The organism is Salmonella sp. 32100201201700099SM, assembly GCF_017572645.1.
In the GTDB taxonomy this organism is placed as follows: Bacteria; Pseudomonadota; Gammaproteobacteria; order Enterobacterales; family Enterobacteriaceae; genus Salmonella; species Salmonella enterica.
Genome location: NZ_JAGERQ010000003.1, coordinates 1 through 230686 on the forward strand (window position 1 = coordinate 1; position 230686 = coordinate 230686).

209 protein-coding genes, 6 tRNA genes and 7 pseudogenes (1 of these 222 cut by a window edge) are annotated in these 230686 nt (G+C 53.2%); 71 read left to right on the top strand and 151 right to left on the bottom strand.

The window, feature by feature from the left end; genetic code table 11:
- From J4685_RS05640 to napF, 8 genes are all read right to left on the bottom strand, one after another.
- On the bottom strand, positions 1-181 hold a 181-nt coding region (locus tag J4685_RS05640; RefSeq protein ID WP_023209630.1), incomplete at its 3' end, for an ATP-binding cassette domain-containing protein.
- A gap of 20 nt (positions 182-201) precedes the next feature.
- Positions 202-804 (bottom strand): cytochrome c-type protein NapC, encoded by a 603-nt coding sequence (gene napC / locus J4685_RS05645; protein WP_000431778.1) that lies wholly within the window; start codon positions 802-804, stop codon positions 202-204.
- A gap of 9 nt (positions 805-813) precedes the next feature.
- Positions 814-1263, bottom strand: a complete 450-nt coding sequence (gene napB, locus J4685_RS05650; protein WP_000835182.1) for a nitrate reductase cytochrome c-type subunit — start codon at positions 1261-1263, stop codon at positions 814-816.
- Between the two features lie 115 nt (positions 1264-1378).
- A complete protein-coding gene (napH, locus tag J4685_RS05655) occupies positions 1379-2248 on the bottom strand; it encodes a quinol dehydrogenase ferredoxin subunit NapH (protein WP_000013534.1) in 870 nt (289 codons plus the stop codon).
- A complete protein-coding gene (napG, locus tag J4685_RS05660; RefSeq protein WP_000091679.1) occupies positions 2235-2930 on the bottom strand; it encodes a ferredoxin-type protein NapG in 696 nt (231 codons plus the stop codon). Before napG ends, napH begins: the two co-directional genes overlap by 14 nt.
- Before the next feature lie 6 nt (positions 2931-2936).
- Positions 2937-5423, bottom strand: a complete 2487-nt coding sequence (gene napA, locus J4685_RS05665; RefSeq protein ID WP_000778090.1) for a nitrate reductase catalytic subunit NapA — start codon at positions 5421-5423, stop codon at positions 2937-2939.
- Positions 5420-5683: a chaperone NapD gene (napD, locus tag J4685_RS05670; RefSeq protein ID WP_000557387.1), complete on the bottom strand. Its 264-nt coding sequence runs from the start codon at positions 5681-5683 to the stop codon at positions 5420-5422. The genes napA and napD overlap by 4 nt, the downstream gene beginning before the upstream one ends.
- Complete coding sequence (gene napF, locus J4685_RS05675) at positions 5673-6164, bottom strand: ferredoxin-type protein NapF (RefSeq protein WP_000228064.1); 492 nt, start codon at positions 6162-6164, stop codon at positions 5673-5675. Before napF ends, napD begins: the two co-directional genes overlap by 11 nt.
- A 413-nt stretch (positions 6165-6577) precedes the next feature.
- Between napF and eco the strand changes: the two genes are divergently transcribed.
- Positions 6578-7072 (top strand): serine protease inhibitor ecotin, encoded by a 495-nt coding sequence (gene eco, locus J4685_RS05680; RefSeq protein WP_011232985.1) that lies wholly within the window; start codon positions 6578-6580, stop codon positions 7070-7072.
- Positions 7073-7280: 208 nt separating this feature from the next.
- Here the strand turns inward: eco and J4685_RS05685 are convergent, their stop codons facing one another.
- The 5 genes from J4685_RS05685 to J4685_RS05705 all read right to left on the bottom strand — a co-directional run bounded on the left by J4685_RS05685 (position 7281) and on the right by J4685_RS05705 (position 13098).
- On the bottom strand, positions 7281-8924 hold the full coding sequence (locus tag J4685_RS05685) for a multidrug ABC transporter permease/ATP-binding protein (protein ID WP_000421583.1): 1644 nt from the start codon (positions 8922-8924) through the stop codon (positions 7281-7283).
- Between the two features lie 75 nt (positions 8925-8999).
- On the bottom strand, positions 9000-9650 hold the full coding sequence (gene alkB / locus J4685_RS05690) for a DNA oxidative demethylase AlkB (protein WP_000885000.1): 651 nt from the start codon (positions 9648-9650) through the stop codon (positions 9000-9002).
- A gap of 2 nt (positions 9651-9652) precedes the next feature.
- Complete coding sequence (gene ada / locus J4685_RS05695; RefSeq protein ID WP_000975968.1) at positions 9653-10714, bottom strand: bifunctional DNA-binding transcriptional regulator/O6-methylguanine-DNA methyltransferase Ada; 1062 nt, start codon at positions 10712-10714, stop codon at positions 9653-9655.
- A gap of 80 nt (positions 10715-10794) precedes the next feature.
- Positions 10795-11847: an FAD:protein FMN transferase ApbE gene (apbE, locus tag J4685_RS05700; protein ID WP_000784300.1), complete on the bottom strand. Its 1053-nt coding sequence runs from the start codon at positions 11845-11847 to the stop codon at positions 10795-10797.
- Between the two features lie 114 nt (positions 11848-11961).
- Complete coding sequence (locus J4685_RS05705; RefSeq protein ID WP_000865526.1) at positions 11962-13098, bottom strand: porin OmpC; 1137 nt, start codon at positions 13096-13098, stop codon at positions 11962-11964.
- A gap of 728 nt (positions 13099-13826) precedes the next feature.
- Here J4685_RS05705 and rcsD point away from each other — a divergent pair.
- Positions 13827-16496, top strand: a complete 2670-nt coding sequence (rcsD, locus tag J4685_RS05710) for a phosphotransferase RcsD (RefSeq protein WP_000083205.1) — start codon at positions 13827-13829, stop codon at positions 16494-16496.
- A gap of 16 nt (positions 16497-16512) precedes the next feature.
- A complete protein-coding gene (gene rcsB, locus J4685_RS05715) occupies positions 16513-17163 on the top strand; it encodes a response regulator transcription factor RcsB (protein WP_001061919.1) in 651 nt (216 codons plus the stop codon).
- Between the two features lie 102 nt (positions 17164-17265).
- Here the strand turns inward: rcsB and rcsC are convergent, their stop codons facing one another.
- From rcsC to J4685_RS05735, 4 genes are all read right to left on the bottom strand, one after another.
- Entirely contained in the window at positions 17266-20112 is a 2847-nt protein-coding gene (rcsC, locus tag J4685_RS05720) for a two-component system sensor histidine kinase RcsC (protein ID WP_000876076.1), read from the bottom strand.
- A gap of 117 nt (positions 20113-20229) precedes the next feature.
- Positions 20230-22866, bottom strand: a complete 2637-nt coding sequence (gyrA, locus tag J4685_RS05725; RefSeq protein ID WP_001281271.1) for a DNA topoisomerase (ATP-hydrolyzing) subunit A — start codon at positions 22864-22866, stop codon at positions 20230-20232.
- A 409-nt stretch (positions 22867-23275) separates the two neighbouring features.
- A complete protein-coding gene (locus J4685_RS05730) occupies positions 23276-24478 on the bottom strand; it encodes a mandelate racemase/muconate lactonizing enzyme family protein (RefSeq protein WP_000705577.1) in 1203 nt (400 codons plus the stop codon).
- Positions 24479-24492: 14 nt separating this feature from the next.
- Positions 24493-25818 (bottom strand): MFS transporter, encoded by a 1326-nt coding sequence (locus J4685_RS05735; protein ID WP_000098083.1) that lies wholly within the window; start codon positions 25816-25818, stop codon positions 24493-24495.
- 49 nt (positions 25819-25867) lie between these two features.
- On the opposite strand from J4685_RS05735, the gene J4685_RS05740 reads away from it, so the two are divergent.
- From J4685_RS05740 to yfaE, 5 genes are all read left to right on the top strand, one after another.
- Positions 25868-26752: a GntR family transcriptional regulator gene (locus J4685_RS05740; RefSeq protein WP_000944717.1), complete on the top strand. Its 885-nt coding sequence runs from the start codon at positions 25868-25870 to the stop codon at positions 26750-26752.
- 82 nt (positions 26753-26834) lie between these two features.
- A complete protein-coding gene (gene ubiG / locus J4685_RS05745) occupies positions 26835-27563 on the top strand; it encodes a bifunctional 2-polyprenyl-6-hydroxyphenol methylase/3-demethylubiquinol 3-O-methyltransferase UbiG (RefSeq protein ID WP_001091010.1) in 729 nt (242 codons plus the stop codon).
- A gap of 355 nt (positions 27564-27918) precedes the next feature.
- Positions 27919-30204, top strand: coding sequence for a class 1a ribonucleoside-diphosphate reductase subunit alpha (nrdA, locus tag J4685_RS05750; protein ID WP_001076494.1), 2286 nt, complete (start codon positions 27919-27921; stop codon positions 30202-30204).
- A gap of 112 nt (positions 30205-30316) precedes the next feature.
- On the top strand, positions 30317-31447 hold the full coding sequence (gene nrdB / locus J4685_RS05755; RefSeq protein WP_000332032.1) for a class Ia ribonucleoside-diphosphate reductase subunit beta: 1131 nt from the start codon (positions 30317-30319) through the stop codon (positions 31445-31447).
- Positions 31447-31701 carry a ferredoxin-like diferric-tyrosyl radical cofactor maintenance protein YfaE gene (yfaE, locus tag J4685_RS05760; RefSeq protein ID WP_000533921.1) on the top strand — a complete coding sequence of 85 codons (255 nt, stop codon included), beginning with the start codon at positions 31447-31449 and terminating at the stop codon, positions 31699-31701. Before nrdB ends, yfaE begins: the two co-directional genes overlap by 1 nt.
- 1 nt (position 31702) lies before the next feature.
- On the opposite strand, the gene J4685_RS05765 is transcribed toward yfaE, so the two are convergent.
- A complete protein-coding gene (locus J4685_RS05765) occupies positions 31703-32893 on the bottom strand; it encodes an MFS transporter (RefSeq protein WP_000660241.1) in 1191 nt (396 codons plus the stop codon).
- 161 nt (positions 32894-33054) lie between these two features.
- On the opposite strand from J4685_RS05765, the gene J4685_RS05770 reads away from it, so the two are divergent.
- On the top strand, positions 33055-33933 hold the full coding sequence (locus J4685_RS05770; protein WP_000176719.1) for a LysR family transcriptional regulator: 879 nt from the start codon (positions 33055-33057) through the stop codon (positions 33931-33933).
- A gap of 115 nt (positions 33934-34048) precedes the next feature.
- Here the strand turns inward: J4685_RS05770 and glpQ are convergent, their stop codons facing one another.
- Both glpQ and glpT read right to left on the bottom strand, forming a co-directional pair.
- Positions 34049-35119: a glycerophosphodiester phosphodiesterase gene (gene glpQ, locus J4685_RS05775; protein WP_000858952.1), complete on the bottom strand. Its 1071-nt coding sequence runs from the start codon at positions 35117-35119 to the stop codon at positions 34049-34051.
- 4 nt (positions 35120-35123) lie between these two features.
- Complete coding sequence (gene glpT, locus J4685_RS05780; protein WP_000948744.1) at positions 35124-36482, bottom strand: glycerol-3-phosphate transporter; 1359 nt, start codon at positions 36480-36482, stop codon at positions 35124-35126.
- Positions 36483-36754: 272 nt separating this feature from the next.
- On the opposite strand from glpT, the gene glpA reads away from it, so the two are divergent.
- The 4 genes from glpA to sseL all read left to right on the top strand — a co-directional run bounded on the left by glpA (position 36755) and on the right by sseL (position 42267).
- A complete protein-coding gene (gene glpA, locus J4685_RS05785; protein ID WP_000857204.1) occupies positions 36755-38383 on the top strand; it encodes an anaerobic glycerol-3-phosphate dehydrogenase subunit A in 1629 nt (542 codons plus the stop codon).
- Positions 38373-39632: a glycerol-3-phosphate dehydrogenase subunit GlpB gene (gene glpB, locus J4685_RS05790; protein WP_000667146.1), complete on the top strand. Its 1260-nt coding sequence runs from the start codon at positions 38373-38375 to the stop codon at positions 39630-39632. The genes glpA and glpB overlap by 11 nt, the downstream gene beginning before the upstream one ends.
- Positions 39629-40819, top strand: a complete 1191-nt coding sequence (gene glpC / locus J4685_RS05795; protein ID WP_001285716.1) for an anaerobic glycerol-3-phosphate dehydrogenase subunit GlpC — start codon at positions 39629-39631, stop codon at positions 40817-40819. Before glpB ends, glpC begins: the two co-directional genes overlap by 4 nt.
- 425 nt (positions 40820-41244) lie before the next feature.
- Positions 41245-42267 (top strand): SPI-2 type III secretion system effector deubiquitinase SseL, encoded by a 1023-nt coding sequence (gene sseL / locus J4685_RS05800; RefSeq protein WP_001017746.1) that lies wholly within the window; start codon positions 41245-41247, stop codon positions 42265-42267.
- Positions 42268-42353: 86 nt separating this feature from the next.
- Here sseL and J4685_RS05805 read toward each other — a convergent pair whose 3' ends face one another.
- From J4685_RS05805 to J4685_RS05835, 7 genes are all read right to left on the bottom strand, one after another.
- Positions 42354-42530 carry a hypothetical protein gene (locus J4685_RS05805; RefSeq protein ID WP_001112766.1) on the bottom strand — a complete coding sequence of 59 codons (177 nt, stop codon included), beginning with the start codon at positions 42528-42530 and terminating at the stop codon, positions 42354-42356.
- Between the two features lie 5 nt (positions 42531-42535).
- A complete protein-coding gene (gene yfaU, locus J4685_RS05810; RefSeq protein ID WP_000992940.1) occupies positions 42536-43339 on the bottom strand; it encodes a 2-keto-3-deoxy-L-rhamnonate aldolase in 804 nt (267 codons plus the stop codon).
- 25 nt (positions 43340-43364) lie between these two features.
- Positions 43365-44654 (bottom strand): MFS transporter, encoded by a 1290-nt coding sequence (locus J4685_RS05815; RefSeq protein WP_000028931.1) that lies wholly within the window; start codon positions 44652-44654, stop codon positions 43365-43367.
- Between the two features lie 55 nt (positions 44655-44709).
- Entirely contained in the window at positions 44710-45915 is a 1206-nt protein-coding gene (rhmD, locus tag J4685_RS05820; RefSeq protein WP_016505938.1) for an L-rhamnonate dehydratase, read from the bottom strand.
- Between the two features lie 13 nt (positions 45916-45928).
- Positions 45929-46711: an IclR family transcriptional regulator gene (locus J4685_RS05825; protein ID WP_000894202.1), complete on the bottom strand. Its 783-nt coding sequence runs from the start codon at positions 46709-46711 to the stop codon at positions 45929-45931.
- 249 nt (positions 46712-46960) lie between these two features.
- The gene (locus J4685_RS05830) at positions 46961-48157 is read right to left on the bottom strand and encodes a nicotinamide mononucleotide deamidase-related protein YfaY (protein WP_000935692.1); all 1197 of its coding nucleotides are present in this window, start codon (positions 48155-48157) and stop codon (positions 46961-46963) included.
- A gap of 114 nt (positions 48158-48271) precedes the next feature.
- Entirely contained in the window at positions 48272-48814 is a 543-nt protein-coding gene (locus tag J4685_RS05835) for a YfaZ family outer membrane protein (protein WP_016506193.1), read from the bottom strand.
- 278 nt (positions 48815-49092) lie between these two features.
- On the opposite strand from J4685_RS05835, the gene nudI reads away from it, so the two are divergent.
- A complete protein-coding gene (nudI, locus tag J4685_RS05840; RefSeq protein ID WP_001249902.1) occupies positions 49093-49518 on the top strand; it encodes a nucleoside triphosphatase NudI in 426 nt (141 codons plus the stop codon).
- A gap of 44 nt (positions 49519-49562) precedes the next feature.
- Here the strand turns inward: nudI and pmrG are convergent, their stop codons facing one another.
- Positions 49563-50168, bottom strand: a complete 606-nt coding sequence (pmrG, locus tag J4685_RS05845; RefSeq protein ID WP_000879256.1) for a lipopolysaccharide core heptose(II)-phosphate phosphatase PmrG — start codon at positions 50166-50168, stop codon at positions 49563-49565.
- A gap of 298 nt (positions 50169-50466) precedes the next feature.
- Between pmrG and arnB the strand changes: the two genes are divergently transcribed.
- Genes arnB through arnF form a run of 7 tightly spaced genes read left to right on the top strand, consistent with a single transcriptional unit; the run spans position 50467 to position 57819 of the window.
- Entirely contained in the window at positions 50467-51606 is a 1140-nt protein-coding gene (gene arnB / locus J4685_RS05850; RefSeq protein ID WP_000883862.1) for a UDP-4-amino-4-deoxy-L-arabinose aminotransferase, read from the top strand.
- Between the two features lie 2 nt (positions 51607-51608).
- A complete protein-coding gene (gene arnC, locus J4685_RS05855; RefSeq protein ID WP_000458888.1) occupies positions 51609-52592 on the top strand; it encodes an undecaprenyl-phosphate 4-deoxy-4-formamido-L-arabinose transferase in 984 nt (327 codons plus the stop codon).
- Entirely contained in the window at positions 52589-54571 is a 1983-nt protein-coding gene (arnA, locus tag J4685_RS05860) for a bifunctional UDP-4-amino-4-deoxy-L-arabinose formyltransferase/UDP-glucuronic acid oxidase ArnA (RefSeq protein WP_000648774.1), read from the top strand. The genes arnC and arnA overlap by 4 nt, the downstream gene beginning before the upstream one ends.
- A complete protein-coding gene (gene arnD, locus J4685_RS05865; protein WP_000169759.1) occupies positions 54568-55467 on the top strand; it encodes a 4-deoxy-4-formamido-L-arabinose-phosphoundecaprenol deformylase in 900 nt (299 codons plus the stop codon). Before arnA ends, arnD begins: the two co-directional genes overlap by 4 nt.
- Positions 55464-57110, top strand: a complete 1647-nt coding sequence (gene arnT, locus J4685_RS05870) for a lipid IV(A) 4-amino-4-deoxy-L-arabinosyltransferase (RefSeq protein WP_000978063.1) — start codon at positions 55464-55466, stop codon at positions 57108-57110. Before arnD ends, arnT begins: the two co-directional genes overlap by 4 nt.
- Positions 57107-57442: a 4-amino-4-deoxy-L-arabinose-phosphoundecaprenol flippase subunit ArnE gene (gene arnE, locus J4685_RS05875; protein ID WP_000579483.1), complete on the top strand. Its 336-nt coding sequence runs from the start codon at positions 57107-57109 to the stop codon at positions 57440-57442. Before arnT ends, arnE begins: the two co-directional genes overlap by 4 nt.
- Complete coding sequence (gene arnF / locus J4685_RS05880) at positions 57442-57819, top strand: 4-amino-4-deoxy-L-arabinose-phosphoundecaprenol flippase subunit ArnF (protein WP_000538693.1); 378 nt, start codon at positions 57442-57444, stop codon at positions 57817-57819. Before arnE ends, arnF begins: the two co-directional genes overlap by 1 nt.
- Here arnF and pmrD read toward each other — a convergent pair.
- The 9 genes from pmrD to J4685_RS05925 all read right to left on the bottom strand — a co-directional run bounded on the left by pmrD (position 57814) and on the right by J4685_RS05925 (position 66095).
- Positions 57814-58071: a signal transduction protein PmrD gene (gene pmrD, locus J4685_RS05885; protein ID WP_000455132.1), complete on the bottom strand. Its 258-nt coding sequence runs from the start codon at positions 58069-58071 to the stop codon at positions 57814-57816. The two genes, arnF and pmrD, sit on opposite strands and share 6 nt — an antisense overlap.
- A gap of 97 nt (positions 58072-58168) precedes the next feature.
- A complete protein-coding gene (gene menE / locus J4685_RS05890) occupies positions 58169-59536 on the bottom strand; it encodes an o-succinylbenzoate--CoA ligase (RefSeq protein ID WP_000144660.1) in 1368 nt (455 codons plus the stop codon).
- Entirely contained in the window at positions 59533-60495 is a 963-nt protein-coding gene (gene menC / locus J4685_RS05895) for an o-succinylbenzoate synthase (RefSeq protein ID WP_001255559.1), read from the bottom strand. Before menC ends, menE begins: the two co-directional genes overlap by 4 nt.
- A complete protein-coding gene (gene menB / locus J4685_RS05900) occupies positions 60495-61352 on the bottom strand; it encodes a 1,4-dihydroxy-2-naphthoyl-CoA synthase (RefSeq protein ID WP_000640013.1) in 858 nt (285 codons plus the stop codon). Before menB ends, menC begins: the two co-directional genes overlap by 1 nt.
- 14 nt (positions 61353-61366) lie before the next feature.
- Positions 61367-62125: a 2-succinyl-6-hydroxy-2,4-cyclohexadiene-1-carboxylate synthase gene (gene menH, locus J4685_RS05905; RefSeq protein ID WP_000979139.1), complete on the bottom strand. Its 759-nt coding sequence runs from the start codon at positions 62123-62125 to the stop codon at positions 61367-61369.
- Positions 62122-63792: a 2-succinyl-5-enolpyruvyl-6-hydroxy-3-cyclohexene-1-carboxylic-acid synthase gene (menD, locus tag J4685_RS05910; protein WP_000116383.1), complete on the bottom strand. Its 1671-nt coding sequence runs from the start codon at positions 63790-63792 to the stop codon at positions 62122-62124. The genes menH and menD overlap by 4 nt, the downstream gene beginning before the upstream one ends.
- 85 nt (positions 63793-63877) lie before the next feature.
- Complete coding sequence (menF, locus tag J4685_RS05915; RefSeq protein WP_000555680.1) at positions 63878-65173, bottom strand: isochorismate synthase MenF; 1296 nt, start codon at positions 65171-65173, stop codon at positions 63878-63880.
- 100 nt (positions 65174-65273) lie between these two features.
- Positions 65274-65579, bottom strand: coding sequence for a stress response protein ElaB (gene elaB / locus J4685_RS05920; RefSeq protein ID WP_001522308.1), 306 nt, complete (start codon positions 65577-65579; stop codon positions 65274-65276).
- 54 nt (positions 65580-65633) lie between these two features.
- A complete protein-coding gene (locus tag J4685_RS05925) occupies positions 65634-66095 on the bottom strand; it encodes a GNAT family N-acetyltransferase (RefSeq protein WP_000568155.1) in 462 nt (153 codons plus the stop codon).
- 60 nt (positions 66096-66155) lie between these two features.
- Between J4685_RS05925 and rbn the strand changes: the two genes are divergently transcribed.
- Together rbn and J4685_RS05935 are read left to right on the top strand one after the other, a co-directional pair.
- Positions 66156-67073 carry a ribonuclease BN gene (gene rbn, locus J4685_RS05930; RefSeq protein ID WP_000419093.1) on the top strand — a complete coding sequence of 306 codons (918 nt, stop codon included), beginning with the start codon at positions 66156-66158 and terminating at the stop codon, positions 67071-67073.
- 65 nt (positions 67074-67138) lie between these two features.
- On the top strand, positions 67139-68143 hold the full coding sequence (locus tag J4685_RS05935; RefSeq protein WP_000368554.1) for a chemotaxis protein: 1005 nt from the start codon (positions 67139-67141) through the stop codon (positions 68141-68143).
- Positions 68144-68283: 140 nt separating this feature from the next.
- Here the strand turns inward: J4685_RS05935 and nuoN are convergent, their stop codons facing one another.
- The 15 genes from nuoN to lrhA form a co-directional block, all read right to left on the bottom strand.
- Positions 68284-69741: an NADH-quinone oxidoreductase subunit NuoN gene (gene nuoN, locus J4685_RS05940; protein ID WP_000156674.1), complete on the bottom strand. Its 1458-nt coding sequence runs from the start codon at positions 69739-69741 to the stop codon at positions 68284-68286.
- A gap of 6 nt (positions 69742-69747) precedes the next feature.
- Positions 69748-71277 (bottom strand): NADH-quinone oxidoreductase subunit M, encoded by a 1530-nt coding sequence (gene nuoM, locus J4685_RS05945; protein ID WP_000926427.1) that lies wholly within the window; start codon positions 71275-71277, stop codon positions 69748-69750.
- 251 nt (positions 71278-71528) lie between these two features.
- Positions 71529-73370 carry an NADH-quinone oxidoreductase subunit L gene (gene nuoL / locus J4685_RS05950; RefSeq protein WP_001056577.1) on the bottom strand — a complete coding sequence of 614 codons (1842 nt, stop codon included), beginning with the start codon at positions 73368-73370 and terminating at the stop codon, positions 71529-71531.
- Entirely contained in the window at positions 73367-73669 is a 303-nt protein-coding gene (gene nuoK / locus J4685_RS05955; RefSeq protein WP_000612687.1) for an NADH-quinone oxidoreductase subunit NuoK, read from the bottom strand. The genes nuoL and nuoK overlap by 4 nt, the downstream gene beginning before the upstream one ends.
- Positions 73666-74220 carry an NADH-quinone oxidoreductase subunit J gene (gene nuoJ / locus J4685_RS05960; RefSeq protein WP_000393522.1) on the bottom strand — a complete coding sequence of 185 codons (555 nt, stop codon included), beginning with the start codon at positions 74218-74220 and terminating at the stop codon, positions 73666-73668. The genes nuoK and nuoJ overlap by 4 nt, the downstream gene beginning before the upstream one ends.
- A 10-nt stretch (positions 74221-74230) precedes the next feature.
- Positions 74231-74773: an NADH-quinone oxidoreductase subunit NuoI gene (nuoI, locus tag J4685_RS05965; RefSeq protein WP_000172747.1), complete on the bottom strand. Its 543-nt coding sequence runs from the start codon at positions 74771-74773 to the stop codon at positions 74231-74233.
- A 14-nt stretch (positions 74774-74787) separates the two neighbouring features.
- The gene (gene nuoH / locus J4685_RS05970; protein ID WP_000118515.1) at positions 74788-75765 is read right to left on the bottom strand and encodes an NADH-quinone oxidoreductase subunit NuoH; all 978 of its coding nucleotides are present in this window, start codon (positions 75763-75765) and stop codon (positions 74788-74790) included.
- Positions 75762-78488, bottom strand: coding sequence for an NADH-quinone oxidoreductase subunit NuoG (gene nuoG, locus J4685_RS05975; protein ID WP_016505203.1), 2727 nt, complete (start codon positions 78486-78488; stop codon positions 75762-75764). The genes nuoH and nuoG overlap by 4 nt, the downstream gene beginning before the upstream one ends.
- Before the next feature lie 30 nt (positions 78489-78518).
- Positions 78519-79856 carry an NADH-quinone oxidoreductase subunit NuoF gene (gene nuoF / locus J4685_RS05980; protein WP_000800048.1) on the bottom strand — a complete coding sequence of 446 codons (1338 nt, stop codon included), beginning with the start codon at positions 79854-79856 and terminating at the stop codon, positions 78519-78521.
- Positions 79853-80353 carry an NADH-quinone oxidoreductase subunit NuoE gene (gene nuoE / locus J4685_RS05985; protein ID WP_000545038.1) on the bottom strand — a complete coding sequence of 167 codons (501 nt, stop codon included), beginning with the start codon at positions 80351-80353 and terminating at the stop codon, positions 79853-79855. The genes nuoF and nuoE overlap by 4 nt, the downstream gene beginning before the upstream one ends.
- A 2-nt stretch (positions 80354-80355) precedes the next feature.
- Entirely contained in the window at positions 80356-82158 is a 1803-nt protein-coding gene (gene nuoC / locus J4685_RS05990) for an NADH-quinone oxidoreductase subunit C/D (protein WP_000247855.1), read from the bottom strand.
- Between the two features lie 86 nt (positions 82159-82244).
- Positions 82245-82907: an NADH-quinone oxidoreductase subunit NuoB gene (gene nuoB, locus J4685_RS05995; RefSeq protein WP_000386728.1), complete on the bottom strand. Its 663-nt coding sequence runs from the start codon at positions 82905-82907 to the stop codon at positions 82245-82247.
- A 15-nt stretch (positions 82908-82922) separates the two neighbouring features.
- Positions 82923-83366: an NADH-quinone oxidoreductase subunit NuoA gene (gene nuoA / locus J4685_RS06000; RefSeq protein ID WP_000062993.1), complete on the bottom strand. Its 444-nt coding sequence runs from the start codon at positions 83364-83366 to the stop codon at positions 82923-82925.
- Positions 83367-83760: 394 nt separating this feature from the next.
- The gene (locus J4685_RS06005) at positions 83761-83913 is read right to left on the bottom strand and encodes a hypothetical protein (RefSeq protein WP_001522276.1); all 153 of its coding nucleotides are present in this window, start codon (positions 83911-83913) and stop codon (positions 83761-83763) included.
- A gap of 79 nt (positions 83914-83992) precedes the next feature.
- Positions 83993-84928: a transcriptional regulator LrhA gene (gene lrhA / locus J4685_RS06010; RefSeq protein ID WP_000606295.1), complete on the bottom strand. Its 936-nt coding sequence runs from the start codon at positions 84926-84928 to the stop codon at positions 83993-83995.
- 931 nt (positions 84929-85859) lie between these two features.
- Between lrhA and alaA the strand changes: the two genes are divergently transcribed.
- Positions 85860-87074, top strand: coding sequence for an alanine transaminase AlaA (gene alaA / locus J4685_RS06015; protein ID WP_000074540.1), 1215 nt, complete (start codon positions 85860-85862; stop codon positions 87072-87074).
- Positions 87075-87167: 93 nt separating this feature from the next.
- Entirely contained in the window at positions 87168-87767 is a 600-nt protein-coding gene (gene yfbR / locus J4685_RS06020; RefSeq protein ID WP_000813882.1) for a 5'-deoxynucleotidase, read from the top strand.
- A 105-nt stretch (positions 87768-87872) separates the two neighbouring features.
- Here the strand turns inward: yfbR and J4685_RS06025 are convergent, their stop codons facing one another.
- From J4685_RS06025 to yfbV, 4 genes are all read right to left on the bottom strand, one after another.
- Positions 87873-89699 carry an SLC13 family permease gene (locus tag J4685_RS06025; protein WP_001012866.1) on the bottom strand — a complete coding sequence of 609 codons (1827 nt, stop codon included), beginning with the start codon at positions 89697-89699 and terminating at the stop codon, positions 87873-87875.
- Between the two features lie 75 nt (positions 89700-89774).
- Entirely contained in the window at positions 89775-90452 is a 678-nt protein-coding gene (locus tag J4685_RS06030; RefSeq protein ID WP_011232979.1) for a sugar phosphatase, read from the bottom strand.
- Positions 90445-90939 carry a YfbU family protein gene (locus J4685_RS06035; protein ID WP_000426135.1) on the bottom strand — a complete coding sequence of 165 codons (495 nt, stop codon included), beginning with the start codon at positions 90937-90939 and terminating at the stop codon, positions 90445-90447. Before J4685_RS06035 ends, J4685_RS06030 begins: the two co-directional genes overlap by 8 nt.
- An 82-nt stretch (positions 90940-91021) precedes the next feature.
- Positions 91022-91477, bottom strand: a complete 456-nt coding sequence (gene yfbV, locus J4685_RS06040) for a terminus macrodomain insulation protein YfbV (protein WP_000106617.1) — start codon at positions 91475-91477, stop codon at positions 91022-91024.
- 339 nt (positions 91478-91816) lie between these two features.
- Here yfbV and ackA point away from each other — a divergent pair, with 339 nt between their 5' ends.
- The 3 genes from ackA to yfcC all read left to right on the top strand — a co-directional run bounded on the left by ackA (position 91817) and on the right by yfcC (position 96978).
- Positions 91817-93019, top strand: coding sequence for an acetate kinase (gene ackA / locus J4685_RS06045; protein WP_000095693.1), 1203 nt, complete (start codon positions 91817-91819; stop codon positions 93017-93019).
- Between the two features lie 76 nt (positions 93020-93095).
- Positions 93096-95240: a phosphate acetyltransferase gene (gene pta / locus J4685_RS06050; RefSeq protein WP_000086690.1), complete on the top strand. Its 2145-nt coding sequence runs from the start codon at positions 93096-93098 to the stop codon at positions 95238-95240.
- A 217-nt stretch (positions 95241-95457) separates the two neighbouring features.
- Positions 95458-96978, top strand: coding sequence for a putative basic amino acid antiporter YfcC (yfcC, locus tag J4685_RS06055; RefSeq protein WP_000117936.1), 1521 nt, complete (start codon positions 95458-95460; stop codon positions 96976-96978).
- Positions 96979-97026: 48 nt separating this feature from the next.
- Here the strand turns inward: yfcC and J4685_RS06060 are convergent, their stop codons facing one another.
- The 5 genes from J4685_RS06060 to J4685_RS06080 all read right to left on the bottom strand — a co-directional run bounded on the left by J4685_RS06060 (position 97027) and on the right by J4685_RS06080 (position 101008).
- Positions 97027-97980, bottom strand: a complete 954-nt coding sequence (locus J4685_RS06060) for a transketolase family protein (protein ID WP_000593038.1) — start codon at positions 97978-97980, stop codon at positions 97027-97029.
- Positions 97973-98803 carry a transketolase gene (locus tag J4685_RS06065; RefSeq protein ID WP_001103260.1) on the bottom strand — a complete coding sequence of 277 codons (831 nt, stop codon included), beginning with the start codon at positions 98801-98803 and terminating at the stop codon, positions 97973-97975. Before J4685_RS06065 ends, J4685_RS06060 begins: the two co-directional genes overlap by 8 nt.
- The gene (locus J4685_RS06070) at positions 98800-100191 is read right to left on the bottom strand and encodes a PTS ascorbate transporter subunit IIC (protein ID WP_001681684.1); all 1392 of its coding nucleotides are present in this window, start codon (positions 100189-100191) and stop codon (positions 98800-98802) included. The genes J4685_RS06065 and J4685_RS06070 overlap by 4 nt, the downstream gene beginning before the upstream one ends.
- Positions 100192-100211: 20 nt before the next feature.
- A complete protein-coding gene (locus tag J4685_RS06075; protein ID WP_000699818.1) occupies positions 100212-100484 on the bottom strand; it encodes a PTS sugar transporter subunit IIB in 273 nt (90 codons plus the stop codon).
- Between the two features lie 80 nt (positions 100485-100564).
- Positions 100565-101008 carry a PTS sugar transporter subunit IIA gene (locus J4685_RS06080; RefSeq protein ID WP_000901809.1) on the bottom strand — a complete coding sequence of 148 codons (444 nt, stop codon included), beginning with the start codon at positions 101006-101008 and terminating at the stop codon, positions 100565-100567.
- A gap of 252 nt (positions 101009-101260) precedes the next feature.
- On the opposite strand from J4685_RS06080, the gene J4685_RS06085 reads away from it, so the two are divergent.
- Entirely contained in the window at positions 101261-102280 is a 1020-nt protein-coding gene (locus J4685_RS06085; RefSeq protein ID WP_000026949.1) for a LacI family DNA-binding transcriptional regulator, read from the top strand.
- A gap of 5 nt (positions 102281-102285) precedes the next feature.
- Here the strand turns inward: J4685_RS06085 and yfcD are convergent, their stop codons facing one another.
- The 3 genes from yfcD to yfcF are packed head-to-tail and all read right to left on the bottom strand — an operon-like array spanning position 102286 to position 104148.
- Positions 102286-102840, bottom strand: coding sequence for an NUDIX hydrolase YfcD (gene yfcD / locus J4685_RS06090; protein ID WP_000230215.1), 555 nt, complete (start codon positions 102838-102840; stop codon positions 102286-102288).
- 56 nt (positions 102841-102896) lie between these two features.
- Positions 102897-103448: a phosphodiesterase gene (gene yfcE, locus J4685_RS06095; RefSeq protein WP_000772458.1), complete on the bottom strand. Its 552-nt coding sequence runs from the start codon at positions 103446-103448 to the stop codon at positions 102897-102899.
- A 55-nt stretch (positions 103449-103503) separates the two neighbouring features.
- The gene (gene yfcF, locus J4685_RS06100) at positions 103504-104148 is read right to left on the bottom strand and encodes a glutathione transferase (RefSeq protein ID WP_000043010.1); all 645 of its coding nucleotides are present in this window, start codon (positions 104146-104148) and stop codon (positions 103504-103506) included.
- Between the two features lie 142 nt (positions 104149-104290).
- Here yfcF and yfcG point away from each other — a divergent pair, with 142 nt between their 5' ends.
- Together yfcG and J4685_RS06110 are read left to right on the top strand one after the other, a co-directional pair.
- On the top strand, positions 104291-104938 hold the full coding sequence (yfcG, locus tag J4685_RS06105; RefSeq protein WP_000566563.1) for a GSH-dependent disulfide bond oxidoreductase: 648 nt from the start codon (positions 104291-104293) through the stop codon (positions 104936-104938).
- Positions 104939-105063: 125 nt separating this feature from the next.
- Positions 105064-105957 carry a TIGR01777 family oxidoreductase gene (locus J4685_RS06110; RefSeq protein ID WP_001166270.1) on the top strand — a complete coding sequence of 298 codons (894 nt, stop codon included), beginning with the start codon at positions 105064-105066 and terminating at the stop codon, positions 105955-105957.
- 51 nt (positions 105958-106008) lie between these two features.
- Here J4685_RS06110 and hisP read toward each other — a convergent pair whose 3' ends face one another.
- The 10 genes from hisP to J4685_RS06160 all read right to left on the bottom strand — a co-directional run bounded on the left by hisP (position 106009) and on the right by J4685_RS06160 (position 116540).
- Positions 106009-106782: a histidine ABC transporter ATP-binding protein HisP gene (hisP, locus tag J4685_RS06115; RefSeq protein WP_001293591.1), complete on the bottom strand. Its 774-nt coding sequence runs from the start codon at positions 106780-106782 to the stop codon at positions 106009-106011.
- Positions 106783-106795: 13 nt separating this feature from the next.
- Positions 106796-107503 carry a histidine ABC transporter permease HisM gene (gene hisM / locus J4685_RS06120; protein ID WP_000569771.1) on the bottom strand — a complete coding sequence of 236 codons (708 nt, stop codon included), beginning with the start codon at positions 107501-107503 and terminating at the stop codon, positions 106796-106798.
- The gene (locus J4685_RS06125) at positions 107500-108186 is read right to left on the bottom strand and encodes a histidine ABC transporter permease HisQ (protein ID WP_000965498.1); all 687 of its coding nucleotides are present in this window, start codon (positions 108184-108186) and stop codon (positions 107500-107502) included. Before J4685_RS06125 ends, hisM begins: the two co-directional genes overlap by 4 nt.
- A 182-nt stretch (positions 108187-108368) precedes the next feature.
- Positions 108369-109151, bottom strand: coding sequence for a histidine ABC transporter substrate-binding protein HisJ (gene hisJ, locus J4685_RS06130; RefSeq protein WP_000731868.1), 783 nt, complete (start codon positions 109149-109151; stop codon positions 108369-108371).
- 237 nt (positions 109152-109388) lie between these two features.
- A complete protein-coding gene (gene argT, locus J4685_RS06135; protein WP_000754418.1) occupies positions 109389-110171 on the bottom strand; it encodes a lysine/arginine/ornithine ABC transporter substrate-binding protein ArgT in 783 nt (260 codons plus the stop codon).
- Positions 110172-110459: 288 nt separating this feature from the next.
- Positions 110460-111029, bottom strand: a complete 570-nt coding sequence (locus J4685_RS06140) for a UbiX family flavin prenyltransferase (RefSeq protein ID WP_000825682.1) — start codon at positions 111027-111029, stop codon at positions 110460-110462.
- Positions 111030-111055: 26 nt separating this feature from the next.
- Entirely contained in the window at positions 111056-112462 is a 1407-nt protein-coding gene (locus tag J4685_RS06145) for an amino acid permease (protein ID WP_000380344.1), read from the bottom strand.
- A 63-nt stretch (positions 112463-112525) separates the two neighbouring features.
- Positions 112526-113629: an alanine/ornithine racemase family PLP-dependent enzyme gene (locus J4685_RS06150; RefSeq protein WP_000281907.1), complete on the bottom strand. Its 1104-nt coding sequence runs from the start codon at positions 113627-113629 to the stop codon at positions 112526-112528.
- Position 113630: 1 nt separating this feature from the next.
- Complete coding sequence (locus J4685_RS06155) at positions 113631-115052, bottom strand: APC family permease (RefSeq protein WP_000072514.1); 1422 nt, start codon at positions 115050-115052, stop codon at positions 113631-113633.
- Positions 115053-115142: 90 nt separating this feature from the next.
- A complete protein-coding gene (locus J4685_RS06160; protein WP_000132306.1) occupies positions 115143-116540 on the bottom strand; it encodes a diaminopimelate decarboxylase family protein in 1398 nt (465 codons plus the stop codon).
- 210 nt (positions 116541-116750) lie between these two features.
- Between J4685_RS06160 and J4685_RS06165 the strand changes: the two genes are divergently transcribed.
- Entirely contained in the window at positions 116751-118178 is a 1428-nt protein-coding gene (locus J4685_RS06165) for a sigma-54 interaction domain-containing protein (RefSeq protein ID WP_000168925.1), read from the top strand.
- 35 nt (positions 118179-118213) lie between these two features.
- On the opposite strand, the gene purF is transcribed toward J4685_RS06165, so the two are convergent.
- The 9 genes from purF to pdxB all read right to left on the bottom strand — a co-directional run bounded on the left by purF (position 118214) and on the right by pdxB (position 127369).
- Positions 118214-119731 (bottom strand): amidophosphoribosyltransferase, encoded by a 1518-nt coding sequence (purF, locus tag J4685_RS06170; protein ID WP_000334205.1) that lies wholly within the window; start codon positions 119729-119731, stop codon positions 118214-118216.
- A 37-nt stretch (positions 119732-119768) separates the two neighbouring features.
- Complete coding sequence (gene cvpA / locus J4685_RS06175) at positions 119769-120257, bottom strand: colicin V production protein (RefSeq protein ID WP_000262102.1); 489 nt, start codon at positions 120255-120257, stop codon at positions 119769-119771.
- Between the two features lie 310 nt (positions 120258-120567).
- On the bottom strand, positions 120568-121242 hold the full coding sequence (dedD, locus tag J4685_RS06180) for a cell division protein DedD (RefSeq protein WP_000157046.1): 675 nt from the start codon (positions 121240-121242) through the stop codon (positions 120568-120570).
- A complete protein-coding gene (folC, locus tag J4685_RS06185; RefSeq protein ID WP_000792289.1) occupies positions 121232-122500 on the bottom strand; it encodes a bifunctional tetrahydrofolate synthase/dihydrofolate synthase in 1269 nt (422 codons plus the stop codon). Before folC ends, dedD begins: the two co-directional genes overlap by 11 nt.
- Positions 122501-122567: 67 nt before the next feature.
- Positions 122568-123482, bottom strand: a complete 915-nt coding sequence (gene accD / locus J4685_RS06190; RefSeq protein WP_000118384.1) for an acetyl-CoA carboxylase, carboxyltransferase subunit beta — start codon at positions 123480-123482, stop codon at positions 122568-122570.
- Positions 123483-123631: 149 nt separating this feature from the next.
- Positions 123632-124291, bottom strand: coding sequence for a DedA family protein (locus J4685_RS06195; protein ID WP_000364318.1), 660 nt, complete (start codon positions 124289-124291; stop codon positions 123632-123634).
- A gap of 48 nt (positions 124292-124339) precedes the next feature.
- Positions 124340-125152, bottom strand: coding sequence for a tRNA pseudouridine(38-40) synthase TruA (truA, locus tag J4685_RS06200; protein ID WP_000016631.1), 813 nt, complete (start codon positions 125150-125152; stop codon positions 124340-124342).
- Positions 125152-126165 carry an aspartate-semialdehyde dehydrogenase gene (locus J4685_RS06205; protein WP_001289141.1) on the bottom strand — a complete coding sequence of 338 codons (1014 nt, stop codon included), beginning with the start codon at positions 126163-126165 and terminating at the stop codon, positions 125152-125154. Before J4685_RS06205 ends, truA begins: the two co-directional genes overlap by 1 nt.
- Before the next feature lie 67 nt (positions 126166-126232).
- Positions 126233-127369, bottom strand: a complete 1137-nt coding sequence (gene pdxB, locus J4685_RS06210; protein ID WP_000699180.1) for a 4-phosphoerythronate dehydrogenase PdxB — start codon at positions 127367-127369, stop codon at positions 126233-126235.
- Positions 127370-127472: 103 nt separating this feature from the next.
- On the opposite strand from pdxB, the gene flk reads away from it, so the two are divergent.
- Positions 127473-128474 (top strand): flagella biosynthesis regulator Flk, encoded by a 1002-nt coding sequence (flk, locus tag J4685_RS06215; RefSeq protein ID WP_000553395.1) that lies wholly within the window; start codon positions 127473-127475, stop codon positions 128472-128474.
- Here the strand turns inward: flk and J4685_RS06220 are convergent.
- Positions 128471-129649, bottom strand: a complete 1179-nt coding sequence (locus J4685_RS06220) for an MFS transporter (RefSeq protein WP_000127715.1) — start codon at positions 129647-129649, stop codon at positions 128471-128473. The genes flk and J4685_RS06220 overlap by 4 nt on opposite strands.
- Positions 129650-129828: 179 nt before the next feature.
- Positions 129829-130203 (bottom strand): hypothetical protein, encoded by a 375-nt coding sequence (locus J4685_RS06225; RefSeq protein ID WP_001051266.1) that lies wholly within the window; start codon positions 130201-130203, stop codon positions 129829-129831.
- 172 nt (positions 130204-130375) lie between these two features.
- On the opposite strand from J4685_RS06225, the gene J4685_RS06230 reads away from it, so the two are divergent.
- The 3 genes from J4685_RS06230 (at position 130376) to J4685_RS06240 (ending at position 131679) form a co-directional block, all read left to right on the top strand.
- Positions 130376-130624 (top strand): transcriptional regulator, encoded by a 249-nt coding sequence (locus tag J4685_RS06230; RefSeq protein ID WP_000433424.1) that lies wholly within the window; start codon positions 130376-130378, stop codon positions 130622-130624.
- A gap of 168 nt (positions 130625-130792) precedes the next feature.
- Positions 130793-131161, top strand: coding sequence for an NlpC/P60 family protein (locus J4685_RS06235; protein WP_000118254.1), 369 nt, complete (start codon positions 130793-130795; stop codon positions 131159-131161).
- The gene (locus tag J4685_RS06240; RefSeq protein WP_000847540.1) at positions 131161-131679 is read left to right on the top strand and encodes a YbjP/YqhG family protein; all 519 of its coding nucleotides are present in this window, start codon (positions 131161-131163) and stop codon (positions 131677-131679) included. The genes J4685_RS06235 and J4685_RS06240 overlap by 1 nt, the downstream gene beginning before the upstream one ends.
- 66 nt (positions 131680-131745) lie before the next feature.
- Here J4685_RS06240 and J4685_RS06245 read toward each other — a convergent pair whose 3' ends face one another.
- Both J4685_RS06245 and fabB read right to left on the bottom strand, forming a co-directional pair.
- Complete coding sequence (locus J4685_RS06245; protein ID WP_001142916.1) at positions 131746-132402, bottom strand: CPBP family intramembrane glutamic endopeptidase; 657 nt, start codon at positions 132400-132402, stop codon at positions 131746-131748.
- 97 nt (positions 132403-132499) lie between these two features.
- The gene (gene fabB / locus J4685_RS06250) at positions 132500-133714 is read right to left on the bottom strand and encodes a beta-ketoacyl-ACP synthase I (RefSeq protein ID WP_000817161.1); all 1215 of its coding nucleotides are present in this window, start codon (positions 133712-133714) and stop codon (positions 132500-132502) included.
- A 159-nt stretch (positions 133715-133873) separates the two neighbouring features.
- Here fabB and mnmC point away from each other — a divergent pair, with 159 nt between their 5' ends.
- On the top strand, positions 133874-135874 hold the full coding sequence (gene mnmC / locus J4685_RS06255) for a bifunctional tRNA (5-methylaminomethyl-2-thiouridine)(34)-methyltransferase MnmD/FAD-dependent 5-carboxymethylaminomethyl-2-thiouridine(34) oxidoreductase MnmC (RefSeq protein WP_000816097.1): 2001 nt from the start codon (positions 133874-133876) through the stop codon (positions 135872-135874).
- Positions 135875-135921: 47 nt separating this feature from the next.
- On the opposite strand, the gene J4685_RS06260 is transcribed toward mnmC, so the two are convergent.
- Genes J4685_RS06260 through prmB form a run of 6 tightly spaced genes read right to left on the bottom strand, consistent with a single transcriptional unit; the run spans position 135922 to position 140468 of the window.
- A complete protein-coding gene (locus tag J4685_RS06260; RefSeq protein ID WP_000559753.1) occupies positions 135922-136197 on the bottom strand; it encodes a YfcL family protein in 276 nt (91 codons plus the stop codon).
- Positions 136198-136229: 32 nt separating this feature from the next.
- Entirely contained in the window at positions 136230-136778 is a 549-nt protein-coding gene (locus J4685_RS06265; protein ID WP_001089211.1) for an elongation factor P hydroxylase, read from the bottom strand.
- The gene (locus J4685_RS06270) at positions 136778-137587 is read right to left on the bottom strand and encodes a sulfite exporter TauE/SafE family protein (RefSeq protein ID WP_000368599.1); all 810 of its coding nucleotides are present in this window, start codon (positions 137585-137587) and stop codon (positions 136778-136780) included. Before J4685_RS06270 ends, J4685_RS06265 begins: the two co-directional genes overlap by 1 nt.
- Positions 137587-138411 carry a penicillin-insensitive murein endopeptidase gene (mepA, locus tag J4685_RS06275; protein ID WP_000750429.1) on the bottom strand — a complete coding sequence of 275 codons (825 nt, stop codon included), beginning with the start codon at positions 138409-138411 and terminating at the stop codon, positions 137587-137589. Before mepA ends, J4685_RS06270 begins: the two co-directional genes overlap by 1 nt.
- Before the next feature lie 3 nt (positions 138412-138414).
- Complete coding sequence (aroC, locus tag J4685_RS06280) at positions 138415-139500, bottom strand: chorismate synthase (RefSeq protein ID WP_000918458.1); 1086 nt, start codon at positions 139498-139500, stop codon at positions 138415-138417.
- Between the two features lie 35 nt (positions 139501-139535).
- Positions 139536-140468, bottom strand: a complete 933-nt coding sequence (prmB, locus tag J4685_RS06285; RefSeq protein ID WP_011232977.1) for a 50S ribosomal protein L3 N(5)-glutamine methyltransferase — start codon at positions 140466-140468, stop codon at positions 139536-139538.
- Positions 140469-140633: 165 nt separating this feature from the next.
- Here prmB and smrB point away from each other — a divergent pair, with 165 nt between their 5' ends.
- The gene (smrB, locus tag J4685_RS06290) at positions 140634-141185 is read left to right on the top strand and encodes an endonuclease SmrB (protein WP_000730796.1); all 552 of its coding nucleotides are present in this window, start codon (positions 140634-140636) and stop codon (positions 141183-141185) included.
- Between the two features lie 99 nt (positions 141186-141284).
- Here the strand turns inward: smrB and sixA are convergent, their stop codons facing one another.
- From sixA to J4685_RS06310, 4 genes are all read right to left on the bottom strand, one after another.
- Entirely contained in the window at positions 141285-141770 is a 486-nt protein-coding gene (sixA, locus tag J4685_RS06295; protein WP_001195807.1) for a phosphohistidine phosphatase SixA, read from the bottom strand.
- Between the two features lie 208 nt (positions 141771-141978).
- Positions 141979-144126: a fatty acid oxidation complex subunit alpha FadJ gene (gene fadJ / locus J4685_RS06300; RefSeq protein ID WP_000214131.1), complete on the bottom strand. Its 2148-nt coding sequence runs from the start codon at positions 144124-144126 to the stop codon at positions 141979-141981.
- Complete coding sequence (gene fadI / locus J4685_RS06305) at positions 144126-145436, bottom strand: acetyl-CoA C-acyltransferase FadI (RefSeq protein WP_001248121.1); 1311 nt, start codon at positions 145434-145436, stop codon at positions 144126-144128. The genes fadJ and fadI overlap by 1 nt, the downstream gene beginning before the upstream one ends.
- A gap of 176 nt (positions 145437-145612) precedes the next feature.
- The gene (locus tag J4685_RS06310; protein ID WP_000030904.1) at positions 145613-145897 is read right to left on the bottom strand and encodes a YfcZ/YiiS family protein; all 285 of its coding nucleotides are present in this window, start codon (positions 145895-145897) and stop codon (positions 145613-145615) included.
- Positions 145898-146267: 370 nt separating this feature from the next.
- Here J4685_RS06310 and fadL point away from each other — a divergent pair, with 370 nt between their 5' ends.
- Positions 146268-147575 (top strand): long-chain fatty acid transporter FadL, encoded by a 1308-nt coding sequence (gene fadL, locus J4685_RS06315; RefSeq protein WP_001549822.1) that lies wholly within the window; start codon positions 146268-146270, stop codon positions 147573-147575.
- A 60-nt stretch (positions 147576-147635) separates the two neighbouring features.
- Here fadL and mlaA read toward each other — a convergent pair whose 3' ends face one another.
- Entirely contained in the window at positions 147636-148391 is a 756-nt protein-coding gene (mlaA, locus tag J4685_RS06320; protein ID WP_000776787.1) for a phospholipid-binding lipoprotein MlaA, read from the bottom strand.
- 288 nt (positions 148392-148679) lie between these two features.
- On the opposite strand from mlaA, the gene J4685_RS06325 reads away from it, so the two are divergent.
- Both J4685_RS06325 and J4685_RS06330 read left to right on the top strand, forming a co-directional pair.
- Positions 148680-149621 carry a formate/nitrite transporter family protein gene (locus J4685_RS06325; protein ID WP_000377775.1) on the top strand — a complete coding sequence of 314 codons (942 nt, stop codon included), beginning with the start codon at positions 148680-148682 and terminating at the stop codon, positions 149619-149621.
- A 75-nt stretch (positions 149622-149696) separates the two neighbouring features.
- Positions 149697-149771: transfer RNA gene (locus tag J4685_RS06330), tRNA-Arg, on the top strand.
- A gap of 147 nt (positions 149772-149918) precedes the next feature.
- Here J4685_RS06330 and J4685_RS06335 read toward each other — a convergent pair.
- Positions 149919-150543: pseudogene (locus tag J4685_RS06335) on the bottom strand (transposase); the annotation flags it as partial.
- A gap of 320 nt (positions 150544-150863) precedes the next feature.
- Here J4685_RS06335 and J4685_RS06340 point away from each other — a divergent pair.
- The 3 genes and pseudogenes from J4685_RS06340 (at position 150864) to J4685_RS06350 (ending at position 153415) form a co-directional block, all read left to right on the top strand.
- Positions 150864-151253 carry a GtrA family protein gene (locus tag J4685_RS06340; RefSeq protein WP_001682026.1) on the top strand — a complete coding sequence of 130 codons (390 nt, stop codon included), beginning with the start codon at positions 150864-150866 and terminating at the stop codon, positions 151251-151253.
- Positions 151222-151440, top strand: a pseudogene (locus tag J4685_RS06345) (glycosyltransferase); the annotation flags it as partial. The gene J4685_RS06340 and the pseudogene J4685_RS06345, both read left to right, overlap by 32 nt.
- Positions 151441-151492: 52 nt before the next feature.
- Positions 151493-153415, top strand: coding sequence for an LPS modification acyltransferase (locus J4685_RS06350; protein WP_000400612.1), 1923 nt, complete (start codon positions 151493-151495; stop codon positions 153413-153415).
- A 170-nt stretch (positions 153416-153585) separates the two neighbouring features.
- Here J4685_RS06350 and J4685_RS06355 read toward each other — a convergent pair.
- The 6 genes and pseudogenes from J4685_RS06355 to pgtC all read right to left on the bottom strand — a co-directional run.
- Positions 153586-154032: pseudogene (locus tag J4685_RS06355) on the bottom strand (transposase); the annotation flags it as partial.
- 372 nt (positions 154033-154404) lie between these two features.
- Positions 154405-154701, bottom strand: a pseudogene (locus tag J4685_RS22475) (tail spike protein).
- Positions 154702-154895: 194 nt separating this feature from the next.
- The gene (pgtE, locus tag J4685_RS06370; RefSeq protein ID WP_000716016.1) at positions 154896-155834 is read right to left on the bottom strand and encodes an omptin family outer membrane protease PgtE; all 939 of its coding nucleotides are present in this window, start codon (positions 155832-155834) and stop codon (positions 154896-154898) included.
- Between the two features lie 267 nt (positions 155835-156101).
- On the bottom strand, positions 156102-157349 hold the full coding sequence (pgtA, locus tag J4685_RS06375; protein ID WP_000930851.1) for a two-component system response regulator PgtA: 1248 nt from the start codon (positions 157347-157349) through the stop codon (positions 156102-156104).
- Positions 157339-159346 (bottom strand): annotated as a pseudogene (gene pgtB / locus J4685_RS22480) (two-component system sensor histidine kinase PgtB). Before pgtB ends, pgtA begins: the two are co-directional and overlap by 11 nt.
- Complete coding sequence (pgtC, locus tag J4685_RS06390) at positions 159343-160536, bottom strand: phosphoglycerate transport regulator PgtC (protein WP_000467986.1); 1194 nt, start codon at positions 160534-160536, stop codon at positions 159343-159345. The pseudogene pgtB and the gene pgtC overlap by 4 nt, the downstream one beginning before the upstream one ends.
- 435 nt (positions 160537-160971) lie before the next feature.
- Between pgtC and pgtP the strand changes: the two genes are divergently transcribed.
- Positions 160972-162363 (top strand): phosphoglycerate transporter PgtP, encoded by a 1392-nt coding sequence (gene pgtP, locus J4685_RS06395; RefSeq protein WP_000955739.1) that lies wholly within the window; start codon positions 160972-160974, stop codon positions 162361-162363.
- Positions 162364-162600: 237 nt separating this feature from the next.
- Here the strand turns inward: pgtP and J4685_RS06400 are convergent, their stop codons facing one another.
- Positions 162601-162843, bottom strand: coding sequence for a YfdY family protein (locus J4685_RS06400; RefSeq protein ID WP_000639889.1), 243 nt, complete (start codon positions 162841-162843; stop codon positions 162601-162603).
- Positions 162844-163363: 520 nt separating this feature from the next.
- On the opposite strand from J4685_RS06400, the gene lpxP reads away from it, so the two are divergent.
- The gene (gene lpxP, locus J4685_RS06405; RefSeq protein ID WP_000484435.1) at positions 163364-164284 is read left to right on the top strand and encodes a kdo(2)-lipid IV(A) palmitoleoyltransferase; all 921 of its coding nucleotides are present in this window, start codon (positions 163364-163366) and stop codon (positions 164282-164284) included.
- Positions 164285-164686: 402 nt separating this feature from the next.
- Positions 164687-164758 carry a membrane protein YpdK gene (gene ypdK / locus J4685_RS06410; RefSeq protein ID WP_010723117.1) on the top strand — a complete coding sequence of 24 codons (72 nt, stop codon included), beginning with the start codon at positions 164687-164689 and terminating at the stop codon, positions 164756-164758.
- Between the two features lie 49 nt (positions 164759-164807).
- Here the strand turns inward: ypdK and alaC are convergent, their stop codons facing one another.
- Both alaC and glk read right to left on the bottom strand, forming a co-directional pair.
- Positions 164808-166046 carry an alanine transaminase gene (gene alaC / locus J4685_RS06415; RefSeq protein ID WP_000785620.1) on the bottom strand — a complete coding sequence of 413 codons (1239 nt, stop codon included), beginning with the start codon at positions 166044-166046 and terminating at the stop codon, positions 164808-164810.
- Positions 166047-166768: 722 nt separating this feature from the next.
- Positions 166769-167734, bottom strand: coding sequence for a glucokinase (gene glk / locus J4685_RS06420; RefSeq protein ID WP_000170380.1), 966 nt, complete (start codon positions 167732-167734; stop codon positions 166769-166771).
- 203 nt (positions 167735-167937) lie between these two features.
- On the opposite strand from glk, the gene J4685_RS06425 reads away from it, so the two are divergent.
- The gene (locus J4685_RS06425) at positions 167938-169173 is read left to right on the top strand and encodes an ion channel protein (protein ID WP_000468912.1); all 1236 of its coding nucleotides are present in this window, start codon (positions 167938-167940) and stop codon (positions 169171-169173) included.
- 19 nt (positions 169174-169192) lie between these two features.
- Here the strand turns inward: J4685_RS06425 and J4685_RS06430 are convergent.
- Positions 169193-170845 (bottom strand): annotated as a pseudogene (locus J4685_RS06430) (alpha-keto acid decarboxylase family protein).
- A gap of 179 nt (positions 170846-171024) precedes the next feature.
- Here J4685_RS06430 and mgrA point away from each other — a divergent pair.
- The gene (mgrA, locus tag J4685_RS06435) at positions 171025-172023 is read left to right on the top strand and encodes an L-glyceraldehyde 3-phosphate reductase (RefSeq protein ID WP_000640295.1); all 999 of its coding nucleotides are present in this window, start codon (positions 171025-171027) and stop codon (positions 172021-172023) included.
- Between the two features lie 113 nt (positions 172024-172136).
- Positions 172137-172463, top strand: coding sequence for a DUF2502 domain-containing protein YpeC (gene ypeC / locus J4685_RS06440; RefSeq protein WP_000490091.1), 327 nt, complete (start codon positions 172137-172139; stop codon positions 172461-172463).
- A gap of 60 nt (positions 172464-172523) precedes the next feature.
- On the opposite strand, the gene J4685_RS06445 is transcribed toward ypeC, so the two are convergent.
- Positions 172524-173765 (bottom strand): Nramp family divalent metal transporter, encoded by a 1242-nt coding sequence (locus J4685_RS06445; RefSeq protein WP_000131734.1) that lies wholly within the window; start codon positions 173763-173765, stop codon positions 172524-172526.
- Between the two features lie 342 nt (positions 173766-174107).
- Here J4685_RS06445 and J4685_RS06450 point away from each other — a divergent pair.
- Positions 174108-175132, top strand: a pseudogene (locus tag J4685_RS06450) (NupC/NupG family nucleoside CNT transporter).
- A gap of 52 nt (positions 175133-175184) precedes the next feature.
- Here the strand turns inward: J4685_RS06450 and J4685_RS06455 are convergent.
- Together J4685_RS06455 and J4685_RS06460 are read right to left on the bottom strand one after the other, a co-directional pair.
- Positions 175185-177374 (bottom strand): sensor domain-containing phosphodiesterase, encoded by a 2190-nt coding sequence (locus J4685_RS06455; protein WP_001112934.1) that lies wholly within the window; start codon positions 177372-177374, stop codon positions 175185-175187.
- Positions 177375-177564: 190 nt separating this feature from the next.
- Positions 177565-177640, bottom strand: a tRNA-Ala gene (locus J4685_RS06460).
- A 221-nt stretch (positions 177641-177861) separates the two neighbouring features.
- On the opposite strand from J4685_RS06460, the gene J4685_RS06465 reads away from it, so the two are divergent.
- Together J4685_RS06465 and J4685_RS06470 are read left to right on the top strand one after the other, a co-directional pair.
- A complete protein-coding gene (locus tag J4685_RS06465) occupies positions 177862-178224 on the top strand; it encodes a MerR family transcriptional regulator (protein ID WP_000472034.1) in 363 nt (120 codons plus the stop codon).
- Between the two features lies 1 nt (position 178225).
- Complete coding sequence (locus tag J4685_RS06470) at positions 178226-178618, top strand: MerR family transcriptional regulator (protein WP_000826514.1); 393 nt, start codon at positions 178226-178228, stop codon at positions 178616-178618.
- Between the two features lie 53 nt (positions 178619-178671).
- Here J4685_RS06470 and gltX read toward each other — a convergent pair whose 3' ends face one another.
- Complete coding sequence (gene gltX, locus J4685_RS06475; RefSeq protein ID WP_000695625.1) at positions 178672-180087, bottom strand: glutamate--tRNA ligase; 1416 nt, start codon at positions 180085-180087, stop codon at positions 178672-178674.
- Positions 180088-180345: 258 nt separating this feature from the next.
- Here gltX and J4685_RS06480 point away from each other — a divergent pair.
- From J4685_RS06480 to J4685_RS06495, 4 genes are all read left to right on the top strand, one after another.
- Positions 180346-180421, top strand: a tRNA-Val gene (locus tag J4685_RS06480).
- A 45-nt stretch (positions 180422-180466) separates the two neighbouring features.
- A tRNA-Val gene (locus tag J4685_RS06485) sits at positions 180467-180542 on the top strand.
- Between the two features lie 41 nt (positions 180543-180583).
- A tRNA-Val gene (locus tag J4685_RS06490) sits at positions 180584-180659 on the top strand.
- 4 nt (positions 180660-180663) lie between these two features.
- Positions 180664-180739 (top strand) — tRNA-Lys (locus tag J4685_RS06495).
- Positions 180740-180930: 191 nt separating this feature from the next.
- On the opposite strand, the gene J4685_RS06500 is transcribed toward J4685_RS06495, so the two are convergent.
- Positions 180931-181857 (bottom strand): LysR family transcriptional regulator, encoded by a 927-nt coding sequence (locus J4685_RS06500; RefSeq protein WP_001109823.1) that lies wholly within the window; start codon positions 181855-181857, stop codon positions 180931-180933.
- Positions 181858-181946: 89 nt separating this feature from the next.
- On the opposite strand from J4685_RS06500, the gene J4685_RS06505 reads away from it, so the two are divergent.
- Complete coding sequence (locus J4685_RS06505; protein ID WP_000765580.1) at positions 181947-182945, top strand: bile acid:sodium symporter family protein; 999 nt, start codon at positions 181947-181949, stop codon at positions 182943-182945.
- On the opposite strand, the gene J4685_RS06510 is transcribed toward J4685_RS06505, so the two are convergent.
- The 3 genes from J4685_RS06510 to zipA form a co-directional block, all read right to left on the bottom strand.
- Positions 182942-183160, bottom strand: coding sequence for a DUF3820 family protein (locus J4685_RS06510; RefSeq protein WP_016505185.1), 219 nt, complete (start codon positions 183158-183160; stop codon positions 182942-182944). The two genes, J4685_RS06505 and J4685_RS06510, sit on opposite strands and share 4 nt — an antisense overlap.
- A gap of 1 nt (position 183161) precedes the next feature.
- Complete coding sequence (ligA, locus tag J4685_RS06515) at positions 183162-185177, bottom strand: NAD-dependent DNA ligase LigA (RefSeq protein WP_000433272.1); 2016 nt, start codon at positions 185175-185177, stop codon at positions 183162-183164.
- Between the two features lie 71 nt (positions 185178-185248).
- Positions 185249-186235: a cell division protein ZipA gene (gene zipA / locus J4685_RS06520; RefSeq protein ID WP_000983126.1), complete on the bottom strand. Its 987-nt coding sequence runs from the start codon at positions 186233-186235 to the stop codon at positions 185249-185251.
- A 231-nt stretch (positions 186236-186466) separates the two neighbouring features.
- Here zipA and cysZ point away from each other — a divergent pair, with 231 nt between their 5' ends.
- From cysZ to crr, 5 genes are all read left to right on the top strand, one after another.
- A complete protein-coding gene (gene cysZ / locus J4685_RS06525; RefSeq protein WP_000255008.1) occupies positions 186467-187228 on the top strand; it encodes a sulfate transporter CysZ in 762 nt (253 codons plus the stop codon).
- Positions 187229-187539: 311 nt separating this feature from the next.
- Positions 187540-188511 (top strand): cysteine synthase A, encoded by a 972-nt coding sequence (gene cysK / locus J4685_RS06530; protein ID WP_000036904.1) that lies wholly within the window; start codon positions 187540-187542, stop codon positions 188509-188511.
- Between the two features lie 383 nt (positions 188512-188894).
- On the top strand, positions 188895-189152 hold the full coding sequence (ptsH, locus tag J4685_RS06535) for a phosphocarrier protein Hpr (RefSeq protein WP_000487600.1): 258 nt from the start codon (positions 188895-188897) through the stop codon (positions 189150-189152).
- A 48-nt stretch (positions 189153-189200) separates the two neighbouring features.
- Positions 189201-190928: a phosphoenolpyruvate-protein phosphotransferase PtsI gene (gene ptsI, locus J4685_RS06540; protein ID WP_000623114.1), complete on the top strand. Its 1728-nt coding sequence runs from the start codon at positions 189201-189203 to the stop codon at positions 190926-190928.
- Between the two features lie 40 nt (positions 190929-190968).
- Complete coding sequence (crr, locus tag J4685_RS06545; protein ID WP_000522253.1) at positions 190969-191478, top strand: PTS glucose transporter subunit IIA; 510 nt, start codon at positions 190969-190971, stop codon at positions 191476-191478.
- A gap of 162 nt (positions 191479-191640) precedes the next feature.
- On the opposite strand, the gene J4685_RS06550 is transcribed toward crr, so the two are convergent.
- On the bottom strand, positions 191641-191880 hold the full coding sequence (locus tag J4685_RS06550) for a hypothetical protein (protein WP_000844541.1): 240 nt from the start codon (positions 191878-191880) through the stop codon (positions 191641-191643).
- Entirely contained in the window at positions 191877-192743 is an 867-nt protein-coding gene (gene pdxK / locus J4685_RS06555) for a pyridoxine/pyridoxal/pyridoxamine kinase (RefSeq protein WP_000529622.1), read from the bottom strand. The genes J4685_RS06550 and pdxK overlap by 4 nt, the downstream gene beginning before the upstream one ends.
- 82 nt (positions 192744-192825) lie before the next feature.
- Here pdxK and ptsJ point away from each other — a divergent pair, with 82 nt between their 5' ends.
- Genes ptsJ through J4685_RS06570 form a run of 3 tightly spaced genes read left to right on the top strand, consistent with a single transcriptional unit; the run spans position 192826 to position 195210 of the window.
- A complete protein-coding gene (ptsJ, locus tag J4685_RS06560) occupies positions 192826-194118 on the top strand; it encodes a transcriptional regulator PtsJ (protein ID WP_000565125.1) in 1293 nt (430 codons plus the stop codon).
- Positions 194119-194132: 14 nt separating this feature from the next.
- Positions 194133-194774, top strand: coding sequence for a type 1 glutamine amidotransferase (locus J4685_RS06565; protein WP_001263737.1), 642 nt, complete (start codon positions 194133-194135; stop codon positions 194772-194774).
- A 58-nt stretch (positions 194775-194832) separates the two neighbouring features.
- Positions 194833-195210 (top strand): YfeK family protein, encoded by a 378-nt coding sequence (locus tag J4685_RS06570; protein ID WP_000710735.1) that lies wholly within the window; start codon positions 194833-194835, stop codon positions 195208-195210.
- Between the two features lie 32 nt (positions 195211-195242).
- Here J4685_RS06570 and cysM read toward each other — a convergent pair whose 3' ends face one another.
- The 10 genes from cysM to J4685_RS06620 form a co-directional block, all read right to left on the bottom strand.
- Complete coding sequence (cysM, locus tag J4685_RS06575; protein WP_001093887.1) at positions 195243-196154, bottom strand: cysteine synthase CysM; 912 nt, start codon at positions 196152-196154, stop codon at positions 195243-195245.
- Positions 196155-196274: 120 nt separating this feature from the next.
- Positions 196275-197369, bottom strand: a complete 1095-nt coding sequence (gene cysA / locus J4685_RS06580; RefSeq protein WP_000021069.1) for a sulfate/thiosulfate ABC transporter ATP-binding protein CysA — start codon at positions 197367-197369, stop codon at positions 196275-196277.
- On the bottom strand, positions 197359-198234 hold the full coding sequence (cysW, locus tag J4685_RS06585; protein ID WP_000852705.1) for a sulfate/thiosulfate ABC transporter permease CysW: 876 nt from the start codon (positions 198232-198234) through the stop codon (positions 197359-197361). Before cysW ends, cysA begins: the two co-directional genes overlap by 11 nt.
- A complete protein-coding gene (cysT, locus tag J4685_RS06590) occupies positions 198234-199067 on the bottom strand; it encodes a sulfate/thiosulfate ABC transporter permease CysT (RefSeq protein WP_000881746.1) in 834 nt (277 codons plus the stop codon). Before cysT ends, cysW begins: the two co-directional genes overlap by 1 nt.
- Positions 199067-200083: a thiosulfate/sulfate ABC transporter substrate-binding protein CysP gene (cysP, locus tag J4685_RS06595; protein ID WP_000290269.1), complete on the bottom strand. Its 1017-nt coding sequence runs from the start codon at positions 200081-200083 to the stop codon at positions 199067-199069. Before cysP ends, cysT begins: the two co-directional genes overlap by 1 nt.
- A gap of 157 nt (positions 200084-200240) precedes the next feature.
- Entirely contained in the window at positions 200241-201032 is a 792-nt protein-coding gene (gene ucpA / locus J4685_RS06600) for an SDR family oxidoreductase UcpA (RefSeq protein WP_000517457.1), read from the bottom strand.
- Between the two features lie 237 nt (positions 201033-201269).
- Entirely contained in the window at positions 201270-202169 is a 900-nt protein-coding gene (yfeX, locus tag J4685_RS06605) for a porphyrinogen peroxidase (protein ID WP_000084583.1), read from the bottom strand.
- Positions 202170-202263: 94 nt separating this feature from the next.
- The gene (locus tag J4685_RS06610) at positions 202264-202839 is read right to left on the bottom strand and encodes an RpoE-regulated lipoprotein (RefSeq protein ID WP_000838968.1); all 576 of its coding nucleotides are present in this window, start codon (positions 202837-202839) and stop codon (positions 202264-202266) included.
- Positions 202840-202900: 61 nt separating this feature from the next.
- Positions 202901-203350, bottom strand: coding sequence for a DUF2919 domain-containing protein (locus J4685_RS06615; RefSeq protein WP_000842942.1), 450 nt, complete (start codon positions 203348-203350; stop codon positions 202901-202903).
- Complete coding sequence (locus J4685_RS06620) at positions 203337-203762, bottom strand: GNAT family acetyltransferase (RefSeq protein ID WP_000406008.1); 426 nt, start codon at positions 203760-203762, stop codon at positions 203337-203339. Before J4685_RS06620 ends, J4685_RS06615 begins: the two co-directional genes overlap by 14 nt.
- Positions 203763-203974: 212 nt before the next feature.
- On the opposite strand from J4685_RS06620, the gene amiA reads away from it, so the two are divergent.
- Together amiA and hemF are read left to right on the top strand one after the other, a co-directional pair.
- Entirely contained in the window at positions 203975-204844 is an 870-nt protein-coding gene (gene amiA / locus J4685_RS06625) for an N-acetylmuramoyl-L-alanine amidase AmiA (RefSeq protein WP_000102882.1), read from the top strand.
- Between the two features lie 2 nt (positions 204845-204846).
- Entirely contained in the window at positions 204847-205773 is a 927-nt protein-coding gene (hemF, locus tag J4685_RS06630) for an oxygen-dependent coproporphyrinogen oxidase (RefSeq protein ID WP_000801341.1), read from the top strand.
- Between the two features lie 198 nt (positions 205774-205971).
- Here the strand turns inward: hemF and eutR are convergent, their stop codons facing one another.
- The 18 genes from eutR to maeB form a co-directional block, all read right to left on the bottom strand.
- Positions 205972-207024, bottom strand: coding sequence for an HTH-type transcriptional regulator EutR (gene eutR / locus J4685_RS06635; RefSeq protein WP_000750491.1), 1053 nt, complete (start codon positions 207022-207024; stop codon positions 205972-205974).
- Positions 207025-207071: 47 nt separating this feature from the next.
- Positions 207072-207566 (bottom strand): ethanolamine utilization microcompartment protein EutK, encoded by a 495-nt coding sequence (eutK, locus tag J4685_RS06640; protein ID WP_000606266.1) that lies wholly within the window; start codon positions 207564-207566, stop codon positions 207072-207074.
- Between the two features lie 12 nt (positions 207567-207578).
- Positions 207579-208238, bottom strand: a complete 660-nt coding sequence (gene eutL / locus J4685_RS06645) for an ethanolamine utilization microcompartment protein EutL (RefSeq protein WP_001111052.1) — start codon at positions 208236-208238, stop codon at positions 207579-207581.
- Between the two features lie 9 nt (positions 208239-208247).
- Positions 208248-209144: an ethanolamine ammonia-lyase subunit EutC gene (gene eutC, locus J4685_RS06650; protein WP_000372342.1), complete on the bottom strand. Its 897-nt coding sequence runs from the start codon at positions 209142-209144 to the stop codon at positions 208248-208250.
- An 18-nt stretch (positions 209145-209162) separates the two neighbouring features.
- Positions 209163-210524: an ethanolamine ammonia-lyase subunit alpha gene (gene eutB / locus J4685_RS06655; protein WP_000769990.1), complete on the bottom strand. Its 1362-nt coding sequence runs from the start codon at positions 210522-210524 to the stop codon at positions 209163-209165.
- A gap of 11 nt (positions 210525-210535) precedes the next feature.
- Positions 210536-211759 carry an ethanolamine ammonia-lyase reactivating factor EutA gene (locus J4685_RS06660; RefSeq protein WP_001097524.1) on the bottom strand — a complete coding sequence of 408 codons (1224 nt, stop codon included), beginning with the start codon at positions 211757-211759 and terminating at the stop codon, positions 210536-210538.
- On the bottom strand, positions 211756-212982 hold the full coding sequence (gene eutH / locus J4685_RS06665) for an ethanolamine utilization protein EutH (protein ID WP_000512393.1): 1227 nt from the start codon (positions 212980-212982) through the stop codon (positions 211756-211758). Before eutH ends, J4685_RS06660 begins: the two co-directional genes overlap by 4 nt.
- 119 nt (positions 212983-213101) lie before the next feature.
- Entirely contained in the window at positions 213102-214289 is a 1188-nt protein-coding gene (eutG, locus tag J4685_RS06670; RefSeq protein ID WP_001147508.1) for an ethanolamine utilization ethanol dehydrogenase EutG, read from the bottom strand.
- On the bottom strand, positions 214279-215118 hold the full coding sequence (gene eutJ / locus J4685_RS06675; protein WP_000929666.1) for an ethanolamine utilization protein EutJ: 840 nt from the start codon (positions 215116-215118) through the stop codon (positions 214279-214281). The genes eutG and eutJ overlap by 11 nt, the downstream gene beginning before the upstream one ends.
- A 10-nt stretch (positions 215119-215128) precedes the next feature.
- On the bottom strand, positions 215129-216532 hold the full coding sequence (locus J4685_RS06680; RefSeq protein WP_001075640.1) for an aldehyde dehydrogenase family protein: 1404 nt from the start codon (positions 216530-216532) through the stop codon (positions 215129-215131).
- Positions 216533-216543: 11 nt separating this feature from the next.
- On the bottom strand, positions 216544-216831 hold the full coding sequence (gene eutN / locus J4685_RS06685; RefSeq protein WP_001522340.1) for an ethanolamine utilization microcompartment protein EutN: 288 nt from the start codon (positions 216829-216831) through the stop codon (positions 216544-216546).
- 112 nt (positions 216832-216943) lie between these two features.
- Positions 216944-217234 carry an ethanolamine utilization microcompartment protein EutM gene (gene eutM / locus J4685_RS06690; protein WP_000387716.1) on the bottom strand — a complete coding sequence of 97 codons (291 nt, stop codon included), beginning with the start codon at positions 217232-217234 and terminating at the stop codon, positions 216944-216946.
- A 40-nt stretch (positions 217235-217274) separates the two neighbouring features.
- Complete coding sequence (pta, locus tag J4685_RS06695) at positions 217275-218291, bottom strand: phosphate acetyltransferase (RefSeq protein WP_000582926.1); 1017 nt, start codon at positions 218289-218291, stop codon at positions 217275-217277.
- A complete protein-coding gene (gene eutT / locus J4685_RS06700) occupies positions 218288-219091 on the bottom strand; it encodes an ethanolamine utilization cob(I)yrinic acid a,c-diamide adenosyltransferase EutT (protein ID WP_000997659.1) in 804 nt (267 codons plus the stop codon). The genes pta (J4685_RS06695) and eutT overlap by 4 nt, the downstream gene beginning before the upstream one ends.
- Positions 219088-219777 carry an ethanolamine utilization acetate kinase EutQ gene (eutQ, locus tag J4685_RS06705; protein WP_000733867.1) on the bottom strand — a complete coding sequence of 230 codons (690 nt, stop codon included), beginning with the start codon at positions 219775-219777 and terminating at the stop codon, positions 219088-219090. The genes eutT and eutQ overlap by 4 nt, the downstream gene beginning before the upstream one ends.
- Positions 219755-220234 (bottom strand): ethanolamine utilization acetate kinase EutP, encoded by a 480-nt coding sequence (gene eutP, locus J4685_RS06710; RefSeq protein ID WP_000820754.1) that lies wholly within the window; start codon positions 220232-220234, stop codon positions 219755-219757. The genes eutQ and eutP overlap by 23 nt, the downstream gene beginning before the upstream one ends.
- 12 nt (positions 220235-220246) lie before the next feature.
- Positions 220247-220582, bottom strand: a complete 336-nt coding sequence (gene eutS / locus J4685_RS06715) for an ethanolamine utilization microcompartment protein EutS (protein ID WP_001031445.1) — start codon at positions 220580-220582, stop codon at positions 220247-220249.
- A 417-nt stretch (positions 220583-220999) separates the two neighbouring features.
- A complete protein-coding gene (maeB, locus tag J4685_RS06720; protein WP_000344289.1) occupies positions 221000-223279 on the bottom strand; it encodes an NADP-dependent oxaloacetate-decarboxylating malate dehydrogenase in 2280 nt (759 codons plus the stop codon).
- 271 nt (positions 223280-223550) lie between these two features.
- On the opposite strand from maeB, the gene tal reads away from it, so the two are divergent.
- Positions 223551-224501: a transaldolase gene (gene tal, locus J4685_RS06725; RefSeq protein ID WP_001072450.1), complete on the top strand. Its 951-nt coding sequence runs from the start codon at positions 223551-223553 to the stop codon at positions 224499-224501.
- 19 nt (positions 224502-224520) lie between these two features.
- Positions 224521-226521 (top strand): transketolase, encoded by a 2001-nt coding sequence (gene tkt, locus J4685_RS06730; RefSeq protein WP_000087334.1) that lies wholly within the window; start codon positions 224521-224523, stop codon positions 226519-226521.
- A gap of 62 nt (positions 226522-226583) precedes the next feature.
- Here tkt and J4685_RS06735 read toward each other — a convergent pair whose 3' ends face one another.
- The 3 genes from J4685_RS06735 to nudK form a co-directional block, all read right to left on the bottom strand.
- Positions 226584-226814, bottom strand: coding sequence for a hypothetical protein (locus tag J4685_RS06735; protein ID WP_000700635.1), 231 nt, complete (start codon positions 226812-226814; stop codon positions 226584-226586).
- A 127-nt stretch (positions 226815-226941) separates the two neighbouring features.
- On the bottom strand, positions 226942-227985 hold the full coding sequence (locus J4685_RS06740; protein WP_001270665.1) for a DUF1176 domain-containing protein: 1044 nt from the start codon (positions 227983-227985) through the stop codon (positions 226942-226944).
- A gap of 124 nt (positions 227986-228109) precedes the next feature.
- Positions 228110-228685, bottom strand: a complete 576-nt coding sequence (gene nudK, locus J4685_RS06745) for a GDP-mannose pyrophosphatase NudK (RefSeq protein WP_000084033.1) — start codon at positions 228683-228685, stop codon at positions 228110-228112.
- A 203-nt stretch (positions 228686-228888) separates the two neighbouring features.
- On the opposite strand from nudK, the gene pbp4b reads away from it, so the two are divergent.
- Complete coding sequence (pbp4b, locus tag J4685_RS06750; protein ID WP_000673301.1) at positions 228889-230187, top strand: penicillin binding protein PBP4B; 1299 nt, start codon at positions 228889-228891, stop codon at positions 230185-230187.
- 447 nt (positions 230188-230634) lie between these two features.
- Here pbp4b and aegA read toward each other — a convergent pair whose 3' ends face one another.
- A protein-coding gene (gene aegA, locus J4685_RS06755; RefSeq protein ID WP_001078924.1) for a formate-dependent uric acid utilization protein AegA crosses the window boundary here: on the bottom strand, positions 230635-230686 show its end. The gene runs 1910 nt beyond the window's last position; 52 of the gene's 1962 nt are visible here — the last part of the coding sequence; its start codon lies beyond the right edge, outside the window; it ends in the stop codon at positions 230635-230637.

The window sequence follows — 230686 nt, forward strand, 5'->3', positions numbered from 1 at the left end:
GCCAGTACACCTCGCCGCCGTCCGGGCGCGCCAGCCCGGTCAGCAGGCGCAGCAGGGTGGTTTTTCCGGCGCCGTTGCCGCCGGTGACCTGCACCCACTCCCCGGCGTCCACGGTGAACGACAGCCCGCGAAACAGCGTCCTCTCGTCCCGCTCGCAGTACAGATCTCTGGCTTCAAGCATTCCCACTCATCAACGTCCTGTCAGAAACCTGGTTTAACATCACGCATATCCGGCAGTTTATGCGCGATCCCTTTGTGGCAATCGATACAGGTCTGTCCGTCTTTTACCGCCTGATCGTGCATTTTCGCCGCGACGCCTTTTTGCGCGGTCAGATCCATAAAGTCGAAATTGTGGCAGTTACGGCATTCCTGCGAGTTGTTGTCTTTCATGCGCCGCCACTCATTTTGTGCCATTGTCAGGCGATGAGCTTCAAATTTCTGCGGTGTATCTATCAGCCCAAATACCTTCGCATACAGCTCTTTACTGGCTTTGATCTTACGGATCATCTTCGGCCCCCACTCATGCGGCACATGGCAGTCAGGACAGGTGGCACGAACGCCACTACGGTTGTTGTAGTGGACGGTTTCCATGTACTCCTCATACACCGTGTTGCGCATTTCATGGCAGCTAATACAAAACTCTTCGGTGTTAGCCTTTTCCATGCCGGTATTGAAACCGCCCCAGAAGATGATGCCGCCGATAAAACCGATTAACAACAGCGTCCCCAACGCCAGGCGGCTGGGGCTGCGCCACCATCGCCAGACGCGCTTTATCCAGCCGGGTTTACGGTTAGAATTTTCCATAATGACCTCTTATTTCCCGTAACCTTGCGAGGGGGTAAAGGTATTGTCGATAATCGGCGCGGTATCAGACTGCGGTACGTGGCACTGCAGGCAGAAATAACGACGCGGCGCGACGTTGCCCGACACTTTACCGTCACTGTCCATAAAGTGCGTCGGGCTGATACGCGGCGCGCCCGTCGTACGATAACTTTCCACGCCGTGGCATTGCAGACAGCGGTTGGTATTGGTCGTCACCTGGTAGCCCTCGACGCTGTGCGGGATCATCGGCGGCTGGTTGACGTAATTTAGCGGCATACGTTCCTGCTCTTTCGGCATACGAATCGCCCCTTCCTGCGTCCCGGATACTTCCGGCGACTGGCTCAGATCCACTCCGTTTGCCGCCCAAACCGCACCACTTACCACCAGGGCAAGCGTGGCCATCCATTGACACAGCGCTTTCATCAGGTCATGGCTTTTCATTGTTTCGCTCCCGAACTCCATCGCATTTACACTTCATCCTTCGAGCTGCCTCTTTGTTGGCTGCGCTCGAAAATCCCAGTCACATCGTTATCTATGCTCCCGGGGATTTCCTCGCTTACCGCCGCGATGCATCCCGAATGATGTTGCGTATCGTTATTGTAAAAACATCCTCAGAACAGACATCCACGCAGCGGCCGCAGGTCATGCAGTCGCGGTGGGTGACCTGCGCCAGGCTTTGCTCATCCAGCACCGGCGCACGTAGCACATGCGGTTCCGGGCAAACATGAAAACAATCCATACAGCGATTACATTTTTCACGTTTTTTGGCCGTCACGGTCACTACGCCTTTACTGCCCAGCACGCCATACAGCGCGCCCATCGGGCATATATGGCCGCACCAACCGTGCTCAACGACTAATAAATCAAATAAAAACAAAGCAATAACCAGCAACGCGCCGCTACTAAATCCCATAATCAGACTACGACCTAACAGCGACACGGGATTAATCCATTCCCATAGCAACGTGCCGGTCAACGCCGAACCGATTAACACCACCACCAGAAGGACGTACCGTATATGGCGTGGAATCGTCGCCGACTGGTTCAGGTCAAATTTCCTGCGCATCCAGTTAGCCAAATCGGTAACGGGGTTTAGCGGGCAAACCCAACTGCAAAATAATCGCTTTCCCGCCAGCGCATACAGCACAGTGATAATCACTGCTCCCGTCAGCGCCACGGTAGCGGGAAGATGTCCACTGGCGAGACTTTCCAGGGTAATCAGCGGATCGGTCAACGGGAGGGTATCGAACAGCAAACTACTGCTGTAGTTGCCATGCAAAACCCAAAAGCCCAGCCACGGGCCGCTGAGAAACATCCCCAGCACCATAAACTGGCTGATACGGCGTAACACCAGCCAACGATGGCTACGCCACCAGCCTTTTTTCGCCCGCGCTTCTCGCCCGGCGTCGCGTTTACGATTTGCCATCTTTCCCCTCCAGCCAGCCGAAGCGGTAATGGTGTCCTAACTCCCCTTTCGCCAATGACAACGGCAACACTTTTATCGCTGGTTGCTCCAGTACGCAGACTTTTTCGCATTTGCCGCAGCCGGTACAGGCATCGCTGTGTACGGTGGGCAGAAAGCGCGCATGTTTGCCGGTACGCATGTTGCGATCCAGCTCCAGCGTGATGGCCTCATCGATTTTCGGGCATTCGCGGTAACAAACGTCGCAGCGCAGCCCCTGAAAGTTGAGGCAGTTTTCCTGATCCAGCAGCACCGCCAGCCCCATACGCGAGTCATCAATGGAGGCGATATCTTTATTCAGCGCCCCGCTGGGGCAGACTTTGGCGCACGGAATGTCTTCACACATTTCGCAGGGGATGTCGCGAGCGACGAAATAGGGCGTACCTGCCGATAGCCCGGAGGCCAGCGTCGCCAGTTTTAGCGTGTCGTATGGACACGCCTGAACGCACTGCCCGCAGCGCACACAGGCGCTGGCGAAGACATTTTCATTCAGCGCGCCAGGCGGACGCAGCCGAACGCCCGTTGCGCGCGCGGTTTGCTGTTGCAAGCCCAGCGCCACGCCAACCGCCGCCAGCCCGCCTGCAGTGCGCACAACATCACGCAGAAAGCGGCGGCGGCCATTTTGGGGTTTCGCTGTACGGGACATAACGCGTTACACCTTCGCCAGCTTAACGGCGCACTTCTTGAAGTCCGTCTCTTTAGAGAGCGGATCCGTCGCATCCAGCGTCAGGTTGTTCACTAGCTGAGCGGCATCGAAGAACGGCATATACACCAGTCCCTGCGGCGGACGGTTACGTCCACGCGTTTCGACAATCGAAATCACTTCGCCGCGGCGGGACGACACTTTAACCTTATCCCCGCGACGCAGATCGCGCGCTTTCGCATCCAGTGGGTGAATAAAGACCACCGCTTCCGGGAAGGCGCGATGCAATTCAGGCACGCGGCGCGTCATACTGCCGGTATGCCAGTGTTCCAGTACGCGACCGGTGGAAAGCCACAGATCGTACTCGTTGTCCGGCGACTCCGCCGCGGGTTCAAATGGCAGCGCGAAGATCACCGCTTTGCCATCCGGTTTACCGTAGAATTTGTACCCTTCCCCCGCTTTTACATACGGGTCGTTGCCTTCGCTGTAACGCCATTGCGTCTCTTTGCCTTCGACGACCGGCCAGCGCAGACCGCGCGCGTTGTGGTAATCGTCGAACGGCGCCAGATCGTGACCGTGGCCACGTCCAAACCAGGCGTATTCTTCAAATAGCCCTTTTTGCAGATAGAAGCCCAGCTCACGAGACTCATCGTTTAACTGATCTTCTTTCAGCTCGCTCAGCGGGAATTTGCTGACCGCAGGCGTGGCGAATAGAACGTCATACAGTGTTTTGCCGCGCAGCTCCGGCTTCTGGGCCAACAACGCCTCCGGCCAGACCTCCTCGGTTTTAAAACGACGGGAGAACTGCACCAGTTGCCAGAGGTCGGATTTGGCTTCGCCCGGCGCTTTAATTTGCTGACGCCAGAACTGCGTGCGGCGTTCGGCGTTGCCGTAAGCGCCTTCTTTCTCAACCCACATGGCGGTCGGCAGGATCAGATCAGCAGACAGCGCGCTCACCGTCGGGTAAGGATCGGAGACAATGATAAAGTTACGCGGATCGCGCCAGCCCGGCATCCGATCTTCATTGATGTTCGGCCCGGCCTGCATATTGTTATTACACATTACCCAGTAGACGTTCAGCTTGCCGTCTTTCAACGCGCGATCCTGCGCCACCGCGTGTAAACCCACTTTTGCCGGGATAGTGCCAGCGGGGATCTGCCAGTGTTTTTCGCAGATATCACGGTGTTTTTCGTTCGTCACGACCATGTCTGCGGGCAGACGGTGTGAGAAGGTTCCCACTTCACGCGCCGTACCGCAGGCGGAAGGCTGGCCGGTCAGCGAGAAAGGACCGCAGCCAGGCTGGGAGATTTTTCCGGTCAGCAGATGGAGGTTGTAAACCAGGTTATTCGCCCACACGCCGCGGGTATGCTGGTTAAAACCCATCGTCCAGTAAGAGATCACGCGCTTATTCGGATCGGCGTAGAGCTGTGCCAACTGTTCCAGTTGATCTTTCGGCACGCCGGTCATTTCAGCAGTCTTGTCCAACGTATATTCCGCCACGAAGGCTTTATACTCGTCGAAGCTCATCGGCTCGGAAGCGTCGGAGCCCGGATTCTTCGCCGCTTTTTCCAGCGGGTGCGTCGGGCGTAAGCCGTAGCCGATATCCGTCGCCCCTTTACGCAGATTCACATGCTTTGTGAAGAAATCCTGATTTACCGCGTTGTTCTGAATAATGTAATTCGCGATATAGTTAAGGATCACCAGATCGCTTTGCGGGGTAAAGACAATACCGTTGTCCGCCAGCTCAAAGCTACGGTGCTGGAAGGTGGAGAGGACAGCGACTTTCACATTCGGGTCGGACAAACGGCGGTTAGTGATGCGCGACCATAAAATCGGGTGCATCTCCGCCATGTTGGACCCCCACAGCACAAACGCATCGGCCTGCTCAATATCGTCGTAGCAGCCCATCGGTTCATCCATGCCAAAGGTGCGCATAAAGCCCACCACCGCCGAGGCCATGCAGTGACGCGCGTTCGGGTCGATGTTGTTAGAGCGGAAACCAGCCTTGAACAGTTTCGCGGCGGCATAGCCTTCCCAGATGGTCCATTGACCCGATCCAAACATGCCGATCGCTTCTGGTCCTTTCTCTTTCAGGGCGGTTTTAAACTTCTCTTCCATCACATCGAAGGCCTGTTCCCAGCTCACCGGCGTAAACTCGCCGTCTTTGTGATAGCTGCCGTCTTTCATGCGCAGCATCGGCTGCGTCAGACGATCTTTACCGTACATGATTTTGGGCAGGAAGTAGCCTTTAATGCAGTTCAGACCACGGTTGACCGGCGCGTCGGGGTCGCCCTGGCAGGCGACCACACGGCCCTGCTGCGTTCCCACCAACACACCGCAACCCGTTCCGCAAAAACGGCACGGCGCTTTATCCCATTTGATGGCTTCCTGCTGCCCGACAACGGCGCGGGCGACGCCCGGCACGCTCAGACCGGCAGCCGCCGCAGCGGCCGCAACGGCGTTAGCTTTCATAAAGCTACGACGACTGAGTTTCATGGTGTTTCCTCACCTTGCTCATCCTGCTGGTGATAAACCAGCGACACCGCCAGCACGCCCTCAACATTGCGTACTGACTCAATTGTTTGCATCAGCGTTTCACTCTGATCTGCTTCCGCCACCACGATCAGTTGCCCGCTTTCAACGTCGCTTAACGCGACTTCGCAACCCGGCAACGTGTTCAATTGTGTGCCAATGGCGGCGATGTTCTGACTTTTGGCCTGCACGACCAGGCTACAGACCTGCCAGTTAGTGTGCATGGTGGTTCTCCGCTTTGATGGCTGACACGGGACAGATAGCCACACACGCCCCGCATCCGTTACAGGCCTGCGAGTCAAGCTGCGGCTGGTAAATACCGGATAACGTGGGGCGAAAGGTAATGGCCATAGGTTCACAACTGTCCTGGCAACGATGGCATTCAACCGATTGCCTGGCGAGGCAGTTTTCCGTGAGTGTAAAAATTAAATCCCAGGCCCTGGTGTGGCGCGGAAGAAAGAGAGATTCGGGACAGGCCTGCGCACAGGCATAACAAAAGCTGCACTCGCCCCGTTTGAAATCTACGCTCGGATATCCCCCCGCCCCTCGCTGCAGGATGTCGGCCTCACACGCCTGGATGCAGGCGTCGCAACGCAGACAATGTGCGAGAAAATAGGTCGTTTCTCTGGCCCACGGCGGAAGAATCCCATTACTGGCGTTGCGCCAACTGCCGGTCAACATGCTTCGACGGGATAAATCAACCATGATATCGCCCTTCCATAACGACACGCTTCCATAGGGAGTGAATGCCAATAAAAACCGTACAATTTATGAGTAGTTATTTTTGTAAATAAGATATTTCAGGATGTGTAAGAGATGCATACCCCGATAGAGGTAAATGCTGTTGCCGGATCAAAAGAGTGCCGGGTAAAGACCCGTAAACGTGCTTTTTCTCACATTTCAATGAGTTATATAGATATTTATATAACGAAAACCACTAATAGCTGATAATTTCATTTACATTATCAATACCAGAATATTCCACTATATAAAAAGACGCTATTTTATTAATAATCTTGAAAATATGAGTAAATACAGATTAATAGATAATATGAATGTGTTAATCTGTTGTCAGTGAATACTGAAAACAGCAGAAAGGAAATACTGTGAACAATCAAATGAAGATGTTTGTCCCTGCCGTCGTCTTCGCCGCCCTCGCCAGCGCCTCTGCCTGGGCTAACAATGGCGATACCGCCCAGCCGCTGGAAAAAATCGCCCCCTATCCGCAGGCGGAAAAAGGAATGAAGCGGCAAGTGATAACCCTTACCCCTCAGCAGGATGAATCTACCCTCAAAGTGGAACTGTTGATTGGCCAAACGCTGAATGTGGATTGTAACCAGCATCGCCTCGGCGGCACGCTGGAAACAAAAACGCTGGAAGGCTGGGGCTATGACTATTATGTCTTTGATAACGTCACCTCTCCGGTATCAACCATGATGGCCTGCCCTGACGGTAAGAAAGAGCAAAAATTCGTCACCGCCTGGCTGGGTGAAGACGGGATGGTGCGCTACAACAGCAAGCTGCCGATCGTGGTGTATACCCCGGCGAATGTGGACGTGAAATACCGCATCTGGAAAGCGGACGCTAACGTACAGAACGCCGTCGCGCGATGATGTTACGCTGCCCGGTCACACTTACCGGGCATCTGAACACGCCGACTCACACAGCGCTCCGGGGTTCTTTTTAAAACACGTCTGGAAACCCGCTCGCCCGCAGCAAAAAATACCCCGATGCCTGGTGGCGACGCGTGGCATCTTATCAGGCCTACCCGCGTGCGGACGTAGGGCTGCCATCAGGCGGTTTATCCGGCGCCATAATCCATTACGCAGTACGCGCAACCACATCACGCGAAGCGGCGTCACGTTCGTCGCCGGTGAGTTCGGTTAGCTGTCCGTTACGCATTTCAAGCAGACGATCGGCGTGAATAAAATAGTGATCATCATGGCTGATGGCGAAAATGGTTTTGCCCATTTCCTGCATTAACGGCAATAGTACCTGATAAAATTCCCGGCGGAAATGCGGGTCCTGATCGGCGGCCCACTCATCCAGCAAAATAATATCGCGCTCTTCCGCCAGCGCCAGCAGCAGCGCAATGCGCTTTTTTTGCCCTTTCGACAGTTTAAGATTCAAAATGCGCCCGTCGTTTAGCTCCAGCTTGTGCGTCATTTTCAGGTGCTCAAGCCACTTTTCGACCAGCGCGGGATTGGCGGGTTTCCCCTGCGGCCCCAGCAGGCGGTCGAATAACCACACATCGGTGAACACCGCAGAAAACAGTTTGCGATAATCTTCCGGCTGTCCGGCGGCAATAGGTTGACCGTCAAGTAAAATCGTTCCCGATTGCGGCTGGTATAAACCGGTCAATAACATGGCCAGCGTCGATTTCCCGCTACCGTTGCCGCCAATTAAAAACAGCAGTTCGCCGCGGTGAATCGTCAGGTTGATGGGCCCCACGGAAAACGCGTTATCCTGATAGTGGAAAACCACGTTGCGCAGCTCCAGCGTCTTCCAGTCGGGAAAGGCTTTCGGCTGTGGAAAATCAGGCTTATACGGGGCGAGCGCGAATTTATTCAGTTTATTAAACGCCATCTGGGCGGTCAGTAGCGTTGGCAACGCCCCCACCGCAGACAGCAGCGGCGTGCGCAGGAACAGCAACGTCAATGAATAGGTCGCCGCGACGTTAGTATCCGCCCAGCCGAGACTATTCGCCATCCAGAAGACCAGGCCTATCGCCCCCAGCATCATGATATTCGACCAGTTGACGGCGCTCAGATGAAAAGTATCGGCACGGATAATGTGATGACGGTACTCTTTGGCGTCCGGGATATAGCATTGCTGAAAAATCTGCTCCGCACGCTCGCGGTTTAGCGTCAGCTCTTTGCGTCCTTCCAGCACCGTCTGATAGTCGTTGTACAGCTTATCTTCGGTCTCGCGCAGGGTCGCCATATGCTGGTAAACCCGCGCCACCAGCACAAATCCGCCCCAGATAGTGACCGCCATCCAGATAGCCGTAACCAGCAGCATTTTTGTCGATAGCATCGCCAGATACGCCGCCGAGCCGACGGTGAGGATAATACCCTGCACCAGCTCAGGCAGACGCACAAAGGCGATAGTAATATTGCGAATATCGCTGGTCAGACCGGCCAGTAAAGAGGCGCTGCCCAGTTGCTCAATACGTTCAACGTGCGTATCCAGAATGCGCTTGATAAATTCGCTGCGCAGGCGGTAAACGAAATGGTGTCCCAGAGTGGTGAGCGCCAGTTGGGAACCTAATGTGACGACCATTAGCAACAGGAGCAGGCCGAGAAATTCCGGCAGCACCATGACGGTGGTGTCCACCGTTTCAATCAGGCGCTGATTGATAAACGCGATCAGGCCAATCCCCAGCGCCGCGCTGGCGAGACTCAGCGCCATCACGCTAATAAATGGCCAGCGGTACTGCCGCCAGACAAGAATAAGAAGTTCCATGCTTACAACCCGGACCGATAATAACAGCCCGCAGTTTAACTAACTCCATCTGCACAGCAATAATAATTCTTATTTTTATTCTTTTTCAGCCGCCTGACGGAAGGTGAGATTGTAACGAAATTCACCGGTCATGGGATGAAAGCCCGCTTTAAGCGGCTGGATACCATGATAAAACAGCCGGGACTCGCCGCCCCAGACCACGATATCGCCATGCTCCAGTAAGATCCGCTGGATCGGGTCGCTGCGACGCAGGCCGCCAAACTGAAAAACCGCCGGCACCCCCAACGAAACTGAGATAATAGGCGCGCGCAGATCCGGCTCGTCTTTATCCTGATGCAGCGACAGTTTTGCGCCGGGCGCGTAGCGATTGATCAGGCAGGCGTCCGGTTGGAAGCTCGCATACCCTGCCGCGATTGCCGCCTGACGACATACGCTGGCAAACGATAACGGCAGCGCAGGCCAGGGTTTATCGGTCAACGGATCGCGCACGGCATAACAATAACCGTGACGATCGGTGGTCCACCCTAACGCGCCGCAGTTGGTCATCGCCACCGACATGGTATAGCCGCCCGGCGTCACCATCTGACGAAACGGTGACTGACTGGCGACAAACCCGATATCGTCTAATAGCGACTGCGCCGCGCGAAACGCAAAGCGGCGCAACACCACCGCGCCAGGCGCCAGGGACTCTTGCCAGGGCGCTTCATCAGCAAACAGATCCAGCATTGCTACTCCTCTTTTTGCGCTTCTCGCTTTAATAGCTGCGCTTTTCGACGCACGCCCCAACGATAACCGGAGAGCGCGCCATCGCGACGCACGACCCGATGACACGGGATCACCATCGCCAGTTTGTTCGCGCCGCACGCGCTGGCGACCGCGCGTACTGCCGTGGGTTTGCCGATAGTCGCGGCAAGCTGTTGATAGCTTACGGTTTCGCCGCAGGGAATTGCGCATAACGCCTGCCAGACCTGCTGTTGAAACGCGGTTCCCTGGATATCCAGCGGCAACGAGAGCAGCACATCGCGTGTGTTGATAGCCGCGACAACCTGCCGCACCCGTTGCTGAAAAAGCGCGTCAGCAGGTTCGTGGCGGGCCGCCGGGAAAAGGGTGTGTAATTCAGCCAGTAGCGCGTCGTCGCTATCACCGGGGAGAATCGCGCAAATCCCCCGCTCGCTCTCCGCCACCAGGCACCGTCCGTAAACCCAGTCCGTCAGCGCATAGCGAACGGAGACATTATCGCCGCCTTTGCGAAACTGTTTTGCCGTCATGCCCAGCGTCTGGTCGGCATGACGGTAGTAGCTACTGCTATCCGGGAAGCCGGCGCGGTAAATAGCCGCCGTGATCGGCTCTCCTTTCGCCAACGCCTCACGCAGCCGCCGGGCGCGCCACGCCTGCTGCCACCCTTTCGGCGTCATACCGGTGCTCGCTTTAAACAAACGGTGCAGATGAAACGGGCTCATCGCCACCGCCTGCGCCAGAGACGCCAGCGTTACCGGCGTCTCCTGCTCAAGTAAACGGCAGGCGCAGGCAATCTTATCCAACCGCCGTTGCTGCGCGCGCGCATTATCCGGCTGACAGCGCTTGCAGGGGCGAAAACCGGCGTCCAGCGCCTGCTGCGCGTTGGCAAAAAAGCGAACATTTTTACGTAACGCCCTCTTCGAGCGACAAGAAGGGCGGCAAAAAACGCCGGTGGTTCGCACCGCAAAAACGAAACGCCCATCCGCGCTGGCATCGCGCGCCTGCACCCGCAGCCAGCATTCATCATCGGTAAGTAACGCTTTTTTCATCATAGACTCCTTCATTAAGCATAGTGCTTGCTTACATGCAGTGTGTCCGTAAATCCGCCCACAAAAACCCGTAATCTTGCGTTTTAATTCTTATCGCTCACCAGGAACGTTTTGAACTGCGGCGACATCCAGGTTTTAAAGCCTTCACCTTCTTTCATGATCATAAAGACCGCCAGCCCTTCCCGCCGCACGACCTCTTGCGCCTTTTGCGTACCAAGCACCATCAGGCCGGTGTCCCAGCCGTCCGCTTCCAGCGCCGTTGGCGCGATGACCGTAACCGATACCAGGTTGTGTTCAATGGGGCGCCCCGTTTGCGGATCGATAACGTGCGATACGCGCTTGCCATCCAGCTCATAATAGTTACGGTAGCTGCCGGAGGTGCTGATGCCATGCCCGTTGATATCCACAATCGCCTGCACCGCGTTTTCCCGGTCGGTCGGCTTCTGAATCGCGACGCGCCACGGCAGCCCTTGCGCATTCATCCCGCGACTGCTTAATGCGCCGCCCACCGAGACCAGATAACGCGCAATGCCCTCCTGCTCCATCAGACGCGCCAGGTGATCCGCCGCATAGCCCTCCCCGACCGTGGAGAGATCAACATAAAGATCCGGCAGATCTTTTTGCAAAAACTGATGTCCAGCCCTGTCGATAACCTGCAAATGTTGCAGGCCTGTTTTCGCTTTTGCCGCATCGATTTGTGCTGGTGTTGGGATATGCAGCGGCTGCCGATCCGGCCCAAACCCCCACAGATTGACCAGCGGGCCCACGGTGATATCCATCGCGCCATCCGTCTTCGCGCCAATACGTAGCGCCGAGGTCACGATATCCGCCATGGCTTCGCTGACCGGCCAGGGCGCAAGACTGCGTGAATGGTTAAAACGCATCAGCGCGGAGTCATTTTTATAGGTAGAAAGCAACCAATCATCAGCATCAAGCTGAGTCTGGATTTTAGTCTGTAACTCTGCGGCGCGTTTCGCATCGATGCCAATCACGCTCACCCGCCAGAGGGTCCCCATCGTTTTACCTTCCAGCACCTGAGCGGCAGGTGACGCTGTTGTCGTTTCGGGAGCCTCATCGCAGCCCATAAGTAAAAAAGCCGCCGCCAGACACACGGCCCGGCAAAAAGTCATTTTCATCGCTGTTTATCCTCATTCGAATGGACACAAGCGTATATCAAAACGTCGTATTTGTACGCCGGAATAAGGCATGAAAAAAGGGCCCGCAGGCCCTTTAGCAACATCTTTTGCTGATTAGAACTGGTAAACCAGACCCAGCGCTACGATGTCGTCGGTGTTGATGCCCGCATCGCGGGTAAAGTCGTTTTTATCCAGCAGGTTGATTTTGTAATCAACATAGGTGGACATGTTTTTGTTGAAGTAGTAAGTCGCGCCGACATCAACGTATTTTACGATGTCCTGGTCGCCATAGCTGGCGCCGTAGCCGTTGCTGATGTCCTTACCTTTAGACTGCAGGTAAGCCACAGACGGACGCAGACCAAAGTCGAACTGGTACTGAGCAACCACTTCAAAGTTCTGCGCTTTGTTGGCAAAACCGTAAGAGGTGGACGGGTTGCTACCGTTAGAGGTACCAAAACGGGTTGCGTTATAGGTCTGAGAATACTGCGCTGCCAGATAGATGTTGTTCGCATCGTATTTCAGGCCGCCGGTGTAAACCGTGGCGCGATCGCCGTTACCATACAGGCGAGCGTTAGCGGTGTTGTTCTGATCGGCAGTACGTTTAGACGTGGTGATAGCGCCACCGACAGAGAAGCCTTCGCCGATTGCATAAGTCAGCGATCCGCCGTAACCGTCGCCGTTCTGGTTCAGCAGGCTGCGACCGTTGGTGTTTTCACCGCTCACGCTGCCGTTTTTACCCTGATACTGCAACGCGAAGTCCAGACCATCCACCAGGCCGAAGAAGTCGGTGTTACGGTAGGTGGCATAGCCGTTACCACGCTGCTGCATAAAGTTGTCAGCGCCGTAGGTGTCGCCGCCGAACTCCGGCAGAACGTCGGTCCAGGAGGTCACGTCATAGGTTACGCCGTAGTTACGACCATAATCGAAGGAACCTGCGTCAGCGAATTTCAGACCCGCAAACGCCACACGCGTCCAGGAGTCGTTGCTGCCTTCAGTCTGGTTGCCCTGAATCTGATATTCCCACTGGCCATAACCGGTCAGCTGATCGTTAACCTGCGTTTCGCCTTTGAAGCCGATACGCATGTAGGTCTGGTCGCCGTCGCTGCCTTTGTCGTCAGAGAAGTAGTGCAGGCCATCAACTTTACCAAACAGGTCTAATTTGTTGCCGTCTTTATTATAAATTTCAGCCGCATTCGCTGCGCCCGCCACCAGCAGAGCTGGTACCAGGAGGGACAGTACTTTAACTTTCATGTTATTAACCCTCTGTTATATGCCTTTATTGCTTTTTTATGCCACTGCTTACTGGTTAACCCTCATTAACCAGTCGGCAAGTCCATTCTCCGCAAAAATACAGAATAATCCAACACGAATATGATACTAAAACTTTTAAGATGTTACAGTTATCTACATAGATGTTTCAAAATATGAATTTTACGGAACTTTTTTAAAGCAAAAATCAAGTAAAAATAAGCACAAATAGACAAAATATATTCACGAAACTTTTAAAATCAACGGGTTAAATTGATGAAATTCATAGCACTGAATGATAAAAAAGAATCTTCATTCGCAACTAAAATAGTGACCGCTATCATCATTAACTTTATTTATTACCGTCATTCACTTCTGAATGTCTGTTTACCCCTATTTCAACCGAATGCTTCGCATTCGGTTTTTTTTACCCTTTTTCAGACGCACCCGGCTGATTTATGCTACCTGCCTAAAACTATCACGGTTATTCACTACCCTCCCCTGCTCGACCGTTCGTAAGACATTAGCAAATAATTTCTTGATATTTAGTGCTAAACATTTATCAGTAGTCTTTATATTTGTACCGTTCTGCGAAGGTTGTACGCTTTTCCCGTCCCGCCGACGGAGCGCGTGTTAAGTTGCCCGGCATGACGTAAGAGTCTGGAAATTCATTCATTACCCTTTATACTGCCCTTCACCTTCAGCGTTGCTTTTATAGGTCGTAAACATAAATGAGTCAGTCTGACACAACGGTCTCTACCCGATTCTCCCTTCTACCGGGAAGCATTACCCGTTTCTTCTTATTGCTGATCATTGTGCTGCTGGTAACGATGGGCGTTATGGTACAGAGCGCCGTCAACGCCTGGTTGAAAGACAAAAGCTATCAAATTGTCGATATCACCCACGCTATTCATAAACGCGTGGATACCTGGCGGTATGTTACCTGGCAAATTTATGACAACATCGCCGCGACCACTACGCCATCGACAGGTGAAGGACTTCAGGAAACGCGTCTGAAGCAGGATGTGTATTATCTTGAAAAGCCGCGACGTAAAACTGAAGCGCTGATTTTCGGTTCCCATGACAGCGCCACGCTGGAAATGACGCAGCGTATGTCAACCTATCTGGATACGCTGTGGGGCGCGGAAAACGTGCCGTGGTCAATGTATTATCTCAACGGACAGGATAACAGCCTGATTCTTATCTCTACCCTACCGTTGAAAGATCTCTCATCCGGCTTTAAAGAGTCCACTATTGGCAATATCGTCGATTCCCGCCGGGCAGAGATGTTGCAGCAGGCGAATGCGCTGGATGAGCGCGAAAGTTTCTCCTCATTGCGAAAACTGGCCTGGCAAAACGGTCACTATTTTACGCTGCGCACGACCTTCAATCAGCCAGGACATCTGGCAACCGTGGTGGCGTTTGATCTGCCCATTAATGATTTAATCCCGCCGGGAATGCCGCTGGACAGTTTTCGGATAGAGCCTGACGCAACCCAGGCGACGGGGCGAAGCAGTGAAAAGGAAGCGCCTGATAGCGTCACGATTAGCTTTAACGGTTCAAAAATTGAGATCTCCTCAGCGCTTAACTCTACCGGGATGCGCCTGATCTGGCAGGTACCGTTCGGTACGCTTTTGCTTGATACGTTGCAAAATATTCTGCTGCCTTTACTGCTGAACATCGGGCTGCTGGCGTTGGCGTTATTTGGCTACGCCACGTTCCGTCATCAGCCGGGAAGGACGACGGAATCGACATCTGGCAACGCGGCGAATAACGAGCTTCGCGTCTTACGCGCCATTAATGAAGAGATCGTTTCTCTGCTGCCGCTGGGTCTGCTGGTCTACGATCAGGAAGGCAACCGCACCGTGATCAGCAATAAAATCGCCGATCATCTGTTGCCGCATCTTAACCTGCAAAATATTACCAGCATGGCGGAACAGCATCAGGGCGTGATTCAGGCGACAATTAACAACGAACTGTATGAGATCCGTCTGTTTCGCAGCCAGATCGCCCCCCGTACGCAGATCTTTATTATTCGCGATCAGGACCGGGAAGTGCTGGTGAATAAGAAGCTTAAACAGGCTCAGCGTTTGTATGAGAAGAATCAGCAGGGCCGCGCCGCCTTTATGCAAAATATCAGCAACACGCTTAAAGAGCCCGTACGCCAACTGGCGGTTAACGCCGCGGCAGTCACCACGCCGGAAAGCCTGAAACTGGCGGATCAGGCGGATGTATTGGTACGTATGATCGATGAAATCCAACTGGCGAATATGCTGGAAAATGACGCATGGAAAAGCGAAGCAACGCTGTTCTCCCTTCAGGATCTTATTGACGAAGTCGTGCCGGAAGTGCTGCCCGCCATTAAGCGTAAAGGGCTGCAACTGCTGATTAATAACCATCTTAGCGGCAACGATGAACGCTGGGGCGATCGCGACGCCCTGCGCCGGATTTTGCTGCTGTTGATTCAGTATGCCGTCACGACGACCGCTATGGGTAAAATTACGCTTGAAGTCGAGCAGGATGAATCTATCGCGGAGCGTCTGACTTTCCGTATTCTGGATACGGGCGAAGGCGTAACGTTAAACGAGATTGATAATCTGCATTTCCCATATATGAATGAAACGCAGGGCGACCGTTACGGCAAAGCGAATCCGCTCACCTTCTGGCTGTGCAATCAACTGGCGCGCAAACTGGGCGGTCATCTCAACATTAAAGCGCGAGAAACGCTGGGCACGCGCTATACCGTTCATGTCAAAATGCTTCCTCACGATCAGCATACTCAGGTCGAAGAGCGCCTGCTGGACGACGTGAGCGTGATGGTCGATGTGACGTCCAACGAGGTTCGCGCGATTGTGCTGCGTCAGTTAGAAAACTGGGGCGCCACCTGCATCACGCCGGATGAAAGGCAGATAAGTCAAGAATATGATCTCTTTTTAACGGATAATCCGTCTAATCTTACTGCCTCGGGCTTGCTTTTAAGCGATGATGAGTCAGGCGTGCGGAAAATTGGCCCGGGTCAGTTGCGCGTCAACTTTAATATGAGCAATGCTATGCAGGAAGCTGTACTACAACTTATCGAAGAGCAGCTGGCGCAGGAAGAGATTCCCGCCTCCCCGCTCGGCGGAGATGAAAATGCCGAGCTTCATGCCAGCGGCTATTATGCGCTATTTGTAGACACAGTACCGGATGATGTTAAGAGGTTGTATACTGAGGCGGCAACCAGCGATTTCGCTGCGTTGGCCCAAACGGCCCACCGCCTGAAAGGGGTGTTTGCCATGCTTAATCTGGTACCCGGCAAGCAGTTATGTGAAACGCTGGAACATCTGATTCGTGAGAAAGATGCTCCAGGTATAGAAAAATATATCAGCGACATTGACGCCTACGTCAAAAGCTTGCTGTAGCAAGGTAGCCCAATACATGAACAATATGAACGTAATTATTGCCGATGACCACCCGATTGTACTGTTCGGTATTCGCAAATCACTTGAACAAATCGAGTGGGTGAATGTTGTCGGCGAATTTGAAGATTCCACAGCATTGATCAACAACCTGCCGAAATTAGATGCGCATGTGTTGATCACTGACCTCTCCATGCCGGGAGATAAATACGGCGATGGGATCACCTTGATCAAGTACATCAAGCGTCATTTTCCGAGCCTGTCTATTATCGTTCTGACCATGAACAACAATCCGGCGATCCTGAGCGCCGTGTTGGATCTTGATATTGAAGGGATCGTACTCAAACAGGGTGCGCCAACCGATCTGCCTAAGGCGCTGGCCGCGCTGCAAAAAGGCAAAAAATTCACCCCAGAAAGCGTTTCTCGTCTGCTGGAGAAAATCAGCGCAGGCGGTTACGGCGATAAGCGCCTGTCGCCAAAAGAGAGCGAAGTATTACGCCTGTTCGCCGAGGGCTTCCTGGTCACCGAAATCGCCAAGAAGCTCAACCGCAGCATTAAGACCATCAGCAGCCAGAAGAAATCGGCGATGATGAAACTGGGCGTAGAGAATGATATCGCGCTGCTCAACTATCTCTCTTCCGTCACCCTGAGTCCGACAGACAAAGAATAAATCGCTTTTACGTTACCCAGCCTGATGGCGCTACGCTTATCAGGCCTACCAGTCGACTCATCTTTTGCAAGCCGGACAGGCAACGCCGCCATCCGGCATTTTTTATGCCCGCGTTTTACGTACTCGTTCGGCATACACCGCCAGCGTCTGTTTCAACACATCCAGCGTCACAGGCTTCGACAAACAGCTGTCCATACCGGACTCCAGGCAACGTTGTTTCTCTTCCGCCAGCGCGTTCGCCGTCACGCCGACGACCGGCAGCGTCAGCCCAAGCTGACGGATACGCTGCGTCAGGCGATAGCCGTCCATGTTCGGCATGTTCACATCGCTCAGAACAATATCGATAGCATTTTTACTCAGCACATTCAGAGCGTCCACGCCATCATTGGCTGTCTTACACTGATACCCCAACGATCCCAGTTGATCGGCCAGCAAGCGGCGATTGATCGGGTGATCGTCAACGACCAGAATCATCATGTCGTCATTTGAATTTGCGGTTTTATCCGTCGTCGGCAATGCGCTGGAAAGCGCTTCACTATCCAGCTCAATACTATAGATACGCGCCAACAGCGCGGGCAACTCATGCACCGACGCCACACTATGCACCCACTCGCCCGGCGCTCTTTCCAACGGAATCCCGATATGACGGCGGCAAAAGACGACCGCCGCCCTCCCCTGCCAGGTATGCTCCAGCGCGTCATCGACAATCAAAATATCGTCCGCGGCGGGTTCTTGCCCTTCATAACGCTGCGTATGAACGCCGCTACGCGCCAGACTGGTCTCAATAAACTGGCACAAAGAAGTATTGCGCACCGCCAGCCAACAGCAGGTTCCGGCGAGTCCTTCCACGCTCTTTTTCACAGGGTATTGCGCGCCATAAAGCGGGATGCGCAGCGTAAACTGGCTCCCCATGCCCGGCTCCGAATCGACGGAAATATCGCCGTCCATCATGCTGATCAATTTTTCGCAAATCGCCAGCCCCAGACCGGTCCCCTGAAAGTTACGCTGTACGCCGGTTCCCACCTGGAAGAAGGGATCGAACAGGCGAACCACCTCTTTTGCCGGAATACCGACGCCGGTATCCCGCACGCGAATGCTGAGATAATCCCCATCACAGCGCACATGCAGCACGATGCAGCCAATATCGGTAAACTTAATGGCGTTGCTCAACAGGTTTGAAATAACCTGCTGTAAACGCATCGGGTCGCCGTTCAGCGACACCGGCACGTCAGGCTCAATAAAACAATACAGGCCGAGCTGCTTACGCACCACCAGCGGCAGATAATTGGCGGTGATATGGTTCATCACCTCTCGCGGTGAAAATTCGCGCGGCTCAATCTTTAGCTGTTCCGACTCAATTTTCGAGAAGTCTAGAATGTCGCTGATAATTTTCAGCAACAGACTGGAGGAGTTATTCATCGCCGTGACCAGCCGATCCACGCCTTTTGGCAGCTCTTTGGTTTGCAGCAGATCGAGATTGCCAATGATACCGTACAGCGGTGTGCGCAATTCATGGCTGACCGTCGCAAGGAACATGGATTTAGACTGGCTTGCCTGCTCCGCCGCCTGCGCCATCTCTTGCAGCGACTCTTCCATTTTGACGCGCGTACTCACATCTACCAACACGCAAATCGCAACGTTTTCATTGCGATAGCGGGAATGGACGAAGCTAATTTGCAAATTAGTATTATTGCTGGTCAATACATCGACGAAGTTAACCTGCTGGCCGCAAATGATTTGCGTCAGGCGCTGTCTGTCTTCATGCGTGAGCATGTTCAGGTAGGTGTGCGCCAGTTCGTTACTCAGAATATTGACACCATCAATAGTGCGCAGAATACAGATCCCCACCGGCGCGGAGGCGACGATTTTACGGTTGAACTGTTCATGCTCTTCCAGACGCTGGGCATCGCTCTCCGCCGGAATGAAAATTCGCCGCTCATACATCCGCGCAAGCGTAAACAGCCCTGCACCCACCAGCACGTTCAGCAGGATAGCATTCAGGATAAGAATACGAATACGCTCCAGGACTAAATCTACAGGCACAGAATAGACAATACTGAGCGAGGATGGCGGCAGGCTTTTTTTGAGTACCAGTTCGCGAAAACCTGGCGTATAACCAAACCAGGAACGCTCCTGCATCCAGCGCGGCTCCGCTTTAATAATGCCGTCAGGACCGGTCAACGAAATCAGCGAATGGCCGTTCTCATCAATAATGGTGACGCCCATCGGCAAACTGCCCGGCGTGAAAAAATTTTCCATGCGGATGGACTGCTCGACGCCCAGCAGCGCTTGCAGACGGTTGGCCAGATACACCGGCGTCAGCGCATAAAAGTAGCCCACGCCCTGACGCGCCCCCTGGCTTATCCAGAAAAGGTTATTCCCGCTTTCTTCCTGCGGCGCGTTGCGGTATTTCATAATCCGCTCATGTAACGCTTTTAACGCATCATCGCGCTCCACGGGCATTTCACGCAGGCCGAAATTCGCCATACAGAGGTTATCGCTGCCAATCAGGAAAACGCGGTTAAGATCATATGCCGCTGAAAAGTTGTCGCGCCAGTAACGCATAAACCAGGCCAGCGACTCCAGCGAGCCGCGCCAGGCGGAGCCCATCGCCGCACAGTCTGAGTCGGCGAATAGCGGTTCAAAGTCCGGCACCACCATTTTGTCATCACGCGCACGCGACGACATGACGCCGTTTTCCGCCGTTAAACGGTTCTCGGCGATATATTTGAGCTCTTTCATCACGTCCGACGTGCGCTGGATAAAACGCTGCGCCTGATCGGAGCTAAGGTTGAACTCCTGACGAATTTCAGATTCCCGCTGGTGCAGGGCATTGACGATGTAAAACACCGAAACAAAGGCGATTAAGAGCCAAATGAGTAACGCTAACGCTCTGAATAAGTAGCGCGAGACTTTCAGCGTAGTTCGAAAGGAAGCAAGGTATTTCAAAGGGGCGAAGCTCCGCCTCAGGATGTAAATAGAGTGTGACTAAGGTAGCGGTAAATGACGTAGCCCGCAACGGCAAAGAAAAAGGGCCGGATATCCGGCCCTCGCACAGCAATAACATTACTCGTCAGCGTCATCCGCAACGTCGTCATCGCTTTCCGCTTCCGGGGCGATATCCTCATCCCCTTCCGCCACGCTGCCGTCGATAGCGTCGAGTTCTTCGTCATCTACCGGTTCAGCAACGCGTTGCAGACCCACTACGTTTTCATCTTCCGCCGTGCGGATAAGGATAACGCCCTGGGTATTACGTCCCACTACGCTGATCTCGGACACACGGGTACGCACCAGAGTACCGGCATCCGTGATCATCATGATCTGGTCGCAATCGTCTACCTGTACCGCACCGACAACGGAACCGTTGCGCTCGGTCACTTTGATAGAGATAACGCCCTGCGTCGCACGAGACTTGGTCGGATACTCGTCCGCTGCGGTACGCTTCCCGTAGCCGTTTTGCGTTACGGTCAGAATAGCGCCTTCGCCGCGTGGGATGATCAGAGAGACGACTTTATCGTCTCCCGCCAGCTTAATACCGCGCACACCGGTCGCGGTACGCCCCATCGCACGGACGGCGTCTTCTTTGAAGCGCACCACTTTGCCCGCGGCCGAGAACAGCATGACTTCGTCAGAACCAGAAGTCAGGTCAACGCCAATCAGCTCGTCGCCGTCGTTGAGGTTTACCGCGATAATACCGGCGGAACGCGGACGGCTGAATTCGGTCAGCGCCGTTTTCTTCACGGTACCGCTGGCGGTCGCCATAAAGACGTTGACGCCTTCTTCGTACTCACGAACCGGCAGAATCGCGGTGATACGTTCGTTGGCTTCCAGCGGCAGCAGGTTAACGATCGGACGACCGCGCGCGCCACGGCTGGCTTCCGGCAACTGATAGACCTTCATCCAGTACAGACGGCCCCGGCTGGAGAAGCAGAGGATGGTGTCATGGGTGTTGGCCACCAGCAGGCGGTCGATAAAGTCTTCTTCTTTAATACGCGCGGCAGATTTACCTTTCCCACCACGACGTTGCGCTTCGTAATCCGTCAGCGGTTGATACTTGACGTAACCCTGGTGAGACAGCGTCACGACAACATCTTCCTGGCTAATCAGATCTTCGATATTAATATCGGCGCTGTTGGCGGTGATTTCGGTACGACGCTCATCGCCGAACTGATCGCGAATTAACTCCATCTCTTCACGGATCACTTCCATCAGGCGATCGGCGCTGCCCAGAATGTGCAGCAGTTCAGCAATCTGCTCCAGCAACTCTTTGTATTCGTCGAGCAGTTTTTCATGCTCCAGGCCGGTCAGTTTCTGCAACCGCAGATCCAGAATCGCCTGCGCCTGCTGCTCAGTCAGGTAATACTGACCGTCACGCACGCCAAATTCTGGCTCCAGCCATTCCGGACGCGCAGCGTCATCACCGGCGCGCTCCAGCATCGCAGCAACGTTGCCCAGATCCCACGGACGCGAAATCAGCGCCGCTTTTGCTTCTGCCGGCGTTGGCGCGCGGCGAATCAGTTCGATAATCGGGTCGATGTTGGCCAGCGCAATCGCCAGAGCTTCAAGGATATGCGCGCGGTCACGGGCTTTACGCAGTTCAAAAATAGTACGACGCGTCACCACTTCACGGCGGTGGCGCACGAACGCTGAAATGATGTCTTTCAGGTTCATGATCTTCGGCTGGCCGTGATGCAGCGCCACCATGTTAATACCGAAGGAAACCTGTAGCTGGGTCTGGGAGTAGAGATTATTAAGCACCACCTCGCCCACCGCATCGCGTTTCACTTCAATCACGATGCGCATCCCGTCTTTGTCGGATTCGTCACGCAGCGCGCTGATGCCTTCCACGCGTTTATCTTTCACCAGCTCGGCGATTTTCTCGATCAGGCGCGCTTTGTTCACCTGATAGGGAATTTCATGGACGATGATGGTTTCACGGCCCGTTTTCGCGTCAGCTTCAACTTCCGCGCGGGCGCGAATGTACACTTTGCCACGACCGGTACGGTAGGCTTCTTCGATACCACGACGACCGTTGATGATCGCGGCGGTCGGGAAGTCCGGCCCCGGAATATGTTCCATCAGCCCTTCAATGCTGATGTCTTCGTTGTCGATATACGCCAGGCAGCCGTTAATCACTTCCGTCAGGTTGTGCGGCGGGATATTCGTCGCCATACCTACTGCGATACCGGAAGAACCGTTCACCAGCAGATTCGGAATTTTGGTCGGCATGACGTCCGGAATTTTTTCCGTACCGTCATAGTTATCCACGAAATCCACCGTCTCTTTTTCGAGATCGGCCATCAGTTCGTGGGCGATTTTCGCCAGACGGATCTCCGTATAACGCATTGCCGCCGCGGAGTCGCCGTCAATAGAACCGAAGTTACCCTGACCATCCACCAGCATGTAACGCAGCGAGAATGGCTGCGCCATACGAACGATGGTGTCATACACTGCGGAATCGCCGTGGGGATGGTATTTACCGATTACGTCACCAACGACACGGGCAGATTTTTTATAGGCTTTGTTCCAGTCATTGCCCAATACGTTCATGGCGTAAAGTACGCGACGGTGTACCGGCTTCAGGCCATCTCGGACATCCGGCAGCGCACGGCCAACAATGACCGACATCGCATAATCCAGATAGGAGCTCTTCAGCTCTTCCTCAATGTTGACCGGTGTAATTTCTCTCGCAAGGTCGCTCATCTAACCGCTATCCCTCTACTGTATCCCGGATTCAAAGGTCGCAAATTATAACACATTCGCCCACGTACTGGTAAACGGAATGCAGCCAGACAATGCTTTATTCGGGTGCCGCATGCTCTCTTCATTTATAAGCGTGGTCCCGGCGTTTATCGGCGATCGGCTTCAGAGGCGACACAGGGGAGATCGGGGCCTGGCCAGGAAGAGGCTGGAAAATCAATACCTCCCATGTCTACCCGTCATACTTCAAGTTTCATGTGCGTTGGCGGCAAGTTACTCGGCCCATCCCTGGGCCTCGCCCCGTCGGGGTTAGCGCAAGCGCTGTTCAAGACGGTTAACCATTTTATCCTGCAACTCGAATTATTTAGGGGATATGCCGGGAGGCATAAACCATAATCAGTATCACCAGATGCTATTTAATCACATAGGCCAGGTATTCTTTCACTACCTCATCGTTTAATTCCTGACCCAATCCGGGCTGTTCCGGCGCGACATAATAGCCATTTTCCGGCTGATAATCGTGGGTACAAAGTTCCCGAATAGATGCTTTCATCGCATTGGTATGATGCTCATGAATAATAAAGTTGGGAATTGCTGTTTCCATATGCAGCGCGGCTACCGTGGAAACAGGACCGCCGCAAACATGCACCTGTACAGTGGTGTCATAAATATTAGCATAGTCACAGATTTTCTTTCCTTCGGTAATTCCGCCGCAGAGACACAAATCAGGTTGCGCTACGGCAATAGACTGCTTCTCCAGTAATTCCCTGTATCCCCATCTTGTGTAGGAACGCTCGCCAGTGGCGATTGGAATCGTTGTTGAACGGGAAACTTTCTGCATATTATCAGAATTTAATGGATGAATCGGTTCTTCATAAAGAAAGATACGATACTTTTCTATCGCCTTCGCAAATTGAATAGCTGAGTTTGTACCGAGAAGAGAATGGATTTCCACGATAATATCAGCATCATCCCCCATTGCTTCACGCATAGCGGCAATTCGCGCTTCCCCCATTTTTAATTGATCGGCCAGTAACAATCCTGAATAGTTACGATTTTTATTCTGAAAAACACAGTCATCGCCATTACGATCGATTTCGAGTGGATCCACTTTAATCGCATCATATCCATCGTCAAGAGCCGCACGCGCCGCCTCAGCATATTCCTCAGGTGTCACTAATATCTGGCGTTTATCCCCCCAACCAAATTGTAACTGACTAGCATAGGTTCTTAATTTTTCATTAGTTTTCCCGCCAAGGAGCTGATAAACAGGTACACCTAAATATTTACCTTTGATATCCCAAAGAGCAATATCAATAGCGCTCATTCCGGCATAAAAAACGTTCCCGCCCCCCATCCCCCAAAAAGTCTTTCTGAAAAAGAACTCCCAAATTTTTTCGATATTTAATGGATCTTCACCCACAATCAATGGCGCCAGATCTCTGATGATCCCTACGCCAGCTTTAGCGCCTGCGCCATAGGCCAGTCCTACTTCGCCAATACCACTTAATCCTGAGTCGGTATTCACCCGGATAAGTACTGGATTACAGGAGGACATCGTTTGATCTCTTTTTTTTAATTCACAGTCAAAAACTTCAATAGACGTAATTTTCATAATTTCTCCATTTATCAGGTTCGTGATACAACATTTGTTTGTTGGCTTTTTTCTTTTTTCACATCAATTTTCATTAACGCCAAAACGGCTACCGCAGCGAAGCAAAGTATTGCCTCTACAATAAATATTCCTGTCGCACCATAATGAGTAGAAACGAATCCCAGTGACTTATTAATCAGGAATCCGCCAAGACTTGAACATGAGTTAATAAACGCAATGCTGATAGCCAACCCTGACGGCGACAATAATGCAGAAGGCAGCGCCCAGTAAGGTCCGTAATAGCTGAGGATCCCAACACCATAGAACGTTAGCCCCAGCATTCTCAGCGACATTGAGGGGACAAGAGCAATCATCAGAAAACCACAGCCTGCCAGAAACATGGGTAATGCAGCATGCCATTTTCGTTCATTCTTTTTATCGGAATGCCAGCCCCACCAGGGCATACTGAACATAGCGAAAATAAACGGAATACTCATGATTAAGCCAACGTCAGTATCCGTAAAATCAGTTGAAAATCCCTTCACCAACCCCGGCAACCAGTAGTTTGCCGCCAGAGCAGCCGCCTGAATCAACATGTAGGCGAAAGAAAGCTGAAGCAAAACTGGATTTTTGATTACGGAAAGAAAGGATGAGTTGGTATTTTTATTTAATGCAGCTGCGGTTTCATTGTCAGTGCGTAATTTATTAACTAAGGCCGATATCTGCTGTGGCGTAAGCCATTTAGCCTTTTCTGGACTGTCAGGCAGTAAATAAAATGTCAGGATGCCAAGGAATACGGTAGGGATACCTTCAATAGCAAAAAGCCAGCGCCAGCCTTCATAATCCGGGGTATTCAAATGCTCGATGATCCAACCAGACATCGGTGCAGCCAATACCGATGCAACAGCAATAGATAACATGAAGAAACTATTGACTTTTCCGCGTTCACGAGCCGGGAACCAGCATGCAAGATAATAAACCATGCCCGGGAAAAAGCCAGCTTCAAATACCCCCAAAAAAATGCGAGCCAGCAAAATATGTTGAGTATCTTTAGCAAAAAAAATCAGCCCTGTTACCGCTCCCCAGCCGATAATAATGGAACTAATCCATTTTCTTGCACCAAGCTTTTGCAAGCCAATGCTACTCGGAATTTGAAAGATTAAATATGATATGAAGAATATAGAAGAAATATTAGCGAAATCCTCAGGCGTAATACCGAGAGATTCATTCATGCGTAATGCAGCAAACCCAATATTGACACGATCCATATAGTTAAAAAAGTAAAGAATAAAGGCCAAAGGAATGATTTTCCTTTTTACAATACGAATTGCATCGTATAAATTTTCTTGTGGACTACTCATTTTGCATCACCTTTTATGATTCAATGAATAAGGGTATTGACCGGAATCGATGTTACGTAAAAAACAATACAATTCAAAAGCTAATGTGTCATATCTGATATATCAGCAAGCAAACTTAATGAAATATACAATAACAACAATAAAGTATGTAAATTTTCTTATATCTGATATATTAGATCCGTTAATTTTGAATAAATTAATTACAATGGAGCCGGGTTTAACCATGGAGGAGAAGAAAATGAAAAATAGATTAAAGCGTGGCTTTAGTCACATATCAATTGAAATACCCAAATCCATCACCCAGGTGATTAAAGAGAAAATAAGGGAGATGATTATCCATGGCGATTTCGATCTTGGGCAAGCGATCAGTGAAAATGAACTATCAAATATTCTGATGGTAAGTAAAACACCAATTCGTGAAGCTTTTATTTGGCTGAGCTATAATGAAAACTTGGTCAACATCATTCCCCGCAGTGGGACATTTGTTTTTTCTGTCACCGACGAGGATATCAATGATCTCATCAAAATGAGGGTTATCCTTGAACAGGGCGCAATTCGTGAAGCGATGGAGAAAAATGCTAACAATGTCATAGTCGAATTAAGCAATATTTTATCGAAGTCAGCAAAAATTAATGCAGAGCGAGATACGCAAGCTTACCTCAAACTGGATCATGATTTTCATTATGTTTTTGTGAAATATGCCGATAATAAATACATTTCACAAGCACACCTGTTGATCTCTGCACGTTTATTGGCAATTCGCTACAGACTGGATTTTACCGCTGAATATATCACCAGCTCTAACCGTGGACATGCCACTATTTTGGATATGTTAAAAAACAACAACGTCGAGGGCGTCTGTAATTTTATCACGCACCACATCGGTAGCGGTTTTACAGAACGCGCAAGAAAACTTCTTGCGCTGAAAGCGTAATAAAGACGGCAGTAGATATAACGCAGCGACTTTGCACCTGCTATACTGCCCCGATAGATCAATAGCGGAATCTCATGTACTCATGAACACTGAAAAACCGTCGGTAGCTCACAACGTTGACCATAATGAAATCGCCAAATTCGAAGCCGTCGCGTCGCGCTGGTGGGATCTGGAGGGCGAATTCAAGCCATTGCATCGCATCAACCCCCTACGCCTTGGCTACATTACTGAGCGCTCAGGCGGCCTGTTCGGTAAAAAGGTGCTCGACGTCGGCTGTGGCGGCGGTATTCTGGCGGAGAGCATGGCGCGCGAAGGCGCTACCGTTACCGGGCTGGATATGGGCTTTGAGCCTTTGCAGGTCGCCAAACTGCGTGCGCTGGAAAGCGGCATCGAGGTAGAGTACGTGCAGGAGACGGTTGAGGAACATGCGGCAAAACACGCCCAGCAATACGACGTCGTCACCTGTATGGAAATGCTGGAGCACGTTCCCGATCCGCAATCGGTCGTCCACGCCTGCGCCCAACTGGTTAAACCCGACGGCGAGGTGTTCTTCTCAACGTTGAACCGCAATGGGAAATCCTGGCTGATGGCGGTCGTCGGCGCTGAGTATATTCTGCGCATGGTGCCAAAAGGCACGCACGACGTGAAGAAATTCATTAAGCCTGCTGAACTGTTAAGCTGGGTAGATGAAACCGTCCTGAAAGAGCAACATATCACCGGGCTGCACTACAACCCGATAACCAATACTTTCAAACTCGGTCCCGGAGTAGACGTTAACTACATGTTGCATACCCGCGCTAAAAAAGCCTGACATCAAAGAATTTTCCTATAAGGGTTGCGTTAGATCATCGGGCGCAACCTTTCTCTTCGATGAAGAAATCAGCATTCGATCAAGTTTTGATTTTTTTTTATGAATTGTTGACATCCTCTCCAGGCCTTATCAGACGCGCATTTAGCGATTCTTACGCTTTTGCAACCGCAATTTAACGCCAAAATCAACTCTTGTACTCAAAAGAATCCCTACTAGAATACTCACCATATAGCGTTTCACTTATCGATTACCCCCTATATATAGTATTTATCCACAGAGTTAGTCACAACGTGGCGTTGTGGATAAGCGGGGGGATATTTTTCTTTCACGGACAGGTAAACAGGTAGAAAACCACATGAATCAGAGTCTGCTGGTGACAAAGCGTGACGGCCGTACTGAGCGCATCAATCTCGACAAAATTCATCGCGTGCTTGATTGGGCGGCAGAAGGACTGAATAACGTATCGGTTTCTCAGGTCGAGCTACGCTCGCATATTCAGTTTTATGATGGGATTAAGACCTCCGATATCCATGAAACTATCATTAAGGCCGCCGCAGACCTGATCTCTCGCGATGCGCCGGATTATCAATACCTGGCTGCGCGTCTGGCGATTTTCCACCTGCGTAAGAAAGCCTTCGGCCAGTTTGAGCCGCCCGCACTTTACCACCATGTGGTAAAAATGGTTGAGCTTGGCAAATACGACAATCATCTGCTGGAAGACTACACGGAAGAAGAGTTCAAGCAGATGGATTCGTTTATCGTTCACGATCGCGATATGACCTTCTCCTACGCTGCCGTTAAGCAGCTGGAAGGGAAATATCTGGTGCAAAACCGCGTGACCGGCGAAATCTATGAAAGCGCGCAGTTCCTCTACATTCTGGTAGCGGCCTGCCTGTTCTCGAACTACCCGCGTGAAACGCGTCTTGACTATGTAAAACGTTTTTACGATGCGGTCTCTACGTTCAAAATCTCGCTGCCGACGCCCATCATGTCCGGTGTGCGTACCCCAACCCGTCAGTTCAGCTCCTGCGTACTGATCGAGTGTGGCGACAGTCTGGATTCCATCAACGCCACCTCCAGCGCGATTGTGAAATACGTTTCTCAGCGCGCCGGTATCGGCATCAACGCTGGCCGCATTCGTGCGCTGGGCAGCCCGATTCGCGGCGGCGAAGCGTTCCACACCGGCTGTATTCCGTTCTACAAGCACTTCCAGACGGCGGTGAAATCCTGTTCGCAGGGCGGCGTGCGCGGCGGCGCGGCGACACTGTTCTATCCGATGTGGCACCTGGAAGTGGAAAGCCTGCTGGTACTGAAAAACAACCGTGGCGTGGAAGGCAACCGCGTACGTCACATGGATTACGGCGTACAGATCAACAAACTGATGTATACCCGCCTGCTGAAGGGCGGCGACATTACGCTGTTCAGTCCGTCCGATGTACCCGGGCTATACGATGCGTTCTTCGCCGACCAGGACGAATTCGAACGCTTGTACGTGAAATATGAAAACGACGACAGCATCCGCAAACAGCGTGTGAAAGCGGTCGAACTGTTCTCGCTGATGATGCAGGAACGCGCCTCTACCGGTCGTATCTATATCCAGAACGTTGACCACTGCAATACTCACAGTCCGTTCGATCCGGTTGTCGCCCCGGTACGCCAGTCTAACCTGTGTCTGGAGATTGCCCTGCCGACCAAACCGCTGAACGATGTCAACGATGAAAACGGCGAAATTGCGTTGTGTACGCTGTCTGCATTCAACCTGGGCGCCATTAAAACTCTGGACGAGCTGGAAGAACTGGCTATTCTGGCAGTACGCGCTTTGGATGCTCTGCTCGATTATCAGGATTACCCGATTCCGGCTGCCAAACGCGGCGCAATGGGCCGTCGTACGCTGGGCATTGGCGTGATTAACTTCGCCTACTGGCTGGCGAAAAACGGTAAGCGTTATTCCGACGGCAGCGCCAATAATCTGACGCATAAAACCTTTGAAGCCATTCAGTACTATCTGCTTAAAGCGTCCAACGAACTGGCGAAAGAGCAAGGCGCCTGCCCATGGTTCAACGAAACCACCTATGCAAAAGGCATTTTGCCGATCGACACCTACAAAAAAGATCTGGATGCGATCGTCAACGAACCGCTGCACTACGACTGGGAACAGCTGCGTGAGTCGATCAAAACCCACGGTCTGCGTAACTCCACGCTATCGGCGCTAATGCCGTCGGAAACGTCGTCCCAGATCTCCAACGCCACCAACGGCATTGAGCCGCCGCGCGGCTACGTCAGCATCAAGGCCTCGAAAGACGGTATTTTGCGTCAGGTCGTGCCGGATTATGAGCATCTGAAAGACGCTTACGAACTGTTGTGGGAGATGCCGAACAACGACGGTTATCTGCAACTGGTGGGTATCATGCAGAAGTTTATCGATCAGTCGATTTCCGCCAATACCAACTACGATCCGTCACGTTTCCCGTCAGGAAAAGTGCCGATGCAGCAACTGCTGAAAGATTTGCTCACCGCGTATAAATTTGGCGTGAAAACTCTGTACTATCAAAATACCCGCGACGGCGCGGAAGATGCGCAGGACGATTTGGCGCCTTCTATTCAGGACGATGGCTGCGAAAGCGGCGCTTGTAAGATCTGATGAATAGTGCCGGGTAGTGCTATGCCTACCCGGCCTACGATTGTACGGTTTGTAGGCCGGATAAGGCGCTTGCGCCGCCATCCGGCGCTCATCCCATAAAGGATTCACTTCAATGGCATACACCACTTTTTCACAGACGAAAAACGATCAGCTCAAGGAACCCATGTTCTTTGGCCAGCCGGTCAACGTTGCACGCTATGACCAGCAGAAATATGACATCTTCGAAAAACTGATCGAAAAACAGCTCTCTTTCTTCTGGCGTCCGGAAGAGGTCGACGTCTCCCGCGATCGTATCGATTATCAGGCGTTGCCGGAGCACGAAAAACATATCTTCATCAGCAACCTCAAATACCAGACGCTGCTGGATTCCATTCAGGGACGTAGCCCGAACGTCGCCCTGCTGCCGCTCATTTCCATCCCGGAGCTGGAGACGTGGGTAGAGACCTGGGCGTTTTCTGAGACGATTCACTCACGCTCCTACACCCACATTATTCGTAACATCGTCAACGATCCGGCGGTCGTGTTTGACGATATCGTGACCAACGAGCAAATTCAGAAGCGTGCCGAAGGTATCTCCGCCTACTACGACGAACTTATTGAGACGACCAGTTACTGGCACCTGCTCGGTGAAGGCACCCATACCGTTAATGGCAAAACGGTTGTCGTGAATCTGCGTGAGCTGAAGAAAAAACTGTATCTGTGCCTGATGAGCGTGAACGCGCTGGAAGCCATCCGCTTCTACGTCAGCTTCGCCTGCTCTTTCGCATTTGCCGAGCGTGAACTGATGGAAGGCAACGCCAAAATTATCCGTCTGATCGCCCGTGACGAAGCTCTGCATCTGACCGGCACGCAACATATGCTGAACCTGTTGCGTAGCGGCGTGGACGACCCGGAGATGGCGGAAATCGCCGAAGAGTGTAAACAGGAATGTTATGACCTGTTCGTGCAGGCGGCGCAGCAGGAAAAAGAGTGGGCGGACTATCTGTTCCGCGACGGTTCGATGATCGGCCTGAATAAAGATATCCTGTGTCAATACGTTGAATATATTACTAATATTCGTATGCAGGCGGTAGGGCTAGATCTGCCGTTCCAGACCCGCTCCAACCCAATCCCGTGGATCAATACCTGGCTGGTGTCCGATAACGTTCAGGTCGCGCCACAGGAAGTGGAAGTTAGCTCTTATCTGGTCGGACAAATCGATTCGGAAGTCGATACCGACGATCTGAGTAATTTCCAGCTCTGATGGGACGCGTCACGCTGCGTATCACTGGCACACAACTGCTGTGCCAGGATGAACACCCTTCTCTGCTGGCCGCGCTGGAATCGCATAACGTTGAGGTGGAGTATCAGTGCCGCGAAGGTTATTGCGGCTCCTGTCGTACCCGACTGGTTGCCGGTCAGGTTGACTGGATTACGGAACCTTTAGCGTTTATCCAGCCGGGAGAGATTTTGCCCTGCTGCTGCAGGGCAAAAGGCGATATCGAAATCGAGATGTAACTCAGTGCAACTCGCTGGTGGAAACCAAAGGCATCACGCCACGTTTTTTCATCTGCACGGCATACAGTGCGCCAGCGAGTACCACCAGCACCGCGCCAGCGACATAAATCATACGATAGCCAACCGACTCAACCATCATTCCCATGATAAAGGCGCCAATCGCCATTCCGGCATCCATCGCGTTAAAGAACAGTGAATTCGCCACGCCGATTTTATGCGGTTCAACCGAGCTGATAATTTGCGTCTGGAAAACCGGCGTGACCGAACCGTAGCCGATACCGATGAGACCGCCGGAAATAATCATCATGATGCTGCCATTGGTGTAGCCCAGCGCCACCAGACCGATGGTAAAAGCCAACAGACATGGATAAACAACATATTTCGGCCCTTTTTTATCACAAATATTCCCGGTGAAGGTACGGCATATCATCAGGAAAATCGCGTAGCACAGCAGGAAATTACTGGCCGCCGCCATTAAATCCAGCTCACGCGCATACAGCGCCAGGAAAGCCGACACGCCGGCATAGGAGAAAGTCATAAAAAAGGTGACCAGCGCAAAAGGCAAGGCGGCGCGGTCAAACATCGCGGAAAAACCCAGATTCGGTTTCGAACCATCGGCATGACGAATTACCGGAGGGACCGTCACAATCAGGGAAAGCACAATCCCTAACGCCGCTACAGCGGAACAAAGCCAGAATGCGGCAGTGAACGCGTCCCAGCGGGCCATATTCAAACCGATCCACGGTCCTACGACCATCGCCAGGCCCATCGCTAAAGAGAAAAAGCTGATGCCCTCTCCACGTCGGGAGGCCGGAATTAACCGCGCTGAAATAGTTCCTTTTACCGTGGTAATAACACCAAACGTAATCCCATGAAGTACGCGGATAAAGAGCAGCGACTCGATAGAATGGCAAACCGGATACAGCGCGGTAATCACCAAAAAAGCCAGAGAAGAGAGCACCAGAATCTTTTTATTCGAATATTTTCCCACCCATTGTCCGGCAAATGGCCGAATAACAATTGCCGCGGCCAGGAAACATGTCACTAGCAATCCTGCCTTATCTGCAGAAGCATGCAGGCGGTCAGCGATATAAATGGGTAATAAGGTTAGCAGTACATAAAAAACAAAAAAGATAATAAAACTTACTATGGTGATAGCCCAAAAATCCTTCGTCCATAATTTTTCTTTCATTCTTAACGACCCGTTCAGATGGCGCACGCAGGCAACGCTCAGCTCAACTGAACACCTATCAGGTGCGTCAAAATGTGATGTATTCGATAGAATCACAGTATAAACAAGTGCACTCTATTAGAAAAATTAATCGTTTTAATTATATTGATTAGGTTTTACTAATGACACTAACCCAAATCCACGCCCTGCTTGCCGTACTGGAGTACGGCGGATTTACCGAAGCCAGCAAACGGCTATACATGACGCAATCCGCCGTCAGCCAGGCCATCTCCGCGCTTGAGGAGGAGCTCGGCGTTGACATATTGATTCGTGAGCGTCGTAAAGAGATTGAGCTTACCGCCGCCGGTAGCCGCATCGTCAGGCACTTACGCGCGATCCAGCGCGACGTCAACGCGGTAAAAGAGATTGCCGAACAAGAAAAAAAGAACCCGGCCCGTACGCTACGGATTGGCTGTTTTCCCAGCGCCTGCGCCTGCATTTTACCCGGCGTCATTCGCTATTTTGAAAGCCATCATCCAAATGTAAAAATTATCCCTTATGAAGAGAACAGTACGGCTATTATTGATTCGCTGCAGGACGGAAGTATTGATGCCGGTTTCGTTCCTTTTCCGGTCAACGGTATGTATTGCGTCCCCATTTACCGGGATAAATTCACCGTAGTGGTGCCTGAAAATCATCCCCTGGCGGCCAATAGTACGGTAACGGTCGAAGAACTGATGGACGAACCACTTATTGTCAGTAAAGGTCGTTATGAATTAAGCATTATGGCGTTGTTTAAAGAAAAGGGTATTGAGCCGATATTTAAATATGAATTTAACCATCCCGATACTGCGCTGAATTTTATTCGCCAGGGATTAGGTATCGCCTTATTGCCAGAATTAACCTTAAAAGCCACGACAGGAAAATTATGCTCCGTGGCGCTGGAACCCACCTTTTATCGACAAATTTCCCTGTTAGCAAAAGAACCGCCGGTAGAAGGAAGTCCGTTATTTTTATTACAAAAATGTATGGAAACACTGACCGATGAGGGGTTGCTATAAAACAACCCCGCCTGATGGCATTGTGTTTACCAGACTTACGCTGGCAAACGTTGCGCCAGGCCGGATGAGGCGTTTATGCCCTCATCCGGCGCGTCACTTCGACTATGGCAAACCTTTAGTCATTTTTTTGCAGGAACATGACCGCCTTATCCGGGAAGTCAGTGAACAGCCCGTCGACGCCCGCCTTGTTATACAGGATGTCGTACAACTGATTGACGTCTGTGGCATAGTCCGGCAATTGATCGGCACGCACAGTGTAAGGATGCACTACCATCTTATTCTGATGCGCGTCTTGCACCATTCCAGTCAGCTTGATATTCCCTTTCGTTGAGCCTTCCGCAACCAGCATATGGTAATCCGGACCAATACCGTCCGCATATTCCGCCACCTGCTTCATAGCGCCCGGCTTAAACATCCAGTCGTAGTTGTAATTTACCCAACGACCGTCCGGCTGTTTCTGCTGTGTTTCATTCCAGTCGGTATACGCAATAAGTTGAACCAGATTGAGATCCATCCCCATTTTGGGTTCCAGTTCATTCTTAATACGTTTCAGCTCAGCGACATCAAAACACTGCAAATAGACATTGTCCTGCTTGCCGGTGTAACCATACTTCTTCAGCACTTCCAGCGTTTTCGCGGCAATATCTTTCCCTTCCTGATGATGGAACCACGGCGCTTTAATTTCCGGATAAATACCGATATTTTTACCGGTAGAGTGATTTAATCCCTGAACGAATTCAATTTCCTCTTCAAAGGTATGAATGCGGAAATCAGATTTTCCCATCGGGAAACGGCCCGGATAAGTTTGTACTTTTTTGCCGTTTTCAATATCAAACCCTTCGGTAAACTTCAGGGATTTAATTTCATCCAGCGTAAAATCGATAGCGTAATAGCGCCCATCTTTACGCGCCCGGTCCGGAAAACGGTCAGCGACGTCAGTCACCCGGTCAAGGTAGTGGTCATGGAGGACGACCAGATGGTCGTCCTTTGTCATCACTAAATCCTGTTCCAGATAATCTGCCCCTTGCGCATACGCCATCGCTTTCGCCGGTAGCGTATGCTCCGGCAGATAACCGCTGGCGCCACGGTGGGCGATAACGACTTTTTCAGCCGCCACGGCGCCGCTTCCGATGGTCATTCCTGCCAACATTAACGCCACGCTAAGGTTTTTCAGTGTGGTTTTCATGTTATTAGCCTCCGTTGCGTTTTAACTGCAGCTCATCATGATGGCGTTTTTCACCAATCATCACGACCACCAGCAGGATTACCGCCAGAATGCTGCCGCCAATCATCACCATAAAGCCGCCATCCCAACCGAAGAAGTCAACGGTATAACCCACAATGGCGCTTGCAGCGACAGAACCGCCCAGGTAACCAAACAGACCGGTAAAGCCCGCCGCCGTACCCGCCGCTTTTTTCGGCGCCAGTTCCAGCGCGTGCAGACCGATCAACATTACCGGGCCGTAGATCAGGAAGCCGATGATAATCATACAAGCCATATCAACGTTCGGGTTCCCTGCCGGGTTCATCCAGTAAACGATGGTCGCGATAGTCACCAGGGTCATAAAGAATACGCCGGTCGCGCCACGGTTGCCGCGGAAGACTTTATCCGACATCCAGCCACACAGCAGCGTGCCCGGAATACCCGCGTATTCATACAGGAAGTAGGCCCAGGAGGATTTATCCAGTGCGAAATGCTTCACTTCTTTCAGGTAGGTCGGTGACCAGTCGAGGATGCCGTAGCGCAGCAGATAAACAAACACGTTGGCGATAGCGATATACCACAGTAATTTGTTCGGCAGTACGTACTGCATGAAGATCTGCTTCGCAGTCAGCTCTTCTTCCGCTTTTTCGTTGTAGTCATCCGGATAGTCGTTTTTATACTCTTCGATAGGCGGCAGACCGCAGGATTGCGGCGTATCGCGCATCATTGCGAAAGCGAACAGCGCCACCACAATCGCGCCAAAGGCTGGCATATAGAGCGCCGCTTTCCAGTCGTTAAACCACGCCATCCCCAGCAGGAACAGCAGTGACGGGATCCCGCCGCCGACGTTATGCGCACAGTTCCAGACCGACACAATGCCGCCGCGCTCTTTCTGCGACCACCAGTGAACCATCGTACGTCCGCACGGCGGCCACCCCATCCCCTGGAACCAGCCGCAAAGGAACAACAGCACAAACATCACGGCGATGCTGGATGTCGCCCACGGCACAAAGCCCATAAACAACATGACTGCTGCGGCCAGAATCAACCCTGCCGGCAGGAAAACGCGCGGATTCGAGCGATCGGACACCGAACCCATTATAAATTTCGAAAAACCATAAGCGATGGAAATCCCGGACAGCGCAAAGCCCAGATCGCCGCGTGAAAAACCCTGTTCTACCAGGTAGGGCATCGCGAGGGCAAAGTTCTTGCGCACCAGATAATACGCGGCATAGCCAAAGAATATCCCCAGGAAAATCTGCCAACGTAATCGGCGATAGGTCGGATCAATCTCCGCCGCTGGCAAGCGCGCTTTATGCGGCGCTGGTTTAAAAATACTCAACATATTGTAGCCTCCGTGGCCCGTATTTTATTTAGAGGTAAACACCGCAGTTCGTTCAAACAACCCCGCTGCTCCCAGTGTGGCCGCGATGTTAAGTAAAGATACGTCACGTTAATGTGAATTACAGCACATATTGTTACAGTTTTATGACTAATGTTCAGAAAGGCGCACGAAATCACGTTTCATTTTCGAATAGTGAGCGATTATGCGCGAAATCAAACATTCCATATGATTTGTATGGCTAAATAATAAAAAACGAACTGTGAGGAAAAACAATGAAAACTCGCGACTCGCAAGCAAGTGACGTGATTATCATTGGCGGTGGAGCAACAGGCGCAGGGATCGCCCGCGACTGCGCGCTGCGCGGTTTACGTGTCATTCTGGTGGAGCGGCATGATATAGCGACCGGCGCGACCGGGCGTAACCACGGGCTGCTGCACAGCGGCGCTCGTTATGCGGTTACCGACGCGGAATCCGCGCGCGAGTGCATTAGTGAAAACCAGATTTTAAAACGGATCGCCCGCCATTGCGTCGAACCGACGGATGGTCTGTTTATTACGTTGCCGGAAGATGATCTTGCGTTTCAGGCCACCTTTATTCGCGCCTGTGAAGCGGCAGGCATTCGCGCTGAAGCCATCGATCCGCAGCAGGCTCGCATCATCGAACCTTCCGTTAACCCTGCGCTCATCGGTGCGGTAAAAGTGCCGGATGGCAGCGTGGACCCTTTCCGCCTGACCGCCGCCAATATGCTGGATGCCAGAGAACATGGCGCAATCGTGTTAACGGCGCATGAAGTGACCGGGCTCATTCGTGAAGGCGCAACGGTCTGCGGCGTCCATGTGCGTAACCATCTCACTGGCGAAACCCAGACGCTTCACGCGCCGGTGGTGGTCAATGCGGCTGGTATCTGGGGGCAACGGATCGCCGAATACGCCGACCTGAGTATTCGCATGTTCCCGGCGAAAGGCTCGCTGTTGATCATGGACCATCGGATCAACCAGCATGTCATTAACCGCTGCCGGAAACCATCGGATGCCGACATTCTGGTACCTGGTGATACGATTTCACTGATCGGCACCACCTCTACCCATATTGATTACAATGAGATAGACAGCAACCGCGTCACCGCAGATGAAGTCGATATCCTGCTGCGTGAAGGGGAAAAACTGGCCCCTGTCATGGCGAAAACGCGTATTCTGCGCGCGTATTCCGGCGTCCGCCCGCTGGTGGCCAGCGATGACGATCCCAGCGGTCGTAACGTCAGCCGCGGTATTGTGTTGTTCGACCACGCCGAGCGCGACGGGCTTGAAGGCTTCATTACCATTACCGGCGGGAAGCTAATGACTTACCGCCTGATGGCGGAATGGGCGACCGACGCCGTGTGCCGCAAGTTGGGCAATACTCGCCCCTGCATCACGGCGGATACGCCGTTGCCTGGCTCAAAAGAGTCCACGGAACATACGCTGAAACGCATTATCTCGCTTCCCGCGCCGCTACGCGGATCGGCGGTTTATCGGCATGGCGATCGCACGCCGGGGTGGCTGAGTGAAGGCCGCCAACACCGTAGCCTGGTCTGTGAATGCGAGGCCGTCACGGCGGGGGAAGTGCAGTATGCCGTCGAAAACTTAACCGTGAATAGCCTGCTGGATCTGCGCCGTCGCACCCGCGTAGGGATGGGCACTTGCCAGGGCGAACTGTGCGCCTGCCGCGCGGCCGGGCTATTGCAGCGTTTTAATGCGACGACCGCGGCGCAATCTATTACGCAACTCTCTGAATTTCTGAATGAGCGCTGGAAAGGCGTACAACCTGTCGCCTGGGGAGACGCGCTGCGCGAAAGCGAATTCACGCGCTGGGTTTATCAGGGATTATGCGGTCTGGAGAAGGAGCACCAGGATGAAATTTGATACGGTTATTATGGGCGGCGGTCTCGCCGGTTTGCTATGCGGACTGCAACTCCAGCAGCATGGATTACGCTGCGCCATCGTCACCCGCGGACAAAGCGCGCTGCATTTTTCCTCCGGCTCGCTGGATCTACTCAGCGCCCTGCCCGACGGCCAACCGGTGACCGACATTACCGCCGGGCTTGATGCGCTGTGCCGCCAGGCGCCTGAACATCCTTATTCGCGTTTAGGCGCGCAAAAAGTCCTTACGCTGGCGCAACAGGCGCAAACGCTACTTAACGCCAGCGGCGCGCAGTTATACGGTGACGTACAGCAGGCGCACCAGCGTGTCACGCCGCTTGGCACATTGCGTTCAACCTGGCTTAGCTCACCGGAAGTACCGGTCTGGCCGTTATCCGCACAGCGAATTTGCGTCGTCGGCGTTAGCGGATTACTGGATTTCCAGGCGCACCTTGCGGCAGCGTCGCTGCGCCAACGCGACCTCAACGTGGAAACCGCAGAAATCGACCTTCCGGAACTGGACGTACTGCGTGATAACCCGACGGAATTTCGCGCGGTCAATATTGCGCGTCTGCTTGATAACGAAGAAAAATGGCCGCTGCTGTACGACGCGCTGTCGCCAATAGCGACAAACTGCGACATGATCATCATGCCCGCCTGTTTCGGGCTGGCGAACGATACGCTGTGGCGCTGGCTTAACGAACGTCTGCCCTGCGCGCTCACGCTGCTGCCGACGCTGCCGCCATCGGTGCTCGGTATTCGTCTGCACAATCAGCTCCAGCGCCAGTTTGTCCGTCAGGGCGGCATCTGGATGCCGGGCGATGAAGTGAAGAAAGTCACCTGCCGTCGCGGTACCGTGAGCGAAATATGGACCCGCAACCATGCCGATATCCCACTGCGCCCGCGTTTTGCCGTACTTGCCAGCGGTAGCTTCTTTAGTAGCGGTCTGGTTGCCGAGCGCGAAGGGATCCGCGAACCTATTTTAGGGCTCGACGTACAGCAAACGGCCACCCGCGCCGAATGGTATCAACAACATTTCTTCGACCCACAGCCCTGGCAGCAGTTTGGCGTCGTGACGGATGACGCCTTCCGCCCCTCCCTTGCGGGCAACACGGTAGAAAATCTGTATGCAATAGGTTCTGTGCTGGCGGGATTCGATCCTATAGCTGAGGGATGCGGCGGCGGTGTCTGCGCAGTCAGCGCCCTCCAGGCCGCGCACCATATCGCTGAGCGTGCAGGAGAACAGCAATGAGCGACACACGTTTTGAAAGTTGTATTAAATGTACGGTGTGCACCACCGCGTGCCCGGTCAGCCGCGTTAATCCTGGCTACCCTGGCCCTAAACAGGCCGGACCGGATGGCGAACGCCTGCGTCTGAAAGACGGCGCGCTGTATGATGAGGCGCTGAAATATTGCATTAACTGCAAACGGTGTGAGGTCGCCTGTCCGTCGGACGTGAAGATTGGCGATATCATCCAGTGCGCCCGCGCGAAATACGATACGACGCGCCCGTCATTGCGTAACTTTATTCTCAGCCATACCGATCTGATGGGCAGCGTTTCAACGCCGTTCGCGCCGGTGGTCAATACCGCCACCGCATTAAAGCCAGTGCGCCAGTTGCTTGATTACGCGCTCAAAATCGATCATCGCCGCACCTTACCAAAATACTCTTTCGGCACCTTCCGCCGCTGGTATCGTAGCGTGGCGGCGCAGCAGGCTAAATACAAAGATCAGGTCGCCTTTTTCCATGGCTGTTTTGTGAATTACAACCATCCGCAGCTCGGAAAAGATCTGATTAAGGTGCTGAACGCAATGGGTACCGGCGTACAGTTACTGAGTAAAGAGAAATGTTGCGGCGTGCCGCTGATCGCTAACGGTTTTACGGATAAAGCTCGCAAGCAGGCTATCAGCAATGTGGAGTCGCTACGCGAGGCGATTGCCGTCAAAGGTATTCCGGTCATCGCCACGTCATCCACCTGTACGTTTGCGTTGCGCGATGAATATCCTGAAGTGCTGGACGTGGACAACGCCGGGCTGCGCGAACATATCGAGCTGGCCACCCGCTGGCTATGGCGCAAACTGGATGCCGGGAAAACGCTGCCGCTTAATCCTTTGCCGCTGAAAGTGGTCTACCATACGCCGTGTCATATGGAAAAAATGGGCTGGACGCTTTACACGCTTGAATTATTGCGGCAAATTCCGGGGCTTGAATTGACGGTACTTGATTCACAGTGCTGCGGCATTGCCGGTACGTATGGATTTAAAAAGGAAAACTATCCGACATCACAGTCCATCGGCGCGCCGCTGTTCCGCCAGATTGAAGAGAGCGGCGCCGACATTGTCGTCACCGATTGTGAAACCTGTAAGTGGCAAATTGAGATGTCTACAAGCAAACGCTGCGAACACCCCATTACGCTACTGGCGAAAGCGCTCGGCTAAGTAAAAAGCGCCGGAGCCCCTCCGGCGCCATTACTCTACTCACCAGGGCCGATTTTCCATCAGACATATACCCTTCATACTTCAAGTTGCTTATGTGTTGGCTACGGATTATTTTGGGTATAAACACGGATGTCTCTTTGCAATAACCTGCCCTATTTGGTTAACCATGACCGCTAACCCTCGGTGGCATGACAGATAACGACGTTACTGTTTATAGAGCAATATCTCTTGTATCGACGCGTTACCAGCCTCCTTTAAAGAGGGGGATAACTGAATATCTCCAATAATAATTGAGTGTTATGTGAATAATAATAAAATCAGGTCTATGCCTGATTTAATATATTTCCCACTAACAATAATATTTTTACAAATAATTATAAATTACATCATATTCGCTACTTTCACCTACCAGGAAACAGAGCAAAATGAATATATGTGTAAATTCACTTTACCGATTGAGCACACCGCAATTTCACAGTTTATATTCAGAAGAGGTGAGCGATGAGACGCTTGCGTTGTTGATTGGCGAAGTAGAGAACGGTAATCAGAATTGTATTGATCTGTTATGCAATCTTGCGTTACGCAACGATAACCTGGGACATAAAGTTGAGAAATTACTTTTTGATCTCTTTAGCGGAAAAAGATCGGGCTCACCAGATATAGACAAAAAAATCAATCAGGCTTGCCTTGTATTACATCAAATCGCCAATAACGATATAACAAAAAATAATACTGAGTGGAAAAAGCTACATGCCCCTTCCAGATTACTTTATATGGCCGGTTCCGCGACAACCGACCTTTCTAAAAAAATAGAAATAGCACATAAAATTATGGGCGACCAGTTCGCTCAGACAGATCAAGAACAGGTAGGAGTTGAAAATCTTTGGTGTGGTGCGCGAATGTTGTCGTCAGATGAGCTAGCAGCTGCAACGCAAGGTCTGGCTCAAGAATCACCTCTTCTCTCGGTAAACTATCCTATTGGGCTGATTCATCCTACCACCAAAGAAAATATATTAAGCACTCAGCTACTTGAAAAGATTGCTCAATCAGGATTATCTCACAATGAAGTCTTCCTGGTAAATACAGGAGATCACTGGCTTCTCTGTTTATTTTATAAACTTGCAGAAAAAATAAAATGCCTTATATTTAATACTTATTATGATTTAAATGAAAATACTAAGCAAGAGATTATAGAAGCAGCAAAAATTGCAGGCATATCAGAAAACGAAGATATTGATTTTATTGAAACTAATTTACAAAATAATGTACCCAACGGCTGTGGTCTATTTTGTTACCATACAATTCAACTCTTATCGAATGCAGGACAAAACGATCCTGCTACCACACTACGAGAGTTTGCGGAAAATTTCTTAACGCTTTCAGTAGAGGAACAAACACTATTTAACACCCAAACCCGGCGACAAATATATGAATACAGTCTCCAGTAATGGCGAGTACTTATCCTGAAATGATGCTCTGCCAAGAATTTATAAGTATATAAGGATGGGAAGGCCAGGCCTTCCCACTAAAAGTTCTATGCCGTCAATGATTCAACCACGTCTATCCAGCCATGCTCGCTGGTAATGTCCTCGCCATTAAGCCAGCGGCGCAGCATATTTAGCGCCATCATCGCGCAGACTTCCTGACGTATTGCCAGACTATACCGATTGGCGCTAAAACGCACGCGTAAGGCATACGTGCCATCCGGCATTTTTCTCAATAACTACGTTTTGCCGTGCTTACTGACTGAACAGATTTAAACATCACCAACCTGTTGTCCAGCGCCTCGGTGTAGAGCATCGTATCTACCCCGACCGCGACAAAATTCGCGCCCCACGCCAGACATTTCTGCGCCATTGCCGGATCGACCGCCAAAAAACCCGCCGCTTTTCCGGCGGCGCGAATACGATAAATACACGCTTCAATGATCCGCTGCACTTCCGGGTGTCCGGCATTATCGGGGTAACCCAATGAAGCAGAGAGATCTGCCGGACCGATAAAGACGCCATCAATGCCTTCAACCTCCAGAATCGCGTCAAGGTTTTCCAGCGCCACTTTGCTTTCAACCTGCACCAACAGGCAGAGCGACTCATTGGCCTGTGCCATATAGTTGTCGATTCTCCCCCAGCGCGCCGCACGCGCCACGCTCGCGCCAACGCCTCGTTGCCCCAACGGCGGGTATCGGGTAGCGGAAACGACCTGGCGCGCCTGTTCTGCGGTATCAACCATCGGGATCAGTAGCGTTTGCGCCCCGATATCCAGTACCTGTTTAATGAGCGCTTTACTTCCCTCGATCGGGCGAATCACCGGCTGGCTGGCGTATGGGGCGATGGCCTGTAACTGATGATACAAGTCCTGCACCGTATTAGGCGCGTGCTCGCCATCTATTAACAACCAGTCATAACCCGACGTCGCCGCAATCTCCGCCATATAAGAGGTGGTTGAACTGAGCCACAAACCAATTTGCGTATCCCCTTTACGTAATCCTTCTTTAAAAGGATTTGATAACAATGCGTTCATAGCGATCCTTACAACGTAGATAAGATTAATGATGCGCAGCGCCGGATTGCGCCACCGGACGATTAACGCTCAGCGTGAAGATAATTAATGAGCCAATGATGGCGACTCCGGCCAGCGTCAGCAGGCCCGCCGCATCGCTGGCAAACAACGTTTCCGCTTTTACGCGCAGAATTGGGGCAATAAAACCGCCCACAGCGCCAAACAGATTAACGAAACCAATTCCTGCCGCCAGAGCCGTACCGGAAAGTAGCTGCGTCGGCATGGTCCAGAATACGGGCTGAACGGCAATAAATCCTACTGCTGCAACACAGAGCGCCAGAATAGCGAGCACCGGAGAAACCAGACCTGACAGGCCAATGCCAATACCCGCAGCCAGTAACGTCACTGCCGCAACGTTACGGCGATCGCCGGTACGGTCGGAGTAGCGAGGAATAAGCCATGTGCCAAGCAAAGCCGCCACCCAGGGAACCGCTGTTACCACCGAAGCGGTAAAGCCCACTTTAGTGCCCAATAGCGCGGCAACCTGGGTCGGCAGGAAAAAGATGAGTCCGTATACCGCCACCTGAATCGTCAGATAAATAATAGCCAGTTGCCAGACGCGTCCATTACGCAGCGCATCCGCAAGCCTTGACGTGACCTTTTTCTCTTCTTCGCTCGCCAGTTGCCTGATAAGCGCGTTCTTTTCTTCCAGGCTAAGAAAACGCGCCTGCTGCGGAGTGTCATCAAGCCAGAAAAAGGTGAATATCCCTGCGCCAATCGCCAGTAGGCCTTCGATAACGAACATCCAGAACCATCCCGGGTGCCCCATAAAACCATGCATCTCCAGCAGAGCGCCGGAGAGCGGTGAACCCAAGGTTAACGCCAGCGGCGCGCCCATATAAAATAGCCCCATAATGCTGGCACGGTTACGCTGCGGGAACCATTGTGAAGTTAGATAGATCATGCCGGGGAAAAATCCAGCCTCCGCCGCGCCCAATAGCGTGCGGATTATCAGGAATTTTGCTTCACTATCCGCCCAGGCCATCGCAGCAGAGAGAAAGCCCCACAGCAGGGTAGTCGTGCCGATCCAGGTTCTTGCGCCAAATTTGCGCATCAGCAGGTTAGCCGGTACGCCAAGGAAAGCGTAAACCACAAAGAAAATACCGGCCCCTAGCGCGTAGGCTTCATTACTTAGCCCGGTATCTATCTGATAGGTCTCTTTGGCAAAACCAATATTTGAACGATCCAGAAACGCCAGTACATACAGCGCCAACATAAAAGGAATTAAACGTGCGCGGTTTTTCTTCACTACGCCGTCAAGTAAAGTGATGCTCATAGCAATATCCTCAACAGGATGAGGGCGTTGCCGTACAAAGGCAACGCACGAGTTATTAGTGGCTATAAGGGCGTTTCAAGTGACAGTCACGGTTAAGCTCGACGCCGAAGCCCGGCTTATCCAGCACTGATTTATGGATGCGTCCATTCACCGGCACCGGCTCATCCAGGAGAATCGGGTCAAATTGCGGACGCAGGGTGGAGCAGTCCGGGCTGGTCATCAGGAACTCGCTGAAAGGGGTATTAGTGAAAGTAATAACTGCATGGTGCGAATAGACAGACGAACCGTGCGGCACCACCAGTTGCCCGCGCGATTTGGCAAGCGCGGCGATCTCAACCAGCGTGGTTAATCCGCCGCACCAGCCAACATCCGGCTGCATAATATCAATGCCGGTTTCTGCCAGAGTGCGGAAGGATTGCAGCGTACCATGGTGTTCGCCGCTGGTAACCATCATCCCTGCAGGCGCGTTGCGTTTTAATTCGCGATAGCCTTCATACTGCTGCGGCGGCAGACACTCTTCAATCCATTTGAGATTAAATGGCGCACAGGCGTGAGCCAGTTTAGTCGCGTAGTTCACATCCTGACTCATCCAGCAGTCGAGCATCAGCCAGAAATCCGGCCCGCACTTTTCACGCATATCCGCCACCATCGCGGCATCTTTACGGATCCCCGCATCACCATCGTGCGGTCCCCAGTGAGCCGGCATTTTACCGCCGATAAAGCCCATTTCTTTAGCCAGATCCGGGCGTGCGCCGGTGGCGTAAAACTGAATTTCATCGCGCACCGCTCCGCCCAGCAATTTATAAACCGGCAGCCCAACCACCTTGCCAAACAGATCCCACAGCGCCAGATCCACACAGGAAATCGTGTTCATCACCAGACCGCCGGAACCGGAGTAGTACATGGTCGCGCCGAGCATCTGATCGTGAATAAGTTTGATATCGCTTACGCATTTGCCTTCAATAAACCGGTTAAGATGTTTTTCTACGATAAAACAGCCCATCTCCCCTGCTGTCGAAACGGCGAACCCCGTCTGCCCATTTTCCGCCTCTACTTCGACAATCAGCGTCCCTAACACGTTGATTCCAAAAGACTGACGAGACTGCTCATAGTCGCGATATTTGCTCATGGGAGTGGCGATATGGTCATCAATCCAGTGATTTCCTCCCTGGTCGTGATAATCCCCGCCGCCAGCCCCTTTCTCTGCGGTAGCGCCCCCAATAAACCAGGCTCGAACGTGTTTAATTTTAGGAAGAGTCATAATATTCTCCATTTTAAGATGCGAGTGAGTCGAAGGGACTTTTCCATCCCAACAGGCGTGAAATATCTTTGGCACAGGCAATAGCTTTACCGGCCAAATAATCAAGATTCTCTTCGTTGATTTGCAGGCGCGTGCCGACCACTGAAATTGCCGCGGTCAGTTCGTTTCTGGCATTAAATACCGGTGCGGCAACGCAGCGGACATCCGGATAATCCTCCCCGTTATCAAAGCTCCATCCACGCTGGCGAATGCGTTCCAGCTCATCATTCAATTGTTGCGGCTCGGTGATGGTGGTCAGCGTGGCTCGCTCCCATACCAGTTGTTCAATAATGGCTTTGCGTACGGCGGCCGGCTGCCATGCCAGCAGGCATTTGCCGATGCCGGAACGATAAAGAGAGAGGCTTTTCCCCTCATGCGAGCGCACGCTGATAGTGGATGAGGATTCCACTTTCAGTATGTAATACGCATTTTCGTGGTCGATGATCCCCAAGTGACACAGCAGCCCGGTTTCATCCATCAGTTGTGTTAGACGAGGACGCGCCAGCTCCCGCAGATCCATCTTGCTGAGCGCATGACCCGACAATTCAACGAGCTTAGTCCACAGGCAGTAGTTATCCTGATGATCGAGGCTAATAAATCGCTGACGTTTTAATTCATTCAACAGCAGGTACGCGGTGCTTTTTGGAATACGCAGCGTTTCAATAATGATTGCCGCGCTGCATGGGCCAATACGCGCGATCAAATTGAGGATGTCGAGTGCGCGAGTAAGAGCCGGGACTTTACTTGATTCCAACATATTGGACTCCAGTCTGAGACACTGGAATCAGTGTGAAAGGTCAGTAGGGAAAAAATTGTGAAGCGCGTCAAAGCTTATCCGCCTTCCAACGGAGTGGAAGGGTTAACCATATAAATGTGAATTAACGCACGTATTACTTTGTATTCAGTACAATTGGCTGGACAAAAAAGCAGATGATATTGCCGGATAATGGCATAGCGGCCTTATCCGGCTCACGATGTCGTTCCCATCGCAGATAAGAGAAAGGGATTATGATGTCAATGATTCAACCACGTCTATCCAGCCATGCTCGCTGGTAATGTCCTCGCCATTAAGCCAGCGGCGCAGCATATTTAGCGCCATCATCGCGCAGACCTCCTGACGTATTGCCAGACTATACCGGTTGGCGCTAAAACGCACGCGTAAGGCATACGTGCCATCCGGCGTCGCCAGCGCGAAATTAAGATGTTCGTTTTCCAGCCCCGACACGGCCAGCGCCAGACCGGCATAATGATTGCTGCGCCGTTCTGTCGTCCAGTGCGCCGTTTGCGCCAGCGTCTCTTCCTGAGAAGGAACGACTTCGCTGGCAAGAACCGGCGCCCCGGCGCGGGAAAGCTGTAGCGCCAGTAAGCCGCTGGTGTATTGCTCGCTCAACGTCAGACTCAACTGCCTTTCCTGCAGGCGGCGGGCTATTTGCGCCGGCAGGTTTTCCGTACCTTCAAAAATCAGGTTCTGCCCGGCAACCCGTTTGACCTCTGGCCATAACGCCAGCATCGCCTCCCGTTGCGTCGCCGGGCCGGTCAACTTCAGTTCAATGATCGGCATTGATGAGCGATACCCCATCGTCACGCCGGGCGGCAACGGCAGTGAATCGAGACGCTGCGCCAGGTCGCTTTCTGAACGTCCAAAAGTCGTTAACCGCAGACAAAGCGGCGGCTCCGGCAGAGAAAAACGCGCGCGTAACCGCGGTAAGATTTCCTTCTCCACCATAACCTTAAATTCCGACGGTACGCCGGGGGTGAAAAACATCAGGCAGCGGTTGAGCTGTAGCGCAAATCCACAGGCAGTGCCGACCGAATTATTAATAAACTCCGCGCTGGCAGGCAGTTCCGCCTGTTTACGGTTGCTCGGCGCCATCACGCGACCGCGCTGCTGAAAGTAGCGTTCCATTTCGGTCAGCCACGCCTGGTGCAGTACTAATCCTTCGCCTTTTGCCGTTGCCGCGGCGAGCGCGCTTAAATCATCGCTGGTCGGCCCTAACCCGCCATTAACAATCAAAACATCAGCATGTTGACTGCGTTCACGCAAGATAGCGACCAGACTGTCCAGATTATCGCCTACCGTATTTCGCCGTGATAACGGAACGCCCTGATGAAAGAAAAAATCAGCCAGCCAGGCGGCATTGGTGTCAACGATTTGTCCGTGCAACACCTCATCCCCGGTGGATAGCATTTCCACATTTAGCATTGTGTTCTCCTGCTTTTATGATGAAAACACTATAACGCAAAGACGAATAGGACGTGGAAAGAAGAATGGCGGGAAAAGGAGGAATATGGCGCGACGATTGCCGCGCCGTTAGCATCAAAAACTGGCGTTTACGCCAACATAAAGGCCGTCAGCAATCGCATTGTCGCGGTTGCCGTCTTTACCCGCCAGGTTCAGGTAACGATAACCGGCTTCAATGCTCAGCGGGCGCATAATGGTGAAACGCGCGCCTGCATTCGCTTCTTCATAACTTTCGATACCGCTGGACAGCGAATCTGGTGAATAATAATACTCGCCGAACAGACGGAAGCTGTTGCCGATTTTCCATTGTAACCCACCGCCGACAGCCGCCGCATAGCCTTCATCGCTGTCTTTCGGATTGGTATAAATACCTTTACCGCCGACCGTCGCCAGCAGCGGTCCCACCGGAATGTTCAGCCCCAGACCCACGCCCGCAGCGTCGCCATCATCATCGTTGTGCATCCAGTTGCCGCTTAGCGCCAGTCCCGTCGATTCCGTACCAAAACCCACGCCAATGTTGGTGTAATCTTCGCCCGCCTGGCCGCTAATACTGATGGCCTGCGCCGATGCAGAAACGAACAGCATTCCGGCAAAACCTAATAATATGCTTTTTTTCATTTTTACCCTTTCCAGCAAGCACATAAAGAAAAACTCCCCAAAACGGCAGAATTGTACTGCCAGACGCTGAGGAATCAATGCACTAAGAAACCATTCCAAAAACATATTGTAACGAAATACTACTTTCGCCGTGACGCATCATTGCGCCATCACATGGCGACGCCTGCATCAACAAAATTAACAAAAAACGCAGTCTGCGTTATCGCTTCCATTTTTCACAAAGAATTTCGCAGAATGATTTGTTAAGCTGATGGCCTGGTGGTTTAAGGAAGCGACTTATGCGTCAACGAACTATAGTTTGCCCATTAATTCAAAATGATGGCTGTTATCTGCTGTGCAAAATGGCCGACAACCGCGGCGTCTTTCCCGGTCAGTGGGCGCTGTCGGGCGGCGGGGTCGAGCCAGGCGAACGTATTGAAGAGGCGCTGCGTCGGGAGATTCGGGAGGAACTCGGCGAGCAACTGATTCTGAGCGATATTACGCCGTGGACCTTTCGCGACGACATCCGTGTTAAAACCTACGCTGATGGCAGACAAGAAGAGATTTATATGATTTATCTCATCTTCGACTGTGTTTCCGCTAACCGCGATATATGTATTAACGACGAATTTCAGGACTACGCCTGGGTCAAGCCAGAAGAACTGGCGCTGTATGATTTGAATGTAGCGACACGCCACACATTAGCATTGAAAGGGTTATTATAATGACGACAGCCGCTTCAGGCTGTCTTTACGCTTTTAACATGCGGCTAGCCGGGAACAAATTCACCATCTAAAAAGAGTTTTCCGTTTTCCGCATGCATAACGAGCGCATTAAGATAGTCCGGATCAAACTTTACGCCGCGCTTATTTTTTGCAATATACGTCAAACAATGATTATGGGTAAAAATGACTATATTTTTATTCTGCGACTTTTTCAGTAACGTATTGATTGAAGCATAAATACCGCTGCCGCAATCCATCATTTTTTTATCCACCGTAAACGACCTGCCCGCGGAAAACCAGGTTGCCGACTGGATGGTGCGCACCGTATTACTGGAATAGAGATTGTAATTTTGTATATCGGCACTGAAGGCTTTACCCAGCGCTCTGGCATCTTGCGCACCGTTGACCGTAATCCCCGTGCTGTCTGACAGGCAGGTATTATCGGAACGATCGCACCGCTCGGCATGGCGGAATAACACGACTACCGGATGCTGCTTCGCCAGCGCCGCCAGCGCTTTACCGTTAATCTGCGGTAGACCGTTACCGCTCCAGGCATGTTGTGAGGTCAACCCGGCGATAATAACCAACGCCCCCGCCAGAGTCGCGAGATAGCGTTTGTTTTTAATAAAGCGTAGGGTAAATGCCAGCACATTAACCTCTCAGGCAGACAGTGCAGCTAACTTAATAGCAATACGATTAAAATGAAATTCCTCAACGGAAGACCAGGCCAGAAACATAAAAACAGCTTTTGGGCATGCATAAAATGCCTTAAACTTTCGGCGAAAGCAAAGCATAATTCCGTTAAAAATTATCTTTTTACTTCACTTTAATTTCTTAATGTTAATTTAATATTCATCCAGTAGGGTTCAGCTAAATGCGTTAAAAAATAAGCTCTTTTCTATTGCCGAAATATTTGAAAAGCGGCTTTCAATGGCTGAAGGAAAAATGATGTTGGACTTTTTGCCTTTCTCCCGTCCGGCGATGGGCGCGGAAGAGCTTGCTGCCGTTAAGACCGTACTGGACTCAGGTTGGATAACAACCGGCCCGAAAAATCAGGAACTGGAAGCGGCGTTTTGTCGGCTAACTGGCAATCAATATGCCGTTGCCGTCAGTTCAGCCACTGCCGGTATGCACATCGCGTTGATGGCGCTGGGCATTGGTGAAGGCGACGAGGTCATTACACCGTCAATGACGTGGGTTTCTACGCTAAATATGATCGTTTTACTCGGCGCGAACCCCGTCATGGTCGATGTCGATCGCGATACGCTGATGGTCACGCCTGAACATATCGAAGCCGCGATTACGCCACAAACCAAAGCAATTATCCCCGTCCACTACGCTGGTGCGCCCGCCGATCTGGACGCTATTTACGCTCTTGGCGAGCGTTATGGCATTCCAGTGATTGAAGACGCGGCGCACGCGACAGGAACCAGCTACAAAGGTCGCCACATTGGCGCCCGGGGCACCGCGATTTTCTCCTTCCACGCCATTAAGAACATTACCTGCGCTGAAGGCGGTATCGTCGTCACGGATAACCCGCAATTCGCCGATAAACTGCGCAGTCTCAAGTTTCACGGGCTTGGCGTTGATGCCTGGGATCGACAGAGCGGAGGACGCGCGCCACAAGCGGAAGTCCTGGCGCCGGGCTACAAATATAATTTGCCCGACCTCAACGCCGCTATCGCGCTTGCCCAGTTACAGAAACTGGATGCGCTTAACGCTCGCCGCGCCGCCATCGCAGCGCAGTACCACCAAGCAATGGCAGACCTGCCTTTTCAGCCTCTGAGCCTTCCGTCGTGGGAGCATATTCACGCCTGGCATTTATTCATTATCCGGGTCGATGAAGCCCGTTGCGGTATTACCCGGGATGCTCTGATGGCATCGCTGAAAACGAAAGGCATCGGCACAGGGCTGCATTTCCGCGCCGCGCATACGCAAAAATATTATCGCGAACGTTTCCCAACGCTCACGCTGCCTGACACCGAGTGGAACAGCGAGCGGATCTGCTCACTGCCGCTCTTCCCGGACATGACCGAGAGTGACTTTGATCGGGTCATTACCGCCCTTCATCAGATAGCAGGACAATAAGCATGTTTGACGCCGCCCCCATAAAAAAAGTCTCGGTGGTTATTCCTGTCTATAACGAACAGGAAAGCCTGCCGGAATTGATAAGACGCACCACCGCCGCCTGCGAGAGTCTGGGCAAAGCGTGGGAGATTTTATTGATAGATGATGGTAGCAGCGATAGCTCGGCGGAGCTGATGGTTAAGGCGTCCCAGGAGGCCGATAGCCATATCATCTCTATTTTACTCAACCGTAACTACGGTCAACATGCAGCAATTATGGCGGGGTTTAGCCATGTAAGCGGCGATCTTATCATTACGCTGGATGCCGATCTGCAAAACCCGCCGGAAGAGATCCCACGCCTGGTGGCGAAAGCCGATGAAGGGTTCGATGTGGTAGGCACCGTGCGCCAGAACCGACAGGACAGCCTGTTTCGCAAATCGGCGTCAAAAATCATTAATCTGCTGATCCAGCGCACAACGGGCAAAGCGATGGGCGATTACGGCTGCATGTTACGCGCCTATCGCCGCCCTATTATCGATACCATGTTGCGCTGCCATGAACGCAGCACCTTTATCCCTATTCTGGCCAACATTTTCGCTCGTCGGGCTACCGAGATCCCGGTGCATCACGCTGAACGTGAATTTGGCGACTCTAAATACAGTTTTATGCGTCTCATTAACCTGATGTATGACCTGGTGACCTGCCTGACGACGACGCCTCTGCGCCTGTTGAGCCTGCTGGGCAGCGTTATCGCCATCGGCGGGTTTAGCCTGTCGGTATTGCTTATTGTACTTCGCCTGGCGCTGGGACCGCAGTGGGCGGCGGAAGGCGTATTTATGCTCTTTGCCGTTCTGTTTACCTTCATCGGCGCGCAATTCATCGGTATGGGGCTGCTGGGCGAATACATCGGTCGCATTTATAACGATGTCCGCGCCCGCCCCCGCTATTTTGTTCAACAAGTTATCTACCCGGAAAGCACGTCGTTTACTGAGGAAAGTCACCAATGAAAGCCGTTATTTTTGCCTATCACGATATGGGATGTCAGGGCGTGCAGGCCGTACTGGATGCAGGATATGAGATTGCCGCGATTTTCACTCATGCCGACAATCCTGCGGAAAACACCTTTTTTGGCTCCGTCTCCCGGCTGGCGGCAGGATTAGGGATTCCGGTTTATGCGCCGGATAACGTAAACCATCCTATCTGGGTCGACCGCATCGCTGAGCTTGCGCCGGATATTATTTTTTCGTTCTATTACCGCAACCTGTTAAGCGAAGAAATTCTGCACCTCGCCCCGGCTGGCGCGTTCAATCTGCACGGTTCTCTATTGCCAGCCTATCGTGGCCGTGCGCCGCTAAACTGGGTTCTGGTTAACGGCGAAAGCGAAACGGGCGTAACGCTGCATCGTATGGTCAAACGTGCCGACGCCGGAGAGATTGTCGCCAGTCAACGCGTCGCTATTGCGCAGGACGATGTTGCGCTTACCCTGCATCATAAGCTATGTCAGGCCGCGCGCCAGTTACTTAATAGCATCCTGCCCACCATGAAATGCGGCAATATACCTTCTGTTCCTCAGCGTGAGTCTGACGCTACGTATTATGGTCGCCGCAGGCCGGAAGATGGCCTTATCGACTGGCACAAACCGGTTTCCACGGTGCATAACCTGGTGCGGGCGGTAGCCGCCCCCTGGCCCGGCGCGTTCAGCTATAACGGCTCGCAAAAATTCACTATCTGGTCTTCCCGAATTTGTCCGGATGCGCAAGGCGCGCTTCCCGGCTCGGTAATTTCGGTCTCTCCGCTGCGGGTCGCCTGCGCCGATGGCGCGCTGGAGATTATTACCGGCCAGGCCGGAGACGGCATTACTGTACAGGGCTCGCAGCTTGCACAGACGCTTGGTCTGGTGGCGGGCGCGTGTTTGAACCGTCCACCAGCGACCAGCGGTAAACGTCGCATTCGCGTTCTCATCCTCGGCGTCAACGGTTTTATCGGCAATCATTTGACCGAACGGTTACTGGATGAAGAGAATTACGAGGTCTACGGTATGGATATCGGCAGCAACGCCATTAGCCGATTCCTGCTCCACCCTCGCTTTCATTTCGTGGAGGGAGATATCAGCATCCACTCAGAATGGATCGAATATCATGTCAAAAAATGCGATGTCGTACTGCCGCTGGTAGCAATTGCAACCCCGATTGAATACACCCGCAACCCGCTGCGCGTCTTTGAACTTGATTTTGAAGAAAACCTGCGGATTATCCGTTATTGCGTGAAATACCGTAAACGCGTGGTTTTCCCGTCTACCTCTGAAGTGTACGGCATGTGTACGGACGCCTCTTTTGACGAAGACAAATCGAATCTGATCGTCGGGCCGGTGAATAAGCCGCGCTGGATTTACTCCGTTTCCAAACAGCTTCTCGACCGGGTGATTTGGGCTTATGGCGAAAAAGAGGGATTGCGCTTCACGCTTTTCCGTCCCTTTAACTGGATGGGGCCGCGGCTGGATAGCCTGAACGCGGCGCGTATCGGCAGTTCACGCGCGATAACGCAGTTGATTCTGAACCTGGTAGAAGGGACGCCGATCAAGCTTATCGACGGCGGTCAGCAGAAGCGCTGTTTCACCGATATTCGTGACGGGATCGAAGCATTATTCCGCATTATTGTGAATGAGGGCGATCGGTGCGATGGCAAAATCATTAATATCGGCAACCCTGACAACGAAGCCAGTATTCAGGAACTGGCGACGCTGTTGCTCGACAGTTTTGATAAGCATCCGCTGCGCTGCCATTTCCCACCATTTGCCGGTTTCCAGGTCGTCGAAAGCCGTAGTTATTACGGCAAGGGTTATCAGGATGTCGCACACCGGAAACCCAGTATCGACAATGCCAGGCGCTGTCTGGACTGGGAGCCGTCTATTGCGATGCGTGATACGGTTGAAGAAACGCTGGACTTCTTTCTGCGTAGCGTCGATATCGCGGAACGCGCATCATGACGAAAGTCGGTTTACGCATTGACGTTGATACCTTGCGAGGAACGCGTGAAGGTGTTCCCCGGCTGCTGGCGACATTGCATCGCCACGGCGTTCAGGCCAGCTTTTTCTTCAGCGTCGGGCCGGACAATATGGGACGCCATCTTTGGCGTCTGATAAAACCGCGATTTTTATGGAAAATGCTACGTTCAAACGCCGCCTCGCTCTACGGTTGGGATATCCTGCTGGCCGGCACCGCCTGGCCGGGAAAAAATATCGGCAACGCTAATGCCGGGATTATTCGTGAAACGGCAACATACCATGAGACGGGACTACATGCCTGGGATCACCATGCGTGGCAGACTCACAGCGGCCACTGGAGTATCCGCCAGCTTGAAGAAGATATTGCGCGCGGCATAACGGCGCTTGAGGCCATTATCGGAAAACCCGTCACCTGCTCAGCCGCGGCCGGCTGGCGAGCGGATGGGCGCGTTGTTCGTGCGAAAGAACCGTTCAACCTGAGGTATAACAGCGATTGCCGTGGAACCACCTTATTCCGTCCGCTACTGATGCCGGGCCAGACAGGGACGCCGCAAATCCCGGTCACCTTACCCACGTGGGATGAGGTTATCGGCCCCGCCGTTCAGGCGCAGTCGTTCAATACCTGGATTATTTCCCGTATGTTGCAGGACAAAGGCACGCCGGTATATACCATCCATGCGGAAGTCGAAGGTATTGTCCATCAGCCGCTGTTTGAAGATTTGCTCGTTCGTGCACGCGATGCGGGGATCACCTTTTGTCCTCTGGGCGAACTGCTGCCGGCATCGCCTGAGTCTCTGCCGTTGGGGCAAATTGTACGTGGACACATCCCTGGCCGTGAAGGTTGGCTGGGGTGTCAACAGGCAGTGAGCGCCTCATGATGAAATCGATACGCTATTATCTGGCTTTCACCGCGTTTATCGCGCTCTACTATGTTATTCCTGTCAACAGCCGCCTGCTCTGGCAGCCGGATGAAACACGCTATGCCGAAATAAGTCGGGAGATGCTGGCGTCTGGCGACTGGATCGTGCCGCATTTTCTGGGATTACGTTATTTTGAAAAACCGATAGCCGGTTACTGGATAAACAGTCTGGGTCAGTGGCTTTTTGGCGCTACCAATTTTGGCGTGCGGGCCGGCGCTATTTTAACGACATTGCTGGCCGCAGCGCTGGTGGCGTGGCTGACGTTCCGCTTATGGCGGGATAAACGTACCGCGTTGCTCGCCTCCGTGATCTTTCTCTCCCTCTTTGCCGTTTACAGTATCGGGACGTATGCGGTACTCGACCCGATGATCGCGCTTTGGCTTACGGCCGGGATGTGTTGTTTCTGGCAGGGGATGCAGGCCACGACCCGAACGGGCAAGATTGGGATGTTTTTGCTACTGGGCGCAACCTGCGGTCTGGGTGTATTAACTAAAGGGTTCCTCGCCCTGGCCGTACCGGTGGTGAGCGTGCTGCCGTGGGTTATTGTTCAGAAACGCTGGAAGGACTTTTTGCTTTACGGCTGGCTGGCGGTCTTGAGCTGCTTTGTGGTTGTCCTTCCCTGGGCGATCGCCATTGCGCGACGCGAAGCCGATTTCTGGCATTACTTTTTCTGGGTGGAGCATATCCAGCGATTCGCCATGAGCGATGCCCAGCATAAAGCCCCTTTCTGGTACTATCTGCCGGTGCTGCTCGCGGGAAGTTTACCGTGGCTGGGGTTACTGCCTGGCGCGCTTAAACTGGGCTGGCGCGAGCGAAACGGCGCATTCTATTTGCTCGGATGGACGATCATGCCGCTTCTCTTTTTCAGCATTGCGAAAGGGAAACTGCCCACCTATGTTCTTTCCTGTTTCGCACCGATAGCGATACTCATGGCGCGCTTCGTCCTGCATAACGTAAAAGAAGGCGTCGCCGCGCTACGTGTCAACGGCGGGATCAACCTGGTGTTCGGGATAATCGGGATCGTCGCGGCGTTTGTCGTCTCCTCATGGGGCCCGCTGAAATCGCCGGTGTGGACGCATATCGAAACCTATAAAGTGTTTTGCGTCTGGGGCGTCTTTACTGTTTGGGCGTTTGTGGGCTGGTATAGCCTCTGTCATAGCCCAAAATACCTATTACCCGCGTTTTGTCCGCTGGGACTGGCGCTGCTGTTCGGCTTTTCCGTCCCCGACAGGGTGATGGAGTCCAAACAGCCACAGTTTTTTGTCGAAATGACCCAGGCGCCTTTGGCATCAAGCCGCTATATTCTTGCCGACAGCGTGGGCGTCGCCGCCGGGCTGGCCTGGAGTCTGAAACGAGACGATATTATGCTCTACGGACACGCGGGCGAACTCAGGTATGGTCTTAGCTATCCTGATGTACAGAATAAATTCGTTAAAGCCGACGATTTTAACGCCTGGCTCAACCAGCATCGTCAGGAGGGCATTATTACGCTAGTACTTTCAATAGACAAAGACGAAGACATCAGCGCACTTTCCCTTCCCCCTGCGGACAATGTTGATTATCAGGGGCGTCTGGTGTTAATTCAGTATCGGCCTAAATGATCGGCATCGTTCTGGTGCTTGCCAGTCTGCTCAGCGTTGGCGGTCAGCTCTGCCAGAAGCAAGCGACACGGCCATTGACGACGGGCGGACGCCGCCGTCACTTGATGCTGTGGCTGGGCCTGGCGCTGATATGCATGGGTGCAGCGATGGTGCTGTGGCTGCTGGTGCTACAAACCCTGCCGGTGGGAATTGCTTACCCGATGTTGAGTCTGAATTTTGTCTGGGTCACGCTGGCGGCCTGGAAAATCTGGCATGAACAGGTTCTGCCCCGCCACTGGTTGGGCGTCGCATTAATTATCAGCGGCATTATCATTCTGGGGAGTGCGGCATAATGGGCGTAATGTGGGGACTGATAAGCGTTGCGATTGCCTCCCTCGCCCAGTTGAGTTTAGGATTCGCCATGATGCGACTGCCATCGATAGCGCATCCACTGGCGTTTATTTCCGGGCTGGGCGCATTTAATGCCGCGACCCTGGCGCTATTCGCCGGTTTGGCGGGGTATCTGGTTTCCGTCTTCTGCTGGCAGAAAACATTACACATGCTCGCGCTCAGCAAAGCCTATGCGCTGCTGAGTCTCAGTTATGTGCTTGTCTGGGTAGCCTCAATGTTGTTACCCGGTTTGCAAGGCGCTTTCAGCCTAAAAGCGATGCTCGGCGTATTGTGCATTATGGCGGGGGTAATGCTGATTTTTCTGCCCGCCAGATCATGATGGCTTGCGCGTCAACCGCTGCCATTCGTCGCAGGAATAACAGCGTGCATCAACGATTTTTAAGGTCTGGTGTTTTTCCCGATTAATACAATACTGCGCATCCTGTAAAGGCGACAGGATATCGCCGGGACTCAGTAATATCATGGAATTCGCCTCGGCGATCATTTTTAGCGAACCGCCGCTATCGCACAGCACCAGAACATGGCACGCCCTCTTTTTGACATAATGCGATTTCTTAACCAACCATTCCATAGCGCCCCCGTTTCACGCTGATTGTTCATAACACGTTACACATCAACGGATAAACAAAACGGCAATAGCGATGGAATGGTTGTATATTAACCTAACATTAATTTTTACAGATCTTACACACCCACTGCTGGAGCGCACGGCGAGATATTTTAATCCCTCCGTTTTTCAGTTCTGACGGCAGCGTCAACCAGCGAACCGGCTGTTGAAAACGCGCCAGCTTATCGCGAACCCATTCAGCGAGGTTCACGTCTCCGGCCTGCGATGCATACTCCACAACCGCAACGGGACGATGGCCAAACTCTTTATCTTCTACCGGCACGACAAAGGCTTGTTGCACCAGCGGATGCGCGTTAATAACGCGTTCGACTTCCTCCGGCTGAATGCCTTCGCCGCCGCTAAAGAACAAGTTGTCCAGCCGCCCGGCGATGGTTAGCCTGCCGTGGTTCAGCTCGCCGCGATCGCGCGTGGCAAACCAGCCTTCGTCATTAACCAGCGGGATCAGTTTGCCATCACGCCAGTAACCTTCCGCCATACTGGCGGCGCGCAGCCAGACTTCATTATCGACGATTCTGATCTCTCTGCCGGGAAGCGGCGCGCCCACATCATCCGAACCATCGGCCTCTTTGGCGCATACCGTAGACGCGAACTCCGTGAGCCCATACCCGCACCAGCAGCGAATCCCTTGTTTGCTGGCCTGGTCGGTGAGTTCAACCGGAATCACCGCGCCGCCGAGCAAAACGGCTTTCAGCGTCACCGCCGCCCGATTCGCCAACAGCCGCCACAGCTGCGTCGGCACCAACGAAGCATGAGTACAACCTGCCAGCATCTGCTCCAGCGGTTGCTTATCGCGTACCGTCATGCGCGCCCCGGCGAAGAGCCAACGCCACATAATACCCTGCCCGGATACATGAAACAGCGGCAGCGATAGCAGCCAGTCATCCTGAGGGCCAAACGGCATTAGCGAAAGCACCCCCTGCGCGCTGGCAAGATGCGCCTGGCACGTATGTACGGCCGCTTTTGGCAATCCTGTGGAACCCGATGTCAGCGTCATGGAAACCAGACGCTGCGGTTGCCAGGCCACGGCATACGCCGCTGTGCTCTTTTGTATCTGCAACGCGGTTAACCCGGAAAACGCGTTTTCGCCTTCCAGTGTCAGCGCAAAACGCAGCGTTAACTTCGGCACCAGCGCCTCCAGCAATGTCTGGGGCAACTGCGGGTTGACGGGCAGAACCCGCGCGCCGCACTGCATCAGCGCAAGCCATGCCAACAGAGTGCGCGGCTGATTCCCGGCGCGCAGCAGGACACCGTCGCCCTCGCGTACGCCCTGCGCGGCAAACCCGCCCGCCAGCGCATCAATACGCTCACAGAGGGCGCGCCAGCTTAGCACTTCATCGTTCAGGCGCAGAGCGGGCGCCTGACTGCGAACCTGACGCCAGTGGCGCCACGGCCAGTCCGTGAATGTCATAACAGTCGTTCCAGCTCATCACGCTTCAGACAAGGCAACGCGTTACCAGGCCAGGGGCGAATCTGTTGCGCCTGCATCAGATGCAAGGTATCCAGTCCGGGCAGCGTTCCCGGCGTCAACCAGGCGGCAATCCGCGCCAGTTGCGTCAGGCCGAGGCTGGACTCGATCGAAGAGCTGATGACCGCCGTCAGTCCCAACGCATGGGCGGCAGCGACTTGCTCACGCACTTTATCAAGCGATCCGGTCAGCGTAGGTTTGATAACCACAGCCCTGACGCCCTCTTCGGCTTCAAAGGTGAAATCCGCTTCGCGCAGACTTTCGTCCCAGGCAATCGCGATGCCGGTTTCACGGGCAAAGGCGCGGGAATCATCCCGCGTCTTACACGGTTCTTCGAGAAAGGCGATACGAGCGCGGTAGTCCGGATTAACGTACTTTGCGAACTGTTGGGCTTTTAGCGGCGTCCAGGCGCGATTCGCATCCAGACGCAGATGCAGATCCGGGATCGCCTCCAGCAGCAAATTAACCACCATGCCGTCACGTACCGCTTCATAGAGACCCACTTTGACCTTAGCGATTTTCTCGCCGGGCATATCGGCAAGCCGCAGCACCAAATCGTCAGGATCGCCAGTGCATAACGGCGCAGCGCGATAGTCCGCCGCCTCCGGCAAGACGCCAGTCAGTTCCGCCAGCGCGCAGCTTGCGCCAAACGCGACCGAAGGCATCTCCGGTAATCCCTCGCTCCCCTGAAGCCAGTCGTTCACCCACGTCAGAAGCGCCGTCTGCGCCTCTTCCCACGTTTCCTGACTGAAGCCCGGCAGCGGGGAGATCTCTCCCCACCCTTCACGCTCGCCGTCACGAAGACAAACATACAGCCCGTCGCGAGTTTTTAACCGCCTGTCGCGCAGAACCACCCCCGCGTCCATGGGAATCTGCCAGCGGTATACCTGCGCGCTACGCATTATGGGTTCCGTTTGAATTTGCTGAAGTCAGGCTGACGCTTCTGGTTAAAGGCGTTACGGCCTTCCTGCCCTTCTTCCGTCATGTAGAACAGCATGGTAGCGTTGCCCGCCAGCTCCTGCAGCCCGGCCTGACCGTCACAATCGGCATTCAGCGCCGCTTTCAGGCAACGCAGCGCCATCGGACTGTTTTGCAACATTTCGCGGCACCAGCGCACGGTCTCTTTTTCCAGATCCGCCAGCGGCACAACGGTGTTAACCAGCCCCATATCCAGCGCCTGTTGCGCATCGTACTGGCGGCACAGGAACCAGATTTCACGCGCTTTCTTCTGACCAACGATACGCGCCATATACGAAGCGCCCCAGCCGCCGTCAAAAGAGCCGACTTTCGGACCGGTCTGGCCGAAGATGGCGTTTTCCGCCGCGATGGTCAGGTCGCACATCATGTGCAGCACATGACCACCGCCGATGGAATATCCCGCGACCATCGCGACAACCGGTTTTGGACAGGTGCGAATCTGGCGCTGGAAATCCAGCACGTTCAGGTGATGCACGCCGGAGTCATCCTGATAACCGCCGTAATCGCCGCGCACCTTCTGGTCGCCGCCCGCGCAAAACGCTTTATCGCCTTCGCCGGTCAGAATAATCACGCCCACGTTGTCGTCGTAACGGGCATCCGCCAGCGCCTGAATCATCTCTTTGACGGTCAACGGACGAAATGCATTGCGCACCTGCGGACGATTAATAGTGATTTTTGCAATACCGTCGGTGGATTTTTCATAACGAATGTCGGTGTAACCCTCCGAGCAGTCGTGCCATTCTACCGGTGCGTAAAGCATTGTTTCATCAGGATAGATCATAGTGTGTCCTTTAGTCAGAGACGCAGAATCTGAGCCAGACTGTCTACCACGCCAGCGGGGTTTTCCCGATGCGCGTTGTGTCCGGCGTTACGAATGACATGGCATGTCGCCGCCACTTCCTGCGCCAGGGCGCGGAATTTGCTGTCGCGTTCGCCACATAAATAATAAAACGGAAATGCCAGCGCGTTGAGCGCCTCGCGTAAATCCGGCTGGACGGCAAGCGATGTCGCCTCCAGCATCGCAGCCAGCGTTTCGCCGTTATTCTGGCTACGCAGCGCCGTTAGCGCCTGCCTTTGCTGCGCCGTCAGCGAGGCGAACACCGGCTGCTGATACCAGTCGTGAAAAACCTCAGTCAAGGGTTCATGACGAAAACGCTCTGCCCAGCGCCCGTCGGACAATCGTCTTTCAGCGCGCGCCCGTTCATTTTGCAGCCCCGGATGACCGCCTTCGACCACCAGGCCGCACAGGCCGGGTATTCCCTGGCAGGCTGCCATCATCGCCACACGGCCGCCAAGGGAGTATCCCACCAACCAAAACTTTAGTATGTTGTAACTAATTAACGTGGCGCGCAGTAATCTGATGACATCGGCAAAGCCGCCGACCGGAATAGCCGCAGATCCGCCATGTCCCGGTAAGTCAATATAAAGCCGCGAACAGCCGTGAAACTGTTCGCCAACCGGCTGCCATTCGCGGCAATCGCCAGAAAAACCGTGCAGGAAAACCAGTGAGGGCGCCCCAGGCTGTCCGGGCATGTGCTGCGCGTGCAACATCATAGATGGCTTACCTGAGCCAAAAGTTGCTGCAACGTCTGCGCGCCGTCCGTATCGTTTACCACCAGCTCAATCACCGTCGTCGCCGGGGTTCGCCACGCGCCAGCCAGCGCAGACTCCAGTTCTTCCCAGTTTTCCGGGCGATGATAGCGCAGGTTAAACATGGCGGCCGCATGGTCAAAATGGACGTTTTGCGGCATCAAATAAAAGCGCTCGCGTTTGCTTTGCGGCGTCGGCAGCAGGGAAAAGATCTGCCCGCCGTTATTGTTGACCACAATCAACACAAACGGCGCGGATACCTGACGTAGTAACGCCAGCGCGTTAAGATCGTACAGCGCGGATAAATCGCCGACGATAGCCAACGTCGATTTGGCGCTGGCGCGCTGCACGCCCGCCGCCGTGGAAAGCAGGCCGTCAATGCCGCTCGCCCCGCGATTGCTGTATACCGGATAGCCGGCCGGCAACTGCGACAGCGCGTCGATCAGACGCACCACCAGACTATTGCCCACGAACAATTGCCCCTGCTCCGGCAGATAGTCGCGGATACGGTGCGCCAGTTGCGCTTCGCCAAAGGTGTCTCGCTGCGCGACCACCCGTTGCCACGCCAGTTCCGCCAGACGCGGGATCCCTACACACCACGGTTTACGTTTTTCCGCCGGATGCAGTTCCAGCCAATCGGCGATTTTCGCTACCAGTCTGCGTCCACGATGGTGCGCAGGGTCCAGACGACCTTCAATATTGTCGATTACCCAGTACTCTTCCGGCTCGCAGGTTGCCTGCCATTGCAGTAAGCGTTTTCCGGTAAGGCTACTGCCAAGCTGGACGACAATTTGCGCCTGCTGCAGTTCGGTCACCGCTTTGGCGTTGCCGAGCCACAGGTCGGCGCACGGCAGCGGCTGCCCGGTTTGCGACAATACGTCGCCAATTAATGGCCATCCCAGAGTTTGCGCCCACTGCGCCACTTTTTTGCCTTCTTCCGCGCTCATACGCCCGGCGACAACGACACCGCGTTTTTGTCGCCAGAAGAACCAGTCGCGCTGTTTGTCGCTTGCCAGTCGACGCGCTTCGCGCAGCCAGGGTTTTTCATCCTGCCACCAGTCGCCGAGACGCTGCTGCCAGACCAGACCGGTGTCATTCATATCGCCATACAGCGGTTCGGCAAAAGGACAGTTAATGTGCAGCGCGCCCGCATGAAGCATGGCGAGCGCATTGTCGATGGTCGACACCAGCCAGCGCGCCGGAATATCCTGCGTGGGACGCGGCAACGACAGAGTTTGGGAGGGGTGCGAGGCAAACATCCCCGCCTGACGGATCGCCTGGTTGGCGCCGCAGTCAATCAGCTCCGGCGGGCGATCGGCGGTAAGTAAAATGAGCTTCTCGCCCGTCAGACCCGCCTCAATCAGCGCCGGATAGAGGTTCGCCACGGCGGTACCTGAAGTGACAATAACGGCAACCGGCTGTTGGCTGACTTTCGCCAGCCCTAACGCCAGATGACCAAGCCCACGCTCATCAAAGTGCGTATGGTGAATAAAAGCAGGATTCTCTGCCGCCGCCAACGTGAGCGGCGTGGAACGGGAACCAGGGGCGATACAAACATGCCTGACGCCATGACGGGTTAAGGCTTCCAGGATGACCGCCGCCCAGCGCCGGTTAAATGCACTTACTGACATGAGTTTGTCCGGTATCAATCATTGGGACTAAGTATAAAGAGCTGCAAAAATGGATTATTGATATGGGTCGGGAATATGTGACTCATTACGCGTCCATCTGCAATAAGGTACGTAACCCGGCCGCTTTATTATCTATTTCCTGCCATTCCTGTTCCGGATCGGAGCCGCGGACGATTCCCGCGCCGGCATACAACCGCACCACATTGGCCGTCACTTTGGCTGAACGTAACGTCACGCAAAACTCACTTTGCCGCGTGGAGAGATAGCCTGCCGACCCGGCATACCATTCACGTTCGAACGGCTCATGTTGTTCTATAAAACAACGCGCGGGTTCACGAGGGATCCCGGCGACCGCTGCGGTAGGCTGTAACTGGTGCAGGCAGAGCGTGTCGTCCGCCTGATTAAGCGCCGTCCAGATACAGCGGCGCAAATGCTGTACCTTGCGCAGTCTGAGCACCTGCGGCGGCAGCACATCCAGCGAGTGGGTGCAGTTTTGCAGTCGCTGGCAGATGTCTTCGACAACCAGCATATTTTCTCGCTGGTTTTTATCGTCTTTCATTAACCATTCGCCAAGCTGCCAGGCTTTATGGTTATCCGGATGGTTCGCCACCGTCCCGGCCAGCGCTTCGGTACGCAGCGCCGTTTCACGACGCCGCCAGAGCCGCTCCGGCGATGATCCCAGAAAGGCGGTATCGGCGGAAAAGGCCATAAAAAAGTGGTAGCAGTTGAGATTTAAACGACGACTGGACGCCATCATCGCAGCGGCATTGACCGGACGGGAGAATTTTAAGTCGGTGGCCCGCGCCAGCACAACTTTATCAAACGCCTCTTGCGCAATGGTGTGGGTGGCCTGCTGAATCAGCTTCACCCAACCGTCTTTGTCCGGCCAGTGTTGTTCGCTCGTGAGCGAAAGGCGCAGCGCCGGAACAGGCTTAATACCGACCAGAGAAGCGAGAAACGCTTTCGCCAGGCGCGCATCATCGCGTAGCGAAACGTCACTGTGCAGATGTAAGCGTAAGGTCGCCGTACCACCGCTACGTCGCCACTCCAGCCGCGGCAGCAATAAGTAGCCCTCTTTCGGCTCGAACGCATTCAGCCCCCAAATACGCAGGTCAGGCTGCGCGTACTGACGTAAAAACCGTTGCGCCAGATCGAGCGATGAAAATACGGTGATGGCCCCGAGAACGGCAGCTTCTTCGTCGCCATTGCGCTGTTGCCAGTAGAATTGCGGAAAGGATGACTGGCTGGCCAGCCAGCTCAATGCATCGAAGGCATCGTTTAAAGGGAAAGGCGCATCGAAAACGCAAAGCCCTGGCGTCGCCGGTATCTCTTGCGATAGCTGACGCGTCAGATTTTCCAGCGCAGTAGTAATAGAATGCACGCGGCCCCTCCCTGTTAAAAACCCCACATTATACGGGGTACTGCCCTAAAAAAGCAGTACCTCATTTAGGGAGGGTTGCAATTCTGTTCAGTGGGGGGATTTAGCGCCGCGCCAGCAGCAGTCCAAGCACCAGTCCTACCGCCGCGCCTACGCCAATACCCTGCCAGGGTTTTTCATGAACGTAGTCATCCGCTTTATAAACGGCCTGCTTTGCCCGGTAATAATAGCTATCCGACGCATGGCTTACGCGGTTTTTCACCTCTTCCAGCGCTTGTTCCGCGCGGGCTTTCAGCTCAATGTATTTTTGATCGGCGGGATCGCCTGAGGAACGTAAAACCTCTTCCAGCGTTTCGCTGAGCAAAGTCAGATCATCATCAACACGTGATTCACCAAATTGATATGACATTCTCATTCTCCGTTGTGTTAACACCTGCTCCTAACTATAGTCAACGGTTTCGGTTTATGCCTGATGAACCTCCCGCGCCATTCCCCGGTGCGGAATGCCGTCTTCGTCATAAACATCGGTGACCGGAATAAAACCAAACCGCGCATAAAAAGGTTGCAGATGCGCCTGCGCCCCCAGATATAGCGGCTTATCCGGCCAGTGCCGCCCACAAGATTCCAGCGTTTTCGCCATTAATTGCTGGCCCAGTTTCGCCCCTCGCCAGGCATCGCTGACGATCACCCGGCCAATGACAACCGGGTCTGATTCGTTATCACTTTTCAGAATCCTCGCATACGCCACCAGCTCATCCTGATGCCAGCCCAGAATATGCCGATTGTCGCCGACTAAATCATCGCCATCCACATCCAGGTAAGGACAGCGCTGTTCTACCACAAAGACCGCGCAGCGCAATTTGAGTAACGCGTAAAGTTGAGGAACGGTAAGTTCGCTATGGTGGAGATCCTGCCAGTCAATCATGATGCGCTCCTGTGTTGTGGTAATCTTGGGTTAAACGATAACCAAACGTGTATGGACAAGATGGAATTAATTTTTTTAGGTACGTCCGCAGGCGTTCCCACACGCTCACGCAATGTAACGGCAATTTTATTACATCTGCAACATCCAACGCAGCCGGGAGTATGGCTTTTTGATTGCGGCGAAGGGACACAGCATCAAATGCTTAATACCGCGTTTCATCCCGGTAAGCTTGAGCGCATTTTTATCAGCCATCTTCACGGCGATCATCTGTTTGGCCTGCCGGGTCTGCTATGCAGCCGGTCGATGGCGGGGAATCCCCATCCGCTAACCGTATACGGGCCTCAAGGCGTGCGTGAGTTTATTGCAACCACACTGCGCCTTAGCGGTTCATGGACCGATTTTCCGTTGCAAATTGAAGAAATTAGCGCTGGCGATATTCTTGACGACGGTCTGCGTAAAGTGACCGCGTTCAGGCTGGAGCATCCACTGGAGTGCTACGGATATCGCGTTGTTGAACATGACAAGCCTGGCGCGCTGAATGCCAGGGCGTTAAAAGCCGCAGGCGTTACGCCCGGCCCGCTGTTTCAGGCGTTGAAGGCAGGAAAAACCGTCACGCTTGCCGATGGAAGGCAGATCAATGGCGCCGACTACCTTGCTCCCGCCGTGGCCGGGAAATCAGTGGCGATTTTCGGCGATACCGCGCCCTGCGAGGCCGCCCTCGCACTGGCGCAGGGTGTGGATGTGATGGTTCATGAAACCACGCTGGATGCGTCAATGGAGGAGAAAGCCAACGCTCGCGGACACAGCTCCACCCGTCAAACCGCGACGCTGGCGCGGGAGGCTGCCGTTGGTCGGCTGATCATGACCCACATTAGCTCACGCTATGACGATAAAGGCTGTCAGCGCTTACTGGCGGAATGCCGAGCTATTTTCCCGGCGACGGAGCTGGCTTACGATTTTTCTGTTTTCCCGGTTTAGCGCTCCATTTTTTGTCCTCATTGCCGATAACACTAAAAAAGGCAGGCTTTCATAATGAGGTTAGGATGGACAATTTTCAGAAAGATATTGATGACAGGGCCAATTTAACCCTGTCCAACCGTTTTGAACTGCTGTTATTCCGTCTTGGTACATCGCTGCATGAACAGAAGTCAGAGCTGTTCGGTATCAATGTATTTAAGCTGCGCGAAATCGTACCTATGCCCGCCTTTACGCGCCCGGCAGGCATGAAAGCGCCGCTATTGGGCATGGTCAATATTCGGGATCAGGTCATTCCGGTGATTGATTTGCCAGCGGTAGCGGGCTGCAAGCCGGAAACCGGGCTGAATATTTTGCTGATCACCGAATATGCGCGCAGCGTACAGGCATTTGCCGTCGAGTCGGTGGAAAATATTATGCGTCTTGACTGGCAACAGGTGCATACCGCCGAGAAAGCCGTCAACGGTCGCTACATCACCAGTATTGCCTGCCTGGATGACAACAAAGAAACCAACAACCTGGCGCTGGTGCTCGACGTTGAGCAGATCCTTTATGATATTGTCCCCTCCAGCCACGATCTGCGCGCCACCAATCTGAAGACCAATAAATTTTATATTACCCCCGGCGCGGTTGCCATTGTGGCGGAAGACTCCAAAGTCGCCCGCGCGATGCTGGAAAAAGGGCTGAACGCGATGGAAATTCCGCATCAGATGCATGTGACCGGCAAGGATGCCTGGGAGAGAATCCAGCAACTGGCGCAGGAAGCGGAGGCCGAAGGTAAGCCAATTAGCGAGAAAATCGCGCTAGTCCTGACAGACCTTGAGATGCCGGAGATGGATGGCTTTACGTTAACGCGTAAAATTAAAACCGATGAACGGCTGAAAAAGATCCCGGTTGTTATTCACTCTTCCCTTTCCGGCAGCGCCAACGAAGATCATGTGCGTAAGGTGAAAGCCGACGGCTACGTGGCCAAGTTTGAGATTAACGAACTCTCTTCAGTGATACAGGAAGTGATGGAACGCGCGGCGCAAAACATCAGCGGCCCGCTGGTAAGCCGGCAGTTGCTAAGTTAAATTCCGGTCGCTGAGACCTTACAGGCCGGATGGCGGCGCAAGCGCCTTATCCGGTCTACCGTCCTGAGTCATTTTAAAGAATGACATCAGGTAATAAAAAACCCGCTTCGTGAAGCGGGTTTTTCGTTTTTACTTATTGCTTACATCAACGGCGTCGCTAACTGCACAAGGCTAATCAGCGGCTGCGGCCAGACGCCCAGTACCAACACCAGCAACGCGGAGATCAGCACCACGATACCGCCTGCGCTGTACTGCCAGTTTGTCGGCGCGTCGCGTCCCGGTTGCTGCGGCGCGTGCAGGTAGAGACTCACCGCAACGCGCAGGTAGTAGTACAAACCAATCGCGGAACCCACCACCACGGCGGCGACCAGCCACCACAGGCTGGCCTGAACGCCGACCGCCAGCACGTAGAATTTGCCGATAAAGCCCAGCGTCATTGGGATACCTGCCAGCGACAGCATCATCACCGTCATCACCGCGGCAAGAACCGGACGGTGCCAGAACAGACCACGGTAAGAGTACAGGGAGTCGGCATCCGGGCCGCGGAACGGGCTGGACATCAGGCTGACCACGCCAAACGCGCCGAGGCTGCTGAACAGATAACCGGCCAGATAAACGCCTACCGCTTCCATCGACATCTCGCCGCTCTGCAGGGCAATCAGCGCCACCAGCAGATAGCCGAGGTGAGAGATAGAAGAGTAACCGAGCAGACGTTTGATGTTGGTCTGGCTCAGCGCCATCAGGTTACCGAAGATGATAGAGGCAAAGGCGATAATGCCCAGCACCACGCGTACCGCTTCGCTGTCGCCTACCGGCGCATACAGGAACAGACGCATTACCACGCCGAAGATAGCGATTTTGCTCGCCGTCGCCAGGAAGGTAGAAACCGGCGCAGGCGCGCCCTGGTAAACGTCTGGCGTCCACAGGTGGAACGGCACCAGAGAGAGTTTAAAGCCCGGACCGACAATCATCAGGCCAAAGCCCGCCAGCAGCAACGGCTCGTGCAGCATACCATCGCCGAGGCTCTTACCGAGCGCTTCGAAAGACAGGTTGCCGGACTGCGCATAGACCAGCGCCATCCCGAACAGCAGGAAAGACGAGGCGGCGGCGGAGAGGATGGTGTATTTGATACTGGCTTCCAGCGAGCGTTTCTGGCGGAAAGCATAACCAATCAGGCCGAACAGCGGCAGTGAGATCAGTTCAATACCGAGGAACAGCGTCGCCAGATGGTTGGCGTTCGCCAGCAGAATTCCCCCCAGGCTGGCGATTAACACCAGCAGGTAGAACTCTTCCTGGTTATCGTTATAGCCTTCCAGCCACGGGTAGGCAAAGGTACAGGTGGCGAGGCTCGCCAGCAGCACCAGCCCGGTGTAGAGCATCGCAAAGCCGTCAACGCGCATCAGCGGCGTGACGTCCATTGCCCCGGCCTGGCCGACAAACCAAAGCGAAACCAGAGCAGCGTTAAGCCCAATGACCGACAGCGTGGCATTGAGGAAGTGATTGCGTCGCCACGCAATGGAGAGCATCACAACCACCACCGTCAAGCCGACGATCAGCAGCGGTAGCAGCGCAATCAGGTGTTGTGGAGTTATTGTCATGGCGATTTACGGCCTTGTAGTAGTAACGGAATTAACAAACCACTGCTGGATGTTGCTCATCGCAGAATGCGAGGTATCCAGAATCGGCTGCGGATAGAAGCCAAGCAGTACCAGAAGCACCACCAGCAACAGAATGATAAACAGCTCGCGCAGCGACATCCCTGGCAGTTCCTGGCTGGCAATCTGGCTCTTCGCTTTACCAAAGTAAGCGCGATGCAGCATCGCCAGCGAGTATACAGAGGCGAATACCAGCCCAAAGGTCGAGATAACGGTAATCATCGGCACCACCTGGTAGCTGCCGAACAGAATCATAAATTCGCCGACAAAGTTACCGGTGCCCGGCATACCGAGCGTCGCCACCGCAAAGAACATGGACAGCGCAGGCAACCACTTCATCTTGCCCCACAGGCCGCCCATCATACGCATGTCACGCGTATGCAGACGTTCGTACAACTGGCCACACAGAATGAACAGACCGGCTGCGGACAAACCGTGTGCAATCATCTGAATCACCACGCCCTGGTACGCCAGCTGACTGCCGGTGTAGATAGCGATCAGCACGAAGCCCATGTGGGAAACGGAGGTATAGGCAATCAGGCGCTTGATGTCGTATTGGGTAAAGGCCATCCACGCGCCGTAGAAAATGCCGATGACGCCCAGCCACATGGCGATGGGCGCAAACTCCGCCGACGCGTTCGGGAACAATGGCAGGGAGAAACGCAGCAGACCGTAAGCGGCGGTTTTCAGCAAGATCCCCGCCAGGTCGACGGAACCGGCGGTCGGCGCCTGGGAGTGCGCATCCGGCAGCCAGCCATGCAGCGGAACCACCGGCATTTTCACCGCGAAGGCGATGAAGAAGCCCAGCATCAGCAGATATTCCACACCGTGGGACATCGGGGTATTCAGCAGCTCTTCATAGTTGAAGGTCCACACGCCGGTCGCTTTATAGTGCACAAACACCAGCGCCAGGATGGCAATCAACATCACCAGACCACTCGCCTGGGTGTAAATGAAGAACTTGGTTGCCGCCGTGATACGCGTTTTACCGTCAGAAGCTTTGTGGCCCCACAGCGCTATCAGGAAGTACATCGGCACCAGCATCATTTCCCAGAAGAAGAAGAACAGGAACATGTCGATGGCCAGGAACACGCCGATAACGCCGCCTAAGATCCACATCAGGTTGAGGTGGAAGAAGCCCTGATATTTTTCGATTTCTCGCCAGGAGCAAAGCACCGCCAGAACGCCGAGCAGGCCGGTCAGCACCACCATTAGCAGCGACAGTCCGTCGAGCGCCAGATGGATAGAGATGCCAAAACGCGGGATCCACGGCAGGACAAATTCAGATTGCCACTGTGGAATACCGGCGGATTGCGTCAGTGAGTAGCCGCCCTGCAACCACAATTGCAGACCGAGCGCCAGCGTCAGTCCCATGGTAATCAGCGCTATCCAGCGCGGCACTTTCACGCCAAAGCGTTCGGTCTGCCAGCACAGAAAGCCGCCGATAAAGGGGATTAGTATTAACCAGGGTAATAACATAGCTAAGTATGTCCCTTATATTTACTCCTGCTCAGGCTATCTCACTCGCCAGCCCGAATCCCGGCAGTGCTCGCAATCCTCACGTACTTAAGTACGCTCCGGTTGCTGTGCGCTGGCGGTATCCGGTCTGACTTCGCCGATGACGCCTGTACTTCAGGAACAGATTTTCAACGAATTCTAAAAATTATTTTTGGGTTTGTAGGCCGGATAAGCACTGCGCCATCCGGCAGTCGTTCATCCAGCCAACAAACTCAACGCAGTACCATCAGCAGCGCCAGCACCACAACCGCGCCGATGCTCATGGATGCCACATACCAGCGCAAATAACCGTTCTCGCTCAGTACCAGGCCTTTGCCTGCAAAACGGGAAAGGATAGCCGGAATGTTCATCAACGCATTAAGCGGGTCGCGCTTCAGCAGCCAGGCGATACCGAGGAATGGCTTGACGAATACTTTGTCGTACAGCCAGTCAAAGCCCCAGGCGTTATACCACCAGGTGCCCAGCAGACGGCCCGGCGCGCTGTTGGCGATCGACGTCACCAGCGTGCGTTTACCCAGCCACAGCCATGCGGCAATCAGGATACCGGCAATCGCCACTACGCCAGAGGTAATTTCCAGGGTCAACACACGACCATGCGCCAGTTCAGTTGTCTGCGGCAGCACCCCCTGCAATGGCGGCACAATCAGCGCGCCAACAAAGGTAGACAGAATCATCAGGACAATCAGCGGCAGATGGTGGGTAATCCCCTTCCCTGCATGAGCATGAATTTGTTCTTTACCGTGGAATACGATGAAAATCATCCGGAAGGTGTACAGGGAGGTCATGAACGCGCCAACCAGACCCGCCACCATCAGATTGATATGACCGTTCGCCATCGCGCCAGCCAGGATCTCATCCTTACTGAAGAAGCCCGCAGTGACCAGCGGCAGCGCCGACAGCGCCGCGCCCCCCACCAGGAAGCAGGCATACACCAGCGGAATGGACTTACGCAGACCGCCCATCTTAAAGATGTTCTGTTCGTGATGGCAGGCCAGAATGACGGAACCGGACGCCAGGAACAGCAGCGCTTTAAAGAAGGCGTGCGTCATCAGGTGGAAAATCGCCGCATCCCACGCCTGCACGCCCAGCGCCAGGAACATGTAGCCAATCTGGCTCATGGTGGAATAGGCCAGCACGCGTTTGATGTCGGTCTGCACCAGCGCGGCGAAACCTGCCATTACCAGCGTAATCGCCCCGATAATACCCACCAGATGCAGAATTTCCGGGGTCATCAGGAACAGGCCATGCGTGCGTGCAATCAGGTAGACACCGGCGGTAACCATGGTGGCGGCGTGGATCAGCGCGGAGACCGGCGTCGGACCGGCCATCGCGTCGGCAAGCCAGGTCTGCAACGGAAGCTGCGCAGATTTACCGACCGCGCCGCCCAGCAGCATCAGCGTCGCCCACATCAGCATGTTGTTGCCGTCAGCAAAGTGCGCTGGCGCCAGCTCGACCATTTCGCGGAAGTTCAGCGTGCCCAGTTCGTTGTAGAGGATGAACAGCGCGAAGGCGAGGAACACGTCACCGACACGGGTTACCACGAAGGCTTTCATTGCCGCCGCGCCATTCTTCGGATCGCTGTAATAGAAGCCGATCAACAGATAAGAGCACAGGCCCACGCCTTCCCAGCCGAGGTACATCAACAGCAGGTTATCGGACAGCACCAGAACCACCATGCTGGCGATAAACAGGTTGGTATAAGCGAAGAAGCGGGAGTAACCCTCTTCCCCACGCATGTACCAGGACGCGAACATGTGGATCAGGAAGCCGACGCCGGTGACCACAGAGAGCATGGTCAGCGACAGGCCGTCCAGCACCAGGTTAAAACCGATGTTGAAGTTACCGACCGACATCCACGTCCACAGCGGCTGGCTGAACGCCTGTTTGCCGTTGGCGAAGAAATCCATCCCGACAAACGCTGTCACCAACGCCGCCAGACCAACGGAACCCACGCCAATGGTCGCGGAGAGATTTTCCGACCAGCGTCCGCGAGAGAACGCCAGCAGTACAAAGCCAATCAATGGCAGAATAATGGTTAAGGCAAGCATGTTCATCCACGCATCTCACTTACTGAATCGATGTTCAGGTTCTGGCGACGGCGATGGAGTTGCAGCAACAGCGCAAGTCCAATACTCGCTTCCGCAGCCGCAAGGCTGATGGCGAGAATGTACATCACCTGACCATCGGTCTGGCCCCAGTAGCTCCCGGCGACCACAAAGGCCAGCGCGGAGGCGTTAATCATGATTTCCAGCCCGATCAGCATAAACAGCAGATTGCGGCGGATAACCAGACCGGTTAAACCCAGGACGAATAAAATCGCAGCGAGGATCAGTCCGTGTGTTAAGGGGATCATGCGCGCTCCTCCGTTTTTCTTTTCGCGCGGTCATCGGCGCGGTTGCTTAGCACTTCGCCCGCACGCTCTTCACGACCGACGTGGAACGCCACCACCAGGCCTGCCAGCAGCAGCATAGACGCCAGTTCGACCGCCAGAACATAAGGCCCGAACAGCGTGATGCCCACCGCTTTCGCGCTAATCGGCGTGCCGTCGATGCCCTGGTCGTTAACGCCCAGAATGGCGTACACAATGACCGCCAGCATAATGGCCGACAAAACCGCCGGACCAATCCACACCTGCGGCTTCAGCCACTGGCGTTCCTGTTCGATTTCGCTGCCGCCGAGGTTGAGCATCATCACCACGAACACAAACAGCACCATGATGGCGCCTGCGTAGACGATAATTTCCAGCGCACCGGCAAAATAAGCGCCCAGCGAAAAGAACACCCCGGAAATCGCCAAAAGCGATATCACCAGATACAACAGCGCGTGTACCGGATTGGTATGGGTGATCACTCGCAGGGTCGCGAGGATGGCTATCAGGCCACAGATATAAAAAGCGAATTCCATTGCCCTCTCCTTACGGTAACAGGCTCTTGACGTCGATAGGCTTGGCTTCGTTCTCTGCTTCGCCTTTATCTTTGCCGTCGATTGCCATACCCGCCATCCGGTAGAAGTTATATTCCGGGTATTTGCCCGGACCGGAAATCAGCAGATCCTCTTTTTCGTACACCAGATCCTGACGTTTGTATTCGCCCAGTTCGAAGTCCGGGGTCAACTGAATCGCCGTGGTCGGGCACGCTTCTTCGCACAGGCCGCAGAAGATGCAGCGTGAGAAGTTAATGCGGAAAAATTCCGGATACCAGCGGCCATCTTTGGTCTCCGCTTTTTGCAGAGAGATACAGCCTACCGGACAGGCTACCGCACACAGGTTACAGGCAACGCAGCGCTCTTCACCGTCCGGGTCGCGCGTGAGCACGATACGGCCACGGTAACGGGGCGGTAAATAGACCGGCTCTTCCGGATACATCCGCGTTTCGCGTTTGGCGAACGCATGCAGGCCGATCATCCAGATACTGCGTACCTGAGTGCCGAAACCTACTAATAATTCTTTTAAGGTCATGGTCTTTGTGTCCCTTATTGCGCCTGCCACAGAATGACAGCCGCCGTTACCAGCAAGTTGATGAGCGTCAGCGGCAGGCAAACTTTCCAGCCGAAGGACATTACCTGGTCATAACGCGGACGCGGTAACGACGCACGAATCAAAATGAACATCATCATGAAGAACGCGGTTTTCAGCGCGAACCAGACGAATGGCGGTAAGAACGGGCCATGCCAGCCACCGAAGAACAACGTTACCATCAGCGCGGAAACGGTGACGATGCCGATGTACTCCCCCACGAAGAACAGACCGAATTTCATCCCGGAATATTCGATGTGGTAACCGTCCGCCAGTTCCTGCTCGGCTTCCGGCTGGTCAAACGGGTGACGGTGACAGACCGCTACGCCCGCGATGGCGAAAGTAACAAACCCAAAGAATTGCGGAATCACGTTCCACAGATGCGCCTGGTTATTGACGATATCGGTCATATTAAATGAACCGGCCTGCGCCACCACGCCCATCAGGGAAAGACCAAGGAACACTTCGTAGCTCACCGTCTGGGCAGACGCGCGCATCGCGCCCAGCAGCGAGTATTTGTTGTTGCTCGACCAACCGGCGAACAGCACCGCGTAAACCGCCAGACCGGCCATCATCAGGAAGAACAGAATCCCGATGTTTAAATCGGCCACCACCCAATTAGGGCTAACCGGCACAATGGCGAAGGAGAGCAGCAGCGAAGTAAACGCGATCATCGGCGCCAGGGTAAAGATGACGCGATCCGAGAATTTTGGGATCCAGTCTTCTTTAAAGAACATCTTGATCATATCCGCGACCAGCTGGAGCGAGCCACCCCAGCCAACGCGGTTTGGTCCATAACGGTTCTGGAACAGACCCAGCAGACGACGTTCGCCAAAGCTCATGAAGGCCCCGCAGGTGACGACCACCAGCAGAATCACCACCGCTTTGAGAATGCTCAGCAGGATCTCAATCAGATCCGGTGTAATCCAACTCATTGTTGCGCCTCCCGCAGATCTTCAAGACGCGCGCCAGCCAGAACCGGCGCGATGCCAGGCATACCCATCGGCAGCCCTACCTGCCCTGCCGCTAACCCTTCAGAGATTTCAACCGGCAGCGTCACCGTATTGCCATCGTAGCTAAAGGAGACGCGCGTCCCGGCATTGACGCCCAACTTCGCAGCATCCGCCGGATTAAGTTTGATATACGGCTGCGGCATACGGCTCTGGAAGACCGGAGAACGCTGAGACAATTCGTCGCTGCCAAACAGGTGGTAATACGGCGCAATACGCCACTGACCGTCCTGCGCCTGGAAGCTTGCCGGCACGGTAGTGAAATAATCCAGACCGCCCTCAGTCGCTTCAATCAAACGCACGCCCGGATCGCCGTGACGCAGTTTGCCGCCCACTTCATCCTGGAATTTGTTCCACGCCTGCGGGGAGTTCCAGCCCGGCGCCCAGGCGAACGGAATTTCAGATCGCGGGGCAGTCGGTTGGTTATTCCCTTCCATCGAGAAGGCGAACATGGTGTCTTTATCCTGCGGCTGACGTGGTTCATGCACGCTGATATTGGCGCGCATCGCCGTACGACCGCTGTAACGATGCGGTTCGCGCGCCAGCTTCTGCCCACGAATGCGGAAGGTCGCATCCGGCGCGGCGTCCTTAATGCCGGCAAATTGCGGCATGGCGGCAATGACCGCATCGATCACGTGGTCAAGCTGAGTCCAGTCCACTTCGCGGTTTTCGACGGTGCTGTGCAGCGAATGCAGCCAGCGCCAGCTTTCCAGCATAATCGTCTTGTTATCGTAGTAGGCCGGATCATAAACCTGGAAGAAGCGCTGCGCGCGGCCTTCGTTGTTGATGACCGTACCATCGCTTTCGGCGAAGCTTGCCGCGGAAAGCACCAGATGCGCGTTTTCCATAATCGCCGTGCGCTGATGGTCAACCACCATCACCAGCGGCGCTTTGGCGAGCGCGGCGTTCACGCGCGTAGCGCTTGCATGACGGTGGAGATCGTTTTCCAGCACCACCACCGCGTCCGCGCTGCCGGTTTCCAGCTCGCCCAACGCATCGTCAAGCGAACCGCCGCCCATCATACCCAGCCCCATGCTGTTCACGGAGCGGGCAATCATAGTAATACCGACGTCGGCGCCACGGCCTTTCAGCGCTTTCGCCACGTTGGCGGCCGCCTGAATCACCTCACTGCTACCGGCGTTAGTGCCGGAGATAATCAGCGGTTTTTTCGCGCCGGCCAACGCCTGCACAATGACATCAATTTTGTTTTGCAAGTCGCTGTCGATACCGTCAACCGCAGGCGCTGTATTGTCCAGCGCATGGGCAATCGCAAAGCCCAGGCGCGCCTGATCTTCCACCGGCGCGCGATAGGTCCAGGCGGCGATATCATCCAGACGGGTGCCGTCCACGTTGGTCACGAACAGCGGATGTTTGGCACGCTGGCCGATGTTAAGGATGGCCGCAATCTGCCAGTCGGCCACTTTCTGCGCCGCCGCCATTTCACGCGCTTTACCTTTCACCGCCTGGCGTACCGCCAGCGCAACGCGCGCGCCGGTCTGAGTGACATCCTCACCCAAGACCAGTACCGCGTCATAAGATTCGATCTCCCGCAGCGCCGGGGTGTAAATGCCGCCTTCACGCAGCACTTTCAGCGCCAGTTGCAGACGTTCCTGCTCGCCGCGCGCGATACCGGTGTAGAAGTTTTCCGCACCAACCAGCTCACGCAGCGCAAAGTTGCTCTCAATGCTGGCGCGCGGCGAACCGATACCGATCACTTTCTTCGACTGGCGCAGAATATCCGCCGCGCCCTGCATCGCCTGCTCGGCGTTGAGGGTGATGAAGTCGTCGCCACGGCGCTGAACCGGCTGACGCGGACGGTCTTTCAGGTTCACATAGCCATAGCCGAAACGACCGCGGTCGCAGAGGAAGTAGTGGTTAACGGTGCCGTTGTAACGGTTTTCGATACGGCGTAATTCGCCATAGCGCTCGCCCGGGCTGATGTTACAGCCGATGGAACACTGCTGGCAGATGCTCGGCGCAAACTGCATGTCCCATTTACGATTGTAACGCTCGGAGTGCGTTTTATCGGTGAAGACGCCGGTCGGACAAATCTCGACCAGGTTACCGGAGAATTCGCTTTCCAGGGTACCGTCTTCCGGACGCCCGAAGTAGACGTTGTCATGCGCGCCATAGACGCCCAGATCGGTACCATCAGCATAATCTTTGTAGTAACGCACACAACGGTAGCAGGCGATACAGCGGTTCATTTCGTGAGAGATGAACGGCCCCAGATCCTGGTTGCGGTGGGTACGTTTAGTGAAACGGTAGCGACGAAAACTGTGACCCGTCATCACGGTCATATCCTGAAGATGGCAGTTACCGCCCTCTTCACAGACCGGACAGTCGTGCGGGTGGTTAGTCATCAGCCACTCCACCACGCTTTCACGGAACTGTTTCGCTTCTTCGTCGTCAATAGAGATAAAGGTACCGTCGGTGGCTGGCGTCATACAGGACATCACCAGGCGACCACGCGTATCTTCCGCGTTTTGGTATTGCTTCACCGCACACTGGCGGCAAGCACCGACGCTTTCCAGCGCCGGGTGCCAGCAAAAATACGGAATATCAAGGCCGAGGGACAGACATGCCTGTAGCAGGTTGTCCGCGCCGTTGACCTCGTATTCTTTGCCGTCTACATGAATCGTAGCCATTAGCATGCTTCCAAATTAAAAATCGTTAACTCACCAGCGCTCTTTGAGCAGGTTCGGCTGAATACCATTGATTAAATGGGTATTACTGAACGGCTGCTTGATGCCAGCTTCGAATTCTTCGCGGAAATACTTAATTGCGCTTTGCAGTGGCTCAACCGCGCCCGGCGCATGCGCGCAGAAGGTTTTACCCGGTCCGAGGAAACGACACAGTTGCTCAAGTGTCTCGATATCCCCCGGCTGGCCTTCGCCACGCTCCAGCGCGCGCAGAATTTTCACGCTCCACGGCAACCCGTCGCGGCATGGCGTACACCAGCCGCAGGATTCGCGGGCAAAGAACTCTTCCAGGTTACGCACCAGCGACACCATGCCGATTTCGTGGTCTACCGCCATCGCCAGCGCGGTGCCCAGACGGCTGCCTGCTTTACCGATGCTTTCGAACTCCATCGGCAGGTCAAGATGCGCCTCGGTCAGGAAGTCGGTTCCCGCCCCGCCCGGCTGCCAGGCTTTGAATTTCAGGCCATCGCGCATACCGCCCGCGTAGTCTTCGAGGATCTCGCGCGCGGTGGTGCCGAACGGTAATTCCCACAGGCCCGGATTCTTCACGCGGCCCGAGAAGCCCATCAGCTTGGTACCCGCATCTTTGCTTTTCGAGATGTTCTGGTACCACTCTACGCCGTTGGCGAGGATTGCCGGGACGTTGCACAACGTTTCGACGTTATTCACACAGGTCGGCTTGCCCCATACGCCGGAGGTCGCCGGGAAGGGCGGCTTGGAGCGCGGGTTCGCGCGGCGGCCTTCGAGGGAGTTAATCAGCGCCGTTTCTTCACCACAGATGTAACGCCCTGCCCCGGTGTGGACAAACAGTTCAAAGTCGAACCCGGTGCCCATGATATTTTTGCCAAGCAGCCCGGCCTCGGTTGCTTCAGCAATCGCACGGCGCAGATGTACAGCCGCTTCGATATATTCGCCGCGCAGGAAGATGTAACCACGATACGCTTTCAGCGCGAACGCGGAGATCAGCATGCCTTCCACCAGCAGGTGCGGCAGTTGTTCCATCAGCAGACGGTCTTTATAGGTGCCCGGCTCCATTTCATCGGCGTTACACAGCAGGTAACGGATGTTCATGGATTCATCTTTCGGCATCAGGCTCCACTTCAGACCGGTGGAAAAGCCCGCGCCGCCGCGCCCTTTCAGACCAGCGTCTTTTACCTGGCTGACGATTTCATCCGGAGACAGGCCGGTCAGCGCCTTACGCGCGCCTTCGTAGCCGTTTTTGCTACGATATTCATCCAGCCAGACCGGCTGTTTGTCATCGCGCAGACGCCAGGTCAGCGGATGGGTTTCGGGAGTACGGATAACGTTTTTCATTTATACCGCTCCAGTAGTTCAGGAATGGCTTCCGGGGTCAGATGGCTGTGAGTATCCTCATCAATCATCATGTTCGGCCCTTTATCGCAATTTCCCAGGCAGCAGGTCGGCAGCAGCGTAAAGCGGCCATCAAAGGTCGTCTGCCCCGGTTTGATGTTGAGATTTTTTTCCAGCGCGGCCTGAATCCCCTGATAGCCGGTGATATGGCACACCACGCTGTCGCAGTAGCGAATCACGTGGCGACCGACCGGCTGACGGAAGATCTGGCTGTAGAATGTGGCGACGCCTTCGACGTCGCTCGCCGGAATACCCAGCACATCGGCAATAGCGTAGATCGCGCCGTCCGGCACCCAGCCACGCTGCTTCTGAACGATTTTCAGCGCTTCAATGGACGCCGCACGCGGGTCTTCGTAGTGGTGCTTCTCGTGCTCTATCGCTTCACGCTCTGCCGCACTCAGCTCAAAAGCCTCGGTTTGTGGTTGTTGATTCTCGTGCATAATTAGCGGTCCACATCTGACATAACAAAATCGATACTACCCAGATAGACAATCAGGTCGGAGACCAGGCTACCGCGGATCGCCGAGGGAATCTGCTGCAGGTGCGCAAAGCTCGGCGTGCGCACGCGGGTACGGTAGCTCATAGTGCTGCCGTCGCTGGTCAGGTAGTAACTGTTAATCCCCTTCGTCGCTTCCACCATCTGGAAGGACTCCTGCGCCGGCATCACCGGGCCCCAGGAGACCTGCAGGAAGTGGGTGATCAGGGTTTCGATATGTTGCAGCGTGCGCTCTTTCGGCGGCGGCGTGGTCAGCGGGTGATCCGCTTTGAACGGCCCTTCCGGCATGTTATCGAGGCACTGCTGAAGAATGCGCAGACTCTGGCGCAGCTCTTCCACTTTCAGCATCACGCGGGTATAGCAGTCGGAAACGCCGCCGCCCACCGGCACTTCAAAGTCAAAGTTTTCGTAGCCAGAATATGGACGCCATTTACGCACGTCGAAGTCTATCCCGGTCGCGCGCAGCCCTGCGCCGGTGGTGCCCCACTCCAGCGCCTCTTTCGCGCCGTAAGCGGCAACGCCCTGCGAACGCCCTTTCAGAATGGTGTTACGCAGCGCGGCTTTCTCGTAAGAGTCCAGACGCTTCGGCATCCACTCAAGGAACTCTCGCAGCAGGCGATCCCAACCGCGCGGCAAGTCGTGCGCGACGCCGCCGATACGGAACCAGGCCGGGTGCATACGGAAACCGGTAATGGCTTCCACCAGATCATAAATTTTCTGCCGGTCGGTAAAGGCAAAGAAGACCGGGGTCATCGCGCCGACGTCCTGAATAAAGGTCGAAATGTACAGCAGATGACTGTTAATGCGGAACAGTTCGGAGAGCATCACGCGGATGACGTTCACACGATCCGGGACGGTGATCCCCGCCAGTTTTTCTACCGCCAGCACGTACGGCATTTCATTGACGCAACCACCGAGGTATTCGATACGGTCGGTATAGGGAATGTAGCTATGCCAGGACTGGCGCTCGCCCATTTTTTCGGCGCCGCGGTGGTGATAGCCGATATCCGGCACGCAGTCGACGATTTCTTCACCGTCAAGTTGCAGGATAATACGAAACGCACCGTGCGCAGACGGGTGGTTCGGGCCGAGGTTGAGGAACATAAAGTCCTCGTTGTCAGTCCCGCGCTTCATCCCCCAGTCTTCCGGCTTAAAGGTCAGCGCTTCCATTTCCAGATCCTGCTTGGCTTTGGTCAGCTCAAACGGGTCGAATTCGGTCGCGCGCGCCGGATAATCTTTACGCAGCGGATGGCCTTCCCAGGTTTGCGGCATCATGATGCGCGTCAGGTGCGGGTGGCCTTCGATATCAATACCAAACATCTCCCAGGTCTCACGCTCGTACCAGTTGGCGTTAGGGAAAAGTTTAGTGAAGGTCGGCACGCGCAGGTCGTTTTCAGACAACGCCACCTTGAGCATGATATCGCGATTACGCTCAATGGAAATCAGGTGGTAGAAAACGGAAAAATCCGCGGCGGGTAACCCGTCACGGTGCGTACGCAGGCGTTCATCCATGCCGTGTAAGTCAAACAGCATGACGTAAGGTTTCGGCAGTTTCTTTAAGAAATCGCCAACCTCCAGTAATTGTTCACGCTTGACCCAAACAACGGGGATACCGGTGCGGGTCGCCTGAACGGTAAAGGCATCCGGCCCAAAACGGTTGCGCAGTTCGCCGATAACCGGATCATCAAGATGATCGCGGGTACTCCATGCAGCGTCTTGCGCGGTTAAGTCGGTCATATTGTTCACCATTGCAAATGGTCCGTGGTGGTCGGCAGTGCTTCGCGCTATTAAAATAGTGGTTAGCGAAGTGAAGTGCTGCTGCCGACAGGCGCAAATTAAATCTCGTCCGGGGTACGCAGGTTCGTGACGGCAATACGCTCGCCGCGTTTACGTTCGCGTTCTGGCTGCATATTGGCGCGATACACGCCCTGATCGCCCACCACCCATGAGAGCGGACGGCGCTCTTTGCCAATCGATTCTTGCAGCAGCATCAACGCCTGCATATACGCTTCCGGACGCGGCGGACAGCCAGGGATATACACATCCACCGGGATGAACTTATCAACGCCCTGCACTACCGAATAAATATCGTACATGCCGCCAGAGTTGGCGCAGGCGCCCATAGAAATGACCCATTTTGGCTCCAGCATTTGGTCATACAGACGCTGAATAACCGGGGCCATTTTGGTAAAGCAGGTACCGGCCACCACCATCAGGTCAGCCTGACGTGGCGACGCACGCAGCACTTCCGCGCCGAAACGAGCAACGTCATGCACTGCGGTAAAAGAGGTCACCATCTCTACATAGCAGCAAGAAAGGCCGAAGTTGTAGGGCCAAATTGAGTTTTTACGGCCCCAGTTAACCATGTCATGCAGTTTGCCCATGAACACGTTTTTGTTAACTTCCTGCTCCAGGGGGTCGGTTACGATCTCCTGTTTTTGCAGGGGGTAACGGTCATTCTCACCGTTAGGATCTATGCGGGTGAGCGTATAATCCATCTTAATGCCTCGCGGTTAGCGTTGACGATTAGCGATACTGTTCGTTTCCGGGTTCATACGCTCGCGGCGTGAACGCGCGGGCGTCCAGTCCAACGCGCCAATACGCGCCAGATAAACCAGACCAGCCAGTAACACAAAAATAAAAATTGCAGCTTCCACAAAGCCAACCCAGCCGCTTTCGCGGATAGAAGTTGACCATGCGAACAGATACAGCGCTTCAACGTCGAAGATAACGAAGAACATGGCTACCAGGTAAAACTTGGCAGACAGGCGTAAGCGGGCGGTGCCGACCGAGTCGATACCTGATTCAAACGGAACGTTCTTGTGCCTCGCGCGTGCGCGACCGCCCAAAAACCAACCGCCTACCAGCATCAGGCAGCACAGGCCAATGGCAACGATAAGAAAGATAGCGAATGCCCAGTGATGAGCGATGACTTCAGTGGATGTTGACATACTCATTGCTTACTCATCAAAAGTAGCGCCAGTTTCTCTGCTCTTTACGGCAGATAGGCGCCACATCGATTCATGGGGAGGAATAAAAAAAACCCTACAATTACTGTAGAAAATGATAAAAACAGCTAATTGATATGGTTTTTTACTCCTTTCTATAACCTTTTGTCAACTTTAACAAAAGTTCCTTCACATTAATTTACATCAATTCATCACCATTAACATTAAGTGCCATCCTGGAGAAAATGACTCTTCGGCCAGGGGGGATTTTATGTTGTTGAATCGTGTCCGTTGTGAAGCAAAAGAAATAACACACACCTATTTTGACAGGAATTTGTGAAGATGCCTCCCCCTAAATGGGAGTATTTTCTTGATCTGTGACACGCTTTTGTTAATTCACCCCCTAAAACAGCAACAATTTCTCTAGTTTTTTAACATGCAAATTCATAAAATGGATGTTCTGGTTGTTTTTTGCCCACATTGAACTGCGAATTGCTACTGGCTGATTTACCGCAACTTTTACAATTTGTGCGGTTAAGCGCGTACAGATGGGCACAAAAAAGAGCCACTGAGCGTTTTTTCATCGCCAGCGGCTCTTTTTTTACATTTACGACTTAGCGCCTTTTGTCTGCGAGCTACTCAAAACCCCCTTCCACCATCAGCGGATCATCTCCGCCCTCTGCAGAAAACTGGTTGTAATGCCATGGGTTTTGATAGCTTTCCATCGCATGGAAAATCACCATCGCCAGCTCGTTCTGGCTATTGGGATCGCGGCACAACAGATATTCCGTATCCGGCAAAGGCGGTAATCCGTCTGCGGCACCCAGTACGCGAAGGTCGGGACTCATCATTTCGACAGGTCGAGCCGTTACGCCAAGACCGGCTTTAACGGCCGCGCGTACCGCCGGTAATGTAGACGCCACATAGGCCAGCCGCCAGGGAATACCCGCTGCATTTAGCGTCTCCAGCACCATATCGCGGAATGGACTGGGATCGTCCAGCAGGACTAGTGGTACGGGCTCTCCCCTTTGCAAAACATACTCAGCCGCACAATACCAATGGGTGGGCGAGGTCCGCAAATTCAGACAGTCCAGCGAATGAGGTTGGTTAGTCGTCACCACCAAATCTACTTCCTGCGATTTAACCATGTCCACCATATAGGCGTTGCGTTTTACCCGTACATCAAGCGCGAGTTTCGGATAAACCGAGCTGATTCGGCTAAGCAAAAAAGGCAGGATAGTATCAGCTGATTCATCAGAAGCGCCGATTGTTAACACTCCCTGAAGATTACTGAACATTAATGATGAACACGCCTCATCATTAAAACGCAGGATTTTTCTGGCGTACCCCAGAAGCTGGATACCGTGTTCGGTCAAAAGTTTGTTACGGCCATGGCGGGCGAACAATTCCTTTCCCACGAGTTGCTCAAGACGCTGCATTTGCTGACTGACCGCAGACTGAGTACGACATACCGCCGCCGCCGCGGCGAAGGTGTTCAGATCGGCAACGGCCACGAACGTTCTCAGCAGATCGAGATCGAGGTTAATTATCGGACGATTTGCATTTATCATAATTTTTCACTTACTGGCGGGTCATATCGGGCTGACCTGGTTAATGCTGTGCATTCAGAAACAAGCAATTCCATTTGTAATGTGCATCCTTCGCAGTACCGCCTGGTTACCCAGGTAAATGTTAGAATGTAATTGAAAATACGACCAAAACACTTCTCTTACTTACTGATATAATACCAAATGCAACTGATCGGGATATATCAAAGAGAATGTGTCATACCTTTAGGCGTCTACAGATTTCTGCTAATGATGGACGTGTAAATCTTGTAACAGCGTCAAATAGTTTACCGAGACGCACAGATACAAAAACAATATATTGAACAATAGGTTATGTATAAAATCGCGTCATGATAATTAGCAGACAACGCAGACTACGCCCCCGTTTCGGATCATTATCTTAACCTAAAACCGCTATATTTATAAGTATTATTACGAATAATCTTAACCAGGGATATGTTATACTAATCCGACCAGAAAGATATTATTACGACTTTAGTAAATGCTTTTTAAATATTAAATAATAATTAATTAAGATTTCTACCATTCATTAATTATACTTAACAATAGTTTCACACCACCCGCCGCCGGAAAGGTCTAACCTTCTCATTTTACCTTTAATACTCAGTATTTCCGAAATAGCCGACGCGACACTAATGATGAATGCTTATCTCTCATAAAACAGATAATTTCTGACAACAGAAAAAACCACATTACGCACAATCACATAGAATAAAACACTATACATACAGACAAAAATAGAAAATACTTCTAAACAAATGATTTTATAAAGTTTTAAACAGTGCGAAAGCGCGTTAAAAATAAACAAAATCTTCTTCTGTTCACTCTTCAAAACTCACCGTCGTGGGAGTACATTGTTTCGTGCTGACTTCCACGGCAGGGAGTGGCAATAACAGCTAAAAGGTCAAGATTCATGTCCCCCATTGAAAAATCCAGCAAACTCGAAAATGTCTGTTATGACATTCGTGGCCCCGTTCTGAAAGAAGCGAAACGCCTTGAGGAAGAAGGTAATAAAGTTCTTAAACTGAATATCGGCAACCCCGCCCCCTTCGGATTCGAAGCGCCGGACGAAATTCTGGTCGATGTCATTCGTAATTTGCCGACGGCGCAAGGATATTGCGACTCGAAAGGGCTTTATTCTGCCCGTAAAGCGATTATGCAGCATTATCAGGCCCGTGGAATGCGCGATGTAACCGTGGAAGATATCTATATCGGTAACGGCGTTTCCGAGCTGATCGTTCAGGCGATGCAGGCGTTGCTTAACAGTGGCGATGAAATGCTGGTTCCCGCGCCCGATTATCCGTTATGGACAGCGGCGGTATCGCTCTCCAGCGGCAAGGCGGTACATTATCTTTGCGATGAATCTTCCGACTGGTTCCCGGACCTTGACGATATCCGCGCCAAAATCACCCCACGTACGCGTGGTATTGTCATTATTAATCCAAACAACCCTACTGGCGCCGTCTATTCTAAAGAATTGTTGATGGAAATTGTCAACATTGCGCGCGAGCATAATCTCATCATCTTCGCCGATGAAATTTATGACAAGATTCTCTATGACGATGCCGAGCATCACTCTATCGCCGCACTGGCGCCTGATCTGCTGACCATCACCTTTAATGGTTTGTCTAAAACCTATCGCGTCGCCGGCTTCCGCCAGGGCTGGATGGTGCTGAACGGGCCGAAAAAACATGCGAAAGGCTATATTGAAGGGCTGGAGATGTTAGCCTCAATGCGCCTGTGCGCCAACGTCCCGGCGCAACATGCTATTCAGACCGCGCTCGGCGGCTATCAAAGCATTAGCGAATTTATTCTGCCGGGCGGTCGACTGTATGAACAGCGTAACCGAGCCTGGGAGTTGATTAACGATATTCCCGGCGTTTCCTGCGTAAAACCGCGCGGCGCGTTGTACATGTTCCCCAGGATCGACGCTAAACGTTTTAATATTCACGACGACCAGAAGATGGTGCTGGACTTCCTGCTACAGGAAAAGGTGCTGCTGGTGCAAGGTACCGCCTTTAACTGGCCGTGGCCGGATCACTTCCGCATTGTGACGCTACCGCGTGAAGATGACCTGGAGATGGCCATCAACCGTTTTGGGCGTTTCCTCTCAGGTTACCATCAATAATCTTAAATTCAGGCTACTTCGGTAGCCTGAATTGCATCTTCATCTCCCTCCCCGCACAATGAAGTCTGCCGCAGTGAAAACAAAAGGTAATCTATGAAGCAGAGCCATTTTTTCGCCCATCTCTCCCGCATGAAGTTGATTAACCGCTGGCCGCTGATGCGTAACGTGCGTACGGAAAACGTCTCCGAACATAGTCTGCAGGTGGCGATGGTCGCCCATGCGTTGGCGGCGATAAAAAACCGTAAATTTGGCGGTCAGCTCAATGCTGAACGCATCGCACTTCTGGCGATGTATCATGATGCCTCGGAAGTACTGACCGGCGATCTGCCGACGCCGGTAAAATATTTTAATTCCCAGATAGCCCAGGAATATAAAGCGATCGAAAAAATCGCCCAGCAAAAGCTGGTTGATATGGCGCCGGATGAATTACGCGATATTTTCGCACCGCTTATTGATGAGAATGCCTGGAGCGAAGAAGAACAGGCAATCGTAAAACAGGCCGATGCGCTTTGCGCCTACCTGAAATGCCTGGAGGAGCTCTCAGCGGGAAACAATGAGTTTGGACTGGCAAAAACGCGGCTGGAAAAAACGCTGGAATTACGTCGCAGCCAGGAGATGGACTATTTTATGGCGGTGTTCGTACCAAGTTTCCATCTCTCTCTTGACGAGATAAGCCAGGATTCACCGCTTTAAACGGTTTTGCCGGATGGCGACGCCAACGTCTTATCCGGCCTGGACGTAGCGTGATATCCGTAGGCCTGATAAGCGTAGCGCCATCAGGCCTTTTCCTGTCTGGGGTTAAAACGGAAACAACATCGGAATCATCACAATACAAACCGCCATCACAATAAGCGTGAACGGCACGCCAAGCTTCACAAAATCGCTAAAGCTATAGTTTCCCGGCCCCAGAACCAGAGTATTGACCGGCGATGAAACCGGCGTCATAAAGGCGGCGGATGCCGCCATCGCCACCGCCATCGCAAACGGATAGGGCGACACCCCCATCGATTTCGCCGCCGCCAGCGCAATCGGCGCCATCAGCACCGCCGTTGCCGTGTTAGAAATGAACAGTCCTATGACGGCACACAGCACGAACAGGCATCCCAGCATCATATATGGCCCATAGCCGCCGCCGATATTCATTAACCCTTGCACGACCAGAGAGACGCCGCCGGTTTTTTGCAACGCCTGCGCAAACGGCATCATACCCACAATCAAGATAATACTCGGCCAGTGGATCGCTTTATATGCGCTTTCAGCATCAATACAGCGAAATTTTCCCATCAGCAGGCAGGCGATAATCGCCGCGATCGGGTTGGGAATTTCATCGGTCAACATCAGCGCCACCATCAATACTAGGCAGAAAATGGCGTGCGGCGCCTGGCTGTGCGCAGGAGAGGCTTCGCTGACCTCGACCGGCATATTCAGCACCACAAAGTCGCGGCCTTTTTGCCCCAGCAGGCTGATTAACTTCCAGTTCCCCACGACCAGAATGATATCGCCCATCAATAACGGCTCATCGGCCAGCGACCCTTCCAGCGCGACGCCGTCGCGTTTCAGGCCGACCACATTCAGCCCGTAACGTGTACGGAAAGCGATTTCACGCACCGACTTGCCAATCAGTTCAGACTCCGGAATAAGCGAAATTTCCGCCATCCCGACATCCAACGCCTGATCGGAAAAATATTCTCCACGCAATACCATCGGTTCCAGCAGTTGCTCGGCGCAGAACTCTCTGAGGTCGACCTCCGCCGCCGACATATCAATCAGCAGAACGTCGCGAGCGCGAAACTCCGATACGCCGTTCACATTGACGATAACCCGCCGAAAGCGCCGCCAGCGTTCAACGCCGATGACATTGGCGCCGTAACGTTCGCGCAATTTAAGGTCGTCCAGCCGCTGTCCCACCATTGGCGAACCCGGGCGAATCGCCAGACGACGCGCGCGCCCCGTCAGACGGTACTCGCGGATAAGATCGCGGAAAGTGCGACGCTTACCGGCCTGTTGTCCGGGCGCATCGCCTTTTAGCATGAAGCGCATCACCAGCATATAAACAATGCCGAGCGCCAACACCACTATCCCCAGCGGCGTCACGCTAAAAAAGTTGAACCCGTGCAGGCCTTCACGCAGCAGTTCACTGTTAACCACCAGGTTCGGCGGCGTCGCCACCAGCGTCATCATTCCGCTGATAAGCCCGGCAAAACTCAGCGGCATCATCAGGCGCGAAGGCGAGGTCTGCATATGCATAGAAACGCTAAGAACAACGGGGATAAAGATCGCCACCACGCCGGTTGAACTCATGAAAGCGCCAAGTCCGGCGACGGTGATCATCAGTAAAACCAGCATTTTGATTTCACTGCTGCCCGCCATTTTAACCAGCCAGGTACCGACCACCGTCGCAACGCCGGTGCGCACGAGGCCGTCGCCAATAATAAATAAGGCGGCGATAAGAATAACATTCGGATCGCTAAAGCCGGAGAAGGCTTCCGAAAGGGTCAAGGTACCGCTAAGGACAAAAGCAACAATGACGAATAAAGCCACCGCATCCATACGTACTTTGCCCGTCGCAAACAACACGACGGCAATCGCCAGTAAAGAGAGAACCCAAATCAATTCACCGTTCACAACATATCCTTGTCAGATGAGAAGATAACGTGATTCTGCCATAAATATGCCCCGCCAGGGCGGGGCATATCATGATCAGGTCTTTCTTAACACCACCACATCGCCGTTTGGTTGTTTAGCGACCGATAATTGCGTCAGGCTATCCAACGCAAAATCAACATCCGCCAGACGCGGCGTGTCGGCCGGCGCATTGACCGCAATGACGTGGCAGCCCGCAGCCAGTCCGGACAGCACGCCAGCCGGGGCATCTTCTACTACGACGCACTCCTGAGGGGCCAGGCCAAGCAGTTGTGCGCCCAGCAAATACGCATCCGGCTCCGGTTTGCCGCGTTTGACTCGTTCGGCGGTGACAAACACCTCTGGCGCTGGAAGGCCCGCGACCTGATGGCGCGCACGCGCGACCGGCATTGAACCGGAGGTGACGATAGCCCACGGAATGCCCGCTTTATTCAGGTGATTGAGTAAATCGACTGCCCCCGGCAACGCGGTGATCCCTGCGGTTTCAGTGGCTTCTATTTGCTCCAGGCGCGTAAACTCAGCGGCAATTTTCGCCTCCGATTTACCCGCCATAAAATGCCGCAACGAGGTGATCGCCTGTTTGCCATGAATAAAGCCCAGCACCTCATCATGAGCAAGGTTAAAACGATCGGCCCAGCTACACCACGCGCGTTCGACGGCAGGTAATGAGTCAACCAACGTTCCATCCAGATCAAACAGAAAACCTTTACACTGCACGCGAGCCTCCTCAGGCATTAATGATTTGATTGATTTCATTCGCGCTCAGGTGGTACTGACGCGGGCAGGCATGCCAGACATTCAACATCCGCTGGTATTTTTCCCACATCGGCGTCTGGGCATTAAAGCCGTGCGTCCCGGCGTCAAAGTGAGTGTAGCGTCCTTCTATATTCACCATAAAACGGACATAGCCGAGGTAACGCGCTTCCGTCGCGGCGTCAAACCCCAGGAAGGTGACGCGACGTTCGTCGATGGCTTGCGTATCTTTGAGGTTGGTCCAGGAGACGTGCAGCGCATGGTACATCTCCATAATATCGATGATGGTACGACAGGTCTCTTCCGTCAGCTCGCCAAACTCGCGATCCAGCTCGCGCATCTGCAGGCCGTAGCCGCGTTCAATAATTGTTTGTAAGCGACGGTAACGCTCGGCGTTGGTGGGATCGAGCATCGTCATCATTTTGTACTGGTTAGACAAAATCAGACGTTGCGCGTTGGTCATTTCCATTTTGAACTCCTGTATCACGCTATGGCGATGAAAAAAAGAAGGCATTGGTATGCCTTCTTTTATATGCGTAATCCGGGGTCAATTACAAATCATCCAGGAAAGTTTTATCCAGTTGTTTGAAGGCGCGCTTAAGCGTGTCAGCTAATGCCTGGTAATCCGGCTTTCCTTCTACCGGCGCCAGCGCTTGTCCAGCCTCCTGCAATTTACCGCGAACTTCGTAAAACCAGTTAAGGATTGAAGGCGGCAATGGCGTCACGGAACGTTTCCCTAACCACCATAATCCCTGCATAGGCAAGCTCAGGGCGAACAGGGCGGTCGCCACGGCCGGACCTAACTGACCGCCCAGCGCTATCTGCCAGCATAATGTAAAGACGGCGACAGGCGGCATAAATCGTATGGCATAGCGCGTCATACGAATGACGCGGTTTTCGACGAAAACGGGCGCCAGCCGCTTTTCCATCGGCCACGTCTTCGCGTAGTGCTGCCCCCGGCGAAATAAGCTAAAAAAATTTACGGAGCGATTATCCGGTGTCGACATGGCCCACCTCAACTTCACATATAAAATTTAAAAAATTTGTGCAAAACAACAACTGCGAGGGACAACGTTCAAAACATTTTGTCTTCGATACCCACTATCAGGTATCCTGTGTCGGCCTGTCAAAGGCCGGTAGTTTAAAATCATTGAGTCGTCAATATTACACATAGTATGCCATTGGCTGAAAAATACGCAAAATGGCATAGACTCAAAGGTATTTCTTCCATCATGCCCAAAAAAACTCCTGCGCATGATGTTAATCATAAATGTCAGGGCTATCATGCGCTACGCTCTATGGCTCACTGACGTTTTTTTAGCCACGTATCATAAATAGGTACTTCCATGTCGAGTAAGTTAGTACTGGTTCTGAACTGCGGTAGTTCTTCACTGAAATTTGCAATTATTGATGCAGTTAATGGTGATGAATACCTTTCTGGTTTAGCCGAATGTTTCCATCTGCCAGAAGCACGCATCAAATGGAAAATGGACGGCAGTAAACAAGAAGCGGCTTTAGGTGCAGGCGCCGCTCACAGTGAAGCGCTGAACTTTATCGTTAACACTATTCTGGCACAAAAACCAGAACTGTCTGCGCAGTTAACTGCAATTGGTCACCGTATCGTACACGGCGGCGAGAAGTATACCAGCTCCGTAGTCATTGATGAGTCCGTCATTCAGGGCATCAAAGATTCCGCCTCTTTCGCACCGCTGCATAACCCGGCTCACCTGATTGGTATCGCCGAAGCGCTGAAATCTTTCCCGCAGCTGAAAGATAAAAACGTCGCCGTGTTCGACACCGCCTTCCATCAGACCATGCCGGAAGAATCTTACCTGTATGCCCTGCCGTACAGCCTGTATACAGAACATGGCGTTCGTCGCTATGGCGCACACGGCACCAGCCACTTCTATGTAACTCAGGAAGCGGCAAAAATGCTGAACAAGCCGGTAGAAGAACTGAACATTATCACCTGCCACCTGGGCAACGGCGGTTCTGTTTCCGCTATCCGTAACGGTAAATGCGTGGATACCTCTATGGGTCTGACCCCGCTGGAAGGCCTGGTCATGGGTACCCGTTCCGGCGATATCGACCCTGCGATTATCTTCCACCTGCACGACACTCTGGGCATGAGCGTGGATCAGATCAACAAAATGCTGACCAAAGAGTCCGGTCTGCTGGGTCTGACTGAAGTGACCAGCGACTGCCGTTATGTTGAAGACAACTACGCCACCAAAGAAGACGCAAAACGTGCGATGGACGTTTACTGCCACCGCCTGGCGAAATACATCGGTTCTTACACCGCTCTGATGGACGGTCGTCTGGATGCAGTCGTGTTCACCGGCGGTATCGGTGAAAACGCCGCGATGGTTCGCGAGCTGTCTCTGGGCAAACTGGGCGTACTGGGCTTTGAAGTCGACCACGAACGTAACCTGGCGGCCCGCTTCGGCAAATCTGGTTTCATCAACAAAGAAGGTACCCGTCCGGCGGTGGTGATCCCAACCAACGAAGAACTGGTTATCGCGCAGGACGCGAGCCGTCTGACTGCCTGATTTCACACCGCCAGCCTCGCTGGCGGTGCTGTTTTGTAACCCGTCCCCAAAAGACGGTAACGAAAGAGGATAAACCGTGTCCCGTATTATTATGCTGATCCCTACCGGAACCAGCGTCGGTCTGACCAGCGTCAGCCTCGGCGTCATCCGTGCTATGGAACGCAAAGGCGTTCGTCTGAGCGTCTTTAAGCCTATCGCCCAGCCTCGCGCTGGCGGCGATGCGCCTGACCAGACCACCACTATCGTTCGCGCGAACTCTACCCTGCCGGCGGCTGAACCGCTGAAGATGAGCCACGTTGAATCTCTGCTCTCCAGCAACCAGAAAGACGTGCTGATGGAAGAGATCATCGCGAACTACCATGCGAATACCAAAGACGCGGAAGTGGTGCTGGTTGAAGGTCTGGTTCCGACCCGTAAACATCAGTTCGCTCAGTCTCTGAACTATGAAATCGCGAAAACGCTGAATGCGGAAATCGTTTTTGTCATGTCTCAGGGTACCGACACGCCAGAACAGCTGAACGAACGTATCGAACTGACGCGCAGCAGCTTCGGCGGCGCGAAAAACACCAACATCACCGGCGTTATCATCAACAAACTGAATGCGCCGGTTGATGAACAAGGTCGTACTCGCCCGGATCTGTCGGAGATTTTTGACGACTCTTCCAAAGCGCAGGTGATCAAAATCGATCCTGCTAAACTGCAGGAATCCAGCCCGCTGCCGGTTCTGGGCGCGGTGCCGTGGAGCTTCGATCTGATTGCGACCCGCGCTATCGATATGGCGCGTCACCTGAACGCCACCATCATTAACGAAGGCGATATCAAAACCCGCCGCGTTAAATCCGTCACGTTCTGCGCGCGTAGTATTCCGCATATGCTGGAACATTTCCGCGCAGGCTCGTTGTTAGTGACCTCCGCTGACCGTCCGGACGTACTGGTCGCAGCTTGCCTGGCCGCGATGAACGGCGTAGAAATCGGCGCCCTGCTGCTGACCGGCGGCTATGAAATGGACGCGCGCATTTCTAAACTGTGCGAACGCGCATTCGCCACCGGTCTGCCGGTCTTTATGGTGAACACCAACACCTGGCAGACCTCGCTGAGCCTGCAAAGCTTCAATCTGGAAGTCCCGGTTGATGACCACGAGCGCATCGAAAAAGTTCAGGAATACGTCGCGAACTACGTTAACGCTGACTGGATCGAGTCGCTGACCGCCACTTCCGAGCGTAGCCGTCGTCTCTCTCCGCCGGCGTTCCGCTACCAACTGACTGAGCTGGCGCGTAAAGCCGGTAAACGCGTAGTGCTGCCGGAAGGCGACGAACCGCGTACCGTCAAAGCGGCGGCAATCTGCGCTGAACGCGGCATCGCCACTTGCGTACTGCTGGGCAACCCGGATGAAATCAACCGCGTCGCGGCATCTCAGGGCGTAGAGCTGGGCGCAGGTATTGAAATCGTCGATCCGGAAGTGGTGCGTGAAAGCTATGTCGCTCGCCTGGTTGAGCTGCGTAAGAGCAAAGGCATGACCGAACCGGTTGCCCGCGAGCAGCTGGAAGACAACGTGGTGCTCGGCACGCTGATGCTGGAGCAAGACGAAGTCGACGGCCTGGTTTCCGGCGCGGTTCATACCACCGCCAACACCATCCGTCCGCCGCTGCAGCTTATTAAAACGGCGCCGGGTAGCTCCCTGGTCTCTTCTGTGTTCTTTATGCTACTGCCGGAGCAGGTTTACGTTTACGGCGACTGCGCAATCAACCCAGACCCGACTGCAGAGCAGCTGGCAGAAATCGCGATTCAGTCTGCGGATTCCGCCATTGCCTTCGGCATCGAACCGCGTGTGGCAATGCTCTCCTACTCCACCGGCACCTCTGGCGCGGGCAGCGACGTAGAGAAAGTACGTGAAGCGACGCGTCTGGCGCAGGAAAAACGTCCTGACCTGATGATCGACGGCCCGTTGCAGTACGACGCCGCGGTCATGGCTGACGTAGCGAAATCCAAAGCGCCGAACTCGCCGGTTGCGGGTCGCGCTACCGTGTTCATTTTCCCGGATCTGAACACCGGTAACACCACCTACAAAGCGGTACAGCGTTCTGCCGACCTGATCTCCATCGGGCCGATGCTGCAGGGTATGCGCAAGCCGGTGAACGACCTGTCCCGTGGCGCACTGGTTGACGATATCGTCTATACCATCGCCCTGACGGCGATCCAGGCTTCCCAACAGCAGCAGTAACAGTAAAAGCTAATGCCGGATGGCGGCGTGAACGCCTTGTCCGGCCTACAGGTGAGATACCGTTGTAGGCCGGATAAGACGCGTTAGCATCGCCATCCGGCATTCTGCTATTTACCCTGCAAAGCGGAATTTTTTGCTTAACTGCGCTGCATCAATGAATAACTATTCCCTTCTTCTCATACTTAGCCTCTTTGCTTTGCAACAGGGATAGTCTGTCATGTCTGTCGTTACAGAATCAAAAACAGCCAGAAAATGGGCAATGCCCGATACGCTGGTCATCATCTTTTTTGTCGCCATTTTAACCAGTATCGCCACCTGGGTCGTACCCGTTGGGATGTTTGATAGCCAGGAAGTGCAGTATCAGGTCGATGGTCAGACAAAAACCCGCAAAGTCGTCGACCCGCACTCTTTTCGCATTGTGACCAATGAGGCCGGGGAAGCGCAGTATCATCGCGTACAATTTTTCACTACCGGCGATGAAAGACCAGGGCTGATGAATTTTCCGTTTGAAGGGTTAACATCCGGATCGAAATTCGGCACTGCCGTCGGCATCATTATGTTTATGTTGGTGATTGGCGGCGCATTCGGCATCGTGATGCGTACCGGCACCGTGGATAACGGCATTCTGGCGCTTATTCGCCACACGCGGGGCAACGAAGTCCTGTTTATTCCGGTGCTATTTGTCCTCTTTTCGTTAGGGGGCGCCGTATTTGGCATGGGCAAAGAGGCGGTCGCCTTTGCAATTATCATAGCCCCGCTGATGGTCAGGCTGAGCTATGACAGCATTACCACCGTCCTGGTGACCTATATCGCCACCCAAATTGGCTTTGCCAGTTCGTGGATGAACCCTTTCTGCGTAGTCGTCGCCCAGGGGATTGCCGGCGTGCCGGTACTTTCCGGCTCCGGGCTGCGTATTGTGGTCTGGATTGTCGCCACGCTGATTGGGCTGGTTTTTACGCTGGTCTACGCCTCACGCGTGAAAAAGAATCCGCTGCTGTCCCGCGTCCACGAATCCGATCGCTATTTCCGCGAACAGCAGGATGAAGTCGTCCAGCGCCCTTTCACCTTCGGCGACTGGCTGGTACTGCTGGTCCTGACCGGCGTAATGATTTGGGTCGTCTGGGGCGTGATTGTCCACGCCTGGTTTATTCCGGAGATCGCCAGCCAGTTTTTCACCATGGGCGTGGTGATCGGCCTCATCGGCGTTATCTTCCGCCTCAACGGTATGACGGTCAACGTGATGGCGTCCTCATTCACCGAAGGGGCGAGGATGATGATCGCGCCCGCCTTGCTGGTGGGTTTTGCCAAAGGCATTCTGCTGCTGGTCGGCAACGGCGAAGCCGGGGAACCCAGCGTGCTCAATACGTTGCTTAACAGTATCGCGCATGGCATCAGCGGGCTTAATAATGCTATCGCCGCCTGGTTTATGCTGCTCTTCCAGGCGGTATTTAATTTCTTTGTCACGTCCGGTTCGGGCCAGGCGGCGTTAACCATGCCATTACTGGCGCCGCTCGGCGATCTGGTCGGCGTTAACCGTCAGGTGACTGTTCTGGCCTTCCAGTTTGGCGATGGCTTCAGCCATATTATCTATCCGACATCGGCTTCGCTGATGGCCACGCTGGGCGTGTGCCGGGTCGATTTTCGCAACTGGCTGAAAGTGGGGGCGTCGCTGCTGGGACTATTGTTTATTATGTCCAGCGTGGTCGTCATTGGCGCGCAGATGATGGGATATCATTGATCCAAAATGCCGGATGAGCATCAGCGCCATCCGGCAATATCTCAATGATTAAAGCAGTGATTTCGCGGCTTCTACAATCGCTTCGGCGGTGAGTCCGTACTCTTGTTGTAAGAAATCCTGCGTTCCTACCTGCCCATAACGCTCTTTGACGCCAACACGGCGCATCGGCACCGGGCAGTTTTCCACCAGCACTTCCGCTACCGCTGACCCTAGTCCATTATGGATACTGTGGTTTTCACACGTGACGATACGCCGCGTTTTTTCCGCGTAGTTTTTCACCAACATGCGATCGATAGGCTTTAAGGTGAACATATCAATGACCGCAGCGCTCACGCCTTCCTGCTCCAGTTGGCGCGCCGCCTCCAGCGCCTCCGCCACCATAATGCCGTTGGCGATAAGTGTAATATCATCGCCCTCGCGCAGTACGTTGCCCTTGCCAATGGTAAAGGTAGAGCCTGGCGCATAGATACTCGTCGCCTGCTTACGGATGGTACGCAGCCAGTAAAAACCGTCCAGGTCCATTAGCTGGCGTAAAATATTCGCGAACATCACCGCATCCGTCACCTCCAGTACTACAGAGTGCGCCAGCCCGCGAACAATCCCCATATCTTCAAAAGACATATGAGTGCCGCCGTTATGGCACGCCGTCACTCCGGCATCGGAGGCGATCACTTTGACGTTGTTACGCTGATAATCCAGCGCCATAAAGAGCTGATCAAAACAGCGACGGCTGGCAAAAGCGGTAAAGGTATGCACAAACGGTTTGCGACCGGTCAGCGCCAGTCCCGCCGCCGTGCCAATCACATTCGCCTCCATAATACCGCAGTTAATGACATGCTGCGGGTAGTCACGCGCCACGCTGTCCATCGCCATCGAGCTCATTAAATCAGCCTCAAGCGCAATAATTGGGCTTCCGGCCTCAATCTGCCCGGCGACAAAACCGGCATAAACTTTGCGCATTTCGATATCGTCTTTAAGCCCTGCGGGCGCAAGCTTAATCATGCATGACCTCCAGTTGATGAATGGCCTCATTGAGCGTCTGCTTCATGCCATCCGTCAGGCGTAAGTGGTGAGAATTCGTTAACTGCTCCAGGCATGGCACCCCCTGCCCTTTAATGCTGTCAAGGATCACAACCCGTGGCCGGGCATCAGCGGGCGGCACAGGCTGAACCACCGCCAGTAGTCCGGCGATATCATCGCCTTTGACGGTGACGACATCGAAACCAAACGCGCGGAATTTCCCTTCCAGATCGAATGGATTGATAATCTCCTCCAGCTCGCCGTCAAGCTGTTGTTTGTTCCAGTCAATGAAAACGGTCAGATTATTCAGGCGGTGGTGGGCAATAAACTGAAACGCCTCCCAGCACTGCCCTTCATTCAGCTCCCCATCGCCGACAATGCAAAATACCCGGTTGGGTCGCCGCGCCAGTTTATGCGACAACGCCATTCCGCCCGCAATAGAGATGCCTTGTCCCAGTGAGCCGGTCGTGGCGTCCACGCCGTGCGTTTTTAGCCGATCCGGATGGCTGGGAAGACGGGTGCCGTTCTGGTTAAGCGTATTCAGCTCTTCGCGCGGGAAATAGCCTTTAATCGCCAGGGTACTGTACAACGCGGGGCCCGCATGGCCTTTCGACAGTACGAAGTAATCGCGCTCCGGCCAGTCCGGGTCGGCAGGGTCGATTTTCATCACCGCGCCGTACAGAACCGCCAGAGTCTCCACTACCGACATGCTGCCGCCATAGTGACCAAAGCCAAGATGGTTTAAGGATTTGAGCGTGGCGACGCGAATGTCGCGCGCCAGTTGGGTGATTTCGGTTACGTTCATTCTTTCGCTCCGCTATTTTCCTGCACTTCGGCAGTCGCTTTTTTGCTTTTGGCCAACACGTTGTACGCCACCAGTAGCGCGAATAGCGCCACCACCAGCCCCGTGATAGCCATCGGCGACAGATAACGCGCCAGGTTGCCCAGCAAAATACCGATTACGCCAAAGTCAGCATCCGAGAACGTGGTATTGGCGAAGCCGATCGCGCCGAGAACCGGCAGTAACAGCACTGGCAGGAAAGTGATTAATAGACCATTAGCAAATGCGCCGATCATCGCCCCGCGGCGACCGCCGGTGGCATTGCCAAAGACGCCTGCGGTCGCGCCGGTAAAGAAGTGCGGCACAACGCCAGGCAGGATTAACACAAGCTTCATCTGTCCAAGCAGGAACAGCCCCACCAGCCCGCCGAGAAAACTGAACAGGAAGCCAATCAGTACCGCGTTAGGGGCATAGGGATACACCACCGGGCAGTCCAGCGCCGGACGCGCGTTTGGCACCAGTTTTTCTGAAAAGCCGGTAAAGGCCGGAACAATTTCCGCCAGAATCAGACGGACGCCTTGCAGAATGATGAATACGCCGGCGGCGAAGGTGATTGCCATGATAATGGCGTACACCAGATAGTTTTGCCCGCCGCTAAACGTCGCTTCGACATACTCACGCCCTGCGCTGACTGCCATGATCAGATAGATAATCATCATGGTCAGCGAAATCGAGATAGAACTGTCGCGTAAAAAACTGAGGTTTTTCGGCAGGTTCATCTCTTCCGTGGAGCGGGAGCCTTTACCACACAGGCTGCCAATCCAGCCGGAAAGCACATATCCCAGGGTACCGAAGTGACCAAACGCAATGTCATCGGTACCGGTAATCCGCCTCATATAACGTTGGGCCAACGCCGGGAAGAAGGCCATCACCAGCCCCAGGATTAGCGATCCGGTGAAGACCAGCCCTACGCCCTCAAACCCCGCCACGGTCAGGATTACGCCAATCATACAGGCCATGTAAAAGGTGTGATGCCCGGTCAAAAAGATATATTTAAGACGCGTAAAGCGCGCCACGACAATATTGGCCACCATACCAAATGCCATAATTAACGCCGTGGACGCGCCATATTTTTCCAGCGCGATTGAGACTATCGCTTCATTATTAGGAATAATACCCTGAATATTAAAAGCGTGTTCAAACATACCCCCTAGCGGGTTTAATGAACCCACCAGTACGGTTGCGCCGCCGCCAAGCACAATAAAACCTAAAATGGTTTTAATCGTGCCTTTCACCACATCGGAAAACGCTTTTTTCTGCGCCACCAGACCAATCAGCGCAATTAACCCTACAAGCACCGAGGGCACTTTTAAAATATCAACAACAAAATTCAGCGTTTCAAGGATAAACATATCCACCTCGCCAGCAATAATTATTGTTTAGCGAACCATGCGCGCAGCTGCGTTTCCAGTTCGTTGATGTCGATGATGTTATTGATCACCACCAGTTGGCTTTCCGGTACGCTGGCGCTGGCCGCAATATCTTTGGCCATTACAAAAAGATCGGCAGCCCCGGGCGTGGCCGATGAGAGATCGGAGTGTTCCACTTCAGCGTCAATATTGAGTTTCTTTAATACTTTTTTAATGTTCATTTCTACCATAAAACTACTACCCAGGCCGGAACCGCAAATTGCCATGATTTTCATTATTGTCACCTTTTAAAAGTAGAGTTGGTCTGCATCACGCACGGGCGTAATGTTATTTACCGCAAGAAAATGGAATAAAATCAGAAACGGTCAATAATCTTTTTAATGTCCTCCAGGTTTTTTGCCTGATGTAATTTTTCCATATCTACATCACTGGAAAATAATTCCGCCAGCGCCGATATCATTTCGATATGACTGTGCTTATCAGGCGCCGCCAGCATAATAATGATGTCAACCGGATCGAATTCGTCTGCGCCAAATGAAACGCCGCGCTGTAGTTTCAGTAACGATAAACCTAACCCTTTCGCCCCCTCTTCCGGCCTCGCATGCGGCATCGCTAACCCTGGCGCTAATACATAATATGGCCCAAGCTTTTGGTGCTGCTGAACAATCGCCGTAATGTATTCCGGTGCGATAACACCTGCGTCCAGCAGGGGTTTGCCGCAAATTTCCAGCGCCTGCGGCCACGTTTCCACGCTCTCCTGTAGCGTGATGGTTGCGTCAGATAACCAGGTTCCCAGCATGTTATTCGCCCCCACGGTGTATGAAATTATGAACAAACTTTATTCAAGCCATTCGATATTAGCTGCGATCGTTATCACAAAGATAGCGCTACCAGCGACTATTACTCAGAATTGTGATAGCGCTATCAAATTAAAATCATGGTGTGAAATCACAGCAAAAAAGCGGATTTAAGGCGTATACTGCCAGTCATGCGAAGCAAAGAACGACAATAAAAAAGCATCTCAACATGTTGTAATGACGCAGGAATTTGTATGTCGATACCCCGTAAACGGCGCAGTACCGGTAAAGTGACTATCGCCGATGTAGCCCAACTTGCCGGTGTAGGCACGATGACCGTATCACGAGCCTTACGCACGCCGGAACAGGTCTCTGATAAACTCCGGGAAAAAATCGAAGCGGCAGTGCATGAGCTGGGCTATATGCCTAATCTCGCCGCCAGCGCGCTGGCGTCTGCCTCCTCGCACACCATCGCGATGGTCGTACCGAACCTTGCGGAAGCGGGGTGTTCTGAAATGTTCGCCGGGCTGCAACAAATTTTACAGCCCGCTGGCTACCAGATTATGCTGGCGGAATCGCAACATCGCGTGGAACAAGAGGAGAAGCTGCTCGAAACGCTGCTGGCCTCCAACATTGCCGCGGCGATTCTGCTTAGCGTCGAACATAGCACTACCGTGCGCCAGTGGCTGAAAAATGCCTCTATCCCGGTGATGGAGATGGGCGCGATTCGCAGCGATCCTATTGATATGAATATCGGTATTGATAACGTTGCGGCAATGTATGAGCTGACGGAAATGCTGATTCAGCGCGGTTATCAGAATATCGGGCTGCTATGCGCCAATCAGGAGCAGTGGATTTTTCAGCAACATCTGCACGGCTGGTACAAAGCGATGCTTCGCCACCATATGTCGCCAAACCGGGTGATTAATGCCGCTTTGCCGCCCAATTTTTCTACCGGCGCGTCGCAACTGCCGGAGTTTTTACTGGCGTGGCCGGAGCTGGACGCGCTGGTATGCGTATCGGATGAGCTGGCCTGCGGCGCGTTATACGAGTGCCAACGACGGCGGATCAAAGTTCCGGACGATTTAGCGGTGGTCGGGTTTGGCGATAGCGATGTCAGCCGGGTCTGCCAGCCGCCGTTAACCACCATGGCCGTACCGCACCGTAAGATTGGCAGTGAAGCCGGACGGGCGCTGTTGGAAAGGTTAAATCAGGGAAACTGGAGCGATCGGAAATCCATCGCCTCCAGTTTATGTATGCGGGAAAGCTGCTAAAACGCTTATTCCGTCTCTTCCGGTTTCTCCTGGAGCGCGGCTTCGTTTTTGGCGTTGCGGGTCATCCACAGCGCCAGCGCTTTGAGCGAATCTGGCGTAAACTCATCACAGCGCGCGGTGATCTCCTCCGGAGTCAGCCAACACACTTCGCTGACTTCATCTTCCTGAAGCGCGAAAGGCCCGTGGGAAACGCAGCTAAACAGCGCGCCCCAAACCCGGCAATGTTGGTCTTCAAAGTAAAACAGACCGTGTTCGGCAAACGGCACGCCTGCAATACCCAACTCTTCTTCCGCTTCGCGGCGGGCAGATTCCAGTAGCTGCTCATCAGCCTGGACCACGCCGCCTGCGGTAGCATCTAACATACCGGGCAAAAAATCTTTTGTTTCGGTACGACGCTGCACCAGAATTTTACCCATACCATCATGAACGACGATATACGTCGCACGATGCCGTAAGCGTTGCGCACGCATCTGTTCCCGGCTGGACTGTGCAATGACTTCATTGTCTTCATTCACAATATCCACCCATTCCGTACTTGCCAAACGACGCTGTTCCACCATCAGGAAACCTTCTTATTTCTGGCGCTCTTACGGCGCATTTACGTTTGTGAGGTAAATTACGAGTTAATTGCAACCTGCGCAATGATACTTTGATCATTGAGTGCGATTACGCTCAACACATTATCATCCAGAATACCGTAGCTTGCCGCATACCCGCCTTTCGGGATACTCACTGACCCAGGATTAAAGTGATACAGTCCTTCCTGCTGTTGCGCCACCGGCAGATGCGTATGACCATAAACCAACACATCGCCAGTATGCAGAGCGGGCAGATTCGTCGGCCCGAAGAGGTGCCCATGCGTTAAAAATAGCCGCCTCTCTTGCGTCAATATTTGCTGCCACGGCGCAGTTATCGGGAAATGCAGCAGCATCTGATCCACTTCGCTATCGCAGTTGCCGCGCACGGCAATGATTTGCGTCGCCACCGCGTTCAGGCGTTCGGCGACCTGGGCGGGCGCATAGCCTTCAGGCAGCGCATTTCGCGGCCCGTGGTTAAGGACATCGCCTAATATCACCAGCCAACGCGCGCCGCTTTGCGCGAACCGCTCAAGCACGCGTTCCGTGGCGGGTAAAGAACCATGAATGTCCGATGCGAACATCAGTTTCATCGCTCACTCCTCGTTGTGAAAAACGGCGTTATGATACTGGAATATGAATAGATTTTCAGCCTGAACGCTTCGAGGAAAGCGCAATAAAACGCTGTACGGAAGCACGCTGCCACTGGAATGTCGCATACGCCGCCAGCGACGCCGGCACGTCATCGCCATGCAGCGCCAGACGATTGATCATCAATGCCAGATCGGTATCGGCAATGCACCATTCACCAAATAAATTTTGCGTCCCCTGCCCCAATAGCGCTTCAGCCGTCGCAAACAGTTTTGCCGCGCTGGCTTTTCCAGCCTCGCTTAACGGCGCTTTTTTCGCCCCGGCAAACACCACGTCGGTAGGCCGTTCTTCGCGAAGCGGCAGTAAATCGCTGCGTAGCCACGCCTGAATCTGTCGCGCGCGGGCGCGTTTTTGTAAATCGTGCGGGTAGATACGCTCCCACTGCGGCGGCGCGAAACGCTCCTCCAGGTATTCCGCAATAGCGGACGACTCGCTCAGCTCAAAATTGTCGGCCTCAAGCACCGGTACGCGCTGCGTCAGCGCATATCCTCGCCAGCCAGGTTGCAGATGTTCTCCCTGGTCCAGATCGCGAGTTTTCAGAGTAAAGGAAAGCCCTTTTTCTTGTAATGCCACCCAGGCGGACAAGACGTAGGGAGAGAAAAAGTTCGCATCCGACCACAGCACAATAACAGGCTTACTCATAATGTCCTCTTGAGGGCGTATTAGGTTTCTTCCCAAAATATAGCGTCTTTCGCCTGCTGTCACCTGATGAAAACTCACACACATCAGGAGGCTTTCTATACTTAATTCAGCCCAGACTCTTTACGCACATGCAGGAGCCAAAATGATTGACCTTTACTACGCCCCCACGCCCAACGGGCATAAAATAACGCTGTTTCTGGAAGAGGCGGAGCTGGCGTATCGTTTGCTAAAAGTAGATATCAGCAAGGGCAATCAGTTTCGCCCTGATTTTTTGGCTATCTCTCCCAATAATAAAATTCCTGCCATCGTCGATCACGCCCCGGCAGACGGCGGTCAACCGCTTAGTCTTTTTGAATCCGGCGAAATTCTTCTCTACCTGGCGGAAAAAAGCGGCAAACTGCTTAGCGGGGAGCTGCGTGAACGCCATACCACGCTGCAATGGCTGTTCTGGCAGGTCGGCGGGTTAGGGCCGATGCTGGGCCAGAATCATCACTTTAACCACTTTGCGCCACAGGCCATCCCCTATGCGATTGAACGCTATCAGGTTGAAACGCAACGCTTATACAACGTCCTGAATAAACGCCTGGAAACCTCCCCGTGGCTGGGCGGCGACCACTACAGTATTGCGGATATCGCCAGTTGGCCGTGGGTTAACGCACATCAGCGTCAGCGAATCGATCTTGATACTTACCCGGCGGTGTATAACTGGTTTGAACGCATTCGCACGCGTCCTGCGACAGCGCGCGCACTGTTACAAGCGCAACTGCACTGTAACAGTACGAAAGCGTAACGCGGTAGCATACATCATGTATGATGTAGAGGTGTATACACGGAAAAAACCTGCGTCCGGCACCCTTATTCGTATTAAAAACCTGACATTAGGGAAGAGGAAATCCTCCCTACTCTGGAGGTCATATGCAGATTCTGATTACCGGCGGTACGGGCCTGATAGGGCGTCATCTCATTCCCCGGCTGTTAACACTGGGGCACCAGGTGACGGTCGTTACGCGCAATCCCGATAACGCGCGTCAGATTCTCGATTCCAGAGTGACATTATGGAAAGGGCTGGCGGAACGTGAGCACCTCAATGAGATTGATGCCATCATCAATCTGGCGGGCGAACCGATTGCCGACAAGCGCTGGACGTCGCACCAAAAAGAACGGTTGTGCCAAAGCCGCTGGGCTATCACGCAAAAGTTGGTGGATTTAATTCATGCCAGCGCAACGCCGCCCTCGGTGTTGATATCCGGCTCCGCCACGGGCTATTACGGCGATCTGGGCGACGTTGTCGTCACTGAAGATGAGCCGCCGCACAACGAATTTACGCATAAACTTTGCGCCCGCTGGGAACAGATTGCCTGTCGTGCGCAGAGCGACCAGACCCGCGTCTGCCTGCTGCGTACCGGCGTTGTCCTGGCGCCGCAAGGCGGGATTCTGGGGAAAATGGTTCCGCCGTTTCGCCTCGGACTCGGCGGTCCGGTGGGTAATGGTCGGCAATATCTGGCCTGGATTCACATTGACGATATGGTCAACGGCATCCTGTGGCTGCTGGATAACGATCTTCGCGGTCCCTTCAATATGGTCTCGCCGTATCCCGTCCATAATGAGCATTTTGCTCATGCGCTGGGTCGCGCGCTGCGCCGCCCGGCGATTATTCGCATTCCGGCGACGGCAATTCGCTTATTGATGGGAGAGTCGTCAGTGCTGGTGCTGGGCGGACAGCGGGCGCTGCCAAAACGGCTTGAAGCCGCCGGATTCGCATTTCGCTGGTATGATTTAGAAGAGGCGCTGGCGGATGTGATTCGCTAGTTCCCAAAGCGCCGTATCCTGCCCGGTAAGCGATGCGCCGCCGGGCTTCTTTTATTTCAGCGAGCCTTTCAGGAATTGCTGTAAACGCGGGCTTTGCGGATTGCCGAACACCTGCTCCGGATCGCCCTCTTCTTCAATTTTCCCCTGATGCAGAAAAATAACGTGCGAAGAGACATGGCGGGCGAAGCCCATTTCATGCGTGACCACCACCATCGTTTTGCCTTCTTCCGCCAGTTGTTGCATGATGCGCAACACTTCGCCGACCAGTTCAGGATCGAGTGCCGATGTGGGTTCATCGAACAGTAAAACGTCAGGTTCCATCGCCAGCGCGCGCGCAATAGAAACGCGCTGCTGTTGGCCGCCGGAGAGATGGACGGGATATTTGCCCTGAGCGCGCTCATCAATCCCCACCTTCGCCAGATATTTCAACGCCCGCTCGCGCGCGTCGTGCTTGCTTAATCCCAGTACCTGAATCGGCGCTTCCATCACATTTTCCAGCACCGTCATGTGGCTCCAGAGGTTGAAGTGCTGAAACACCATCGTCAGTCGGGTACGCAACAAGCGTAGCTGATTTTTATCCGCCACTTTGAGCTGCCCGTCTTTGTCGCGCACCAGATTAATGTTCTGACCGTTCACGATAATCGCGCCTTCGCTCGGTTTTTCGAGGAAGTTAATGCAGCGCAAAAAAGTGCTTTTACCGGAACCGGACGAGCCGATAATGCTAATCACATCTCCGGCGCGGGCCTGCAGCGATACCCCTTTCAGCACTTCATGACCGCCGTAGCGTTTGTGCAAATCGATAACGTGTAATTTATTTTCTGACATCATGTTACTCGAATTATTTAGAGGACACGTGCTGCAACCAGCGTCTTTCCGCCCGGCGGAATAGGCTTATCAGGACATACGAAATGAGTAAATACAACACGGCGGCAATGCCAAACGCGGTAAACGGCTGGTAAGTCGCTGAGTTAATATCGCGGGCGATTTTCAACAAATCCGGCACCGTCGCGGTAAACGCCAGCGCCGTAGAGTGCAGCATTAAAATCACTTCGTTGCTGTAGGCAGGCAAGGCGATGCGTAATGCCGACGGCAAAATAATGCAGCGATACATTTTAAATGACGAGAAGCCATACGCTCTTGCCGCTTCAATTTCACCGTGCGGTACCGAACGAATCGCTCCGGCGAAAATCTCCGTAGTGTATGCGCAGGTATTCAGCGTCAGCGCCAGTACGGTACAGTTCAGTCCGCTGCGGAAAAACGCGTTAAGAAGATCGGTGCCTTTGACTATCTCCAGCGTATACATCCCCGAATAGAACACCAGTAGCTGTACGTACAGCGGTGTGCCGCGAAAAATATACGTGAACAGCCAGATGGGAAAACGGATGAATTTATTACTGGAAACGCGACCTACCGCCAGAATCACCGCCAGAAGACCGCCCATCACCACCGATGAAATTAACAACCACAGCGTAATCGCCACGCCGGTAAAACGATAGCCATCCGTCCACAGCAGGGATTTCCAGTACTCCTGAATGATCTCAATCACAAATCGGCCCTCTTCACGCCCACGGAATAGCGACGCTCAAGTAAGAGCAGCACACCATTGGAAACGGTGGTAAATACCAGGTAGATAAGTCCACAGACCACGGCAAAATAGAATGGCTCCCAGGTGCTTTTACCGGCAAGCTGCGTGGCTTTGACGACATCTTCCAGGCCCAGCAGCGACACCAGCGCTGTCGCTTTGAGTATCACCTGCCAGTTATTGCCGATCCCCGGCAGGGCGTAACGCATCATCGCCGGGAACATAATCCGCCGGAAGGTTTGCCCGTGGGTAAAACCAAAGGCCGTCGCCGCCTCGATATGGCCTTTCGGTACCGCCATAAACGCGCCGCGAAAGGTTTCGGTAAAATAGGCGCCGTAGATGAAACCAAGGGTGATAATACCGGCCACCATCGGATCAATATCTATCTGGTCGATACCCAGCGAATCGGTCACCACGTTAAGCGCGATTTGCAATCCGTAAAATATCAGCAGCATTAATACCAGATCCGGCACCCCGCGAATCAGGGTGGTGTACCCTTCAAAAATAAGCCCCGTTACCCGGTTTTGCGAAAGCTTCGCCCCCGCGCCGACGAGACCGATAAGCACGGCCAGCACCACGGAACTGAGCGCCAGTTCCAGCGTGACGATCGCGCCCTGTAAAATTACGCCTGAAAACCCGTACAACATGCAGCCTGTCCTGTTGTGTGTGGTGAAGTAAGAAGCCTCTTTTGCATTTTTGCCTCACATCACGCCGGATGGCGGCTGTGCCTTGCCCGGCCTACGATGCTCCCCGTAGGCCTGACACGCACAGCACCATCAGGCAATGCAGACAGTCAATATTCTTTGGGCTTTATCTGCACCGACGGTGATTAACCGCCATAAACATCAAAATCAAAGTACTTTTTCGCCAACTTTTCGTAAGTACCGTCAGCACGCATTTCAGCAAAGGCTTTGTTCAGCGCTTCGCGCAGCTCGTTATCCTCTTTGCGCAGCCCCATACCGGTTCCTACGCCGAATAACTTCTCATCTTTCACCGCCGGGCCGCCGAATTTATAGTCTTTTCCGACGGGCTGTTTAAGGAAACCTTCGCTGGCCGCGACCTCGTCCTGGAACGCCGCATCAATACGGCCAGCCGTCAGGTCGGAATAAATGTTGTCCTGCCCCTGGTAAGAGACGATCTCAATCCCTTTCGGCGCCCAGTGCTCATTGCCGAAGGTCTCCTGCGTCGTCCCCTGTAGCACGCCGACGCGCTTGCCTTTCAGCGACGCGACGGTCGGCTGAATATCAGAGTTCTTCGCCACCACCAGACGGGAATCAGCGGCGTAAAGCTTGTCGGTAAACGCGATTTCCTGCTGGCGCTTTTCAGTGATGGACAGCGAGGACATGATGGCATCAATTTTCTTCGCTTTTAAAGACGGAATCAGCGCATCCAGCGGGTTTTCCACGAACGTACACTGTGTGTTGATACGTTTGCACAGTTCTTTGGCCAGATCGATATCAAAGCCGACCAATTCACCTTGTGCATTTTTGGATTCAAACGGCGCGTATGTAGGATCGGTACCGATACGAATCTTTTGTGGAATAGCGGCAAATGCTGCGGTAGCGCTGGAAAATGCCAGCACCAGAGAAAGGGATAACGCCAGTTTTTTCATAACTATCCTCAACAGACTGTCTTTCCAGGAGATCTTTACAGATCCGATGCGACTATCGTGCCATTAATCAGGCCGACAAGGCAAAGTATTCTACCTTGTCAGCCGGTTTATTTTGCATAAAAATCGATTAAGTATGCATTTATGCGCCTGTTCCGCAACGGCTTATGCACCAAAAAGGTGCAAAACATCTATTTTGCACCGTGATAGTTCCCCAGCGCGGCGCGTTATCCCCTTCCCTCAATCGCCGTAGACATTAAAATCGAAGTACTTTTTGGCCATTTTGTCGTAAGTTCCGTCCTGGCGCAGTTCGGTCAGCGCTTTATCAAACGCGGCTTTTAACTCGGTATCGTCTTTGCGCAGCCCAACCCCCGTCCCGTCGCCAAAATATTTTTTATCCTTCACGGAAGGACCGGCAAACGCATACTCTTTGCCCGCTGGCTGCTTCAGGAAACCTTCGCTGGCGGCGACTTCATCCTGCAATGCGGCATCCAGACGACCGGCGGTTAAATCGGAATAGATAAGATCCTGGTTGGCATAAGCCACCACATCCACACCTTTAGTGCGCCAGTTATCATTGGCGTAAGCCTCTTGCGTGGACCCTTGCAGCACGCCGACATGCTTGCCTTTCAGCGATTCCAGCGTCGGCTGAATGGGAGACCCTTTTGCCGCAATCAGGCGTGAATCCGCCGCGTAAAGTTTGTCGGAAAACGCAATTTCTTGCTGGCGTTTATCAGTAATAGAGAGCGATGAAATAATGGCATCGATTTTTTTCGCTTTTAGTGAGGGAATAAGCGCATCAAAGTCGCTGGCGACCCAGGTACATTTCACCTGCATACGCTTACACATTTCATTACCGAGATCGATATCAAAGCCAATAAAGTCGCCTTTGGCATCTTTCGATGAGAAAGGCGCGTAGGTGGTATCTGTTCCAATACGAACCGTTTGCGGGAGCGCGGCGTAACTGGCCGCCGTCGCGCCCAGACCTATCAGCAAAGACAAAGCGAGAACGGTCTTCTTCATACATACCCCTCAAGTGGCGTCATTTTCTTATGTTTTACGTGGCGTTGTGTGTTTGCAGACTTTTTCATGCAGGTCTTATGCCATTTTCACGTCAGCAAAACGATTCGACGTTAAATTTGTTAATAAAACGTTGCAATATTGTCCTGATGTTGAAGATAGCAGGTATGACGGTTGAACCGCAGCGTTTCGGCGGCTTTTAACGAATTAAATGTTGAGGATATGATCGCGGTTACAAAATTGCCCTGAAACAGGGCAACAGGGACAATAATGCACGCTAAACAGACAACGCTATGCGCCCTGCCAGCGAACAAAAAGATCGTGCGGAAGGGGGATGTCAAACTGATCCAGTACTCGATTAACCGTTTGATTTATAACATCATCTAACGTCTGAGGAAGGTGATAAAAAGCCGGAACCGGCGGCATAATCACCGCGCCTATCTCAGCGGCCTGGGTCATTAAACGCAAATGCCCGATATGCAGCGGCGTTTCGCGCACACACAGCACCAGAGGTCGCCGCTCTTTTAATATCACATCCGCCGCGCGGGTAAGCAGTCCGTCAGTATAACTGTGGACAATCCCCGACAGCGTTTTAATCGAACAGGGCAGGATAACCATTCCCGCCGTCGGGTAAGAGCCCGAAGAAATGCTGGCGGCAATGTCGCGCGCATCGTGCGTCACATCGGCCAGCGCCTGCACCTCGCGCAGCGAAAAATGGGTCTCCAGCGCCAGCGTTTGCCGGGCCGCCTGGCTCATCACCAGATGCGTTTCCACGCTATCGACATCGCGCAAAATTTGTAATAAGCGCACGCCATAAATCGCTCCGCTGGCGCCGCTAATACCTACAATGAGTCGTTTCATGTTCTCTTACCGTTTACGAGCGCCGTTCATCCCACTGTGTTACGTAATCGGCTCAAAGTGGGTCTGAAGAGATACCATGACAAAAGAATCCCTATCATAAAAGCCAGCTCAACCAACATTATCACTACCCCCTGCTCACTAAACCAGGTGCCGACCATAATGGCAAAATTGGTGATAATGACAAATCGGGCCGTCCAGGGGAAAAGCGGCGATCGATAGCGTAGCAAATCGCTGGCGTACGTGCCATTACGCACCGATTGCCGGAAGCGATACTGGCACCATCCAATGGTTATCCATGCCAGGCAACCCACCTGCCCGGTACTGGCGATCAGATATAAATAAAATTGCTGTGCGGGAATATAGCGGGTCAGCAACGACACCAACGCCAGCAAGGCCGTGATTAAAATAGCATACACCGGCACGCCGCCGCCGTTCGTTTTACCAAAGCAGGCTGGCGCAAAGCGATCGCCCGCCATAGACCACAGCATACGCGAACTGGCGTAAATGGCCGAGTTAGCGGCAGAAACCGCGGCGGAAAAGATTACCAGCGTCATCAGCGTATCCGCCCCCGGAATGCCCGCGTGGGAGAATACCCATACAAAGGGACTTTGTCCATTTGGCGTCAGTTCATGCGGATAGACCAGCGCCAGCACCGCAATCGCCAGGCCGTAAAATAAAATGATTCTGAGACCGATCCCCAGGATCACCTTCGGTAAAATAATGTGCGGCGATTCGGTCTCCCCTGCCGCATTTCCTACCAGTTCCACCCCCTGGAAGGAGTAAATCACGATCGTCATACAGACCACAATTTGCTCCCAACCGTGGGGAAACCACATTCCGTCTGTTTTTAACGTCGGGTGCCAGTCACTATGGCCCATTAGCGAGTAGATCATGACCCCGCCCGCGCAGATAAACAGCACGATCGCGAAAACCTTAATGGCCGAAAGCCAGTATTCGCATTCGCCAAAACTTTTTGCGGAGGTGAGATTGATGGCCGTCAGGATGAGCAGAATCGCCAGGCAGAACATATATACCGGAACCGCGGGGAAAAACTGGTGAGCAATAAACCCTGCGGCAGTGAGGTCGGCTGCCAGGGAAAAGACCCAGCTAAACCAGTAAAGCCAGCCAATGGTATAGCTCCAGCAAGGTGACGGCATAAACATCAGCGCGTAATGTTGAAATGAACCGGAGTGAGGAAAGGCGCATGATAATTCGCCAAGACACATCATCGTCGCCAGCATAATGGTTCCGGCAAACAGATAGGCCAGTAAGGTTCCCGCCGGCCCGACGCTGCTTAACGGTTCGGCAATGCCGATAAATAAGCCGGTGCCAATCGTGCCGCCCAACAACATCATCAGCAGATGCCGCTTCTTCAGGTTACGCCGCAGACCGCCTTCGGGCTCTGCTGGCGGTGGTTGTTGCAGGGTATCCATCGTTACTCCCTGTCTTTCGTGAGGTCAAAGATGCCGCCGCGACATAGCCGCGGCGGTTATGCGTTAACGCGTAAACCTCCAGGCGACGCCTTTGGTCTGGCAGGCCATTAACAGGCCCGTATAATCCAGCTCAAAGCGAACCACATCGCCTACTTTTAGCGACTGACGACAATCTTCAATATCCACCAGCGTATGATCGCTGGTTTGTCCTAAGATAGTGATAGCGTCGTCGCATGGCACACAGTTATCCGATGGCACATCCTGGCGGCCAAATGCCAGCAATGCGCGTCGGCGTATGCCACGATCGACAAAGGTTTTACTTTGCAAAAAGGCATCGACGCCCAGCTCCCCGACCGGGACGGTCGGTTTACTGTTCAGTTCGATGATTTCCGCTTCCAGGATATACATATCGGAACAGGCTTTATCGACCGGTTTTGCGGAGTGGTGAAATTCATTCAGGTATTTCATGTCCACATATTCAATGCCGAATTCATGCAGTCCGCCGATGCGCAGATGATTCAGCCCCTGCGGCCAGATACCTTTATCCAGCAGGTGATAGCTGGTGCAGTTTCCCGCAGAAAGCCGCCGGACAGGAATACCGCTGTCGGCTTCCAGCCGGGCGGCCAGCGCCAGAAAATCCTCGCCATTTTTAACCGTTGGCAACACGGTGCCGTAACAATTAAAGTTGGTGCCCAGTCCATATAATTCCAGACCGGGCAGACCAGTAATCAGAGTCACGGTCTCAAGAATGCGTTGATATTCACCAAACCAGATCCCCTCGCGTAAATCGCCCATATCCACCATCAGTAATACCTGATGCGTTTTCCCCTGGCGTTGGGCTTCTTGCGATAATGCCCGTAATACCACCGGCTCGCTATTTAAACTAATATCCGCGTAGCGCACCACATCTTCGATTTCACTCAGACACGGGCTGCGTAACAGGCAGGTTGTACATCCTGTCTCGCGTATTTTTTTCAAATTATAGGTTCGTGATTCAGCAATAACGGTAATTCCGCCGTTGAATACCGCCTGCGCAGTTTCCACGCAGCCGTCAAAAACTTTATTGACAGCCATCACGTCAATACCGCTGCTTGCCAGCAGAGCTTTTTCCGTGCGGGCGTTTTCTTCCAGCTTGCGTAGATTTATTTCCAGAACTGGCATATACATTTTATTTTCCTCCCGCCATGCTTAAACGGGCATTACGTTTCTGCGCCCGATGGTAAATGTACTCCGCGACGACAACCGCCAGCACGGCTCCGCCAATAATTTTCCCGGCGTACTGGAAATATCCGCCCATATCAATTTGAGAAGGCGGAATAAATAACAGCGCAACGGCAAAGGCGATAGAAAGAAAGCCCAGCGCGGGTAAAATAGCCGGTAAAACCTTGCCCGGAATTTTAAAACTTCTTGGCGTATCCGGCTGGGTCTTACGTAAACGCCAGAACGCCGGGAACATCACCAGGTAAGGAATAAAATAGGTGATGGTCGTTAGCGCCGTTAACATCCAGTAAGCCGCCGCAACGCTTGGCGAAATAAAAGTCGAAAAACACAGGACCGTGACAATAATCGCCTGTACAGTCAAGGCAAAGGCGGGCGTTTTCCACACCGGATGTAATTTGCCGATTCGGTCCCCCAGCAGATTATCTTCACGCGAGGCTTCCTGGAGCATATAAATCGGCCCCACCAGCCAGGAGTTAATCTGCCCGAGAGCGCCAAAAAACATACAGATGGCCATAACAGGAATTAACCACGGCATATGCAGCGTATCCGCAGCAGCATGCATAGCCTGCATGACGCCTGCCACAATGTCGGTTTTCCCGGCGGGTAAAAGCGTATTTAGCGCCCAAGTGCCGACCATATAGATCCCAACGATAACGGCGGCGGAGACGGCCATCGCTCGCGGAAAATCACGTTGTGGATTACGGGTACGCCCGGCAATCATCGGAGCGACCTCCAGTCCGGCAAACGCAAACATCATGCTGGATAAGAAAACGATCGTATCCCAGTGTCCGAGATCCGGAATCCAGTTTTTCGCTGTAGTGTAGTCCGTCTGCATCTGGTGTCCGGTACATAGCCATACCACCGCCAGCAAAATGAGGTTGGCGGAGGGAATAAATACGCCGCACCAGGCGCTGATGCTATTAATAATTTTTGTCCATTCCATCCCGCGGATATTCATCAGCGTTAATAGCCAGAAAATTACCGCGGAACCAATACCGATAAACGCTTTATTTTCCGCCAGGCCGCCGCCGATCATATAGCCCAACGCGGTAAAGCCGAATTGCAGCATTAATGGGAAAAACAGTACGCAGGAAAAGAGAAAACAAACCACGACAATCCATGCAATACGTTTACCAAATGCCTCTTTAATCCAGACAAATATCCCGCCATCTTTCGGCCAGCCGGTTGACAGCTCGCCGCATACCATCGCTAAAGGAAAAAACAAGCAGAATGCGGCTATCACCCATAGCAACATGGCCGATGCCCCGTAAGGCGCCACGTTAGGGATTTGCCGCAAACTCAGAATAGCGATGACATTCATAAAGACAATGTCTTTGATGCCAAGTAAGCCAGAATTCGTGTTACTCATGGCCATCTCCTGTTATGCATTCAGGCATCACTGCCCTCTTCTTATCATCTGACGACGGGCTTCAGCATGAAACTGAAGCCCAAAACAGTATTAATAAATGTCGTACTTGACCATGTCTTCGTAACTGTCTTCCCGACGAATCAGACGCGTCTCACCATTTTTATCGATCATCACCACGCCCGTGCGCGGACGGTTGTTATAAACGGTTTGACTTTCAATGGTGTATGCCCCGGCGTCAAGAAACGCGACAATATCGCCAACATGAGTCTCCTTCGGCAGTAAAAACTCTTCACCTTTCACTCCCATGTGGAAATAATCTCCGCCATCACACAGCGGCCCGGCTAATTTTATCCAGGCGTCGTGCGCTGCCGTCATGCGAGAGGCGTTATAGACATAAAAGAACCAGTCAAAATGCTGGCTGTCAGAGAGTACGCTGTAACCAGCGTCGACAAATTTCCATTCAACGTGGCATTCCACATTGCCGTTAAGATCGTAATTTGTTTTACGTTTTTCGCAGGAGACTTCCGTCAGTAAAACCGCCGCCGACCCGGTCACTTTACGTCCCGGTTCAATACATATTTCCACATCGGTACGCCATTTATGCACTTCGCGAATGACCGCATCGGCAAAATCCTGGGCGGTAATACCGGCATACATATTATCTTTTAACGGGTCGCCATTCTCGTCGTCATATTTATAGGGAACCGGAATTCCGCCGCCCACGTTGATCAAATCAAATTTAATACCGAGCACCTCTTCCAGGCGACGGGATTCATCCACCAGCACTTTAGTCGCTTTTGCGAAAGGCTCTGACTCCGGCACCTGATCGCCCACATGCATATGCAAGCCACGCAAATGCACATAAGGCATCGCCAGAATGCGGCGGCAGGTTTCTTCCGCCTGTTCCAGGTCGAGACCCGACTTCGCATGGAAAGCGGTAACCAGTTCCGCATGCGTCGCCGAGGGAACATTCGGCTCCACACGGACGCAAACATTGGCGACTTTCTTCAGCTTGCGAGAGATGGCATCAATATGTTCCAGCTCATACAGGCTATCAACATTAATAAGATACAGATCGTTAGCGATGGCATACTCCAGATCGGCAGGCTTTTTCACCACGCCGTTGAAGACGATCTGATCGCCGCGAAAGCCTATCTCCAGACACTTGCGAACCTCATATTGTGAGTTTGCCTCCGCGCAAATTCCGGCGTCACGAATGGCTTTCAACACCCCCATGACCGAGCAGGTTTTTGACGCAAAGAAGGTTTTGGTATTTTTATGCGCCGCAAATGCCTGCTGGATTTCATGAATGTTACGAATAATCTCCGGCTCAGAAAACACATAGAACGGCGTGGGGTACTGGCGCGCCAGAGCGTCCAGATCGACCCCTTCAAAACACAAATGACCGTCTTTGTGCTGGAAACGGCGATCGCCGTTGATTACCTGCTCACGTAGCTGGTTGTAATTCTGCATAATCGAGTCAGTCATAACGCCCTCTGCTTAATGTTTATGGTAAAAATCCGCATTCTTTACAGGGATAAAGCAAAAGGCATGCCACTATTTTTTATAAAAATAATCAATTACTTATAAAAATAAGCTATTTCTCATTTTCGTCATTGAGTTTGCTATTCATCACAACGACGAAAATTCGTCACTTTTATAATGGCAACATGAACAATAGATATGAGGAATGCGTGTATGGCATCCACCAATCAGGAACTGGCCTCGGCGCTCAGGATGTTTTCCCGCTTTTTCGATTTGATTCATCAGCCGTTGGCCGTCATTAATGAGCGTGGTGAATACGTTTACTACAATCAGGAAAGCGCGGATCTGGACGGCTACAGTATTGAACGGGCAATGGGAAAACATATGCTGGATGTTTATCCGGGCATGAAAGAGACGCAAAGTACGATGCTTTCATCGTTAAAAAAAGGCGTGGAATACATTGGCCATTATCAAATTTATTACAATGCGCGAGGCCAGGCCGTTGACTATCAGCACACCACCGCGCCGCTCTATGCAAGCGATGGCGGCATGGTCGGCGTTATCGAAATCGGCAGGAATATGTCTGGCGTCAGGCGGCTCCAGGAGCAGGTGGTAGAACTGAACCAACTGCTGTATGCCGATCACCATGAGAAGCACCATGCCATTATTACCGAAAACCCGGAAATGCTCAGTAATATCGCCAAAGCCAAACGGCTGGCCGCCAGTAATATTCCGGTGACGATTGTCGGGGAGACGGGAACGGGTAAGGAGCTATTTTCCCGCCTTATACATCAATGCAGCAAGCGGGCGAATAAGCCATTTATCGCCCTGAACTGCGGCGCTCTACCGCCTACGCTTATCGAAAGTACGCTTTTCGGCACCGTGCGCGGCGCCTATACCGGCGCGGAAAATAGCCAGGGCTATCTGGAGTTGGCAAACGGGGGAACGCTCTTTCTTGATGAGCTGAACGCCATGCCGATAGAGATGCAAAGTAAGCTGCTGCGATTCTTGCAGGATAAAACCTTCTGGCGCCTCGGCGGACAGCAGCAACTCCACTCTGATGTCAGGATCGTTGCCGCCATGAACGAAGCGCCCGTCAAATTAATTCAACAAGAACGTCTGCGGGCAGATCTTTTTTATCGGTTGAGCGTCGGAATGTTAACGTTACCGCCGCTGCGCGCCCGCCCGGAAGATATTCCCTTACTGGCGAATTATTTTATTGATAAATACCGTAATGACGTGCCGCAGGACATTCACGGATTAAGCGAGACGGCGCGTGCTGATCTGCTCAATCACGCCTGGCCGGGTAATGTCAGGATGCTGGAAAACGCGATTGTACGCAGCATGATCATGCAGGAAAAAGATGGGCTGCTCAAACACATCATTTTTGAACAGGACGAGTTAAATTTAGGCGTACCGGAAACCGCGCCGGAAAATCCCCTTCCCTCGTCACCCGATCCGCAGTATGAAGGGTCGCTGGAGGTACGGGTTGCCAACTACGAAAGGCATTTAATAGAAACCGCGCTGGATACGCATCAGGGGAATATTGCCGCCGCGGCCCGCAGCCTTAACGTATCCCGCACCACGTTACAGTACAAAGTACAAAAATACGCTATTCGCTTCGGCGTGGTGCGTAATTGACATCGGCCAGCGGCATCGCGCCGCTGGCAAAGCTATTATCCTTCGTTATGCATTTCCAGGTTTTCCATTTCGTTCTGGAACAGCACCGCTTTGGCGTCGTCATTACGTAATGAATCCAGGAAGTCGAGGTATTGCTGGTCTACGTCTTTGGTGACATATACCCCGTTAAATACCGAACATTCAAACTGCTGGATATCCGGATTTTCCGCGCGCACGGCTTCGATCAGATCGTTCAGATCCTGGAAGATAAGCCCGTCTGCGCCGATGATCTGACGAATCTCATCCACCTCGCGACCATGCGCGATCAGCTCATTGGCGGTCGGCATATCAATGCCATAGACGTTGGGGAAACGAATTTCCGGCGCGGCGGACGCCAGATAAACCTTCTTCGCGCCGGCTTCCCGGGCCATCTCGATGATCTGCTCTGATGTGGTGCCACGCACGATGGAATCATCCACCAGCAGGACGTTCTTATCGCGGAATTCCGCGCGATTAGCATTGAGCTTACGGCGCACGGATTTACGGCGTAGCTGTTGGCCCGGCATGATAAAGGTACGTCCCACGTAACGATTTTTGACAAATCCCTGGCGGTACGGCTTGCCGAGAATACGGGCAATTTCCAGTGCGATATCGCAGGAGGTTTCCGGGATAGGGATCACGACGTCGATGTCCAGATCTTCCCATTCACGAGCGATTTTTTCGCCAAGTTTGGTGCCCATATTCACACGAGCGCTGTAGACGGAGATCTTGTCGATAAAGGAGTCCGGACGAGCAAAGTAAACGTACTCGAACAGACAGGGGTTACTGACCGGATTATCCGCGCACTGGCGCGTGAACAGTTGCCCCTTTTCGGTAATATAGATAGCTTCGCCCGGCGCGACATCGCGCAGAAACTCAAAGCCCAGCGTATCCAGCGCCACGCTTTCAGAAGCGACCATATACTCCGTACGACCATCGCCAACGTCACGCTTGCCCAGCACTAACGGGCGAATGCCGTGCGGATCGCGAAAAGCCACCATGCCGTGGCCGATAATCATCGCCACGCAGGCATAGGCGCCGCGGATTTGACGGTTAGTCGCGGCAATCGCGGCAAAAATATTGTCGGCTTCCAGCGGATAGTGACGGAAGTTGTCGAGCTCGCTGGCGAAAATATTGAGCAGGATTTCGGAATCGGAGGTGGTGTTGATATGACGGCGCTTTTCTTCAAACAGCTTTTTACGTAGCTCGTGCGCGTTAGTCAGGTTGCCATTATGGGCCAACGTGATGCCATACGGCGAGTTAACGTAAAAAGGTTGCGCTTCGGAAGCGCTGGAGCTGCCTGCGGTAGGGTAGCGCACATGGCCGATCCCCATGTTGCCCTGCAAACGCTGCATGTGGCGAGCTTCAAAAATATCGTTCACCAGCCCGTTTGCCTTACGCAAGCGGAAGCAGTTATTCGCATCAATGGTGATGATACCGGCAGCATCCTGACCACGATGCTGGAGCACTGTTAACGCGTCATAAATCGACTGGTTGACCGGCATAACACCGGCGATACCGACAATACCGCACATACGTCATTTTCCTCGTTAAGCCACATCTCAGAACCTGTTACGTCCTGGGCAAGAAACTCGACGAGCTTTGCAGATAGTCAAAGAACCATCTGATGATGAAGCTGAACTGCGGGATGAGCTGCGATTTGCTCCAGTCTTCGCTTTTCGACAAGCCGGTAAAGGTATCAAGGAAGAACAGAATGGCGGCGACAATCAGCGCGCCTCGCAGTGCGCCGAAACAGATCCCCAACACCCGGTCAGTTCCCGACAGGCCGGTCTTCTCTACTAGCTGACCTATCACAAAATTCACGATAGCGCCGACGATAAGCGTCGCGATAAACAGTACCGCGATAGCAATCCCATTACGAACCAGTTCGTCTTCAAAGCCCGTAAACCAGACAGACAGGTAAGTGTAGTAGTGACTGGCGACAAAGAAAGCACAACCCCACGTCACCAGCGATAACGCTTCACGAACAAAGCCGCGGATCAGGCTAACCAGACAGGAAAAAGCAATCACCGCGATAATGGCGTAATCAATCCAGACCATAGATGTCCCACGATTTTACGCCCTGTCGTCCTGTTCGGGGCGCATTCTAACAGAAAAAGAAAACGTTTGCGTAGGGATTTCCTTCCCACGCGTAAATAAAAATGGCGCTGAAAAAATATTCAACGCCATCACACTTTTTATCTCTTCGGGCACAACCAGAAGAGCTGCCATCGGCCTGATAAGCGCAGGATACCAGGTTTATTCCTTCTGCCGGATGACGGCGTAAACCCCTTATCCAGCCTACAGAACTTCGGCTATTACCAGGTGAACACCGTAGGCCTTAACGCTGCGCGCTCAGGCAAAACGCGCCTTAGTTCGGGCTATATCCCATCACCACGCCGCTTAACCCGGAAATCTGCTTGAGCTCGCCAAGCGATCCTTTCATCTTATCTTTCGACGCATCCGGCCCGACGAGAATACGGGTTATTTTACCCTGTACCGGCGTTGAGGGGGAAGTATAAACCCGGAACCCGGCGGAACGAAGCTTGCCGACTATCTCGTTGACTTTATCCGCATTTTTCAGCGCGCCCAACTGTACGACATAGGCTTTGCCGGTCGGCGCAGGTTTATCGTCGGCGACTGGTTGCGGCGCGGGCGTCGGCGTGGAAGCGGCGACAACCGGCTGTTGCGGTTTAGGCTGCGGCTTCGGCTTTTCAACCGGCTTCGGTTTAGACGTCTCCGCCGGTATCGGATCAAGCTCAACATTGTTAGACGCCATGCGCGACGGGTCCAGCGATGGCGCTGCCGCATCTCCCGCCCGCACCTCTTCAGCCGCCCCTTCCGGCGGCTGTGTCGGCAGCGCCTGCGTTGCGGCAGGCATCATATCCGGCTCATCACGGTCGCCAGGCTTCGGTACCAGTGGAATCGCAGCAAATTCATCCCGATAATGCTTTTTCTGTCCGTCCAGCAGACCGGGAAGCACAATAACCCCCAGCGCGACTAACACAATCGTGCCGACTAAACGATTCTGAAACTTACTCGCCACCGATTCTCCCCGCGTCTATCACTTCCATAACATGTGCGACGGTGTGGAACGATCCGCACACCAGCACGGTATCTTCTGGCTGCGCCGCGTCGATAGCGGCCTGCCATGCCTGCGCGACGCTATCATAGACATTCCCTTTCCCCAGATGTTCCAGAAGTTGTTCCGCCGTCGCGCCGCGCGGCCCCTCTAACGGAGCACAATACCAGTCGTCAACCACGCTTTTCAACCAGGCTAACGTGCCGGCGATATCTTTATCATGCAGCATACCAATCACCGCAAGCACGCGCCCGCGTTTCGGCAACATTTTCAGACGACCCGTCAGGTATTCCGCCGCGTGAGGATTATGGGCAACATCAAAGATAACGCGCGGCGACTCACTCACGATTTGAAAACGTCCCGGCAAGGTAGCCTGCGCAATACCGTCGCGAATCGCCTGCTCGTCAATGTTCAACCTGCTGGCGCGCAGCGCGGCCAGAGCGGTGGCGGCATTCGGCTGGGGAACCTGCGGCAACGGCAGTCCGGCAAGCGTGCCGTCACCATCGGTAAACGCCCAGTGGGTCGCTGTCACCTCATAACGCCAGTCAACGCCGCGACGCCGCAACAGCGCGCCGGTCTCCTGCGCGACATCCGCGATGGTTGCCGGCATTTCCGGTTCGCCGACGATAGCGGGTTTTTCCGCACGAAAAATCCCGGCCTTCTCGCGGCCGATACTTTCGCGATCCGGCCCCAGCCAGTCAGTATGGTCAAGCGCGATGCTGGTAATTACCGCTACATCGGCATCCACAATGTTCGTGGCGTCCAGGCGCCCGCCCAACCCGACCTCCAGAATCACCACGTCAAGGTTAGCCTGTTTAAACAGCCACAATGCCGACAACGTACCATATTCAAAATAGGTCAATGAAATATCGCCGCGCGCCGTTTCTATTTCCGCAAAGGACGCGGTATGCGCGGATTCCGCTAATTCTTTCCCCTGCACGCGCACGCGCTCGGTGTAACGTACCAGATGAGGCGAACTATAGACGCCCACACGGTATCCCGCCGCGATTAACACCGACTCCAGCGTGCGACAGGTCGTACCTTTGCCGTTGGTTCCCGCAACGGTAAAAACGAACGGCGCAGGCTTGAGGATGTCCAGACGCGCTGCCACCTGGCTTACGCGCTCAAGGCCTAAATCGATACTCTTGCTGTGCAGGTTTTCCAGATAAGAAAGCCACGAGGCCAGGGGCGACGCAGCTTGAGGTATAGATTTGTTTTTCATTGATTCCGCTGCTTCTTTACGGTGAAAAGCAAAAGGGCAGAGCCTGCGGCCCTGCCCTTTTCAGTTATCAGACCTCAGACTCCTGATCCGGCGCCGGAGGCACCACCACGCCTTCACGCGGGGCGTCCGGGTTCGGCGCGGGCAGATTCATCAGCTTCGCCAGAATGCTCGCCAGCTTCAGGCGCATTTCCGGGCGGCGGACGATCATATCAATAGCGCCTTTTTCGATCAGGAACTCACTGCGCTGGAATCCTGGCGGGAGCTTCTCACGAACGGTTTGTTCGATAACGCGCGGGCCGGCGAAGCCAATCAGGGCTTTTGGCTCGGCGATGTTGAGATCGCCCAGCATCGCAAAACTGGCGGAAACGCCGCCCATTGTCGGATCGGTCAATACCGAAATGTAGGGCAGACCACGTTCCTGCATTTTCGCCAGCGCAGCAGAGGTTTTCGCCATCTGCATCAGCGACATCAACGCTTCTTGCATACGCGCGCCGCCGGAAGCAGAGAAACACACTAACGGACAGTTGTCTTCCAGCGCCTGTTCAACGGCGCGAACGAAGCGTGCGCCAACGACAGACCCCATTGAGCCGCCCATGAACGCGAATTCAAACGCGGCGGCGACAACCGGCATACCGTGAAGCGTCCCTTTCATGACCACCAGCGCGTCTTTCTCGCCGGTTTCTTTCTGCGCGGACGCCAGTCTGTCTTTATATTTTTTGGAGTCGCGGAACTTGAGCACGTCTTTTGGCTCCAGCTCGCTACCTAACTCCACAAGGGAACCTTCATCTAACAGGCTATGCAGGCGATTGCGCGCCGACATGCGCATATGATGGTCACACTTAGGACAGACCTCAAGATTACGTTCCAGCTCAGCGCGGTATAAAACCTGACCGCAGCTATCACACTTGGTCCACACCCCTTCAGGAATGCTAGCCTTGCGGGTGGGAGTAATGTTGCTTTTAATTCGTTCAATCCAGCTCATTGGTGACCTTTCTGCCTGAACCTTAGTCAGCTTTATTATAAGGGGCGCATAATGCCATTTTTGCCCCCAACAGACCATGAATGTTGCACATTAAAACATAACAGCCCGAAACTTTGGATAAAAAAGTGGTCGAACCGCTGAGTTACTTTCTATTTTGCGGCACGCGACGCAGCGCGCTTATGCCGGACAATCTCAATGACGCCAGGTAATATCGAAACCACGATAATCCCCACAATCAGCAGCTTAAGGTTATCCTGAATCAACGGTATCGTACCGAAGAAATAACCGGCGTAGGTAAAGAGCAGCACCCACAGCAGCGCGCCGATGACGTTATAGGCGGCAAAATGCCGATAGGACATGTGCCCCATCCCTGCCACAAACGGCGCAAAGGTTCTGACGATCGGCACGAAGCGAGCGAGAATGATAGTTTTACCGCCGTGTTTTTCATAAAACTGGTGGGTTTTATCCAGATAACTGCGGCGGAAAATTTTCGAATTCGGATTACTGAACAGTTTTTCGCCGAACAGTCGACCAATCGTGTAATTTACCGCATCGCCGACAATTGCGGCGATCAGCATTAACGCCACCATGACATGCACATTGAGATCGTTGGTTTCCAGCGAAGCCAGCGCCCCGGCGACAAACAGCAGCGAGTCGCCTGGCAGGAACGGCGTGACGACCAGGCCGGTTTCACAAAACAGAATCAAAAACAAAATAGCGTACACCCAGACGCCGTACTCCGCGACCAGCTCCGCCAGATGCACATCGATGTGCAGAATAAAATCAATAATAAAGTAGATCAGGTCCATATTTGTCTTTGCCTTTCTACCCGACACGTTTCGGGTGTACGATTCGGATTAGTCCGCCAGAAATAGCGGGCCCATTGGCGGTTTTGGAAGGTCAAACCGGTCAGGGTAATCTACCGCAACCAAATATAGCCCTTCCGCCTTCGCCGTTGCCGCCGCCAGCGTTCTGTCCCTGGCCGCTAACAGCTCTGCGATCCAGCTCTCCGGCTGGTTGTGAGCGCCTACTTCCAGCAGGCTGCCGACAATATTCCTGACCATATGATGAACAAAGGCATTCGCTTTGATATCGACCACCACATAAGGGCCGTGGCGGGTAACGTTGATGTGCATCACATTACGCCACGGCGTGCGCGACTGGCACTGCACCGCGCGAAACGAGGTAAAATCATTTTCGCCAAGCAGACACTGCGCCGCGCGATGCATCCGCTCTGCATCCAGCGGCTCATAGTAATGCGTCACGCCTTTTGCTAACACCGCAGGACGCAGTCGATGATTGTAGATGATATAGCGATAACGGCGAGCCGTAGCGCTAAATCGCGCGTGAAAATCATCCGGTACAGTTTTCACCCAGCGCACGGCAATGTCACCAGGCAAATTCGCATTTACCCCCAGCGTCCATGCCGCATCTTTGCGCAATGCGGTCGTTTCGAAATGGACAACCTGCCCGGTGCCGTGAACGCCGGCATCGGTGCGCCCGGCGCAGAACACGTTAATAGGTTCATTTGCCACCTGCGAGAGCGCTTTTTCCAGCTTTTCCTGCACACTGCGCACTTCATTCTGACGCTGCCAGCCATAATACTTGCTGCCGTCGTACTCAATACCCAGCGCAATTTTATAGACCGGCGATGATTGCTGTCCGGACATCAGTACAGATACTCCTGCACCAGCTTCTCCGCAATTTTAACGGCCATCAGCGCACCGCCGAAACGCACGTTGTCCGCCACTGACCAGAACTGAATTTGTTCCGGCATACCGTAATCATTATGCACACAGCCAATAGAGAGCTGTGGATTGCCGGAAGCGTCGCCCACCTGCGTCGGGTAATCCGTCTCTTCTGACAGTACGATATCTTCACCGCGGGAAAACGCCTCGCGCGCCTCTTCCGCCGCCAGCGGACGGAGCGCTTCAAAGCTCACCATCTGCGCATGGCCATAGAACACCGGCGACTGCACGACACTGGCGGAGATCATCACGCCATCGTCCTGCAAAATTTTACGCACTTCATCGACGATACGACGTTCCTGGCGCACGCTGCCTTCACGATCCGGCAGCAGCGGCAGCATATTGAACGCCAACTGGCGGCCAAAGAAATCATCTTCATCAATCGGTATGCCGTTAAGCAGCTTCGCACTCTGTCCGGCCAGCGCATCGACCGCTTTTTTCCCCTGTGCGGACGCTGATAACATACTGGTGACGGCGATGCGCGACAGTCCCCCCTGATCGATTAACGGCTTGAGCGCCGCCAGCAGTTGACTGGTCAGACTATCGGCGACCGCAATCACGTTACGGTTGCGGTAATCCGCCAGTACATACGGGTTAACTTCCGGCACGACCAGCGGCACATCAGGCTCCAGCGCGAACAGACCGCTGGAATCTATCACCAGGCAACCTGCATTGGTCGCGTCGTCTATCCAGGCAGCCGATGCCTCTGCGCCGGCAACGAAAAACGCCAACTGCGCCTGCGTCCAGTCAAAGTCCGCCGCATCCTGGACAATGACCGACTTGCCACCAAAACGGAGGTGCTCGCCCGCGCTTTCATGACGCGCCAACGCATAAATTTCACCGACCGGGAACTGACGTTCAGCCAGTGTTTCAAGCAGGGCTTCGCCTACGGCGCCCGTTGCGCCCAGAATGGCAATGTTCCAGCCTTCAGACATGGTGATTTACTCCAGAAATACATAAGCGTCCCTGTCGCATTATTCGACAGGGAGCATTAAGAAGACATTAATGTGCCGGGTGATGAACAGCGTTAAAACCTAGCTTACACAGCAAGGCGGCTGCCGTTTCGTCGTCACACATCACGTATAAAGACGACCATTCACGGCGCTCAAGATAATTTTTACGCAATTTATCAAATTCACCCGGAATTCCAGCGACTTTACGCAGCGGCGCATCGTCGCGGCGCACATCATACACCAAATGCGCCAGTCTTTTCAGCGTCGGTTGATCCAGCGGGCCGTGAAGCGTAATACGATCAAACTCAGGCGCAGGCAGTAATGTCTCCAGCGCGACACGCTGCTCGCGACCGATAAACGCGCTATACGCCTCAAAGACCTGGGTGGTGCCGCGCGCTTTGCCTTCCAGCGTATAGCCGGCAATATGCGACGTGCCGATATCCACGGCTTCCAGTAGCGCGACGTTAAGATCCGGTTCGCCCTCCCACACATCAAGCACCACGCTCAGCGGCTGCCCGGCATTGAGTCGCGCCAGCAATGCGGCGTTATCCACCACCGGGCCGCGGCAGGCGTTAATGAGAATGACGCCGGGTTTCAGTCGACGGATCAGCGTCTCATCGGCCAGATGCAGCGTTTTGTACGGTCCGTCTTTATAGAGCGGCGTATGGAAAGTCAGGACATCCGCTTCCTGCACCAGCTCATCCAGCGTACGAAAATCACCCTCGTCCCCGCGTGCGGCGCGTGGCGGATCGCACAGCAACGTGCGGATACCCAACGCTTCAAGCCTGGTCTGTAGCCGGCTTCCGACGTTACCCACGCCGACAATCCCTATAGTGCGATCGCGTAACGAAAAGCCGTCACGTTCGGCCAGCATCAACAGCGCGGAAAACACATACTCCACCACGGCGATAGCATTACAGCCGGGCGCGGCTGAAAAACCGATGCCCGCCTGCTTCAGCCATGCCTCATCCACATGATCGGTGCCTGCCGTAGCAGTACCAACGAAGTTAATCGGCGTGCCGCTCAGCAGCGATTCATTCACTTTCGTGACCGAACGCACCATTAACGCATCGGCATGGTTCAATTCTTCAACGGGGATCGGGCGACCCGGCACTGCCTTTACCTCACCCAGGCGGCTAAATAATTCGCGGGCGTAAGGCATATTTTCATCAACGAGAATTTTCACGACTGTCGTACCTGTTTGAGAACGAGAGTTAACCGGACAAGTGTGCCATAATCTGGCCGCCAGGCATATATTGCTCAGATTTATGGTTAAAGGATAATTAATTATGCATCCCATCTCCGGCGCCCCTGCACAGCCTCCAGGCGAAGGGCGTAATCCTCTTTCCGCTGCGAGCGAGCAGCCGCTTTCCATGCAACAGCGTACGGTACTGGAAAGGCTGATCACGCGCCTGATTTCACTGACCCAGCAGCAAAGCGCGGAAGTATGGGCCGGAATGAAACACGATCTGGGGATAAAAAATGACGCGCCGCTACTGTCGCGCCACTTCCCCGCCGCTGAACAGAATCTTACCCAGCGTCTGGGCGTAGCGCAGCAAAATCACGCCAATCGTCAGGTACTTTCACAGCTAACAGAGCTGCTTGGCGTCGGGAATAATCGTCAGGCCGTCAGCGATTTTATCCGTCAGCAATACGGTCAAACCGCGCTTAGCCAGCTTACGCCCGATCAACTCAAAAACGTGCTGACGCTTCTGCAACAAGGGCAGCTTTCCATTCCGCAGCCGCAGCAACGTCCGGCAACGGATCGGCCATTATTGCCTGCTGAACATAATACGTTGAATCAGTTGGTGACGAAGCTGGCGGCCGCGACCGGCGAGTCAAACAAACTTATCTGGCAATCAATGCTGGAACTCTCCGGCGTGAAAAGCGGCGAGCTCATTCCGGCAAAACAGTTTACCCATCTGGCGACATGGCTACAGGCGCGGCAGACGCTGTCACTACAACACGCACCTACGCTACATACGCTGCAGGCTGCGTTAAAACAACCGCTGGAACCGGACGAACTCACAGCGATCAAAGAGTATGCCCAACACACTTATCAAATTCAGCCGCAAACGGTGCTGACCACCGCCCAGGTGCAGGATTTACTTAACCATATTTTCCTGCGTCGCGTAGAGCGGGAGGCGGATGAGCTCGAACCGCTCTCTATTCAACCCATCTACCGCCCGTTTGCGCCGATGATTGAAACCGTGAAAAATCTGTCTGCGCGACCAGGCCTGTTGTTTATCGCGCTAATAATTGTACTGGCGCTTTTCTGGCTGGTTTCTTAACCACGCCGGAACGATAATATCGTCACCAGGATGCCAACCACTGCGGAGATCGCTCCCGCGAGAAATACGGAAGGATAGCCGCATGACGTGGCCAGCATGCCCGCCAGCGGGCCGGTAACGCCGTAGGAGATATCCTGAAACGCGGCGTAGCCGCCGAGCGCCGTACCGCGTACCTGTGCAGGTACGCGTTTCACAACCTCCACGCCCAGCGCCGGGAAAATCAGTGAACACCCTGCCCCGGTGAGCGCCGCGCCTACCAGCGCTATCCAGGCCGTCGGCGCCAGCCACAAGAGCAGCAACCCTGCCGTCTCAACCAGCAATGAGACAACGGCGACCTTCACGCCGCCAAAGCGATCCGGCATCCAACCGAACAATATGCGCATCAGTACAAACGCACCGCCAAACGCGGTCAGGGTGAATCCCGCCATCGTCCAGCCATTGCTGACAAAATAAAGTGAAATAAACGTACCGATGACGGCAAAGCCCACGCCCTGCAATGCCAGGCCCAGGCCCGGTTTCCAGATAAGCCCGACCACGCTCCACAGTGAAGGTCGCTCCCCCGTATACGCAGGCACTTTACGCACGGTGCCGTTGAATGCCCAGGCCAGCAGCGGTAAAACCATCGTCGTCCCCGCCAGCGCCGCGAAGCCAAAGTGGCTATGGATCAGCAAGCCCAACGGCGCACCGGCCGCCAGCGCGCCGTAAATCGCCATTCCGTTCCACGACATCACCTTACCGGAACGCGTTGGGCCAACCAGCCCCAGTCCCCAGGTCAGGGTTCCGGTCAGCAGCTGACTTTCGCCAAATCCGAGGATCAAACGCCCGACAATAAGCAGCGCGAATTTTACCGGCGCGGAAACCGGCAGCAGCGCGGCCAGGAGCCAGGCGGCGCCCGCCAGCCCGCAGGCAAACATCCCCTGTAACGCCGATCGTTTAGCGCCATATTGATCCGCCAGCCGTCCGGCATAGCCGCGCGTCAGTACCGTCGCAAAAAACTGAATGCCCACGGCGATCCCAACCATCGTATTGCTATAGCCCAGTTCGTGATGGACAAAAAGCGGGATGACGGGTAACGGCAGGCCGACCGTCATATAGGTCAGGAAAGCCGCAAAGGCGATGCGGAACAGCGAAAAATTCGCAGACGGGGTCGTTGTTTTTTGGCTAACTGCTGTCATGCATTACTCCAGAATGCAGAGTAAGGCGGGGAAAGGCCACGCCCCCCTCTACCTGAACGTCAGGATTAAGGTGCGTTGGATAACGTTAAACGCTTACGCATTATCGGAAGGATAATGTAGAAAGTGAAGTCTGCCTGTGAGACGCGAAACTTGTCAACCTTGAAATTGCAGCCAGGCTATCAACGTGGCGGCGTGTCATCAAACAGAAAGGGAAAGACCGCTTTCATCCCTCTCACCTTAAACCGTCCGGTCACCTGCTTGCGCTGTTCTGGCGTCAGTAACCTGAACATCATCTCCCAGATATCTTCAGGCTCCGCTTCCTGTAAGGAAATGGGTTCTGGCGTCGGTTCCTCTCCGCTGTCGTCAAGATAACGATGAACATAAAGAGGGAAAACAGATATATGAAACTCCTCGGCCTTTGATTTAACACGCTTACGCCTGACACCCTCTTTCCCTTCGCTGTACTTATACAAACGTTCGCGAACCGCAGGCTCGCTTCCCGGAAACCCCGGTAAGCCAAGACATTCCTTAACCGTGAACCATTCCTTTGCCATCGGTTTCTTTCCTTTCCCCTGATGAAATAAAAATATTTCTTCTTTTTCGCGAAATTTTGCTTTCTTTCTGGCACTATTCTCAGAGTGAAAAAGAAAGTAACTTTCTTTTTCTCGCGCTAATTTTTACCTTAAAAATATCGGTGCCGATAACACATCTTCTTAGGATTACAGAATGGAACCAAAAAGCCAAGACTGGCATCGTGCAGATATTAAAAGTGCACTTGAAAAAAGAGGTATTACGCTCAGAGATCTTTCTCGTCAGGCCGGTTTATCACCTGATTCACTGCGCAATGTCTTTACCCGTTCCTGGCCGAGAGCTGAACGGATTATTGCGGACGCGCTGGGCATCACGCCGAAAGAGATCTGGCCGTCGCGCTATGATGATATGCAAATAAAAAATGATGCCGATACCGCAGAATAATAGTTAATGCTGAATAAATTGGCCTTAACTTATCAATCCCAACAATTAATAAATATTTAAACTTATTCTATTGGAAATAGTAATAGCACTATCTGTCATGCTTCCCGAATCAAATACTGTTAAAGCATTACGTCATTGCTATTACGTATTTTATTAACAGGAATCATTATGAGTTGGGATAAAAGAATGGCGGTTAATTATGCCAAAACGCATGCAGGTTCTCATTCTCAAGGCCGGTGTGCGGAATTTACCCGAAAGGCAATTCAGGCGGGCGGTATCACGCTGGGGCATACATATCATGCGAAAGATTATGGCCCAATGTTAAGAAGCGCCGGATTCACCGCTATTGGTACCTATGAAATGCCGCGCGAGGGTGACGTCATCATTATTCAACCTTACGCTGGCGGAAACCCGAGCGGTCACATGGCGATATACGATGGTGCACAGTGGTATTCAGATTTTAAACAACGCGATCTGTGGGCCGGCCCGGGCTACCGGGCAGCCAGGCCCTCATATACCATCTACAGGAAGAATTAATGAAAACGTTCTCCCTTGTCGCGCTTATCCTGTTGCTTTGTAGTTGCTCTGCGCCTCATCACGACAGTACGCAGGCCGTGAAGCAGTTCTATACCTCATGGATGACGACGTTCACGAACGATGTGAATACCCCTGACGACACCACCGCCTTAATGCAACGTTACGTTGCTAAAGAGGTTATTCATCGCCTGGCGCTAATACAGTCCCTTTATGAACAGGAGATTGTGGGGGCAGATTATTTTATGTATGCGCAGGACTATGCGCCAGAGTGGATTCCACAGTTACGGGTTGGGAAGGCACACCCTTTCCTCGGCGGAGAAAAAGTGGATGTTCTGTTGGCTACAGAGTCAACGCCCATCCACCTGGAAGTTTATACCCGTTGGGAAGAGGGACGCTGGAAAATTTACCGCGTTCGGGATGCTGACAGGGGTTATGAACAGCCGATTTATGACGCAGGCGCCATCACCCAGGCTGAGGCCTGGTCAGCGAAAGTCGCGCCGGAATATAAGAAGCATTAAAAAAGGGAACCGCCATCGGTCTCTTGTTCGTACCGGAGAGGTTAAAGCGCCTCTTGCATCAGGCTCTTATTCTGTCGCTGAAAACAGTAAGCCGAAAATAACCCAGGCATTATTTAAAATATGAAGTATTATCGGTATCATTAGCCCACGGCTTCTCATTCGAACAACGCATAATATCGATGAAAAAACAAACAGATAAACAAAAGTCACCGCAAAGAGATATTGTGTATGCATAATTGCAAAAGCGAGTGAGGTAATAATAATACCGGAAACTCTTGAGTACCGACCCCAACCGATACTGCTGTTTAATAAAAACCCTCTGAATATAATTTCCTCCGCCACAGGAGCCAGAAAGCACATCGCCAGCGTGTTAAGAAATTTATGAAGAAAAAATTGCCTTGATGACTCGGCCATCCAGGGTTCCGGGCCACTAAAAGCATTGTAGAGAACGGTAAGGCACACCAGGGCCAGCGCCGGAAAAAAACATTCCACAAATGATAAGCGGCCCAATGATAAAAACGGATAATACTTTGAATAAATACTCCAGGCGGCAATCGCATAGACAAAAACAATACTATATATAAAAGGCGCAGCCAGACCTCCCAAATAAAGCCAGGCATAGGAAGGCGAAAATGAGGCAAAAACAAAAATGCCAAGCAAACCAAATAAAACAGCCACACAACTCAAACTATGCCTAATTTTATCTAATGTATTAGTTGGCATTTATAGAATATCCATATAATTTGTTGTTCCCTGAATGAAAAAACAGGTCGCATTAGCGACCTGTTTCATTATTGATACTACAACGTAATAGTCAGGCTTACAACTTACGCATCACCAGCGTGGCGTTGGTGCCGCCAAAACCGAAGCTGTTAGACATTACGGTAGTCAGTTCACGCTCGGTCGTTTCGGTCACGATGTTCAGACCCGCAGCCTGCTCATCCAGCTCTTCGATGTTGATACTCGGCGCGATAAAACCGTGCTCCAGCATCAGCAGAGAGTAGATAGCTTCCTGCACGCCTGCGGCACCCAGCGAGTGGCCGGTCATCGCTTTGGTTGCAGAAATTGCCGGGCTGTTATCGCCAAACACTTCACGGATTGCACCGAGTTCTTTCACGTCGCCTACCGGAGTAGAGGTACCGTGAGAGTTCAGGTAGTCGATCGGCGTGTCTACGCCGTGCATCGCCATCTGCATGCAACGTACTGCGCCTTCACCAGACGGAGCAACCATGTCTGCGCCATCGGATGTTGCGCCGTAACCGACGATTTCCGCATAGATATGCGCGCCGCGCGCCAGAGCGTGTTCCAGCTCTTCGACAACAACCATACCGCCACCGCCCGCGATGACAAACCCATCACGGTGCGCATCATAGGTACGGGACGCTTTTTCAGGCGTATCGTTATATTTGGTGGACAGTGCGCCCATCGCATCGAACTCACAGGCCATTTCCCAGCACAGCTCTTCGCCGCCGCCAGCAAAAACGATGTCCTGTTTGCCCAGTTGGATCTGTTCAACCGCATTGCCGATACAGTGTGCGGAGGTCGCGCAAGCGGAGCTAATGGAGTAGTTCACGCCATAAATTTTAAACGGCGTAGCGAGGCAGGCGGAAACGCCGGATGCCATTGCTTTCGTCACCACATACGGGCCCACGGCTTTCAGACCACGCGGGCTACGCATGGCGTCTGCGCCAAAGACTTGGAATTTCGGGGAGCCGCCGCCGGAACCTGCAATCAGGCCGACACGCGGGTTATTCTGATAGACTTCCGGCGCCAGACCGGCGTCGGCCACTGCCTGCTCCATAGACAGATAAGCATAGATGGAGGCGTCGCTCATAAAGCGCACGACTTTGCGGTCAATGAGGCCAGTGGTATCCAGTTTTACGTTGCCCCATACCTGGCTACGCATGCCGGCGTCCTTCAGCTCCTGAGAGAAAGTGATCCCTGAACGTCCTTCACGCAGAGATGCCAGGACTTCCTGCTGGTTATTACCGATGCTGGAAACGATGCCCAGGCCAGTAATCACTGCACGTTTCATTCAATACCTCTGTAATTCGCACTATTTTTAAGTTTCGATTGGCACAATAGCGTACACTTGTACGCCGAACAAGTCCGATCAGCCATTTAGTACGGAAATTTGCGCCATCAGGCACACATCGTTAAGATCGCGATACCGCCCGTCAGACGAGTAACTTACGTGAAACAATACGCCATACAACCCGCCACACTCGAATTTAACGCTGAGGGTACACCTGTTTCCCGAGATTTTGATGATGTCTATTTTTCTAATGACAATGGACTCGAAGAGACACGCTACGTTTTTCTTGGCGGCAATCGTCTTGCGGAGCGATTTCCCGTACATTCACATCCATTATTTATAGTCGCGGAAAGCGGTTTTGGCACCGGACTCAACTTCCTGACGCTGTGGCAGGCGTTTGACAGCTTTCGTTCTGCGCACCCACAGGCGACGCTGCAAAGGTTACATTTCATCAGTTTTGAGAAATTCCCGTTAACGCGCGACGATCTGGCGCTGGCGCACCAACACTGGCCGGAGCTCGCGCCCTGGGCAGAGCAGCTGCAGGCGCAATGGCCGCTGCCGCTCCCGGGGTGCCACCGCCTATTGCTGGATCGGGGTCGGGTGACGCTGGATTTGTGGTTTGGCGATATTAATGAGCTGACCGACCAACTGGACGCCACGCTGAATCAAACAGTCGACGCCTGGTTCCTCGACGGTTTTGCCCCGGCGAAAAATCCGGATATGTGGACGCCAAACCTGTTTAACGCGATGGCGCGGCTGGCGCGGCCCGGCGCAACGCTAGCGACGTTTACCTCGGCGGGTTTCGTCCGTCGGGGATTACAGGAAGCCGGTTTTACCATGCAAAAACGCAAAGGCTTCGGACGTAAACGCGAGATGCTTTGTGGAGTGATGGAACAACACCGTATGCCAACCCTTTCCGCGCCCTGGTTTTACCGCAGCGGAAGCGAAAAACGTGAAACGGCGATCATTGGCGGCGGCATCGCCAGCGCGCTGTTATCACTGGCGTTACTGCGTCGCGGCTGGCAGGTGACGCTCTATTGCGCAGATGATCAGCCCGCCCAGGGCGCTTCCGGTAATCGACAGGGCGCGCTTTATCCGCTCCTTAGCAAACATGACGCCGCCATTAATCGCTTTTTCCCGACCGCATTCACCTTTGCCCGTCGCCTGTATGATGCCCTGCCCGTCTCTTTTGATCATGACTGGTGCGGCGTAACGCAGCTCGGATGGGATGAGAAAAGCCAGCAGAAAATTACCCAGATGCTGTCCCTGGCGCTGCCCGCCGGACTGGCCTCGGCGCTCAATGCCGAAGAGGCGGAACAGGCGGTTGGCGTGACGACACGCTGCGGAGGAATTACCTATCCGGCAGGCAGCTGGCTGTGCCCGGAACAATTAACTCGCGCAGTCATCGCACTGGCGACCGAACAGGGTTTACAAACGCGCTTTCGCCATACGCTCACGTCGCTCGTTGCGCAGGAGTCTCGCTGGCAACTGCGCTTTACGTCAGGTGAAACCGCCAGCCATGAGACCGTCGTCCTGGCGAACGGCCATCAGATTAACCGTTTTGATCAGACCCAGCCGCTGCCGGTGTATGCCGTCGGGGGGCAGGTCAGTCATATTCCCACCACCCCCGCTCTCTCGGCGTTGCGTCAGGTGTTATGCTACGACGGCTATCTGACGCCGCAAAATCCGCATAATCAGCAGCACTGTATTGGCGCCAGCTATCACCGGGGCGATGAAAGCACCGTCTGGCGCGAAGAAGATCAGCGTCAGAACCGACAGCGTCTGCTTGACTGTTTTCCGGATGCGAAATGGGCCACAGAGGTTGACGTTAGCGGCAACAGCGCCCGTTGCGGCGTGCGTTGCGCCACCCGCGACCATCTGCCGATGGTGGGCAATGTCCCGGATTACCACGCCACGCTGACGCATTACGCCGATTTAGCCGATAACAAAACGTCGGCGGCGCCTGCGCCTGTGTATCCGGGTTTATTTGTGCTTGGCGCACTGGGATCGCGTGGTTTGTGCTCAGCGCCATTATGCGCAGAAATTCTGGCGGCGCAGATGAGTAACGAGCCGATTCCACTGGATGCCAGTACGCTGGCGGCGTTAAATCCGAATCGGTTATGGGTGAGAAAGTTATTGAAGGGAAAAGCGGTGAAGTAATGGGTCAATAACGGAAGGCGGCAAGCGTCGCCTTCCGGCCCACGGCGTTATTGTTTTGCCTTGTCGAACAAATTGTCCCACATCGCTTTGACTAACGCCTGATCGCGCGGCGACAGTTCGCCGGCGCCGATCGCTTTTTCCAGACTTTGGCTAACGTTGGCATAGACCGCCTCAACGGAGTGGTCATCACCGCTCTCCAACTCGGCAATGGCTAACGTCAGGTGGCCACGCAGGTATCCACTGGCAAAAAGCTCATCGTTGCTGGCGTGCTCTACCATATCGTCAATTAATGCCAGAATGCGTGATTCAAACTCCGCGATCATCTTCTTTCCTCATTGTAAACGTGGCGCTGGCTTTAATTAAGCGCTTCCGGCCACGGGAACTGTTCCGCCTTAAGTTCGGGCGTGTGATAGTAATTCTGTAGCGCTTTGATGAAGCGGGCCGGACGTTCAGGAATGCCCTGCTCCAGATACGCCATTACCTGCGCATGAACCCGGCGCTGAAACGCCACGCGATCCGGCTCAATATCGCCTTCCAGATTGTCGCAACTGACGTTAAAGGGATACCCCGCCGCCACGCAAAACAACCAGTCGAAAGCCTGTGGCTTCACCTCAACGTCTTCGAATTGACTTTGGGTCTGCGCGTCGCGTCCGTCCGGGCAGTACCAGTAACCAAAGTCAACCAGTTCGCGGCGCGCCTTACCGGCGATACACCAGTGAGAAATCTCATGCAGCGCGCTGGCGTAAAACCCATGCGCAAAGACGATGCGGTGGTACGGTACCTGCGCGTCAGCAGGAAGATAGATCGGTTCGTCGTCGCCTTTAATCAGACGGGTATTAAATTCTTCGGCAAAGCAGCCGTTAAAAATCTCAATTAACTGTTCGTAATGGTGCGTACTGTTCATTAGTTCATCCCCAACCAGTGGAGGATCTCCTGTCCGTGGCTATCATAAAGTAACCTGGCGCTCATCACCGCCGAGACAATAACGATCATCGGTCTGATAAGCTTTTGGCCTTTGCTCAACACCAGACGCGACCCCATTCGCGCCCCTAAAAACTGACCAACCAGCATCACAAAGCCCGTCGCCCAGATCACTTTGCCGCCGATGATAAATAACAGCAGGCCGCCAACGTTGGAGGTAGCGTTAAGCACTTTGGCATGTGCCGTGGATTTCGCCAGGTTATAGCCACATAAGGTGACAAACGCCAGAGCGTAAAACGACCCGGCGGCAGGCCCGAAAAAGCCGTCGTAAAACCCGACGCATCCCCCGGCTATCAGCGCGAACGGTAATCCATACAGGCGGCGCTGGCGATCTTCCTCGCCCAGCTTCGGCATCAATAAAAAATAGAGGCCGATGAAAATCACCAGGATGGGCAAGATCTGGCGCAAAATATCCGCCTGCACGTGCTGCACCAGCAGCGCGCCGCTCATCGAGCCAATGAACGTCATCAGAATATTGAGCTTTTGCTCGGCCAGGTTTACCACTTTACGGCGAATAAAATAGAGCGAAGACGAGAGGGAGCCGCCGCACGCCTGTAATTTATTGGTCGCCAACGCGTTTGCCGGCGACATCCCGGCAGCCATCAGCGCAGGGATAGTGAGCAGCCCTCCGCCTCCGGCGATAGAATCGATAAATCCTGCCAGTACGGCGACAAAAAACAGCACCACCAGCAGCAGCGGGGAGACCATAAACAGATCATAAAAATTGTCCATCAGAGTACATGCTCATCCAGTAGCGCCTGGCAGGAAGGCGGCAACGGCGGCGGTGTCTTCTTCTCAGGCTTTGTGGTGCCAGGTTTTGGCGGTTCGAACCAGCTTTGCAGTTCAGCGCCGCATCCATCGCCCGGCGGGGGTAAAGGTTGATCTTCGCACTCCAGGCTGTCGGCAGGGCAACGTAAACGCACGTGCATATGCGCGCGATGCTGGAACCAGGGGCGTACTTTACGTAGCCAGTCACGATCGCTTCCGGCATCGAGGCAAAGCTGTTGTTTAATGGCCGGATTGACGAAAATACGGGTGACGTCATTGTCTTGTGCCGCCAGTTTGATCAGACTGGCGATATCCGACGACCAGCGCGACGGCACGACATGTTTACCGTCGCGGGACACCAGATCTAACGCCTGCGGGCGCAATAGCTGCGCCTGGCTCCAGCGCGTTTTCGGCAACTGCAAGAAAATATCCACATCAAGCCCGGTCTGATGGCTGGCGTGTCCGCCATTAAAGCGGCCTCCGGCAGGCATCCCCATGTCGCCTATCAGGACGGTTCCGAGCCCCCGTTGCTGCGCCTGATGACTCAACCGCTGGATAAACATGACCAAGTCCGGGTGGCCGAAATAACGGCGCTGATCGGTGCGCATCACCTGATAATTATCGGACTGTACCGGCAACGTGTCGGCGCCAATGATGCATCCGTTGGCAAAGCTACCGATAGACTGGGCGGCGCCGGGGACAGGATGGGTTATTTTCTGCCACGGCGTCGCCGCCAGGCTGGCGCTACTGACAAACCATGCCAGCAGCGCAATCGCGGTTTTTTTCATTTCTTACCAGCGTGGAATCTCTGTCTTTACATCCGCATTCTGTGCCCGATGGCGCAGCAGGTGATCCATCAGCACGATCGCCAGCATGGCTTCTGCGATCGGCACTGCGCGAATCCCCACACACGGATCGTGGCGCCCTTTGGTGATCATTTCGACTTCTTCACCCATCCGGTTGATCGTACGTCCCGGCACGGTAATGCTGGAAGTAGGCTTCAGCGCCATATGCGCCACAATGTGTTGCCCGCTACTGATGCCACCGAGAATGCCGCCAGCGTGGTTGCTCTGAAAACCCTGCGCCGTGATTTCATCGCGATTCTGGCTGCCGCGCAGCGCCACCACGTTAAATCCTTCGCCGATCTCCACGCCTTTCACCGCATTGATGCTCATCAGCGCATGGGCGATGTCCGCATCCAGTCGGTCAAAAACCGGTTCGCCAAGCCCTGCCGGCACGCCGCTCGCCACCACCGTCACTTTCGCGCCGATGGAGTCACCCTCTTTTTTCAGCGCGCGCATCAGTTCGTCCAGCGCGTCAAGTTTGTCCGCATCGGGACAAAAGAACGGATTAAGCTCAACCTGACGCCAGTCTTTAATCTCCAGCGGAATATCGCCCATCTGGGTCAGGCAGCCGCGGATTTCGATGCCGAACTTTTCCGCCAGGTATTTCTTGGCGATCGCCCCTGCCGCTACGCGCATCGCGGTTTCACGCGCGGAAGAACGTCCACCGCCACGGTAATCGCGCAGGCCGTATTTCTGCTCATAGGTGTAATCCGCGTGTCCCGGACGAAAAACATCTTTAATCGCGCTGTAGTCCTGCGAGCGCTGATCGGTGTTTTCAATCAGCAGGCCAATGCTGGTGCCGGTCGTCACGCCATCAAACACGCCGGAGAGAATTTTTACCTGGTCCGGTTCGCGGCGCTGGGTAGTATAGCGCGAGGTGCCGGGGCGGCGTCTGTCGAGATCGTGCTGCAGATCGGCCTCCGTCAACGGGATGCCGGGCGGTACGCCATCGACGATACACCCAAGCGCCAGCCCGTGTGATTCGCCGAAAGTGGTTACGCGAAAGAGTTGTCCAATTGTGTTTCCTGCCATCACGGCTCCGTTATCGTTGTTGTCGTTTGCGTGTTTTAATCTTTATAAATGTTGAAATGTTCACGGGCCGCGAGCAACTGCGCTTTGGTCAACATAAAGACGCCATCGCCGCCGTTGTCAAACTCCAGCCAGGTGAACGGCACATCCAGATACTGCTCCATCAGATGTACCATGCTGTTTCCGACTTCACAAATCAGAACGCCGTCATCGGACAGATAATCCGGCGCATTCCCCAAGATACGACGGGTCAATTTGAGGCCGTCAGTGCCGGACGCCAGCCCCAGCTCAGGTTCGTGGCGATATTCGTTCGGCAGATCGGACATATCCTCCGCATCGACATAAGGCGGGTTAGTGACAATCAGATCGTACTGAACTTTCGGCAGATCGCGGAACAGATCGGAACGGATTGGCGTCACGTGATGGATAAGACCGTGTTCTTCAATGTTATGCTCGGCGACAGCCAGCGCATCCGGCGAAATATCGACCGCATCAACCTCTGCGTCCGGGAAAGCATAAGCACAGGCGATGGCGATGCAGCCGCTACCGGTACACATATCCAGAATATATTTCGGCTGTTGGCTAATAAGGCCAGCGAAGTGGTTATTAATCAGCTCGCCAATCGGTGAACGCGGCACCAGCACGCGCTCATCGACATAAAATTCGTGGCCGCAGAACCAGGCTTTATTGGTCAGGTAGGCTACCGGGATACGCTCGTTAATACGACGAATCACTCGCTCGACAATGCGGTGTTTTTCGCTGGACGTCAGCCGCGCGGTCCGCATATCCTCCGGAATATCCAGCGGCAGATAAAGAGACGGCAACACCAGTTGTACCGCTTCATCCCACGGGTTATCGGTACCGTGTCCATACCAGATATTCGCCGCGCTAAAGCGGCTTACCGCCCAGCGCAACATGTCCTGAATGGTATGCAGTTCACTTACTGCTTCATCGACGAAAATTTTATCCACGTATTCCTCCAGGGCATGCTCGCATTAAATTCGGCGGCTAGTTTGCCACGAAGACAGGGATAAATCAGCATTGACGCGGCGGGAGAATACGAAAAATCCGTTTTGACCGTTCGGATATCCTCCGGGTCGGGTAAACTAAGGCAAAAGATCAGACGAGACCCACGAATGAAAAAGAAAACATCGCTCAGCGAGGAGGACCAGGCGCTGTTCCGTCAGCTGATGGTCGGCACCCGACAGATTAAACAGGATACTATCGTCCATCGGCCACTGCGCAAGAAAATCACGGAAGTCCCTACCCGAAGGCTAATTCAGGAACAGGCGGACGCCAGCCACTATTTTTCCGATGAGTTCCAGCCGCTGCTCAATACGGAAGGGCCGGTAAAGTATGTCCGTGAAGATGTCAGCCATTTCGAGCTAAAAAAAATGCGCCGCGGCGACTATTCGCCAGAACTGTTTCTGGATTTACACGGCTTAACGCAGCTTCAGGCCAAGCAGGAACTGGGGGCGCTGATTGCCGCCTGCCGTCGGGAACATATTTTTTGCGCCTGCGTCATGCATGGACACGGTAAACATATTCTGAAACAGCAAACGCCGTTATGGCTGGCGCAGCATCCGCATGTGATGGCCTTTCATCAGGCGCCGAAAGAGTACGGCGGCGACGCCGCGCTGCTGGTGTTGATTGAAGTGGAAGAGTGGCAACCGCCCGAATTACCCTGATGCGGAATTGCCGGATGGCGGCGCAAGCGCCTTATCCAGCCTACGAACAGTCAGCGCTGTCGTAGGCCTGATAAGCGAAGCGCCATCAGGCAGCAAAGATTAAATCGCTTTCGCCATTTTCAGATTGCAGGGACTCATTTGCCAGTTGAATGTCCCCTTGCCGCTTTCATCAAGCGTAACGTTGGCAATTGCGGACGTCGTGAACATCGGCGGCGTTTCGCCCGGACAAAGCTCAGATACCAGGTATCCGACCAGAGGTAAGTGAGAGATCACCAGCACCGATCCGACCTCTTCATTGGCCAGCTCCTGAAGGTAAGCGCTGACCAGACCGACATCGCCACAGGGCGTTAGCTCCGGCAGGACATCCACCTGAGCCGGCAGATTCATACAATCGCCGACCACATCTAACGTCTGTTCGGCCCGAAGAAACGGACTCACCAGAACACGTTCAATATCCACTTTTTGACCTTTCAGCCAGTTCGCCATCAGGCGAGACTCGTCACACCCACAAGAGGTCAAGGGACGAACCGAATCACTGGCGGCATCGAGGGCTGCGTCGCCGTGACGCATGATAAAAACTTGCATATTGCACCGCTTTTGTTAACCAGTTTCACCAACACGCTTACCACATGCCCCTATTGGCTGCGGCAAAAATGCGGTGGCCGGCATTGTGCCTTATCCATTCACCGAATGAAACGCTGTTTTTTACCTCAATGGCGTAAGTATAGTCAATCCTTGATCATTATTTCGCCACTAAGGAGGCATTCAGTGCGGATTCATATTCTCTTTGACCTCAATTTCCCTGGTCAGTTTCCCCATTCGTCCAGAAATGCTCCCTGCGCTCCGCCATGCGCACTAATTGTTCACAAGGCGCGTAACGAGGACCGTAAAGTGCGGCCAGGCGCTGTAATGTCGCCACCATTTCACCCGGCCCGAGAGCATCCATATAGCGGAACGGGCCACCGAGAAACGGCGGAAAACCGATACCAAACACGGCGCCGATATCGCCATCGCGCGCGCTGCGAATCACTTTTTCGTCGAAACAGCGCGCCGCTTCGTTAAGCATTAACATGACACAGCGCTCTGCCACCTGCTGCGCAGACAGTCGACTCTGCCCTTGCACGCCAATAAGCTTATAAATAGCAGGGTCAACCTGTTTTTTGCTTTTACGCCCTTTTTCGCCATAAAGATAGAAACCGCGACCATTTTTTCTACCTTTGCGATCGTCATTCAAAATTGAAGCGACAACATTTGCAGGCGCGCTAAAACGTTCTCCATACGCCGCCTCAAGCACAGGAATAATTTTAGTGCCCGTGTCGATTCCTACCTCATCCAAAAGTTGGATTGGCCCCACCGGAAAACCAAATTTTACCAGGGCGGCGTCAATATGTTCGACGCGTTCGCCTTCAGTCAGCATCCGAATCGCCTCATTGATATATGGCGCAAGAATTCGGTTAACATAAAACCCGGCTTTATCACTGACGACTATCGGGGTTTTACCCTGTTTTTTCGCCAGCTTAACGGTCGTGGCGATGGTCTGCGCGGAAGTAGACGCGTGAGGAATGACCTCAACCAGCGGCATTTTTTCGACCGGGCTAAAAAAGTGCAATCCAATCACCTGTTCCGGTCTGGCCGCATTCGCCGCAATATCGCCAATCGGCAGGGAAGAAGTATTGGAGGCAAAAATGGTGTGAGTAGCGCAATTTTGCTCCACTTCCGCCACCATCTGTTGTTTTAACGGCAGATCTTCAAACACCGCTTCAATGACCAGATCACGATGACTGAAACCACGGTAATCGGTCGAACCTGATATCAACGCCAACTGTTTATCGCGTTCGCTGGCTTTGATATGGCGGCGGCGTACTTTTGTTTCAAGCAGATCCCAGCTGTATTTCAGAGCATGATTGATCCCCTGAGTATTTATATCCTTAATTCGTACTGGCAAACCGCCTTTACAGGCCGTAACCCAGGCGATACCGCCGCCCATTAACCCGCCGCCTAAGATGCCCACGCTGTTCAGCGGGCCGGGCGGCGCATCGCTACCGGGATCTTTTTTCACCTCGGTACTGGCAAAAAAAACAGCGCGCAGCGCCTGCGATTGCGGCGTCATCGCCAGCTCGCCGAAAGCGCGCGCTTCCGCGTCATAGCCGCTACTGCTGCCCTGCGCCAGTCCGGTTTCAATCACATCAATGATCCGCTCCGTCGCCGGATAATTACCCTGCGTTTTTTGCGCCGTCTTTTTACGCACCAGGCGAAATAACAGCGCGCGCCCCAGCGGCCCTGCCAGGATACGTTCACGGACCGGTAATGTCCGTTGCGCCAGACGTTCTTTTTTAGCCAGCTCGACAGCCGCTTCCAGTAAAATAGTTTGCGGCACCACATCATCAACCAGCCCGGCTTTAAGCGCCTGTCTGGCGCGAAGCTGTTTACCTATCAGGATCATATCCAGCGCGGTACTGACCCCCACCAGCCGTGGAAGTCGCTGCGTTCCGCCCGATCCCGGTAAAAGCCCTAACTGTACCTCCGGCAGTCCAAGAACGGTTTTAACGTCATCGGTACAGATGCGCCGATGGCAGGCCAGCGCCATTTCAAGGCCGCCCCCCAGACAGGCGCCGTGAATGGCGGCGATAACCGGAACAGGCAACGCCTGGATCTCCGCCATCAGTTGTTGTCCCTGACGCGCCAGCGTTTCCGCTTCCTGCGCGTTTTGGCAGTGGCCTATTATGTTGATATCAGCGCCAGCAATAAAGTTATCTGCTTTGGCTGAGATAAAAACAACGCCCTGCAACGCTTTATTTTCCCGGATCTGCTTCAGGATGGCGCGTACCTGCGCGGCAAACTCCGCTTTCAGGGTGTTCACCTTTTCTCCAGGGACATCAATAGCGACAACCGCGACATTATCCAGACGCACGTTAAGCATAAAAGCTGATGTGGTAGTCATTATTCCGCCTCCAGAACCATCGCCGCGCCAAGACCGCCAGCTGCACAGGCCGTGACCAGGCCAAAACCTCCGCCCCGACGCCGTAATTCATGCAACGTTTGGGTTATCATCCGCGCGCCCGTTGCGGCAAAAGGATGCCCGTAGGCGATTGAGCCGCCGAGCACGTTGAATTTAGCGTCATCCACCTCCCCTGTCGCCTGCGCACGACCAAGCACCTCACGGGCAAATCGTTCGCTGCCCAGCAGTTGTAAGTTCGCCAGAGTCTGAGCGGCAAACGCTTCATGCATGTCAAAAAGCGTCAGATCGGCCATCGTCAACCCGGCCCGCTCCAGCGCCAGCGGCGTTGACCAGGCCGGCCCCAATAGCATGTCCTGCCAGACATCAATAGCGGTAAAGGCGTAGCTGCGCAGATAACCAAGCGGGTGCAGCCCCAGCTCTTTAGCGCGGGATTCGGTCATCAGAATAACGGCGGCAGCGCCGTCGGTCAGCGGTGTACTGTTGGCGGCGGTTACGGAGCCATGTTTTCGGTCAAAAGCGGGACGCAGTTTAGCGTAGTCCGCCAGCGTGGAGGCGCCGCGAATGTTGTTGTCTTCTGCAAAGGGGTTTTTATACGGCGGCACATAGGTCGTCATCACTTCTTCCGCCAGTTTGCCCTCCGCCCATGCCTGCGCGGCGCGCTGATGTGAACGATGCGCCAGCGCGTCCTGCTGTTCACGCGTAATACCATACGTTTTCGCCATCTGTTCGGCGGTATCGCCCATGCGCAGACCGGTGGAATACTCAGCAACAGCGGGAGGAACGGGCAGCAGGTCGCGTAAGCGCAGACGAGAAAAAAGCGTCAGCCGTTGGCGGGTCGTCCGGGCTTTATTGACATCAACCAGTACCCGCGCCAGGGCTTTACTCACGCCTATTGGCAGTACCGACGACGAATCTGCGCCGCCAGCGATACCCGCGCGTATCGTGCCAGCCATCAGGCTTTCCGCCACATTCGCTACCGCCTGAAAACTGGTGGCGCAGGCGCGGCTTACGCTATAGGCATCGGTATGAACATTCATCCCCGTACCCAGCACAATTTCGCGCGCAATATTGGGGGCTTCCGGCATTTGTACTACCTGACCAAAAACCAGTTGCTCAATGGCATCGGCTGGAATTTCACTGCGCGCCAGCAGCTCGCCTACCACCATCTTGCCGAGATCAACAGCGGGAATACCATGAAATGCAGTGGCCTGACGAGCAAAGGGGGTTCGTAACCCACTGACAATAGCAATGCGATCGCCCTGGCGGGTGACCAACGGTAAAGCCTGACGCATAGTACTCCCCTGTAAAAAAATAAATTAGTGGTCTGACCTGATCACAGTCTTAACCAATTTTTTACATTTAGCCAAGCAGAGAGAAAAGAAAGTGGGAGCTAAGGCACAGTGAAGGGAAGCGACAAAAAAGAAAACGCCTCCGCCAGATGATGACGGAGGCGTCGTGAATGAACGGATTAACGCAGGCCGAGCTGGAAGATCAGCGTTTCTGCTTCGCAGGCGAAAACAAAATCAATATCCAGACGAACGCCTTCGGATTCCTCGGTAAAGGTTGGCGTAATTTGGCAAGGTTCAGACTCCACGCTACGCGCTTTTTCGGTTAACGCCGCCAGCGTCTCTTCAGCCTCTGCGCGGGTAGCGAATACGCGGCTGTATGACGCGGTGCAATCGGAGTTGTCCATGATGGTTCCAACGTCCATACAGCAGCAAACCGGGGTTTCATCAGCACTGCATTTACTCATTGTAGATTTCCTCTGTATTTGCACCCAGGGTGCCAGATAAACGATGGGGATATTTTACGCTCCCGGCATTCGCCTCTCCAGTCGTTAATGGTGGGAAACGCGTTAAGTGACCGAAATCACACTTTAAAATGATCTAAAACAAAAATCGCGCGATCGGGTGACCGTTAAGCCCGCCGATTTTGCCAGCCAGATCTCGTTTCTAAGATCACAATTGAAAAAACTTATAAACATACTTGCAACATTCTAGCTAGTCAGACCTATACTCTCGCCACTGGTCTGATTTCTAAGTCGTACCGCAGACCCTACACTTCGCGCTCCTGTTACAGCATGTAACATAGTTTGTATAAAAATAATCAATGAGGTTATGGTCATGAGCCAGAAAACCCTGTTTACAAAGTCTGCTCTCGCAGTCGCAGTGGCAATCATCTCCACCCAGGCCTGGTCTGCAGGCTTTCAGTTAAACGAATTTTCTTCCTCTGGCCTTGGCCGGGCCTATTCGGGTGAAGGCGCAATCGCAGATGATGCGGGTAACGTTAGCCGCAACCCGGCGTTAATTACCATGTTTGACCGCCCGACGTTTTCAGCGGGCGCAGTTTATATTGATCCTGATGTTAATATTAGCGGGACATCGCCATCTCGTCGGACGTTAGATGCGGATAACATCGCGCCGACGGCCTGGGTGCCGAACGTCCATTTTGTCGCCCCGATTAACGACCAGTTTGGCTGGGGGGCTTCTATTACCTCTAACTATGGTCTGGCGACAGAGTTTAACGACACATACGCCGGCGGCTCGGTTGGCGGTACGACCGATCTTGAAACCATGAACCTGAATTTAAGCGGCGCTTATCGCTTAAATGAGGCCTGGAGCTTCGGCCTCGGCTTTGATGCGGTATACGCACGTGCGAAAATCGAACGTTTTGCGGGCGATTTAGGCCAGTTGGTCGCGGCACAGAATCCGGCGCTGGCGCCGGTCGCGGGTCGGATTCCCAGCGACACCAAGATTGCCCACCTGAACGGTAATCAGTGGGGCTTTGGCTGGAATGCCGGTATCCTTTATGAACTGGATAAAAATAACCGCTACGCGCTGACCTACCGCTCGGAAGTCAAAATTGACTTTAAAGGCAACTACAGTAGCGATCTTCCCATCGCTATAAACCAATTTAATCTGCCTATCCCAACGGCAACCGGCGGCGCGACGCAGTCAGGCTACCTGACGCTGAATCTGCCGGAAATGTGGGAAGTGTCCGGTTATAACCGTGTGGCGCCACAGTGGGCCATCCACTATAGCCTGGCCTATACCAGCTGGAGTCAGTTCCAGGAATTGAAGGCAAAATCGACCGCTGGCGATACGCTCTTTGAGAAGCATGAAGGCTTTAAAGACGCTTATCGCATTGCGTTAGGTACCACCTATTACTACGATGACAACTGGACGTTCCGTACCGGTATCGCCTTCGATGACAGCCCGGTACCAGCGCAAAACCGTTCTATCTCTATTCCGGACCAGGACCGTTTCTGGCTGAGCGCCGGTACGACTTACGCCTTTAACAAAGATGCGTCTGTCGACGTTGGCGTCTCTTATATGCATGGTCAGAGCGTGAAAATTAATGAAGGCCCTTATCAGTTTGAATCTGAAGGGAAAGCCTGGCTGTTCGGTACTAACTTTAACTACGCGTTCTAATCTCTTTCTGAAACGGATCAAAAAGGTGAGCATTGCGCTCACCTTTTTATTTACTGCCGTTTATTCCGAGTCGATCTCTTTGAGTTCGTCCTGAATCGCCTGTGCGTTCGGGTTTTCCTGCGGCTTGAGTTTTCCGCCATTGGCGATAAAGTCATGACGCTGGAAGTACGCCTCGCGCACCATAATATAAGGATCGGAAGACTGGCGCAGCAAACCATCGGAGTCCAGCAACTGCGCGCGGGTTTCTATCCCTTCGATAGTCCATTTTCCTATGGACATTGGCCAGGTCAACCACGAGAGCACCGGATACAAGGTATCCGCCATATCCCCGCCATCTTCACGCAGCGTGAAGCTGCCGTAGAACGGAAGTTGCATATAAGGCCCATACCCCACGCCATAATGGCCCAGCGTACTGCCAAAGCGATGCGGTTCAACGCGCTGCAGCTTAGGATTCGCCATTCCCGCGACGTCAATAAAGCCGCCCATCCCTAATAAGGTATTCAGGAAGAAACGGGTGAAATGCACCATACCCTGATAAGGATCGCCCTGCAGGAAATAGTTCACCATGATCGCCGGTTCTTCGAGGTTGCCGGTGAAATTACTTAAACCGTTACGCGCAGGCTGTGGAACATAATCACGCCAGGCGACCGCGACCGGCCGAACAACATACGGGTCCAGCACATTAAAGTTGAAGTTGTACATGGTGCGGTTAAACCCTTCAAATGGGTCTGAACGCCCCTGCTGTTCTGTACCGGAACTCGCACACCCGACCAGCAGTGTGGTTCCCAGCGCCAGCGCCGACAGGCGAAGCTTCATAGATGTCTCCCTGTGAATTATGGCTATCGCTGATTGCCATCCATGACGGAACGCTACCGTATCCGCCTGTTTAGGTGTGAGCGATTTTAACAGCACGTCAAACGATGTCTATATGCACGATCTCATTGCTCTGAGCATAGCCTGGTAACGCAACAACATGACGGCCCTATTCTAACGAAACAGATAAAAACGAGCGTGATTATTTTTATTTTTTCGGAGAATGCCCCGGCCTGGGTAAATGAAAAACCGCTACGCTTTATTAATATGTGTTAATCAGCAAGGATCATCATGGATAGCCTTAACGACGATAAAATTAACCGGCACAGCAGTGACCTGGAAGTTGAAAGCGAAGAAAAACAAAGCGGTAAAGAGATTGAAGTAGATGAAGATCGTCTTCCTTCTCGCGCCATGGCGATTCATGAACATATTCGCCAGGATGGTGAAAAAGAGATGGAACGCGATGCGATGGCTTTGCTCTGGTCAGCCATTGCCGCAGGACTTTCTATGGGGACATCACTCCTGGCGAAAGGGATTTTCCACGTGCAGCTTGAAGGCGTTCCCGGCGGCTTTTTACTGGAAAATCTCGGCTATACCTTTGATTTTATCATTGTCATCATGGCCCGCCAGCAATTATTTACTGAAAATACCGTTACCGCCGTATTGCCGGTAATGCAAAATCCCACTCTGAGTAACGTTGGCCTGCTGATGCGCTTATGGGGCGTAGTCTTATTGGGCAACCTTATTGGCACCGGGGTTGCGGCGTGGGCATTTGAATATATGCCTATATTTGATGAAGAGACCCGCGACGCCTTTGTCAAAATTGGTATGGAGGTCATGAAAAATAGCCCAACGGAGATGTTTGCCAACGCGATTATCTCTGGCTGGATCATCGCCACAATGGTATGGATGTTTCCTGCAGCAGGCGGGGCAAAGATTGTGGTCATTATTTTAATGACCTGGCTTATCGCGCTGGGCGATACCACCCATATTGTCGTCGGTTCCGTTGAAATTTTGTATTTGGTTTTCAACGGCACGCTGCCCTGGAGCGACTTTTTCTGGCCCTTCGCCCTTCCCACACTTGCCGGAAATATCTGCGGCGGCACCTTTATTTTCGCATTGATGAGCCACGCGCAGATCCGCAACGATATGAGCAATAAGCGTAAGGAAGAAGCGAGGCTACGCGGCGAGCGCCTGGAACGGGAGCGGAAAAAAGCGGAAAAACAGCGCTGAGTGGCGACGGTTTAACCAGTCAGGCGGCGCTACACTTACTCCGGCGAATAAAAAACGCTATACTGGCGCCGCGTTGTCCCCTTAGTTAAATGGATATAACGAGCCCCTCCTAAGGGCTAGTTGCAGGTTCGATTCCTGCAGGGGACACCATGACCTCTTTTACCCACCTCTCACGAATCTCAGCAAACCCACACCACACAAGGCGTTGCAGCGTTTTTGATGTCTTATGATTTCCAGCGAATAGTGCCTATAAACATAACGAAAAGCATCCCTTTAAAGTCCCCTCTCGCTGTTAGAACTTAACCAAAAGTTAGCACCTTCACTTTCCGACAGATATAGGCCCAGAACTTCTTTTTTGCCTTCTAGATTCAGTGCCAGAACGGTATAAACCGCCTTGCTCTGATAACGGCCATCCTCACGGTTTTTATAATGAATAGCGTCCAGCCAGACGACGGGATAAACCTTCTCCAGCGGGCTCTGTTGCCACTGTTTTAGTTCAGGGATGACTTTATCGGTACTGCACTGACGGTGGCGGTTGAAACGCTGAAGGCATAAAGATCTTCACTCTCCCGGCCGATGTCCTGATAACTCATCTCCAGCGCAAACAGTCGAATGATATTGCGCTCGATCTCGTCGTACAGGGGGTCTGAAGCTTCTTCACCAATTATGGCTCAAAAGTGCCGTTACGATTGCGCGGAGTTGCCAGTTCAAAACTGCCTGTTGGGGCTTTAATGGCTTTTTGCCGGAACCATTTTTACGGTTTGCCTCAACATCCTGAGCCAGATGGGAATCAAGTTCAGCAGACAGGGTAGAGTCGGTTAAATACTTGATTAATGGCGTTAAGATGTCATCTTTGCCCGTTAATGCCTGGCCGGACCTGAAGGGCTTTAAGTGCTTTGTCGAAATCGAAGGGATGGGACATGTGCCATTCTTTTTTATTTTATGTTACTAAAATTATACAGAATTTTTAACGCTCCCCCTCTCCCCAGCACTTCCCCCCTTTCAAGTACCTCTCTCTGAAAAAACATGCAAAGCCTTGTAAGACGATGCAAAGCTTTACATGTCCCGTTTTTATTCCAAGACGCTTGGCAATCAGCAATACCAATTGATCGATAATATCGATCAATATATTAAAACTCAATAGCTTAAAACTATTAAAAATACAATTATTGATCGCTTATATCGATCAAACCAATTTGTAGTGCTACACTCCAGACCTTTCTGAATCGGCTAATTTTCATAATGTTGAAGTTATTCGCTAAGTACACATCGATCGGTGTTCTTAACACGCTCATTCATTGGGGAGTATTTGCTTTCTGTATGTATGGGATGCATACGCATCAGGCGCTGACGAACTTTTCCGATTTTGTTATCGCTGTATCGTTCAGCTTCTATGCTAATGCGCGCTTCACCTTTAATGCCAGCACTACTGCAATTCTCTACATGATGTATATGGGATTCATGGGAACACTGAGCGCTGTTGTTGGATGGATGGCTGACCAATGTTCTTTGCCACCATTGGTTACCCTCATCACTTTCTCGGCAATTAGCCTGGTATGCGGCTTTATCTATTCCAGATTCATTATCTTCAGGGATAAAAATGAAAATCTCTCTTGTCGTCCTGGTTTTTAACGAAGAAGACACGATACCGATTTTCTATAGAACGGTACATGAGTTTAATGAACTTGAAAAATATAAAGTTGAGATTATTTTTATTAATGACGGAAGTAAAGATGTGACGGAGTCAATAATTAAAATAATAGCCGTATCTGATCCACTCGTCATTCCGTTTTCGTTTACACGAAACTTCGGGAATGATGCAAGATGCACAACCATTTTATTAATCTTTTTTTAAATTGAGGTAATTTAAGTTGGAACACTTAAAATACAGACCTGATATAGATGGATTACGCGCAATAGCGGTTTTATCTGTGGTAATATTCCATTATTTCCCATCATTATTGCCGGGTGGGTTTGTTGGAGTAGATATATTCTTTGTGATATCTGGATACCTTATAACATCAATAATATTAAAATCTGCATCAAACAAATCATTTTCATACCTTGATTTCTATAAAAGGAGAGTGCTTAGAATATTTCCAGCATTATCCATAGTTCTTGTATCATGTCTTATTGTTGGTTGGATTTATTTATTCCAGGATGATTACAAATTACTTGGTAAGCATGTTTTTAGTGGCTCATTCTTTATATCAAACTTTACTCTTTGGAGTGAGTCTGGCTATTTTGATTCAAAATCATACCTTAAACCTTTACTACATTTGTGGTCGCTGGGAATTGAAGAGCAATTTTATATAATATGGCCAGTAGTTATATTGCTATGCTTTAGAAGCAAAAACCATAACAGAAACATAGTATTATCATGCGCAACTATATTTATAATTAGCTATGCGATTAGCATTTTTACAATGGCATCTGATGGCGGAGCTAATTACTACTCTCCCGCATCAAGATTTTGGGAGTTAATGGCTGGAGCGATTATATCCACATTGAGATTTATAGGAATAAACACTTCGTTATCAAAATTAATGTCCCTGTTAGGAATTATACTAATCGCATTATCAATAACCATGATAGATGAAAAGATGTCATTTCCTGGATATATAGCAATAATCCCAGTACTTGGCGCCTCTCTTATAATAGCATCTAATGGTAATGATTTAGTTGTGTCGAAATTGCTTAGTGTTAGGCCTGTTGTTTTCTTTGGTCTTATTAGCTATCCTCTTTATTTGTGGCATTGGCCTATTTATTCATTCTATCGTTCAATATTTGCTGGTTCACCAGACTACCATGAATTAACTCTTCTTTTATTATTATCGTTCTTTTTGGCGATATTAACTTATTATTTAATTGAAAAACCACTGAGAAATTCCAGAAGTAAATATATCACAGCAATATTATTAACATTATCTGTATTTGGGACGGGTTTAATTGGCGCATTTATTTTTCATATAAATGGAGTTAAAGACAGGGAAATCAATAAATCAGCAGGTGAATATGCTTCTGTTACTGACGTGTACAATTATTATAAATATGGAGAACTACTCCGTGGAGGGATATGTCACTCAGTACAACTTACTGCTGCCATATCCAATGGATGTATAAAAAATGGCAAGCATAATATATTTATCATTGGTGATTCTTATGCGGCGGCTCTTTTCAATGGGCTTTCTCATTATATAGATAATAAAGGTTCTGATTATATAATAAGCCAAATGACAGATGGTAATGCTCCTCCTCTATTTGTTGACGGTAAAGATGATTTACAGAGAAGTGTCATCACTCTAAACAATAATAGAATTAATGAAATTAAACGTGTTCAGCCTGAGGTGGTTCTGCTGACATGGTCAGTTCGAGGAACAAATGGAGTACATGATAAAAAGTTAGCAATTGATGCGTTATCATTAACCATTAAAAAAATTAAAGAGGCATCCCCTGACTCAAGGATTATTTTCATTGGACCAGTCCCGGAATGGAATGCAAACTTAGTTAAAATAATATCTAACTACCTGAGTGAGTTTAAAAAAACTCCACCATTGTATATGACATATGGATTAAATAGTGAAATAAGCGAGTGGGACTCTTACTTTAGTAACAATGTTCCAAAAATGGGAATTGAATATATATCAGCATACAAAGCATTATGTAACGAAAGTGGATGTCTTACAAGAGTTGGTAATGGTCCTGATTTTATCACTGCCGTTGATTGGGGACATTTAACAAAGCCTGGTTCTGATTTCCTTTTTAATAAAATTGGAAATAAAATAATCAAATAGATAGGCTGTTACTATTACATATAAATCCAATATGGAACATGCCAGTCATACTGTGTAACTGCCACTATATTAACGGTGATCGCTCAGGCGGTCACCGAACTCGATAATAAAGCGAATCATTGCCAGCGACCAGTCCTGGATCGGCATACTCCATTTTTTGACGCCCCTTTGACCAACTCTTTTACTGCGGCGGTGATCTTAAGTATCAGCATGGGCGACACATCAGCATCGTACATCTCTTTGAAGGTGGCGATGATTTCGCGGGTAGTCATGTCATGCCTTTGGCATAAAGGGATAAATCTGACTTTCCATCTCGTAATACGCGTCTGATGCTCCTTAATCAGCTACAGTTCAAAGGTATTTTCACGGTCACGCAGCATGTTCAGCACTATCTCGCCGCCATCATACAGCACCGTTTTTAATGAGTAGCCATTGTGGGAGTTTGAGCTCGTTTTAGGAGCATTTTTCTCATGCCCGAGATGGTCAGCCAGCTCAGCATTGAGCGCCGTTTCGACGGTTAATTTCGTCAGCATATGGAAAAACTGACTGAGGTCGGCTTCAGTTTTAAGACCTTTAGCCAGTTCAGCCGCAAGAGCTGTGAGTTTCTTTTCGTCCATAATTGCCTTTCTCCTTTGCTGGAGTGAATATATAATAATCAGATAATTACATAATTTTTAATTACAATCTCCCAATACTTATATTATACCCCCATATTCATTACACGTTCAAAGTGTTGTTAACGTTAATCTAACTAATTATCCATTAGGTATTTCCCCTAAAGACCTTAACGAAGCCGAATTATTTTTGCATGTGACACAAAACATGAGTAATCTTTTATAAATTTATCTGACACGATATTAGGACTAATGACATCTCAGCTACCATACAATCTTTATAGTTAACTGTTGAGGATGCGGGGTCTGACAGATTACCAGATGGTGTTTGTTTTATGTCAATGAGTCTCAAACCATTAATAATGCAACCACTTTCTACAAACAATTAGTTAGTGTTAAAGTTTTAGTATCGATTACAGAAATATATGTGAATGTCTTCCCATATGTGTACCATAGACCACCAGACCCTGCGCAATCTTGCATAAGAATGTTCGATACATAACTTCCCCAGCCATCCATACCAAGACCAACACTCTATGAACCAATGGCAACGAGACCATCGACTAAATGATTTGTTGGTAGTTGGTGTACCGGATATTCTGATAGCGAATAGTCGCCTGGTCTATCTTTTTCATTTCCGATATCTGCCCAAAGGTTGAAGCAGTCCCACAAAGAGTATATGGAAAGTAACTTTCTGAATTGAAGTTTATAACATCTGGATGAGGTCCCCCTCTACTGTTCCTTGCCACGTCTTAACGCCAAACTCGCCAGATCTATATGAGGTAAACACAATATCACCGGGCATGCCACACGTTCAGCAAAAAGTCGTCATCGGCCGGTTATGACCGATGACATCCCGATGTGGTCTAGAAGCGGTACTGCAACCCCGCGGTAACCGTATAGTTATTATTAGCTATACCTGCGGCATCGCCACCAAAATACGCCGTATTACCGCTGGTTTTATCTATGATTTGCGTACCGCCCTTACCTTCTTCATATTTACTGTAAGCGAACTCAGCAAAGATTTTTGCATTACTGGTAATATAATATCCGGCGTCAATAGACGCGCCATAATATCGTGAATTTTCCGTTTTTTCACGGAAGGTAAGTTTTCGCATGTAGTGTTCGTCATTATCATGCGCATTTACCCAGTCGCTGTATTTAAACAGTACATTACACTCAAAGTCATTAATACGATAATCACCCGCCAGCCCGATATAGGGCATTTCGAAACGCTGGCTATAACCTATACCGCGCACGCCATGAGGAAAGTTACCAATATATCGACCATTATCATAAATATAAGACCCGCCTCTTGCCGTCCAGCTAAAACGGGTTTCCTGATAGCCCGCTGTTACGCCCGCCTTGTAGTTATCGCCCTGCAATAACCAACCTTTCACGTTCAAATCGTATTCATTAGCATAGTTGGCGCTGGTGTCCGGATGAATTGAACGATCGGTCCAGCCTGGCTGCTCACTGCTCATCCAGTCATGGTCAACCATATGACCCGATCCCGACGCCAAAGACGTCCAGCCGCGGGCGTCCAGCGTCATGAACGAATAGGGTTTCCATGATAAATCCCCCTGCAACGTGGCGACATTTTTTATTTTCCAGTCCAGTTGACTCAGCTTCCGTCCGGTGTCGGTATCATAAACCAGCTCCCTGGATTTACCGTTTAACACCCCCACAGAAAGGGATGTCGTGACGCTCTCAGGAGAGACGTCCGGAATAAATAAGGTAGACTCCGCATAAACCGACTCAGAAAATACGGCGATCATCATTACTGCAATAGCATGTTTTTTCATTTCTCTTGTCCTCATATTCAGATGTAATCTGGAGAGGTGATGAAGTTTTCATCTTGTCAAATCGTCGGACAAGAGTACATTTATTACGCCAGAGAACTTGACGCATTTTTACCTTATATTGAAGTTAAGAAATAGAATTTGATGCTCAGGTGAATAATAAGCAATCTATAATCATAATGGAATGATTTACCATTACGGTGATGCGACGTTATCTGGCTAACGACATCGTTGCTGTTGTTGTCAGCCAGATTGAAAGTAACTGTAATATCAGAATTTATAATGCTCTTTACTTAGACCATATTTTTTCATGCGCAGATAAAGTTTTTTACGGGGAATTTGCAAGTACTCCGCCACTTCATTAATTCGTCCCTGATGAATATTTAATGCTTCGGTAATAATTTGTCGCTCATACTCTTCAACGCGCCGGTCAAGCGGGGTCGGCTCCTGCAGAAGCAACTGCGGGTTGACCGTTTCCGCCAGCGGCAGCACGCCGACAGCAAAAAGCTCCGCCGCATTGGCCAGTTCGCGCACATTGCTTGGCCAGGCGCGTCGCATTATTCCTTTCAGTAATTCCCCCGCTATTTCCGGCACTGGATGATTGAGTCGCAGGCAGGCTTTTCGAAGATAATGGCGAAATAACGGCTCGATATCATCCGGTCGCTGAGAAAGAGACTGGCAGGCGATTTGGGTCATGGCGAAACAGTAGTAAAGCTCGGCCGCTATCTGGTTAGCTGCCGCCTGCTCCACCAGCGAAGCGCTGCCAACGCCCACCAAACGAAAAGGCCGATGCTCCAGGCTTTGTAAACGCGCCAGATGGTGCTGCTGTTCGCGTGTCAGATATTCGGGATGACTCAACACCAGCGTGCCTCCTTGCGCCTGGTCGATGAATGTCTCCAACTGCCCGGCATTCTCCGGCGTGAGTTCATAGCGAACAAACGGCCCTTTCGCGTTACGCCCCAGCTGATGGAGATAACGGGCGCCAGTCATACGTCCTGTGCCATGCTCACCGTAAAACCATACGGCAATGTCCGTTTCCGCCAGTTGTTGTAACCGTTGTCGAAACTGATTCATCCACTCGCTGCGCCCAATCAGGTCAACCTGTAACGTCTGCTGGCAATATTGCCGCCGTGCAATAACCGACCGGCGCTGGCGTAGCGCGTCTTCAATTAATATCAACAGGTTGCCCGGATCGACGGGTTTTTGCAGAAAATCCCAGGCGCCCTTTTTCACCGCATCAACCGCCATCGGTACATCGCCATGTCCGGTAATCAATAAGATTGGCAGTTGATCGTCATCCTGATGAAACAGCGTCATAAGATCGATACCGGAACACCCCGGCATACACACATCGCTCAAAACGATCCCCTCCCAATCCGCTTTTACCCACTCTTTGGCCTCGAAAGGATGGGTAAAGCCACGCACGCGGTAGCCTGCCTGCTCAAGCATTTGGGTATAGGCGTCAAGTACATCAACGTCATCATCAATCAGCAAAATAGAACATTCATCATTCAACATCATCGACATCCGTTACCGAGAATTGCAGCACCACGCAAGCATTACGCGTCAGCGTCGACGCCAGACGCAGGTCGCCCTTCATTTGCGCCATCAGCGACACGCTAATCGACAGCCCAATACCCAACCCGACAGCTTTACTGGTGGTAAACGGCTTGAGTAAAGAGGGCAACAGCGCCCCAGGCCAGCCAGGGCCGTTATCTGCAATATAAACCTCCAGCGCCTCTCCCTGCGTCTGCCATGTCACCGCGATCGCCGCATCATGCGAACAGGCGTCAAGCGCATTCGCCAGCACATTCACCAGAACCTGCTGAATACGCACTTCATCGCCGCTAACCCATACGGTGTCGGTTGGCAGTGAAAGCGCTCCCTGCCGGGATTGGTGGCGCATGGCTAATAACTCCCATGCCGCCACGAAGGTTTGGCGCAGATCAACGGGATACAATGGCGTTTCCAGCTCCGCCCGACGGGTAAACTGCCGCAGCGAACGGATAATGACGTCAATCCGGTTAATGAGCCCTTCCGCTTTGGTGAGCGTATTTCTCGCCTGTCCGCTCTGACCTTGTTCAATCGCGCGTCCCGCCGTAAATAAATACATTGAAAGCGCATTCAGCGGCTGGTTAATTTCATGCGCCAGCGTGGTCATGGTCTGGCCGACTATCGCCAGTTTCGCCGTCTGAATCAACTCATCCTGCATGGCGCGCAGGTCGGCTTCTATCTCTTTGCGCTCGGCGACCTCTTGTTCAAGCTGCCTGCGTTGCATATTGAGCTGGCCCAGCGTATGACGTAGCAAGCGGGCTATCCGTCCTAGCTCATCGCGCCCGTAAACCGGGATAGTCGAGTCGGTTCTCCCCAGCCCTATCTGTACCACAGCCTGATTAAGCGCGGTAAAACGCTTCACCAGTCGGGAACGGATAAAATAGTGGTTGAGTTCCCAGGCCAGTAGCAACGCCAGGAGCGTCGCCACTAAAATAAGCCCGCCGCTAACGCGAACAATCTGTTCCAGGCGTTGATTGAACGTCTGCATTTGCTGGTGACTACTACCTAACTGCGCCTCAAGCAGCGTGCGAAAGCGCCCTAGCGTAGCCTCTCTGGCGCGGCTGGCGTCCAGTAAGGCTTTTTGCGCCGCAACATAATCGCGCATGGTATCGGGCATCTTATTTTTTACCATCCCGATTTCCAATAGTTCGTCGATGGTTTGCCGCAGCGTGATCGTACTGGGCCAGTCATCGAGCGCACGAATATTCTCATCCGCCGTTTTTTTTTAGGTTTTCCAGATAGCGAATATGGGTCTCCACCAGCATCCCGTCATTATTGCCGGACTTGAGCTCATTCAATCTGTCGCGCAGGTCATCAACAATCTGATTTTCAATTCGCGCCAGGGTATATACCTGCTGCTGCTCGTTCTGCACCTCGCGCGAACGTTGCAAGTACTGAGCCGCGTCGCCCTGATTCGCCTCAATTTGATCGAGCAGCGTCCCTTGCTGCCAGGTAAAATCCTGTACCAGCGAATTTAGCTCCGTGGTGAAATCATCATGGAGCCAGTCGATGCGAGCGGAAAGCTCACTAACTTTCTCCCGCACCAAAAACATGTTGTAGAGGGCGTTGTCCAGCTCCGCCAGCAAGGTCCGGCTATCCTGTAAAATGACGGCCAGTTGCCGGCGCTCAGCAAGCTGAAGCCCCTGACTGAGACGCTCAATCTTATCCAGATGCTGAATAATCTGCGTACGTAACTGCAAACGTACCGTCGTGTTCGGCGCCAGCAAAAATTCATTGAGTTGATCCACGGCCAGATTCAGGTTCCCCTCAATTAAAAAAGCGGAGTGGATGCGAGGAAAATATTCATCAAGCGAATAGCGAACCTGCGAACTTTGCTCATGCCAGGAATAAAGGCTGACCATACTGACAATCAGCGTCAGTAATGCGCCCGTTAAAAATGCACCCCGTAAACTGTTGCTGATACTGAGCTGACGAAGCCGTTGCAATAATCTCCCCTTCATTTCAGCTCTTCCAGTTTGTGAATCGCCAGCCGCTGATTGTTCAGAAACCAGATCTGCCACTCCATCATTTTTTGTTCGGCAAAGCTTTTATTATCAAACTGCGCCAGCCAGGTTTCATCTTCGCTGCTTGCCGCATCCACCGGGACGCTGGTCAATAAGGCTCTGATTTCAGGTAAGGGGCGTTTAAGCCGCGTTTCTGCGCTGTGCAACGCTCGCCATGCATCTTTAAGCTGCGCAAGACGAAAACTGATCGCGGTATCAAACATGCGTTGTACCAGTTGCTGACGCTTCAGGATCAGACGATAGTTCAACGGCGGCTGGGCCATCAAACGCTGTTGTTGCGCGGCGCGAGGATTATCGGCGCTAAGCGGTGCGACGGGATACTTACCGGTATTCGCGTCAGCCAGTATCCTTTGCCCTTTCGGACTTAATAAGTAATGAATAAAAGCACGCGCTTCGTCTGCATGACGGCTGTTTTTCAACACCGCGACGTAAGTGGGCGACACCGCAGAATACGGAAAATAGGTAAAAGCAAGATTAGGATCGTTGAGTAGCAAATTAGCATAGTTATCAATGACCGACCCGGCAACGCCAAGCCCGCTTTTGATTTTATCCGCTACGCCGAAACTGCGAGAGGAAATCGTGACCAAATTACCCGAGATTGCCAGCAGCGTCGCCCACCCTGCCGTCCAGCCTTTTTGCTGCAACAGCGACTCCACCATCAAATGATTGGTGTCTGAGCGTGACGGACTGCTCATTAATAGAGCGCCCTGGTAACTGGGCAGGCCCATATCCTGCCAGTCGGCAGGCGGCGGAAGATGGCGCGCAGCGAGCGCTGAACGGTTGATCAATAGCCCAAATCCGGATACCGCTACCGCCACTGAAGTTGAGCGGATAGAACGCGGCACCAGCTTCTGGCTGGCGGCAGGCGCGCTATCCAATAGCGCCAGCTTTTGGTGCTCCTGAAGGTGTTGCAACAGCATGGGGGATGACGTCAGGATCAGATCGACATTTTCCGCATTCGCCGTATCAAGTAATTGCTCTAAAGAACCGCTGGTACGGTTGAGCGTACGAATCATGACGGAACCCGGCTCCGTCTGCCAGCGCTGGATAATCCAGGCGGTCGCGCTGGGTGAAAAGGTCGTTGCCATCACCAACTCGCGGCTGTACGCCTGGCAAGAACCGAACATCGCTGCCAGCCATAGCGTAAAAGCGCCCACTCTGGCGAAACGACCACAGCATGAGAAAAGTCGATTTGTGATCCCGTTCATAAATATCGATATCACATAAAGAAAATATTGAGACAAAACTTACCCTTTTATTTCTGTTGGCATCCAGAACAGCGTTATTTGAATAATAACCGGTCCGTCGCTCGAAAACATCAATAAAGCGTATCAGATCACTGGCAGCAATTTTGTTAATATCCGCACATGCTAACGATAAAACGGTCATGTCAATAATTAAAGTTTCAACACCCCCTTCAGGATGGGTCAAAAATAACCTTTAAATTCACCCAATTGAGTCAATTTTGACACATTTCTTCGACTTGAATTTTATTGTCACTCCTTTCACTCTACTGACAAAACCTCCTGATGTTCATCTCACTATAAAATACAGGTGACTCCATGTTAACAATATTAAAAACAGGGCAATCGGCGCATAAAGTCCCACCGGAAAAAGTCCAGGCTACGTATGGTCGATATCGTATACAGGCATTGTTAAGCGTATTTCTGGGATATCTCGCTTACTATATAGTCAGAAACAATTTCACATTATCGACGCCTTATTTAAAAGAGCAATTGGATCTCAGCGCTACGCAAATCGGCCTACTGAGTAGCTGTATGCTTATTGCTTACGGAATCAGTAAAGGCGTAATGAGCAGTCTGGCGGATAAAGCCAGCCCAAAAGTCTTCATGGCGTGCGGTCTGGTACTCTGCGCGATTGTTAACGTTGGGCTGGGATTCAGTAGCGCATTCTGGATATTTGCCGCTCTGGTGGTCTTCAATGGCCTTTTTCAGGGCATGGGCGTCGGCCCCTCGTTTATTACTATTGCAAACTGGTTCCCTCGTCGGGAACGCGGACGCGTAGGCGCCTTCTGGAATATCTCGCATAACGTTGGCGGCGGGATCGTCGCGCCTATCGTCGGTGCGGCTTTTGCGATATTGGGCAACGAACACTGGCAAAGCGCCAGTTATATCGTTCCGGCCTGCGTCGCCGTCATTTTTGCCTTAATTGTTCTGGTATTGGGAAAAGGTTCGCCGCGCGAAGAAGGCCTTCCCTCCCTGGAACAGATGATGCCGGAAGAAAAAGTCGTACTGAAAACGAAGAATACGGCTAAAGCGCCGGAAAATATGAGCGCATGGCAAATCTTCTGTACTTATGTGCTGCGCAATAAAAATGCCTGGTATATTTCGCTGGTCGATGTCTTCGTCTATATGGTGCGGTTTGGCATGATTAGCTGGTTGCCTATCTATCTGTTGACAGTAAAACACTTTTCAAAAGAACAGATGAGCGTCGCGTTTCTCTTTTTCGAGTGGGCGGCGATTCCTTCCACGCTACTGGCAGGCTGGCTGTCAGATAAACTGTTTAAGGGCCGCAGAATGCCGTTAGCCATGATTTGCATGGCGCTGATTTTTGTCTGTCTGATCGGATACTGGAAAAGTGAATCTTTGCTGATGGTAACGATTTTCGCCGCCATTGTAGGTTGTCTGATTTACGTCCCGCAGTTCCTCGCGTCCGTACAGACAATGGAGATAGTCCCCAGCTTTGCCGTAGGTTCCGCCGTCGGATTACGTGGGTTCATGAGCTATATTTTCGGCGCCTCGTTGGGCACCAGCCTGTTTGGCGTCATGGTGGATAAACTTGGCTGGTACGGCGGATTTTATCTTCTGATGGGCGGCATCGTGTGCTGCATTCTATTCTGTTACCTCTCCCATCGCGGCGCGCTGGAACTGGAACGCCAGCGCCAGAATGCGTTACATAATCAGGACTCACTGCAGCTTGCGGACGCGCAATAAACGATTAGTCTTCCCGGGGAACAGAAGCGCCGACATTGTCGGCGCTATCTATTCGCTGACATCGTGTATACCAAAAATAATTCGAGTTGCTTAAAAGCGGCAAGGGAGTGAGTCCCCGGGAGCATAGATAACGATGTGACTGGGTGAGCGACGTCCCGTCAGGGCGAGGCCCATGAATGGGCCGAGTAATCCGTAGCCAACACATCAGCAACTTGAAGTATGAAGGGCATGTACTGACTAACGCTTACCGTATCCCACCATAAAGCGAATAATTAACCCACATGCCGGTGCAAGAAAAAGCAATAATCCGCTAACGATGTCATCGCCATCCTGCAGCCATACATTGAGTAAATAAATCAGCGCGGCAAGGATAACCATTCCCGTAAAAGAAGAAACCGCAGAAAAAGCCCCCATCACCTGACCGATATAGCCACTCACGGCAAGTATACTTATTGCAAGAAATGTCCATAAATAGATCATCTATAATACCTCCTGTCTATGGCAAGGCTTCCATATAGCCTTACGGTCCCTCTCACTTCTCCTTTAAGATAAACCTTATCAGCACGTCATTTCCATAACATTTATCTCACATTTTATTTTCTAATCATTTTTCAATAACCTTCGTCTGAAATACAATTATCACTGTAAAAACAATGCATTAAAAATAATGATTAGCTTATTTTTGCTACGGGAGAAATATTTACGCTTCTTGATAAAGAATTTCTGGGCGCGAGTAAATAACTGGTGGTACATTAGCCTGCCTGGCGTTCATGCCCTCGTGGTTTAGTACTGACTTAGTTTTACACTCCTTACGGGAACCATTGTCGTACATGATGGCCTAACTATACGTAAATCATTCAAGTTACCCTGATGAGCTTACTCAAGTAAGTGCTTCGGATAAGCGAACGCAACTTGAAGGATGATGCGTATTTCAGAGTGTACCGCTGCGGATAATGACTCTTCTGCGATACATTATTTTCGTATCTACAGAAGGTATTTTATGTTTCCTCAAAGCAAATTTTCACGCGCGTTTTTGCACCCGCGCTACTGGCTGACGTGGTTTGGCGTTGGCGTCCTCTGGTTACTGGTGCAGCTTCCCTACCCGGTTTTGCGTTTTCTGGGCACCCGCACCGGTAAGCTGGCGCGCCCCTTCCTGAAGCGACGTGAGTCGATCGCCCAGAAAAATATTGAACTCTGTTTTCCGACCCTCTCCCGGGAAGAAAGGGGAAAACTGATCGCCGAGAATTTCCACTCTCTTGGCATGGCGCTGCTTGAAACGGGCATGGCCTGGTTCTGGCCTGATAGCCGGGTTCGCAAATGGTTTGATGTGGACGGGCTGGACAACCTTACCCGTGCGCAGGCGCAAAATCGCGGCGTAATGGTCGTTGGCGTGCATTTTATGTCGCTGGAATTGGGAGGCCGGGTAATGGGTCTCTGCCAGCCGATGATGGCGACCTATCGTCCGCATAACAATCCGCTCATGGAGTGGGTGCAGACGCGCGGTCGTATGCGCTCAAATAAAGCGATGATCGGCAGAAACAATCTGCGCGGCATTGTGGGCGCGCTAAAAAAAGGGGAAGCCGTTTGGTTTGCTCCCGACCAGGACTACGGCCCTAAAGGCAGCTCCTTTGCGCCATTTTTCGCGGTTGAAAACGTCGCCACCACCAACGGCACCTATGTACTGTCCAGGCTGTCCGGCGCCGCCATGTTAACCGTTACAATGGTCAGGAAAACCGATAACTCGGGTTATCGTCTGTATATTACCCCTGAAATGGAAGGTTACCCGGCAGATGAAAATCAAGCCGCTGCCTATATGAATAAAATTATTGAGAAAGAGATCATGCGCGCCCCGGAGCAATATCTCTGGATCCATCGCCGTTTCAAAACTCGCCCGTTGGGGGAAGCGTCACTCTACATCTGAAAAAGGCCGCAAGGCCTTTTATTTTGTCATTTCACACCGCCATAATATTCATATCATAAATAATTCATTCTTGCTTTTAGCGATAAGTCTCCTGTTTACAGGCGATTTTTTACTGTGTCGGCGGCGTCGCTCAATAGCGATTCATCACTGTCAGAAATTAAACTGTCGCCGATCCCCGACACTTGTAAGTTACTAAAAGTAAATAAGAAAATGCCTCTTGTTTCACCTCATTTTTAGGCGTACATTAGCGCCGTCTGGAGCGATGACGCGCAGAATTCTGAGGTGATGCAGGCGGTCGAAACACGAATAATTCTCAATTTCGTATTGTCCGGCATCAACTCTCTATAATCAGGTAAGTGTAAGTTCATTTAGGCGTACGACAGGTACGCGGAGAGATGAAACGTGAAATATTTCTTTATGGGCATTTCATTTATGGTCATCGTTTGGGCCGGTACTTTCGCCCTGATGATTTAAAAGTACAATGCAAAGAAAAACAGGAGCCATAGGGCTCCTGTTTGCTTTTCTACTCCGTGCTCGCTTCAACGGGTTTCGGATGTGACGGCAGCACGCCATCGGCGCGGAACATCGCTTTAATCCCCCTGACGGCCTGGCGAATGCGATCGCGATTCTCTATTAATGCAAAGCGTACATGGGTGTCGCCATAGTCACCAAAGCCTATCCCTGGAGAAACGCAAACCTTCGCCTCATTCAGCAGCTTCTTGGCAAACTCAAGTGACCCCATCGCCGCATATTGCTCCGGGATTTTCGCCCAGACGTACATTGAGGCTTTCGGCATTTCAACCATCCAGCCCGCCTCATGCAGTCCCTTCACCAGCACATCGCGACGACGTTTATACTGCTCGGCAATATCGCGCACGCACTGCTGATCGCCTTCCAGAGCGGCGATAGCCGCCACCTGAAGCGGGGTAAAAGTACCATAATCGTGATAACTTTTAATGCGCGCCAGCGCGCTGACCAGGGTTTTATTGCCCACCATAAACCCAATACGCCAGCCCGCCATATTATAGCTTTTCGACAATGTGAAAAATTCGACCGCCACGTCGCGTGCGCCGGGCACCTGCATAATGGATGGCGCTTTCCAGCCGTCGTACACGATATCGGCATACGCCAGATCGTGCACTACCAGCACATCATAACGTTTAGCCAGAGCGACCACTTTTTCAAAAAATTCCAGTTCGACGCACTGGGCCGTAGGGTTAGATGGAAAACCCAAAATCATCATTTTCGGTTTCGGATAACTTTCGCGAATAGCGCGCTCCAGCTCGTTGAAGAAATCCACTCCCTCGACCAATGGAACCGAACGCACCTGCGCCCCGGCGATAACGGCGCCATAGATATGAATCGGGTAACTGGGGTTCGGCACCAGAACCGTATCACCATGATCCAGCGTCGCCAGCATTAAATGCGCCAGTCCCTCTTTGGAACCGATGGTCACAATCGCTTCGGTTTCCGGATCGATATCGACATCATAACGTTCCTGATACCAGTGAGAAATCGCGCGGCGTAAACGCGGTATGCCGCGGGACGTGGAATAACCGTGCGTATCCGGACGCTGCGCGACGGTGCAAAGTTTTTCGACAATGTGGGGAGGGGTTGCGCCATCAGGATTACCCATACTGAAATCAATAATATCTTCGCCGCGCCGACGCGCAGCCATTTTGAGTTCAGCGGTGATGTTAAAAACATAGGGCGGAAGGCGATCGATACGCGTAAAGCGACGTTCAGGGCGGGAGTCAGCCATAATATCCTCAGATTAACGTTAGCGCCCGGACCGTCCGAGCGACGCTGCCACGATGGTGGCTCCTTTAGAAAATAGCCTGAAAATTTTCTTCCTGTCGAGAGGCTAATGAAAATATTTTTTAGCGACGAAAAAGAGGAACAACCGTAAAAATTTACTTTTTAAGCGTGTCAGTTATAGCACCAAATAAATCATATCATTAACAAATTGATATCATTGAATTTACCTAAAGTGGTACAGCCGACGATAATTTCCTGTCAATAAACCTTATCTCAAATAATCCCCTTTTGATTTTGTGGTTTTTCCTCTTTAACCAAAATCCTTACTAATGATAATGGTATTCGATCATGTCATATTGCGGTGTTTTTCAGGGACATTTCCCCGAAAATGAGGATCCTTTCCGGCAAGCTGCCGCGATGAAACCGTAAATAAGGCAGCGAACCGGATACGTATAGTAAAATAAATCCCTGTTTTCGCCTGACTAACCGCCATGACATGATGACTCAACGCGCTGGTGTTTGACCTTTCGCTCAGCAAGAGTAAAGTGAAATAATTCAGACAGTTGAAGCATTCATGCACAGGAAAGGCAATGAAAAAAAACCGCGTGAGGCACGCGGTTTGAGACTGACAAGAGAATGTTTCATTGCCTGATGACGCTGCGCTTATCAGGCCTACAGATGACACACTTTTGTAGGCCGGATAAGGCGTTTATGCCGCCGTCTGACTTATAGAATATGGCCTAATGTCTGGCGCAGATGCGCGCCGGAGCCTAACAAGCCGGGATTATCATGGACAATCAGATAAACCGGAATTCCGTGTACATAATCTTTAAAGCGGCCTTTATCTTCAAAGCCACCACGGAAGCCAGACGCTTTAAAAAATTCCAGGAAGCGCGGGACAATACCGCCAGCGATATAAACGCCGCCAAATGTCCCCATGGTTAACGCCAGATCGCCGCCAAATCGCCCCATGATGACGCAAAAGAGCGACAACGCGCGGCGACAATCGATACAGCTATCCGCCAGGGCGCGTTCGGTAATATCTTTCGGGCGCAGATTTTCCGGCAGACGGTTGTCGGACTTAACAATCGCCCGGTAAAGATTCACCAGCCCCGGGCCAGACAGCACGCGCTCGGCGGAAACGTGGCCAATTTCGGCGCGCAATATTTCCAGAATCATAGCTTCTTCTTCGCTATTAGGCGCAAAATCGACATGCCCGCCTTCGCCCGGAAGGCTAATCCAACGCTTATCCACATGCACCAGATGCGCCACGCCCAAGCCGGTTCCCGCGCCATACACCGCAATAGGTTTGCCGTCTACCGGTTCGCCGCCGCCGAACTGAATTAAATGCTCTTTTTTCAGCATCGGGATCGCCATCGACACGGCGGTGAAATCGTTGATGATTTCCAGATGGCTAAAGCCGAGATTTTTTTTCATTTCCGCAATAGAAAAAGCCCAGGTATGGTTAGTCATCGCCACCCAGTCGCCAGTAATCGGGCAGGCTATGGCGATACAACCATCTTCCACGCTGACGCTATGCTCATCGAGATAAACGCGCACCACGGCCTCAAGACTGGGGTAATCCAGGCCGGAATACGTTTTGGCCTGCGAGATTTCTCCACTGGCGATATCACACAGGGCAAGACGCGCATTCGTGCCGCCTACATCTCCTACTAAAGCATACTTTGTCATTCTTCTACTGCTCCGCTAAAGTCAAAATAAGTCTTTGTCACACTGTAAATTCATGGGGGCATAACAACAACGGCCATCAGGCTGACTGCCTATAAATATAGATCTTCATCACAGAATTACTTTCTTGTTTCAGCACCAATTGCAGCAATGCCGTCGGGCAGGCTGTGCAAAATAGGTATACGACCCCGTGTAAGGAAGAGATTATGTTCCACCCGCGTGCCCGAACGATGCTGCTGCTGTCGCTCCCCGCGCTGATTATCGGCGTAGCGTCAAGCCTGGTTTTAATCGCTGCGATGAAAATCGCGTCGGTTTTTCAGCAATTTCTTTGGCAACGACTGCCCGCCAGCATCGGCATCGCTTATGATTCGCCGTTCTGGATAGTGGGTATGCTCACGCTAACCGGGATCGTGGTGGGTTTGATTATCCGTTACAGTCCCGGACACGCTGGCCCCGATCCGGCCATCGAACCGTTAATCAGTATGCCGGTCTCGCCATCTGCGCTGCCCGGGCTGCTTCTCGCCTTAATCATCGGCCTTGCTGGTGGGGTAAGTTTGGGGCCAGAGCATCCGATCATGACAATAAATATCGCGCTGGCGGCGGCTTTCGGCTCCCGCCTGTTTCCGCGTATCACGGCGTTAGACTGGACGATTCTGGCCTCAGCGGGCACCATCGGCGCGCTGTTCGGCACGCCCGTCGCTGCGGCGCTGATTTTTTCGCAAACGCTTAGCGGCTCTAACGATATTCCCATGTGGGATCGCCTGTTTGCGCCGTTAATGGCGGCAGCGGCGGGGTCACTCACCACCAGCCTGTTCTTTCATCCGCATTTTTCGTTACCCATCGCCCATTACACGCAGATGCGGCTGGTGGACATTGCCAGCGGAGCGATCGTCGCGGCGATCGCCATTGCCGCAGGGATGGTCGCCGTCTGGTGCCTTCCGCGTCTGCACGAGTTGCTGCACCGACTAAAAAATCCGGTCCTGATTCTCGGCATTGGCGGTTTTATACTGGGTATTCTGGGCGTCATTGGCGGGCCGCTTACCCTGTTTAAAGGCCTGGACGAAATGCAACAAATGGCGTTTAGCCAGACGTTGGGCGCGGGAGATTATTTTACCTTAGCCGTCGTCAAACTCGCCGCGCTGGTCATCGCGGCGGCGAGCGGCTTTCGCGGCGGGCGCATTTTTCCGGCTGTGTTTATCGGCGCGGCGCTGGGGCTCATGCTCCATGCCCATGTTGAGGCCGTACCCGCGGCGATTACCGTCTCCTGCGCGATTCTTGGCTTAGTGCTGGTAGTGACGCGTGACGGCTGGCTCAGTCTGTTTATGGCGGCAGTCGTCGTACCGGATACCAATCTGCTGCCGCTGCTCTGCATTGTGATGCTCCCCGCCTGGCTATTGCTGGCGGGAAAACCGTTGCTGGCCGCCAACCGTCACGAACCCTAATCCGGCGCAGCGGGGGCCATTATCCCCCGTTGCGGGCTTCCAGCGCCCGGGTCACGGTACGCAGTAATTCCGGCAGATCGGCTTTTGGCAACATCACTTCAATAAATGACAGACGTTGTGGGCGCGCCAGCCGTTCGAGGACCTCCGCCAGTTGGATAGCCTGCGCCACCCGCCAGCACTCCACCTGTTGCGCCGCGTTTAGCGCCGGTGGTATCTGCGTCCAGTTCCAGCTCGCGATGTCGTTATACCGCTGGGCCGCGCCGTGAATGGCGCGCTCTACGGTATAGCCGCCATTGTTGAGCAGCAGGATGACCGGCGCCTGCCCGTCGCGTAACATCGAGCCCATCTCCTGAATCGTGAGCTGCGCCGCGCCATCGCCGATAATCAGAATCACCCGCCGATCGGGACAGGCGGTTTGCGCGCCAAACGCGGCGGGCAAGGAATAGCCGATAGATCCCCACAGCGGCTGAACCACAACTTCCGCGCCGTCAGGAAGCGACAGCGCGGCAGCGCCAAAGGCGGCGGTCCCCTAGTCGACAAGGACAATATCGCCGGGTTTGAGATACTGCTGTAAAGTTTGCCAGAAGCTTTCCTGGGTCAGTTCTCCCTTATCAATCCGCACTGGCTGTCCGGCGGAACGCGTCGGCGGCGGCGCAAAAGCGCATTCAAGGCACAGTTCGCGCAGCGTAGACACTGCCTGCGCCATCGGGAGGTTGAACCAGGTTTCGCCGATGCGCGACGCGTAAGGCTGAATCTCCAGCGTGCGTTCCGCCGGCAATTGTTGGGTAAATCCGGCCGTAAGGGTATCGACAAAACGGGTGCCGACGCAGATAACCCTATCGGCGTCCTCTATGGCCTGACGCACTTCTTTGCTGCTGGCGCCTGCGCTATAGGTGCCAACGAAGTTCGGGTGCTGTTCATCAAAAAGCCCCTTCTCCATCAGTAGTGTCGCATGAGCGATGGGCGTTTCCGCCATCCAGCGCTGCAACAGTGGTCGTAAACCAAAACGCCCGGCAAGAAAGTCGGCCAATAGCGCAATGCGCCGACTGTTCATCAGGCACTGACGGGCGTGGTAACGAAAAGCCGTCTCTACGCCGCTTTGCGCTTCATGCACGGGCAACGTCAGCGCCTGCGTAGGTGGGATGGCCGTTTTTTTCGCCACGTCGGCGGGCAACATGATGTATCCTGGCCTGCGTGCGGCAAGCATTTCACCCAATACGCGGTCAATCTCGAAGCAGGCGTTCTGTTCATCCAATATTGCGCTGGCAGCGGATATCGCCTGACTCATGCGATAAAAATGACGAAAATCGCCGTCACCGAGGGTATGGTGCATCAATTCGCCACGCTGCTGCGCAGCGCTACAGGGCGCGCCGACGATATGCAAGACCGGGACATATTCCGCGTAACTGCCCGCGATACCGTTAATAGCGCTAAGTTCTCCCACGCCAAAGGTGGTGAGTAGCGCTCCAGCGCCCGACATGCGCGCATAGCCGTCCGCGGCATAAGCGGCGTTCAGCTCATTGGCGCATCCCACCCAACGCAAGGTCGGGTGGTCAATCACATGGTCAAGAAACTGCAAGTTATAATCGCCCGGTACGCCAAAAAGATGGCCAATGCCGCATCCTGCCAGTCTGTCCAGCAAATAGTCGGCCACGGTATAGGGGTTTTGCATGACAGCTTTCCTTCTGACGTTGACATTATGTTGAGTATTAAGGAATGCCGATGGCTGTCCAGCACGACGGGGATGAAAGCCTGGAAAACAATGTTTACAGCGGCAAACAGTAAAAGCCGGATACCGCCTGGCGAGTGTAACCGTATACACTATTTATTCACGCCACAGGGGGAAAGGTCATGATTTATCAGCCCGATGAAAATCGTTATCACACAATGGAGTATCGTCGCTGCGGGCGCAGCGGCGTCAAACTTCCCGCCATTTCGCTGGGGTTATGGCACAACTTCGGCGATACGACACGGGTAGAAAATAGCCGGGCGCTGCTGCAACGCGCGTTCGATCTGGGCATTACCCACTTTGATCTCGCCAATAATTATGGGCCGCCGCCGGGCTCCGCAGAATGCAATTTTGGCCGCATTCTGCAGGAAGATTTTTTACCGTGGCGCGATGAGTTAGTCATCTCCACCAAAGCGGGCTACACCATGTGGGATGGCCCTTATGGCGACTGGGGTTCACGGAAATACCTTATCGCCAGCCTCGATCAAAGCCTGAAACGTATGGGGCTGGAGTATGTCGATATCTTTTATCACCATCGTCCCGATCCCGAAACGCCGCTTAAAGAGACGATGAAAGCGTTAGATCACCTTGTGCGCCACGGCAAAGCGTTGTACGTGGGGATCTCTAACTATCCTGCCGATCTGGCCAGACAAGCTATCGATATTCTGGAGGATCTCGGCACGCCTTGCCTGATTCATCAGCCTAAATATTCGCTTTTTGAGCGTTGGGTAGAGGACGGGCTGCTGGCGCTGTTGCAGGAAAAAGGCGTCGGCAGTATTGCCTTCTCGCCGCTGGCGGGCGGGCAGCTCACTGACCGTTATCTGAATGGCATTCCGGAAGATTCCCGCGCGGCGAGCGGAAGCCGTTTCCTTAAACCAGAACAGATTACCGCCGACAAACTGGAAAAAGTTCGCCGGTTGAATGAACTGGCTGCACGACGGGGCCAAAAATTGTCTCAGATGGCGCTCGCCTGGGTGCTGCGTAACGATAACGTTACCTCGGTACTGATTGGCGCCAGCAAACCGTCGCAAATCGAAGACGCCGTAGGAATGCTGGCCAATCGCCGTTTTTCGGCGGCGGAATGTGCAGAAATTGACGCTATTCTGGAGGGCCGGTTTTAGCAAAAAATGCTCTCCTTCATGATTTAAGAGTTAAGGCGATGAAACAAATCTTTACTGCTTTGTAATATTGCATTAACAGGCCGGCGACGGCTCGATCGTGAAGGAGAGAAAGTATGTTCAGGTCACTGATTCTGGCGGCAGCCTTGCTGGCTTTTACACCGCTTGCCGCGAATGCGGGCGAAATCACCCTGTTGCCCTCAATAAAATTACAGATTGGCGATCGCGATGATTACGGTAACTACTGGGACGGTGGTCGCTGGCGCGACCGTGATTACTGGCACAACCATTATGAATGGCGTAAAAATCGCTGGTGGCGCCATGACAACGGCTATCATCGCGGCTGGGATAAGCGTAAAGCGTATGAACGCGGTTATCGGGAAGGCTGGCGCGATCGCGACGATCATCGCGGGCGAGGCCGGGGTCACAAACATCATCACTAAGCCTCCTGCTGAATAATAGCCCGATGACGTTCACGCATCGGGCCTGCTATCTTTCTGTCTTTATGACAACCCCATCACCGTTCCAACCAGTAACCAGATATTCAGGGCGACGACCAGCACGACAATTATCCAGCCAATCTGTTTTACTCGCCGCGTGTTCACCAGCTCGCCCATTAGCGTAGCGTTACTGGTGAAAATCAGGAGCGGCACCAGCGCCAGCGCAATACCAAAACTCAGCAGCACCTGGCTCATCACCAGAATTCGGGTAGGGTCAAGCCCCATCAAAATCACAATAAATGAGGGCAGCATGGTAATGGTGCGCCGTACCCACAGCGGAATGTGAAAACGGACAAACCCTTGCATCACCACCTGCCCCGCCAGAGTCCCTACCACAGTGGAGGAAAGCCCTGCCGCTACCAGACTAAGACCAAACACCGTTGCCGCCGCATGGCTTAGTAACGGTTCCAGCGTCAGGTATGCCTGATCGAGGTCGGCGATGCCGGTGTGGCCGCTAAAATGAAACGCCGCCGCGGCGGTCGCCATCATTGCCAGATTGACAAAACCGGCAATCGTCATAGCAATAGCGACATCCCATTTCGTTGCTGAGTACCGTTGTTGCCGCGTTCCGCCGTGCAGATGCTGTGTTAATGACGAGTGCAGATAAATCACGTGCGGCATAATCGTCGCGCCAAGCACGCCGGCGGCTAAGAATACGGCTTCCGGGTTCGGTAGCGCCGGGATAACCATTCCTTTGCCGAGCTGCGCCATATCAGGCTGAGAGAAAAACAGCTCCACAATGTAAGCAGCGGCGACAAAAAGCAGTAAACCGCCGATGACTTTTTCAAGCGGTTTTTGACCGCGGCGCTGTAACATTAAAATCAGAAACGTCGCGATACCGGTCAATACCGCGCCCTGTAATAAAGAGACGCCCAGGATCAGCTTAAAACCTATTGCCGCGCCGATAAATTCAGCTAAATCGGTGGCCATCGCGATGATTTCCGCCTGTACCCAGTAAAACCAGACTACCGGGCGCGGATAATGGTCGCGAATTTGCTCCGCCAGGTTCTTGCCCGTGGCGATTCCGAGTTTTGCCGAGAGGATTTGAATCAGCATCGCCATCAGGTTCGCCCAGACCACCACCCAGAGTAGCTGGTAGCCAAAGCTGGCGCCGGCCTGAATATTGGTCGCGAAGTTACCAGGATCGATATAACCAATCGCGGCAATGAACGCAGGTCCCATTAATGCGAGCCTTAGCTTGCGCGCCGCCCGTCCGCTGCTATTCTCTACGCGATTGTCAGTCATCTTTTGCCTCAAAAACATAGCCTTTGCTATGTTTCATGCTATGTTTATTGATAATGATTATCAAGTGCATTTCAATGGGTACGGGTGATTACTTTGATAGTGTGAAACGATAGACCGATACGATGACGACCTGTATCAGAACAGTTTGGCTTAACATTACAAGATTAGCACACTGATATAACTTTTCATTTTCATATTCAGTACAGTAAAAGTGTATTACAGATCACTAATTTTGAATCTCGTCACAGGTCCTTATTATAGTGTGTGTTGGATCTCGTTTTCTTTACGGCTGTTGCATAGAATGTGCACGAAAATTAAACCTGTCTCATATTTGGAGCAAATATGGACCGCGTCCTTCATTTTGTCCTGGCGCTTGCCGTTGTTGCGGTACTCGCACTGCTGGTTAGCAGCGACCGTAAAAAAATTCGCATTCGTTACGTCATTCAGTTACTTGTTATCGAAGTGTTACTGGCCTGGTTCTTCCTGAACTCGGATGTTGGCCTTGGCTTCGTAAAAGGTTTCTCCGAGATGTTTGAAAAACTGCTCGGATTTGCCAACGAAGGGACAAACTTCGTCTTTGGCAGTATGAACGATCAAGGTTTGGCGTTCTTCTTCCTGAAAGTATTGTGCTCGATCGTCTTTATTTCCGCGTTGATCGGTATTCTCCAGCATATCCGCGTTCTGCCAGTGGTCATCCGCGCTATTGGTTTCCTGCTGTCCAAAATAAACGGTATGGGCAAACTGGAGTCTTTTAACGCCGTCAGCTCGCTGATCCTCGGCCAGTCTGAGAACTTTATCGCTTATAAAGATATCCTCGGCAAAATGTCCCGTAACCGCATGTACACCATGGCTGCAACGGCGATGTCTACCGTTTCCATGTCTATCGTGGGCGCGTATATGACGATGCTGGACCCTAAATATGTGGTCGCAGCGCTGGTTCTGAACATGTTCAGCACCTTTATCGTTCTGTCGCTGATCAACCCCTATACCGTTGATGCCAGCGAAGAAAATATTCAGATGTCGAACCTGCATGAAGGCCAAAGTTTCTTCGAAATGCTGGGCGAGTACATTCTGGCAGGTTTTAAAGTGGCGATTATCGTCGCGGCGATGCTGATCGGTTTCATCGCGCTGATCGCGGCGCTGAACGCGCTGTTCGCAACGGTTACCGGTTGGTTCGGCTACAGCATCTCCTTCCAGGGCATTCTGGGTTACATCTTCTACCCGGTCGCATGGGTAATATTGCGGGCGCGATTAAAGGCCTGAACGAAGAGCAAGGCAACGTGGTTTCCCGTTTTGGTCTGAAACTGGTTTACGGTTCTACGCTGGTGAGCGTACTGTCCGCCTCTATCGCGGCGCTGGTACTGTAAGTCTGCGTTTAATGTAGAAACCGGGGAGCTATCCCCGGTTTTTTTATGCCGCTTATTTGCCTAACGGGCGCGGGCGGCCAATCAGATATCCCTGCAAACTGTGTACGCCAAGCTGCAATAGCAGATCGCGCTGCGCAGGCGTTTCAACAAACTCAGCCACGACGCTCAACGATTTCGCTTTCGCTAAATCAGTGATGGATTTCACGATCATCGCATCCAGGGAGTCCGTCAGAATATCTTTTACAAAACAACCGTCGATTTTAATGATGTCCGCCTTGAGGCGTTTTAGCCGTTCATAGTTTGCATAACCGGTGCCGAAATCATCAATGGCGATTTTTAGGCCAAACTTACGCAGCTGGTTGATATTGTGCATACTGATTTCGGAATGAGAGAAGGCCTGTTCTTCAGTAATTTCGATGATGACCGAAGCAGGCGGGACGCCATAGCGTTTAAAAAGCTGCATAATGCGCGACGCCGTCTCTTTTTGCAGCAGCGTCAGCGGCATCAAATTAACCGAAAAACGCGCCCCCTGCTCCGCCGAAGGATGCGCGGACAGCCATTGCAGGAGCGCTTCCATCACCTGCATATCAAACCGTACGCTCAGGTTAAACTGGGCGATAAGCGGAATGAACTGATTCGGCATCATGATACCGTCGTCGCACCGAAGCCGCGTCAGAATCTCGTCATACCCTTTTCCCTGCGCGTCGCGAATGGGTTGCGCATACAAAACCAGCGCGCCACGCTCCAGCGCCTGACGGATTTTCTGCAACCGCAGCACCCGTTCCGTCGTCTGCCCGGAAGCGGCTTCAATACTCTGGGTCAGTGCAAGCACCCGACGGTGCGAGCAGGATTGCTCCGCCAGCCAGCTTAACTGCCCCAACAGCGGTTGCAAGGTTTCCTGGCGACCATCGAATGTTCCCCACGATGCGCCGTATTCCATGTCCAGACCGGTATTGTTCCAGTAAATTTTGCGGTTATTAAGCACATTGAGCATATATTGCAGGCGGGCTTCCGTCTCCGGTCCTGTCAGCACCAGCAATAATTCACTGCCCGGCAGATGGAAAATTTTCTCCTTTTCCAGCAGCAGCGGCTGCAACACGCGAAACACCTCGCGTTCGCAATGCACGCGCATCTGCATACCGTAATGACGGCTCAGAAATTCCAGGTTTTCCATGCGTAGATAACACACGCTTTGCCCGGTATCCTGTAAAAGAAACTGTTCCAGCGCACGCAGGTTAGGCAGTTGCGTCAATGGATCGGTCAACGCCTGCGAGTGCCATTGTCGATTCAACCATTCGCTACGCTGATTAATCCGCGCCATGTACAACAAACAAATACTAAAAGAAATGAGAACTGAAAGGATAAATGCCAGCGAATATTCTGAGCCCACGCCCTGCAGAAAATTGCGGTTATAGCTAAGCAGGAATAGCGCAGTGAGAGCCCAACTAAAATTCAACAGCGGATAACTGATTTTCCCCACGCCGATGGTAAATCCAATGAACAGGACTGGCACCAGATAGCCAGCAATATACTTTGTCTCGAAAGGCGTACACAGCACCGCTAATAGCGTCGCCAGAGTGGCAAACCAGAGAAGCGTAAACAGGCGTTTTTCTTTGGCGAGATAAGGAGCGACATCCCTCCGCCAGAAAATACGAATATAGTGCGGGCTGACTATCATCCGCAGCGGATAATAGAAAAAGAGGGTAAAAATAAGCACGGCAGAAATCAGACTCAATAAATCAACAATCGAGAAAATAGCGGTGCCGGTGCCAAAGAAGGTAGAGATGGTCACCGGGAAAGCCAGGTAGTGCCCCGCCAGATGCATACTGATTTTTATGCCAAACGGCGTCATTAACCCTAACCAGAAAACGCGTAGCCAGATGCCTTGGTTGGGTATTCCGTAGCGCCAGCGCGCGCCCAGCTGCCAGCGTACGATAGCGCAAACCAGCAGCACGGGAAACGTCTGGCAAAATAGCAGCACCATCGCCTGTGGCAGAGGTAAATGAAAATTCCATTCATTAGTCAACATCATTCCGCCTACCATCGGCGCGACGCCACGGCGGCCAAATAAGAACAGCACGGCAAACATGACGCAGAGCGGTAGCCAGGCCAGAAAGATATAGCTGGAATCAATTGTGGCGCGGGGAGAAATGAGACGAGATAGCAGAATAGCCGGAACGGTCAGGCAGAAGGCCAGTAAAAATATTTTTATATTTTTTAATACGTTACACTTATCCGGCATTGCTTTAATGCTCACATCATTATATAAGGCGCATGAATAATAAGTATATTCGCATTATGAAGCAATCTAACAAAAGCTCATATTGACCGCAAAAGCAGCGGCAAACAAACGCACCTGAAGAGCAGATCAGACGCCATGAATTTTGTGACAAAAAGCAAAAACCCCCGCTTTTCAGCGAGGGTTTGAATGTTGGTGGAGCTAAGCGGGATCGAACCGCTGACCTCTTGCATGCCATGCAAGCGCTCTCCCAGCTGAGCTATAGCCCCATAACGTAAAGCTTGTCGAGTTGACGGGCGGCATCATATGAATTCCCTCGGCATGTGTCAACGGCAAAATGAACTTGCCGAATTCAATCGCTGAAAAAGCATTCAAATAAAGGACATTGCGGCACAACTCGCATTCAGTAGTTAAACACGTCACGGTTTCGACTAAAATGGTGCTATAAAATGAACCACTAATTAACCCCACGACTATTCAGGGAATCGTTATGTTCAAGGAACGGATGACGCCAGAAGAACTCGCTAATCTCACCGGTTACAGCCGACAAACCATCAATAAATGGGTACGGAAAGAAGGCTGGGCAACATCGCCCAAACCTGGCGTCCAGGGCGGTAAAGCCCGTCTGGTTCATGTAAACGAACAGGTTCGTGAATATATCCGCAGCGCTGAACGTTCAGTTGACCATCACGCAGACACATTCACGCCTGCCAGCAACGCATCGCTTGAAGCGCTGCTCATGACGCTCGCCAAAGAGATGACCTCATCCGAGCAGAAACAGTTTACCTCTCTCCTCGTGCGTGAAGGGATTACCGGTTTGTTACAACGCTTAGGGATACGCGATAGCAAATAATATGAAAAGATTACGCAGTAAAATGACCACTGAAGAGCTGGCTGAATGCCTCGGCGTGGCCAGACAAACCGTCAATCGCTGGATCAGAGAACAACACTGGAAAACCGAAAAATTTCCCGGCGTCAAAGGCGGACGCGCAAGACTCATCCATATTGATGCTAGCGTGCGGGAGTTTATTCTCAATATTCCGGCTTTTCGCAAACTGCCTGCGTTTTATCAGGCGGAAGAAGCTTTCGCAGAATATGCGAACGCGGCGCACAGTCATGCTTATCGACAAATTATTGATGCCGTTGAAAATATGTCTGCTCAGGAACAGGAAAAACTGGCGCTGTTTTTATCGCGGGAAGGTATTCGCGGATTTCTGACGCGTTTAGGTATCAATGAGGCGGACTAACAAATAATAAACGGCAGGCGTCTGCCCTGCCGTTTATTCTGTTTCAGCTGGCGTTACTGCTGGCTTTCACGCTCGGCGATAAAGCCCAGCGCTTTGTTGATGCGCTCAATGCTGCGGGTTTTACCAATCGCATGTACGGTGACATCCAGCGCAGGCGACTGCCCGGCACCGGTCACAGCCACACGCAGCGGCATCCCCACTTTACCCATCCCCACTTCCAGCTCATCCGCCGTGGCCTGAATCGCGTGGTGGACGTTTTCTGCTGACCAGTCCGTAATCGCCGACAGCTTGTCGCGCACCACTTCCAGCGGCTGACGCGCCACCGGGCGGAGGTGTTTTTTCGCCGCATCGGCGTCAAACTCGCTGAAGTCTTCATAGAAGTAGCGGCAGCTCTGCGACATCTCTTTCAGAGTTTTGCAGCGCTCGCCCAGCAACTTCACCAGTTCAGCAAGCTGCGGGCCGTTACGGGTGTCGATATTTTCCTGCTCGATATGCCACTGCAAATGCGTCGCCACATATTCCGGCGCCAGCGTATTGATATAGTGGTGGTTCAGCCACAGCAGTTTATCGGTGTTGAACGCGCTCGCAGACTTGCTCACCGCACCGAGGGAGAACAGTTTAATCATCTCTTCGCGGGTGAAGATTTCCTGATCGCCGCTGGACCAGCCCAGACGCACCAGATAGTTCAGCAACGCTTCCGGCAGATAACCGTCATCGCGATACTGCATCACGCTCACCGCACCGTGACGTTTAGACAGCTTTTTACCGTCGTCGCCGTTAATCATCGACACATGCGCGTACATCGGCACCGGCGCGTTTAACGCTTTCAAAATGTTAATCTGGCGCGGAGTATTGTTGATATGGTCTTCGCCACGAATCACATGGGTAATTTCCATATCCCAGTCGTCAACCACCACACAGAAGTTGTAGGTCGGGGAGCCGTCGGTACGACGAATGATCAGATCGTCCAGCTCCTGATTGCTGAATTCGATCGGGCCACGGATCTGATCATCAAAAATAACGGAACCGTCCTGCGGGTTGGCAAAGCGCACCACGCATGGTTCATCGTCGGCATGATGTTCGTGACTGTGACGGCAACGCCCGTCATAACGCGGCTTCTCGCCTTTCGCCATCTGATCTTCACGCAGTTGCTCCAGACGCTCTTTAGAGCAGTAGCATTTATAGGCTGTTCCCGCCTCCAGCATCTCGTCAATCACCGCGTTATAGCGATCAAAACGTTTGGTCTGGAAATAGGGGCCTTCGTCCCATTCCAGGTTCAGCCAGTTCATACCATCCATGATGGCTTCAATGGCTTCCGGCGTGGAACGCTCAAGATCGGTGTCTTCAATACGCAGCACGAACTCACCGCCGTGGTGACGTGCGAAAAGCCAGGAATAAAGAGCAGTACGCGCGCCGCCGACGTGCAGATAACCTGTCGGGCTAGGCGCGAAGCGAGTTTTGATTTTCATGAAATGGCCTTACGTTTATAAAGATGCCGACAACCGGCAAATCCTGGAAAGATGAATAGCCTTGTATTCTATCACTGTGGCTTGATTCCTCAATGTTGATCCGGTCAGAACACTGCGCTTTGCTATTTCCGTATAGAAATCATGCAGCGCGGGGTAATTCACGATCGTTTTGTTTAATTTTACGACGAACAAACAAAAACTTTAGAAAATGCGTTGACTCATTTTCAACTCTCCCTATAATGCGACTCCACACAGCGGGGGTGATTAGCTCAGCTGGGAGAGCACCTCCCTTACAAGGAGGGGGTCGGCGGTTCGATCCCGTCATCACCCACCAACTACTTTATGTAGTCTCCGCCGTGTAGATAAGAAATTGAGAAGTGGGTGATTAGCTCAGCTGGGAGAGCATCTCCCTTACAAGGAGGGGGTCGGCGGTTCGATCCCGTCATCACCCACCACTTTCTCGCCAGCTAAATTTCTTATTGTGAAGTGCCGAAGTGGGTGATTAGCTCAGCTGGGAGAGCACCTCCCTTACAAGGAGGGGGTCGGCGGTTCGATTCCGTCATCACCCACCACTTCGGGTCGTTAGCTCAGTTGGTAGAGCAGTTGACTTTTAATCAATTGGTCGCAGGTTCGAATCCTGCACGACCCACCAATGTAAAAAAGCGCCCTAAAGGCGCTTTTTTGCTATCTGCGATATGGAAGATTCGAACCTGCAGCAGGTTCGGGTCTTGCCTGATGCGCTGCGCTTATCAGGCCTACAGACGACACCGCCGCGTAGGCCGGGTAAGGCGAAGCCGCCACCCGGCATAAATACCGCAGCAACGCTACCGGCTCGCTTACCGCCTATAGCTGATACAGCGGATCTTTCGCCCTCGCGGCGGTTAATTCGCTGGCCTGAGTACGCACCACGTCCCACAACGCCTGCGCCGCCGTGGAGAGCGAACGGTTTTTTCGCCGCGCCAGCATGAGCTGCCTTTCAACTACGGGCGTCAGCCGTTTAACCTGTAAGTGGCTGCCCTGCGGGAGCGGTAACGCCAGCGCGGGCAGCACGCTGATGCCGATTCCCGCTTCCACCATTGGAAACAGCGTGGCCGGGTGACCAATCTCCTGCACGATATCCGCCTCAATAGCAAAATGGGCCAGCGCCGCATCAATCAGCGGTCGACTGCCGGAAGCATAATCCTGTAAGACCAGCGAGGCCTGTTTAAGATCCTGCCAGCTCACCCATTCCTGATGCGCCAGCGGATGATCCTGGCGACACAACAGTAAAAAAGGCTCTGATAAGATGGCTTCACACTGTAAATCCACCGCTGCGCCGGGATCGATAACGATGCCAAAATCCACTTCACCCTGGCGGATGCTCTCCAGCACCCACTGCTGCGGACGATCGTGCAATACAAAATCAATAGCGGGATAAAGTGAATTACTTTGGGCAATGCATTGCGGAATAAGATGCGCAGAAATGGTTTGGCTCGCGGCAACGCGCACAGTGCCGGTTAATTGTGTCCCTACTCTGCCTGCATCGCGCAGTATGCTGTTCAGTTCATCAAGCACCCGCTCCAGACGCGTCGCCAGTTGTTGCCCCGCCTCGGTCAGCACCACCTCACGCGTAGTGCGATCCAACAGTCTGACGCCGGTTTGCCGCTCCAGCTCTTTTACGCTATGACTGACCGCAGAGTGGCTCAGTCCAATCCTGTCCCCTGCCCGACTGAAACTTTTGGCCTGGGCGACGGTAATAAAAATACGCAGTTGACGCAGTGAATAGTTCATCGACTAGATTCATATATAGATGCAATAAATCAATTTTATTTCTCAAAGCGAAAAACGCAAAATAGCTGCACCGACTTTCAGGAGTTTTTATGAAACTTTTTCGTATCCTTGACCCTTTCACGCTGACACTTATCACCGTGGTACTACTGGCCTCTTTTTTCCCGGCGGAAGGCAGCTTTGTGCCTGTCGTTGAAGGCATTACGACAGCGGCCATCGCTCTGCTGTTTTTTATGCATGGCGCGAAGCTTTCACGTGAAGCGATCATCGCTGGCGGCAGCCACTGGCGGTTGCATCTGTGGGTCATGTGCAGCACTTTTGTGCTCTTTCCTGTCCTCGGCGTACTGTTTGCCTGGTGGGCGCCTGTCAATGTCGACCCTATGCTCTACAGCGGCTTTCTGTATCTGTGCATTTTGCCCGCCACCGTGCAGTCTGCGATTGCGTTTACTTCACTCGCGGGCGGTAACGTCGCGGCCGCGGTGTGCTCAGCGTCTGCGTCCAGTCTGCTGGGCATTTTCCTGTCGCCGCTGCTGGTCGGTCTGGTAATGAATATTCATGGCGCACAGGGCAGTCTGGAAGAGGTGGGCAAAATTATGCTGCAACTGCTGCTGCCTTTTGTGCTGGGACACCTGTCTCGCCCGTGGATCGGCAACTGGGTCGCGCGCAACAAAAAGTGGATCGCGAAAACGGATCAGACCTCTATTCTGCTGGTGGTCTACTCGGCGTTCAGCGAAGCGGTGGTCAATGGCATCTGGCACAAAGTCGGCTGGGGATCGCTGCTGTTTATCGTCGTGGTCAGTCTCATACTGTTGGCGATCGTCATCGCCATTAACGTCTTTGTCGCCCGTAAATGCGGCTTCAATAAAGCCGACGAAATCACTATTGTCTTCTGCGGTTCGAAAAAAAGCCTAGCCAACGGGATCCCGATGGCCAATATTCTGTTTCCGACGTCAGTGCTAGGTATGATGGTATTACCGCTGATGATCTTCCACCAGATCCAACTGATGGTCTGCGCAGGGCTGGCGCGGCGCTACAAACGCCAGACCGAGAAGTTACAGGCGCAGCAGGAAAGCCGCGCCGCGAAAGCTTAAAGCGGGCGTTTCAGGGGCTGCACCAGTTGCGTCAGCCCCTCGGTTTTAATCAGCAGCGTGATTTGCATCAACTCCCCCAGTTTACCCGCCGGAAATTGATCTTTACGGGCAAACCACAGCAAATACTCTTCCGGAGGGTCGATCAATCGACGTCCCTGATATTTGCCGAACGGCATCACGGTGTTGGCGATTTCAACCAGCTGCTCTTTTTCCATCTCAGGCACCCAGTAAGCGGATCATTTCCGCTTCATCAATGACATTGATGCCCAGTTCCTGCGCTTTGGCCAGTTTGGAACCCGCCGCTTCACCGGCAATCACCAGATCGGTTTTCTTCGATACGCTGCCTGCCACTTTCGCGCCCAGCGCCACTAAACGCGCTTTAGCGTCATCGCGGGACATCTGGCTCAGGCTACCGGTTAGTACCACGGTTTTACCGGCAAACGGGCTATCGATCTCTTGCACATTAATGACTACCGGCGCGGGCCAGTGAACCCCTTCCGCCAGTAGCTGCACAATCACATCACGATTGCTCTCTTCGGCAAAAAAGTTAAAGACGTGCGTAGCGACCACAATCCCCACGTCAGGTACTTTCTGCAACTCGTCAATGGTGGCGGCCTGTAGTGCCTCCAGCGTGCCGAAATAAGCCGCCAACCCCGCCGCCGTCGCTTCACCCACTTCACGGATGCCCAGCGCATAGAGAAAACGCGCAAAGGTCGTCGCTTTGGCTTTTTCCAGCGCGTTTACAACATTTTGCGCGGACTTTGGCCCCATTCGGTCCAGGCCGGTCAGTTTACCCGCCGTCAGACGGAACAGATCCGCTGGCGTATGGACATACTCCCTTTCCACCAGTTGGTCGATGATCTTATCGCCCATCCCGTCTACATCCATCGCCCGGCGCGACACAAAATGTTTCAGCGACTCTTTACGCTGCGCGCCGCAAATCAGCCCACCGGTACAACGGGTAACGGCTTCGCCTTCGACGCGCTCTACGTCCGATCCGCACACCGGACAGTGCGTTGGAAACACAATCGGACGCGTCTCTTCAGGGCGTTCGGACAGAACCACGTTGACCACCTGAGGGATCACATCGCCTGCCCGACGGATAACCACCTTATCGCCAATGCGCAAGCCAAGCCGCTCAATTTCATCGGCATTATGCAACGTGGCATTGCTGACCAGCACACCAGCCACCTGAACCGGTTCCAGACGCGCCACCGGCGTAATCGCCCCAGTGCGCCCAACCTGAAACTCAACATCGCGCACAAAAGTCATCTGCTCCTGAGCAGGGAATTTAAACGCCACCGCCCAGCGCGGCGCGCGGGCCACAAAGCCCAGCTGTTCCTGCAAAGCCAGCGAGTTGACCTTAATCACCACGCCGTCGATATCAAAACCGAGCGTGGGGCGATCTTTTTCGACGTTGTGATAAAAATCCAGTACCGCCTGGGGAGAATCGCACAGCGTCACGCGATCGCTGACCGGTAACCCCCACGCTTTAAATTGCAGCAAACGTCCCAGATGCGTATCCGGCAACTCGCCGCCTTCCAGAATACCGACGCCGTAGCAGAAAAATGTTAGCGGTCGCTTCGCCGTAATACGCGGATCGAGCTGACGCAGCGAGCCCGCCGCCGCGTTACGCGGGTTAGCAAACACTTTGCCGCCAGTGCGGCGCGCGTCTTCATTGATCTTTTCAAACCCGGCCTGCGGTAAAAATACCTCTCCGCGAACTTCAAGACGCGCCGGAATGTTATCGCCGTGCAGCTTTAACGGAATGGCGCGAATCGTGCGCACGTTTGAAGTGATATCTTCACCGGTGGTGCCGTCGCCACGCGTCGCTGCGCTCACCAGCACGCCGTTTTCATACAGAATGCTGACCGCCAGGCCATCCAGCTTTAGCTCGCAGCACCAGATGACATTTTCCGTGCTTTTTAGACGATCCTGCACTCGCTTGTTAAACGCCAGGAAGCTTTCTTCATCAAATACGTTATCGAGCGACAGCATCGGTACTTCATGGCGAATCTGGTTGAATGCCGTCAGCGGCGCCGCGCCAACGCGCTGCGTGGGCGAATCCGGCGTGATAAGGTCCGGACGTTGCGCCTCCAGCTCTCGCAGTTCCCGCATCAGGCGGTCATATTCGGCGTCGGGAATCTCTGGCGCATCCATCACATGATACAGATATTCATGATGGCGAAGCGTGGTTCGCAGTTCTGTCAGTTGTTGTTCGATTGGTTCCATATCACACCATCAATGATAAAAAACCCCCGACAGGCGGGGGTTACGTTAAAAATGTCACACCTGCGTTAACCTCAGGCGTTAGCGTCCATCACCTCGCGGATGCGGTCCTGATATTCGCGCAGTTTCTGCGGCGTCATCATCCGACGCTGGTCATCCAGCACGACGCCACCGACCTCATCAGCGATATGCTGCGCGGATTGCAGCATCAGCTTGAAATTCTGCAGCGCATCGCCGTAAGACGGTACCTGCATAAAGATAGTGACGCCAGGCGTAGTGAAGTCCGTCATTTCAGGATCGAACGTTCCCGGATTGACCATATTCGCGAGACTGAACAAGGCCGGGCCGCTGCCGTCCGGGCTCAAATGACGATGGAAAATATTCATATCGCCAAATTTAAAGCCTGACTGCTGAATACTGTTCAGTAACACTTCACCATTAAGCTCGCTGCCATGATGGGCCGCGACGTTCATAATGATGACCGCCTCTTTACGCTGCGGTTTTTCCACAACCGGCGCTTCTTCCACTACCGGTTCCGCCTCAACCACAGGTTCCGCAGGCTGGAAGGTTTGCGCTGATGGCGGCGGCGCGGGCTGCGCAACAGGCTGCGGCGCTTGCGACGGCGGTGCAGGCTGCTGTTGCGGCGGCTGTACCGGCGGCGCAGATGGCTGAACCTGCTGAGGCTGCGGCGCAGGTTGGACCGGTTGCTGAACCGGCTGTTGCATCGGCGCTTGCGGCTGCGGCGGCGCCGCTGGACGCGGTTGCGCAGACGCATAAGGCGGCTGGTACTGGTGTTGCGGCGACTGACGAGGGGCATCATGCTCCTGCGACTGGCCGGGGGCATGATTTACGCGGTGAACACGAACTTCACCCACGCCTTCGTCTTCTTCGACATCGTCGTCATACGAGTCGTCGTCGCGTTTCGATTTCATGCGTTTTAGTGGACGATCGCGGAACATAGAAGATCGTTCTTTACGGCTGGTCCAGAAACCATGTACCAGTAAAGCGATTATGGCGATCGCGCCAACAATGATTAATATCAGACGCAAATCCTGCATCATTATATTCTCTGTTGTTCTAACACCTTGCCACCACGGCAAACATTTACTCACTAAGAGTATTTGCCGATTACGTCAAGTGCAAGTGTACTGTTGGCTTTCGCAGCATAAAGATGAAGGAAAATGTGCTTTTTGCTGTTTTTTCGAACATTTCCGAACTATCCACCGTCTGATAACCGGGTAAGATATCCCACGTTTACCCAGGGCTTTAAGAAAAAGGAGTATGTCCTGAATATGGTTTCATCATCCACAACCGTACCACGTAGCGGCGTCTATTATTTCTCGCAAGGATGGAAGTTAGTCACCCTACCGGGAATCCGCCGCTTTGTTATTTTACCTTTGCTGGTCAACATTGTGCTGATGGGCGGCGCATTTTGGTGGCTGTTTACCCAGCTTGACGCCTGGATACCTTCGTTGATGAGTCATGTGCCGGACTGGCTGCAATGGCTGAGCTATCTGCTGTGGCCGATTGCGGTTATCTCTGTTCTGCTGGTCTTTGGCTATTTTTTCTCTACCCTCGCCAACTGGATCGCCGCGCCGTTTAACGGCCTTTTAGCCGAACAGCTTGAGGCGCGGTTAACCGGCGCCACGCCGCCAGATACCGGCATACTCGGCATCATGAAAGATGTACCGCGCATTATGAAACGTGAATGGCAAAAGCTGGCGTGGTATCTGCCGCGCGCTATTGTGCTGCTGGTTCTCTATTTTATTCCTGGCATTGGCCAAACCATCGCGCCGGTGCTGTGGTTTTTGTTCAGCGCCTGGATGCTGGCGATCCAGTATTGCGACTACCCGTTTGATAACCACAAAGTGCCGTTTAAAACGATGCGCGCCGCGTTGCGCACGCAGAAGGTGGCGAATATGCAATTTGGCGCGCTCACCAGCCTCTTTACGATGATTCCGGTGCTTAACCTTTTCATTATGCCTGTCGCCGTCTGTGGCGCGACGGCAATGTGGGTTGATTGCTGGCGTGCTAAGCACGCGTTATGGAAATAACGTAAAAATGTATAAATAAGAGATGGCTTAGAGCCTATCCCACCAGGCGTTATTGGCGCAGCCAGTTTGGACACGGACAGCGCGCAAAAACCGGAGCGTACACGTAGTACGTGAGGATTTTGAGCACTGCCCAGGTCCAAAATGGCAAGTAAAATAGCCCTAATGGGATAGGCTCTTATGCTGTCTCTTATTCCATACTGATAACCATTATTCCCCATCAGCATATAGATATGCGAAATCCTTACTTCCCCATATCTGGCTGGAAGGTATGCTGGGAAGGTATCCCAATTTCATACAGTTAAGGACAGGCCATGAGTAAGATTTATGAAGATAACTCGCTGACTATCGGTCATACGCCGCTGGTTCGACTGAACCGTATCGGTAATGGACGCATTCTGGCGAAGGTGGAGTCGCGCAACCCGAGCTTCAGCGTCAAGTGCCGTATCGGCGCCAATATGATTTGGGATGCCGAAAAGCGTGGCGTACTGAAACCTGGCGTGGAACTGGTGGAGCCGACCAGCGGCAACACCGGTATTGCGCTGGCGTATGTCGCCGCCGCGCGCGGTTACAAACTCACCCTGACCATGCCGGAAACCATGAGCATTGAACGCCGCAAGCTACTCAAAGCATTAGGCGCGAATTTGGTGCTGACCGAAGGGGCGAAAGGGATGAAAGGCGCTATTCAGAAAGCCGAAGAAATTGTCGCCAGCGATCCGCAAAAATATCTCCTGCTCCAGCAGTTCAGCAACCCTGCCAACCCGGAAATCCATGAAAAAACCACCGGCCCGGAAATCTGGGAAGACACCGATGGTCAGGTGGATGTGTTTATCTCCGGCGTCGGCACTGGCGGTACGTTAACCGGCGTCACGCGTTATATCAAAGGGACGAAGGGTAAAACCGATCTTATCACCGTTGCGGTAGAACCCACTGACTCCCCGGTTATCGCCCAGGCGCTGGCTGGTGAAGAGATCAAACCGGGCCCGCATAAAATTCAGGGCATCGGCGCAGGCTTCATCCCAGGCAACCTGGATCTGAAACTGATTGATAAAGTGGTGGGCATCACCAATGAAGAAGCCATTTCTACCGCGCGCCGTCTGATGGAAGAGGAAGGTATTCTGGCGGGAATTTCTTCCGGCGCCGCGGTTGCTGCAGCGCTTAAGCTGCAGGAAGATGAAAGCTTTACCAATAAGAATATTGTGGTTATCCTACCTTCATCAGGTGAGCGTTATCTGAGCACCGCGTTGTTCGCCGATCTCTTTACTGAGAAAGAACTGCAACAGTGATGCCAGCATGTTAAAAACGCGTAAAAAAGCACCTTTTTGGGTGCTTTTTTGTGGCCTGCTTCAAACTTTCACCTCACCTGGCATTGATTCACCCTGCCGGAACTGGTATTTAACCAGACTAATTATTTTGATGCGCGAAATTAATCGTTACAGGAAAAGCGTTAGCTGAATCGATTTTATGATTTGGTTCAACTCTTCCTTTCGCGGCATAATGTTTAATGACGAGCGAAACGTCAGCGGCCATAAGTTGCCAGCAACGGATTGCGTAGAACACCTTTTGTGTCGCGTCCCGTTTACGCCGGCGCTAACAATACAGGCTAAAGTTGAGCCGCCAGGCTAGACTTTAGTTCCACAACACTAAACCTATAAGTTGGGGAAATACAATGTTCCAGCAAGAAGTTACCATTACCGCTCCGAACGGTCTGCACACCCGCCCTGCTGCTCAGTTTGTTAAAGAAGCAAAAGGCTTCACTTCTGAGATTACTGTGACTTCCAACGGCAAAAGCGCCAGCGCGAAAAGCCTGTTTAAACTGCAGACTCTGGGCCTGACTCAAGGCACCGTCGTCACCATCTCCGCAGAAGGTGAAGATGAGCAGAAAGCGGTTGAACATCTGGTCAAACTGATGGCGGAACTCGAGTAAGTTTTTTTCCGGGTTCTTTTAAAAATCAGTCACAAGTAAGGTAGGGTTATGATTTCAGGCATTTTAGCATCCCCGGGTATCGCTTTCGGCAAAGCACTGCTGCTGAAAGAAGACGAAATCGTCATTGACCGGAAAAAAATTTCTGCCGACAAGGTTGATCAGGAAGTTGAACGTTTTCTGAGCGGTCGTGCCAAGGCATCTGCGCAACTGGAAGCGATCAAGACAAAAGCTGGTGAAACGTTCGGTGAAGAAAAAGAAGCCATCTTTGAAGGGCATATTATGCTGCTCGAAGATGAGGAGCTGGAGCAGGAAATCATAGCCCTGATTAAAGATAAGCACATGACGGCTGACGCAGCCGCACATGAAGTTATCGAAGGTCAGGCCACTGCCCTGGAAGAACTGGATGATGAATACCTGAAAGAGCGTGCGGCTGACGTACGTGATATCGGTAAGCGCCTGTTGCGCAACATCCTGGGTCTGGCCATTATCGATCTGAGCGCGATTCAGGAAGAAGTTATCCTGGTTGCCGCTGACCTGACGCCGTCAGAAACCGCGCAGCTGAACCTGCAGAAAGTGCTGGGCTTCATCACCGACGCGGGCGGACGCACGTCTCATACCTCCATCATGGCGCGTTCTCTGGAACTGCCAGCGATCGTAGGTACCGGTAGCGTCACCGCTCAGGTGAAAAACGGCGACTATCTGATTCTGGATGCCGTAAACAACCAGGTTTACGTCAACCCGACCAACGATGTTATTGAGCAACTGCGCGCCGTCCAGGAGCAGGTTGCGACCGAGAAAGCGGAACTCGCAAAACTGAAAGATCTGCCGGCAATCACGCTGGATGGACATCAGGTCGAAGTTTGCGCCAACATCGGTACCGTTCGCGACGTTGAAGGCGCTGAGCGTAACGGCGCGGAAGGCGTTGGTCTGTATCGTACTGAATTCCTGTTCATGGATCGCGACGCGCTGCCGACGGAAGAAGAGCAGTTTGCCGCCTATAAAGCGGTCGCTGAAGCGTGCGGCTCGCAGGCGGTTATCGTCCGTACCATGGACATTGGCGGCGACAAAGAGCTGCCGTACATGAACTTCCCGAAAGAAGAAAACCCGTTCCTGGGCTGGCGCGCCGTGCGTATCGCCATGGATCGCAAAGAGATCCTGCGTGACCAGGTTCGCGCGATTCTGCGTGCCTCCGCTTTCGGTAAATTGCGCATTATGTTCCCGATGATCATCTCTGTTGAAGAAGTTCGCGCGCTGCGCAAAGAGATTGAAATCTACAAACAGGAACTGCGTGACGAAGGTAAAGCATTTGACGAAAGCATTGAGATTGGCGTGATGGTGGAAACACCGGCTGCGGCGACAATTGCGCGTCATTTAGCCAAAGAAGTTGATTTCTTTAGTATCGGCACCAATGATTTAACGCAGTACACCCTGGCAGTTGACCGTGGTAATGATATGATTTCACACCTTTACCAGCCAATGTCACCGTCCGTACTGAACTTGATCAAGCAAGTTATTGATGCTTCTCATGCAGAAGGTAAATGGACTGGCATGTGTGGTGAGCTTGCAGGCGACGAACGTGCTACACTTCTGTTGCTGGGGATGGGTCTGGACGAATTCTCTATGAGCGCCATTTCTATCCCGCGCATTAAGAAGATTATCCGTAACACGAACTTCGAAGATGCGAAGGTGTTAGCAGAGCAGGCTCTTGCTCAACCGACAACGGACGAGTTAATGACGCTGGTTAACAAGTTCATTGAAGAAAAAACAATCTGCTAATCCACGAGATGCGGCCCAATTTACTGCTTAGGAGAAGATCATGGGTTTGTTCGATAAACTAAAATCTCTGGTTTCTGATGATAAGAAAGACACCGGAACTATTGAGATTGTTGCCCCGCTCTCTGGCGAGATCGTCAACATCGAAGACGTGCCGGATGTAGTTTTTGCTGAAAAAATCGTTGGTGATGGCATCGCTATCAAACCAACCGGTAACAAAATGGTCGCCCCTGTTGACGGTACCATCGGCAAAATCTTTGAAACCAACCATGCGTTCTCTATCGAATCCGATAGCGGCATTGAGCTGTTCGTTCACTTCGGTATCGACACCGTTGAGCTGAAAGGCGAAGGCTTCAAGCGTATTGCTGAAGAAGGTCAGCGCGTGAAAGTTGGCGATCCGGTCATCGAGTTCGATCTGCCGTTGCTGGAAGAAAAAGCCAAGTCTACCCTGACTCCGGTTGTTATCTCCAACATGGATGAAATCAAAGAACTGATCAAACTGTCCGGTAGCGTGACCGTGGGTGAAACTCCGGTTATCCGCATTAAGAAGTAATTCTTGCCGCAGTGAAGAATGGCGCCTTTGGGCGCCATTTTTTTGCCTGTAGGCCGGATAAGGCGCTTGCGCCGCCATCCGGCGATGGTGTGGCGCACTGCCTGATGGCGCTACGCTTATCAGGCCTACAAGGTTGCGAACATTTCAGCGCCAATCCACGGGTTACAACTGCGAGGTCACCGGGCGAAAGCACTTCTCGCGCATCAGGATCTTCATCCCATCCGGGCCACTCTCCAGCATCCTGCGTTCGGAATCGGACACTTGCAACTCGCACTGATAGCCGCCAGTGATGCCAAACATCGCCCGCGCTACGCAAATATCTTCCAGCGCGTCCAGCCCGCTCGTTTCAAAATGCCCCACGATACGTCCCTGCTGGCGAACCACCAGCCGATAACTCTTCATCGCGCCTCCCCTGCCGGCGGCAGAATTAACTCATCACAGCCACACTGCTGTGTCCAGGTCATCACCTCCAGCACACGCTGCGCCGCATCTTTTGCCGCGGTCGTCAGTTTTTTTCCCTGCACAATATCGCTGACCAGCTCGGCGCAGAAGAGATCTCCCGTCCCTTTTAACTCCGTCGCCACCCGCGGATGGGCAAAGACCTCTACGACCTGCGCAGTAACGACCGCAACCGTTATGGTCTCCAGAGACTCGCCCGGCGCGCTGGTGATAACCACCCATTTCAACGTATCGGAAAGCAGCGATTGCGCCGCCGCCACCGCCTCTTCCAGCGTGCGGCACGGTTTACCACTCAGCATCTCCAGCTCAAATACGTTCGGCGTTAGCCCCTGCGCCTGCGGCAGTAAATATGTGCGATAAGCCTGCGGAATTTCCGCCTGCACATACATTCCACTGTCGGTATCGCCAATGACCGGATCGACAAGAATACACACCTCCGGATGCGAAGCCCGGATCGCCATTAGCCACTTCGAAAGCAATACAATTTGGTCTGCGCTGCCCATGTAACCGGTGGTAATCGCTTTTAATTCACGTAGCGCATCGCGCTCATTCAACGCCGTAAGGTAGCCTGCAAACCACTCGGCGGGAATAATACCGCCATAAAACGTTTTATAGTGCGGCGTATTGCTGAACAGCACCGTCGGAACAGCCGTCACGCGTAATCCCTGCGCTTTAATGGCCGGAACAGCGATGCTGTTGCCTACGCTGCCGTACACGACCTGTGACTGGACGGCGACGATATCGGTCTGTAACGCCCGATGGTTGTCGTCGAAGAGCACTGACTGAATATCACTCTCTTGTCCCATAAAATTTTCCTCTCGCTGGACAGCAGGCTACCGCCTCATTATCATTGTCATATGCTAAAATTCATTTTGTCATAGGTCAATAATGATCGACGGAAAAACCGCTAACGAAATTTTTGACAGTATCCGTCAACACATTATCGCCGGCACGTTACGGGCAGAGGATTCGCTCCCGCCGGTACGGGAGCTGGCAAGCGAATTAAAGGTGAACCGCAATACCGTCGCAGCGGCGTATAAACGGCTGATAACGGCGGGACTGGCGCAAAGTTTAGGCCGCAATGGGACGGTGATTAAAGGCAGTCCGTCTCCCGTAGCGCTGGAAGGCGGCGATCCGCATACGCCTCTGCACGACCTTTCCGGCGGCAATCCCGATCCGCAGCGTCTGCCTGACCTCAGCCGTTATTTTGCCCGTCTCAGCCGCACGCCGTATCTCTACGGCGATGCGCCCGTTTCCCCTGAACTACACGCCTGGGCGGCGCACTGGCTACGGGATGCCAACCCCGTCGCAGGCGAAATTGATATCACCAGCGGAGCTATCGACGCTATCGAAAGACTGCTTTGCGCGCATCTGCTGCCGGGCGACAGCGTCGCGGTGGAAGATCCCTGTTTTTTAAGCAGTATCAATATGCTGCGCTATGCCGGTTTTAGCGCCAGCCCGGTCAGTGTGGATAGCGAAGGAATGCAGCCTGAAAAGCTGGAGCAGGCGCTAAACCAGGGCGCGCGGGCAGTGATCTTAACGCCGCGCGCACACAACCCTACCGGCTGTAGCCTGAGCGCTCGCCGTGCCGCTGCGCTGCAAAATATACTGGCGCGTTACCCTCAGGTACTGGTCATTATCGACGATCACTTCGCCCTGCTTTCTTCGTCGCCCTGGCAGCCGGTTATTGCGCAGACAACGCAACACTGGGCGGTGATACGCTCCGTTTCCAAAGCCCTCGGCCCCGATTTACGTCTTGCTATTGTCGCCAGCGACAGCGCGACCTCGGCAAAACTTCGGCTGCGGCTAAATGCCGGTAGTCAGTGGGTCAGCCATCTGTTACAGGATCTGGTCTACGCCTGCCTGACCGACCCTGAGTATCAGCACAGGCTGGCGCAAACGCGGCTGTTTTACGCCACCCGGCAACAAAAACTGGCCCGCGCCCTACAGCAATATGGCATCGCCATTTCTCCCGGCGACGGCGTGAATGCCTGGCTCCCGCTGGACACCCATAGCCAGGCTACCGCGTTTACGCTGGCAAAATCCGGCTGGCTGGTACGTGAGGGCGAAGCCTTTGGCGTAAGCGCGCCGTCTCACGGTCTACGTATCACGCTGTCGACATTAAATGACGGCGAGATCAACACGCTGGCGGCTGATATCCATCAGGCGCTAAATCGCTAACAGGAGAAAATAACGTGCGAGTTCATTTTGTTATCCATGAGTCGTTTGAATCCGCTGGCGCTTATCTGAAATGGGCTGAAGATCGCGGTTATACCATTTCATGGTCGCGCGTCTATGCCGGAGAAGCGCTACCGCCCAATGCAGATGAGTTCGATATGCTCGTGGTATTTGGCGGTCCGCAGTCGCCGCGCACCACCCGCGAAGAGTGCCCGTACTTTGATTCTCAGGCCGAGCAACATCTGATTAACCAGGCGATTTCGGCACGAAAAATCGTGGTGGGGATCTGTTTGGGCTCGCAGTTAATTGGCGAAGCGCTGGGCGCCAAGGTGTGCCAAAGTCCGGAAAAAGAGATCGGTCACTGGCATAACGACATGCCGGGGTTAACCGACCAGGCGATAATTCTTGCTACCAGTGAGGGCTGCCCGCGACAAATCGTGCAGTACGGCAATTTTGTCTACGGCTTCCAGTGTCATATGGAATTTACCGTCGAGGCGGTTGAAGGATTAATTCAACATTCGCAGCAGGAGCTGGCCGACGCGCAAAGGAAGCGTTTTATCCGCTCGGTCGCCGAGATGCGCGCATGGAATTATCAGCAGATGAATGAAAAGCTGTGGCGTTTTCTGGATGAACTCACGCTGGCGCACTCACAGAAATAACCACACCAGGAGTGCAACTTATTACCCGGCTAACGGTCTGAGGTGCAGTGATTATTGCATGAAAAAGGATTTTACCATGAAGAAAATTGTCTGCGCCGTCGTCGCGCTCCTGCTGACCCTCCCCGCCTGGGCGAAGCTAAACGCCCATGAAGAAGCGCGCATTAACGCCATGCTTAATGTGCTGGCGCAGAAAAAGGATCTGACCTTCGTTCGTAACGGTGATGCGCATAACTGCGAGGAAGCCGTATCGCACCTGCGCTTAAAACTGGGTAACACGCGCAATCGTATCGACACCGCTGAACAGTTTATCGATAAAGTCGCGTCGTCGTCGTCCATCACCGGAAAACCCTATATCGTTAAAATTCCTGGTAAAAGCGATGAAAACGCGCAGCCTTATTTACATGCGCTTATTGCGGAAACGGATAAAACGCTATAACACACGGGTGCCATACGACGATGGCACCTCGTTTAAATCCCTGCCCCCTGGCTGAAATGCTCTTCACCAAACACGCAGGTAGACAAGTAACGATCGCCGCGATCGCAGATAATCGCCACCACTACCGCGCCGGGCGTGGCTCGTGCGACGCGTAACGCGCCCGCTACCGCGCCGCCAGAGCTGACGCCGCAGAAAATCCCTTCACGAACGGCCAGTTCACGCATGGTGTTTTCGGCATCATTCTGATGAATATCCAGCACCTCATCTACCAGCGAGGCGTTAAAAATGCCTGGCATGTATTCCGCAGGCCAGCGGCGAATGCCCGGAATACTGCTGCCCTCTTCCGGCTGCAGGCCAACGATGGTGACCGGTTTTTCCTGCTCGCGCAGAAAACGCGACACGCCGGTAATGGTGCCGGTCGTGCCCATGCTGGAGACAAAATGGGTGATGCGACCTGACGTTTGCCGCCAGATTTCCGGGCCGGTGGTCGTGTAGTGGGCGTAGGGATTATCAGGATTATTAAACTGATCGAGCAGTTTACCTTCTCCGCGCTCAGACATAGCGAGCGCTAAATCGCGCGCCCCTTCCATTCCCTGCTCTTTAGTGACCAGAATCAGTTCCGCGCCATAGGCCCGCATTGCCGCCCGACGCTCCTGGCTCATGTTGTCCGGCATCAACAGCTTCATGCGATAACCTTTCAGCGCGGCGATCATCGCCAGCGCAATGCCAGTGTTGCCGCTGGTCGCTTCAATCAGGACATCGCCCGGTTTAATTTCCCCGCGCTTTTCCGCCTCGACAATCATCGATAGCGCCGCGCGATCTTTCACCGATCCTGCCGGATTATTGCCTTCCAGCTTGACCCAGATTTCACTGCCGTTATCCGGCCCCAGCCGTTGTAATTTGACCAGCGGCGTATTGCCGATGGTTTGTTCTAATGTATTCACGTTTTCAGCTCAATAAAAATGCCGGGTGGCGCTGTGCTTACCCGGCCTACAAAATCACGATATACGCTGTAGGCCCGGTAAGCGAAGCGCCACCGGGCGATAACTATGCAAATTAACCTATCAGGCAGACTCCGCAAGAGCAAGCGCCTCATGGGGCTCAATACGCTGGTCGCCATGATAGAGACGTGCGTTCTGTAAGCCGACAAACAAACGCTCGCCGCGCTGCGGGACGTCGTCACCCGCCATCACCACCGTCAGCGGATCGTGATACCACCCCAGCGGCTGTACCACTAACTGTGTATAGTGACCTTTCGGGCTGGCCTCAATGACCTGTACTGGTAGCGGAGAATCCAGGCTGGTGCGGCGGCTAATATCCACCTCCCACGGACGCAGGAACAGATCGACCGACCCCTGGTACGCGGGCGTATAACCCAGCGGCCAGCGATGCGCGCCAACGTGAAACTGCCCGCCGCGGACGGTGCCTATCAGGCGGTTCACCTCGCCCATAAACTCCAGTACGAAGCGGGTTGCCGGTTCACGCCACACCCGATCCGGCGCATCAGCCTGTTCGATATTGCCCTGACTCATCACCACTACCCGATCCGCCACTTCCGTCGCTTCTTCCTGATCGTGGGTGACAAAGACGCTGGTGAATTTCAGTTCTTCATGTAGCTGGCGTAACCAGCGACGTAACTCTTTACGTACCTGGGCATCCAGCGCGCCAAACGGTTCATCCAGCAGTAGAATTTGCGGTTCCACGGCAAGCGCGCGCGCCAGCGCCACGCGCTGTTTTTGTCCGCCGGAAAGCTGGGCGGGGAAGCGATCCGCGAGGTGCGCCAGTTGCACCATCTCCAGCAATTGCGTCACTTTCGTTTTAATCGCCGCCGCAGTTGGGCGGTCACGTCGCGGCAGCACCGTCAGGCCAAAAGCGATGTTGTCAAACACCGTCATATGGCGAAACAGCGCATAGTGCTGAAACACAAAACCGACTTTACGCTCACGCGCGTGCAGGCGGCTAACGTCCGTACCGTGGAAACGAATATGACCGCTGGACTGATGTTCCAGCCCGGCAATAATGCGCAGCAGCGTCGTTTTGCCGGAACCAGACGGCCCCAACAAGGCAACCATCTGGCCGGAAGGAATATCCAGCGAGATATCATTCAGTACCTGAGTGCGACCAAACGATTTCTTAATTCTGGCGATCTCAATGCTCATGATTTTCCTCCTGTTGCGCGCGTTTTTCCTGATTCTCCAGGCGCCATTGCAACATGCTCTTCAAAAACAGGGTAATAATCGCCATTAGCGTCAACAATGCGGCGGCGGTAAAGGAGCCGACGGTGTTGTAGTCCTGCTCCAGTAATTCAATCTGTAACGGTAGCGATAACGTTTCGCCGCGAATCGAGCCGGACACCACCGACACCGCGCCAAACTCGCCAATCGCGCGGGCGTTGGTTAATACCACGCCGTAGAGTAGCGCCCAGCGAATATTCGGCAACGTCACGCGGCGAAACATTTGCCAGCCGGATGCGCCCAGTAAAATCGCCGCCTCATCTTCCTGACTGCCCTGGCTGAGCATCACTGGCACCAGTTCGCGCACCACAAACGGACAGGTGACAAAAATAGTGACCAGTACCATCCCCGGCCAGGAGAACATCATTTGCAAATTATGCTCATCCAGCCAGCCGCCCAACGGGCCGTTGGAGCCATAAAACAGCAGATAAACCAGACCGGCCACCACCGGCGAGACGGCAAAGGGAATATCCAGCAGGGTCAGCAGTAGCTGACGTCCGGGGAAGTTAAAGCGCGTCACCAGCCACGCCAGCAGAATGCCGAACACCAGATTCACCGGCACTGCGATCAAGGCAATCAACACCGTCAGCCAGATGGCGTGCAGCATGTCCGGATCGGCCAGATTTTGCAGTACCGGCATTAACCCTTTGCTGAACGCTTGCACGAAGATGTAAATCATCGGCACCAGCAGGATAAACGCCGAAACGAGCATCCCGACGCCAATCAAAAACCATTTTCCCCAGTTAATACGGGGGACGTCGTATCGCTTCAATTGAGTCACTTCCGCCATTAATGACCTACCACACGTCGACCAAAGCGACTTTGCAAGGTATTGATAGAGAACAGCAGCAGCAGTGATGCCGCAAGGATCACCGAGGCAATGGCGCTGGCGGCGGGGTAATCAAACTCCTGCAAACGCACAAAAATCATCAGCGAGGTCACTTCTGTTTTCCAGGCGATATTTCCGGCGATAAAAATCACCGCGCCAAACTCGCCCAGGCTACGGGTAAAAGAGAGCGCCACGCCGGCAATCAGCGCAGGCGACAGCTCAGGCAGCACGACTTTGCGAAAACTTTGCAGGCGGGTGGCCCCCAGCGTTTGTGCCGCTTCTTCATATTCCGGCCCCAGCTCTTCCAGTACCGGCTGGACGGTGCGTACCACAAATGGAATGCTGGTAAAGGCCATCGCCACCGCAATACCGAGCCAGGTATAGGTCACTTTGATATCAAACTGCGCAAGAAACTGACCGTAGAAACCGTTCACTGAGAACAGCGAGGCCAGCGTTAACCCCGCTACCGCTGTCGGCAGCGCAAACGGCAGATCCATCAGCGCATCCAGCAATGTGCGCCCTGGAAAACGGTAGCGGGTTAAAATCCACGCCATCAGCAGGCCAAACACGCCGTTAAAAATCGATGCCACAAATGCCGCCAGTAGCGTCACTTTATAGGCAGCCACCACCTGAGGGTTGGTCACGACATCCCAGTATTGCGACCAGCTCATCTGTGAGAGCTGCATCACCAGCGCGCTCAACGGCAACAGCAGGATCAGGCAGACAAACAGCAAACTGGTGCCGAGGCTTAACGTAAAGCCGGGCAGCACGCGTCGGGAAGAAACGGCAAGCATTACTTACGCCCCGCCGCCAACAGTTTGTCCAGCTCGCCGCCGCTGGCAAAGTGCGTTTTCATCACTTCCGGCCAGGAACCAAACTTGTCTTCCACGCGGAACAGTTCGGTCTGCGGGAATTTATCTGCTTGCTTGCCTATGATTTCCGGGTTATTCACGCGGTAGTAGTAATGGGTGATGATGGTCTGCGCCTGCGGGCTATACAGCCAGTTCAGGTAAGCTTTGGCGGCTTTTTCTGTGCCGTTGGCCTTCACGTTTTTATCCACCCAGGCAACCGGGAATTCAGCAAGAATGTTCGTTTTCGGGATCACCACTTCAAATCCCTGGGCTTCATATTGTTTGCGGATGTTGTTCACTTCCGATTCAAAACTAATCAGCACATCGCCCAGACCACGCTCGGCAAAGGTAGTCGTAGCGCCGCGGCCGCCGGTATCAAACACTTCGACGTTTTTCAGGAACTGGGTCATAAACTGTTCGGTTTTGGCTTTATCGCCGCCGTCTGCGTTATCCGCCGCGCCCCATGCCGCCAGATACGTGTAACGGGCGTTGCCGGAGGTTTTCGGGTTAGGGAAAATCAGCTTCACGTCGGAACGTACAAGATCGCTCCAGTCGTGAATATTTTTCGGGTTCCCCTTGCGCACCAGGAAGCCCATCGTGGAATAGAATGGCGAACTGTTGTTCGGCAGACGGCTTTGCCAGTCGGCAGGGATCAGTTTGCCTTTATCATGAAGAATCTGTACGTCGGTCACCTGATTGTAGGTCACGACGTCTGCCTTCAGTCCCTGCAAAATCGCCAGCGCCTGTTTTGATGACCCGGCATGAGACTGCTTAATCGTCAGTTTGTCGCCGCCGTTATCTTTTGCCCATTGTTGCTCAAACGGCGGGTTAAGGGCGGCAAACAGCTCGCGGGAGACATCGTATGAGCTGTTCAGCAGCTCCGTTGCCTGCGCCTGCCCTGCCAGTAACAGCATTGCTGCCAGCGTTAGGGGTCTCTTTTTCAGTAAGTTAACGGCCATTGCGCACCCTTATAAATTTAATGACTTTCTTATGGTCATCATATTTATAACCCGCGCTAAAGGAGTAACGGTTTTATATACCGTTTGATGATTTGAAAGTTGAAAAGGGAATAAGAGAATCCCTCCCCACGCGGCGCGGGGAGGAGACCGGCATCAATCAGACGCCTACGCTTACGCTTTCAGGCAGGGTACTGCCGCCATCAATGACGTTTTGCGTTCCGGTAAGATAGCTGGACTCATCGGAAGCCAGAAATGCCGCCAGTTCCCCTACTTCCAGCGGATCGGCAAGGCGGCGTAGCGGAATGGCTTTTGCCATTTCCGTTAATACCGATTCCGGATCGTCAGGGTTAGACTGACGGGCAATGCTTTCCGCCATCGGCGTTCTTACATAACCGGGGCAAATGGCATTCACACGAATACCGGACTGCGCGTACTCTACCGCCAGCGATTTGGTTAAACCGACAATGGCGGCTTTTGACAGCGCATAGGCCGTTTCACCCGGGTCCGCCACCATATCTCCCGTGACGGAAGACATCATCACAATGCGGCCATCTTTACGTTTGATCATCTCCGGCAGGACGGCTTTGGTGGCGTTCCAGACACCTTTAATATTAATATCAATGTGGAAATCGCGATCTTCTTCACTCATATCGAGGAAGTTGCCCAGACGGCACACGCCAGCGTTATTCACCAAAATATCAATTCGACCTTCAGTCTCTTTGGCGCGCGCAACCGCCGCCTGCACCGAAGCAAAATCTCTGACGTCAGCCTTAACGGCAGTACAGCGATGCCCGCGTCCGCCCAGCTCATCCGCCAGTTTTTCAATCTCATCGGAGATATCCAGCAAGATTAAGTTCGCGCCGTGGCGTGCGAATACGCGAGCGATCCCTTCGCCAATGCCCTGCGATGCGCCCGTAATCAATGCTGTCTTGCCCGTGAGTTTACCCATTTTCAATGTCTCCTTTTGAATATGGAGTCTTACACTCCATTAACACTGAAAATACAGTAATAACAAATAAGTGCTGAGGAATAGCTCACTAATTCAGGTAAATATTAGGTAAAAAAATCCCCGCGGAGGCGGGGATGGGCATTTTTATGCTGTTCTGCCTGATGACGCTGCGCTTATCAGTCCTACCAATCGTAGGTCAGATAAAGCGGTTGCGCTGCCATCCGACAGGGTTTTACCTTATAGCGCTAACAGGCGGTCCAGCGACGGGGCAAAGTAATAGCCACCGGTTACCGGTTTGGTGAAGCGCAGCATCGCGTCGCGTTTACCGTCGGTATCGCCGAACATACTCAAAAGCTGCTGTTCGATATTGTGCAGACGTGCGCAGTAAGCGCAGAAATAGAGACCATGAGTACCGCTGGCGGTGCCGTATGGCAGGCTCTGGCGTACAATCTTCAGCCCTTTGCCATCTTCTTTGAGATCGACGCGGCTCAGGTGAGACGTTGCCGGACGCGCATCGCCGTCAATCTCTTCATTGGCTTCTTTGGTACGCCCGATCATCATCTCCTGATCGTGAATACTCATCCGGTTAAGTTGCTTGAGATTGTGTTCCCAACGCTGCACGAACACATAACTGCCGCCGGCATCCACGCCATCTTTGATCACCGCCACTTCACGGCGCGTCTCTTCGCCCGCCGGGTTCTCTGTCCCGTCGACAAAGCCGCTCAGATCGCGTTCTTCCACCCAACGGAAACCGTGAACTTCTTCTTTCACGTCGATACAGTCGCCGAAGGCTTCCATCGCCGCCTGGGCAACAGAAAAATTCACATCGTGGCGCAGGGAAAGGATATGGATCAGCACGTCATACTGCGTGGCCGGCGCCAGCCCTTTACCATAAGGAATAAAATCTTTCAGTTCTTCCGCCCCGACGCCGCCGCTCAGGGCGCGCCAGGTGTTGTTGCCAAACGCCACAACGGCCCCAAGATGGGCGTCCGGAAATTTGACTTCGAAGGTCGCCAGTTTATCGGCAAATGTTCTGCTGGCCGCGCGCAGGGCGTCCAGGTCGCCTTTCACATTGGCTTCAATCCAAATTGCCGCACGGCAATGTTCCGGCAAAATGCCACTTTGAACCTGAGACATGATTCCTCCTGAAAATGAGAATGCCACGCAGTCGTGGCATTAATGGAGGCTATTTTACCTTGTTTTTAAGCGAAGCGGTTTGTTCAGGCGCAAATTAACGACGCCAGATAATTTTGCGCACGTCCCAGTTTTTTAAGACGTCATCAGGAGGCATTAAGCCTTCCGGTCCGCTCCACTCGCCGGAGAAAACATAGCTAATATGCTGACTTCCCTCGGCTTTACATTCGACGCTGGTATGGCTATCGCTGGAAACCGGCTCGCAGTGACCAAACGCTTTGCTGTAAAGGTCGCTAAACGGCGTACCGATTTTGCCCCCCGCGGCAGTTGGGATATCGCTGTCCAGTACATCAATACGGCTCACGGTTCCCTGCTCGCCGTTGATCACCATCGCGACATTGTCGCCCTTCATCGCTTCGAAAAAGCGCACCACGTTGCCGTTATCGGTTTTCATACCGCTACGCAGGCGATAATCGCCATCTAATGCCTCTGCAATAGCCGGTTCTTCCAGCGGCGTGGCGGCGGTCAGCGCTCCCACGCCTTGCTCAGTGACTTCTGTCGAGGAACCAAACCAGTTCCATGGATTTGCGGCAGACCAGTTGACCGAGGAGAGCGTCGAGCAGCCGGTCAGCGCCAGCGGCAGTGCGAGTAAAGTCAAACGCAGCGATTTCATCTCACTTCCTTTCTTTTATTAATTAACGTTGGTTGGAGTGCGGGTTCGCCAAAAAGTGCCGTTATTCTTTCTCAAGGGAAAAACAGGCACGCAAACGTTGATTGGTTAACAGCCAGATCAGCGCGACGATGTCCGCCAGCAGCAGCGCCAGCCCGACGCCGTTGACCGGGTCGCCACCCAGCCACATCACCGGCAGCCAGCACAACGACACCAGTTGAGCGAGGATCAGGAGTCCGCGTAGCCAGCGCCACACACCAGGAAACGCTTCACGCCGCCCGCTGAGTAAAAATGCCACTACCGCCGGAACGCCGGGCAACAGCCCCAGCCAAAAATTGTCATGGTCGGGATAAAAAAAGTTTAACAAAGTATTACCCTGTCCACGGGATGAACCGGCAATGACAAAGAGTACCCAGGCGCGCGCCTGAAGTAACAGTACGCACCAGAACAGAAACGGCAGGCGTAAACGTCCGTGTACGTTATAATCGGCTGGATGAAACTCAGTACTCTTCATCTTCAATCAGGCGTTTACCCAAACTTAGGGCGTCAGAATGCTCATACCCCAGACGTTCATACATGCCCAGCACAACGTCGTTATCATCACGCACCATAATTTGGATTTTCGGACACCCGCGGGCGATGAGTTTTTTTTCCAGCCGGTTAAGCAACGCATTCGCAATGCCGCGCCCGCGGAACTCCGGGTGAACGCCCAGGTAATACGCCGAGCCGCGATGCCCGTCATAACCGCCCATTACCGTACCGACGACTTCGCCGCTAACTTCCGCAACGAGGAACAAGCTGACATCGTGATTCACCTTGCGTTCAATATCCATTTCAGGATCGTTCCATGGACGCAGCAGGTCGCAACGCTCCCAGAGGGTGATCACCTCTTCGAAATCTTCCTGGCGAAAAACGCGTATTTCCATGGTATTCGTTGCCTTTTCGGGTGGAAAAACCAAGATTATGGCGCAAACATCTGATTCAGCCAATATCTGACGCGATGTAGCGGAAAAAATGGCATAATGGCGATGTGTCACGTATTGAAATGAAAAGTAAAACAATTCTCATCACCAACCGTCGTAACGGATTACGCGATACGATATAACATCTTGAACTTAATTTTCACAACTCAGGCCGTATGAGCACTTTTAAACTCCTAAAAACTCTCACATCGCGCCGCCAGGTACTCAAAACAGGTCTGGCGGCCCTGACGCTGTCAGGTATGTCGCACGCAGTAGCCAAAGAAGAAACGCTAAAAACCAGTAATGGTCACAGCAAACCCAAAACCAAAAAAACCGGCAGTAAACGGCTGGTGATGCTCGACCCCGGACACGGCGGCATCGATACCGGCGCGATTGGCCGCAACGGTTCTCAGGAAAAACACGTCGTACTGGCAATTGCCAAAAACGTACGCGCTATTTTGCGCAATCACGGAATCGATGCGCGTTTAACCCGGACAGGGGATACCTTTATTCCGCTGTACGATCGGGTGGAAATCGCCCATAAGCACGGCGCGGATCTGTTTATGTCCATTCATGCCGATGGTTTTACCAATCCGAAAGCGGCGGGCGCTTCCGTTTTTGCGCTTTCCAACCGCGGGGCCAGTAGCGCCATGGCGAAGTATCTCTCCGAGCGTGAAAACCGCGCAGACGAAGTGGCGGGTAAAAAAGCCACTGACCGGGATCATCTATTACAACAAGTTTTGTTTGATCTGGTGCAAACCGATACGATTAAAAACAGTCTGACGCTGGGTTCGCATATTCTCAAGAAAATCAAAACCATACATAAATTACACAGCCGCACTACCGAACAAGCGGCTTTCGTGGTGCTAAAATCACCGTCAATTCCGTCGGTGCTGGTTGAAACCTCGTTTATTACCAATCCGGAAGAAGAACGCCTGCTGGGCACGACGGCGTTTCGCCAGAAAATCGCTACGGCGATCGCCAACGGCATCATCAGTTATTTTCACTGGTTTGATAACCAGAAAGCGCACACGAAGAAACGGTAATCATGAAACCCGATGCACATCACGTAAAACAGTTTCTGCTACGCCTGCAGGATGATATTTGCCAAACGTTATCCGCTGTGGATGGCGCAAACTTTGTCGAAGATAGCTGGCGACGCGAAGCGGGCGGCGGCGGACGCAGCCGGGTATTACGCAACGGCGGGATTTTCGAACAGGCGGGCGTTAATTTCTCTCACGTTCACGGCGATGCAATGCCCGCGTCCGCCACCGCGCATCGGCCAGAACTCGCCGGGCGTAGCTTTGAAGCGATGGGCGTATCGCTGGTGGTGCATCCGCACAATCCGTATATTCCCACCAGCCATGCTAACGTGCGCTTTTTTATTGCCGAAAAACCGGGCGCCGATCCGGTGTGGTGGTTTGGCGGCGGGTTCGATTTAACGCCCTACTACGGCTTTGAAGAGGATGCCGTTCACTGGCACCGCACCGCCCGCGACCTGTGCCAGCCGTTTGGCGACGATGTGTATCCGCGCTATAAAAAGTGGTGCGATGACTACTTTTTCCTCAAGCATCGTAACGAGCAGCGCGGTATCGGCGGCCTGTTTTTTGACGATTTGAATACGCCGGATTTCGACCACTGTTTTGCTTTTATGCAGGCGGTCGGTAACGGCTACACCGAGGCGTATTTACCGATTGTCGAACGACGCAAAGCGATGGTCTGGGGAGAGCGGGAGCGTAATTTTCAACTTTATCGCCGTGGTCGCTACGTGGAGTTCAATCTGGTATGGGACAGAGGCACCCTGTTTGGTCTGCAAACCGGCGGGCGCACTGAATCTATCCTGATGTCGATGCCGCCGCTGGTGCGCTGGGAGTACGACTGGCAGCCAGAAGCGGGTAGCCCGGAAGCGGCGCTGAGCGAGTTTATTCAGGTACGCGACTGGGTGTCGTTACCTGATAATAGTTCCGTTTCGTAGGCCGGATAAGACGCAACGCGTCACCATCCGGCATGGGAATCATCTCATTGCCTGATGGCGGCTTGCGCCTTATCAGGCCTACCGACACTACCAACCGCAGACGGCAGCGAATCCGTAGGCCCGGTAAGGCGCCAGCCGCCACCGGGCAATTCCCGACACGCGCACGTTATCAGCAACCGGAGAGCCTACCCATCAATATCAAGCCCATTGCCGCATCCGTTGATGCAGCGTCAACGACGGTTTTTCGGCAAATAATTGCTGATAATCGGTGGCAAATTGCCCCAAATGCCAGAATCCCCACTGCATCGCGGCATCTTTCACCGTGGCGCTCTGCGACCACGGGCTAATCAGTTCCCGGCGTACCGCGTTTAAGCGAATACGTTTCAGCCACGCATTGGGGCCAATACCCAAAATGGCGTGAAACGCATTTTGCAGCGTGCGACGGCTTACGTGTAGCTGGTTACATAAGTCGAGCACCGTCAGCGGCTCCGACATATTTTCCAGCACATATTCCCGCGCCCGCGACAGTAGTCTACGATATCCCTGATGGCTGATGCTTTCGGCGCTATGAATCGGCTTCGCCTCTTCCAGCATCGTGCCCATCGCCAGCAACAAATTATCACTCAAGACCTTACGCACCGCAGGTTGATGCAGGGTTTCAGGACTCTCGCTAAAGGTGGCCAGCGCCTGCTGCACAAAGCCCCACAGCGCCGCTTTATGCTGCTCTTTTACCTCCAGCGCTAACTGATTACGTAGCATATGCAGCACCCTTTCCGGGTTATGCAAAAACGTGGCCTGACGGGAAATAACATCTTCCGAGATAACGACGCCCAGAATGGTGTAATCATCCGGCGTGCTCAGTTCAAACTCGGTGCCTCCCGGTCGGGTGGCAATCTCGGCGCTGCCGAGCCCCTGCGCGCCGATAAATCCCTGTTCGCCGCGCGTCGCCGGAATACCAAACCAGAAAGAGTTTGGCCAAACCAGACACGACTGACGCAGCGCCAGGCCGGTGTATTCACGGAACACCTGAATCTCATCAAGCAGGATTTCCGTGAACTCGCCATGAAATTTACCCGGGTGTAACTGATCGTAGATCTGCTGCCAGGCGGTGATAGTCAGAGCATGTTCATAGACATCCGTCGTCCGTCGCTGATGAACATTGTCCACCTCGACTCTGGGCGTAAGTTTAACGTCTTCGGGTAACGCTTCATGATAAAGATGGTGCAAATTCGCTGTACAGGTCTTTTTCATGATCTTCTATGCCGGACGTCCGCCAGGACGCCCGGCCCTCCGACAGATTAATTTTTGATGCGATAGCGACTACTGCGTTTACGCAACGCTCCGTCAGAAAAGAGTTGTTCCAGCACGTTTCTGGCCTGCTCCAGCGGCCAGCCAAAATGCGCGGCCACCTCTCCCGCCGTCATTCCCTGGCGTACTGATGCCAGCAGCGCCAGTAACGCTTCAGCGAACTCAGGCGTTGCGGGTACCTGGGGCGCTTTCTCAGTCGGCGTTGTCGCACGCGCAAACCCGCCAATCAGCCACTGGGTGTCCTCTTCCGGACGACCAATTTCTTTGCGACTAATCACACGGCCTGTGCGCTGCGCGGCGGCGCTTCCGGCATCCAGCGCCGCACGACACGCCGCCAGATCGCCCTCCACCACCAGCGTGAGCCTGCCAGGGTCGAGCACTTGGTGACTGAGCAAACGCACGTTGGCCGCTTTCAGCATGGCATCCGCCGCATCGACGGCGGCGACCATTCCGTCCACTTCCAGTAATCCCAGGGCATTGATCATTGGCAGCCTCCGTTACGCACGCTGGACAGGGTTACGGGCGATATCCAGCACGGCGTCGGTAAAGGCGTTGCAGGCGGCTTTACACGCGGCCTGGCTTCCCGTTAAGAACGCGGCCGAATAGTTGGTTTCCGACGGCGGCGGCACGTAAGTCACCAGCTGAACGTCAGCGGATTTCATCGCCGCGTCAATGCCGAATGTCGCTTCCAGCGGCGGCGCCACCAGGTAGGCCATTGGATCGCCCAGCGCGATACCTGCGGTAGACGAGAGGTACGAGCCGGTACGCGAAACCACATGCGCCAGGAACGCGGTATTTTCCGCATCGTTCGCCCACTGGAACGCCGCGCCGTTTTCAATGCTGGCGACCATTGCATCCAGACCGGCGCGCACTTCCGCCGGGTTCGGTCCGCCCAGCATAATCAACACATCACCGGCGGTAGGCGACGGCCCGTGAGCCGCCCCGGCATAGAGGGAGCGGCCATAGACTACTTCCACCATCGCCTGTTTGGTCGCTTCGTCAGCGGCAATATAGGTCACATCATCAGAATCTGCCGTGATGAGTCCGAGACTACGTATATGTGGCGGTAATTTAAGTTCCCGCGCAAAGCCGTCATTCACGGAGGCAATCACGCGCATGGCAGTCACTGAAGGTCGAATCAAATCTAATGCAGGCATGATGTCTCCTTAACGGGTCATGTTGATGCCGGACGCTTTCTGCTCCAGCATCCGTTTGGCCAAATCCACAATCACCGCGGCGGCTTCTACTGGCGGCGTCCCCCCCTGATGAATGTTTGAAATACAGGTTCTGTCGGCCTCGACGGTGGTCGCCACGCGCGGGGAATAGACGGCGTAGCAGGAGAGGCTTTCCGACTGCCCCAGCCCCGGACGTTCGCCCACCAGCAGGATGACGACCTTCGCGCCGAGAATTTCGCCAATCTGATCTTCAATCTTCACGCGGCCATAGCGCACAAAGAACGGCGTGCCGACGTTCAGCCCGGCCTGCTTCAGACCAGCAAGCAGCGGCGGCAGGATCTCTTCATAGTTGGCGGTGATCGCATCCGTAGAGAGGCCATCGGAGACCACTACCTGCACATCCGGGTTCATCACGCACTGCGACTTCAGCGCGTCAATGGCTTCCGGGCTCAGGCGACGCCCCATATCCGGGCGCGTCAGGTACAGGTTTTTGTCGCTGATCTCCGAACGCACTTCCAGCAACCCTTGCGCTTTTACCCACTCTTCCGGCACTTCTTTGAGCACGGTGTCTTTCGAACGGGAGTGATCCGCCAGAAAGCGCAGCAGCGCCTGGGTGCGCGGACGCGGCCCGGCACGACCCGTGCAGACGCGTGCCGCAGTACTGCGACGCAGTTCGGTCAGCACGTCCGCACGATGTGGGTTCTCGACGCCAATCCAGGCTTTTGCCTCTGCGGAACCTAAATCCAGCGCGCAGCTTTCGGTCACCGTCGGCGAGGCGCACTGCGGCTTTGCGCCTTCCTGCTTTGACGGCGCGACGGGCTGCGGTACGTCCTGTCCCATTGACGCCATCACGCTACGTACAATTTCTTCAATCTGTTTTTGATCCATGGTGTTATCCCCGCGTCATCAGAAGAACAGTGACGGATCGCCCGCCCGTTTGGTCAGACGACCGTTTGCCATAATGCCCATCGTTTCCAGCCAGCGTTCAAACTCCGGCGACGGCCGTAAATTCAGCAACTGACGGACGGTGGCGGTATCGTGGAAAGCGGTGGTCTGGTAGTTGAGCATGATGTCGTCGCCGAGCGGCATCCCCATGATGTAGTTACAGCCGGCAGTGGCGAGCAGAATCATCAGGTTTTCGTTAAGGTTCTGGTCGGCATCGGCATGGTTGGTATAGCAGCAGTCGCAGCCCATCGAGATGCCGCTCAGCTTGCCCATAAAGTGATCTTCGAGACCGGCGCGGATAATCTGCCTGTCGTTGTAGAGATACTCCGGCCCGATAAAGCCCACCACGGTGTTCACCAGGAACGGATCGTAGTGGCGAGCCAGCCCGTAGTTACGCGCTTCCATCGTCACCTGGTCGGCACCAAAGTTCGCGCCAGCCGACAGCGCCGAGCCCTGTCCGGTTTCAAAGTACAGGCAGTTTTCCCCGGCGATGCGGTTGAACTCCGCCCCCACAGCCCGCGCTTCGTCGAGCATCGCCAGCTCGACGCCGAACTCTTTTAAACCCTTCTCGCTGCCGCAAATGCTCTGGAAAATCAGTCCGCCCGGCGCGCCGCGACGAATCGCTTCAATCTGGGTGGTGACGTGCGCCAGCACGCAGCCCTGGGTCGGAATATTGAATTTATCGATAACGCCGTAAACGGTGTCGAGCACGCGGGTCAGGTTCTCCACGTCATCGGTCACCGGGTTAACACCGATCACCGCATCGCCTGCGCCGAAAGAAAGCCCTTCGTAGATTTGCGCGGCGATACTCTGTACATCATCACGGGTATCGTTCGGCTGCAAACGGCAGCTAAAGGTGCCCGGAATACCGATGGTGGTATTGGCTTTTTTGATCACCGGCATTTTCTTACCGCCGTAGATCAGGTCGGCGTTGGAGCAGATTTTCGCCACTGCCGCCACCACTTCGGAGGTCAGGCCTTTGCGGGTAAACGCGATGTCGTCCACGGAGGTTTCATCGCTCAGCACGTATTCGCGCAGTTCGCTGATGCTCCAGTTTTTAATCCGGTTATAGGCCGTTTCGTTGACGTCGTCCTGAATCAGGCGCGTCACGCAGTCCTCTTCATAGGCAATCACCGGATTGTTGCGGATATCCGCCACCGTCATTTCCGACAGTACCTGTTTTGCCGCTACGCGCTCCTGCGAACTTGCCGCGGCAACCCCGGCCAGCACATCCCCCGAACGCAGTTCGTTGGCTTTGGCCAGTACCTCTTTTACATCCTTAAACTGATAAACATTGCCGAACAATGTGGTCTTTAGTTTCATAAGTCGTTCCCTCAGGAAGGAAATGCGAGTGATTTCACCGTCACCGGCACAACCGACCCGCCAAAAAGAGGCGTACCAATGTCGATATAGTCTCCCGCCCGCACGACCACCTCATCGATGACCGCCAGCGGAAGTTGCGGTAACTGTGGGCGCAATAACATGCCCAGCGCTTTACCAAAATCCTGCTCGGCCACCACCAGCAGGGGATGTGGATTGGGATAACGCGCGACAAAAGCCGTCAGCGCGTTGATGACCGTGAGTAATGCGGCGTAACGCACCGGGAGCGTGGCGGGAAGCGCCAGCACGTAAGCGTCGGTTTGCGCCGGAAACTGCACGTTCATCTCGCGCAGACGCGGGTGCTCATGCAGCGCGGTCGCCAGCAGCGGTCCAATGTCAGAAAAGCAGAACGGATCGGCAGGCTGATGGCGATAGCACTCGCCCACCCCGCCGGAAAGAGTGATCACCTCCGGCGTAATATCGGCGGGCAGCAGCCCGGTTTGCATCAGCGATTGCGCCAGCGGCGAAAGCGCGCCGGTGATAACCTCGACGATGAGATCCGCCATCCGCCGCGCCACCTGCCCCAACTGTGCGGCAGCTAAGGCGCGAGCATCAGTACCCGAACCGAACACCTCATCGATAATCATCTGCCCCGGCTGGTGGGCATAAACCACGCGCCCCTGAGCGTCGGTTTCCAGCAGGCGACCACCGACGTTAAGACAGGCGGTGCCGCTGACTTTTCCCGCGTCAAACAGCGCGTAGTTAGACGTGCCGCCGCCGATATCAATATTCAGCACCCGACACATCCGCTGCTCAGACAAGCTTTGCGCTCCGGCGCCGTGACCGGCAATGACTGATTCCAGATGCGGCCCGGCGCTGGCGACCACAAAGTCGCCCAGCGACTGCGAGAGCGTCATAACCGCCGGACGGGCGTTGCGGGTTTTGGCGCTTTCGCCGGTGATAATGATAGCCCCGGAGTCCACCGATTCAGGCGCGATGCCTGCGGCCTGATACTGGGCCAGAATCAGCGCTTTAAGTTCGGCCTCTTTCAGACCGCCCTGCTTATCCACGGGCGTAAAGAAGACCGGGCTTTGCCAGCTAATATCGCGTTTGATGAATTCGTAGCGCGGCACCTGCGACACCGCCGCACGGTTAACCAACTCCAGGCGCGAGAAGATCACCTGCGTGGTGGTGGTGCCGATATCGATACCGACGCTCAGTAGCTGGCGAGTGTTCACGATTGCGCCTCCGCTTCGGTTTTCACCTGGGCGGCGTCATCTTTCGGCACCAGCATCATCGCCACGCCAATCGCCGTCACGCCGCCGATCAGCTTGCCGACAATCATCGGGAAGATCATGGCGTTCATGTTGGCGGCGGCGAAGCCTAAATGGTCGCCCAGAGCGAATGCCGCAGAGACGGCAAATGCGCAGTTAATCACTTTGCCGCGGGTATCCATCTGCTTCATCATGCCGAACATCGGGATATTGTTCGCCAGGGTCGCTACCATGCCTGCCGCCGCAATATTATTTACGTTCAGCAGCTTACCGACATTCATCAACGGTTTTTCAAACCAGCGGGTCAGTAATAGCACCATCGGATACGCGCCGAGCAGCACGCAGGAGATAGAGCCGATCACTTCAATGGCGCGCATCACTTCGCCGGGTTTGTCGCCTGGCGCCATAAAGATCGGGTCGAGTCCCGGAATCAACTCCCAACCCAACAGGAATTTAACCACCGCAGCCGCCAGACCGATGGTGATCAGCGCCACCAGAAATTTGGCGAAAATCTGGAAACCGTTGATCATTTTTTCCGGGATGAACTTCAGCCCCAGCGCTACCAGCACCGCGACGATCAATACCGGGATCATGTTCATCAGGATCAGCGCGAAGGTAAATTCCACGGGCTGACCATTGATCTGCACGCCTGAGTACATGGCGATCACCCCCCCCGCAATGCAGCCAATGGGAATGGTGACGATACCCGCGAGTACGCCAAGCGCCAGGTAGCGGCGGTCAGACGGTTCGATAATGCCGAGCGCCACCGGAATGGAGAACACAATGGTCGGCCCCATCATCGACCCAAGTATTAACCCTGAGTATAGCCACGCCGCGACATCACCGCCGGCCAGCTCTTTGGCGAGGAAGAATCCGCCCATATCACAGGCCAGCAGCGTACCCGCGAACATGGATGGGTTCGCGCCCAGCATTTCGTATACCGGGATAATAACCGGCCCCAGTACATGCGCCAGCACCGGCGCCAGCGCGGTCATACCGACCATCGCCAGCCCCAGCGCGCCCATCGCCATAAAGCCCTCTTCAAACTGGCCGCCAGACCCCTCGATACTCTTGCCGAATTTACCGAGGAAGCGCGCCGACCCGCCGAACTGCGACAGGATCCTGTCCACGGCGGCAATCAGCATAAAGAACATCATGATGTACATGATGATTTCGTTAATTCCCATAGCCCCTACTCCCTGTCATTTTTGATTTGTAAGCCGGATAAGACGTTTACGTCGCCTCCGGCATTAACGCCGTGTTATTGCCGGATGGCGGTGCGAGCACCTTATCCGGCCTACAGGCATTACCCGGCAGCCGCGTACAGGTCGATAATCTGTGCCTGTGTGGCGGTGCGTGGGTTACTGCGCAGACAAATATCCTCCAGCGCGGCTTGCGCCCACGCGCTGTAGTGTTCGGGTTTGGTGCCAGCGTCAGCCAGCCGTTTGCTCTGCCCCACTTCGGCAATCAGCTCGCTCACCGCCGCAATCGCATCGCGATCGTCCGACTTCTTATTGGTTAACGCCCGACCGATTTGACTGAAGCGTTCGCGGCATACCATCCGGTTAAATCCCATGACTGTCGGCAGCAGCATGGCGTTGGCCTGGCCGTGCGGAATATGCAGCGCCGCCCCTGGCTGGTGCGCCATCGCATGACACAGCCCCAGACCGGCGCTGGAAAAGGCCATTCCCGCCATACAGGAGGCCAACAACATATTTTCACGCGCCGCCAGATCGTGGCCGTAACCCACGGCTTTCGGCAGCGATTTGCCAATCATCGCTATCGCGCCAATCGCCAGGCTGTCGGTAAACGGCGTGGCGTTGAGCGCGCTGTAGGCCTCAATCGCATGCGTCAACGCATCGATACCAGTCATCGCCGTCACGTTTGGCGGAACGCCTTCGGTCACGGCAGCATCAAGAATCGCCACGTCCGGCATTAGTGACGCGTGTGCCAGCACCTGCTTGCGCCCGCTGACCGCGTCGATAATCACCGTCACGTTGGTGGTTTCAGAACCGGTTCCGGCGGTGGTCGGCACCGCAATCAGCGGCAGACGCGGGCGTAATGTACTGCGCTCGGTCATGGCGCTCAGCGTCTGGTCAGGGTTAGTCACCAGCAGGGCGACCGCTTTCGCCGCGTCCAGCACCGAACCGCCGCCAAAGGCCACTACGCCGTCGCACGCCGCCTCACGCAGTTGCGCCACCGCCGCGCAAACATCGGTGATGCACGGCTCGCCTGGCGGACACGGCCAGACTGTCATCGCCACGCCTTTCATCGCCAGGCTGCGTGCCAGCGGCGCGGTCATTCCCGCCTGATGCAGGAAGCTGTCGACCATCACAAACAGATGACTTACGCCTCGCGCTTGCGCTTCCTGGCCGCAGGCGCCGAGCGCCCCAAGTCCGCACAGCGTGACCGGCGGTACGCTGAACGTTTTCACCCGTTGCAGATTCAGGGTGTCGAATGCCTGAAACAGCGCCGTCTGTAGTTCAGCTTGCATAGAGTCCCTCCGCTTTCGCTCTCCCGCTGTTGGCTATCGCCAGCGGGGTCATAAACAGGCTGTGCTGCGGTAAATGCACCTGTAACTCCGGGAAACGCTGGCGAAATAACGCCTCCACGCCCGGCTGCATACAGGAACCGCCCGCCAGCCATAAATCTGTCACTCCCTGCCCTTCAATGTGGCAAGCGACGATTTCCGCCATCTTTTCGTACACCGGCTTCACTACCGGCCAAATGTCCTGGGCATTGCTGCGCTTGTACTGTTCCGCCTCTTCCAGGGGAATACGTCGGTTGCCCGCCAGCGTCAGGGAGATATGGTGCCCGCCAGTGGCTTCATCGGCGGAGTAAGTCACCTTGCCCTGTTTGACGATGGCAATGCCGGTAGTGCCGCCGCCAATATCCACCACGCCTGCATTATCAAGCGCCAGCAGATCCGCCACCGCCGTCGGTTCATCCAGTACGTGGCTGACTTCTAACCCGGCAGACTCCAGCACGTTGATCGAAATACGCGGGTCGGTGCCCGGCGGGAACGAGGTCGCCGCGTGGGTAAAGCGGCAGCCGAGCTGCTGTTCAAGGGTGTCGAGATGGCGGCGCACGAGGGTGACGGCGCCGAAGAAATCCCAGACGATGCCGTCACGCACAACGTCGGCCCAGTCAAGGCACACCGCCACCGGCTGGGCGTTGCCGTCGACCACCATCGACACCACGTCGCAGGTGCCCAAATCGACGCCCAGCCACAGCGGCGCGTCGCTGGCGGCGGGCGTCTGGTTACACAGGGCCGCCGCTTTTTGCAGTCTTGGGGTGAGCCAGAGTTGTTCGTCGTGCGCCATGAGTCATCCCTTATACAATGCGAAACGCATCCACCAGCACGCATCGACGCAGCCGCACAAAGGTACGCGCGCTGGTCACGCCTTCGCCGGTTGGCGTGGTGATAGTCATGGTGGTCCAGCCTTCTCCGCCCAATCCAAGCCCGGCAATGCACGGCCCGTTTTTGACGAAAATGCTGGTGTCGATGGCGTTCGCCATCTGGTTCATGTTGTCGATATTGCGCGAGTGCATCGCCGCCGTATGGTGGCAACCGCCTTCAAGCTGAACCGCCAGGGCGATGGCTTCTTCGACGTTGGCGACCCGTACCACCGGCAGTACCGGCATCATCATTTCAGTGACGGCAAACGGATGGTTAGCTGGCGTTTCCACAAACAGCAGGCGCGTTTGATCCGGGACGTTCAGGCCAATGGCTGCGGCAATCTTGCCCGCGTCACGACCGACCCAGTCACGGCTGACGGTGCCTTTACCGCGTTCATCGATATTCTTCAGTAGCACTGGCTGGAGCTGTTCGGCCTGAGCGGCGGTCAGTTTCACCGCGTGCTGACCTTCCATCAGACGCATCAGCTCGTCGGCGACGCTATCCACCACAATCAGCACTTTTTCGTCGGCGCAGATGATGTTGTTATCAAACGACGCGCCTTTGACGATGGATTGTGCGGCGCGCGGCAGGTCGGCGGTCTCATCCACCACCACCGGGGGATTACCGGCACCGGCGGCGATCAGGCGTTTATTAGTATGTTTACGCGCCGCGTCCACCACCGCTTCGCCGCCGGTCACCACCAGCAGGCCAATACCGGGATATTTGAACAACCGCTGGGCGGTTTCGATATCCGGGTTCGCCACGGTGACCAGCAGATTTTCCGGGCCGCCGGCGGCGACCACCGCCTGATTGAGGAGGGTGATTGCCCGCTGAGAGACCTTTTTCGCCGCCGGATGCGGGGCAAACACGACGCTGTTGCCTGCGGCAATCAGGCTGATGGCGTTATTAATCACCGTCGCCGCCGGATTGGTGGACGGCGTGACCGAGGCCACCACGCCCCACGGCGCATTTTCAATCAATGTCAGGCCGTTATCGCCGGTCAGCACCTGCGGAGATAAACACTCGACGCCCGGCGTGCCGCGCGCCTGCGCCACGTTTTTAGCAAATTTATCGTCAACGCGTCCCATGCCGGTTTCGCTGACGGCAAGTTCCGCTAATTCTCGGGCGTGTTTTTCGCCCGCTTCGCGAATGGCATGAATGGCAAGCTGGCGCATCGCCACGCTCTTCAGCCCCTGCTGGGCCCGTTTTGCTGCCGCCACTGCGTCATCCAGGGAGGCAAAAACGCCCATCTCATGAACAGTGCTGGCCGGCTGGCTGCTGTCTTTCATTTTCAGCAGTACCGCTTTCACCACCTGTTCAATATCCTGTTGATTCATGATGTTCAGTCCTATTTATGGAAAACCACTTTCCCGCCAGCCACCACTTCATCGACGATGCCAATGACGCACAGATCGACCGGTGATAATTCGCTGCGATGCGCCTGGCGCGCGGAACTGCCGCTGACCAGCAGTACCCACTCTCCGGTTCCCGCCCCGATACTGTCGATAGCGACGGCACACTGCCCGTCGGGGTTGCCCTGGGCATCGATCATTTCCACCATCAGCAATTTGTCATGCGCCAGTCCCTGATGGCGGACGGTACATACGATTTGTCCTGTGACGACTGCCAGTTTCATATCCGCCTCCATGGATTGCCCGTTGGGTCGTAGGCCTTGAATCTGCGCACCATCAGGCAATGGCGCGCATTCATGCCGGATGGCGACGCTGCGCGTCTTATCCGGCCTACCATCAAATGTTGCTGTCGCCTTTGAAGCTGATCGGGAACACTTCTTCCAGATCGCCGTGCGGGCGTGGAATCACGTGTACGGAGACCAACTCGCCAATGCGCTGCGCCGCAGCGGCGCCAGCATCGGTTGCGGCTTTGCACGCCGCCACATCGCCACGCACCATGGCAGTACACAGGCCACCGCCAATCTGCTTCACGCCGACCAGCTTCACGCGCGCGGCTTTTACCATCGCATCGGAGGCCTCAATCAGCGCAACCAGGCCCCGGGTTTCAATCATTCCTAATGCTTCCATCGTGTTTTCCTCTCATTAAAGGGGTCCAGAACGGGACCGTTCATTCAACCAGTGTGTGTAAGCTGCGTTCGCGGCTCACGTCAGCCTGGCGCGGCACGGCTGCCACCAACGCCAGTTCGATAATTTCCTGCACGCTACAGCCTCGGGAGAGGTCGTGAAGCGGCGCGGCAAGCCCCTGAATTAGTGGCCCAACAGCGCGATAGCCTCCCAGACGCTGAGCGATTTTGTAGCCAATATTGCCCGCCTCCAGCGACGGGAAAATCATCACGTTGGCGCGGCCTTGCAGCGGGCTGTCAGGCGCTTTTTGCGCGGCGACCTCCGGTACAAAAGCGGCGTCAAACTGCAATTCACCGTCCACAAGCAGTTGCGGCGCACGTTCGCGAGCGAGCTCTGTCGCCTGCTGCACGTTGGCAACATTGGGGTGACGGGCGCTGCCGTTGCTTGAAAATGACAGCATCGCCACGCGCGGCTCTTCGCCGGTAATGGCCCGCCAGGTATCGGCGCTGGCGATAGCGATATCCGCCAGCTGCGCCGCCGTCGGCTGCGGCACTACGCTGCAATCGGCGAACCCTAATGCCGGGCCGGCATACTGCGGCAGCATCAGGAAAATAGACGACAATGTTTTGCACCCGGGTTGCAGGCCAATCACCCGCAGCCCTGCGCGCAGCACATTCGCCGTTGACGACAGGTTGCCTGCGATACACACATCTGCCTCACCGGCGCTCACCATGGCGGCAGCGAACATCAGCGGGTCGCTAAGCTTTTCCACTGCGTCCGGCGGCGTTTTTTCTCCGGCGCGGGCAAGCCAGCGTTGCGCAAAACGCTGGCGCATACTCAGGTTGCTGTGTGGGTCGATGACCTGAATGCCATCCATCGCCATACGATGACTTAGGGCAAACTGACGCAGCGCAAACGGACTGGCGACCAGAACGGGGCGAGCCAGACCGTACTGTTGCAGGTAATGCGCCGCTTTCAGCACGCGTTCGTCCAGCGCATCGGGAAAAACGACTCTGGCGGGGGCGCGTACCGCCAGTTCGCGGGCGCGTTCAATGATCATGGCTTCTCTCCCAACCGTTGTTGAATTTGGGCGACCGTCAGCGGATGTTTCGCCACGCTCAAAATCATCATCACGTAAACCGTGCTGGAGAGACGGTTCAGCGCCTGTAAAATGTCCGGGCGCAAGACCTCAAAACTACGGGTAATAAACACTTGTGCGGCGAGGGTTTCCGTTTCGCGGACTTTGGTTCGCAGGAGATTAAGCAGCACCGCATCGCGACCGTGGCTGGCCTCCGGCACCAGGTGATCGTGGTCGAGATAGCGCAGCGGCTGGTGGGAAAGCCGATGCAGCTCATCCTCGTTGAGCCCGACGATAGACTGCGCCGCCAGCGGTTCATCTATAGCGTCGGCGCGCATAATGTTGCCCAGCCGCAAGCGGATATCGAAAAACCACGGCTGCCAGGGTTCCGCCAGTTCGATTTGTAGCCACACGGTCAGCGCGATGGCGCTGTCGAGCGCGGCGCGAAAGCCGAGGCGCGGGTCGCTTTTGGCGACCATTTTGTCCGCCGTCAGATGGGTCAGCGTATCGGGCTTTTTCACCACCGGCTGGCGGCACAGTTCACAGCAGGCCTGTGGGTGCGTATCGCTACTGGTTAAGCCATGTACCGGCTGCGGCTGCTGTTCGTCATCATCGACAAACAGCCGGCCTTGCTGATCCAGAAACTTAATGCGCAGGCGACGACTTTCCAGCAGTTCCCGGGCCGAGGGCGTCAGTCGTGCATCAGCGGGCAGATGGATTTCCGATCCTTCGCTGAGCGTATGATTCGCTCTGAGCCACGTTTCGGTGATGAAATCGTTCATACGGATTGCCAGTTTGCAGGCCAGGCGACGTACAGAAAGCGCACGGACGTTGGCGTGCCAAATTCAATGCTGGAGCCTTTAGGGATGAACATCACATCTCCGGCTTTGGCAATCATGGTTTCGCCTTCATGGCGTACGTGCAATTCGCCCTCCAGCACCATGTCGATTTCGTCGTAGTTCAGCGTCCACGGGAAAAAGGCGTTGTCCCACTGCATAAACCCGGCGGCCATGCTGCTGCCATCCTGCTCTGTAACCAGATCGGTTAAGCCGACGCAGTGCGGTTCGGCGCCGTCGAAGCGGCCAAATTTCACGCTGCTGCCGTCAATGACTTTCACGCCGCCTTTACCCGTGACGGAGGTAAAGCTCGGCTGCATCGTCCCCAGTTCCAGCGACTGCTTTTCCTTCAGCACTTTTTCCATCAACTGCGCCACCAGGCTTTCAGTAAACTGCCCTTCCGGGAGCTGCGCGATGATGGCTTCCCGAATGCGCTGGCTTTCGCTTTTACACGCCTGCGCCGATGTGGATGCCGGGACGGACTCGTCGCATTCGGTAATCGTGAAGCCCAGTAGTTCCGCCACTTCGCGAGCCTCCGGGGTAATAATGCTGGCGCGCAGCACTACCGACATCGCCTGTTCGCCGCGGGCGTGGGCCGCACGAATATCGTTAGCTGTGATAAGTTTTTTCACCTGCCTCTTCCTCCTGTTCACTGAGAGCCGCCAGATAATCCACCAACTGCCGCACGCTTTGCGGGTCGTGGCCGTTGAGCTCAAAAATCGGCTCCCGGAACCCAGTCTCGCAAAGCAACTGCCGCGTAGCGGCGACGTCGGCATCCGGCATGTCCGTTTTGCTGATAACGGCGATATGTCGTTTACGGGTTCCAACATCCAATAACCCGGCAGGTAAGCGACTTTCTTTATCGTTTGCCGCGTGGACATAAATCAGCGTGTCCACATCCTGCAGCGTGGTAATTAAGGCGTGATACCAACGGGGATGGCTAAAATATTCACCCGGCGTATCGATATCGCCATGATCATTAAATTCCACGGCCTGCGTTTTTCTGGCGAGGGAATAATTTCCCCGTAACGCGTTAAAAAGCGTTGTTTTTCCGGCACCGACCGCGCCGACAAAAGCAATACGTTTCATTACCGCCACCAATTAACTTTTTGTTAACTCACACAGGGTAAAGTTTAATAATCGCCCCAGCCCGCTGACCGTCTGTAATAGCGCTTCTTCTACTGCGCCGACGGTGCCATAAATCACCAGCGCGCCGCTAAATCTATCGAGAAAACCGATGTGTACATCCGCAGCCTTCATCGCTAAATCGCCAGCGATCATCGCCGTTTCACCCGGCGTTAAAGTCATAATGCCAATCGCGCCAGCATCGGGAACGCCGATCTTTTTCGCCAGTTCTTCACCAGGGTGCGCAATGAGATGCGCCAGCGTGACCTGTTTGCCCGGCACAAATTCCTGAATAATGCGTTCTTTATTCATTGCTCACCGTCTCCACTGAAACTGCCGTCATCGTGGCAATTTTTTGTCGGAGTAAATAACAAAATTCGGCAAGGTGATGTAAAAGGTGAGGTAGATCACTAAGAGAAAGAAAATAAAAGTGACTTCTGTCGAAGGTGTTAACGATAAATATCGTGGTGCATCACATTTTCAGGCGTCATTCTGAATTTAAGCCTGTTCCGCAATAAATACTCACCGACTATTCTTTGTATTACTACCATTGATAAAAATAATGCGTATCACTCGATTTGTGCATAGTACAGATTCAGTGAAATAAGTAGGGGTAAGCGCAACAGGTTCCAGAATATCCCCACCCGAGCCTTTCATGCCATGGCGAAGCCCAGCGGCGCATAAAAAAAGCGCAGGAGAACCTGCGCCAGAAGAGAGAGTAATGCGTTATTAAAGCGGCGTGGTTTGCGCTTCAACTACCGCTAACGCCACCATATTCACGATACGGCGTACAGAGGCGATCGGCGTTAATACATGTACCGGTTTAGACACGCCCATCAGGACCGGGCCGACCGTGACGCCTTCGGAACTGGAGACGCGGAGTAAGTTGTAACTAATGCGGGCGGCTTCCATATTCGGCATCACCAGAATATTGGCGGCTCCCTTCAGCGGGCTATCCGGCATCCGGTCATTACGAATACTTTCCACCAACGCCGCATCACCGTGCATCTCACCGTCAATCATCAGATCGGGCGCTCGTTCGCGTACCCGCTCAAGGGTTTCGCGCATTTTGCTGGCGGACAGCGAATTTGAGGAACCAAAGTTAGAGTGCGACAACAGCGCGACTTTCGGCTCAATACCAAAGCGGCGAACGGTTTCCGCCGCCATTACGGCGATCTCCGCCAACTGTTCCGGCGTGGGATCTTCATTAACATAAGTATCGGCGATAAAAGTGTTGCCGCTTGGCAGCAGTAAGGCGTTCATCGCCCCTGCCGTATGCACGCCGTCACGGTAGCCAAAGACGGCTTTCACTACGCTGAAATGCTCATGGTAGTCGCCGATGGTGCCGCAGATCATCGCATCCGCTTCCCCACGCTGCACCATGATCGCGCCAATGGCCGTATGGTTGCCGATCATCGCACGCTGCGCCTGTTCCTGAGTTACCCCGCGACGCTTCATGATCTGGTAATACTCGCTCCAGTACTCTTTGAAGCGCGGATCGGATTCATTATTCACGATCTCGAAATCAACGCCCGCTTTGATCTGTAGCCCCAGTTTCTGGATACGCATTTCGATCACGCTCGGACGTCCGATCAGGATGGGCTTCGCCAGCCCCAGGGTTATCAACTCCTGGGTTGCGTGCAGCACGCGCGCCTCTTCCCCTTCCGGCAACACTACGCGCTTCGGATCTTTGCGTGCCTGCGAGAAGATCGGCTTCATGAACAGGTTGGTTTTGTAGACAAACTCGGTCAGTTTATCGATATAGGCATCAAAGTCAGCAATCGGGCGCGTCGCCACGCCGGAATCCATTGCCGCTTTCGCGACCGCCGGAGCGATTTTGACAATCAGACGCGGGTCAAACGGTTTCGGAATAATGTATTCCGGCCCAAAGCTCAGGTCCTGATCGCCATAGGCCGAGGCCACCACTTCGCTCTGTTCGGCGTGCGCCAGCTCGGCAATCGCACGGACCGCCGCCAGTTTCATCTCTTCGTTGATCGCCGTCGCGCCGACGTCCAGTGCGCCGCGGAAGATAAACGGGAAGCACAATACGTTGTTCACCTGGTTCGGATAGTCGGAACGACCGGTACAGATGATGGCGTCCGGACGCACTTCTTTCGCCAGCGGCGGCAGAATTTCCGGTTCCGGGTTAGCCAGCGCCAGAATCATTGGCGCGCGGGCCATTTTCTTCACCATCTCCTGAGTCAGCACTTTCGGGCCTGAACAGCCGAGGAAAATATCCGCGCCGTCAATGACCTCATCCAGCGTGCGCTTGCCGCTGTCGTCTACCGCATAGGCCGCTTTGGTCTCCGCCATATTCGGCTCACGGCCTTTGTAAATAACGCCTTTAGAGTCGCACACCACGATGTTGTGCTTTTGCATCCCCAACGCGACCAGCAGGTTCATACAAGCGATTGCCGCCGCTCCTGCGCCGGAGACGACCATCCGCACGTCGGAAATATTTTTCTCTACGACTCGCAGGCCATTAAGAATGGCGGCCGTACTGATGATCGCCGTTCCGTGCTGATCGTCATGGAAAACCGGGATGTTCATGCGCTCGCGCAGTTTCTGCTCAATATAGAAACATTCCGGCGCTTTAATGTCTTCAAGGTTAATGCCGCCAAAGGTCGGCTCCAGCGCTGCGACCACATTGATAAATTTGTCCGGATCAAGCTCATCGACTTCAATGTCAAACACATCAATGCCGGCGAATTTTTTAAACAGAACGCCTTTGCCTTCCATGACCGGCTTGCCGGCCAGCGCGCCAATGTTGCCTAACCCCAGCACCGCTGTACCGTTGGAAATGACCGCGACAAGGTTGCCGCGCGCGGTGTATTTGTAGGCTGCCAGCGGATCTTTTTCGATTTCCAGGCAGGGCGCCGCCACGCCTGGCGAGTAAGCCAACGCCAGATCGTGTTGGGTGGCAAGGGGCTTAGTCGGAGAAACCTGAATTTTACCGGGTACCGGAAATTCGTGGAAATCAAGGGCGCTTTGTTTTAACTGCTCATCCATCTTGTTGTTCCTTTCACGTATCGTTCAAAAAGTGACGCGGCCTGGTGCGCCGCACATTATCACCGTACTGCGCAACACAAACTTTGAAGGTCTGCAAACTATCACGACGCAGCGCAAGAATTTGTTATCAACTTATAACGGCCATGTTACCTGCTTATACCAGCAATACCATGCCTGTCTGCTATGCTTTTTGGTTATGTAGTGTATCAATCTTTCAGAAGTGTGAATCAACACACTCATCTAACACTTTACTTTTCAAGGAGTATTTCCTATGAACCAGCTAGACGGCATCAAACAATTCACTACCGTCGTCGCCGACAGCGGCGACATTGAGTCCATCCGCCACTACCAGCCGCAGGATGCCACGACAAATCCCTCTTTACTGTTAAAAGCCGCCGGACTTGAGCAGTATGGTCATTTGATTGAGGATGCGATTGCCTGGGGAAAAAAACACGGCGGTACGCAGGAACAGCAGGTTGCGGCAGCCAGCGATAAACTGGCGGTCAATTTTGGCGCGGAAATACTGAAAAGTATTCCCGGTCGCGTCTCCACTGAAGTCGACGCGCGGTTATCATTCGATAAAGAAAAAAGTATCGAGAAAGCGCGCCATCTGGTGGGTCTCTACCAGCAGCAGGGTATTGATAAATCGCGCATTCTGATCAAGCTCGCCGCAACCTGGGAAGGTATCCGCGCCGCCGGGCAGCTCGAAAAAGAAGGCATTAATTGCAACCTGACGTTGTTGTTCTCTTTTGCCCAGGCGCGCGCCTGCGCCGAAGCGGGCGTCTATTTGATCTCTCCGTTCGTGGGCCGAATTTACGACTGGTATCAGGCGCGTAGTCCGCTAGAGCCGTATGTCGTGGAGGAAGATCCCGGCGTGAAATCGGTACGCAATATCTACGATTACTTTAAACAGCATCGCTATGAAACCATCGTGATGGGCGCAAGTTTCCGCCGTACTGAGCAAATCCTCGCGCTAACCGGCTGCGATCGACTGACTATCTCTCCTAACCTGCTTAAAGAGCTGAAAGAAAAAGAAGAACCGGTGATCCGTAAACTGGTGCCTTCCTCGCAGATGTTCCACCGTCCTACGTCAATGACGGAAGCGGAGTTCCGCTGGGAACATAATCAGGACGCGATGGCCGTAGAGAAGCTGTCGGAAGGTATCCGTCTTTTTGCCGTTGACCAGCGCAAACTGGAAGACCTGCTTGCCGCCAAACTATAAACCTTGCATGGAGTGATTTATGTCCCGTAAAGACCTTGCCAATGCGATTCGTGCGCTGAGCATGGATGCCGTTCAAAAAGCCAATTCCGGGCACCCCGGCGCGCCGATGGGGATGGCGGATATCGCTGAAGTGCTATGGAACGATTTTCTTAAACATAACCCCACCGATCCGACCTGGTATGACCGTGACCGTTTTATCCTTTCCAACGGTCACGCCTCCATGCTGCTCTATAGTCTGCTGCATTTAACCGGTTATGACCTGCCGCTGGAGGAGTTAAAAAACTTCCGTCAACTGCACTCTAAAACGCCTGGTCACCCGGAGATTGGCTATACGCCCGGCGTTGAAACCACCACCGGGCCGCTGGGCCAGGGGCTGGCGAATGCCGTCGGGCTGGCGATTGCCGAGCGTACGTTAGGCGCACAGTTCAACCGGCCGGACCATGAGATTGTCGACCACTACACCTATGTCTTTATGGGCGACGGCTGTCTGATGGAGGGGATCTCGCATGAGGTGTGTTCGCTGGCTGGTACGCTGGGGCTGGGCAAACTGATCGGCTTTTATGATCACAACGGCATCTCCATTGATGGCGAAACCGAAGGCTGGTTTACCGACGATACCGCCAAACGTTTTGAAGCCTACCACTGGCATGTCGTGCATGACATTGACGGGCACGATCCGGAGGCGGTGAAAAAAGCCATTCTGGAAGCCCAGAGCGTAAAAGATAAACCTTCGCTAATTATCTGTCGGACGGTGATAGGTTTTGGCTCGCCGAATAAAGCCGGGAAGGAGGAGTCGCACGGCGCGGCGCTGGGCGAAGAAGAGGTGGCGCTGACCCGCCAGAAGCTGGGATGGCACCATCCGGCGTTCGAGATCCCAAAAGAGATTTACCGCGCGTGGGATGGTCGTGAAAAAGGCGAGAAAGCGCAGCGGCAGTGGCAGGAAAAGTTTGCAGCTTATGAGAAGGCTTATCCTGAGCTGGCCGCGAAGTTTACCCGCCGGATGAGCGGCGGACTGCCGGAGACATGGGAATCCGCCACGCAAAAATTTATTAACGACTTGCAGGCTAATCCGGCCAAAATCGCCACCCGTAAAGCATCGCAAAATACGCTCAATGCCTATGGTCCCCTGTTGCCGGAACTGTTAGGCGGATCGGCGGATCTGGCGCCAAGCAACCTGACTATCTGGAAAGGTTCGACCTCGTTGAAAGAGGATCCGGCAGGTAATTATATCCACTATGGCGTGCGCGAATTCGGCATGACCGCCATTGCCAACGGCATCGCCCATCACGGCGGCTTTGTACCGTATACCGCCACGTTTCTGATGTTTGTCGAATATGCGCGTAACGCGGCGCGTATGGCGGCCTTAATGAAAGCCCGGCAGATTATGGTCCATACCCACGACTCCATCGGTTTGGGCGAAGATGGCCCGACGCACCAGGCCGTGGAACAACTGGCGAGCCTGCGCTTAACGCCAAACTTCAGCACCTGGCGTCCCTGCGATCAGGTTGAGGCGGCGGTCGGCTGGAAGCTGGCCATTGAACGTCAGCACGGGCCGACGGCGTTGATTCTCTCGCGGCAGAATCTGGCGCAGGTGGAACGCACGCCGGAACAGGTGAAAGCGATTGCTCGCGGCGGTTATATTCTGAAAGATAGCGGCGGCAAGCCGGATATCATTCTGATCGCTACCGGATCGGAAATGGAAATTACCCTCCAGGCGGCGGAAAAATTGACTGGCGAGGGGCATAACGTTCGCGTGGTGTCGTTGCCTTCAACGGATATTTTCGATGCGCAGGACGAGGCATATCGCGAATCAGTGCTACCGGCGCACGTGACCGCCCGCGTCGCGGTGGAAGCCGGTATAGCCGACTACTGGTATAAATATGTTGGCCTAAAAGGCGCAATTATCGGCATGACGGGATACGGTGAATCCGCCCCGGCTGACAAACTGTTCCCGTATTTTGGCTTTACCGTGGAAAATATTGTAGAAAAAGCCCGCCGGGTGCTGAACATCAAAGGCTAAGGCGAGCGTTAGCAACACAGACTTTGCGCAGTCTGCAGACCTGTTCTGTAGGCTGTGCAAAATTACTTCGTAGACTCAGGCGCATCTGACTGCCCGATAACGACCTCATCAATGGATTTATGGCACATCAGGCAAAAGGCCTTTTTTTTATGCGCCTGCAATGTTGAATCCCACGCCGCTGATCCGCCTTCTTTATTCACTTTTTCTCTTATCGCCGCCAGCCGATCTATTTCATAATAAGCGCTCAGGCAGCCACAATGGGGGCATAATACGGGGCCATTATTTATTTTCATACTATTTCCTGCTGTGGTGAGGCTCTCGGGTAAAGTAACAATCCTACCGTAACGTAGCAATCTCTATACCATAAATGAAACCTCAATAGGTGTATCCCTATTCTGAAAAGGGGATAACGACCAGGATTCAACGCGTGATCCACAGCGTAGGCCAGGCATCCGGCCCGTGCCAGTTATCGCAGCTCGGTTCTTCGGCATAACGCACCAGACGAAAACGATCGCCATCATAACGCCAGCGCGTCTGGACACCGCAGTCGGTTAACCCCCGCCCTTTCGCCAACGTCACCAGCTCGCGCGTTTTCTCGTCAAAGAAGGCGTTCATCAACTCCATGTCATTACTTTCGACGCCGCGATTAAACGGCAGCCGCAAATGTACGGCGCGCGAGACGAGCGTTTTTTTGCGTGAAACTACCCAGGCGAGATCAATAGTGTTATAGGCGCCGGCTTCGCAGTTAACAATCAATAACGCTTTATCATCCGTCAACGCGCTGACCTGCGTCTCGCGACGCAGCGGGTCAAGCGAACAACGAATGCCGTTTACCCGCCATGCTGCGTAGTCCAGCAGATCGTCGCGTTCTTCCTCACTCAGCGGTACGGGCGTTGGATTAATAACGGCGATCCCCTTTAATGCCGGTGCCGGGGGCACGCTGAGCGGCGGTTCGTTTCCTTTTTCAATCCAGGCGGTTTCGCTGCCCACACGTTTTTGTTGCGCGTCGATAAACAGTAATGCCGCTTTTAATCCCGCCAGCGAAAGCGTCTGAACGCCGTTTTTTAAGGTGATAGCCTGCGCATCCTGAATCGTCTGTAAAAATGCGGTGATGGTGGCAGGATCGCCGGTCATGAGATGCCAGGGCGACACGCGCCAGTGTGGACCGTTGAACGAAAGCGGTTTGCCATCCAGCAATAAGCGAGGCGCAATTGCGGCTTCTTTAGCGTCGGGCGGCGCCAAACCGCCACGATCGATACGCAGTACCGCATCGGTACGCGCCCCGGCGCTGCGGCTTAATGTCATCACCAGCCCATGATGTTCGCCAGTATTGCGCGCTACGCAAAAATTTTGGTTATTGCAGGTGACCTGCCAGTCGGAAAAAGTCCGTTGCGCTGGCGCAGCCCACAGTAGCTGGACCGGCAACAGGCCAAACAGACAAAAAAGAATAACGCGGTAGCGCATGAACGGAACAACCCCAGATTCAGAACAACACAGCTCAGGCGGTATCTTCCTTGCGCGCCTCAGGGTTCTCAATCAGATTTATCGGATTGGTCTTTTTTGTGTAAAGAAATATATTTCTTTTTTTTCAGTCCATTAGATGAGACGTCTGTAAATAGTTAAGCAATAACACGGTCTTACCGTCCCGAATCTCGCCTGAGCGCACCATTTCCAGCGCCCGGGAAAACGGCAGTTCAAGCACCTCAATCTCTTCGTCCTCCACGCCGCCGCCGATGCTGGCACGCTCGCTATCATGATATTCGGCAATGAAGAAATGAATCAGCTCCGTGACGCCGCCTGGCGACATATACAGCTCAAATATCTTGCGTACCTCGCCAACGTCATACCCTGTCTCTTCAATGGCCTCTTTACGGATACAGACCTCCGGCTCGTCGTTATCAAGCAGGCCAGCGCAGGTTTCAATTAACATACCGTCTTGATTACCGTTGACCCATGTCGCCACGCGAAACTGACGAACCAGAAGCACGGTTTTTTTAGTTGAGTTGTAAAGCAGAATAGTTGCGCCATTCCCGCGATCGTAAACCTCACGCTTGTGACGGATAACCTCGCCATTACGACGGGTCAGGTCATAGGTAATGTTGCGCAGAGTAAAATAATTATCAGAAAGAATTTTATCCTTAATAAGCGTAATGGTTTGCGACATGCTGGCTCCAGGGTGTAAAAAGAGCATTAATATTACGCCGTGAGGTCGGTTTTGTCTGCTGAAGGGTTAATCCTTAATGCCGACTGAACGGATGTACAGCCATATTTTTCTGTCACTGCCATGACCATATTCTGCTTCTCCGGGCCGCAGAGTCCATGCTCGCGATATGATTTGACGGCCGGAGTGAGACTGAGGGAATCATCATGAAATTTACTCTCGTTGCGACGGTTCTACTGACGTTTTCCCTTTCAGCTTTTGCCGTTGAGTATCCGGTATTGACCACCGCGAGCCCTGATCAGGTGGGGTTTGATAGCCAAAAACTTCACCGACTTGATGGCTGGATTCAAAATCAAATTGATGCCGGATATCCCAGCATCAATCTTCTGGTGATAAAAGATAATCATATTGTTCTACAAAAAGCCTGGGGCTATGCCAAAAAATATGACGGTTCCACGCTGTTAGCCCATCCCATTCGGGCGACCACTAACACGATGTATGACCTGGCTTCAAACACAAAAATGTATGCCACTAATTTCGCATTGCAAAAACTAGTGTATGAAGGAAAAATAGATGTCAATGATTTGGTATCAAAATATATCCCCGGCGTTAAGGATATGCCTGGGGATAAAATAAAAGGCAAAGATAAACTCCGCATTATTGATATTCTTCATCACGTCGCGGGCTTTCCTGCCGACCCACAATATCCCAATAAAAACGTCGCCGGTAAATTATTTTCACAGAGTAAAAGCACTACTCTGGAGATGATTAAAAAGACACCGCTGGAATATCAACCTGGGTCGAAGCATATCTACAGCGACGTGGATTATATGATTCTTGGTTTTATCATTGAATCGATAACGGCAATGCCATTAGATCGCTACGTCGAAACCACCATTTATAAACCGCTCGGATTAAAACATACCGTCTTTAACCCGCTGATGAAAGGCTTCACGCCGCCACAAATCGCCGCAACGGAACTACACGGCAATACGCGTGACGGCGTGATTCATTTCCCCAATATTCGCACCAATACACTATGGGGCCAGGTGCATGACGAAAAAGCCTGGTACTCAATGGGCGGCGTTTCAGGACACGCCGGACTGTTTTCTGACACCCATGATATGGCTGTGTTAATGCAAGTCATGCTCAATGGGGGCGGCTACGGTAACGTGAAGCTATTCGACGACAAAACGGTTGCGCAGTTTACTCGCCGCTCGCCAGAAGACGCTACCTTTGGTCTGGGGTGGCGCGTTAACGGCAACGCCTCAATGACCCCCACGTTCGGGGTATTAGCCAGTCCGCAAACGTATGGACATACCGGATGGACCGGAACGCTGACGTCTATCGATCCGGTTAATCATATGGCGATTGTGATTTTAGGTAACAGGCCGCACTCGCCGGTAGCAAATCCTAAAGTGAATCCAAATGTTTTTGTCAGTGGATTATTACCTGCGGCGACGTATGGCTGGATTGTTGACCAGATATATGGTTCCTTAAAATAAAAATTAAGAGCCTATCCCACCAGGCGTTATTGGCGCAGCCAGTTTGGACACGGACAGCGCGCAAAAACCTCACGTACACGTAGTACGTGAGGTTTGACTCGCTACGCTCGCCCTTCGGGCCGCCGCAAGCGGCGTTCAAAACGCTAACGCGTTTTGGCGAGCACTGCCCAGGACCAAAATGGCAAGTAAAATAGCCCTAATGGGATAGGCTCTAAGAAGGGATTCTGATAGCGTCCCTTCCTTCAATTTACACTCTATTTTCAATACTAAGATTGGCCTCATCAGGCCTGTTAAACGTCGACCCGACGGGAAAATGTTTATCGCAGGGCGTCCAGCCCTGCGAGCGTCAACATTTCTGCAAACGGAGTAAGGTTAGCCAATAAGTTTAAGATTTTTTATCACTCAATCATTTAACCGTTCCAGGCCTTAACCGGCCTACAAATACGCTTATTTAGCTAACCAGTCGAGTATCCCCTGCGCGGCATGTCGGCCTTCTGCC

Coding starts and splice junctions, on each gene's coding strand:
- eutG (WP_001147508.1), bottom strand. CDS start 214,289: ATGCAAGCTGAACTACAGACGGCGCTGTTTCAGGCATTCGACACCCTG.
- J4685_RS06030 (WP_011232979.1), bottom strand. CDS start 90,452: ATGCCTGAGGAGGCTCGCGTGCAGTGTAAAGGTTTTCTGTTTGATCTG.
- yfbV (WP_000106617.1), bottom strand. CDS start 91,477: ATGTCGACACCGGATAATCGCTCCGTAAATTTTTTTAGCTTATTTCGC.
- napF (WP_000228064.1), bottom strand. CDS start 6,164: ATGGTTGATTTATCCCGTCGAAGCATGTTGACCGGCAGTTGGCGCAAC.
- J4685_RS06465 (WP_000472034.1), top strand. CDS start 177,862: ATGTTCAAGGAACGGATGACGCCAGAAGAACTCGCTAATCTCACCGGT.
- J4685_RS06125 (WP_000965498.1), bottom strand. CDS start 108,186: ATGTTGTACGGGTTTTCAGGCGTAATTTTACAGGGCGCGATCGTCACG.
- J4685_RS06160 (WP_000132306.1), bottom strand. CDS start 116,540: ATGACTGACTCGATTATGCAGAATTACAACCAGCTACGTGAGCAGGTA.
- tal (WP_001072450.1), top strand. CDS start 223,551: ATGAACCAGCTAGACGGCATCAAACAATTCACTACCGTCGTCGCCGAC.
- ypeC (WP_000490091.1), top strand. CDS start 172,137: ATGTTCAGGTCACTGATTCTGGCGGCAGCCTTGCTGGCTTTTACACCG.
- yfaE (WP_000533921.1), top strand. CDS start 31,447: ATGGGACGCGTCACGCTGCGTATCACTGGCACACAACTGCTGTGCCAG.
- yfcC (WP_000117936.1), top strand. CDS start 95,458: ATGTCTGTCGTTACAGAATCAAAAACAGCCAGAAAATGGGCAATGCCC.
- aroC (WP_000918458.1), bottom strand. CDS start 139,500: ATGGCAGGAAACACAATTGGACAACTCTTTCGCGTAACCACTTTCGGC.
- J4685_RS05685 (WP_000421583.1), bottom strand. CDS start 8,924: ATGGAACTTCTTATTCTTGTCTGGCGGCAGTACCGCTGGCCATTTATT.
- yfcE (WP_000772458.1), bottom strand. CDS start 103,448: ATGAAACTGATGTTCGCATCGGACATTCATGGTTCTTTACCCGCCACG.
- nuoH (WP_000118515.1), bottom strand. CDS start 75,765: ATGAGTTGGATTACACCGGATCTGATTGAGATCCTGCTGAGCATTCTC.
- hemF (WP_000801341.1), top strand. CDS start 204,847: ATGAAACCCGATGCACATCACGTAAAACAGTTTCTGCTACGCCTGCAG.
- eutP (WP_000820754.1), bottom strand. CDS start 220,234: ATGAAACGTATTGCTTTTGTCGGCGCGGTCGGTGCCGGAAAAACAACG.
- J4685_RS05815 (WP_000028931.1), bottom strand. CDS start 44,654: ATGAGCATCACTTTACTTGACGGCGTAGTGAAGAAAAACCGCGCACGT.
- J4685_RS06425 (WP_000468912.1), top strand. CDS start 167,938: ATGTTCCACCCGCGTGCCCGAACGATGCTGCTGCTGTCGCTCCCCGCG.
- nudK (WP_000084033.1), bottom strand. CDS start 228,685: ATGTCGCAAACCATTACGCTTATTAAGGATAAAATTCTTTCTGATAAT.
- yfbR (WP_000813882.1), top strand. CDS start 87,168: ATGAAGCAGAGCCATTTTTTCGCCCATCTCTCCCGCATGAAGTTGATT.
- J4685_RS06205 (WP_001289141.1), bottom strand. CDS start 126,165: ATGTCTGAAGGCTGGAACATTGCCATTCTGGGCGCAACGGGCGCCGTA.
- glk (WP_000170380.1), bottom strand. CDS start 167,734: ATGACAAAGTATGCTTTAGTAGGAGATGTAGGCGGCACGAATGCGCGT.
- arnA (WP_000648774.1), top strand. CDS start 52,589: ATGAAAGCCGTTATTTTTGCCTATCACGATATGGGATGTCAGGGCGTG.
- nuoF (WP_000800048.1), bottom strand. CDS start 79,856: ATGAAAAACGTTATCCGTACTCCCGAAACCCATCCGCTGACCTGGCGT.
- pdxK (WP_000529622.1), bottom strand. CDS start 192,743: ATGGGACAAGAGAGTGATATTCAGTCAGTGCTCTTCGACGACAACCAT.
- cysT (WP_000881746.1), bottom strand. CDS start 199,067: ATGCTTGCCGTTTCTTCCCGACGCGTGCTGCCCGGCTTTACGTTAAGC.
- mgrA (WP_000640295.1), top strand. CDS start 171,025: ATGATTTATCAGCCCGATGAAAATCGTTATCACACAATGGAGTATCGT.
- pgtA (WP_000930851.1), bottom strand. CDS start 157,349: ATGTTGAATGATGAATGTTCTATTTTGCTGATTGATGATGACGTTGAT.
- glpT (WP_000948744.1), bottom strand. CDS start 36,482: ATGTTGAGTATTTTTAAACCAGCGCCGCATAAAGCGCGCTTGCCAGCG.
- napC (WP_000431778.1), bottom strand. CDS start 804: ATGGAAAATTCTAACCGTAAACCCGGCTGGATAAAGCGCGTCTGGCGA.
- tkt (WP_000087334.1), top strand. CDS start 224,521: ATGTCCCGTAAAGACCTTGCCAATGCGATTCGTGCGCTGAGCATGGAT.
- eutC (WP_000372342.1), bottom strand. CDS start 209,144: ATGGATCAAAAACAGATTGAAGAAATTGTACGTAGCGTGATGGCGTCA.
- ackA (WP_000095693.1), top strand. CDS start 91,817: ATGTCGAGTAAGTTAGTACTGGTTCTGAACTGCGGTAGTTCTTCACTG.
- purF (WP_000334205.1), bottom strand. CDS start 119,731: ATGTGCGGTATTGTCGGTATCGCCGGTGTTATGCCGGTCAACCAGTCG.
- mepA (WP_000750429.1), bottom strand. CDS start 138,411: ATGAAAAAAACCGCGATTGCGCTGCTGGCATGGTTTGTCAGTAGCGCC.
- J4685_RS05765 (WP_000660241.1), bottom strand. CDS start 32,893: ATGAAAGAAAAATTATGGACGAAGGATTTTTGGGCTATCACCATAGTA.
- J4685_RS06165 (WP_000168925.1), top strand. CDS start 116,751: ATGGCATCCACCAATCAGGAACTGGCCTCGGCGCTCAGGATGTTTTCC.
- J4685_RS06620 (WP_000406008.1), bottom strand. CDS start 203,762: ATGGAAATACGCGTTTTTCGCCAGGAAGATTTCGAAGAGGTGATCACC.
- J4685_RS06445 (WP_000131734.1), bottom strand. CDS start 173,765: ATGACTGACAATCGCGTAGAGAATAGCAGCGGACGGGCGGCGCGCAAG.
- cysZ (WP_000255008.1), top strand. CDS start 186,467: ATGGTTTCATCATCCACAACCGTACCACGTAGCGGCGTCTATTATTTC.
- J4685_RS06110 (WP_001166270.1), top strand. CDS start 105,064: ATGCAGATTCTGATTACCGGCGGTACGGGCCTGATAGGGCGTCATCTC.
- J4685_RS06570 (WP_000710735.1), top strand. CDS start 194,833: ATGAAAAAGGATTTTACCATGAAGAAAATTGTCTGCGCCGTCGTCGCG.
- eutH (WP_000512393.1), bottom strand. CDS start 212,982: ATGGGAATTAACGAAATCATCATGTACATCATGATGTTCTTTATGCTG.
- folC (WP_000792289.1), bottom strand. CDS start 122,500: ATGAAAAACAAATCTATACCTCAAGCTGCGTCGCCCCTGGCCTCGTGG.
- cvpA (WP_000262102.1), bottom strand. CDS start 120,257: ATGGTCTGGATTGATTACGCCATTATCGCGGTGATTGCTTTTTCCTGT.
- napG (WP_000091679.1), bottom strand. CDS start 2,930: ATGTCCCGTACAGCGAAACCCCAAAATGGCCGCCGCCGCTTTCTGCGT.
- rhmD (WP_016505938.1), bottom strand. CDS start 45,915: ATGACTCTTCCTAAAATTAAACACGTTCGAGCCTGGTTTATTGGGGGC.
- eutM (WP_000387716.1), bottom strand. CDS start 217,234: ATGGAAGCATTAGGAATGATTGAAACCCGGGGCCTGGTTGCGCTGATT.
- J4685_RS06610 (WP_000838968.1), bottom strand. CDS start 202,839: ATGAAATCGCTGCGTTTGACTTTACTCGCACTGCCGCTGGCGCTGACC.
- J4685_RS05805 (WP_001112766.1), bottom strand. CDS start 42,530: ATGCCGGATGGCACGTATGCCTTACGCGTGCGTTTTAGCGCCAATCGG.
- J4685_RS05730 (WP_000705577.1), bottom strand. CDS start 24,478: ATGAAAATTACGTCTATTGAAGTTTTTGACTGTGAATTAAAAAAAAGA.
- ucpA (WP_000517457.1), bottom strand. CDS start 201,032: ATGGGTAAACTCACGGGCAAGACAGCATTGATTACGGGCGCATCGCAG.
- J4685_RS06150 (WP_000281907.1), bottom strand. CDS start 113,629: ATGTATATGCCAGTTCTGGAAATAAATCTACGCAAGCTGGAAGAAAAC.
- J4685_RS05705 (WP_000865526.1), bottom strand. CDS start 13,098: ATGAAAGTTAAAGTACTGTCCCTCCTGGTACCAGCTCTGCTGGTGGCG.
- eutS (WP_001031445.1), bottom strand. CDS start 220,582: ATGAATAAAGAACGCATTATTCAGGAATTTGTGCCGGGCAAACAGGTC.
- hisP (WP_001293591.1), bottom strand. CDS start 106,782: ATGTCAGAAAATAAATTACACGTTATCGATTTGCACAAACGCTACGGC.
- eutB (WP_000769990.1), bottom strand. CDS start 210,524: ATGAAACTAAAGACCACATTGTTCGGCAATGTTTATCAGTTTAAGGAT.
- eutR (WP_000750491.1), bottom strand. CDS start 207,024: ATGAAAAAGACCTGTACAGCGAATTTGCACCATCTTTATCATGAAGCG.
- menE (WP_000144660.1), bottom strand. CDS start 59,536: ATGACATTCACGGACTGGCCGTGGCGCCACTGGCGTCAGGTTCGCAGT.
- nuoC (WP_000247855.1), bottom strand. CDS start 82,158: ATGGTGAACAATATGACCGACTTAACCGCGCAAGACGCTGCATGGAGT.
- elaB (WP_001522308.1), bottom strand. CDS start 65,579: ATGTCATATCAATTTGGTGAATCACGTGTTGATGATGATCTGACTTTG.
- eutK (WP_000606266.1), bottom strand. CDS start 207,566: ATGATCAATGCCCTGGGATTACTGGAAGTGGACGGAATGGTCGCCGCC.
- rcsB (WP_001061919.1), top strand. CDS start 16,513: ATGAACAATATGAACGTAATTATTGCCGATGACCACCCGATTGTACTG.
- napB (WP_000835182.1), bottom strand. CDS start 1,263: ATGAAAAGCCATGACCTGATGAAAGCGCTGTGTCAATGGATGGCCACG.
- J4685_RS06265 (WP_001089211.1), bottom strand. CDS start 136,778: ATGAACAGTACGCACCATTACGAACAGTTAATTGAGATTTTTAACGGC.
- eco (WP_011232985.1), top strand. CDS start 6,578: ATGAAGATGTTTGTCCCTGCCGTCGTCTTCGCCGCCCTCGCCAGCGCC.
- arnE (WP_000579483.1), top strand. CDS start 57,107: ATGATCGGCATCGTTCTGGTGCTTGCCAGTCTGCTCAGCGTTGGCGGT.
- napA (WP_000778090.1), bottom strand. CDS start 5,423: ATGAAACTCAGTCGTCGTAGCTTTATGAAAGCTAACGCCGTTGCGGCC.
- J4685_RS06070 (WP_001681684.1), bottom strand. CDS start 100,191: ATGTTTATCCTTGAAACGCTGAATTTTGTTGTTGATATTTTAAAAGTG.
- cysA (WP_000021069.1), bottom strand. CDS start 197,369: ATGAGCATTGAGATCGCCAGAATTAAGAAATCGTTTGGTCGCACTCAG.
- yfeX (WP_000084583.1), bottom strand. CDS start 202,169: ATGTCTCAGGTTCAAAGTGGCATTTTGCCGGAACATTGCCGTGCGGCA.
- nuoN (WP_000156674.1), bottom strand. CDS start 69,741: ATGACAATAACTCCACAACACCTGATTGCGCTGCTACCGCTGCTGATC.
- smrB (WP_000730796.1), top strand. CDS start 140,634: ATGAAAAAGAAAACATCGCTCAGCGAGGAGGACCAGGCGCTGTTCCGT.
- cysW (WP_000852705.1), bottom strand. CDS start 198,234: ATGGCGGAAGTGACTCAATTGAAGCGATACGACGTCCCCCGTATTAAC.
- J4685_RS06500 (WP_001109823.1), bottom strand. CDS start 181,857: ATGAACTATTCACTGCGTCAACTGCGTATTTTTATTACCGTCGCCCAG.
- J4685_RS06225 (WP_001051266.1), bottom strand. CDS start 130,203: ATGGCAAAGGAATGGTTCACGGTTAAGGAATGTCTTGGCTTACCGGGG.
- nudI (WP_001249902.1), top strand. CDS start 49,093: ATGCGTCAACGAACTATAGTTTGCCCATTAATTCAAAATGATGGCTGT.
- J4685_RS06735 (WP_000700635.1), bottom strand. CDS start 226,814: ATGAAAATAAATAATGGCCCCGTATTATGCCCCCATTGTGGCTGCCTG.
- nuoL (WP_001056577.1), bottom strand. CDS start 73,370: ATGAACATGCTTGCCTTAACCATTATTCTGCCATTGATTGGCTTTGTA.
- J4685_RS06505 (WP_000765580.1), top strand. CDS start 181,947: ATGAAACTTTTTCGTATCCTTGACCCTTTCACGCTGACACTTATCACC.
- eutN (WP_001522340.1), bottom strand. CDS start 216,831: ATGAAACTGGCAGTCGTCACAGGACAAATCGTATGTACCGTCCGCCAT.
- eutJ (WP_000929666.1), bottom strand. CDS start 215,118: ATGGCGCACGACGAACAACTCTGGCTCACCCCAAGACTGCAAAAAGCG.
- fadL (WP_001549822.1), top strand. CDS start 146,268: ATGAGCCAGAAAACCCTGTTTACAAAGTCTGCTCTCGCAGTCGCAGTG.
- pbp4b (WP_000673301.1), top strand. CDS start 228,889: ATGAAATTTACTCTCGTTGCGACGGTTCTACTGACGTTTTCCCTTTCA.
- menC (WP_001255559.1), bottom strand. CDS start 60,495: ATGCGTAGCGCGCAGGTATACCGCTGGCAGATTCCCATGGACGCGGGG.
- arnT (WP_000978063.1), top strand. CDS start 55,464: ATGATGAAATCGATACGCTATTATCTGGCTTTCACCGCGTTTATCGCG.
- nuoE (WP_000545038.1), bottom strand. CDS start 80,353: ATGCACGAGAATCAACAACCACAAACCGAGGCTTTTGAGCTGAGTGCG.
- glpA (WP_000857204.1), top strand. CDS start 36,755: ATGAAAACTCGCGACTCGCAAGCAAGTGACGTGATTATCATTGGCGGT.
- J4685_RS06325 (WP_000377775.1), top strand. CDS start 148,680: ATGGATAGCCTTAACGACGATAAAATTAACCGGCACAGCAGTGACCTG.
- nrdB (WP_000332032.1), top strand. CDS start 30,317: ATGGCATACACCACTTTTTCACAGACGAAAAACGATCAGCTCAAGGAA.
- gltX (WP_000695625.1), bottom strand. CDS start 180,087: ATGAAAATCAAAACTCGCTTCGCGCCTAGCCCGACAGGTTATCTGCAC.
- J4685_RS05770 (WP_000176719.1), top strand. CDS start 33,055: ATGACACTAACCCAAATCCACGCCCTGCTTGCCGTACTGGAGTACGGC.
- truA (WP_000016631.1), bottom strand. CDS start 125,152: ATGTCCGGACAGCAATCATCGCCGGTCTATAAAATTGCGCTGGGTATT.
- J4685_RS06550 (WP_000844541.1), bottom strand. CDS start 191,880: ATGAAGAGTTATCGGCTGGTGGTTCGCCAGCAGGGACGTATCGTGGGG.
- arnB (WP_000883862.1), top strand. CDS start 50,467: ATGTTGGACTTTTTGCCTTTCTCCCGTCCGGCGATGGGCGCGGAAGAG.
- J4685_RS06065 (WP_001103260.1), bottom strand. CDS start 98,803: ATGAACGTAACCGAAATCACCCAACTGGCGCGCGACATTCGCGTCGCC.
- nuoA (WP_000062993.1), bottom strand. CDS start 83,366: ATGAGTATGTCAACATCCACTGAAGTCATCGCTCATCACTGGGCATTC.
- menB (WP_000640013.1), bottom strand. CDS start 61,352: ATGATCTATCCTGATGAAACAATGCTTTACGCACCGGTAGAATGGCAC.
- nuoJ (WP_000393522.1), bottom strand. CDS start 74,220: ATGGAATTCGCTTTTTATATCTGTGGCCTGATAGCCATCCTCGCGACC.
- lpxP (WP_000484435.1), top strand. CDS start 163,364: ATGTTTCCTCAAAGCAAATTTTCACGCGCGTTTTTGCACCCGCGCTAC.
- J4685_RS05740 (WP_000944717.1), top strand. CDS start 25,868: ATGTTACGTAAAAAACAATACAATTCAAAAGCTAATGTGTCATATCTG.
- ubiG (WP_001091010.1), top strand. CDS start 26,835: ATGAACACTGAAAAACCGTCGGTAGCTCACAACGTTGACCATAATGAA.
- argT (WP_000754418.1), bottom strand. CDS start 110,171: ATGAAGAAGACCGTTCTCGCTTTGTCTTTGCTGATAGGTCTGGGCGCG.
- J4685_RS06145 (WP_000380344.1), bottom strand. CDS start 112,462: ATGGATACCCTGCAACAACCACCGCCAGCAGAGCCCGAAGGCGGTCTG.
- J4685_RS06085 (WP_000026949.1), top strand. CDS start 101,261: ATGTCGATACCCCGTAAACGGCGCAGTACCGGTAAAGTGACTATCGCC.
- J4685_RS06235 (WP_000118254.1), top strand. CDS start 130,793: ATGAGTTGGGATAAAAGAATGGCGGTTAATTATGCCAAAACGCATGCA.
- J4685_RS06615 (WP_000842942.1), bottom strand. CDS start 203,350: ATGAAGAGTACTGAGTTTCATCCAGCCGATTATAACGTACACGGACGT.
- J4685_RS06680 (WP_001075640.1), bottom strand. CDS start 216,532: ATGAATCAACAGGATATTGAACAGGTGGTGAAAGCGGTACTGCTGAAA.
- J4685_RS06155 (WP_000072514.1), bottom strand. CDS start 115,052: ATGAGTAACACGAATTCTGGCTTACTTGGCATCAAAGACATTGTCTTT.
- J4685_RS06035 (WP_000426135.1), bottom strand. CDS start 90,939: ATGGAAATGACCAACGCGCAACGTCTGATTTTGTCTAACCAGTACAAA.
- arnD (WP_000169759.1), top strand. CDS start 54,568: ATGACGAAAGTCGGTTTACGCATTGACGTTGATACCTTGCGAGGAACG.
- ptsH (WP_000487600.1), top strand. CDS start 188,895: ATGTTCCAGCAAGAAGTTACCATTACCGCTCCGAACGGTCTGCACACC.
- J4685_RS05935 (WP_000368554.1), top strand. CDS start 67,139: ATGGACAATTTTCAGAAAGATATTGATGACAGGGCCAATTTAACCCTG.
- J4685_RS06075 (WP_000699818.1), bottom strand. CDS start 100,484: ATGAAAATCATGGCAATTTGCGGTTCCGGCCTGGGTAGTAGTTTTATG.
- nuoM (WP_000926427.1), bottom strand. CDS start 71,277: ATGTTATTACCCTGGTTAATACTAATCCCCTTTATCGGCGGCTTTCTG.
- J4685_RS06195 (WP_000364318.1), bottom strand. CDS start 124,291: ATGGACCTGATCTACTTTATTATTGATTTTATTCTGCACATCGATGTG.
- ptsJ (WP_000565125.1), top strand. CDS start 192,826: ATGATCGACGGAAAAACCGCTAACGAAATTTTTGACAGTATCCGTCAA.
- lrhA (WP_000606295.1), bottom strand. CDS start 84,928: ATGATAAATGCAAATCGTCCGATAATTAACCTCGATCTCGATCTGCTG.
- menD (WP_000116383.1), bottom strand. CDS start 63,792: ATGTCAGTAAGTGCATTTAACCGGCGCTGGGCGGCGGTCATCCTGGAA.
- J4685_RS06310 (WP_000030904.1), bottom strand. CDS start 145,897: ATGAGTAAATGCAGTGCTGATGAAACCCCGGTTTGCTGCTGTATGGAC.
- glpQ (WP_000858952.1), bottom strand. CDS start 35,119: ATGAAAACCACACTGAAAAACCTTAGCGTGGCGTTAATGTTGGCAGGA.
- ada (WP_000975968.1), bottom strand. CDS start 10,714: ATGATGAAAAAAGCGTTACTTACCGATGATGAATGCTGGCTGCGGGTG.
- J4685_RS06455 (WP_001112934.1), bottom strand. CDS start 177,374: ATGCCGGATAAGTGTAACGTATTAAAAAATATAAAAATATTTTTACTG.
- apbE (WP_000784300.1), bottom strand. CDS start 11,847: ATGAAAATGACTTTTTGCCGGGCCGTGTGTCTGGCGGCGGCTTTTTTA.
- zipA (WP_000983126.1), bottom strand. CDS start 186,235: ATGATGCAGGATTTGCGTCTGATATTAATCATTGTTGGCGCGATCGCC.
- J4685_RS06140 (WP_000825682.1), bottom strand. CDS start 111,029: ATGAAACGACTCATTGTAGGTATTAGCGGCGCCAGCGGAGCGATTTAT.
- pgtE (WP_000716016.1), bottom strand. CDS start 155,834: ATGAAAAAACATGCTATTGCAGTAATGATGATCGCCGTATTTTCTGAG.
- J4685_RS06080 (WP_000901809.1), bottom strand. CDS start 101,008: ATGCTGGGAACCTGGTTATCTGACGCAACCATCACGCTACAGGAGAGC.
- J4685_RS06270 (WP_000368599.1), bottom strand. CDS start 137,587: ATGGACAATTTTTATGATCTGTTTATGGTCTCCCCGCTGCTGCTGGTG.
- rbn (WP_000419093.1), top strand. CDS start 66,156: ATGGAATTAATTTTTTTAGGTACGTCCGCAGGCGTTCCCACACGCTCA.
- glpC (WP_001285716.1), top strand. CDS start 39,629: ATGAGCGACACACGTTTTGAAAGTTGTATTAAATGTACGGTGTGCACC.
- yfaU (WP_000992940.1), bottom strand. CDS start 43,339: ATGAACGCATTGTTATCAAATCCTTTTAAAGAAGGATTACGTAAAGGG.
- J4685_RS06245 (WP_001142916.1), bottom strand. CDS start 132,402: ATGCCAACTAATACATTAGATAAAATTAGGCATAGTTTGAGTTGTGTG.
- J4685_RS05835 (WP_016506193.1), bottom strand. CDS start 48,814: ATGAAAAAAAGCATATTATTAGGTTTTGCCGGAATGCTGTTCGTTTCT.
- J4685_RS06230 (WP_000433424.1), top strand. CDS start 130,376: ATGGAACCAAAAAGCCAAGACTGGCATCGTGCAGATATTAAAAGTGCA.
- nuoK (WP_000612687.1), bottom strand. CDS start 73,669: ATGATCCCCTTAACACACGGACTGATCCTCGCTGCGATTTTATTCGTC.
- cysK (WP_000036904.1), top strand. CDS start 187,540: ATGAGTAAGATTTATGAAGATAACTCGCTGACTATCGGTCATACGCCG.
- alaA (WP_000074540.1), top strand. CDS start 85,860: ATGTCCCCCATTGAAAAATCCAGCAAACTCGAAAATGTCTGTTATGAC.
- J4685_RS05925 (WP_000568155.1), bottom strand. CDS start 66,095: ATGATTGACTGGCAGGATCTCCACCATAGCGAACTTACCGTTCCTCAA.
- nrdA (WP_001076494.1), top strand. CDS start 27,919: ATGAATCAGAGTCTGCTGGTGACAAAGCGTGACGGCCGTACTGAGCGC.
- alaC (WP_000785620.1), bottom strand. CDS start 166,046: ATGGCTGACTCCCGCCCTGAACGTCGCTTTACGCGTATCGATCGCCTT.
- J4685_RS06470 (WP_000826514.1), top strand. CDS start 178,226: ATGAAAAGATTACGCAGTAAAATGACCACTGAAGAGCTGGCTGAATGC.
- maeB (WP_000344289.1), bottom strand. CDS start 223,279: ATGGATGAGCAGTTAAAACAAAGCGCCCTTGATTTCCACGAATTTCCG.
- ptsI (WP_000623114.1), top strand. CDS start 189,201: ATGATTTCAGGCATTTTAGCATCCCCGGGTATCGCTTTCGGCAAAGCA.
- eutL (WP_001111052.1), bottom strand. CDS start 208,238: ATGCCTGCATTAGATTTGATTCGACCTTCAGTGACTGCCATGCGCGTG.
- fadJ (WP_000214131.1), bottom strand. CDS start 144,126: ATGACTACCACATCAGCTTTTATGCTTAACGTGCGTCTGGATAATGTC.
- J4685_RS05735 (WP_000098083.1), bottom strand. CDS start 25,818: ATGAGTAGTCCACAAGAAAATTTATACGATGCAATTCGTATTGTAAAA.
- J4685_RS06060 (WP_000593038.1), bottom strand. CDS start 97,980: ATGATTAAGCTTGCGCCCGCAGGGCTTAAAGACGATATCGAAATGCGC.
- J4685_RS05825 (WP_000894202.1), bottom strand. CDS start 46,711: ATGTTGGAATCAAGTAAAGTCCCGGCTCTTACTCGCGCACTCGACATC.
- arnC (WP_000458888.1), top strand. CDS start 51,609: ATGTTTGACGCCGCCCCCATAAAAAAAGTCTCGGTGGTTATTCCTGTC.
- J4685_RS06340 (WP_001682026.1), top strand. CDS start 150,864: ATGTTGAAGTTATTCGCTAAGTACACATCGATCGGTGTTCTTAACACG.
- yfcG (WP_000566563.1), top strand. CDS start 104,291: ATGATTGACCTTTACTACGCCCCCACGCCCAACGGGCATAAAATAACG.
- cysP (WP_000290269.1), bottom strand. CDS start 200,083: ATGGCCGTTAACTTACTGAAAAAGAGACCCCTAACGCTGGCAGCAATG.
- fabB (WP_000817161.1), bottom strand. CDS start 133,714: ATGAAACGTGCAGTGATTACTGGCCTGGGCATCGTTTCCAGCATCGGT.
- arnF (WP_000538693.1), top strand. CDS start 57,442: ATGGGCGTAATGTGGGGACTGATAAGCGTTGCGATTGCCTCCCTCGCC.
- J4685_RS05830 (WP_000935692.1), bottom strand. CDS start 48,157: ATGCTAAATGTGGAAATGCTATCCACCGGGGATGAGGTGTTGCACGGA.
- J4685_RS06400 (WP_000639889.1), bottom strand. CDS start 162,843: ATGATCTATTTATGGACATTTCTTGCAATAAGTATACTTGCCGTGAGT.
- pta (WP_000582926.1), bottom strand. CDS start 218,291: ATGATCATTGAACGCGCCCGCGAACTGGCGGTACGCGCCCCCGCCAGA.
- fadI (WP_001248121.1), bottom strand. CDS start 145,436: ATGCGTCAGGCTTTACCGTTGGTCACCCGCCAGGGCGATCGCATTGCT.
- pgtC (WP_000467986.1), bottom strand. CDS start 160,536: ATGTTCGGTTCTTGCCAGGCGTACAGCCGCGAGTTGGTGATGGCAACG.
- crr (WP_000522253.1), top strand. CDS start 190,969: ATGGGTTTGTTCGATAAACTAAAATCTCTGGTTTCTGATGATAAGAAA.
- napD (WP_000557387.1), bottom strand. CDS start 5,683: ATGCACACTAACTGGCAGGTCTGTAGCCTGGTCGTGCAGGCCAAAAGT.
- amiA (WP_000102882.1), top strand. CDS start 203,975: ATGAGCACTTTTAAACTCCTAAAAACTCTCACATCGCGCCGCCAGGTA.
- J4685_RS06740 (WP_001270665.1), bottom strand. CDS start 227,985: ATGCGCTACCGCGTTATTCTTTTTTGTCTGTTTGGCCTGTTGCCGGTC.
- flk (WP_000553395.1), top strand. CDS start 127,473: ATGCATCCCATCTCCGGCGCCCCTGCACAGCCTCCAGGCGAAGGGCGT.
- yfcD (WP_000230215.1), bottom strand. CDS start 102,840: ATGGTGGAACAGCGTCGTTTGGCAAGTACGGAATGGGTGGATATTGTG.
- sixA (WP_001195807.1), bottom strand. CDS start 141,770: ATGCAAGTTTTTATCATGCGTCACGGCGACGCAGCCCTCGATGCCGCC.
- menH (WP_000979139.1), bottom strand. CDS start 62,125: ATGATGTTGCACGCGCAGCACATGCCCGGACAGCCTGGGGCGCCCTCA.
- eutT (WP_000997659.1), bottom strand. CDS start 219,091: ATGAACGATTTCATCACCGAAACGTGGCTCAGAGCGAATCATACGCTC.
- J4685_RS06260 (WP_000559753.1), bottom strand. CDS start 136,197: ATGATCGCGGAGTTTGAATCACGCATTCTGGCATTAATTGACGATATG.
- nuoG (WP_016505203.1), bottom strand. CDS start 78,488: ATGGCTACGATTCATGTAGACGGCAAAGAATACGAGGTCAACGGCGCG.
- nuoB (WP_000386728.1), bottom strand. CDS start 82,907: ATGGATTATACGCTCACCCGCATAGATCCTAACGGTGAGAATGACCGT.
- J4685_RS06220 (WP_000127715.1), bottom strand. CDS start 129,649: ATGACAGCAGTTAGCCAAAAAACAACGACCCCGTCTGCGAATTTTTCG.
- napH (WP_000013534.1), bottom strand. CDS start 2,248: ATGGCAAATCGTAAACGCGACGCCGGGCGAGAAGCGCGGGCGAAAAAA.
- yfcF (WP_000043010.1), bottom strand. CDS start 104,148: ATGAGTAAGCCTGTTATTGTGCTGTGGTCGGATGCGAACTTTTTCTCT.
- ligA (WP_000433272.1), bottom strand. CDS start 185,177: ATGGAACCAATCGAACAACAACTGACAGAACTGCGAACCACGCTTCGC.
- alkB (WP_000885000.1), bottom strand. CDS start 9,650: ATGCTGGATCTGTTTGCTGATGAAGCGCCCTGGCAAGAGTCCCTGGCG.
- hisJ (WP_000731868.1), bottom strand. CDS start 109,151: ATGAAAAAACTGGCGTTATCCCTTTCTCTGGTGCTGGCATTTTCCAGC.
- sseL (WP_001017746.1), top strand. CDS start 41,245: ATGAATATATGTGTAAATTCACTTTACCGATTGAGCACACCGCAATTT.
- rcsD (WP_000083205.1), top strand. CDS start 13,827: ATGAGTCAGTCTGACACAACGGTCTCTACCCGATTCTCCCTTCTACCG.
- gyrA (WP_001281271.1), bottom strand. CDS start 22,866: ATGAGCGACCTTGCGAGAGAAATTACACCGGTCAACATTGAGGAAGAG.
- nuoI (WP_000172747.1), bottom strand. CDS start 74,773: ATGACCTTAAAAGAATTATTAGTAGGTTTCGGCACTCAGGTACGCAGT.
- pmrD (WP_000455132.1), bottom strand. CDS start 58,071: ATGGAATGGTTGGTTAAGAAATCGCATTATGTCAAAAAGAGGGCGTGC.
- mlaA (WP_000776787.1), bottom strand. CDS start 148,391: ATGAAGCTTCGCCTGTCGGCGCTGGCGCTGGGAACCACACTGCTGGTC.
- J4685_RS06510 (WP_016505185.1), bottom strand. CDS start 183,160: ATGGAAAAAGAGCAGCTGGTTGAAATCGCCAACACCGTGATGCCGTTC.
- glpB (WP_000667146.1), top strand. CDS start 38,373: ATGAAATTTGATACGGTTATTATGGGCGGCGGTCTCGCCGGTTTGCTA.
- J4685_RS06240 (WP_000847540.1), top strand. CDS start 131,161: ATGAAAACGTTCTCCCTTGTCGCGCTTATCCTGTTGCTTTGTAGTTGC.
- accD (WP_000118384.1), bottom strand. CDS start 123,482: ATGAGCTGGATTGAACGAATTAAAAGCAACATTACTCCCACCCGCAAG.
- pgtP (WP_000955739.1), top strand. CDS start 160,972: ATGTTAACAATATTAAAAACAGGGCAATCGGCGCATAAAGTCCCACCG.